This is a genomic window from Nocardia huaxiensis (genome assembly GCF_013744875.1).
GTDB classification, from domain to species: Bacteria; Actinomycetota; Actinomycetes; order Mycobacteriales; family Mycobacteriaceae; genus Nocardia; species Nocardia huaxiensis.
The window spans coordinates 2238867-2469552 of the sequence record NZ_CP059399.1; the positions used below are offsets into that span (position 1 = coordinate 2238867).

Sequence of the window (230686 nt, forward strand, 5' to 3'; positions counted from 1 at the left end):
GATGGCGGCCGTGCGGCCGGTGGTGCGAAAGCTGTTGGTGGAGGACGCGGTAGAGGCCGGACTGCTGGTGGCGGTCAGTGATGCGCGGGGGCGGCTGCTGTGGGTGGAGGGGGAGTCGCGGGTCAAGGACCGGGCCTGTGCGATGAATTTCGTGGAGGGGGCGGACTGGAGTGAGGATCGGGTGGGGACCAATGCGCCGGGGACGGCGCTGGCGCTCGATCATCACGTGCAGATTTTCGGGGCGGAGCATTTCAGCCGGATGGTGCAGGAGTGGAGTTGTTCGGCTGCGCCCGTGCATGATCCGCTCAGCGGGCGGGTGATCGGGGCCATCGATATCACCGGTGGGCCGCGGGTGGCGGCGCCGGAGGTGCTGTCGCTGGTGCGGGCCACGGTGGCGGCGGTGGAGTCGGAGCTGCGGCTGCTTCTGCTGGAGTCGCCGAAACCGTTGGGGGACAGTACGGCTCGGTTGCAGGTGCTGGGGCCGGCCGCGATTCTGACGCGGGCGGGGGAGCGGATTCGGTTGTCGCAGCGGCATGCCGAGATTCTGTTGCTGCTCGTGGAGCATCCGGAGGGGCTGAGCGCCGATCATCTGGCGCTGCTGCTGGACGAGTCGGAGCTGGATCCGGTGACGATTCGAGCCGAGCTGTCGCGGGTGCGAAAGCTGGTGGGGGCCGGGGGTATCGGGTCCAAACCGTATCGGCTGCTGATCGATCTGCGCACCGATGTGGACGAGGTGCGCGCCGCCCTCGCGCGCGGTGATGCGAAGGCGGCGCTGCGCGCGTATCCCGGTGCGCTGCTGCCGCGTTCGCTCGCGCCGGGCATTGCCGAACTGCGGGCCGAATTGCGGGAACGGCTGCGCGCCGCGCTGCTGACGAGCCGGGATCGCCGCCTGCTGGCGCGCTGGACCGGCTCGGTGGAAGGCCGTGACGACAGCGCCGCGTGGGCCGCGTATCTCGGTGCGCTGGATCCGGGTTCCTCGCTGTATGCGCAGGTGAAGGCCCAGTTGCGGGTCCTGGACACGAGATTGGGCATCTGACCAGTTAGTTGCAACCGTCGCGCAACAGGTCGCTTCGTAGTGTTCTGGATCACCCTGACGCCCGAGATGTCAGCTGATCGAGGAGTATTCGATGACCGTCTTCGCCCGCCCCGGAACGCCCGAGGCCGCCATGTCGTTCCAGGCCCGCTACGACAACTGGATCGGCGGGGAATGGGTGGCGCCCGTCAAGGGGCAGTACTTCGAGAATCCGACTCCCGTTACGGGACAAGCCTTCTGCGAGGTGGCGCGGGGCACGGCCGAGGACATCGAGCTGGCGCTGGATGCCGCGCACGCCGCCGCGCCCGCGTGGGGCAAGACCTCGGTCGCCGAGCGGGCCGTCCTGCTCAACAAGATCGCCGACCGGATGGCGGACAACCTGGAGGCGCTCGCGCTCGCGGAGACCTGGGACAACGGCAAGCCCATCCGCGAGACCCTGGCCGCCGACATCCCGCTCGCCATCGACCACTTCCGCTACTTCGCGGGAGCCATTCGCGCACAAGAGGGTTCACTGTCGCAGATCGACGACGACACCGTCGCCTACCACTTCCACGAGCCGCTCGGCGTGGTCGGCCAGATCATTCCGTGGAACTTCCCGATCCTCATGGCGGTGTGGAAGCTGGCCCCCGCGCTGGCGGCCGGAAACGCGGTGGTGCTCAAGCCCGCCGAGCAGACCCCGGCCTCGATCCTGTTCCTGATGAGCCTCATCGGCGACCTGCTCCCGCCGGGAGTCGTCAACGTGGTCAATGGATTCGGCGTGGAGGCGGGCAAGCCGCTGGCCTCCAGCCCGCGCATCCGCAAGATCGCCTTCACCGGTGAGACCACCACCGGCCGCCTCATCATGCAGTACGCCTCGGAGAACCTGATCCCGGTCACTCTGGAGCTGGGCGGCAAGAGCCCCAATATCTTCTTCTCCGATGTGCTTGCGGCCGACGACGATTTCCGCGACAAGGCCCTCGAGGGTTTCACCATGTTCGCGCTCAATCAGGGCGAGGTCTGCACCTGCCCGTCCCGCGCGCTCATTCAGGCCGGCATCTACGACGACTTCCTCGGCGCGGCGGTGGTTCGCACCAAGGCCGTCAAGCAGGGCGACCCGCTCGACACCGAGACCATGATCGGCGCCCAGGCCAGCAACGACCAGCTCGAAAAGATCCTGTCCTACATCGAGATCGGCAAGGGTGAGGGCGCGACCCTGCTCACCGGCGGCGAGCGCGCCGACCTCGGCGGTGACCTGTCCGGCGGCTACTACGTGCAGCCGACCGTCTTCACCGGCGACAATTCCATGCGCATTTTCCAGGAGGAGATCTTCGGCCCCGTGGTCTCGGTGACCTCCTTCGCCGACTACGACGATGCTGTCAAGATCGCCAACGACACCCTGTACGGTCTCGGCGCCGGCGTCTGGTCCCGTGACGGCAGTGTCGCCTACCGGGTGGGTCGCGACATCCAGGCCGGCCGGGTCTGGACCAACACCTATCACCAGTACCCCGCGCACGCCGCCTTCGGCGGCTACAAGCAGTCCGGCATCGGCCGCGAAACCCATCGCATGATGCTCGACCACTATCAGCAGACCAAGAACCTCCTGGTCAGCTACGCACCCAAGGCCATGGGCTTCTTCTGATGCCCCCCAACGCGATTCCGGCGCGCGTGCGCGCCACCGCGGCGGCGATGGACCTCCTCCATCGCCTCCGCACCACGCACGGCCCCCTCATGCTGCACCAGTCCGGCGGCTGCTGCGACGGCTCCGCCCCCATGTGCTATCCCGCAGGCGAATTCCGGATCGGCGACCGGGACGTGCTGCTCGGCCTGCTCGATCTGCGCCTGCGGGCGGGGGATATGCCCGCAGCCGCTGTCGAGCCGGAAGACGCGGTCCCCGTGTGGATTTCCGGCCCGCAGTTCGCCGCGTGGCGGCACACGCAGCTGGTCCTGGATGTCGTCCCCGGCCGCGGTTCCGGTTTCAGCCTCGAGGCGCCAGAGGGTTGCCGATTCCTCAGCCGGGCACGAGTTTTCAGCCCGGCGGAACTCGAAAACCTTGCCGCGCAAGAACCCCTGACCGGGGCGGACTGGGCTTCGGGCCGACGACCGGACCCGCCCTCCGAACCGCAGGTGGTCACCGAGGCCGCTGACGCCTGCCCCGTCCCCGGCGGCCGGTGACCGCGTCCTCCGGGATTGCATCGAACCCTCACGGCCGCAGGTTTGCCGCCGCCGACTGGTGGAAAGTGTCGTCGCGTAATACTGTACCGGGGTACGGTACGCCTGCGGTGCGGGCTCCGGACGGTTGATGCAACCAGGAGGAGATTTCCATGCGAGTACTACTCATCGGTGCCAGCGGCTATGTGGGTTCCGCTGTCGCCGAACACCTTTCATCGCTCGGCCAGGAGGTCGTGGCGCTCGAACGCCCCGGCGCCGCCGCGACCGGGTACGAGACCCGCACGGGAGATCTGACCGACCCGGCCTCGCTGACCGCCGCGGTCACCCCCGACATCGACGCCGTCGTCAACCTGGCCACCCCCAGCGGCGATGCGGCCGTCGACGCGGCCGCGATCACCGCGCTGACCGATCCGCTGCGCGGCACCGGCAAGCCGTTCGTCTACACCAGTGGAATCTGGGTGCTCGGCGCGACCGACGGGGCCGACGAAACCACGCCGACCAACCCGATTCCCATCGTCGGGTACCGTCCCGACATCGAACGCCAGGTCCTCGCGCTCGCCGACGCGGATGTCCGCGCGGCCGTCATCCGCCCCGGTATCGTGCACGGCCGTGGCGGCGGCATCCCCGCCCTCCTGGTCGATCTGGCCCGCAAGCACGAGGCGCCCGTGGTCGTCGCCGACCCCGCGGTCGTGTGGCCCATGGTCCACATCGACGATCTGGCCGACCTTTTCGCCAAGGTCGTCGACGCCGCGCCCGCCGGTTCGGTCTGGCACGGCATCAGTCAGCCCGCCGTCCCGGTCGCAGACCTGGCCGTGGCCGCCGGCCGGGCGGCCGGCGTCTCCGGTGAGATCAAGGTCTGGCCTCTCGACGAGGCCCGAGCCGAACTGGGCGCGCTCTTCGCCGACGCCCTGGCGCTGAGCCAGGCCATCACCGGTCGAGCCGGAATCGACCGGCTGCGTTGGGAACCCGCGGGCCCCGACGTCATTTCGGACCTGACCAGCGGTTCCTACCGCTGATCGGCGCGCGCCGTGTGCACGAGCCCGTCGCACCACCCGGCGGGCCGCGCACACCGGTGCACGGCGGCGGCCGACCCCCACCGGCGGCTCGATTACGCGCCGGCGGTGTCGGTAGCCAACGGCACCTCACCCGCGGTCTTGCTGTACCCGAGTGCCTCGGTGATCCGGCCCGCGCGCACCCGCATGAGGTTCACGCCCTCGACCCATTCGTCGGCCCCGGCCCCGTAGCGGTAGTGCCAGCGGATGGTGGCCCGGTCCCCGGCGACAATCACCTCTTGTGGCTGGAACCGCGTAGACCGGTCCTCGATCAGGGTCTTCCACCAGATCAGGCAGTCCTCCCGCCCTTCCACCCGCTCCCCGGTCGGCGCGGGCTGCACCGACTCCATGACGCAATCCTCGTCGACGAGGTCGTCGAGCAGCTCGGGCGCGGTCTCGGTGAACGCGCGATTGAACAGGTCCATGACCTCGGCCGTACTGCGAATCGGCATGGGCACATCCTCGAAAGCGGAGGGACAGTTGCCATTCGATTCTGCGGAGCCCGAAAACTCCGGCAAAACAATCTTTTCCGGTGCCTGCGACCAACACGGTTTGTGCCGCCAGCTCGCCCGCGTCATGCCGTCACTCCTCGTACAGCGCTGATCAGCTCCTGCACCAAACCTTCCGGAGCCTGTTCGTTCCACATGACCACCGCGTCGATACGGGGCGCGTCGGCCAGCGGAAGCAGCCGGGATCCACTGTCCGCGTGCCGCTGTGCCATGGATTCCGGAGCCAGCCAGATGCCCTGCCGCCGTGCCGCGATGATCGGACCGTGCTCCCAGTTCAGCACCACCGGATCACGCATGGACCGGCCCGGGCGCAAGGCGGCGACCCAATCCCGTTCCACCGCTTCGGACACGAAGATGGCGGGCAGCACCATCGGATCCTCGGCCAGCTCGGCCAGCACCAGCACGTCGTGGTCGGCGAAACGGTGGTCGCGCGAGACCGTCGCCACCCACGCCTCGGATTCGATGACGCTGTGCCGCAACCGGGTTCCATCGAGCGGGAGCCAGCCGAACCCGGCATCCGCGCGGCCCGACTCGAGCGCGCGTACCCCCTCCGGTATGGTCCGCACGCTGACCAGATCCAGCCGCAGTTCCGGCACCGCCGCCTCCAACGCGTCGGCCATCCGGATGAGGAACGGCGCGGTCTGGCACGGGTAGCCCAGCACCCGCAATCTCTTGCTGGACTGCCCCGCCGCGGAATTCACGCGTTCGGCCAGCGCGATCCAGCCGTCGACCAGTGCCGCGGACCCCTCCGCCAGCGCCTGTCCGGCCTCGGTCAACCGCACCCCGCGCGGACCGCGCACCAGCAGGGTCGCCCCCAAGGCCCGCTCCAGCTGCCGGATCTGGGACGAGAGCGTCTGCTGTGTCAGGTGCAATCGCGCCGCCGCCCGTGTGATGTTGCCTTCCGACGCCACCATCAGGAACGCCTCGAGCAGCCGAACATTCAGCTCCGGCAGTACATCCCGCGCGTTCGGCTGGTAGGGCCACCGACCCGCGTGTGCCGGAACATCGCCAGCACTCACCATGCGAACAACTCCTCATCTGTGAAATCCCCGCCGACCACCGTGATCGATGGAGCCCTGCTTAGAATGGGCGGCCCGGACGGGGCCGAACAACGACGAAAAGCGCAATGCGGCATTAACCGCGGAGTAAGTGAGGCGGGAACCGCGTGGAACTGCGCGACATCGAGATCTTCTTGACCCTGGCCGAAGAACTGCACTTCGGGCGTACCGCCGAGCGGTTGCACGTCACCCCGGCCCGCATCACCCAGGCGATCAAGAAGCAGGAGCGGAAGATCGGCGCGCTGCTGTTCGAGCGTACGAATCGCACCGTGCGGCTCACCGCGGTCGGGGAGCAGCTGCGCGGCGATCTGCTGCCGCACTACGAGGGCTTCGCGCACAGTATGCAGCGCGCCAAACTGGCTGCCAGCGGGCAGACCGCGGTGCTGCGCGTGGGCTTGATGCCGTTCAACATCAGTGAGTTCCGCGTCTTCTGGGACACGTTCCGGGAGCGACATCCCATGTGGCAGTTGCGACTTCGCCGCATGCACTACACCGATCCGTTCGAACAGCTGCGCACCGGCGAATTCGATGCCGCGGTTCTGTGGCTCCCGGTGCGGGAGCCGGATTTCGTGGTGGGACCGACGCTGTGCACCGATCCCCGGGTGCTGGCGGTCGCCGACGACCACGTACTGGCCGGGCGCACCGAGGTTTCGATCGAGGAGATCGCCGACTTCCCGGTTGCCATGGCGCCGCTGGGGGCGCGCTACTGGGAGGAAGGGTATCTGCCGTTCAGCACTCCCGGTGGCCGCCCGCTCACCCGCGGCACCCCTAGCCTGCACGCCGACGATCTGATCGACATGGTGAGCACCGGTGAGGTCGTGCACCCGTTCCCCGGCCATGTGCGAAGGCACTGGGGCATGTCCAACATCGACTTCATCCCCATCGTGGATATGCCGCCGCTGTCTTTCGCGCTGGTCTGGCGCGGTGAGTCCGAGGACGAGCCGATCCGCGCCCTGGCCGAGGTCGTTCGAGAGCTCGGCCCCCGGACACTCTGAGCGGCACGCCTGCCCCAACCGGACGCCCCCGATCAGCGCTGTTCCCACCCCGATCTTGCATATACGTATACGCCTACGTATATTCGAATCGTGCCGCAGCAGCGGCGCGGACCAGTGCCTGATCGGAATGACCCATGACCGTCCTGCAGACAGCCCAGCCGGGAATGCTCTTCGGAGCCGTCGGCGTGATGCGGTACCTCCGTGGCGATCACGCTTTCGCTCAGCTGATCCGGTTCGCGCTGGTCGGCGGCTTCAGCAATATCGCCTACGTGCTGCTTTTCGCGGCCTTGAACGGCAGCGGTCCGCTGGTCGCCAATATCGCCGGATCGATCGTGAGCACGGTGATCGCGAACGAACTGCACCGACAGCTCACGTTCCGCGCGGCCGGGCGGGTCGGTTGGCTCACCGCACAGTGGGAGGGCGGCGGCCTGGCCGCGCTCGGCCTGTTGATCAGCACCGCGGCCCTGGCCCTGCTCGAGTTCTGGGCGCCGGGTTTGGACCAGATCGAGCAGGCGAGCGCCGTGGTCGTCGTCATGGCCGCGGTCGGCGGACTCCGCTTTCTCGCACTGCGCGGCTTCGTCTTCTGACTCCCGTCGATCAGGACGGTGTCGGCGAAGCGTGAGCGACAACGCCATGGCGTCCTACATGCGAGAGCCCTCCCGATCAATCTGGAACCTGTTACAGTTCCGTGCTGAGGGGAAGGTGGGGCCGATGTCGGCGAATCAGAAATTCCGTTACGGGGGAAGGGTTTTCGCGCAGGCGGTACGTGTACTGCTGCCGGTGGCCGTTGTCCTCGCAACCGCCGGTGCCATCGCGGCTCCGGCGGCGGCTGCGCCGAATACCGCCGATCCGTTCTACACTCCGCCCGCCGATTATGAAGCGGCGCAACCGGGAACGATCCTGCGCACCCGCTCGATCGAGCCGAGCTTTTCGCAGCTGATCCCCATGCGGGTCGACGCGTGGCAGCTGCTCTACCGGACCACCGATGCCGGCGGCCGTCCGTACGCCGCTGTCACGACAGTGCTGAAGCCTGTTGACATGGCACGGCCGACAGCGCTGCTGTCCTACCAGAACATGACCGATGCCGTTGCGCCGCACTGCCAGCCGTCGCAGACCCTGCAACAGGGCAAGGTGCCCTGGTTCGACCTCTCCAGCTCGAGCCCGATCCAGCTCTCGACAATGGCCAATGAAACCCCCATGGTCGCCGCCGCACTCGCGCGCGGCTGGGCGGTGTCGGTGCCCGACCACGGCGGCGTGGACAATAACTCCGGGGGCTATCGAGAACCCGGATACGTTGTCCTGGACGGTATTCGGGCAGCCACAGCGTTCGATTCCCTGAGTCTCGACCCGGATACCCGGACCGTGCTGTGGGGATACTCGGGCGGCGGGATGGCCAGTAGCTGGGCCGCGCGGGAACAGCCGAGCTACGCCCCCGAACTGAACCTGGTCGGCGCGGCCCTCGGTGCACCGGTGGCCGACACCCGGGCAGCCCTCCTGGCTACCAACGGCACCCCTGTCGGCGGTGCATTCGTTCTGCTCGGCTTGATCGGCATGGTGCAGGACTCCCCGGAATTCGCCGCAGCCCTGAACCGCTACCTCACCCCCGCCGGCCGCCAGAAGATCACCGAGGCAATGGCCAACTGCGCCCCGCAGAACATGGCCTCTTTCTTGGGATTCGACGCGAACCAGTTCCTCACGGCCCCGCTCGAGCATGTGCTGGCCGATCCGATCATCGGCGCGGCATTGACCGCCCGCAACCTCGACGCCCCCGCCCCGACCGCGCCCCTCTACGTCTACAACGCCATCGACGACGAGGGCAGCACGATCGCCGCCGTCGACGCCTTCGTCGAAAACCACTGCGCCACCGGCACATCGGTGACCTACCGCCGATCACAGCTGTCGATGCCGCTGTCCGGCCACACCGGCGAATGGTTCCTGGGCGCCCCCGCCGCCCTGGCCTGGCTGCAACAGCAGGTCGAGGACCCATCCCCGCAAACCGGCTGCGACACCCGAACCATCCCCACAACCGCCGTAGAGCCCGAAGCCCTGGAGGCTCTCACCTCGGGAATCCTCACCGGCTCGATCCGCGCCCTGCTGGGCTTCTGAACCAAGATTGCCTCGCTACGGCCACGCCGACGCCATAGCGGCCGCACCGGCAGCTAGCGGGCGGATGCCCCATCGGCCTGCCGCAGGCCCACCGTGGGGAAGTCGACCGGTACCGCGAGGGCGATATTGATGTAGTTGGTGAACAGGTTGAGTGCGACCTGGCCGATCACCTCGACAATGTGCTCATCGCTCCAGCCCTCGTCGCGGAGTGCCTGCACGTCTGCCGGGGTGACCTGACCGCGCTCTTCCACCAGCTTCAGTGCGAAACCCAGCAGCGCCGCGGTCCGCGGATCGTCGGAATCACCCGTTTGTGCGGCTCGCAGCGCCGCAGGGCTGACGCCGGCCTTGCGTCCGAGGGCGGTGTGCGCGGCCAGGCAGTACTCGCACGAATTTCGGTTGGCGACCGCCACGGCGATCTGTTCGCTGAGGGCCGATCCCAGCGCGCCGCCGCCGAAGGCGCCGAACGCGGCCCACATGCTGGTCAGTGCGGCAGGTGAATTCGCGACCGCTCGGAACATCGCGGGCACGGTCCCGAACGCCGCATGAATGAGATCCAGCTGGTCCCTGACGATTCCGGTCGCGGATTCGCGTTCGACAAAGGGGACGAGAGACATGGTGTGCTCCTAGGGTCGTGGCTCGGACGACGCCCCGGCGGTGCCCCGCCGGATGACGTACTCCCAGACTGCCCGCGCACCGTGGACGTATTGATGCAATTCATCCCGATTACTTACCAAATCGTCTGGCATCCTTGGTGTGTGGCTTCCCTCGACCAGCTCTCGCCCCTGCTCGAACGCTTCCGCGTGCGAACCCGTCTGTTCCACGCCGGACCGCTCTGCGGCGTAACGACTTTCGACGCACGCCTGGGGCGAGGGTTCCTCCACGTGCTCCGCCGCGGCGAAATGGAAGTGACACACCAGGCCGACTGCGGCCGCCTGGAAACTCGCCACATCGACCAACCCAGCCTGCTGTTCTACCCCCGCCCCCTGGACCACGCCTTCCACAACGCCCCCACGCTGGACTCCGACTTCACCTGCGCCACACTCGATTTCGATGGCGGTCCCACCCATCCCCTGGTCCGGACCCTCCCGCCCCTGATCGTCCTCCCCCTGAGCGCGGTCCCCACCCTGGAACCGGCCCTCGACGTCCTCTTCGCCGAAATGGACAACGTCCGCAACGGCCGAAAAGCCCTGGCCGACAGACTCTTCGAAGTGGTCCTCATCCAACTCTTCCGCTGGATCCTCGACCACGCCGAAGACCTCTCCCTCCCCGCCGGCCTCCTCCCCGGCCTGGCCGACGAAAACCTCGCCCGAGCCCTGGTGGCCATCCACGAATCTCCCGCCCACCCCTGGACCCTGGCCACCCTGGCCCGCGAAGCCCACATGTCCCGCAGCACCTTCGCCGCCCGCTTCAAAACCCTGGTAGGCCAACCCCCCGCCGACTACCTCACCACCTGGCGCATAACCCTCGCCCAAGACCGCCTCCGAGCCGGCGCCTCGGTGGCCCGAACCGCCACCGAACTCGGCTACGCCACCCCACCGGCCTTCACCCGAGCCTTCACCCAAAAAGTAGGCTGCTCCCCCCGCACCTGGCTCGCAACAACCCGCTGAACCGCCACTCCATATGCCGGCCCGCAGCGAATCAACCACACAATTCACCACAGTGCCCTGCGGAACCCGCGACCCTGATCGCGCCAAAAACGAGATCAGCCCCCGGCGAATCGCCGAGGGCTGATCTTTCTTGTGGAGCTAAGGGGAATCGAACCCCTGACCTTCTCGATGCGAACGAGACGCGCTACCAACTGCGCTATAGCCCCAGCCGCTGACCGTTTCCGGCCTGCGGTGAAGAACTTTAGCAGGTGGGTTGGGGAAGAGCCGAATCGGCTGGTTATTGGGGGTTTTTCTAGGATTGGGGGATGGATATGACGGGGTTTACGGGGATGGTGGCGGGGTGGGAGGAGAGGGTCAGGGGGATGTTGGCGGGGTCGCCGATGCCGGAGTTGGCGGAGGGGCGGGTTCGGGTGTTGGGGGCGGGGATGGACAGTGTGGCGCTGTTGGTGAGCGGTGGGGCGGGGGAGTTCGTGGTGCGGTTGCCGAAGGGGGAGGACGGGGCGAAGGGGATTGCGGTGGAGGGGCGGGTTCTGCCGGAGTTGGGGGAGGGCTTGTCGGTGCGGATTCCGCGGTTTGCGTTCATGGCGGCGAATCCGTTGGGGCCGGGGGAGTGCTGTGTGTATCCGGCGGTTCCGGGGGAGTCGCTCAGTGATGGGGCGTGGCGGGAGCGGGGGCTGTTGAGCGACGAGAACGCGGGGGTGGTGGCTCGGTTCATCGAAGAGGTGCACGGGTTTTCGGTGGGGCGGGCTCGGGAACTCGGGGTGGGGGAGCGGGATATGCGGTCGGAGTTCGGGGAGGATCTGGAATTGGTTCGGGCGCAGGTGGTTCCGCTGTTGCCGACGCGGGAGGGGCGGCGGCTGCTCGAGGTGTGGGAGGGATATCTGGAGGGGGAGGCCAACTTTCGGTATGAACCGGCCGTGATGCATGCGGACGTGAGTCTGGATCATCTGCTGGTGACGGGGGATCGGATCACGGGGGTGATCGATTTCGGGGATTTGCAGATCGGGGATCCGGATTACGATCTCTGCTACCTGTGGACGGATGCGGGGGCGGAATTCGTTGGGCGGGTGCAGGATCGGCGGGGGAAGACGGTGGATGCGGTGCTCAGGGGAAAACTGGATTTCTGGGCTTGTTCGGATTCGGCGATCGATGTGCTGCATGCGATCGAGCACGATATGCCGGAGTTCCGCGAGGAGAGCGTGCGGAACCTGCGGGCGGCGCTGGGGGAGTACGGCGGTCAGGCGGGGACGCTGTAGGAGTCGAGGACTCGGAGGAAGAGGTCTACGCGCTGGGATTGGACCGCGGGGTTGTCGGGTTCCAGCAGGCATTGGGCGAGGGTGCCGTCGTGGACGGCCACCAGGGCCCGGCCCAGGGCCTCGGGGGCGGGGACGCGGCGGCCCTGGGATTCCAGGAGGCGGACGACCACGGGGGTCAGGGCCGCGCTGATCGCGGATTCGCGGGCGACCATGACCTGGCGCAGCGCGGGGGTGCGCAGGGCGTGGGCGGTGAACTCGGAGGTGATGCGGAACCACTTGTCGTCCACCGGAACTGCTTCGAGGATGTGCTCGACCAGGCGGCGGGGGTCGGTGGTGACGTCGAGGGCGGCGCTGTCGTCGAGGAAGGCGGTCACGTGGGCGAGCATGGCGGCGGAGCGCTGCTCCCACATGGCGAGGAAGACCTCGTCGAGGGAGGTGAAGTTGGAGTAGAAGGCGCCGCGGGTGTAGCCGGCGCGGTCGCAGAGCTGTTCGACGGTGCAGCGGCCGAGACCGTCCTCGGCGAAGGCTTCGAACGCGGCGTCGAGCAGGCGCTGTCGGGTTTCGGAGCGGCGGCGCTTCACCCGCACCGGCGCTGCCGTGTCTTCTCCGGCATCGCCATCGGTCGAGTTTCCGCCCCTGTTCACGAACCGAATACTAACCAATCGGCCTGTTCATGGCCGTGGACGCAGGCCCGCGGCGGTGGCGGCGGAGACCAGCACGGCCTCGATCATGGCGGGGGTGAGGCGGCCGGTGAAGGTGTTCTGCTGGCTCGGGTGGTAGCAGCCGAAGACCTCCAGGGGCGCGCCTGCGGGCACCGCGGAGGCGAGGGTCACGTGCGCGCCGTGGCCGAACTTGGGTCTGGGTTTCGGTACCGCCCAACCGGATTCGGCCAATGCCGGGAACAGGGCCTGCCAGCCCCAGCCTCCGAGGACGACGATCGCGCGAACCGAAGGCCGCAGCAGCTGTAGTTCGGTGTCCAGCCAGTGCCGGCAGTTGTCGCGCTCGCCGGGCGTCGGCTTGTTGTCCGGCGGCGCGCAGTGCACCGGCGCGGTGACCCGCGTACCGAGCAGTCGCAGACCGTCGTCGGGATGAGTGCTCGTGGGCTGGTTCGCGAGCCCGGCGCGATACATGGCCGCGATGAGCACATCCGCCGCCCGGTCGCCGGTGAACATCCGCCCGGTTCGATTGCCGCCGTGGGCGGCCGGCGCCAGCCCGACCACCAGCAGTCGCGCATCCCCGGGCCCGAAGCTGGGAACAGGCCGTCCCCAATAGGTTTCGTCCCGGAACGCGGCGCGCTTGTCCCGAGCCACCTGTTCCCGCCACGCCACCAATCGCGGGCACGCGCGGCATTCGGTGATCTCGTGGTCCAGCTCGGCGATGGTGCGGCACACCCCGCCGACTCAACCACACGGACCGCCACCGCAGGCCGAACCGGGGCCGCCCGGCATACTGTGCCCCGGTAGCCGAGAGTTTGCGATTGAGAAGGGAACCGGCCCGTATGAGTGACCTCGTCGAGCTCGGCACTGCGGTCGATGCCGCGCAGGGCGTGGGAAACACCTTGGGCGTGTTCGCCTTCGGAGTATCCGGTGCGCTGCTGGCGGTGCGCCGACAGTTCGACGTGGTCGGTATCACCGTGCTCGCGGTCGCCACCGCCACCGGCGGCGGCATCATCCGTGATGTCATCATCGGCGCGACACCGCCGACGGCCTTCGTGAATCCGATGCTCGCGGGCGTGGCTCTACTATCCGCACTCGTCATCTTCTTCTGGCATCCCCCGCGCAAGCTGGTCCGCACCCCGCTCAATGTCGCCGACGCCATCGGCCTCGGAATCTTCTGTGTCACCGGCACGGTCGCCGCCTTTCAGCACGGCATGTCCACCTGGGCCGCCGCGGCGCTCGGCGTGGTCACCGCGGTCGGCGGCGGCATCATTCGCGATGTGCTGGCCGGTGTCACGCCCAGCGTGCTCAGCGACGGCGAGCTCTACGCGGTGCCCGCGCTGCTGGGTTCGGCGGTCACCGCCGCACTGCTGCACTTCGGCTTCTACACCTATTGGACGGGCGGTCTGGCCGGTGCGGGTGCGGTCGGGCTGCGCCTGATCGCGCTGTGGCGGCACTGGCACGCGCCGGTCGCCCGCCCGCATCGCCGGCGCGATCCGGTGTGATCTTCGGTCGCCCCGCGACCAGCCGCGATGACCGTGCGGCGAGTCACGCGCATCGGCACATGTCGTGTCGCGGAACACTGTCCGATGCGGTTGATAGCATGGCGAAGGTTGGCCGACGGGCTGTGCATCACATCTCCGAGAGAGTTCCTACCAATGCAGTTTGAGATCGTCGAGCGGGACGAGACGTGGGTGGCCGGGCTGCCGGTGCGCAGCCCCAAACGTGCCCTCGGGGAACTGCGCGATCACGACCTGGAGGTGGCCTGGGCCGCCGTCCTGCATCAGGAACTGGGCGGACCGCTGGCCTCGGCGTACACCGATTACGCGGCCGAACTCGGCACCTACAACACGCAGATCGTCGGCTATCAGTGCGAGTCGTTCGAGGATGTCACGCGCGGGCACATCGTGGCGCGGCTGGCGGGCGGCACCTATGCCCGGTTCTCGTCGGTGGGCAACTTCCCGACGGTGATGACGGATCTATGGACGCAGATCGCCTACGCCGAGGAGCACAAGCAGATCAAGCGCACCTACACCGGCGATTTCGAGTGCTACCCACACGCGTACAAGATCGAGCTGTATCTGGCGGTCGAACCCTCATGACCTATTCGATCGTGGTCCGCTCCGGCGGCGTGTACGGCGGGCTCGTGGTGCCGCGGGTGCGGCCGAGCTTCAAGGTGAGCAACAGCGAGCTCATCGAATTCCTGCGTGATCGCCTGCGTGACCGCAACGGCGTCGAGCGTCCGCTGGCCACGGTGTACGTGCCGGATCCGGCGGGCAACTACAACGTGCTGGTGTCCTACGAGTACCCGACGCCGCACGATGTCCCGATCGGCGATGTGCTGATCCGGGTTCCCAAGGGCGTCTACGCCCGCTTCCAGCCGAACGGCGACTACCACGATCCGGCCGAGGACGTATGGGCGCAGGTCGACGATGCGACGGCGTCGGCGGAGATCACCCGGGCCTACCGGGAAGAGATCGAGATCTGGTCCGGCCCTTCTGAACTGGAGCTTTTCATCTCCATCCTGGTGTAATTGCTGCCGATTAACTGAATCGAAACCGACCGGTCCTGTGGTTGTGATTCATGACTGATAGCAATGGTTTGACCAGCGCGGATTTCCGCATCCCCATTCGGGTTTCGGAACGTTTGCCAGACACCTGGACAATTTTATCCCCGTGACGGATACTCCCCTAGGTGCCCATGCCAGGCACGGTCGATGCACGACCGTATCGGGCGGGAGCTCGGTAGCCGCGCGGAGACATTGCAGTAATGGAGTGGGAACCTGATGGCAGTCGAATCGATCGCGCTCGTCCCGGCAGAAGGTGTTGGTGACGGCATGCTCCAATTTCACGACGCACAGTCCGGATGCACATTCCTGGTGGGTACGCCCCAGGCCGATCCGACGCTGTGGGCCGACTTCATGGATGGGGCATTGGCGGTTTATCGGCATTACGGCGCGGAGGACGCGCTCGAATACGACGCCGTGATAGACGGCCGTAGCACAACTCTTTTCTGCGTGGCGGTGGATTCCAGCGGGCGGGCCGTCGCCGGGGTGCGCGCCGAGGGGCCGCACCGGCAGGTCGACGAGGTACACGCGGTGCAGAGCTGGGCCGGGCGGGTCGGGGAGGCGTCGTTCCGGCGGATGGTCGCCGACCAGATCCCCGAGGGCGTCATCGAGTGCAAGGCCGGTTGGGCCGCGCGAGATGCGGAGAACCGTGCCGCACTGGCGGATTGGGTGGCGCGCAGCATCGTGTACTGCATGGCGCTGCTGGGGGCGCGGTATGTGGTCGGGGTGTCGCCGGAGCACGCGCTGCCGTGCTATCGCAGCAGTGGGGCGAAGGTCGCGTGGTGGGTGCCGGCGACCTCGTATCCGGATGCGCGATACAGCACCGTGCCGGTCTGGTGGGATATGCAAACTTACCGGTCTGTCGCAACCGAAGCGCAAGTGCGGCTGATTGATTCCGAATTGTCCGAATTATTGGCGGATGGGGCGGTGGTGCCGACTTCGTGGACGCACGGTGAGGGCCTGGCTCCGGCATGACAGTCGACCATTGCGCCGCATGGGTATACCGGCCGCTGCTGCTCGACGAATTCGATCTTGAAGATAATGCGCGGCTCGCGGAATTGCGGGCCGGCGGGCGTGTCGAATTTTCGGATTTGCGCGGTTTGCTGAGGCATGAATTCGATCTTCTCGTGGCCCCGCCGGAAATTTCGGAAGGCCCCGAGTCGGACCGGTGGGTTTATTACCCGTGGCGTCGCGCGGCGGTAGCTGTACTCGGCCCCCGGCACATGCGCACGCTGCGGCTCGACCGCAACCGCAACAACCTCACCCGCGCCGAACAGGACCTGCTCGGACGGCAGTCGATCGGCGTGGTCGGGCAGAGCGTCGGGCACGCCGTCGCGCACACGCTCGCCCTCGAAGGACTGTGCGGGCGACTACGTCTGGCCGACTTCGACAGCATCGAGCTCACCAACCTCAACCGGGTGCCCGGCACGCTCTTCGACCTCGGCGTGAACAAGGCCGTCGCCACCGCGCGCCGGATTGCCGAACTCGACCCGTACCTTCCGATCGAGATCGTCACCGATCCGCTCGACGAGGCGAATATGGACGCCTTCCTCGACGGCCTCACCCTCGTGGTCGAGGAATGCGACTCCCTCGACGTGAAGCTCGCCGTGCGCGAGGCCGCCCGCCGCCACCGCCTCCCGCTGCTCATGCAATCCAGCGACCGCGGCCTGCTCGACGTCGAACGCTTCGACCTCGAACCCGCCCGCCGTCCCTTCCACGGCCTGCTCGGTGACACCACCACCGCCGACCTGCGCGGCCTGTCCACCCGCGACAAGGCCCCGCACGTCATCCGCATCATCGACGGCCGCACCCTCTCCGACCGCCTCGCCGCCAGCATGGTCGAAATCGGCGAAACCCTGAACAGCTGGCCGCAACTCGGCGGCGAAGTCCAGCTCGGCGGCGCGACGGTGGCCGCCGCCGTCCGCCGCCTCGGCCTCGGCCGCGACCTCCCCTCCGGCCGCATCCGCATCGACCTCGACAACATGCTCGACGACCTCACCGAGCCGATGCCGAGCATCACCCCCGCCTGGGCGGACAGCCTCACCACGGGGACGGACGCAGAACCCGCGCTCACCGCGCGAACGGGGGAATCCGCGCGGGTTCGGGATGGCAAGGCTGCTGACGATGTGGAGGACGCTCAGGTATCCGGCATCACGGCGGTGCTGCACTGTGCGCAGCGTGCGCCGTCGGGCGGCAACGCGCAGCCCTGGACGCTCCGGGCCGATGCGGAGTCGATCACGATTTCCCTTGCCTCCGAACGGTCCTCCGCCATGGATATCGGCTTCCGGGGCAGCGCACTGGCTTTGGGCGCGGCCTGGTACAACGCGCGGGTCGCCGCCGCGGCGCTGGGGCTGCTCGATCCGAGCGAACTGCGGCCCCGCGCGGGGATCGGCTCCGAGGGCATGCCCCGAGCCGGTGGGCTCGGCGCGCTCGGGGGCGGGAGCGCGCAAACGCGGCGCGGCGTGACCGAGCCGCGCATCCGCACGGACGTCTTCCTCGGTGAATCTCCCAAGGGCCGCCCGCAGGACTATTCGGACGCGGCCACGTGGGGCCGGTTCTTCGACAGCCGTGAGCAATCCGTGCGTGATCGCGATCTGTGGGAGGACACGTCGTCCGAGGCCTGGGAGCGGGGGCGGCGTGACCGGATCCCCGGGCCCGAGGTTCCGGGCAGCGGTGCGCTGCGGGGCTTCACGGACCCCGAGTGGCCCGAACCGTTCGGCGGTGACCAGCCGCCCGCCGTGGGCGTCGACCCGCGCAGGGCGTTCTCCAGTGTCGGTCCGCGGATGAGCGGCCCGGTTGCCTGGCCCGGACAGCCCCTCGGTGCGGGTGGCCGCCCGGAGTGGCGTGGCAGCGGCTGGGCTGGATCGATGGGTGGTGAGCTGCGTCCGGGCGGGGTGTCCCTCGGGCTGCGCCCGCCGCACGAGAATGGACTGCGGGCCGGCGGATCGACCCTGCTGAGTGCCGTGGTCCGGCTCGGGGACTGCACGGATTCCGTTCTGGCGCGGGATTATTCGGCGCTGCTGGCGCGGCATACGAATCGCAGGTTCGGCACCGGCGCGCCGATTCCAGGGGAGGTGCTGGAGACCCTCGCGGAGGCCGCACAGGTCGGTGGGGGCGGGCTGCGGTGGGTTACCGGGCGCGCGGAGATCGACACTGCCGCACAGATTCTCGCGGAGGCCGAGCGGATTCGGTGTCTGACGCCGCGCCTGCATCAGGAGATGTTCGCGGAGTTGCGGGGGCCCGGGGACGATCTGCGGACGGGGCTGGACGTGCGGACCCTGGAATTGGCGCCGGGGGAGCTGGCGGTGCTGGAGATCGCGCGACGCGCGGATGTGATGGGGCGGATCCGGGCGTGGTCGGGAGGGACGGCATTGGGGCGACACACCGGAGATCAGGTGCGCTCGAGTTCGGCGGTGGCGGTGGTGACGCTGGCCGCGCCGCCGCCGGCCGATCCGTACGAGTTGGTCGCTTATGCACGTGCCGGGGAGGCGCTGCAACGGGTTTGGGCTCGAGCACAAAGACACGGACTCGCGGTGCAACCGGTTTCCCCGGTGTTCCTGTACGCCCGACGCCCCGAGGAGCTGCATACTGTTTCCCCGGAGTTCGCCGATACACTAACGTCACTTCAGGGCCGCTTCCTGGACTTGTTGGGAGTGCCTGGGCACGAAACGGTGGCATTGGTGCTTCGCCTCGGGTATGCGGCGGAGGTCACGGTTCGCAGCAGGCGACTTCCGGTTCCGGACGCGGAAACCCGCGGTTAGTGCGATCGGAGACAAAGTGCCTCGGCGAACGCTCGACTCACTGGTGACCCAGGTCGCCTCGGAGTTGATGGCGGTCGACGCCACGACCATGGTGGCGGCGAGTGAGCGCGTGCTCTCCTGGCTGGTGGAGCACTTCGACGTCGACTTCAGCTTCCTCCGACATACCGACCACGAGCGCCGGGCCTCGGTGCTCATCGCCGAATGGCCGCATCGCACCGGTGGCAACGACACCGATCCGCTGCGGGTGGCCTACTTCGACGAAACCAATTCGGTCTTCGCACGGATGGAACACTCCACCGAGCCGATGATCATCCGGCCGCGCCCCGAATTCGACGACTACCAGCAGCTCATCCAGCAGTCGACCGGCATCGCGGAGGTTTCGGCCGCCGCCGTGCCGCTGGTCTCGCGGGGTGAGCCGACCGGCATTCTCGGCTTCGTCAAAGAGGGCGACCGTGAGTGGAGTACCCGGGAACTCAACGTGCTCAAAGCGATTGCCGCACTGCTGGCTCAATTGCAGGCGCGTGTGGTGGCGGAGGAGCGGCTGCGCTACATCGCCATGCACGACGATCTCACCGGCCTGGCCAACCGGCGGGCCTTACTCGAACACATGGAGGAGCGGCTGCGGCCCGGAAATCCCGGCCCGGTGGCGGCGTTCTTCCTCGACCTCGATCGGCTCAAGGCGCTCAACGACTTTCTGGGCCACACCGCCGGGGACAATTTCATCCGCACGCTCGCCACGCGGTTGCGGGAGAACCTCGACCGCGGTGACATGATCGCCCGCCTGGGCGGCGACGAGTTCGTCATCGTCCCGGCCAAGCCCATGGACGCCGGGGCCGCCGACCTGGAGGCCACCCGCATTCAGCGGCTCATCGGCCGCCGCGTCACCGTCGGCGGCGAGACCGTCAGTCGTGGCGCGAGTGTCGGTGTGGCCGTGGGTATTCCGGGCGAGACCACGGTCGCCGACGTGCTGCGCCGCGCCGACCACGCGCTGCTGTCGGCCAAGTCGAGCGGTGGCAACGGCGTGGCGGTGTTCACCGACGCCATGCGCGCCCAGTTCGAGCTCCAGGACGATGTGGAGCTGAACCTGCGCGGCGCGGTGTCCGACGGCTCGCTGCTGCTGCACTATCAGCCGGAGGTGGACCTGCGCACCGGGCGGCTGGTCGCCCTGGAGGCCCTGGTGCGCTGGCAGCATCCCACCCGCGGCCTGCTGCCGCCCGGTGCGTTCGTCGGCGTCGCGGAGGCCACCAACCTGGCCGGTGAACTCGGTCGCTGGGTGATCCGCTCGGCGTGTGAGCAGTTCGCCTCCTGGCGGCGGCGCGGGCTGGCCTCGAATGTGGTGATTCGCATCAATGTGTCTCCGGTGCAGCTGGTTTCGCTGGATTTCGTGGAGACCATGGAGGGCATTCTGCGGCGCTTCGGCATCGACGGCTCGTCGGTGTGCCTGGAGATCACCGAGCATGTGGTGGTGCAGGACCTGGCGCGCACCCAGGTGACGCTGCGCGGGCTCAAGCGGATGGGCGTGCAGATCGCCATCGACGACTTCGGCACCGGCTACTCGTCGCTGTCGCATCTCAAGGCGCTACCGGTGGACGCGGTCAAGATCGACCGCGGCTTCGTGCAGCGCCTCGGCGCCAGCGCCGACGACCTCGCGATCGTGAAATCCATTGTGGGACTTGCGGGTTCGTTCGGTCTAGGCGTGGTCGGCGAGGGCGTGGAGACCACCGTCGCGGCCCGCACCCTGGTGGCGCTGGGCTGCTATCGGGCCCAGGGATTCCTCATCGCGCGCCCCATGCCGGCCGACGAGGTGGAAGTGCATCTGACCTCCGGGCGCATCGCCCTGGATCTCGATTTGCCCGGCACCGGCCGCGCCTCCGCCCCCTGAAATGTCGACTCGCGAACAATAGTGTTCGCGTAGTAGCGTGCGCTCTGACACTGCTGTCAATTTGAGGATGGATTCGGGTGGGCGGTCGAAGCCTGACAGGCAAGAAAACACTGATAACCGGCGCGGCCAGCGGCATCGGCCGCGCCACGGCGCTGGCGGCGGCGCGCAAGGGGGCGGCCCTGGTTCTCACCGACGTGAACGCCGACGGACTGACCGAAACCGTGGAACTGATCCGCGCGGGCGGCGGGGTGGTCGAAGCCGCCGAAGCGCTCGACGTCAGCGACTACGAGGCGGTGACCGCCTTCGCCGAGAAGGTGCACGAGCAGCTCGGCTCGCTCGACGTGGTCATGAACATCGCGGGCGTGTCCACCTGGGGAACCGTCGAGAACCTCGAGCACAAGCACTGGAAAAAGATGGTGGACGTGAACCTCATGGGTCCCATCCACGTCATCGAGAACTTCGTCCCGCCCATGGTGCGCGCGAAACGCGGTGGCGCACTGGTGAATGTGTCCTCGGCGGCGGGCCTGCTCGCCTTCCCGTGGCATGCCGCCTACAGCGCCAGCAAGTACGGCCTGCGCGGTGTATCCGATGTGCTGCGCTTCGACCTGGAACGGCACGACATCAAGGTGCACCTGGTGGTGCCCGGCGCGGTGGACACCCCGCTGGTGCACTCGGTCGACATCGTCGGCGCCGACCGCGACGATCCGCGAATCCAGTACTGGATCAAGCGTTTCCGCCGCCACGCCCGCAAACCCGAGCAGGTGGCCGATGCCATCGTGCGCGGCGTGGAGAAGGGCACGTACCTGGTCCACACCCAGTTCGACATCCGCTTCGGCTACTGGTGGGCGCGGAAGTTCGCCTGGCCCTACGAGTTCGTCATGCGCCGCGCCAACGACCTGTTCACGACCTTCCTGCCGAAGGATCAGCAGTAGGAACGCAGCCCGGCTGCTCGGGTTTCGTGCACTTTTCCGCAGCGTGCACGTCCAGCATCCGGGCGCCCGGCCCGGCGTCGCCGAGGTGATCGTGCGCGTTCACGATCTTGCAGCTGCCCAGGGAGAGGCAGCCGCAGCCGATGCATCCGGTCAGGTTGTCGCGCAAGGCGATCAGCTGTTCGATGCGCTCGTCGAGATCCTCCCGCCACATGGTGGACAGGTTCTCCCAGTCGCGGCGGGTGGGGTTGCGGCCGTCGGGCAGATTGTCGAGGGCCTTGCGAATCTCGGCGAGGGGGATGCCGACACGCTGTGAGATCCGGATGAAGGCCACCCGGCGCAGGGTTTCCCGGGGGTAGCGGCGTTGGTTGCCGCTGGTTCGTCTTGCACCGATGAGGCCCTCGCGTTCGTAGAAATGCAAGGCGGACACCGAAACTCCGGCGCGCTGCGCCAGTTGGCCGGGCGTCAGTTCCTTGGCCTGCCAGGACACCGTCTCCATACCTGAACATTACTCGAGGTTTTTCCCGGGCGCGAATTGCATGCCATCTTTGCTCAGGGGAACTACCTTCAGATTATGGGAATCGAGGCCGCATCCGCGGCGCGACCGTTTTCCGTGACCTCGGAGGTCGGCGCACTGCGCACGGTGCTTCTGCACCGGCCCGGCGATGAGCTGCGCCGCCTCACCCCGCGCAACAACGACCAGCTGCTCTTCGACGCCATCCCGTGGGTGGAGCGCGCGCAGCAGGAGCACGACACCTTCGCCGAGGTGTTGCGCGGACGCGGGGTGGAAGTGTTGCTGCTGGCGGATCTGCTCGCCGAGACGCTTCAGGTGAGCGGAGCGGCGCGGATTCAGGGCATCTCCGGGGCGGTCGACGCGCGCAGGCTCGGGCACACGCTCGCCGACGAACTCGCGGCCTATCTGCGCACGGTGCCCGCGCCCGACCTGGCCGACATTCTCATGACGGGGATGACCTTCGACGAACTGCCCTTCGGACCGGACGCCACCTCCCTGGTGCGGCGCATGCACCACGGGCACGACTTCGTCATCGACCCGCTGCCGAATCTGCTGTTCACCCGCGATTCCTCACTGTGGGTGGGCAATCGGTTCGCCATCACCTCACTCGCCATGCCGGCGCGGCAGCGGGAGACCTCGCTCACCGATCTGATCTACGCCTTCCATCCGCGGTTCCTGCGGGTGCGCCGCGCCTACGAATCGCACACCGCGCCCATCGAGGGCGGGGACGTGCTGCTGCTGGCCAAGGGCGTGGTGGCCATCGGGGTGGGGGAGCGAACCACGCCGGCCGGGGCGGAAGCCCTGGCGCGCAGCCTGTTCGAGGACGATCTCGCGCACACCGTGCTGGTGGTGCCGATCGCCCAGATGCGGGCCACCATGCACCTGGACACCGTGTGCACCATGGTGGACGTGGACGCGGTGGTCATGTATCCGGCGGTGCAGGATTCACTGTGCGCGTTCACCATTCGCAATGAGGGCGGCGCGGTGCACATTGCCGGGCCGGACCCCTTCCTGAAGGCGGCGGCCGAGGCCATGGGCATCGGGAAACTCCGCGTCGTCGACACGGGACTGGACGGTGTGACCGCCGAACGGGAACAGTGGGATGACGGCAACAACACGCTCGCGGTCGCACCGGGCGTCGTCGTCGCCTACGAACGCAATGAAATGACCAATGCGCGGCTCGCCGATGCCGGAATCGAGGTGCTGCCCATCCCCGGTTCCGAATTGGGTTCCGGTCGAGGCGGTCCGCGCTGCATGTCCTGCCCGCTGTCGCGTGACGAGGTGTGAAAAGCCATGCTGGACATCCCGGTTGACCACCACTCTGCGGTCCCCCCGTACGAGCAGCTGCGCCAGGGCGTCGTCGCCCGCGTGAGGTCGGGTGAACTGGCCGCCGGGACGAAGATCCCCACCGTGCGCGCCCTCGCGGCGCAACTCAAACTCGCCCCCAACACGGTCGCGCGCGCCTACCGCGAACTCGAACAGGACGGCGTCCTCGAAACCCGCGGCCGACTAGGCTCTTTCATCGCCTCCTCCGGCGACCCCACCCGCGACGTGGCCGGCCGCGCCGCCACCGAATACGTCGCGGTTATCCGCCGCCTGGGCCTCGACGACGAAGCGGCGCTGCGCTATCTGCGTGCGGCACTCGGGGAAACAGCGCGGGACTGATCACCTCCAGCTGGGCAACCAGAGGTGGTCGTGCCAGTCCGAGGGGGTGATCGACATGCCCGTCAGGATCGGCCAGAGCCAGATGAAGTTCGCGATCACCAGGGCGAGGTAGAGACAGACGAGCAAGAGCCCCAAGCCTTGTCGCTCACTCGGTGGGGTGAAGTTCTGGAGGTTCGGGATGCCCGATAGTCGCCGCCCACTCGGCGGGGCGTGGCCGAGAAGGTCGCCGAGCGCCAAGGCCACACCCATCACCAGGAACGGCGCGAGCGGCACCGCGTAGAAGAAATACATCTGCCGATCCAGTGACAGGAACCACGGCAGCAGTCCCGCGCCGTACGCGACGAGCACTGCGGCGTACCGCCAGTCCCGCCGCACGAACGACCGCCACATCGCCCACGCCAGCATGGGGAACGCCACCCACCAGATGGCGGGCGTGCCGATCAGCATGACCGCGCGCACGCACATGCTCTGCCCGCAGCCGGTCACGCCATTGTCGGCGTAGTAGTAGAGCATCGGCCGCAAGCCCATCGGCCACGTCCACGGTTTCGATTCCCACGGATGGTGATTGCCCGCCGAATTGGTGAGCCCCTCGTGGAAGGTCAGCACCTCCCCGCCGTAGAACCACAGCGACCGCAGCGCCGACGGCACCCACGCGAACATGCCGCCCTCGCCGACCCGCACCCCCACCGCGTACCGGTCGTAACTGGTCTCCCCGGCGAACCAGGCCCAGAAACTGCCCATGTACACCAGGAACGGAACCGCCACGAGCGCATACACACTGGGCCCGAGATCGCGGATCGCGGTGCCCGCCCACGGCCGCCGCACCCGATAGCCGCGCCGCGCCGCCAGGTCGAAGCCGAGGCTCAGCGCGGTGAAGGCCACCACGAAATACAGTCCGGACCATTTGGTTCCGCACGCCAGCCCGAGCATGATGCCCGCCCCGAACCGCCACCAGCGCACCCCGAAGCGCGGCCCGAACTCACTGTCGTCCAGCCGCCCCTCGGCATCGACTCTCGCCATGCGCATACGTATGTCGTCGCGATCGACGATGAGACAGCCGAAAGCCGCTGTGACGAACAAGGCTTGGAAGATGTCCAGCATTCCGAGCCGCGAGGACACGAAGGTGAGCCCGTCCGCGATCAGCAGAATGCCCGCGAACGCGCCGATCAGCGTCGAACGCGACATGCGCCGCACAATGCGAATCACCAAGAGCACCAGGATGGTTCCCGACACCGCCGCCGTGAACCGCCAACCCCAGGCGTTGTACCCGAAGATCCACTCCCCGATGGCGATCATGTGCTTGCCGACCGGCGGATGCACCACCAGCCCGTAGCCGGGATTGTCCTCGGCCCCGCCATTGGTGAGCGCCTGCCACCCCTGTGGGGCGTAATGCTTCTCGTCGAACACCGGCGTGCGCGCATCGGTGGGCCGATTCAGGTTGATGAACCGAGTCAATGCCGCGATCGCCGTCAAGAACAGCGTGACCGCCCACCCCCGCGCCCAGTCCGTGGGTCCGTAGTCGGGCGAGGGCCGCAGCGGCGCCGGACTGGACATCGCCACCCCTGCTCCGGCTTCCGGAGGTCGCACGTCGGTCACCTGGGTCACGCTCCGATCGTAGGCGGTCCGCCTCGCGCGTCGCGCCCCGGTGAGTCGGGGCACCCGGCGACCGACCCGGGATTCGGCGGCGTGTCCTGTCCGCGCGCCGGGGCTCGGCGGGGCGGTCGTATGGTTTTCGCTGGGGTCGGACGGCGAGGAATGGAGTGAGATGAGCGCGGAACCGGGTGCGGGCCGGCTGGTGCTGGCCGCGACGCCGATGGGCGATATCGGGGACGCGTCGCAGCGGCTGCGGGACGGGCTGGCCACGGCGGAAGTGGTCGCCGCGGAGGACACGCGGCGGACGCGGTCGCTGGCCAAGGCCATGGGGGTGGAGATCGGCGGTCGAGTCGTCAGCTTCTACGACCATGTCGAGACCGCGCGGATTCCGATGCTGCTCGAGGAGATCGAGAACGGGCACACCGTGCTGCTGGTCACCGATGCCGGAATGCCGTCGGTGAGCGATCCCGGATATCGGATGGTCGCCGCGTGTGTCGAGAAAGACCTGCCCGTCACCTGTCTGCCCGGCCCGTCGGCCGTCACCACCGCGCTCGCGCTGTCCGGGCTGCCGGTCGAGCGGTTCTGCTTCGACGGCTTCCCGCCCCGCAAGTCCGGCCAGCGCAAGGAATGGCTGAAAACCCTCGCCGCCGAACCCCGCGCCTGCGTCTTCTTCGAAGCCCCGCACCGCCTGGCCGCCTGCCTCGCCGACGCCGTCGAGGTGCTCGGAGCCGACCGCCGCGCCGCGGTCTGCCGCGAACTCACCAAGACCTACGAGGAGGTCGTGCGCGGCACCCTCGCCGAACTGGCCGCCTGGGCGGTCGAGGGCGCGCGCGGTGAGATCACCGTGGTTCTCGAAGGCGCGCAACCGGTTTCCGCCGACCCGGAGGATCTGGTCGACCGCGTCGAAGGCTTGGTCGACAAGGGCATGCGCCTCAAGGACGCCTGCGCCGAAGTGGCCGCCGCCACCGGGGCTTCCCGCAAGGAGCTCTACGACGCGGTATTGAGCGCGCGCGCCGAGCACTGAGGTCGGCACCCCGGAACCGCCGCGTGCTTTCCCGTCATCCCGGCATGCTTTTGGCCGGGATCCACCGCAATCGGCTGTGCCGCCGACTGTGTGGATCCCCGCCAAAAGCACGCGGGGATGACGAGAAAAGTACGCGGGATGACGGGGGTGGACCGTGCGGTGTTGACGGAGCGGGACGTCCCGTGCGGACACGCCGGGGCGTGTGGCGACTGACGTCCGGGGCCGCCGCCGCGATGCGAAGATCGAAGGGTGGCTGTGAATCAGGTGCGCGGTACGGGGTGGGGTGTTGTCGCCGCGTATGTGGCGCTCGCCGTGGTGGTGTCCGGTGTGCTGCTGGGAGTGCAGGCGCGATCGGGGATCGACGCGGCGGCGTTGTCGCTGGCGCAGTTCGGGCCGGCGGTGGCGGTGGGGGTGGTTGTGCTGCTGTGGGGGAAGCGGATTCGGGGCGTGGTCACCGCGGCGGTGGACTGGGAGGATGTGGGCGGGGATATCGCGGCGGTGGTTGGTGCGGTCGCGCTGCTCGGGGTGCTGGTGGCGGGCGCCGCGCTGGTGGGCGGTATGGAACTGGTTGGGCCACAATCGGTCGGCGCTGTTCCGTTCGCGGTGTTCGTAGGGTTTCAGTTGGTGGGCGCGCTGGGGGAGGAGATCGGTTGGCGGGGGTTCCTGCAGCCCGCCTTGGAGTTTCGCTACGGTCGCCTGATCGCGGTGGGCATCACGGGGTTGATCTGGGCGCTGTGGCATGTCAAGGCGTTCACGCTCGGGGTGGTGCCCGCGGTGTCGTTTCTGGTGGCGGCCATGGGGTTTGCCGTGGTGCTGGGGTATCTCGCGAACGGCAGCTTCGTGCAGCGGGTGCTGACGGCGACCGTCGGGCACTGGCTGATCAATGTGACGCTGTACCTGGTGATGGGGGACGACACGCTCGGGGTGCCGCAGGTCTGCTACTACGCGGGGGCGAGTTTCCTTGTGGCGGTGCTGGTTCTGGCCTGGAGCGTGGCGCGGGACAATGCGCGCCGACGAGATCTCGTCGGCGCGGCGGACTAGGGGGTCGGCCCGTCAGCGGTTGGCCGGTTCCTCCAGCTCCGCTTCCAGCGTGAGGGCGATGCGGTCCAGCAGGGCTTCGAGCCGATCCGGGATGCCGCGGCCGCTGCGGGCGGACACCGTGAGCTCGGTGCGGCCGCCGCATTCGGTCATGGCGAACAGCAGCGGCATGGCGACACTGTGCTGGGGCAGGACGCGCACCGAGGTGGGCTGCCAGCCGGGGATGGCGAGCTCGTCCAGGTCGTAGCGGCCCATGTGGGAGACGGTGGCGGAAGCCAGGTTTCGGCCCGCGCGGGAGCCGAGCACGTTCAGCGTCCGCGCGAGGCCGCGGCCGACGGCCGGTGGCAGGGCGGTGAGGCCGCTGTTGTCCATCTGGTTGAGTTCGCGGCCCTCGTCCAGCCCGGCGCGCTTGATATCGCGGATCTGCTTCCAGTCCATGCCGGGTGTCGCGTCGATGAACAGCGGCAGCGCCAGATTGGCGGTGGAGCGCAGGCCGGGGAGGTGACGGCGCAGGTCGACCGGGATCATGATGCGCGAAACGGGGCCGCCCTCGGAGGCCAGAATGGCGGCGACGCGTTCCATGGCGCCGCGGCCGGTGGCGTGAATGGTGCGGTGACGCAACAGATGCCGGTGCTCGCCCGGATCCTGGCGGCCCCGGCCGACAGCCGAGCGGAAGCGCGGCTGCATGAGCGTCGGACGGCCGGGCGCACCGACCTGGGCGACGAGTTCGGCGTCCGCGACGGGCTCGTCCGCGCCGATCGGGTCCAGGCCGCGCAGCGCCCGGAACACATCGGTGACGAACATGGCCATGCCCATGCCGTCCATGACGCCGTGGAACACCCGGAACACGATGGTGACCGGGTCGGCGGTGAGCAGCAGCACCTCCACCGTGGACTCCGGGGTGGGGCCGATCGGGCTGGTGAGCACCGGATCCGTTTCCAGCGCAGGATATTGCAGGGCGTGGTGCACGACGCGGACGGCGGGCGCGATACCGCTGTCCACCCAGTACTTGCCGTCGCGGATCAGCCGCGCGCCCGGATTGGCTTCCGCCGCAACGGTTACCGCGCGGCGCAGCTGGTCGGCGTCGAGGGCGCCGTCACCCTCGAACGCCATCTGCATGAGGAACGGCGGCGCCAGATCCCGCATGGGGAAATAGATGAGTTCGGTCGGCGAGATGGGTCGGCGAAAGGTGCTCATTACATCCTCTGCGGGTGGGATGGCGCTACGGTGGGCATGGGCTGCTACTTGATGCCCCTGGTCAATTCGACGACCCCGCCCTGGGTTTCGAGCCAGGCCAGGAACTCGGTGAGGCCGGTCGCGCGGTCCACGATCGGCCGGTAGCCGAAGTCGCGGGTGGCCGCGCCGGTGTCGTAGGTCGCGGTGCGGGTCATGAGCGCCACCACGTACCGCGACAGCGGCGGTGACCAGCGGGTCGCGACATACGGTATGCGCCAGATGGTTTCGATGAGCGCGACGGCCGCGTGCACGACCTTCGGATTCGGCTGCCGGGTGGGCGGCGCGTAACCGAGCCCGCTCGCCACCTCGCCGAGGAAACCCCACACCTCGGTCTGCTCGGCATCGGCGATGAAATACGCCTTACCGCCCACATTTTCGGAGGCGGCGGCTTTCACGGCCGCGTCGACGATGTTCTCGACATGGCACAGTGAGGCGTACACCTGCTTGCCGAACGACAGATCCGGCAGCGAACCCGCCGCCGCCCGGCTGAGCAGCCGCACGATCGGCCCGGACCGGTCGCCCGCACCCCAGATCGCCCGTGGCCGCAGCGCGCAGGTGGTGAATTCCGGTGCGTCGGCGGCCAATACGGCGCGCTCGGCGGCGGCCTTGGTCTCCGAGTAGAGGTTCAGATAGCGCGCCGGGTACGGCAGCGACTCGTCCACATTCACCTGATCGCCGCCGTCGCGATCCATGAGCGCGCTCGGGCTGGACACGAAGACGAACCGCCGCGCTCCGTTGCCGCGCGCCGCGCGCAGCAAATGCTCTGTGGCCGTGACATTCTCGGCCACGAACTGGGCGCGGGTGCCGCGCTCGTCGACGCGCGCGGCACTGTGGAACACCACATCGACGCCTTTGGTGGCGCGCTGCAGGGATACGGTGTCGGTCAGATCGCCGTGCACGATCTCGATGCGGTCCAGCACATCGGCGAGGTCGCGCAGATTGCTGGTGGGCCGCGCCAGAATCGCGACCTGGTAGTCGCCGTCGCGGACCAGGCGGCGCACCAGCGCGCCGCCCAGGAACCCCGACGCGCCCGTGACGAGGGCCTTCCTGCTGTCTACGCTCATGCTGTATCCATTCCGGCATGGGCGGAGCGCTGCGTGGTTACGCTCCGCTGCCGCCTCCGCGCTTGACCGCTCATGCCGCCTCTTGTGTCTTCCACCAGGTCAATCCGAAGATCTGGGTGAGTACGGCCGTTTCGAGGGCCGACCGTTCGCTGTCCTTCGCGGCGCGCAGCGCGGCCGGAATCTGGGCCGCGTGCACGACCACGCTCAGGAACACGTCGATCCACCAGGCCGCGCGCAGCAGCCGGTTGGCGGGTGCGCGGTCGGTCAGCAGGGCGATGAGCCCGGCCGCCACGTACAGCCAGCCGAGCACCGGAACCGCCCGCAGTGCGAGGACCTTCATTTTTCCGCTCCGATCTGCTCTGCCGCCCAGACCGCGAGTTGTTCGCGGCCGATCTTGGCATTGTGTCGGATGTCCACCGGGAACTTCGGGTGGAACAGGAATCTGGAAACCTTTGCGGCGACAGCGAATTCGCCTGCTCGGTGACGCAGGGCGGCCATCAGCGCGGCGGTGTCCGCGCCCGCTTCGGCCTCCACGCACAGCACGGGCTCCTGTGCGCCCTTCGGCCCGACGCCCACCAGCGCGGTGCGCGCCACGCCGTCCAGCACATTGAACACCTGCTCGACCTGCACCGAGAACATCGGCCCGTCGATGGTGTGCAGGCGTTGACTCTTGCGCCCGCAGAACCAGATTCGGCCCTCGTCGTCGATCCACGCCAGATCGCCGGTGCGATGCCACACGGTGTCGCCGTCGACGATCTTGCCCGCGCGATTGGCCTCGTGCGGCCAGTAGTACCGGGTGCTCACATTCGGCCCGGCCACCACCAGCTCGCCGATGCCGCGAGTGGCGGCCAGCTCCCCCGCGAGCGCCTCGGCGTCGGCCCAATTCGGCAGGGCCGCATCGGTAATGGCCACCAGCCGCGCCCGCACCCCCTCCGCCGGCCGCCCGATGCAGGTGCCTTCCCCGCTGTGTGCGCGCTCGACCAGCCCGCCCAGCAGCTCCCGCGATTCGATGGTCGACATGGGCAGCGCCTCGGTGGACCCGTACCCCGCGTGCACCTCCGCGTCCGCGGCCAGCACCGTGCGCAGTCCGGCGATGCACCAGTCCGGCACCGGCGCACCACCGGAGTAAATGCTGTGCAGCGTAGGAACTTCCGTCCGATGCAATTCCAGATGCCGCAGCAGCGGAATCAGCACGGCCGGGCTGGCGAATATGGTCCGCACCCCGAACCGGTTCACCGCGTCCACCACGTGCAGCGGATCGGTGGACCCCACCTGGCTCGGAATCAACGGCGGCAGCACACATCTCGACCCGAGCAGCATGTCGAGAATTCCCACCAGCGGCAGCGTGATCAGCGACGTCCCCGGCGCGACCCGATTCCGCGCCGCATCCACCTGATCCACCATGGCGGTCAGATTCCCGTGGGTCAGCTCCACCGCCTTCGCCGGTCCGGTGCTCCCGGTCGTATAGGCGATCAGCAGCACCTCATCGGCGGGCGCGGGCACGCGGCCGCGGAGCACACCGGAATGGTGGGGAGAGATCGCGGGGGAGGCGGCGGCACCGGCGGTGACGTCCGTGCGACCGCCGGTCAGGAAATCAACCAGCGCCGCATCGGGATTCGTGGCGGTCGCCTGCCGTGTGCCGCTCGCGGTGGTGCCACCGGTGCGGCTACTGCCGAAGCCCGCCGGGCTGTCCTGTGCGCCGATGCGGTGCGCGGCACGCGTAACCGCCGCGCCGATGCGTTGTGCGGCCGAATCGGCGGCAGCCGGACCCAAAGCCACCGTGCCCCAGCTGTCACTGGTCAGACCCCACTCGCGCAGCGTCGGGCCGCGCCAGAACCAGCGGCGGCCGACGGTGACGGGGATGCGGACCTCGCGGAAGTACTTGCGGAACAGGACGCGGGCGGCATGGGCCTGCGGGATGCCGATGAAGGCTTCGGCATTGGCGGCGCGCAGGCAGTTGAGCATTTTGCGCAGGCCCATGCCGGGGTCGATGACGACCGGGACCGCGCCGATCTTCAACAGGCCCAGCATGATCGCGTAGAGCTCGGGGCTGGGCAGGACCAGCACGATGGTGCGGGTGCCTCGGCCCACGCCTTCGGACTGGAGCCGGACAGCGAGCGCGTCGGACCAGGCGTCGAGTTCGCGGTAGGTGACGTGCCGGTAGTCCGGGAGGCCGGAGGCGGTCTTCCCGTCGGGGAAGATGACCGCCTCACGGTCCGGGTGGGCGGCCACGACCGCGGTGAAGCGGTCGAGGGCGCCCCAGTAGGTTGCGGTCACGCCGAAGCTCCGACGAGCGCCGGGAGGCGGTAGACCACCGCGGCGGCCGACGGGCCCGCGCCGGCGGCGACGAACAGCACGTGGGTGAATCCGCGCAGCGACTCGTCCTGCACCGCGAGGTCGTATGCGAGGGGCAGGGCCGCGGTGTGCGGGTCGCCCTGGGACAGGTCCGGGGTGCGGACCGCGTCATTGGAGATGCCGAGCTCGCCGGCCAGCCGCTGCGGGAATCCGGCGGCGGGTGTGGAGGCGATCAGAGCCGTTGTGGCCAGCGGGATTTCGGCTTCTTCCAGCGCGGCCAGCCCCGCCTGCACCGCCACCGCGATCAGCCGGTCCTCGAAGTCGGGGTCGCGCACGACGGTCATGAGTTCACGACCCCGCGTGCCCATGGTCGCCACGTCCACGTAGGACTCGACGGCGGGGGAGCCCGCGCCCGAGACGGTGTGCACCCGGCCGAAGCCCTCCGGCGCGTCGGTGTATTCCAGCAGCAGCGCGGCACCGGCACTGGCGTAAGGGAATTCGTCGTCGGCGGCCGACCGCTTCAGCGACGGATGCGTGTCGCCGGACACGATGAGCACGTGCTCGACCCCGCCCGCGGCGAGCACGGACTGCCCCACCTGCACGGCATTGAGCACGCCCACGCCGGCGTTCATGAGGTCGAAGGAGAACGAGCGCGGATCGTTCTTCTGGTAGTCGAGCCCGATGCCGGCGGCCTTCTGGATCAGCGCCGACACGGCCGGTTCGACGGTATTGGAGTCGCGGAAGATGCCCGCGTTGATCAGCACCCCGATCTGGTCGGGCCGCACGCCGGCCCGCTCCATGCTCTGCCGCGCCGCTCGCGCGCTGAGCTCGATAATGCTGGAGGTGTCCGAGACCCGGCTGGCTCCGGTGGATTTGATGCGCACGCCCATGGCAGACCTCAGACCTTCAGCGACGAAATCGTGGTGGACAGGAATCCCGCGACGACGCCGGAGGCGGCGGGAACCATCAGGATCTTGGATCCGGACGGGATGCTCTGCTGCGTCAGATGATCGTGCAGAACAATGAAATGCGAAGTGGTGGAGGTGTTTCCGTACTTCTCGATGACGTTCAGGTCGGGCGGCATGGGCACCGCGAACTCACGCGCGGCAATGGCGTTGATGAACGGCACCGCGCCCGCGCCGAACTGGTGGTGGATGAGGTAGTCGAAACCCTCGTCGGCGAAGGTGGTGCCCTGCTTCTCCAGGTAGCCGCCCTGGGTGTCGGTCCACAGCAGGAAGCGGGATTCGTTGTGCATCTTGCGGTTGTCGGTGTACAGCGCGACGCCCTGCGTCTTCTCGCTGGGCATGCCGAGGCACAGATGCGAATATTCCGACGCGGTGGTCAGATCGACGTAGTGAATGCGATCGGACTCGTCGAGGGATTCATCCAATACGACTGCCGCGCCGGAATCGCCGACGGTGAGCGACGCGAATTGCAGATCGTATTTCTCGGTGATTTCCGCGACCGCGGTCTCGGCAATGGGAGTAATGGCCTCGCCGCTCACCACGAGTCCGCGCCGCACCGCACCCGACCGGATCATCCGGTCGAGAATGTAGGTGCCGGTGAGCATTCCCGCGCACGCATTCGACAGATCGAAATGAATGACATCCGCGCGCGCTCCGATGGCGCGTGCGATGGAACCCGCGAACGAGGGTTCCATATACATCCTGGTGCCGTCCTTGCTGCGCGTGATCGAGGTGGAGATGATCACGTCCAGATCGGCTGCCGCATACTGTGATCTGGAAAGACAGTCCTCGACGGCCTTGAGCGCCAGCACGAACGAGTCCTCGTGACTCGCCGGCGTGGTGTCGCGGAACCGGCGTTCTTTCACGCCCGTGATCTTCTCGAGATCGAAGCCGGGCACGGCCTGCAATTGCGCGATGAGTTCTTCGGTGGTGACACGTTTCGCGGGGAGATAAGCCCCGATCGACTCGAAACGAGAAAATGACACGGGAACTCCTGATAAGTAGGAAGAATTCGGCTCGTCATCGAGATGCCGATGAGGCTACCCGACGGTAACTGGACGAGCGAACGGCTCGAAGCGCGATAATTGTCTGAGACGCGATGGATCGCAGTCTGAAATGGCTATCTCTCCGGGTCGGCGATCGTACTGTGAGGTTCGCTGTGAGAGACTTCACCACTCCCGCGCCCGGGAAGCGTGACGCGGCCCACGGCGTCTGGGCCGATCGGCAAACTGTCTCAGCGACAGGGCAATTCGCAGGTGGAATGCCTATGGATTTCACGCGCCGCCGCGATTAGCTTGTGGGGGTGCGACTTCGGGCTGTAGTGACCGGCGGGATGGCCGCTGTCCAGATGACTGTGCTGACGGTAATGGGAGCGGCCGGCATCGCGACGGCCGACACCGCGCCCATCGGCTGCGGGCAGTGGACCGCCTCGACGGTCGCCTCCGGCTACGGCACCCTGGAGAATCTGGCCTTCGACGGCCGCGGCGGGCTGCTGCTGTCCGAGGTGAGCCTCGGTGGTTCCGGGGGCGGGTTGCAGCGCCTCACCGCCGACGGCGTCCGCGCCACCGTCGCGGAAATCGAATCGCCCGGCGGCATCGTGGTCACCGGCACAACGGCTTTCGTGAACTCCGGCAATACCGCCCGCAGCGGGCTGTCCGACGCCGCCGACGGATCCATCCGGGCCGTCGATCTCACCACCGGCGCGATCACCACGGCCGCAACGGGTCTGACCATGCCCAACGGCCTGGCCCAGCTGCCCGACGGCGGGTTCGTGGTCAGCCGCGATCTGGGTGCGGACACCACGCTCACCCGGGTCGCCCCCGACGGTTCGACCCACCCCCTGGCTCCGGGGCTGACCTCCACCAACGGTCTGGCCTACGACCCGGCGCGGCGAAAACTGTTCGTGTCGACCACTTTCGACGCGGTCTCCACCCTCGCCGCCTTCGACGCCGACAATCTGACGGCCGAACCGGCGCGCATCACCATCCCCGGCCCCGGACCGCTCAATGCCGCCGACGATCTGACCGTCGGCCCGGACGGCGCGGTATATGTAGCTCTGAATGTGCTCGGTCAGGTGGTCCGCGTCGATCCGGAGACCCAGCGCACCTGCGTCGTGGCCAGTGGCCTGCCGTTCACCACGTCGGTGCGGTTCGGTTCCGGACCCGGCTGGGATGCGCATTCCCTGTATGCCACAAGTTTTCTGGGCACGGTCACCCGGCTCACGCCCTGACGCGTGCCCGGATTGTTTCTTCCCCGGACTTGACTCTTGCTGTGCTGTAGCCGAAAACTGTTGAAGCCGCCTATATTTCGCCCGACGCGGTGTGAACCTCGGTGCAGGGAGTCCCATGCGCGTTCATCACCTGGAGTGCGGCAACCTCGATCCGCTCGGCGGCGAATGGCTGTGGGGCATGGAATTCGTGGTGCACTGCCTGCTCGTCGAACACGACACCGGTCTGCTGCTGGTCGACACCGGCCTGGGTGAACAGGCCGCGCGCCGGCCCGACTGGCTGGGAAGGGGCTGGTCGAGCGTCTTCCGCCCGGGTCTGGATCCGGCGATATCGGCCCTGGCACAGATCGAATCGCTCGGCTACACGCGCGAGGACGTCCGCGATATCGTGCTCACCCACCTGGACCTCGATCACGCCGGCGGTCTCGCCGACTTTCCGGACGCCCGCGTGCACCTGTTCGAAAACGAGCTGCGCGCAATGGAATCCCCGCGCAGCCTGGGCGAGACCCAGCGCTACCGCGCACCCCAGCTGCGGCACGGCCCGCGCTGGCAACTGCACTCCGAAGGCGGGGACAGCTGGTTCGGTTTCGCGGGCGCGCGCACCCTGCCGGGCATACCGGAGGAGGTCGTGCTGGTGCCGCTGGCCGGCCACAGCCGCGGGCACGCCGGCGTGGCCTTGCGCACCGGCGATTCCTGGCTGCTGCACGCCGGGGATTCGTACTTCGGCCACCTCGGCCGTCCAGAGGATGGTGAACGCCCGTGGGCCATCGCCGCCTTCGAAGCCTTCGCCGCCGCCGACGGCCGCGCACGGCGACTCAATCACGAGCGGCTGTCCGAGCTGGCCCGCGACCACACCGATGACGTGACGGTCTTCTCCGCCCACTGCGGGCGGGAACTGCGCGCCCTGTGGGCCCGTGCGTCGGCCATGTCTTAAGTGCGACATAATCCACCCGGGAAGGTCTCGGGAGGTAGGCAGCAAGTGGTCGGCAGGTTCGGTCAAGCGGACGCCATACCCGAGTTACCCATGCTCGGACGGTATATGCGGTACCGGCGCGAAGGTCTGGGGCTCACCCAGGAGGAAGTCGCGCGGCGCATGTTCGTCAGCCTGTCGCTGTACCGGAAGCTCGAGAAGGGCGAGCGCCCGCTGTCGATGAGCCGGATCGAGGACTGGTGCGCGGCCGTCGACGCGCCCATCTGGATGCTGCAGAAGATGGTGTCCATCGCACTGCCCATGCTGTCGTCCGCCATCGCCAAGGGTTCGTGGCCGCCCGCGCTCAAGGACGAGGACCTCGAACATCTGGAGGCGTTCCCGTTCCCGGCGTTCTTCCACCGGGTGCCCGAATACGACGTGCTCGCCGCCAATGCGGCCGCCCGCAGCGCGTTTTCGTGGCTGCTGCCCGCCGATCAGGGCGCGGCCCGGCCCACCAATGTGATCGAGCAGATGATGACGGCGCCGGAAGCCCCCCTGGTGCTCGACAACTGGTACGAGATCGTGCACCGGCTGCTGTTCTACATGCGGGTCGCGGCGCCGGGCATCGTGCCGCCGGAGCGGATCGCGCAGATCATCGAAACCTGCCGCGTCAACCCGCATTTCGAGGACATGTGGACCACGGACATGTCCGAGGAGGTGTTCAACAGCGCCCGCGTGGTGGTGAACGTCCCGGACAGCGATCAGCAGCTGTTCTTCACCATGCGGTCCTACAACGCCGTGCATCCGGACGACACCGGTTACCAGCTGTTCATGCTCACACCACGCAGCAGGTGACCCAATAAGTGTTACCGACCCGAGTTGACCTGGGACGGGGCCAAATTGGATGCTTTTCGAGCTGCGGTCCGTACAGCAGGAAATACCGGTGGAAGTTGTGGAGTTCGGAGGGGAATCTCCACCGCCTTGAGCGGTGTGCCCCAAATCGAACGGCTGTCGGACCATGGACCCCGGACCCCCGCACACACTGTCGTGTGCGGGTTCCTGGGGATCAAGCCTTCGGCGCCACGTACTTCGGGAAGACCACTTGCGGCTCGGGCAGGGCGGTGCCCGGCGCGATCGGCGTGGCCACGGCCGCGAAGGTGCGGTCGGACTGCGCCAGCAGATCCAGGATCTTGCCCGCCGAGGCCGGAATGACCGGCTGCACCAGCAGCGACACGATCCGCACGACCTCCATGGTCACGTAGAGAATCGTGCCCTCGCGCGCGATGTCCTCGGGCGTGCCCGACTTGGCCAGCGTCCACGGCGCCTGCGCGGAGAAGTACCGGTTGGTCTCACCGAGCGTCAGCCACAGCTGCTCCAGGCCCAAATGGATCTGCTGCTGGTCGAATTCGGCCCGCACCGCGTCCAGCAGCCCGTTGGCCCGCTCCAGCAGCGCCTTGTCCTCGGCGGTGAACTCGCCCGGCGTCGGCACCACGCCGCCGAAATCGCGCGCCACCATCTTCAGGCAGCGCTGCGCCAGATTGCCGAACTCGTTGGCCAGATCGGTATTGATCCGTCCCGCGATGGCCTCCTCGCTGTAGGAGCCGTCCTGCCCGTAGGAGATCTCGCGCAGCAGGAAGAACCGCACGGCATCCAGGCCGTAGGTCTCCACCAGCGACATGGGATCGACCACATTGCCGACCGACTTGGACATCTTCTCGCCGCGGTAGTTCACGAAGCCGTGCACGAAAACCCGCTTGGGCAGCGCGATCCCGGCGCTCATCAGGAAGGCCGGCCAGTACACGGTGTGGAAGCGGGTGATGTCCTTGCCGATGATGTGCAGATCGGCCGGCCAGAAGCGCTGGAACTGCGCCGAATCCACGTCCGGGAAGCCCGCGCCGGTCAGGTAGTTGGTGAGCGCGTCCACCCACACGTACATGACGTGCGCCGGATCGCCGGGCACCGGCACACCCCAGTCGAAGGTGGTGCGGGAGATGGACAGATCCTTCAGCCCGGCCTTCACATACGAGACGATCTCGTTGCGCCGGGTCGCGGGCGCGATGAATTCCGGGGTGTTCTCGTACAGTTCGAGCAGCTTGTCCTGGTACTTGGACAGGCGGAAGAAGTAGTTCGACTCCTCGGTCCACTCCACCGGGGTCTTGGTGTCGGTGGAGATGCGGGTGCCGTCCTCGAGGAGGGTGGTCTCCTCCTCGGTGTAGAAGGCCTCGTCGCGCACCGAGTACCAGCCGGCGTAGGTGTCGAGGTAGATGTCGCCGTTGGCGGCCATCTTCTCCCAGATGGCGACCGACGCGGCGTGATGGTCCTCATCGGTGGTGCGGATGAAGCGGTCGTAGGAGACATCCAGGGCCTTGTCCATGGCCTCGAAGACATCGGAGTTGCGGGACGCGTACTCCTGCTCCGGGACGCCCGCGGCCTTGGCGGCCTGCTGCACCTTCTGGCCGTGCTCGTCGGTGCCCGTCATGAAGAACACGTCGAAGCCGTCGAGCCGCTTGAAGCGGGCCAGGGCATCGGTCGAGATGTACTCGTAGGCGTGTCCGATGTGCGGTGCGCCGTTCGGGTACGCGATGGCCGTGGTTAGGTAAAAGGCGGGGCGGTCGGATGCGCTCATGGTGTGTCTACTCTATCTGCGTGCCTCTAGACGTTCGCGCGAATATGCCCGTGGCAGGTGTCGCCCATGAGTAGCCGCCGACCTGCCCCCGAGCCGCCGGAGCCGCTCGCCCCGCTGGTCGACGCGCACACCCACATCGACGCCTGCGGCGCGACCGACCCGGAATCGGTTGCGGCGCTGGTGGATCGGGCCGAGGCCGTGGGTGTCGGCAAGATCGTGACGGTGGCCGACGACCTCGAGGCCGCGCGCGCCGCGGTGCGGGCCGCGCACTGGGACGATCGCGTGTACGCGGCGGTCGCGCTGCATCCGACGCGCGCCAACGCGCTCGACGACGCGGCGAAGAAGGAACTCGAGGAACTGGCTCGCGATCCGCGCGTGGTCGCGGTGGGGGAGACCGGGCTCGACTACTACTGGCCCGGCAAGCTCGACGGCTGCGCGACGGTCGAGGAACAGGTCGAGGGTTTCCGCTGGCATATCGACCTCGCCAAGCGAGTGCGCAAACCGCTCATGATCCACAATCGCGAGGCCGATCACGATCTGCTGACGGTGTTGCTGGACGAGGGCGCGCCGGATCAGGTGATCTTCCACTGCTTCTCGGGTGACGCCAACATGGCCCTCGCCTGTGTGGAGGAAGGTTATGTACTGAGCTTTTCGGGCACGGTGAGTTTCAAGAATGCCCACGAATTGCGGGAGGCCGCGAAACTCGTTCCGCAAGATCAGATTCTGGTGGAAACCGATGCGCCGTATCTGACTCCGCATCCGTTCCGGGGCGCGCCCAACGAGTCTTACATGCTGCCGTACACGCTGCGCGCGCTGGCGGAGGTGCGCGGGCAGGATCCGCAGGAGCTGGCCGAGATCACCACGGCGACCGCGCGGCGGTTGTACCGAATCTAGGTGCTGCGCACCTTTTTTCACGTTCGCACGGTTTCTGCGTGAAAGTCTCGCGTTGAAACCGGCGAAACGTGCATACTCGCGGCTCGGTTCGCAAACTGTGTTTCGGGTCACTATGATGACGCCGGATCGTGATCTACCTGCGGATTGATATCGGCTCGTAATTTCCGAATACACAGTTCCGCATGGATAGGTTGTCAACCCTCCACCCCCTCGTTATCGTACTGTGACCATGCCGGGATTTCCGATGAACGCTTTGGCGAAGATCAACTCGTCGCGATCGCCGCTCCTGTACGGCGCCATCGCGGCGATGCTTGTCACGCTCATTGTGGGTGCGGGACTGGCCATCGTGAACAAGAAAGAAGTCACGCTGGTCGTCGACGGGCAGAAGCTCATCCAGCACAGCATGTTCGGGGATGTGCGCGGCGTTCTGAAGGACGCCGGCTACGCCCTCACCGATCGCGATGATGTATCCCCTTCGCCCGCTTCGAAGATCGCGGACGGCGGCACCATCACGCTGAACCGGGCCCGCGAGGTCTCGCTCATCGTCGACGGCAAACCCTCGACGGCGTGGACCACCGCGCTCACCGTCGCGGAGGCCCTCGTGAAACTGGGCCTGCCCGACGACGTCTTCACCTCGCCCGCACGGCCCTCGCCGCTGCCGCTGCAGGGCGGGAAGATGCTCATCACCAACCCGCGCACCGTGGAACTCTCCGACGACGGCGCGCCGCTGTCGCTGGTGCGCCTGGCCGCCCCGACCGTCGGCGAACTGCTGCAGGTCCAGGGCCGCCCCCTGATCAATCAGGACTTCGTGGAACCGGCCGCGAGCACCCCGCTCACCGACGGCATGAAGATCACCGTCACCCGCAAGATCGTCACCAACCGCGTCGAGCGCATCCCGCTCGATCCGCCGGAGAACGTGATCGAGGATCCCACCCTGAACATGAGCCGGACCATCGTGGAGAACCCCGGCACCCCCGGCGTCCAGGACGTCACCTTCGCCATCTCCACCGTGAACGGCCAAGAGGCGGGCAAGGATCCGATCGCCTCCACCGTCATCGTCCCCGCCGCACCGAAGACCGTGCGCAAGGGCGCCAAGCCCGGGACCGAGGTTCCCGAGGTCCGCGACGGCCACGTCTGGGACGCCCTGGCCAAATGCGAATCCGGCGGCAATTGGGCCATCAACACCGGCAACGGCTACTACGGCGGCATCCAGTTCGACGAGAGCACCTGGGCCCGCCAGGGCGGCCTCAAGTACGCCCCCCGCGCCGACCTGGCGACCCGCGAAGAGCAGATCGCCATCGCCGAGGTGACGCGTGCCCGCCAGGGCTGGGGCGCCTGGCCCGCCTGCACCAGCCGCCTCGGCATCAGCTGACCGTGGGGTGTGGGGGCACGGCCCCCACCTTTCCGCGGTGCTACATCAAAGCGCCGCCGTCGACGCGGAGTTCGGTGCCGGTCATGTAGCGGCCGTCGTCGGAGGCGACCATGGCCACCACGCCCGCGATGTCTTCCGGCTTGCCGAGGGTGCCGCCCTCGAGCCAGCCGGGGAGGCGGGCCATGAGGCTCCAGTCGGCGTCGGACGGAAGGTCGAGTCCCGCGGTCAGGCTGGTGCCGATGCCGCCGGGCACGATATTCACCGCGCGCAGGCCCTTTTTCACGTATTCGAGGGCGATGGTGTGGGTGAGGGCGTTGATGCCCGCCTTGGACGCGGTGTAGGCGGCCATGTAGGGGGCCGCGCCGAAAGCCGAAGTGGACGAGAAGTTCACGACCACGCCGCCGTGCGGGGAGTCCAGGAGTTTGGGGATGCCCGCCTGGACCATGAGGAAGGTGCCGGTCAGATTGACCGCGAGGACCTTGTTCCAGGTCTCCAGGGGGAGTTCGTGGGTGTGGCCGGCGCGCATGATGCCCGCCGCGTTCACGAGAACATCGAGGCCGCCGAGGAATTCGAAGGCTTCGGCGGTGGCGGATCGCACCGATTCCGGGTCGGCGACATCCAGCAGGACCGTCTTCAGCTTGTCCCGCTGATCGGCGGGGACGGCTTCCGCCGTTGCGGCCAGACCGTTTTCGCTCACGTCCGCTGCCACGAGCTGCGCGCCTTCGGCGAGCAGGCGCAGAGCGATGCCCTGGCCGATGCCGGAACCGGCTCCGGTGACGAGTACCCGACGGCCTTCGTATCTCTGGTTCATGGCCAGAAATTAGAACAAGTTATAGGGGTGGTCAACGGCTGAAGTCTGGCAAATTGCCAGAGAACTTTCATACTGGACCGTTGTTCAAATAGGTAGGCTCTGCCGGGGTCACGCAAAGTTTCCGGTCGGGGTTTATCTGATGGAGGATTGATGCGGTTGTTCGGTGGACGGATGCGCGCACTGGCGGCAGCCACGGCATCGGCAGGCATTCTGCTGATCGCGCCGGGGACCCCGGCACACGCGGCGGAGCCCGGTGCGGTGATCGGCACCGTGGCCCAGCCCAGCGGATTCCGCGGGATGGCCAATGGATACGCGCTCGACTACTGGACCAGTCGCTCCAATGGCGAGGCCGTGGAAGCCAGTGCGGGACTGTTCATTCCGGAGGGCGACGCACCCGCGGGCGGCTGGCCGATCATGGTGTACGACCACGGCACCTCGGGCCTCGGACCCGGCTGCGGCGGGCAGACCGCCAACGGCCGCTTCAGCCGGCCCAAGGAAGACGCGATCCTGCAGTACTTCGTGAACAAGGGCTTCGCCGTCGTCGCACCCGACTATCTCGGACTCGGCCGCTTCGACACCGGGCCGCACCCGTACCTCGAGACCCGCAGCGAAGCCACCGCCACCATCGACGCCGTGAAGGCGGCGCGCGCGGCGCGACCGGAACTCTCGCGCACCTGGGCGATCATCGGCTTCTCCCAGGGCGGGCACGCGGCACTGGGCGCGGCCAACCTGCAATCGACCCTCGCACCCGACCTCGACTTCCGCGGCACCATCGCCTCGGACCCGGCCTCCGACATCGAGAAGCTGCTGCCCATCGGCGGGCCGTGGGTGCCGGAGATTCCCGGCGACGCCGGCAATGCCGTGAACGGCTTCGTGGTCAGCATGTTCGTCGGACTGCGGGAAACCCATCCCGAACTCGACTTCGACAGCTACCTGACCCCGCGCGGCAAGGAGATCCTGGATCAGGCGGGCAGCATGTGCTTCCTCGACATCATGAAGCTCACCGATGGCGTCTCACTCGGCCAGATGCTGTCGCGGCCGCTGTCCGACGAGCGCTTCCGGGCCATCTCCGACGAGTACATGCGGGTGCCCACCACCGGCTACGACGCGCCGATCCTGTTGCTGCTCAATACCAATGACACCACCGTGCCGTCTCCGCTGCACGCCGCGCTGGCCGCCCAGTTCGCCGCCAATGGCGTGGACTTCCGGACCGTCGTCGGCACCGGCACGCACACCCAGGTGAGCCCGCAGATGTGGGATGCCATCGGCGCCTTCAGCGATCGGATTCTCGCCACCCCGGTCCAGCCCTGACACCTGCCGGGTTGATAGGTTTCGCAGAGTGTCCGAATCCGAAACAGCTGGTCGAGGTCAAGCCGCACTGCTCGGTCCCGCCGAGGTGCGCGAAATGGCGGAGCGCTTCGGCGTGCGCCCGACCAAGCAACTCGGACAGAACTTCGTCCACGATGCCAACACCATGCGCCGCATCGTCTCGACTGCCGGTGTCGGTCGTGACGATGTGGTGCTCGAGGTCGGGCCGGGGCTCGGCTCGCTGACCCTGGCCCTGCTCGATGTGGTCGACCGGGTGGTGGCGGTGGAGATCGATCCGGTGCTGGCGCACTTCCTGCCGGAGACCGTCGCCACCCGAGCACCCGAGCTGAAGGACCGGCTCACGGTGGTCGAGGCCGACGCTCTGCGCGTCTCGGCCGCCGACATTCCGGCCGAGCCGACCGCGCTGGTGGCCAATCTGCCCTACAACGTGGCGGTCCCGGTGCTGCTGCATCTCATGGCCGAATTGCCCAGCATCCGAACGGCTCTGGTGATGGTGCAGCTGGAGGTGGCGGATCGGCTGGCCGCCGTGCCCGGCAATCGCACCTACGGCGTGCCGAGCGTGAAGGCGGGGTTCTACGGACCCGTGCGCCGCGCGGGAACCGTTGGGCGGCAGATCTTCTGGCCCGTCCCGCAGGTCGAATCCGGGCTGGTGCGCATCGATCGCTTCACCGAACCGCCGTGGCCGATCGACGAAGCCAATCGCCGTCGCGTGTTCGAGGTGGTCGACGCCGCCTTCGCGCAACGCCGCAAGACCTTGCGCGCGGCCCTCTCCGGCTGGGCGGGTTCCCCCGCCGAAGCCGAAAAGCGCCTGCTCGCAGCCGGTATCGCGCCCACCGCGCGCGGTGAAACCCTCGATACCGCCGCGTTCGTCCGGCTGGCCGAGCAGGCGTAGCGCCACCCCGTCATCCCGGCATGCTTTTGGCCGGGATCCATACGGTGGCGGCAGGTCAGGCGCGGATCACCAGATTGTTCAGCAGGTCCGAGTCCACGTTCTCGTGATCGGCCTTGGCGGTGACGGTGATCTGCACCAGGTACTCCTCGGTGCCCGCCACGACCACCACATAGCGGGTATGCACCCACAGGTCGAGCGTCTCCAGGCTGTAGGTGCCGACCACGTCGGCCGACGGGTAACCCTCGAACTCCGCGATATCGGCGACGATCTCCCGCCACTTGGGCAGCGCCCGCGCATCGGTGAACGCGCACGCCAGCAGCTCCTGCGCATCCGCCGGCTTGGAGAACCGCCCGACCAGCAGCACCACATTGTCGGCCCAGCCCCCGGCGGGCGGCAGCGTCCACACCCCGTACGCCCCGGGGAAGACCGAGCGATCCACCGCCTGCCACTCCTCCGGCAGCTCGATCGTCACGGCCGGCGCTCCGGCCGCGCCCGGCTCGACCGGGGCGATCTGAACATTCGCTGCGGCCAGGAATTCGGCGATGGTGGTCACGAGTGGTGCTCCTCTGTTGATGGGCGGTCCGCCCCCGAACGCTATCGGATGAAGTTCGTTGCCGTGCGCCCGCTGTCCGGGTCCCGGATCCGGCGGTGGTGCCGTGGCGCGCCCGGACGCCGAAACGGAAAACGGGCCGTCCGGATCCGAAGATCCGAACGGCCCGGTGCGGCAGGCTGTTCCGCTCATCCTTTGAAGCGGCGCAGGCGGAGGCTGTTGCTGACGACGAACACACTGGACAGCGCCATGGCGGCGCCAGCGAGCATCGGGTTCAGCAGGCCGGCGGCGGCCAGCGGGATGGCTGCCACGTTGTAGCCGAACGCCCAGAACAGGTTGCTCTTGATGGTGCGCAGGGTGGCGCGGGACAGCCGGATGGCGGTGCCCACGGTGCGCAGGTCGCCGCGCACCAGGGTGATGTCCCCGGCCTCGATGGCGACATCGGTGCCGGTGCCCATGGCCAGACCGAGATCGGCCTGGGCCAGCGCGGCCGCGTCGTTGACGCCGTCGCCGACCATGGCGACCACCTTGCCCTGCTCCTGCAACTTCTTCACCACGTCGAGCTTGTCGGCGGGCAGCACCTCCGCGATCACCTCGTCGATGCCGACCTGGTCCGCGACGGTGCGGGCGGCGGCGGCATTGTCGCCGGTCAGCAGGACGGGGGTGAGCCCGAGCGCCTTCAGGTCCGCGATCGCCTCGGCGCTGGTGTCCTTGATCGCGTCGGCGATCACCAGCACGCCCCGGGCGACGCCGTCCCAGGCCACCGCGATGGCGGTGTGCCCGGCCGACTCCGCCCGAGACTTGGCCTGCGCCAAGGACTCCGGCAGCGTGACCGACCAATCCGCCAGCAGCTCGGTGCGTCCGATGACGACCGCGCGCTCACCGACCAGACCCTGCACGCCCTTGCCGCCGTGGCTCACGAACTGCTCCACCTGCTCGGTGTCGAGTCCGCGATCGGCTGCGCCGGACACCACGGCCCGCGCGACCGGGTGCTCGGAGCCGTGCTCCACCGCCGCGGCGACGGACAGCAGCTCGTCGCTGTTGACGCCCTCGGCCGGAATCACTTCCGCCAGGGTCATCTTGCCGGTGGTGACGGTGCCGGTCTTGTCCAGCACCACGGTGTCGATGCGCCGCGTCGACTCCAGCACCTGCGGGCCCTTGATCAGAATCCCCAGCTGCGCGCCGCGACCCGTGCCGACCAGCAGCGCGGTCGGCGTGGCCAGGCCCAGGGCGCACGGGCAGGCAATGATCAGGACCGCGACCGCGGCGCCGAAGGCGGTCGCGACCGCGACGCCCGTGCCGAGCCAGAAGCCCAGCGCCGCAACGGCGATCGCGATGACAATGGGCACGAAGACCCCGGCCACCCGATCGGCCAGCCGCTGCACCTGCGCCTTGCCGTTCTGCGCCTCCTCGACCAGCGAGGCCATCTGCGCCAGCTGCGTGTCCGCGCCGACCCGGGTGGCGCGCACGGTCAGCAGACCGCCCGCGTTCACCGTCGCGCCGACCACCTGATCGCCGGGGCCCACCTCCACCGGCACCGACTCGCCGGTCAGCATGCTCATGTCGAGCGCCGAATTACCGCTCACCACAACGCCGTCCGTGGCGATCTTCTCGCCGGGGCGGACCAGGAACTCGTCACCGACGTGCAATTCGCCGATGGGAATGCGGGTTTCGACGCCGTTGCGCAGCACCGCGACATCCTTCGCGCCCAGTTCCAGCAGGGCGCGCAGGGCCGAACCGGCCTTCTCCTTGGAGCGGGTCTCGAAGTACCGGCCCGCGAGGATGGCCGTGATCAGTGTCGCCGCCACCTCGAAGTACAGCGCCGAGGACGAGTCGCCACGGGTAATGGCAAGGCTGAAGGGGTGTTTCATGCCGGGCATGCCGGCGTCGCCGAAGAACAGCGCGTAGACCGACCAGCCGAAGGCGGCGAGGGTGCCCAGCGAGATGAGCGTGTCCATGGTGGCCGCGCCGTGCTTGGCGTTCACCCAGGCGGCGCGGTGGAACTGCCAGCCCGCCCACACCACGATGGGTGCGGTCAGGGTCAGCGAGAACCACTGCCAGTTCTCGAACTGCAGGGCCGGAACCATGGCGACGGCGACCACCGGGATGGCCAGCGCCAGGCTCACCAGCAGCCGGTGCCGCAACTGCTGGGTCGCGGACGGGGCCGAATCACCTTCCGATTCGGTCTTTTTCACCGGATTCGGGTCGTGCACACTGGCCGTGTAGCCGGTGTCGACGACCTTGGCGATCAGATCATCGGCACTCACCGACTCCGGGAAGCTGACCTTCGCCTTTTCCGTGGCGTAGTTGACGGTGGCGGTGACGCCGTCCATCCGGTTCAGCTTCTTCTCGATGCGGGACGCGCAGGAAGCGCAGGTCATGCCGCCGATCTCGAGTTCGATCGACTGCACGGGCAGACTGCTGTCGGGCAGGCTGCCGCCGCCGAGCTGGTCGCGTTCGGGTGCGGGCGCGCTCATTGGTGACCTCCTTCGTGCTGCGTGTGCCCACCCGAGGGTGCGGGTGTGCCGGATACTGTTGTAGTGCTTGCGGTTTCGGCGGTGAACTCGGCCGTGTGCACCTTGCCGCCGTGCGAGAAATCAAGGTAGAGACGGTATTTGCCGGTGCTCGGGGCCTCGGCGTGGAAGGCCACGTCCGGGCCGGGCGGCGTCTTGCCGATCTCGCCCTGCGGGTGCACGTGCAGGTAGGCCAGGTCACTGGCCCGCAGCGCCACCAGGTGCGCGTACGCGCCCAGATACGGCTGCAGATCGGTGACCGGTTTGCCGCCGCGGGTGACGGTGAACTTCAATTCGCTTCCCGCCGTGGCCATATCGCCGGTCAGCGTGACCTGGTAGCCGTCCACCTCGGCGGTCTTCGACACCGGCGGCAGCGGCCGATCCGGCGCTGTGCCCGCGACGGTCACGGTGCGGCTCAGGGTCAGTTCGCCGGGGCCACCGGCGGGGGAGAAGTCGGCGAACACGCGGTAGGTGCCGGGTTCGGCCCACTTCCAGTCGATGGACCAGGTGCCGTCCGCGGCCAGTTCCGGGTGTACGTGCCGGAATTGGCTCGCATCGGTGCGGACCACGATGAGGTGCAGGTTCTTCTCGTGCAGGGTGTTGTACCGGGTGACCGCGCCCTGCGGACCATTGATCCGGAAGCGCAGCGGCCCTTGCTGATTCGCGGCGGCGGGGGCGGTGACCTCTCCGAGGGTGTATCCGGACTCGCTGTCCTCGAGCCCGTTCGCGGTGTCGGTTTCGGTGGTGGTCGTGGCATGTTCGCTGTGGGCGGCCGTGGTGCCGGGGGCCGGCCCGGTCGGATCGCCCACCAGGGCGCCGATTCCGAGCGCGGCCCCGAACAGTACGACCAGTCCGCCGCCGAAGGCGGCGAACCTCAGTCGATCGTTCATCTCAGCTCGCCACCTCGTATCCCGCTTCGTCCACGGCGGCGACGACATCGGCGTCGGCGATCGGGGCGGCGGACTCGACCTTGACCAGGCCGCTGGCGAGGTCCACGTCGACACTGGTCACGCCGTCGATCTTGCCGATCTCCTTCTGGACCGATCCGACGCAGTGGCCGCAGGTCATTCCGGTGACGGTGTAGGTGCTGGTGGCCATTGTTCGACTCCTTCGCTGGCGGTTCATACGGTGTGGGGGTATCCCCGACACCGAGAAACATACCCCCCATGGGTACCTAGCGCAAGTGCCGGATGTCGATGATTTTCGAGCGGTCAGTGCTCGGTTCGCGTCTCCTTCGGCCAGGCGTGCATCGCCAACCCCGCTACCTGCTGCAACTCCTCCAGGGTTGCCCCGTCCTGGGCTGATTGCGACATGCCCTGCATCACCACGCCGATGTGCCTGGCCAGGGCTCGGGCATTGGCGGTCGCGGGCAGGATTCCGGCAGCGATATCGGTGCGGATCCGGTCTTCGAAGGCTGCGACATTGCTGTTGCGCATGTCCTCCAGCATCTTCGAGACATCGAGGTTCGAGGTGTTGCCGGCGGCGCTGATGATCATGCAGCCGGGCGGGCGGCCGGGGAGGGTGTACTCGGCGGCGGCCTCGTGCAGGGTGCGTTCGGCGGCGGCGCGGGCGGTCGGTTCCTCGGCGAGGGCGCGCATCGCGAACCCGCCGTAGTTCGCGCCGTAAGTCTGGATGGCTTCGTTGAAGAGCTTCTGCTTGTCGCCGAAGGCGGCGTAGAGGCTGGGCGCGCCGATGCCCAGCGCGCCGGTGAGGTCGCTGATCGAGGTGGCCTCGTACCCCCGCTGCCAGAACAGTCGTAAAGCCTTGTCCAGGGCGGCATCTCGGTCGAATTTGCGGGGTCGTCCCCGGGTCGCGGTGGCCATGACCTCGATTTTATAGCGCTCGCTAAATAATGTGCTACGGTCCTTTCTGTAACGATCGCTAGATAAAGCGATCGCGGGAGAAAGGTAAGGGTCATGGGCGCACTCACCGGCAAGACGGCACTGGTCACCGGCAGCGGACGCGGCATCGGAAGGGCCATCGCCGAACGGCTCGGACGCGACGGGGCGCGGGTCGGCGTGCACTACAACGGCAATGCCGCAGCCGCCAAGGAGACGGTCGCCGCCATCGAGGCCAACGGGGGAGAAGCCTTCGCGATTCAGGCCCCGCTCGGCGTGCCCGGCGATGCCGAAGCGCTGTGGGCGGCGTTCGACGCCCACGCCGACGGGCTCGACATCCTGGTCAACAACGCCGGCACCGACGGCATCCGGGAACCCATAGGGGGTACCGACGAGGAGTCCTTCGACCGCGTGTTCGCCGTCAACACCAAGGCCCCGTTCTTCGTCACCAAGCTGGGCCTCGACCGTCTGCGCGACGGCGGCCGGATCGTGAACGTCTCCACCGGCCTGACCCGGGGCGCGTACATGCCGGAGCTGATCGCCTACACCATGACGAAGTCGGCCATCGACGCGCTGACCTCGATCCTGGCCAAGCAGCTGGGCGCTCGCGGCATCACCGTCAACGCCGTCGCGCCGGGCGCGATCGACACCGATATGAATGCCTCCTGGCTGCGCACCGAACAGGGTGCGGCCGCCACCGCCGCGCTGTCGCCGCTCAATCGCGTCGGCCAGCCCGCCGACGTCGCCGATATCGTCGGCTTCCTCGCCTCCGACGACTCCCGGTGGGTCACCGGCCAGTGGATCGATGCCACCGGCGGCGTGCTGCTGTAGTCCATCGACCAGCGGGCGGTTCCCTCGCGGTCGGGGGTTCGGGGCGGAGCCCCTGAGGACCTCGGGAGTGAGATGCCCCCGTTAGGCTGTGGGCGTGCTGTCTGTTGTGCCCAGTCCGGTTGTCGTGCGCGCACCCTCGAAGGTGAACCTGCACCTCGGCGTGGGTGATCTGCGCGAGGACGGATACCACGACCTCACCACGGTCTTCCAGGCGCTGTCGCTGAGCGACGATCTGCGGCTGTCGCCGTCGGCCAATCTCACGGTGAAGGTGTCCGGCGAGGGCGCGGACGAGGTGCCGACCGATCGCGGCAATCTGGTCTGGCAGGCGGCGGTCCGGCTCGCGCACATCGCGGGCCGGGCGCCGCTGGTGGAAATCGCCATTACCAAGGGGATTCCGGTGGCGGGCGGTATGGCGGGCGGCAGCGCCGACGCCGCCGCCGCGCTGGTCGGATTGAACGATCTGTGGGAGCTGGGCCTCGGCCGGGCCGAATTGTTCGACCTCGCAGCCGAATTGGGCAGCGATGTGCCGTTCTCACTGCACGGCGGGACCGCGCTCGGCCGTGGGCGGGGTGAGAAACTGCTTCCGGTGTTGTCCCGCAACACTTTCCACTGGGTGCTGGCGCTCGCCAAGGGCGGGCTGTCCACCCCGGCGGTCTTCCGAGAGCTCGATCGACTGCGCGAGACCGGCAACCCGCCGCGGCTGGAAAGCCCGGAAGAGTTGTTGCAGGCGTTGGCTTCCGGTGACGCCACACAGCTTGCGCCGCTCCTGGGCAACGATCTGCAAGCCGCCGCGCTCTCGCTGAAGCCGGAACTTCGCCGCACCCTGCGCGCGGGCGTCTCCGCGGGCGCGCTCGCCGGCATCGTCTCCGGCTCCGGTCCCACCTGTGCCTTCCTCTGTGAGGACGAGGAGTCCGCGGTGGCCGTCGCGGCCGAACTCTCCGGTGCGGGTGTCTGCCGCAGCGTCCGCACCGCCAGCGGCCCGGTCCCCGGCGCGCGTGTGATCAGCGATTCGGCGGCTCGGTAGGCTGGCATTCGGCAATCGCCGCCCGTCTCGTCGCATGACACAGAGGACCAATGGCCAACCTGATCAACCTGGAAGCTGTCAACAAGAGCTTCGGCGTCAAGCCGTTGCTCGACAATGTGTCTCTCGGTGTGCAGGAGGGTGAGCGGATCGGGGTCGTCGGCCTCAACGGTGGCGGTAAGACGACGCTGCTGGAAGTGCTGACCGGAATCGAAGAGCCGGACAGCGGCCGTGTCAGCCGGGTCGGCGGATTGCGCATGGCGGTCGTCACCCAGCGCGGCGTGCTGCCCGAGGGCGCGACCGTCGGTGAAGTGGTGCTCGCCGGTCTGGCCGAGGATCAGCAGACCGACGGTGTGGCCGAACACGAGTGGGCCTCGAATCCGCGCATCCGGTCGGTGGTCGAGGGCATCGGCATCGCCGATCTGGGCATGGACACCCTCGTCACGAATCTTTCCGGTGGTGAGCGCCGCCGGACCGCGCTGGCGGCGGCGCTGGTGCGCGATCTCGATCTGCTGGTGCTGGACGAGCCCACCAACCACCTCGATGTCGAGGGCGTGCAGTGGCTGGCCGAACATCTGACCGGCCGGCGCAGTGCGCTCGTGGTCGTCACCCACGATCGCTGGTTCCTCGACACCGTGGCCAACCGCACCTGGGAGGTGCAGGGCGGCAAGGTCGAAACCTACGAGGGCGGCTACAACGACTGGATCTTCGCGCGCGCCGAACGGGTCCGGCAGGCCGACGCCACCGAGGCGCGGCGGCAGAATCTGGCGCGCAAGGAACTCGCCTGGCTGCGGCGCGGCGCGCCCGCGCGCACCTCGAAGCCGCGCTATCGCGTGGAGGCCGCCGAGGCGCTGATCGCGGATGTGCCCGCGCCGCGCGACAGCGTGCAGTTGGCCTCGTTCGCGCGAAAGCGGCTGGGGCGCGTGGTGATCGAACTCGAGGACACCACCCTCGCCACCCCCGACGGCCGGGAACTGGTCAAGGATCTGACCTGGCGGCTGGCTCCGGGCGAGCGCGTCGGTCTGGTCGGCGTGAACGGGTCCGGCAAGACCACGCTGCTGCGCGCGCTGGCCGGTGAGGTCGAACCCAAGTCCGGCAAGCGGATTCAGGGCCAGACCGTCAAGATCGGCTGGCTGCGCCAGGAACTCGACGATCTGCCCCTGGATATGCGTGTCCTGGAAGCGGTTCAGGACGTCGCCATGCGGATGATGCTGGGCGACAAGGAGATCAGCGCCGGGCAACTGGCCGAGCGGCTCGGTTTCACCCCGGCCAAACAGCGCACCCCGGTCCGCGACCTCTCCGGTGGTGAACGCCGCCGCCTGCAGCTGACGCGAATCCTCATGAGCGAGCCCAACGTTCTGCTCCTCGACGAGCCCACCAACGACCTCGACATCGACACCCTCCAGCAGTTGGAGGACATGCTCGACGGCTGGCCCGGCACCCTGGTGGTCATCTCCCACGACCGCTACCTCATCGAGCGCATCTGCGACACCACCTGGGCGCTGTTCGGCGACGGCAAGCTCACCAACCTGCCCGGCGGCATCGAGGAATACCTGAAGAAGCGCGCCGCGCTCACCTCCGGCAAAGCGGCTCCCGTCAAGGCCGCGGCGACGAGTTCCGCTGTGACAGCCACGGATTCGGCCGCCTACCGCGCCGCTCGCAAGGAACTGGCCAAGCTGGAGCGCTCCATCGAGAAGCTCTCCGAACGTGAGGACAAGCTGCACACCGCTCTCGCCGAGGCAGCCACCGATCCCGACAAGCTCATGAAACTCGGGGCGGAGCTCAAGCAGGTTCAGGCGGAAAAGGAAGCGGCAGAGGAGCGCTGGCTCGAACTGGCCGACGACGCGTAAGGGCGCTGATCAGAGCGCCTGGTCCAGGCTCGGCACCGGCAAACAGGTCCGGACGAAACCCGCACCGAAGGAAGTCAATTCTATGGTGCGGTAGAGGACCTTGGTGCCGAAGCTTGCGCGCTTGAGGCGCTGGCGGACCTCCGGCAGTGCTTCCAGCAGCTGGTAGCGGTTGGGGTTGCCGAGGGGTTCGCGGGCGATGTCTACCAGGCCGAGGCGGTCGAGGTTGATGAGGTAGGTCTCGACTCGGTTGGGGTAGCGCAGGCCGGCGTCTTCGCCGAGGAGGTTGAACTCGCCTGCGGAGGTGCGGCCGGTGCGGACCTCCAGGATCGGCTGCGGGCCGTCGAGATACAGGTAGCGGATGATGCGCGCTTCGTCCGGGGTGAGCTCGCCGAGGATGCGGGAGTAGGCCGGGTGATGCGTGTCGTCCTCGTGGAAATCGGCTGAGCGGCGCAGTAGTTCGGCGCCGCGGGCGCGTAGTTCGGTGGCGGCGGAGACGGGTTCGGTGACCGCCTCGGCGGTGCGCGGTGTGGGCACGCCGAGGGCCTGCCGCACCGAATCGCGCACCTGCGCACCGGCTTCGGTGAGGATGTCGCGGGGTGGCTGCCCGGCCATGCTGCCGCGCAACACGATTCCGGTGACGCCGAGGGCGGTGCCCAGCCCCCAGGCGCTCGCTTCCACCGCGGCCGACACCGCCACGCGCAGCACGCCGGTGGCGGTGCGCACGGGTGACGGCATCGGGGTCTTGCGGGAGGTGACCGGTACCGGCGTGGGCGCCTGCGGCCGCACCACGAGTTCCGTCGAGGTGGTGGCCGGTTCTTCAGCGCCCGAACCGGATTCGGTCATATCCATGTAGTGGCAACTCCTGTTCCGAATATCAGGAGATGAGCGTATCCGGCGATGAGCCCCAGCGCGCCGCCATGGACAAACAAAAGCCATTCATCTTGTTTGATGGCCGATCGCAGCATGTCCACGAACTCCGGAGGGGGCAGCGCCGACATTTGTTTGGCGATGTACTCCGAGACCTCTTTGCTCTGTTGGACATTGAAGGCCGGGTCCGCGAAGCCGATCGGCGCGATGCGAGTCGCCTCCATGGTCAGCGTCTCCTGCAGCGAGTCGAACTCGCGGCCGCCCATCATGAACCGGACCGCGCCCTTGGCCGGGCCGAGCGCGCGATCCGCGGCCGGGCGCAGCGTGTCCTCGAGCATCTGCATGGTGCGGTCCGAGCGCGGGCCGTTGAGCAGTTCGTCACCGACATTGGCGAAGGTCATGATCTCCCGGGACACCAGTTCGGCGTAGCCCTGGGTGATTTCGTCCTGCCGCTTGATGAGCAGCCCCTGCCGCCACGGGCACCACCACTTCGGGTAGGCGGGCGCGAAGATCAGGTTGATGCCGACCCAGTTCACCACCCAGCCGATGATGATGCCGCCGATGGGCAGCACCGCCAGTGCCGACCAGCCGGTCCAGTGCAGCACGCCGACCAGCACCACACCCATGGGCGCACCGAAGTAGAAGCCGAAGTTCTGCATGAACCGCAGCTCTTTCGCGCCCAGCACCTGGAACACGCTGTTGAGCAACTGCGGCCGCGCCTGGAAGTACCGGATGACCATCTGCTTCACATCCAGCAGTTGATCTATGTTGTTGCCGATTTCATCGGTCAGCTCGCGCAGAATATCGGGCAGCTGCTGCCGCACGCGTTCATGGATCAACTCCCGCACCTGCGTCGGGAGGTTGTACCAGAGCTGCGGATGTTCGCGTTTCAAGATCTCTTCGATGATGTCGCGAATCTGAACTTCAGCAATTTCAGTGAGATGTTCGGCGAGCTTCTCGGGATTCAACTCCCGATAGAAGTCCGCCACACTCCCGAGTTTCGCCAGCCCCTTGTCCACGGCAATACTCGCCATCTTGTCCGCACGTGACGGAACGATCCCCTGCCAGCCGATCCGCCCGTCGTACTGCAGCAGCGGCAGCACCTGAATCTTCTTGGGCAGGAACGGAAACAGCGCCGCCAACCCCGGAACCCTGATTCCATGGAACTTGATCGGCTTGAACAGCATCAGAATGCCGGTCCAGTTGGTGATGTAGCCGATCACACCCGTGAACAACGGAATCGTGATCAGTTCCATCAGAATTGTCGGGTGGACTCCGAAAACACTCTCTAACACGTCACCCTCCTGCCGACCCGCCACCGTTCACCGCCGCCGGTGTACGCACCCCATCGGCGCCTCGGACCTTACTGTGCCTTTAGGAAGTGAGTCCAGTGACGGAGTGTCTGGGCCGGAGATCTCGGTCACATTGGTGTACCCCACTGTTCCGTGTACTCGGCCGCAACGGCGAGAATGACCGACACCACATCCATATCGCTAGCGGTAAGGGGGTGTTGGGGGTCATGTCTGCCGCGTGTCGGCGGGCGTGAACGGGGTAGCCTCCACATGGCTTGCGGGTTCGACATGCCCGGGCGCCTGTCGGGGGCAATAATCTTGTGGACGATTGTGTTCACCTGGCGATATTCGGAGATGGACGTGGCAGACGACAGGACCGGCGAGGTGGTCCGTCCGGGTTCCCGTGCCGTGGAACGCAGTTCCGATGTGGAACAGCGCAACATCAGTAATGAGGCGCGACTGATCCGCGGGGCTTTCCGGGCTGCCGGACTCGCGGTCGGCACGGCGGTGCGCGGGGGACAGTGGGCGGTCGGCACCAGCGTCGAGGTCACCAAACAGCTGACTCAGGCAGCGCTGGACGGGGATTCGTCCGCCGATATCGCGGAGCGCACGGGCAATGCGCTGCGCTCCATCGCGCGCAGTGCGCTCGGCGTCACCGAGGGGTCGGTGCGCGAGATCGTTTCCTATGTACCGACTCCCATCGGGCCGGGGCAGCAGTCCATCGGCATGGGCAATCTGGTGCGGTCGGGCACCACCGAGGAGCTGCGGCGGCGCGGGGACGCGCTGCTGGCGCGGTCGGCGGATGTGTACTTCACCGAGGATGTGCATCCGGCCTACGACCGGATTCTCGATCAGCTCGCGCCCGACGAGGCCCGCATCCTGCGGTTCATGGCCTTGAACGGCCCGCAGCCGACGGTCGACGTGCGCACCAACCGGCCGCTGGGCATCGGGTCGGAGCTGGTGGCCGGGGATCTCACCTCGGTGCCGGAGCAGGCGGGCGTGCGCTACCCGGATCGGGCGCGCCACTATCTGATCAACCTGAATCGGCTCGGCCTCACCGCCACCTCCGAGGATCCGGTGGTGCTGTCGCGCTACATGGTGCTCGAGGTGCAGCCGGTGGTGGAGTTGGCATTGAAGAAGGCCGGCCGGGTACCCAAGATCGTGCGAAAGAGCTTGCGCCTGACCGAATTCGGTGAGGATTTCTGCCACACCTGCTTCTCCATCGGAAGCAACAACGGCGGCTGAGCTCTGCGCGGGCGGAAAACCGCCTGTTCACCCCGTGCTCCGGACCGATTCGGGGTGCGGGGTAGCGCGCTTATAGCGATACGGTACAAATTCGCTCGAATATGTGCAGGATCCCGCACGGCTGATGGGATTGTGGACGGTATGGATTCCGACGCCGTCGCCGCGATCAGCCGGCTGAAGTTCCGGTACCTGCGTGCCCTCGACACCAAAGCGTGGGAGGAGTTCGCCGACACCATGGTCCCGGAGGCGACCGCGACCTACAGCGAATACCTCCAATTCGAGTCCCGCGACGCGTTTCTCGCGTTCATGCGCAACACCCTCGGCCCGCATGTGATCACCGAACACCGCTGCGATCACCCCGAGATCGATGTGGACGGCGATACCGCGGTCGGCACCTGGTATCTCGCGGACACCGTGCTCATTCCCGGCCACAATATGCTGCTGCGCGGCGCGGCCTTCTATTCCGACCAGTACGTCCGCTGCCAGGACGGCCAGTGGCGCATCGCCCACACCGGCTACGAACGCACCTACGAGGTGGTCCTGTCGCTATCCGACTTACCCAGTCTCCGACTGACTTCCAGCCGCTGGGGCCTGATCGCCCGCGACCCCGCCGACATCCCCCGCACCGAACCCACTATGCCCCCGGACGGGTCCGGCACCCTGGGGTAGCTCTACTCCGCGCCCGCGACGAGGGGCTCGAGCGTCAGATTCGGGTGTTCCTTCTGGACGTAGGCCAGCTTCCACTTGTCGCCGAACAGCGCGAGCATGACGCCGTCGGTGCGGGTGAAGACCTCGACGCCGCGCTGGCGGGCCAGCTCCGGAGCCGACTCCGCGTCGGTGCGGCGGGCCAGCTGGTAGGGGAGGTTGTCGAGATTGGTCTCGACGTTGTACTCGCCGAGCATGCGGGCCGTCACGACCTCGAACTGCATGGGGCCGACCGCCGCCAGCACCGGGGAGGCGTCGCCGCGAACATCATTGCGCAGCACCTGGACCACGCCCTCGGAGTCGAGCTGATCGATGGCCTTGCGGAACTGCTTGTACTTGCCGGCGCTCTGCGCGCGCAGGATGGCGAAGTGCTCGGGCGCGAAGGACGGGATCGGCGGGAACTGCACCTTCTTGTCCACGAACAGGGTGTGGCCGGGGGCCAGGGCGGTGGCGTTCACCAGGCCGACGACATCGCCCGGATAGGCGGTGTCGACGGTGGTGCGCTCGCGGCCGAACACGGTGAGTGCGTACTTGGTGGCGAACGGGCGACCGGTCTGCGCGTGCGTCACGACCATGCCGCGCTCGAATTCACCGGACACGATGCGCATGAAGGCCAGGCGGTCGCGGTGCGCGGTGTCCATGCCCGCCTGCACCTTGAAGATGACGGCGCTGAACGGGTCGGTGGTCTCGCGCTGATTGCCGTTCACGTCCTTGCGTGAGCGCGGCGCGGGCGCGAGTTCGACGAGCGTCTCGAGCAGTTGGCGCACACCGAAATTCAGCATGGCGGAGGCGTAGATGACCGGGGAGGTGTGGCCTGCCAGGAACAGTTCCTGATCGTGGTCCTGGCCGGCGGCGGACAGCAGTTCGCTCTCCTCGGCGGCGGTGGTCCAGACCTCGCCTTCCTTCTCGGCGGCCTGCTCGGGGGAGTAGTGCTCCTCCGGTGCGATGGTCGCGCCGCCCGCGGTGCGGGTGAAGTTGATGTATTCGGTGGCCGCGCCGTCTTCGCCGCGCCGCAGCAGACCGCGGAAGTCGCCGGCGATACCGACCGGAAGGAACAGCGGGGTGGGCGTGAGTCCGATGCGATCGGTGATCTCGTCGAGCAGTTCCAGCGGCTCGCGGCCCGGCCGGTCCCACTTGTTGATGACGGTGATGACCGGAATGCCACGGTCGCGCGCCACCTGGAAGAGCTTGAGCGTCTGCGGTTCCAGGCCCTTGGCGGCGTCGATGAGCATGACCGCCGCGTCGACCGCGGTGAGCACGCGGTAGGTGTCCTCGGAAAAGTCGGAGTGACCCGGGGTGTCGACCAGGTTGATCACGCAGTCGCCGTACTCGAACTGCAGGGCGGTGGAGCTGACGGAGATGCCGCGCGCCTTCTCCATCTCCATCCAGTCGGAGACGGTGGACTTGCGACCCGACTTGCCGTGGATCGCGCCCGCTTCCGAGATCACCTTGGCGTGCAGCGCGAGCGCTTCGGTCAGCGTCGACTTACCGGCGTCCGGGTGGGAGATGACCGCGAATGTGCGCCGCCGGGACACCTCGTCGGCCAGCCGCCCGCTCGCGGGTGCGGTGGTCGCATCGGTGTTCGGGGAACTCACGGGGGACTCCTTTTGTGCAGACGAGGCAACCTGTCCAGGGTACGTGACCGGCCGGAGCGCCCGACCGGCCGGTCCAGAGCCCTCCGGCATCAACACCCCGTCATCCCGGCATGTTTTTGGCCGGGATCCACGCAGGCCGTGCATCTCTCAACTGTGTGGATCCCGGCCAAAAGCGCGCCGGGATGACGAAGGGGATGTTCCGAAGCAGGCAGTTATCCGAGGTGCCGGGTAATTGCGATTTCGATCAGGCGGTCGACGTCTGCCTGTGGTGCGACGGCTTCCAGGCTGCGGTTCGCGGCGACGACGGCGATGCCGTGCAGGTTGGTCCACAGGGCGATGGCGCGGTCGTCGGGGGCGTCGGGGGCGCAGGCGGCCACGAGGTCGCGCCACCAGCGGAAGAGGGGGAGGGTGACGGTTTCGCGGAGGTTCTCGCCCGCGCCTTCGAGGAGGTCGTGGCGGAACATGAGGGTGAACATCTCGGGGCGGCGGGTGGCGAAGCCGATGTAGGTGCGGCAGGCGGCTTCCAGGCGTTGGCGGGGTGAATCACCCTGCACCGCTTCGATTTCGGTGCGGAGGTCGGCGTATCCGCGGGCGGCGACGGCGGCGAGCAGGGAATTGTGGGTGGGGAAGTAGCGGCGGGGTGCGCCGTGCGAGACGCCTGCTTCGCGGGCGATGGCCCGCAATCCGAGTTGGACCGCGCCGACCTGTTCGAGCATGTCCACGCCGGCGCTCACCAGTCGTTCCCGCAAAGGCTCGGCCACAGTCATGTCGAGCATTTCACCTCATTCCTGACGCGATTCGCCGTAGACACTGTCTACCTCATGGTGGTAGACAGGTGACAGTCTCGTAGACAGTGTCTACGAATTTGTTCCGGGGAGGAATGCCATGTGGTACTGGGTGCTCAAGCACATCCTGGTCGGCCCGGTGCTGCGCCTGCTGGGGCGGCCGAAAATGGAAGGGCTGCACCATGTTCCGAAGGACGGGCCGGTGATCATCGCGGCCAATCATCTGGCCGTGGTGGATTCGCTCTACCTGTGCCTGGTGCTGGACCGGCCGGTCACCTTCATCGCCAAGCAGGAGTACTTCACCGGCGGCGGGGTGCGCGGGCGCATCAACCGCTGGGTCATGAAGGCCACCAATCAGGTTCCCGTCGACCGCACCGGCGGCACCGCCGGATCGGATTCGCTGGCCGCCGCAAGCCGCATTCTCGAGCGCGGCGGCATCTGGGGCATCCACCCCGAGGGCACCCGCTCACCCGACGGCCGCATCTACCGGGGCCGCACCGGCGTCATCCGCGTCGCCATGCAGACCGGCGCACCCGTCATCCCGGTCGTCCTCTCCGGCACCGACAAGGTCAACCCGCGCAACCGCCGCACCCTGCGTCCGGCGAAGGTCCGCATCTCCTTCGGTCACCCGCGCTTCTTCGTTCCCGCGGACAAGGCGGGCGTCCGCGCCGCCACCGACGACCTCATGTTCGATCTGGTCCGCCGCTCCGGCCGCCCCTACGTGGACTGCTACGCAGCCACTTTCAAGTCGCACGCGGCCTGAACCTCACTCCCATGGGGTTCGGGGCAACGCCCCCGCCCTTCTTGCGCAGCCCCGTGCTGGAGTGGGGGGTGGTGTGGAAGCGCTATCGATGCGTGTTAAAGTTCTCGGGTTGTCTCGGCGAGGGTGTGGCTTCGTTGCCCACCGTGATCGACGCGGCTCGGCTCTTCGGCCGTCCCCTGTTCGGTCTCCTTGCCTGTGACTAGCAGACCAACAGAGTCAGTGTGGCCCAGTCCCCTGATTCGCACACGCCGATAATCTCGCCGACGCCGTAGGAGTAGACAAGTCATGTCCGACGCCAACCTTCTCGAAGCCACCGTTCGTACCGAATTCGGCAAGGGCGCCGCGCGTCGTACCCGTCGCGCCGGCAACGTTCCCGCCGTGCTGTACGGCCACAACGAGGAGCCGCAGCACCTGTCCGTGAACGCCCAGGCGTTCGCCGCCATCCTGCGTGAGCACGGCACCAACGCCGTCCTGAACCTGGACATCGCGGGCAAGAAGCAGCTGGCGCTGACCAAGTCGGTCGTGGTTCACCCCATCCGCCGCTACATCGAGCACGCCGACCTGCTGATCGTGCGTCGCGGCGAGAAGGTCACCGCCGACGTGCACGTCACCCTGACCGGCGACGCCGCCTCCGGCACCCTGGTCACCCAGGAAGCCACCACCCTCTCCATCGAGGCCGAGGCCCTGCACATCCCCGAGTCCATCGAGATCTCGATCGAGGGCGCCGAGGCCGGCACCCAGATCCTCGCGGGCGGCATCGCGCTGCCGAAGGGTGTCACCCTGGCCGGCGACGCCGAGGCCCTGATCGTGAACATCATTGCCGCGCCGGCCGCCGAGGCCGCCGAGGGCGAGGCCGAGGCTGCCGAAGAAGCCGCCGAGTAATAACTCTCGCAACGGTTTTCGAAATCGATGACCGAGGCATATGACGGGCCCGCGCTCGTGGTCGGTCTGGGCAACCCCGGATCCGAATACGAGCGCACCCGGCACAATGTCGGTTTCATGGTCGCCGATGTACTCGCGGAGCGCGTCGGCGGCCGTTTCACCGTGCACAAGAAGTCGGGCGCGGACCTTTTGGAGGCCCGCCTCGACGGACGCAAGGTGCTGATCGCCAAGCCGCGCAGCTACATGAACCTGTCCGGCCGCCCGGTGGCGGCACTGGCCAAGTTCTTCTCCGTGCCCGCGACCGAGGTGATCGCCGTGCACGACGAACTGGATCTGCCCTTCGGCACCATTCGGTTGAAGCGCGGCGGCGGCGAGGGCGGCCACAATGGCCTGCGTTCCATGTCGCAGGCGTTGACCACCAAGGATTATCTGCGCGTGCGCTTCGGCATCGGCCGTCCGCCGGGTCGCCAGGATCCCGCCGACTACGTGCTCAAACCGTTCTCCGCACCGGAGCGCAAAGAGTTGCCGGTGATCGTGGAACAGGCCGCAGACGCCGTCGAGCTGCTGCTCCGGGTCGGGCTGGAAACCGCGCAGAACCAGCTGCACTGACTCAGCGCCGGGCCAGCTGCTCGGCGATGAGCTCCATGAAAGTCGTGACGGCTTCGGATGTTTCGTCGTGCCGGGTGGCGCAATACCAGGTGCGTCGCTCCGGAATCTCACCCACGCGCACGGTCGCCACATCGGTGCGACCGGTGACGCGTTCGGCCACCCACTGCGGCATGACGCTCACCGATTCGCCAGAAGCCACCACTTCGATAATGGTGTCGAATCCGGCCGCCAGCGTGGTCAGCTTCCCGTAGCGCGCGCCCTCCGGCAGCGGCAGCGGCGGCGTCGGAATCCGTTGTTGGTCATAGGAATCCGGCAGCACCAGGTGAACGCCCTCGAACTCGTCCGCCGTGACGAAGTCTTTTCCCGCCCAGGGATGCTGGGCGCTCACCACCGCCCGCACCTCATCGTCGAACAGTCGATCCAGCCGCACCCGATCCACCCGCCGATCCAGCTTGGCGATGAGCGCCACATCCAGCCGATCATCCAGCAGCGCGTCGATCATCTCGTCGTCATGCACCGGCTCCACCTGAATCTCCGACTCCGGCATGCGCTGTCGGAAAGCGTTGAGCACCAGCGGCATCCACTCGTAGCTCGCCGCACACTGCGAGGCGATCCGCACCGCCCGCGCCCGCCCCGCCCCGAGCTGCCGCAAATCGTGTCGCGCCGAACGCAATTCACCGAGCGTGCGCCCCGCCGCCTGCAACATGCGCCGGCCCGCGACGGTGGGCTCCAGATTCCGCCCCCGCCGATCGAAAAGCGGTGTGCCCAGCCGATCTTCGAGCCGCAGCAGCCGCTGACTCAGGGCCGGTTGGCTGACATAGAGCTGCCGCGCCGCCGCCGTGAGCGTCCGGTGGCTCCCCAGCGCTTCCAGCAGCTCCAGGTCGCGGATATCGACATCCATAACCTCAGCTTATAGGAGCCATCCAGAATAGGTCGTGGTCTTATGTCGCTGCCGTTCCTAGCGTGGGTTGTACCAGCCCGAGGGAAGGAACCACCCAATGACCACCGTCGCGATCGTCTACCACTCTGGCTTCGGCCACACCCGTGTCCAGGCCGAAGCCGTCCGGCTCGGCGCGGCCTCGGTGCCCGGCACCGATGTCCGCCTGGTCGCCGTGGACGAATACGAATCCGCCTGGGAGGCAATCGATGCCGCCGACGCCATCATCTTCGGCACCCCGACCTACATGGCCGGAGTCTCCGCCCCGTTCAAGTCCTTCCTCGACGCCACCTCGGGCCGCTGGGCCCAACAGCTCTGGAAGGACAAGATCGCAGCCGGTTTCACCAATTCGGCGGGCGTGAACGGCGACAAACTCAATACCCTGCAATCGCTTTCGCTGTTCGCCATGCAGCACGGCATGGTCTGGGTCGGCCTCGGCCTGCTCCCCGGCGACTTCGACACCACCGCCGACCTCAACCGCCTGGGCGCCTTCCTCGGCGCCATGGCTCACTCACCCGCCGACGCCGCCCCCGAAATCGCCCCCGGCCCCGGCGATCTCGCCACCGCCGAACACCTCGGCCGCCGCGTGGCCCAAGCCGCCCACCGCTGGGCCGGCGTGCGCGAACTCACCGAGGTGGCCTCGTGACCGAACAGGACGTGGCCGCCGCCCTCCAGCTCTACTTCGACGGCCTGTACCACAGCGATACCTCCCTACTACGCAAGGTTTTCCACCCCAGGGCCATGTACGCCTGCGCCACCGAAGGCACCCTGACCCACCTCACGATGGACGAGTACTTCCCCATCGTGGACGCCCGCCCCGCCCCCGCCTCCCGTAACGAAGTCCGTCGCGACCGAATCGTCTCGATCGAATTCGCGGGCCCGGTCACGGCGCTGGCCCGCCTCGAATGCTCCCTCGGCCCAAAGCGATTCATCGACCTGCTCACCCTCATCCACCTGGACGGCCGCTGGCAGATCATCGCCAAGGTCTTCCACTACAACCTCGAACAGGACTGACATGCCCTACGTGAACATCAAGGTCACCGACGAAGACGTCACCCTCGACCAGAAACGCCAACTGATCGCCGGCGTCACCGACCTGCTCCAGAAAATCCTGCACAAGGACCCCGCCACCACCTTCGTCATCATCGACGAAGTGGCCCTGGATGACTGGGGAATCGGCGGCCTCCCCGTGCCGGAGTACCGTCAGGTCAGGTGAGCGGCTGTGGCCGAGCGGCGGAGTTTGCCGGAGGACGTTTTCGGGAGGGCGCCGGGGCCCAGGACGGTGACGCTGCGGGGGCGGACGCCTACCTCGGAGAAGACGGCGTGGACTATGTCGTGTTCTATGCGTTTTACTTCGTTGGGGTTTTGGAAGTCGTTGCTTTCCACTACTACGGCGAAGCTTTCGCGTTTGTGGCCGGCGTCGAGGCGGACGGCTACCGCGTTGCCGGGGCGGACGCCCTTGATGCGGAGGGCGGCTCGTTCTATGTCGGTGGGGTAGATGTTGCGGCCGCCCATGATGATGACGTCCTTCATGCGGCCGCAGACCACCACCAGGCCGTCTTCGGTGAAGTAGCCGATGTCGCCGGTGTCGAGCCAGCCTTCGGGGTCGAGGGCGGGGCGGAAGCCGTTGGTGGTGACGTAGCCGGAAGTTACTGCGGGGCCGCGGAGTTCGATGATGCCCACGGAGCGGACGGGGAGGGGCTGGCCTTCGTGGTCGACTACGCGGCCTTCCAGGTTGTCGACGAGGTAGCCGAGGGTGGGGAGGCGGCGGAGGTTGCCGTGGTGGTGTTCGGGATGGCGGACGGGGACCGCCTTGCCGAGGGCCTCCAGGAGGTCGGCATCGACCACGTCGAGGACCTGGCCGAGGCCGGGATCCGGAATCGACACGGCCAGTGTGGTTTCGGCCATGCCGTAGACCGGGGTGAGGGCCATGGGGTTGAGGCCGAAGCGTTTTCCGGCGGCGGCGAGGGTGTCCATGGTGTCGGCGTCCACGGGCTCCGCGCCGTTCCACATGTAGCGGACACTGCTCAGGTCGATGGTGCCGTCGTCGGCGTTGCGGAGTTTGCGGGCCAGCAGGGAGTAGGCGAAATTCGGTGCGGCGGTGACTGTTCCGCGGTACTTGGAGATGAGTTCGGCCCACAGGATGGGGCGCATGAGGAAGTCGAGCGGGGTCACGCACACCACTTCGGCGCCGAACTGCATTGGCACGGAGAGGAATCCGACCATGCCCATATCGTGGAACAGGGGTAGCCAGCTGATCATGACGTCGGCGTCGAGCTGGAATTTCACTCGGTCGAACATGGCGTAGGCGTTGACGAAGAAGTTTCCGTGCGTGATGCGGACGGCCTTGGGGATGCCGGTGGAGCCGGATGTCAACTGCTGCAGGGCGATATCGGCCTCGCCGGTGGGCAGCGGGTCGATGGCCGCGCCCGCGCGCATCTGCTCCATGGTCACCACGGCGATACCGCGTTCGCGCAGTAGAGGTTCCGCGACCTCGAACGGTGCGCCGAGAATGACAGCGCGGGCCTCGATCATGTTCAGCACGGTTTCGGTGTCGCGCGCCCACACCTCCAGATCGGTGCGCGGGGTCGGCTGATGCAGCATGGTGATGGAGGCCCCGCGCATCCACACGGCCTGACAGGCGGGGGCGATATCGACCGGCATCCCGGCCAGCACCCCCACCGCGTCGCCGTGGCCGATGCCCGCCGCGGCGAGCCCACCCGCCATGTGCCGGGCGATGTCGTGGATTTCGCCCCAGGTCTGCCGCAGCGGCGCGTCCGGTTCCCCGGTCACCAGTCCACGTTCGGAAACCTGCGCTGTCGCATACATTTCATCGGTGAAGCGGCTCATCGGGCACTCCTCGCACGGTCGCCAACATCTCCACTATCCCGCCATAGCGAGGTGCTGTTAACCGATTCGCCGATGTCCGCCGCATGCGAACCTGCGAGGGTCAGCGCAGGTTTCGGACTGCTCCGGCGAAACGGTCGAGGTCGTCGAAGCTCACGAAACAGTGTGGGGAGGCGCGCACCACCGACGACAGGCCGCGGGCCGTCATATCCAGCAGCGTGGAGGAACGGTGGCTGACGGTGACCGTGATGGACTGGCCGGCCAGCCGGTCGCGGACCTCGACCGGCTCCAGGCCGTCGACGGTGAAGGACACGATGCCCGCGTGCTGCACACCGGCATCGCGGACCGTGACCCCGGGGATCTCGGATAGAGCTGCGCGCAGGTGCCGGGCACGCTCGGCAATGGCCTCGTAGACCAGCCCGGGTCCGAGGTCCAGCAGGTAGCGCACCGCCGCGCCCAAGCCGAGGCGGGCCGCGACATCGCACTCCCAGAATTCGAAGCGGCTCGCGTCGGCTGCCACGCGGTAGGCGCCGGGGGCGGTCCATTCGGCGCTGTGCAGGTCGAGGCGGGCGGGTTCGAGCGTGCGGGCGAGCTCCGGACGCACGTACAGGAAGCCCGTGCCGCGTGGGCCGCGCAGCCATTTGCGCCCGGTAGCGGACAGGGCGTCCACATCCAGCGCCGCCACATCGAGAGGCAGCTGACCGGCCGACTGGCAGGCGTCCGCGATCACCAGCGCGCCCGCCTTCCGGGCGATGGCGGCGGCCTCCGCGATCGGATTCGCCAGGCCGCCATTGGTCGGAACATGCAGCAGCGACACCAGTTTCACGCGTTCGTCGACCAGGGTCTCGAGGGCCTCGAGGTCGAGCTGCCCGGTGCTGTCGCCGGGGATGGATTCCACGGTGGCGCCGGTCTGCCGGGCCCGCTGCAGGGCGGCGATGGCATTGCTGGCGTAGTCCGCGCCGGAGATGAGAATGCGGTCGCCGGGAGCCAGCGGGACCGAGTAGAAGAAGTCGGTCCAGGAACGGCTCGCGCTGTCGCTGAGCGCGATGGATTCGGCGTCGGCATTGATGAGCCTGCCGATATCGGTTTTGACGGCGTGCAGGTCATCCAGGCGTTCATTCGCTGCCCGATAGCCGCCGACCTCGGCCTCGCGCCGCAGATGCGCGATCTGGGTGTCCAGGACGACGGTGGCCGGCAGCGAGGAACCGGCACTGTCCAGGAAGACTTTGTCTTCGCAACCGGGAGTGTCGGCGCGGAGCTGCGCGAGATTCAGCATGTGGGCGAGGGTAGCGCGTCGGGACGGCCGCCGGGTTTCGCCGGTGGAATGCGTGGAATCGATTCTGCCACATGGGCGGAATCAACCATGTCGATCACAGTGTTCACTGTTTCGTCAGGTTCGCTTGTCGGTGTTGCTCGCTACCCTGGTTTGATCGGTGTCCGCGCGGGCGCCGGTGGGGGGAGGAGTTGGAGGTTGGAATGTCTGTCACCGCATCTCCTGCTGATCTATCGCGCGCATTCGCCTCTGCCGACGGTCGATGTCGGCAGCTACCGGCGGGTGAATTCTCCTCGCGTGCAGCAGCTGAGGCTTATATCGGAGGTGTCTGTTTCAAGCAGGGCCCACCGAGTCTGATCGGCGCCGAACTGGAGTGGCTCACCGCGCAGGGTGAGTATTCGGCGTCCGCCCCGCGTCCGGAATTGAGCCGGCTCGCCGACGCGCTCGGACCGTATGCGCCACGGTCCCTCGACCCAGAGTCCCCCGCCCTGGCACTGCCCGGGGGCAGCCGGATCACCATCGAACCCGGCGGTCAGATCGAACTGTCCAGTGCCCCGTTCGGCACCTCCGCCGAACTCTGCGAGAGCCTGCGAATCGACGCGGCCCGCCTGCGAGAACTTCTCGAAACTCGCGATATCCGAACCTTTTCCGCCGCCGCGGACGCCTTCCGCCCGCCGCGCCGGCTGCTCCAGCTGCCGCGCTACTGCGCCATGGAGAACGCCTTCGCCAATATCGGGCCCTTCGGCGCGCTCATGATGTGCAATACCGCCGCCACCCAGGTGAGCGTGGACGCCGGGGCCGATGCCGAGGAGATCGCCGCCCGCTGGACCGCGCTGTACACCATCGGCCCGGCCTTGCTGGCTGCTTTCGCCTGTTCACCGACGCTGCGGGGCGCGCCGCCGGGGGAGTGGGCGTCGCAGCGCATGCGGGCCTGGCTGCGCCTGGATCATCTGCGCACCCGGCCGTCCGTGCACGACTGGCCGGGGCCGCTCGCCGGGTACGGGCACTGGGCGCTGGATGTGCCGCTGCTGTGCGTCCGCTCCGAAGGCGAGGACTGGTCGCCGCCGCCGGGGGCCACCTTCGCCGATTGGCTGTGCGGGGCGCTGGACGACGAGCTCGGCCGCCGGCCCGATCGCGCCGATCTCGACTATCACCTGACCACGGTGTTTCCGCCGGTGCGGGCCGCCGGGCATCTCGAGGTGCGCTACCTCGACGCCCAGCCGGGTGACTCCTGGTCGGTGCCGGTGTACGCCGTCGACGCGCTCATGTCCACGCCCGCAACCGTTTCCGAGGCCACGACCCTCGCCAAGTCGGTGGCGGAGATGTGGTCGGAGGCCGCCCGCTACGGGCTCGCGGATCCCGAATTGCGCGCTGTCGCAGTGGCGCTGCTGGAACTGGCCGCCGCGCACGCCGCAACCGCCACCGCCGCCCGCGAATTGGATGCCGCCGCGCAGCGATGCCGTGGCGGCCGCACGCCTCTCGAAGATTTCGAATCCGGAGTTCTCTCATGACTGTTCAGCACCTGCCGGGCACCGATCGTGCCGAGACCGAACGCCTGCGCGAGCGAATTGCGGAAGTCCTGGAACGTGCCCGCCGCCGCACCGTCGGCCTCACCGACTGTGTGGACGAAGCCGAACTGGTGGCCCAGCATTCGCGCATCATGAGCCCGCTGGTGTGGGATCTCGCGCATATCGGCAATCAGGAAGAGTTGTGGCTGGTGCGCGATGTGGGCGGCCGGGAACCGGTGCGCCAGGACATCGATCACCTTTACGACGCCTTCAAGCATGCACGCGCGGATCGTCCCGCACTGCCGCTGCTGGATCCCGCGCAGGCCCGCGACTATGTGGGCACCGTGCGGGAGAAGGTGTGGGATGTGCTGGAGCGCAGCCCATTACAGGGTGACGCCCTGGTAGCGGGTGGCTTCGCCTTCGGCATGATCGCCCAGCACGAGCAGCAGCACGACGAAACCATGCTGGCCACCCATCAGCTGCGAACCGGTGACGCGGTGCTCGCGGCTCCCGCACCGCCGGCCGCGAAGCTGAGCGTCAGCGGTGAAGTGGTAATCCCCGCAGGCGAATTCATCATGGGCACCGACACCGACCCGTGGGCGCTGGACAATGAGCGGCCCGCACATCCGGTGCATGTTCCCGGTTTCGCCATCGACGCCGCCCCCATCACCAATGAGCAGTACCTCGCCTTCATGGCGGATGGCGGTTACGACCGCCCTGAACTGTGGTCCGAACGCGGCTGGACGCACCGCGTCGAAGCCGGTCTCACCTCGCCGCAGTTCTGGGAGCAGGATGGTGGCGGCCGTTGGTGGCGAAGGAGTTTCGGCGTCATGCAGCCGTTGCGTCCGCACCAGCCGGTGGTCCACGTCTGCTGGTTCGAGGCCGAGGCGTATGCCAACTGGGCGGGCAAACGCCTCCCCACCGAAGCCGAATGGGAGAAGGCCGCCCGCCACGACCCCGCGACCGGCCGCTCCCACCGCTACCCCTGGGGCGACACCGACCCCAACGTGTACCTCGCCAACCTCGGCCAGCACCACCTGGAACCGGCCGACGTAGGCGCGTACCCGGAAGGCGCATCCGCCCTGGGCGTTCACCAGCTGATCGGCGACGTCTGGGAGTGGACCTCTTCAGGTTTCACCCCCTACCCCGGCTTCAAAGCCTTCCCCTACGCGGAGTACTCCGAGGTCTTCCACGGCGGCGACTACAAGGTCCTTCGAGGCGGCTCCTTCGCCGCCGACCAGGTGGCGGTGCGAGGCACCTTCCGCAACTGGGACCACCCCATCCGCCGCCAGATCTTCTCCGGCTTCCGCCTGGCCCGAGACCTCCGCCCGGAGGACCTCTGATGTGCCGCCACCTCGCCTACCTCGGCCCGCCCACCTCCGTGGGTGACCTCCTGACGAGAGGCCCGCACTCCCTGCTCACTCAATCCTGGGCACCCCGCGAAATGCGCGGCGGCGGAACGATCAATGCCGACGGCTTCGGTGTCGCCTGGTGGCTGCCCGTCCCGTCCGCCCCGGAAGACCATGGCGCGGGTGTCATCTGGCACGGCGGCGCACCCCAGGACCCGGTGGACGCGCAGCGCGACGGCGCGTCGGCTCCTGCCCGGGGGTCGGCCGCTACGCAGGAAACTGCCGAATCCGCTCGCCCGACCGCGCCGGGGCTTCGAGTCAGCCGCTATCGCAATGCCGCGCCGATATGGACCGACCCGGCGGTGGAAGAGATACTGCCGCAATTGCGTTCGTCGGCCGTGCTGGCGGCGATCCGCTCCGCGACGGTGGGCATGCCGGTGGAGCGGGCGGCCTGTGCGCCATTCACCCACGGCCGCTGGGCTTTCAGTCACAACGGCGCGATTCCGGATTGGCGGCGGGCGCTGACCGCTATTGCGGCGCGATGCGGTTCGCCGTCACTGCTCGAGGCGGAATCGCTGACGGATTCGGCGGCGCTGTGGGTCATTCTGCGCGGACTGCTCGAAGGCGCTGCCTCGCCCGACGGGGAAAGAGTCACTGCCGCATCGCATGTGGACGAAACCGAGAATTCGGGAGCGGCGAGTGCGGCTGGGGCGTCCGCCTCGGCCACAGGGGAGGACGGGCCGATTCGATCGGAGGCGCACACCGGCTCCTTCGGGACCGCGGCGTCGTACGGGTCGGCGGTGAGCGTGACCGTCACCTCGGGTTCTCCGCCGGAGGTGCGGAGCTGGAGCTGGGGGCACAGTGACAGTGATGTGCCGCAGGCGCGCGAGCATGCGTCGAATACCAGTGCAAGGGTCAGGGGGCTTGCGCCGGATGTCGCACTGCGGTGGGTGGTTTCGGCCGTGCTGGCGGAATCGCCCAGGGCGCGGCTGAATCTACTGCTGGGGGATGGGGAGACGGTGTGGGCCACTACGTGGCATCACTCGTTGTCGATTTTGGTGACCGATGAGTTCGCCGTGGTGGCCTCGGAACCGTATGACGATGATCCGCGCTGGGAGGCGATCGGGGATCGGATGCTGGTGGAGGTTCGGCCGGGGTGGAAGTCGGTGCGATCGCTTGACATTGAGACTGGAAGGGCCACTTCATGAGTGCGGCTACGTTCGAGATCCATTTGACCGATGAAGATTTGACCGCCGCGCTGCGGGGGGATGTGCAGGCGGGGTTGACCGCTTCGCCGAAGTCGTTGCCTCCGAAGTGGTTTTACGACGCGCGCGGGAGTGAGCTGTTCGAGAAGATCACGGAGTTGCCGGAGTACTACCCGACTCGGACCGAGCGGGCGCTGCTGGAACGCGTGGTGGGCGAGATCGCGCAGGTCGCGCAGGCCGAGGTGCTGGTGGAGCTGGGGGCCGGATCGGCGGCCAAGACCCGGCTGCTGCTGGACGCGCTCACCTCCGGTGGGCCATTGAAGAAGTATGTGCCGCAGGATGTTTCGGTGTCCGCGCTACGCGGTGCAGCGGATGAGGTGGCGCACGAGTTTCCGGGGCTGGCCGTGCACGGGGTGGTGAGCGACTTCACCGCCACGCTGGAGAACCTGCCCCGGGGCGGGCGGCGGATGATCGCCTTCCTGGGCGGCACCATCGGAAACCTGGTCCCGGACGAGCGGGCGGAGTTCCTGGCGGGCATCCACGATGTCCTGGAGCCGGGGGAGCAGCTGCTGCTCGGCGCGGGACTGGTGATCGATCCCGCCGTCCTGGTCCCCGCGTACGACGATGCCGCCGGCGTCACCGCCGAGTTCAATCGCAATGTGCTGCATGTGCTCAACGCGCGACTCGGCGCGAACTTCGAGCCGGAACGGTTCGAGCACATCGCCCTCTGGGATGCCGAGAACGAGTGGATCGAGATGCGCCTCGAAGCCACCGCCGACATGGTGGTCACCATCCCCGAACTCGACCTGACCGTCGAGTTCGCGGCGGGTGAGCAGATGCGCACCGAAATCTCGGCCAAGTTCCACCGCGACGGCTTCGAAACCGAGCTGGCCGCAGCCGGTTTCGCGACCGAGCGGGTCTGGACCGACCCCGACGACCGCTTCGCGCTGTTCCTGGCCGAGCGCCGCTGAACTCGCTCGGCGTATCCGGGATTTATCGAGCGCTTATCGGCTCCGCGGACGCTGAATGTCTCGACCGGTGTGTGGATCGGTCGAGACATTCGGACGGGGAGTTATGCGCATGGGTCAGGATCGGAGTCTTCGGTTCGCCTCGTGGCCGGCGCGCGTGGGCGCGGGTGCGATCGATCTGATATTCGCGGTGACGGTCATCGTGATCGCCCTGGCGTGTATGCGGTGGGCCGTCGATGCCTTGAAACCCGAACTGGGAGACCCCTACCCGGGGAAACCGGGCTACGTGGTCGGGTACGCGGGTCAGATCAGCCTCACCAAGAGGCTGATCCTGATTCTGCTGGTGCCCACGATCCTGGTCATCGTCACCGCGATCGGGTGGAACGTTGCGTTCCGGCAGGGTCGCCGGGGACAGTCGCTGGGTAAACAAGCCCTGGGATTGTGGCTGGTCGGCCTCGAGAGTGGACAGCCGGTGGGTGTGGGGCGGGCGCTGCTTCGGCAGATCGCGCACGCTGCCGATGCGATCCCGTGCTACCTGGGATATCTGTGGCCCCTGTGGGATGAACGCCGGCAAACCTTCGCGGACAAGATCGCTGCTACCGGCGTGGTCGTGGCCGCTCCCTGGGCATCGGCGAATTCGGCTGAGGCGCAAGACGATCCCACCCCTCGTGCACAGATGCGGGCGCGGATGCGAGAGTCCCGCGGACCACGGTCATCCTGACGCCGCACCGTTCCCGGCGCCGCTGACCACTACTTCTGGTCGGTGACCGCCGCCAGGAATTCCTGGAGTCCGCGCAGTTCTTCCCAGGCTGCGCGGACCTCGGTGGCGGCGCGCGGGGTGGTCAGCCAGTCCGGTGCGCCGAATTCCTTTCCGGCGGTGAGGGATTTGTGGCGGAGCAGGTCGATGCGGGGGTGGTCGATCGAGTAGCCCTTGGGTTTGGTGGCGAGTTTGTCGCCGCCGATCTGGTATCCGGCCGATTCGAGCCGGGCGAGGATGGCTTCCAGTTCCGCGCCGCGGACGTCGTCGTCGATGGCGGTGCGCAGGGCCGCCAGTTGTGCGGGGGACGCGGCGTAGAGGCCGCCGGCGACGAACAGCCCCGCCGCGCTGATGTGCACGTACCAGCCGGAGGTCTGGGTGGTGTGCACGACCGCGCCCTGGTGAGTCTTGTAGGGGGACTTGTCTTTCGAGAAGCGCACGTCCCGGTACGGCCGGAAGATCTTGGCGGGTCCGAAATCCGGTTCGAGTTCGGCGACCAGGGCCAGCAGGGGGTCGCGGACGGACTCCTCCCACACCTTCTTGTTCGCGTTCCAGAAGGATTTGCTGTTGTCGGCTTCCAAATCCTCGTAGAAGTCGAGCCCGGTCAGGGGGAACCCGGTGAACTGCGCCATGCGGCAACTATAGGAAACCGTCAGTCGCCTATGTCGTCCACGATGTCCATGGCCGCCACCTCGGCGGGTCGATCGTCCTCGCTCGCGTTCTCGTCGCGCCGCCGGCGCCGCGTCCACTCCTGGTCGAGTTCGGCCTGGATGCCGAGCCGTCCGGTGTCGTCGTTCTCCCGATTGCGGATGACCAGGTCCTCCGGCGGGTCGGCGATGTAGCGCTCGTATTCGCGGATCTCGTCCTCCTGGTCGTCGTCGCCGAGGTCGTAGTCGAGGTCCGTGTCGATGTCGTCGGTGTCGAAGACCTCGTCCATGAGCTGGTCTTCGTCGTCGGCTCGCCGGTCGTCCATTGCACCCACCACCTGTCCGCGCTGTAGCGCACCAGTAGCTAACCGCTGAGTTCGGATCCAACGCTACCGCCGCGCCCCGGCCCGAGACCAGATTGCCTTGTTTTTCACACGAAAAACGCCCCTCCCGGTTCGGAAGGGGCGTTTCGGCAGTTAACCGGCGAACGTCAGGCGTTGCCGTTGAAAAGGCCGGTGACGGAGCCGTTTTCGAAGACCTCGCGGATGGTCTGCGCCAGCAGCGGGGCGATGGAGAGAACCGTCAGCGTCGGGAACTTCTTCTCCTCGTCGATCGGCAGGGTGTTGGTCACCACGACCTCCTTGGCGCCGCAGTTGGCGAGGCGCTCGGAGGCGGGGGCCGACAGGATGCCGTGGGTGGCGGCGATGACCACGTCGCCCGCACCGGCCTCCTTGAGCACCTTGACCGCGCCGGCGATGGTGCCACCGGTGTCGATCATGTCGTCGATCAGGATGCAGGTGCGGCCCTCGACCTCACCGACCACGCGGTTGGCGACGATCTGGTTGGGGACCAGCGGGTCGCGGGTCTTGTGGATGAACGCCAGCGGCGCGTCGCCCAGGTTGTTGGCCCACTTCTCGGCGACCTTCACGCGGCCCGCGTCGGGGGACACGACGGTGATGTTCTCGAGGGTGTAGTTGTTGCGGATGTGCTCGACCAGCTGCACCTGTGCGTGCATGTGATCGACCGGGCCGTCGAAGAAGCCCTGGATCTGATCGGTGTGCAGGTCGACGGTGATGATGCGGTCCGCGCCGGCGGTCTTGAGCAGGTCGGCGATGAGGCGAGCGGAGATGGGCTCGCGGCCGCGGTGCTTCTTGTCCTGGCGGGCGTAGGGGTAGAACGGCAGCACCGAGGTGATGCGCTTGGCCGAACCGCGCTTCAAAGCGTCGATCATGATCAGGTGTTCCATGACCCACTGGTTGAGCGGGGCCGGGAAGGACTGGAGCACGAAGGCGTCCGAGCCGCGGACCGATTCCTCGAACCGGACGAAGGTCTCGCCGTTCGCGAAGTCGCGGGCGGTCTGGGGGGTGACGTGGACGTTGAGTTCCTTGGCCACCGCCTCGGCGAGCTCAGGATGAGCGCGTCCCGAGAACAGCATCAGGTTCTTGTGATTGTCGGTAGAGAACGCGGTCACGGACGTTCGCCATCCTTTTGCTCGTCGGTTTTCTCGGTGGCCTCGGCGGCTGATTCGGCCGCCTTGGCAGCAGCGGTGCCGGGTCGCTTGCGCTGCACCCAGCCCTCGATATTGCGCTGTGCTCCACCCGACACCGCGAGAGCCCCCGGCGGAACATTTCTACGCAGCACAGTACCTGCTGCGGTATACGCCCCGTCACCCACGGTTACCGGCGCGACAAACATATTGTCGCTTCCCGTTCGCACGTGGTTTCCGATCACAGTGTGGTGCTTGTTGACGCCGTCGTAGTTCACGAACACGCTCGACGCGCCGATGTTGCTGGACTCGCCGATGGTGGCATCGCCCACATAGGTCAAATGCGGCACCTTGGTCTTGGCGCCGATATTCGCGTTCTTGGTCTCGACGAAGGTGCCGATCTTGCCGGCCTCGCCGAGCTGGGTGCCGGGCCGCAGATATGCGAACGGGCCGACATTCGCGCCGGGGCCGATGCTCGACTTCTCGCCGTGCGTGCGGACCACCTTGGCGCCGTCGCCGACGGTCACATCGGTGAGCGTGCAGTCGGGGCCGATCTCGGCGTCCTCACCGATCACGGTGTCGCCCAGCAGTTGTACGTTCGGCCGGATGACGGCGTCGCGCCCGATGGTCACACTGCCGTCGATCCACGTGGTGGCCGGATCGATGATGGTCACACCGGAGCGCATGTGCCGTTCCACGATGTACCGGTTGAGCGTGCGACCCGCGTCGGCCAGCTGCACGCGGTCGTTGACGCCGGTCACCTTGGCCGAATCCACCAGGCGCGCACCGTGAACCGGATGCCCGGCCTCGCGCGCCAGCTTCAGCACGTCGGTGAGGTACAGCTCGTGGCGGGCATTGGCGGTGTCGATGCGCCCGATCATGATGCGCAGCACCGCGGCGTCGAAAACGTATACGCCGGAATTGACTTCGGTGATGGCGGCCTGTTCCGGCGTGGCGTCGGCGTGCTCGACGATCTCCATGACCTGACCGTCGGCATTGCGCACGATGCGGCCGTACCCATTGGGGTCGTCGGGTTCGAAGGTGAGCACGGTGACGGCCGAACCGTCGGAGTAACTGCGGTGCTCGTCGAGCAGCGCGGTGAGCGTATGTCCGTCCAGCAGTGGCACATCCGCGTAGGTCACCAGCAGGTCGCCGGTGAAATCCTCGGGGACCGCGGTGAGCGCGCACTGCACGGCGTGCCCGGTGCCGCGCTGCTCCTCCTGGATGGCGAGCGGGATCTCGCGCCCGAGTTCGGCGGCTTCCTTGCCGACGGCGGTGCCGACTGCTTCCCGGTCGTGTCCGACGACCGTGATCAAATACGCGGGGTCGATCTCGTTCGCCGCATGCAGCGCGTGCGCGAGCATGCTGCGGCCGGCCAGTGGGTGCAACACCTTGGGGGTCTTGGACCGCATTCGGGTTCCGGCTCCGGCGGCGAGAACGACGACGGCGGTCTGCTGTGGCATGGATCTCCCTCGGCTGCCGGTCATCGTGCTGAGTTCTGCTTTGTGCTGGGCCACAGTTGTGCTGGGTCAGCTATGTGCCGGGGCAACGATAGTGCCCCTGCTCGCGAGCTCCGCCGCCAGGACTCGAACCTGAACTAACTGAACCAAAATCAGTGGTGCTGCCATTACACTACGGCGGATCGAACACCGGCGGACCGTACGGTTCGCGCGGGTTACATCATCGGCATGCGCCTAGATACTCGCACACTAGGCCGCCGAAACGCGATTCTTATGCCCGCCCATGTTGGCCCGGCGGGGTGATGCGGCTTCCAGGTCAAGTGTCTGGAACAGTTGTGGTGACAGTCGGGCGATGCGCAGGGAGGCGAGACGATGGCTTCTGGTGAGCCACAGCGGGCGGTCCGGCAGCGGATGACCGGCACGCAGCGTCGCCAGCAATTGATCGAGATCGGGCGGGCGCTGTTCGCCGAACGGGGGTATGACGCGACCTCGATCGAGGAGATCGCGCAGCGGGCGCAGGTGTCGAAGCCGGTCGTCTACGAGCATTTCGGCGGCAAGGAGGGGTTGTACGCCGTCGTGGTGGACCGGGAGATGTCCACCCTGCTCGAGATGATCCGAACGTCGCTGACGCAGAACCGTTCCCGGGTGCGGCTGGAGCAGGTGGCGCTGGCGTTGCTCACCTATATGGAGGAGCGCACGGACGGCTTCCGCATTCTCATGCGCGATCAGCCGGTGTCCGCGGCGGAGGGCACGTACTCGAGTCTGCTCAACGAGGCCGTGAATCAGGTGGCGCACATCCTCGCCGGGGATTTCGAACGGCGCGGATTCGACACCAGTCTGGCCACTCTGTACGCGCAAGCGCTGGTGGGAATGGTTGCGACGGCGGCGACCTGGTGGCTCGACGAGCGGCAGCCGTCCAAGGAAGTGGTGGCCGCGCACCTGGTGAATCTGTGCTGGAACGGTCTGACCCATCTGGAGTCGGACCCGAAGCTGGCGTCGGAATGGCCCAGCGGCAAAGGGCTATCGAACCCATCGGTCTGAAATATTCGGTTCACGGCGCCGGAACTGGACAGTTAGCCCATGAATTGCGGTGGAGGACGGGTCGAATGCTCGAATCGGCTGGCATCCTGCCGTCGGATGGTACGGTTCACCCATCCTACGTGTGCTGTTCGAACTGCGGTGTCGGTCTACTTCGGGATGGCGGTCTACTTCAGGATGGCTGGTGTGATGACAGGCGGATCTGATGGCTAGGCAAGCGCGTGCGGAGATCACCCGCGATTCCGTGCTTGCGGGTGCGGCCGATGTCTTTCTGCGACTTGGCTACGCGAACGCGAGCCTGTCCGAAATCATCGCGCAGTCCAATGTGACCAAGGGCGCCTTGTACTTTCACTTCGGGTCCAAGGAAGAACTGGCCCGCGCGGTGGTCGATCAGGGCAATGAGCGACTGATCAGCGCCTGCCAGGGATTCTTCGATCCGCGCGTGCCCGCGCTCGAGGCATGCATCGGAATCACCTACGTGGTGGCGGATCTGACCATGAACGATCCCATGGTCGGCGCCATGCTGAAACTCACCCATCAGATCGGTGATTACCGCGGCGCGGCCGGCGACAACATCGCCAAGACTTGGGGCGAAACGCACCGTTTGCTCGCCGAACGCGCCATCGCCCAGGGCGATTTGAAGGCGGATCTGGATCCGGAGACCATCGGCCTGCTGCTGCAGGAGATGACGACCGGCGTCCATATCGTCGCCGTCTCAACGGAATCCATCGACCAGATGGCGACCCGCATGGAACGGGCCTGGTTCTTCCTGCTCCCGTCCATCGTCCCGGACGAGAAGGTCGCGTACTTCCGCGAATTCGCGGCGCGACGCCTGCGGCGCTACGTGCAGTAATCCAAACTCTATGGGGTTCTCAGGGGCTTCGCCCCCGAACCCCCATTGATAATCAGGGGCAGGCCCCCGGACCCCTCGAGCCTGGGGCAGGCCCCGAACCTCTTTTCGGGGTCGGGGCCTGTCTCGTTTGAGAACCGGTGTCGCGCTTGCGCTCCCGCGCTTTTCGCGGTTACTTGACGGCGGCCTTCCATTTGGCCAGGGCCTTGTCCAGGAGCAGCTGGGCGTCGGCGGCGTTGTAGTCGTTGCTGTTGGCCGAGTACTCGAACAGCCAGAAGCGGTCGCCGTCGTAGGCGATGTAGCGCAGCGCCTTGGCCTGGCCGGTGCCGACCACGGCGGTGAGTTCGTAGCCGACCAGGCCGTCACCGATGGTGGTGGTGTCGATCTTCTTGTAGGTGAGGCGCATGTCCTCGTAGAGCACGACCGGGCATTTGGTGAACGTGTCCTTCTCCCGGTCGAAGTCGTTCTTGGCCTGGGCGGCGGTTTCCAGCTGGGCCACCGTCTTCACCTTCGCGCCGCCGCTGGAGCCGCTGCGGCTGAACAGGGAGCGGCCCTCGAGGATCGGGTCGTAGTCGACCGGGGTCGCGTATTGGCGTAGGAGCGTGGTGCATTCGGGTGATTCGCCCGACGTCTTGTTCGGGTCGTCGGTTTCCTCGTCCTTCGGCTCGGTCTTCACCTTCCAGCCGACCGGCAGATCCGACTCGGCCAGCACCATGGCATTCAGCTGCGCCTGCGTGGTGGTGCCGGACCCGCTCGTGGTGGTCGACGCGGCGGTGCTGCCCGCAGGCGTGGAGGTTCCGGGCGCGGCCTGCTCGTCGTCGCCGCCGGTCATCACCAGCGCCACGACCACACCCACCACCAGCACCAGCACGACGACCAGCGACAGCACCAGAATCAGCCGATTCTTGTTGGGCGGCACCGGCTGTGGCGGGAACTGCTGTCCGGGGTAACCCTGCTGCGGCGCGAACTGCTGCTGGGGAGCGAACTGCTGCTGCGGCGCGAAGCCTTGCTGCGGGTGGTACTGCTGCTGGTCGGGCGTGAAGCCGGGCTGCGGGGCGTACTGCTGCTGCGGCGGGTAGCCGCTCTGCGGTGGCGCGAATCCTTGCTGTTGCGGATCGAATCCGGGCTGCGGCGTGCCGTACTGGCCATAGCCTTGCTGCGGTTGACCGGCGGCGGGCTGCCAGCCGCCGTACGGGTCGGGCTGACCGTTGTTCGGCGGCATGGGCGGTTGTGTCATGGCATCCCTCGGCCCGGATTGTCGCGGTGTCAGCGGGTCGAATCCCCGGGCGCCGTCCCCCCGCCGCGACAATTGTTAGCACAGCCCGAGCCGTGAACTTCACCTGTCATCGGGTAGCACTAGACTCGGTTGGCCGTCCGAATCACTGCTCTGTGCTCAGGAGTCTGCCCCATGCCCACGCATCGTCCACCTCTGGCGGGACTGGCCGCGGTGGCCGGTGCCGATACCGCTCTGCGGCAGGTCACGAACCTGATCGGGCGCGATTCGGCCATGCTCGTCGCACCCTCGGCCGTGCGGCCGTTCGTGGCCGCGAGCATTGCCGGGCAGAAACCGCTCGTGGTCGTCACCGCCACCGGGCGCGAGGCGGATGACCTGACGGTCGAGCTCACCGAGATCCTCGGTGACACTGTTGCCCTGTTCCCCTCGTGGGAGACGCTGCCGCACGAGCGCTTGTCGCCGGGCGCGGACACGGTCGGCAAGCGATTGCAGGTGCTGCGGCGGCTGGCGCATCCGCAGGATCCGGTCCATCCCGAGCCGCTGCGCGTGGTCGTGACCACCGTGCGCTCGCTCATGCAGCCTATGGCGCGCGGGCTGGGCGATATCGAACCCATCGTGCTGCGCGCCGGGGCCGAGTTCGACTTCGACGAATTGCTCACGCGCCTGGTGGAATTCGCCTACGAGCGGGTCGACATGGTCGGCAAGCGCGGCGAGTTCGCGGTGCGCGGCGGCATCCTCGACCTGTTCCCCTCCACCGCGGATCATCCGGTGCGCGTGGAGTTCTGGGGCGACGAGGTGTCGGAGCTGCGCGCCTTCTCCATCGCCGATCAGCGCTCCATCACCGATGTGCCGGTGGATCTCGTAGTGGCCCAGCCGTGCCGGGAACTGCTGCTCACCAACGACCTTCGCGAGACCGCCGCGCAGGTCGCCGCCGAGAATCCGGCCGACGCCGCGCTGGTGGAGATGCTGGAGAAGATCGCCCAGGGCATCCCGGTCGAGGGCATGGAAGCCCTGCTGCCGGTGCTGCAGCCCGGCGAGCTGCAACTGCTCACCGATGTGCTGCCCGCGGAAACCCATGTGCTGCTGTGCGATCCGGAGAAGATCCGCACCCGCGCCGCCGACCTGGTGCGCACCGGGCAGGAATTCCTGGAAGCCTCGTGGACGGCGGCCTCCTTCGGCGGGGCCGCGCCGCTGGGCGCGCACGGCCTGGATCTGGCCGCCTCCTCCTATCGCGGCCTGGATGTGGTGCACGCCGATGCGGAGAAGCGCGGCCTGCCCTGGTGGACGCTGAGCCCGCTGGCCGCCGACGACCCGGACGAGATCGTGCTGCCGGTGCTGTCCGCACCCTCGGCGCGTGGGTCCGAGGAACTGGTCGCCACCATCTTCGCGTCGCTGCGCGCACACGTCTCCACCGGTGGCCGCGCGGTCATCGTGGTGGCGGGGCACGGTACGGCACACCGCATTCTGGAACGGCTCGCCGATGCCGAGGTGCCGGCGGCCGAGCTCGAGGCCGGTGCGGAACCGGTGCGCGGGCTGGTCGGCGTGCTGTGCGGTTCGCTGCACGACGGCATCGTGTTCGACGACGCCAAGCTCGTCGTCATCGCCGAATCCGATCTGACGGGTAACCGCGTCACCGCGCCGGGCGAGGGCAAGAAGCTACCCGCGCGCAGGCGCAATCAGGTCGATCCGCTGGCGCTGAGCGCCGGTGACATGGTCGTGCACGATCAGCACGGCATCGGCCGCTTCGTGGAGATGATTGAGCGCACCGTCGGCGGCGCGCGCCGCGAATACCTGGTCATCGAGTACGCGCCCAGCAAGCGCGGCCAGCCGGGCGACCGGTTGTTCGTGCCCATGGACTCCCTCGATCAGCTCTCCCGCTATGTGGGCGGTGAGATGCCGAGCCTGTCCAAGCTCGGCGGCTCCGACTGGCAGAACACGAAACGCAAGGCGCGCAAGGCCGTTCGTGAGATCGCCACCGAACTCGTGCAGCTCTACGCTGCCCGGCAGGCCGCGCCCGGTCACGCCTTCGGCCCGGACACCCCGTGGCAGCAGGAGATGGAGGACGCGTTCGCCTTCACCGAGACCGCCGATCAGCTCTCCGCCATCGCCGAGGTGAAGGCCGATATGGAGAAACCGGTCCCGATGGACCGCGTCGTCTGCGGTGATGTCGGCTACGGCAAGACCGAGATCGCGGTGCGCGCCGCCTTCAAGGCCGTGCAGGACGGCAAGCAGGTCGTGGTGCTGGTGCCGACAACCCTGCTGGCACAACAGCATCTGCAGACCTTCACCGAGCGCATGGCCGGATTCCCGGTGACCGTGAAGGGGCTGTCCCGCTTCACCGACGCCGCCGAATCCCGCGAGATCCTCGAGGGCATGGCCGCGGGTGACGTGGACATCGTGGTCGGCACGCACCGGCTGATCCAGACCGGCGTGCGCTGGAAGGATCTCGGCCTGGTCATCGTCGACGAGGAGCAGCGCTTCGGTGTCGAGCACAAGGAGCACATCAAGGCGCTGCGCACCCACGTGGACGTGCTCACCATGTCCGCCACGCCGATTCCGCGCACCCTGGAGATGAGCCTGGCGGGCATTCGCGAAATGTCGACCATCCTCACTCCGCCCGAGGAGCGGCATCCGATCCTCACCTATGTGGGCGCCTACAACGACAAACAGGTCGCCGCGGCCGTGCGTCGTGAGCTGCTACGCGACGGCCAGGTGTTCTACGTGCACAATCGTGTCGCCTCGATCGACAAGGCGGCCAAGCGGATTCGCGATCTGGTGCCCGAGGCGCGGGTGGTGGTCGCGCACGGCCAGATGAACGAGGACATGCTGGAGAAGACCGTCCAGGGTTTCTGGGAGCGGGAATTCGACGTGCTGGTCTGCACCACCATCATCGAGACCGGCCTCGACATCTCCAATGCCAATACGCTGATCGTGGAACGCGCCGACGCCCTGGGCCTTTCGCAGCTGCACCAGCTGCGCGGCCGCGTCGGGCGCAGTCGCGAACGCGGATACGCCTACTTCCTGTACCCGCCGGAAAAGCCGCTCACCGAAACGGCTTACGACCGTCTGGCCACCATCTCCCAGAACTCCGATCTGGGTGCGGGTATGGCCGTCGCCATGAAGGACCTCGAAATCCGCGGCGCCGGAAACGTGCTCGGCGCGGAGCAGTCCGGCCATGTCGCGGGCGTCGGCTTCGACCTGTACGTGCGCCTGGTCGGCGAGGCCGTGGAAGCCTACCGCGCCGCCGCCGACGGCCGTCCCATCACCGTGGACGAGGAGGTCAAGGAGGTCCGCATCGACCTCCCGGTCGACGCGCACATCCCGCCCGACTACATCGCCTCCGACCGCCTGCGCCTGGAGGGCTACCGCAAACTGGCCACCGCCCAGGACGATTCGGCCCTGGCCGCCGTGGTGGAGGAGTTCGTCGACCGCTACGGCCCGCTGCCGGTCGAGGTGGGTCGCCTGGTCTCGGTGGCGAAGCTGCGCCTGCTGGCCCGCGAATACGGCCTCACCGAAATCGGCGTCACCGGAACCACATTGAAGGTGTCCCCGCTGCAACTGCCCGACTCCAAGCAGTTGCGCCTCAAACGCCTCTACCCGAATGCCACCTACCGCGCCGCCACCGGCATCGTGCAACTCCCGCTGCCCCGCGTGGAAGACAGCGTCGGCGCGGCGCGCGTCCGCGACGTCCAACTGCTCCAGTTCGTGGCCGACCTCCTGCTCGCCCTGGACGGCAAAGCCCCCGGCGCGGTGGACATTCGAGTGGAAACCGAGGTGACCGCCGCCCGATGACCGCACCGGATTCCAACGGCGACGGCCCTGCCGACGCTGCCGCCGACTCCGCCCGCCTGTCCGAGGCACTCGCCAGGGCGGTCCGCATGAGCGAGACGCTCGCGGACACCGCCCGCATGACCGAGGCGTTGGGCGAGGCCGTCGACGTCATGGACCGCCTGTGGAACTTCGGCGGCTGGGAGGTGACGCAGACGCACGACTCGCTGCGCCCGTACCTCCTCGAGGAAACCTACGAGCTGCTCGACGCCATCCAGGCCGCCGACGCCGGCACCATCCGCGAGGAACTCGGCGACCTCCTCCTGCAGGTCCTCTTCCACTCCCGAATAGCCGAGGCCGCAGGCGAATTCACCGTCGCCGACGTAGCAGCCACCCTGGTCGGCAAACTGGTGCACCGCAGCCCCCACCTGCTCGACGACTCCATCGGCGTGGACGCCACCCCCGAGGAAAAAATCGCCGCCCAGGAACGCGCCTGGGAGGAACGGAAAACCACCGAGAAGGCCCGCCGCTCCTGCCTCGACGGCATAGCCCTGGCCCAACCAGCCCTGGCCCTCGCCGAAAAAATCCGTTCCCGCAGCGCCCAAGCGGGCCTCCCCGAAGACCTTGTCCCCGAAGACCTTCGAGTAGTCCACCTGGGCGGCCCCGGCAGCGCCGAGGAACGCCTCCGCAAAGCCACCCTCACCTTCGCCGCCACCATCCGCGCCGCCGAAGACGCCGCCGAATCCGACCGCGGCGCCCGCCTCCCCCTGACCCCCGCCGACTGGCGGCACTACTGGAAGCACGCGTAGCCGGGCGCCGACCGCATTTCGCAGCCAACTCCGGTCGGAATTGCCGTAACAGCCGTGCCGTTCGCACGCGGCGCGGCGCAGACATCGCATGCACCGGCCAGGCGTGTCACCAGGGGTCCAGCACCCGTCAGGGACCGGCCGCCCGTCATCCCGGCGTGTTCTTGGCCGGGATCCACCCTGTCCACGCAATATGTCAGGTGTGGATTCCGGCTAAACGCATGCCGGAATGACGGGGCGGGGTACACGGAGAACTTCCGATCAGGCGCTCGAGAGTCGATTGGCCGCGCTTGATATCGCATCGGTGTCACAGGATTCGGTACCTTCGGCGGCGGGCTTGTCAATCCTTTTCGGAGTGTTCCGTCGGCGACACGATGGGGAATCGTTCCCGGTGCTCTCGGCTCGGCGGTGATCCTAGGATCGCGTGGATGAGTGCGGCAGCGGGGGATTCGGATATCGGGGAGCTGCTCGAACGTCTGGCGCGTGGGGAGGATGGCTGGGCGATCAGGGCGGTGACCGAGCGGCTGGCCGTTCGGCACGACACGCAGGCGCGGGATGCGCTGCTCGTCGCTCTGGAACGGGGTCGTGGTGGCGTAGCGCATTGCGCGGCAGCGGCTTTGGCTCGTCACGGTGGGCGCTGGGTCGTCGGGGAGACGGTCAGATGCCTGCGAACCTCGCCGAACGCGAGCTTCGCCGCCTTCGTGCTCGGGGAGTTGCGGGCGGTGGAGGCGACGCCGGTCCTGCTGCGGCGGCTCACGGCCGAAGTCGACGAGACGACGGGTGTGGCGTGTGCCGAGGCGCTGGGCAAGATCGCGAAAGCGCATATCGGGCAACGGGAGTCGATGACCGCTCCGCTGCTCGAGGCCGCCCGCCATCCCGCCGCGCCGGTGCGGGCGGCGGTGTTGATCGTGCTCGGTGTGATCGGTGGGCCGGAGGTGGTCGAGCCCGCGCTCGCGGCCACGGACGATTTCGATCCGCGGGTGCGGGAGCGGGCGGTGCGGGTGCTCGCACGGTGGGCCGATCGGCGGATGAGTGCGCGGCTGGCCGCACTGTGCGACGGCCCGTACGTCGATCAGGCGCTGATCGGTCTGCTGCGGGTGGCCGATCCACGCGTCGCGCCGACCGTGGTCGAGGTTTTCCGGACTACGGCAGAGCGCCGCACCCTGTACCTGGCGGGTCGGGTGCTGGCCGCCTGCGGTGCCCCGTTCTACTACCACGGAACGGATCCGGTGCGGCGGCGGATTCTGGTGTGGGTGCGCGGGCAGTGCGGCAGCGCCCGCGATCGGTGGTGGCTGGAGCAGCAATTGCTGGTGTCGGACAGCACGATTCGGGCGCGGGCCGCGGAAGCCCTCGGTCTGCTCGGGCTCGCCGCCGAGCCGGTGTATCCGCTGCTGGCGGATCGCAGTCCGGTGGTGCGCGCGTATGCCGCGACCGCGCTCGGGCGGGCGGGCCGTCCCGCCGCTGCCGCGGTATTGCGTGCGAACCGATCCGATCCCGACCGGCAGGTTCGAGCGGCCGTGGCGGCGGCCCTGGCGGCCCTGTCCGAATCGGCGAAAGAGTCCGAATCAGTGAAAGAGTCCGAATAGCGGCAGTGTTGCGATGGCGCGGATTGGGCTACCGTCACAGGGGTGCAAGACGCAGGGCGCGAGGCGAGGACCGAGTACTACCCGTCGAAGGCGGGGGCTTTCGGGGCGCTAGCGTTCTGCCTACTGATGGCGGTGGTGCCCGCCTTTCTGGTGTTCGATGGCGGTGAGGCGCTCGGGTGGCGGGTGCTGGGGGCATTTGCCATGCTGCTCTTCGGGATCGGTGTGATCGCCATGGTCGACGAGCTGTTGCGGCCGCGGGCGACGTTGATCATGACCGATCAGGGGTTCACCTATCTGGGATATCCGCATATCGCGTGGTCCGAGGTGGAGCGGGTGCGCACCCGGATCGGCCGACTACGCGGGCGCGGTGGTGAGGAGCGGTTCGCGGAAGTGGTGCTGCGCAATCCGGGGGAGTTCCGTTCCCGGGTGGAGGCTTTGGGGGACGTGCGGGCGCGGCGGGCGGTGGATCGGCCGCTGTACATCGTGCCGGAGCGATTGACGGTGCCGGTGCCCGCGGTGGTGGAGGCCATGGGGCGGCATTGCCCGGCGCTGCTGATCAGCTCGGGTGACAGCATCGATTCGGTTCCGGTGCAACGGCATTCGCCCGATCAGGCCATGGTGGAGACGGCGTTGACGGCCGCGCTCACCGATATCCTGCCCGCCGGATGGCAATTCGCGGTCATGTGGTTCGCGCTCATAGGCGATGACGGGCACGCCGGCCTGCAGGTGCAGTCGGCCGACGAGACGGTCGATGATCTGACCCCGTCGGAGGAGATCCTCACCCTGCTCAACCGCTACAAGGACATCTGCTACGACCGGATGACCGGCACCTGGCTGAGCGGAACCATCGCGGTGAAAGCCGGTGTGGACAAGGCGAAATTCGACACCTCCCGCACCGAGGTCCCGGATTGGCTGCCCATGCCCGATGCCGACGAATGCCGTCGCGAGCTGAACGCCTATCCGCGCGCGGGCGACGAGATCCCGGATTGGATGCGGGCGCGCATCTCCTGATCCTCCCCGCGAGCCCGGGCAGCGCCCACGAGGCCGGGCAGCGCCCACGAGGCCGGGCATGGCGCCCCCGCCGCCCGCTATGCTTCTGCTGATTTCGGCTCGAGGAGGACCAATGCGGGGGCGAAGAGTCGCCATGTGCCTGGCTCTGCTGTTTCTGGTGACGGGGTGTGGCAAGGTCATCAGCGGTACGGCCACACCGGATCCGGCCGTCGCCAAGCTGCCGAGGCTGACCCCCGACAAGATCTCCGATGTCATGCTCACTCCCGACGAGGTCGGAAAGATCGTCGCCGCAACGGGTTTGACGCAGAAGTTCGAGAACACGGTGCCGACCAAACCGAACTTCACCTACAACCCGGCCGAGTGCGCGCCCATGATGTACACCGGCGATCTGGACACCTACGGCGAGAAGTGGACCGGCTACCGGCTGCGTTCGCTGCAGGAGCCCGGCGACGACTACAAGCACGCGATCTATCAGACGGTCACCACCTTCCACAGCTTCCTGACCGCCGAGGCCCTGGTGAACCAGTACCGCGCCGTCCTGAACAAGTGCGATGGCAAGGAGGTCACCAACACCCCCAAGGACGCCGACGGCAAGAAGAGCGTGCTGCGGGTGACGGCGGTGCCGCACAATTCGGATCCCGCGGCGCTGTCGGTGGATTGGACCAACTCCTCCGACGGCAGCACCTGGGTCTGCTCGGACACGATTCGCACCCAGGGCAATGTGGTCATCGAGGTCTCGAGTTGCTCGTACGCGGATGCCCGCACCTCCGCGGTGATCGCGGACAAGATCGCGGCGAAGATCAAGCAGCGGCAGTGACCGGCAGATGGCAGTGACAGGTGAACGGCAACGGGCGCTGTCGCATCGGAATTCCTTGCCGATGCGACAGCGCCCGCGGCGTATCACCGTTCGATGAGCTACACGTTGACGCCGTAGTCGCGAGCGATGCCCGCCAGGCCGGAGGCGTACCCCTGGCCGATGGCGCGGAACTTCCACTCGTTGCCGTGCCGGTACAGCTCGCCGAAGACCATGGCGGTCTCGGTCGAGGCGTCCTCGGTGAGGTCGAAGCGCGCCAGCTCGGAACCGGTCACGGCGTCCACGACGCGGATGTACGCGTTGCGGACCTGACCGAAGGACTGACGGCGATTCTCGGCATCGTGGATGGACACCGGGAAGAAGATGTTGGTGATCGTCGGCGGCATGGCCCCCAGATCGACATTGATCACCTCGTCGTCACCTTCGCCGGACCCGTCCAGGTTGTCACCGGTGTGTTCGATGGTGCCTTCCGGCGAACGCAGATTGTTGTAGAACACGAAATGCGCGTCCGACAGCACCCGCATATTGGACCCGCAGACCAGCGCGCTCGCGTCCAGGTCGTAATCCGCGCCGGTGGTGGTGCGGACGTCCCAGCCGAGGCCGACGGCGACCTTGCTCAGGTTCGGGGCCTGCTTGGACAGCGAAACATTTCCGCCCTTGGCCAGGCTGACGCTCATGATCTCCTTCCCCGCGACGTCTTCACGCCGCATCCCCTCCAGATTATGGTCGATTCGGGCGCTCGGTGGGCGCGTTCAAATTCGGTTGGGGCCGTAAGTACCACGGCATATGTCCGAAATGTCCGAATCATGGTCGGTCGGTGAGACGGTACCCCGGAAACTCAGTTCCGTTCCGCCGCCATTGCTTTCAGCGTCGCCACCCGTGATTCCAGGTAGCGCAGCTCAGTGGGATCCAGCACAGTGCGCCGGATGCCCCCGGCCACCGCGAACGCCGACTGCCGATGATCGTCGATGGCCTCCACCTCGATCGCCACGGCCACATAATCGTCGGCCCCCGGCATGGGGTCCGCGATCACCCGGGCCTTGCCGCGCGCGCACAGCGCCACATTGCCGCCGCCCAGAATCAGCAGGGCGATATCGGGCCGCTGCCGCAGCCGGGCAAGCGATCCGCGATCCGACTTGAGGCTGAGCAGAATTCGTCTGTCTCCGGCGCGTACGGGCCAGGAAACGGGGATCGCATGCGGTGCCGGATCAGTGGTGACCAGGACTGCGATCGTATCCAGCGGCCATTCCGGCAGGACGGTGAGTTCGGGGTGGTCGGGCTCCTGCGTCGAGGGCTCCTGACGTTCCCGCGCTTCGGCTACCATCTGCGTCACCTCACGATCGGGTACTACACAGCGGGCTGGACTGTGTTGCCATGAAGTGTATGCCGTTGCGGCCGTGGCGCGCTGGGGACGGAAATCGGCCGCCCGGAACGCCGTGATCGGCCCACTTGCCGGTTACGGTTGCGAAAACACGCGCGGACCTGCGGGTGAACCGATTGACGAGAAGCGGTTACGGCCTCATCATTCGTTACAGTCCCTCGTCCAATCGAGGTCGTGCGAGTAACCGGCCGATGACCGTCCGGTGAAGATCGTCCGCTGCCTTCCGCGGCGTCGACGTATGCGCACAAACAAGTTTCGCGGCATTGCCGGGGCGAGGTCGCGCCGGCGCGGTGATCAGACGTGAGGTGAGAACGCGAAGAGAGCGGAGAAAACGGTGACGGTTGGGGGCTCTACGGTGGCGAATCTGGTGGTGTCGGCGGCGGTGCTGGACGATCTCCGGTATCTGCGGGGTGAGATGACGGCGGCGGAGGTGCCGTATCTGCTGGTCCGGGATGCGTCGCACCGGCTGGTGCTGGCGGTGGACAGTGCGTACAGCGTCCCGTTACGCCGGGTGCTGGGCGCGGCCATGGTGGCGGGGTTCATCTGTAACGAGAAGCAGCACAATGTGTTCCGGCTCGGCAGAGACCTGGACCCGGCGCACCACGTGGACATCGAGGTGTGGGAGTTCCACGGCGACACCGTGGAGTGCCCCCGCCCGAACGCGCTGACCCGCAATGTGTTCGACCTCGGCGACGTGGAGTTCACGACCGTCCTGCTGTTCGACGCCAGCTGGCCCACGCTGGACGGCATGTTCGCCCCCCACCCCACCGATGTCGGCTTCGACATCGACATCGTGTTCTCCTGGGTGGACGGCTCCGACCCCGAATTCCGCGCTCGCCGTGCGGGAATGCTCGCGCAGGTGGTGGTCGGCGAGGGCGACGACGCGGACGCGCGCATCCGCCAGATCGACGAACTGCGCTACGCGCTGCGCTCGGTGCACAAGAACGCACCCTGGATCCGGCGCATCTTCATCTGCACCGACTCGCGCATCCCCGACTGGCTGGCCGAGGACCCGAAGGTCACGATTGTCCGTGCGGTGGACCATTTCTCGGATGTCAGCGCGCTGCCGGTGTTCAATTCACACGCCATCGAATGCCGGCTCCAGCACATCGACGGCCTGTCCGAGCACTTCCTGTACTCCAATGACGACATGTTCTTCGCCCGCCCGGTGCGCCCGTCCATGTTCTTCACCCCCGCCGGCATCAGCCGCTTCATCGAGGCGGGCACCCGCATCGGCCCGGGCGGAAACAACGAGCGCCGCAGCGGATTCGAGAACGCCGCCCGGATGAACCGCCGCCTGCTGGCCGAACGCTTCGGACACGTGATCATCCGGCATCTGGAACACACGCCGGTTCCTTTGCGCCGCAGTGTATTGCAGGAGATGGAGGCGGCCTTCCCGGAGGACTTCGCGCGCACCAGTGCGAGCCGATTCCGTTCCGCGACAGACATTTCGGTGACGAACTCGCTCTACCACTACTACGCCTTGCTCACCGGCCGCGCCGTCCCGCAGGAGGCGGCCAAGATGCGCTACGTGGACACGACGATGTACACCGGACTGGCCTTGCTGGACGGTTTGGAGAAGCGCCGCAATGTCGACTTCTTCTGCCTCAATGACGGCAGTTTCCCGGAGGTCCCGGAGACCGACCGGGTGCGCGCCGTGTCGCAGTTCCTCGACACCTACTTCCCGGAACCCGCGCCCTGGGAGAAGCCGGACACCATCGCCGGCTCGATCACCGCCTACGAGTCAGGAGCAGCGTAGCCGAAGCGTTTGCCGCACAACTGAATCCGATGCCGGTTCGCCGCGGATCACGCCGCGGGAGGATCAGCCCACCGTTTCCGTTTCGCCGTCCGCTTGGGGGGCTGTGGCGCGGCGGCGAAGGACGTGTGGGATGCGGCTCGCAGGGGGTATGACGATGCCCGCTGCCGCGAGGCGGTCGGCCGCTTCGACCGGCGACGCCGGTTGGCCGACCGTCGGACCCGCGCCGATGGGGACGATGGAGTGCACGACCGTGTCCGGATACACGTGCACGTAGTTGAACGCCTGCGCGCCGTCCCGGCCGCGCTGGCCGCCCTCCTCGACCGCCATGTCCTGCGTGTAGCAGGTGGCCGAGGCGACCGACACCGGAACTCCGGCGAAGGTGGCGAAGGTGGACAGGTGCAGATGCCCGGCCAGGATGGCCACCACATCGGTGCCGTCCAGCACGTCGGCGAGCTCGCGCTGATCGCGCAGCTCCACCAGCACGGCCAGATCCTGCACGCAGGGCACGGGCGGATGGTGCATGGCGAGCACGGTGCCGAACGGTGCGGGCTCGGCCAGCACCGAGCGCAGCCAGGCCAGCTGGGCGTCGGAGATCTCGCCCCAGTGGTGCCCCGGCACCGTGGTGTCCAGGGCGATGATGCGCAGTCCGTCGACCATGTGCACCCGGTCGAAGGGCGCACCGGAACCTGTTTCGTCCAACAGGTTTTCGCGTAGCGCGGCGCGGTCGTCGTGATTGCCCGCCACCCAGATCACGGGTGCGCCGATGCGTTCGGCCCACGGATCCACGAGTTCGCGTAGCTTGCGGTAGGCGCCCGGCTCACCGTGATCGGTGAGGTCGCCGGTGAAGACGATGGCGGTCGGGGTGATGCGGCTGGCTTCGGCCTGCCCGAGTAGGAGACGTAGCCGCTGCGTGGCATCCACCGCGCCGTAGAGGTCGGCGTCGGCGGCGATCAGGTGGGTGTCGCTGAAGTGGAACAGGACATGATCTGCCCTCGGGTGTTCGGCGACTCGCGAGATGTGCACGGACATCCTCCCCGGCGTGTGGTTGGTGCGCCCTTGGACCTTCTGCCGATTCCGTCGCAAGAATAGGCGAGGTTGTTAATTTCAGCGTGCCCGGCTCCAGTGACGACATGCTTGCGGGAAGGTGAGATTTGCGTGTCGGCCTAATGCCCGAAGCTACTGGCCAGCACGCGCGGATGTTCCTGCTCACGAACGTGCAACAGAGTGAAATAGCGGCGCAGCATCAGGGCAGCGGTGGTCGCCAGTCCGGCGGTGAGACCCCACCAGACCCCCGCTGCGTCCAGATTTGCCAGGAATGCGAGCAATAGCGCAGTGGGCAATCCCACACCCCAATAGCCGACCAGGGAGAGCCGGAATCCGGCCTTGGTGTCCTTGAGACCGCGCAGCAGCCCGACCCCGATGTTCTGTGCCGCGTCGAAGAATTGCAGCACGATGGCGATCAACAGCAGGGTGTGCGCGAGCGCCACGGTCTGTGCGTCGGTGTCCTCCAGGAAGGGCCGCAGCACCCAGTCCGGGGCCGCCACATAGACGATGCCGGTGAGCACCGCGACCCCCGCCGCGAAGCGCAGCGCCAGCCACGCCACCGAGCGCGCGTGCGCGAATTCGTCGCGCACGACCGCCTTGCTCACCAGGATCGAGGCTCCGTGCGAGAGCCCGATCGCCACCTGGAACACGATGTAGACGATCTGGTAGACGACATTGTGCGCGGCCAGCGCCGCCGCGCCGAGGCTGCCCATCACCAGCGCGAGCACCGAGAACATGCCCGCCTCGGAGCCGTAGGTGAGCGCGATCGGGGTGCCCAGCTTCAATTCCGCACGCACCGTTGCCATGTGCACCGGCCACATCCGAATGGGCAGTGTCGCACCGAGTTCGGCGTCGCGGCGCACCATGGCCCAGAAGACGCCGAAGGTGATGAGGAAGACCAGCGAGGTCGCGACGCCGATTCCGGTGAGCCCCAGGGCCGGAAGGAACAGCCAGCCGTGCATGAACGCCAGCGCCAGCGCCAGGTTCAGCACCACCGACCCGAGCGTCACCAGCAGCAGCGCCTGCGGCCGCTGCATGCCGACGGTGTACTGCCGCAGCACCTGAAACCACAGGCAGGGCAACAGACCCGGCGCGAGCGCCACCATCATGGGCCGCGCCTGCGCCAGCACTCCGGCGTCCTGCCCGAGCCACTGCAACGACCAGCCCAGCCCGATCAGCAGTGCGCCGCCGAGGATTCCGGCGATCGTCGCGATCAGGAAGCTGGATCGCACCACCTCGCGCACCTCGGCCTCGGCCGCGCGCCCGCGCTTGTCGGAGCGGCCGGCCACCGTCGCGACCTGATTGCCGGTGCCCGTGATCAATCCGACGCACATGGTGCGAATCTGGTTGAACAGCACCATCGCCAGCCCGCCCGCAGCCACCTGCGCCACCCCGAGCGTGCCCATGAGGGCGATATTGATGGTCGACACCGCCACCTGCGCCAGCTGGGTGAGCGCGATCGGCGTGGCCAGCTGGGTCAGCTGCCGGGCGTCGGATTGCCGAGCGGCGATGATCATTTGGCGGTGACCTCGTCGAGCAGGCGGCCGACCTTCATCTCGGTGATCAGCTGGGCGAGCACGGCCACGCGTTCCTCGCGCTGCCGCAGCCGGCGCTCCAGCACCGCGACCGTGTCGGCAGCACCGGCGGCGAGCACCTCGCCGATCTCGTCCATGGTCAGGTCGGCCATGCGCAGCATGTGGATGAGCTTGGCCTCGGGCACCTGCTGATCGGCGTAGGCGCGCAGCTCCGGGCCGGTGAGCCCGAGGGCGGTGGCGTGCGCGTCGGGCAGGGTCGAATACAGGTGGTGCAGCACCAGATAGTCGGCCGGGCCGGTGCGGTGCTGGACCGCGTATTCGCGCAGCAGCGCGGCGATCTCGGCCTCCTTGGCCTGATCGAGCAGATCGCGGTCGCCCATCCAGCCGTCGTCGAAGACGGTGTCCAGATACTTCTCGCCGTCGTCGTTGATCACCACCACGACCGTCGACCGCTCCGGGAAATCCGCCAGCCGGGTGAGGGCGGCGTAGACCGAGCTGCCGGAGGAGCCACCGATCAGCAGGCCGAGTTCGGCGCCCAGTACGCGGGCGGCGGCGAAGGCGTCCACATCGGAGACTTTGACGCGATCACGCTCTTCAATCAGATGCAGATCACGATCGACCTGAATGCCCGGATCCGCGCCCAGCGGGGTGCCGGTGCCGGACTGCCAGTAGTCGTGCGCGGGACCGCCGAAGGCGATGGACCCCTCCGGTTCCACCCCGATCAGCCGGGGTTCGCGGCCCAGCGTGCGCAGGCCCTCCGCGGTGCCGAACAGGGAACCGCCGGTGCCGACCGCGCCCACCAGAATGTCGATGCGCTCGAGGTCGTCGGCCAATTCCTCGGCGAGCGCGTGATAGCCGATGCCATTGGCGAGATTGTCGTGCTGCGCGGGGAAGTGCGCGGTCGGCCCCTCGGCGGCAGCCAGTTCCGCGGCCAATTCCTCGCGCGCGGAGGTGGCCAGGTTTCCGTCCCCGTCCTCGGCGACGAATACCAGCTCGGTGCCCATGGCCTTCATCGCATTGAGCTTGGCCGTGCACGCGTGATGGTCGACGACGGCGGTGAAACGGTAGCCGCGCTCGCACGCCACCACCGCCAGCCCCAGGCCGGTATTGCCGGACGTCGATTCGATGATGTGCCCGCCCGGCGGCAGCAGGTCGCGCCGCTCGGCATCGAGCACCATGGCCCGCGCCATCCGAATCTTCGCCGCGCCAGTCGGATTCATGGTTTCCAGCTTGAGGAACAGCTTGGTTCCGGTTCTGGGGTGCACCGCGAGTTCGAGCAGCGGCGTCCGGCCGATCAAGTCGGTCACACGCGTGACAACCGACATTAAATGTTCCTCCTCGCGGGAAATGTGCGACGCGGATGAATTCTGTGTCCGGAGGGCGAACCGCACCCACTGCCGGAATTTGCGCTCCGTATGCTCGTGGTGTGCTCAGGTTACCTGAGCTGGAGCGATGTGGATCGTATGTCGTGACCGTCGAACGATATTGCGAATCCGCCGCCGGGATCGCCCCGTAACACGACTTTTCGGGGAACCGGCAATTCATGGAAAGCGGACTCATTGCTGTCCATCTGATAGCCGGCCGTATTGGGGTAGACGAGCAGATCGCCGGTGCGCGCCCTGCGGGGCAGCGGAATTCGGCGGCGGCTGATCATGTCGTCCTCCAGACAGGACGCGCCGCCGACGCAGGCGGGCAGGGGTTCGGCCTGCTCGTCGGGGTGCCGCGAGACCAGCGCCGGGTCGGGCAGGAACTCGCTGGCGAACCACTGTTCGGACAGGCTCAGGCTGGTGCCGTCGGCGGTCAGCACGAGGTACGGGTGCTGCTCGCCGTTCACCCGGGCGTGCAGTTCCTTCACGCCCTGCACCCGGAATACCGTGCAGCCCGCGCCGTCCAGCACCGCGCGACCCGGCTCGATGGCCAGGCACAGACCGGCCGCATTGAGCCGGGCGGTCAGGGTGCGGCCGGTGCTCGGATCGGTGTGCCGCAGGATCGCGCGCAGCATGCCGGGGCCGGGGTTGTCGAAGTGATAGGGGTAGTAGTTGTCCAAGGCGGGAGCGCGCCCGGCGTGAAACCAGTCCGGTGTCATTCCGGCTTGGAATGCCGCCCAATTCGCCGCGGGCACATAGTCGACGCCGAATCCGCCGCCGATCGAAATCGTGCTGATCTCCGGGCAGTGTTCGCGCGCCGCGAGGCCGAGCGTGATGAGCCGGTGCGCGAGTTCGGCGCGCGGCTCGACGGCATAGCCGGAGAGATGGAAGCTGAAGCCCTCCAGCGAAATACGCGCGCCGACGATGCGGTGCTCCGCGATTCGGCGTACAGCCGAATGCAATTGGGGCTCGCTCATGCCGAAACGGCTCTCCCGCCTCGGATCCCGCATGCGCAGGGTAACTCGCGCGGGGACGCCCAGCGTGATCAGCCGCTCCAGTTCGTCGAGCGCGTCGAGGGCGATGAGCGCGGTTTCCGCGGCCGCGCGCGCCAGCAGCGCGTCGGATTTCGCCGGGCCGGTGACCACGAGGTCACCCCCCGCGACACCACCGGCGAGCGCGGCGCTCAACTCCTCGGCACTGGAGACATCCACTCCCGCACCGTTTTTCGCGCACTCCTCGACCACGCAGTCGGCCTTGTTCGCCTTCTTGCCGTAGTAGAGGGCGAACCGCTGCACCCCTGCGGCCTCGAACGCCTGCCGGAATCCGCGGATATTGCGGCCCACGCGCTCGGGATACAGGACATGGAAGGGCCCCGCGACGGTCGCGGCGATGTGGAAGAGCGTTTCCACATCGGCGATCAGCCACTGCTCCCAGGCGTCGCGGTGGGCGGGCATGGGCGCGGCGGCAATGGGCGATACCGCGTCCGATGCCCGAACTCGGGTGGTCTCCATGAATTCCGTTCGATTCGAATGTCAGTCCCAGAGAGGTACTTCGGTGCCGCGACCCTCGCTGATCGCGCGGGCGGCCAGCGCGTGCGCCACCGCCACATCGGTGAGCACCAGGCCGCTGTTGTAGACGAAAATGCGCTCGTCGTCGCCGATTCGGCCGACCGCGCGCCGGTTGAGGATCTCGGGTAGCTCGGCGTCGACCCTGCGTAGTCGGCCGTCCGGCCCGGCCATATCGGTGCCCGTCAGCGCCATCTGCTCGGCGCTGGTGGCGATCACCCGATCGGCCTCGTGCAGGGTGGAGGGGGCCAGGCCGTAGCCGACCAGGACGGCGGTCGCGCCCGGTGCGAGATCCTCGGCCTCGATGGCCACGCGGGTGCCGGGGCCCGCGGTCGCGAGCACGACGTCGGCGGTGCGGGCGGCCGCGCGGGCGTCGCTCACGATTTCCAGTTCGGCCTGCGGATTGTATTGCAGCAGTTCTCGATACACCGCTTCGAGTCCTTCGGGGTGGGTGCCGTAGAGCATGAGCCGGTTCAATTGCGGGTTCGCCGACAGCAGGTGCGGGAGGGCGTTGCGGCCCTGGGTGCCGGTGCCGATCAGCAGCACGCTGCGCGCGCCGGGGCGGATGGTCTCGCGCACCAGCAGCGCCGAGACGGCGGGGGTGCGCAGCGCACCGACGCGGGAGCAGTCCATCAACGCGATGGGCAGGCCCGTCGCGTCGTCGTAGAGCGAGATGGTCGTGTAGTACCGCTTGGTGCTGCGATCGTGGTGCGGGTCGAACTTGTACGAGGTCTTCATCGCCACCACCCGGCGGCGGCCGTCGCGGCCCAGCATGGCGTAGGCCACGGACCAGCCGTCGGGATGGGCGACGCTGAGCTTGCGCGGGTTGTCCGAATCTCCCGCCGCCAGTGCGAGATACGCCTCTTCGACGGCGCGCACCACCTCGGCCGGGGCAATGGGGACATCCGCGAGATCGCTGCGGCTGAGCACGCGCAGCGGGGTGGGTCGGGTATTCACGTGCGGTTTCCTAGCTCTGTGTGGAACGGCGCGATCACCCGTTGGCCATACCCGTTCTCGGTGGCCTCCGCCGCCGCGCGGCGGCGCTGCGGCAGCCGGATGTTCACGCGTTTGAGCCAGCGGTCGGTGCCGTCGTATCGGGGGGTGAACGGCACGCGGCCGTGCACCACCACGTCATTGTCCACCAGAAGTATTTCGCCCGGTTCCAAAGCGGCGGTCATGCAGACTCTTTCGAGCTCGGACGCCAGATGCGTGTAGGCGCTGCGGTACTCGAGGTCGGCGTCGTCCAGGGGGGTATACGCCGGATCGAAGCGGAAGACCTGCTGCCCGTCCACCTCGCTGAGGGCCGGCACGGGCGGGGTGGCGGCATCCGGGAAATCGGTGCCGTAGGAGACGTCGGGCAGGATGGGCAGCAGCGGTCTGGAGAGCTGATGTCGTTGTGCCGCATCCAGTTCCACATTCCGCACCGAGGACACGGTGGTGCCGACCCCGTCCGGATTGCGCAGGCAGCCCAGCATGAGCAGGTTGGCGCGCAGCGGGTGGAAAGCGTCCTCGGTGTGCGGGGCCAGCAGGGTGGTGGAGCTGGCGCCGGACTGCTCGTGCTCCTTGCCCGGGGTGGGCAGGATGTTGTTGACCAGCCGCCCGGCCTGCTGGCCCTGCCAGCCGAACGGCGCACCGGCGCAGCGCGCCAGCAGCAGCATGGCGATATCGAGTTCGAAAGAGGCGCAACGGCGTTCGGGGTGCCCGGCCCAGGAGGCGGCTTGCTGCCAGTCGATCGGGGTGCGGCCGAGTTCGTCCTCGCGGACCGGGATGCGGCCGATGACGGTCACCCCGGCATCGGTGGCCGGCGGGCGCATGGCCTCGCGCACGGCGGCGGGTAGTTCGTGGTGACGGGTGTCGATGTGGTGCAGCAGTGCCGGATCGGCCAGGGTGGCGGCGGTCGCCGGGCTCGCATCGACTGTGAGGGAAATCTCGGCGGCGAGGGCGCGGACAGCGCGTGCGGCGTCCGGCGGCAGGTCGCGTCGTTCGAGATCCGAGAGGTGAAGCGTCTTACGTTCGGAGAGAACGCTTTTCGCCAAGGTGTACCTTCCTGGCATCGGAGGTGACGTGGGGAATTCTCGCTCGGACCGAAACCGTATGCGGCGGAGATTAATTTGGCAAGGCTTACCTAAGGGTGTGTCAGAAAAATAGCCGATGCACATCAAACCGCTGGGCCGCAGAGTAACCGAACGGCATCGAAGGCGGCACGGCCGGGGAGTCGCGGTTCACGCTGGTGGATGCCGGACCGATTCATCTGGATGATGAACAGGGTGCGTTCCACCAAGGCCGGTCTCCGCGCCGTACTCACTCGCGCCGGCCTGCTGGGCACGGCGGTCGCTCTCGTGCTGCTGACCGGTTGCGGCTCAGCCGATCTCACGCCCATCCCCGACGACATGCCGCCCGGCGCCGGCGCGCCGCTGCCCCTCATCGACCTCGACGCCCCCGGCCGCGCCGCCCTGCAACTGCGCGACTGGGCGGATCAGCAAGGCTCCCTGGGCATTCCGACGGTCTCCCTGGAGGCGTACGGCTACGCCGCGGCCGTCATGGCGCGCTCCCGCCCGGACTGCGGCATCGGCTGGACCACCGTCGCCGGCATCGCCAGCGTCGAAAGCAAACACGGCACCCACCGCGGCGCCGACGTCGGCGACGACGGCAAGGTGACCCCCGGCATCCGCGGCGCCGCCCTCGACGGTTCCCCCGGCATCATGCTCATCAAGGACACCGACGGCGGCAAACTCGACGGCGACCCCGTCTACGACCGAGCCGTGGGCCCCCTCCAATTCATCCCCGAAACCTGGACCCGCTGGGGCGTGGACGCCAACGGCGACGGCATAGCCGACCCCGACTCCATCGACGACGCCGCTCTCACCGCCGCCCGCTACCTCTGCGCCATGGGCGGCAACCTCACCGCCGCCCCCGGCTGGCAACAAGCCCTCCTCACCTACAACCAGTCCACGGCCTACATGCACAAAGTCCGCGACCGCGCCGCCGCCTACTCGGTAGGCCGCAAAGCATGAAGGGGCCACTCGGGGAATCGGCGGGCCTTCGCCCAGAAACCCCCGGACGGACGGTGACAACTGATTTCGTGCGGGCCGGGTAACTCCTCGGGTACCCCCAAAATCGGTTTGGCACCAGACCGCCGGCACGCGTGCACGACGGCCCACGGCACTCGGTCGGGCGCAGAAGTCGCGGAGAGGCGGGCGAGCCTCGCCGTGGTGGGGCGGAGGCTGGCCATTGCCTTGCGTTAGGCTCGGGGCAGCACGGCGCATGCCGTGCGACCTGCCGAGTCAGCAGCCGAAGGAGTGTCGTTTCGTGGCCATCATCGAACAGGTCGGAGCTCGCGAGATCCTGGATTCGCGTGGCAACCCCACTGTCGAGGTCGAGATCGTTCTCGACGACGGCACCCTCACTCGCGCGGCGGTCCCGTCCGGCGCCTCCACCGGTGAGCACGAGGCCGTCGAGCTGCGTGACGGTGGCGACCGCTACCAGGGCAAGGGTGTGCGCAAGGCCGTCGAGGGCGTCCTCGACGAGATCGCCCCGGCCGTGATCGGCCTCGACGCGGTCGAGCAGCGCACCGTCGACCAGGCCCTGCTGGACACCGACGGCACCCCGGACAAGTCGCGCCTGGGCGCGAACGCCCTGCTGGGCGTGTCGCTGGCCGTGGCCCGCGCCGCCGCCGAATCCTCGGGCCTGGAGCTGTTCCGCTACGTCGGCGGCCCCAACGCCCACGTCCTGCCGGTCCCCATGATGAACATCCTCAACGGTGGCGCGCACGCCGACACCGGTGTGGACGTGCAGGAATTCATGATCGCCCCGATCGGCGCGCCCACCTTCAAGGAGGCGCTGCGCTGGGGCGCCGAGGTCTACCACTCGCTGAAGTCGGTGCTCAAGGCCCAGGGCCTGTCCACCGGTCTCGGTGACGAGGGCGGTTTCGCCCCCGACGTCGCCAACACCCGCGCCGCGCTGGACCTGATCAATGTTGCCATCGAGAAGGCCGGCTACAAGCTGGGCTCCGAGATCGCGCTCGCGCTCGACGTGGCCGCGACCGAGTTCTACACCGCCGGTACGGGTTACAAGTTCGAGGGCAAGCCGCACTCGGCCGACGAGATGGCCAAGTTCTACGCCGAACTGCTGGCGTCCTACCCGATCGTCTCGATCGAGGACCCGCTGTCGGAGGACGACTGGGACGGCTGGGTCTCGCTGACCGACGCCATCGGCGACAAGGTGCAGCTGGTCGGCGACGACCTGTTCGTCACCAACCCGGAGCGCCTGGAGGAGGGCATCGCCAAGGGCGCCGCCAACGCACTCCTGGTGAAGGTCAACCAGATCGGCACCCTGACCGAGACCCTCGACGCCGTCGACCTCGCCCACCGCAACGGCTACAAGACCATGATGTCGCACCGTTCCGGCGAGACCGAGGACACCACCATCGCCGACCTCGCGGTCGCGGTGGGCTCGGGCCAGATCAAGACCGGCGCCCCCGCTCGCTCCGAGCGCGTCGCCAAGTACAACCAGCTCCTCCGCATCGAAGACGCGCTCGGCGACTCGGCCCGCTACGCGGGCGACGTCGCCTTCCCGCGCTTCGCATTCGAAGGCTGAGAACAGGTTTCCAGGGGCTTCGCCCCTGAAAACCCGGTAGTTGGGGGTTCGGGGGCGAAGCCCCTGAGAACCCCGAAGAGTCGGATCCTCTAGCTACGAGGTGTGAGATGACGGAGCGACGGGCGCGCGGTTCCAGTCCGGCCGGACGTGGTGACCGCCGCCCGTCGCGGCCGTCCAAGGCTCGTGCGGGGCGCGGCAAGCCGGGCGGTTCGGATTCCGCGCGGACTTCCGCCGGACAGCGGGCCGCGCAGCGGCGCGCGGGCAAGTCCGCGAAAACCGCACGGCACGACCGCAAGATCCTCGGCATGTCCACCGGTCGCGCGGTGCTGCTGGCCGCAGTGCTGTGCGGGCTGGCGCTCACCCTCGCGGTTCCGCTGCGCACCTATTTCACGCAGCGCGCCGAGTCCGCCGAACTGGCCGCGCAGCGCGAACAGTTGCAGGACGATGTGGCGCGGCTGCGCGATCGCCGTGCGCAGCAACAGGATCCGAACTACATCAAGACCGAGGCGCGCGACCGGCTGCGGCTGGTGATGCCGGGGGAGACCCCGTACATCGTGCAGGTGCCCAGCCTCGAACAACCGGCCGTACCGTCCTATCCCGCCAAGACGCGGGTTCCGGACCCCTGGTACACGGAACTGTGGCGCAGCATCTCCTCGCCACAACCGTCCGGCCCCGCTACAGACACTGCCCAGGAAGGACAACCCCGGTGACCGAATCCGAGACCAACCCCAGCGAGCGGGATCTCGAGATCGTCGCCAAACAACTGGGCCGGGAACCCCGCGGCGTCATCGAGATCGCGTACCACACCCCCGACGGCCTGCCCGCCGTCGTCAAGACGCTGCCGAAGCTGCCCGACGGCACCCCCTTCCCGACGCTCTACTACCTGACCGACCCGCGGCTCACCGCCGAGGCCAGCCGGTTGGAGACCACGGGCCTCATGCGGGAGATGAGCGAACGGCTCACCCGCGACACCGAACTGGCGGCCGCCTACCGCGCCGCCTACGACAGCTACCTGGCCGAACGCAATGCCATCGAGGATCTGGGCACCGATTTCGCGGGCGGCGGCATGCCGGATCGGGTCAAGTGCCTGCACGTGCTCATCGCGCATTCGCTGGCCAAGGGACCGGGCGTGAATCCGCTCGGCGACGAAGCGGTGGCGCTGGCCGCCGAGCACGGCTTGCGCGGCACCGCGATTCCGGCAGACTGGCCGAAATACGAACAGCCGCAGGGCGACCCGGACGACCAGGCGTGAGTGCCCCCACTCATGCTCGAAAGGACACAGCATGAGTGAGCGGATCGCTGCGATCGACTGCGGCACCAACTCGATTCGACTGCTGATCGCCGATGTCGGTCACGACGAGGCGGGGGCCCCGCATCTCACCGACGTGCATCGCGAGATGCGGATCGTCCGGCTCGGTCAGGGCGTGGACGCCAATGGCTCACTGAACCCGGAGGCCATCGAGCGCACCCGGGTGGCGCTGCACGATTACGTGGATCTCATGCTCCAGCACGAGGTTGCGCGGGTCCGCATGGTCGCCACCTCCGCCACGCGCGATGCGAGCAATCGCGAGGACTTCTTCGGCATGACCGCCACGGAACTGGGCCGTGCGGTGCCCGGCGCGGTGGCCGAGGTCATCACCGGTGACGAGGAGGCGCGGCTGTCCTTCGCCGGCGCGGTCGGCGAATTGTCCGCGGCCGAAGGGCCTTTCGTGGTGGTCGACCTGGGCGGCGGCTCCACCGAGGTGGTGCTGGGCGACAGCTCGGGCGTGCACTCCGCCTACTCGGCCGATATCGGCTGCGTGCGCATCACCGAACGCTGCCTGCACGGCAATCCGCCCACGCGTGAAGAGGTCGCCGCCGCACGGTTTTTCGCCTCCGAGCGGCTGGCGCAGGCGTTCGGCGTGGTGCCGGTGGAACGCGCCCGCACCTGGGTGGGCGTGGCCGGAACCATGACCACGCTGGCTGCCGTCGCCCTGGATCTGCCCGAATACGATTCGGAGAAGGTGCATCTCACGCGCCTGTCGCTGGGCGAGGTCCGCAAGGTGTGCGATCGGCTCATCGGCATGGATCACGATCAGCGCGCGGCGCTGGGCCCCATGCATCCGGGCCGGGTCGACGTGATCGGCGGCGGCGCGGTGATCACCGAGGTGCTGGCCGACGAACTGGCCCGTCGCGCGCACATCACCGAACTCATTGTGAGCGAGCACGACATCCTCGACGGCATCGCGCTGTCCATCGCCTAGACCGGTCTCCCGTCGTTCCGGCATGCGACGGCCGGAACGCGGTTCAGCGCACGGCGTACAGTCGCCGCCCCGCCTGTTCGGCTCGCGCCCGCCGCTGCCGGGCGATCGCCAGGTCGGCGGGTTGGCCGCTGTGCCTGTCGAATCGATCGAAGACGTCGCCCAGGCCGGGGGAGTAGCGCACGAGTTCCTCGCGGATGGCTCCCTCGGTGTCCAGCCGGCACAGCACCGCGAGCGCGGTGAGCAGGCTGCGCGCGTGCGGTATGTATTGGTCGGGCAGGGTCAGTTGCCGGAACACATTGGTCAAGCGGGGATTGACTGCGCGCCGGGTCTGTAGCCGCAGCCATTCGACGGTGAGCCGGAAGTTCGGTTGCCGGGCGAGGTCGCAGATGGGGATGGAGAAGGCAGCGAAGCCGTCGACATCGAAAGGCTTTCCGGGCGCTACGAATCCGTGCTCGCGCATGGCCGCGTCCAATTCGGTGAGTCCGCCGTTGAAGGCGGCGTCGCCGACGGCGGCCACCATCTCGTGGAAGCCCGATACCGGCCAGGGTTCGCAGGCTCCGAAGTCGAGGACGGCCAGCCGCCCGTCGGGCAGGATGCGGAAGTTGCCCGGGTGCGGATCGCAGTAGATGAGTCCGGAGCGTTCCGGACTGGAGACGAGGAATCGCACGAGCAGCATGCCGACCCGGCTGCGTTCCTCCGGTGAGCCGGATTCGATGATGCGGGTCAGCGGGATGCCGTCCACCCACTCGCTCACCAGGACATCGCCGTGCTGGCTGATCACCTGTGGCACAAAGAAATCCGGATCATCGGTGAAAGCGTCCGCGAAGGCCGCCTGGCAGCGGGCCTCGGCCGCGTAGTCGAGTTCCTGTTCGATGCAGGCGCAGATGGCGTCCAGCACCGCGGTCACGTCCGCGCCGGGCAGGAAGACGGTCGCCAGGATCGAAATGCGGCGCAGCTGTTCGAGATCCGCGCGCACCATCTCCCGTGCGCCCGGGTACATGATCTTCACGGCCACTCGGCGGCCGTCCCGCCATACCGCGCGATGCACCTGGCCGATGGATGCCCCGGAGGCTCGGCGGTCATCGAATTCCCGGAAATACGAACGCCATTCGCTGCCCATGCTGTCCGCCATGGCCGCGTGCACGGTGCGTGGCAGCATGACCGGCGCGGATTCGTAGAGGCGGCTCAGCGCGTTCCGGTACGGCTCGCTCAGTTCCGGCGGCAGCGCCAGTTCGTACAGCGACATGAGCTGTCCGAGCTTCACCGCGCAGCCCTTGAGTTCGGCCAGCACCTCGAAAATATGCTCGGCCGTGCGGAGTTGGATATCCCGGTCCACGTCGGCCGCGGACTGCCCCATGGCCTTGCGTCCGGCTCCGGCGAGCTGACGGCCGGCGAAGGCGATCGGCAGGCTCGCGATCTTGGCGCTGCGGACGGTCTTCCGGGTCGGCGGTACGCCGCCGCGTCGAATCGACATGGTCATCCCATCCTGCGCTGCCTCGCCCGCGCGCCCGCCCACGCGCGGTGTTCCCTGCCATCGAGGGTAGCTGTCTGGGACATGGTCGGGAAGCGATCTTTCCGCGGGTGCCGCGGCGGCCCTTGGGTATTGCGACACCGTGGGCCGGAGCGGCTGGTCTACCGGTTCCGAAGGCGCCCCTCTGGCAAACTGTGAAGTCTGGTCGAGCGCGGTGTCGAAGTGGACTTTCGGTGAATCGAATGTGACTGGCGTCAACATCTGAGGTTGCTGCCGGATTGCCCCATATGGGAGGGTCTGGGTTATGTCAGGAGTAGTGCATCACGCGAAACCTGCCGCCGAACGCACCCTGTTCGGCCACCCCATCGGTCTCGCGAATCTGTTCGGCGTCGAGCTCTGGGAACGCTTCTCGTTCTACGGAATGCTCACGATTCTCGGCTACTACCTGTACTACACGAGCACCGAAGGCGGCCTCGGACTCGAGAAGGCCACCGCCACCGGCATCGTCGGCGCCTACGGCGGCCTGGTCTACCTCTCCACCGTGCTCGGCGGCTGGATCGCCGACCGCGTGCTCGGCATGGAGCGCACCGTCTTCTACGGCGGCGTCATCGTCATGGCCGGCCACATCGCCCTGGCGTTGATCCCCGCCCTCGCCGGTGTCGGCATCGGCCTGGTGCTGATCGCCCTCGGCTCGGGTGCGTTGAAGGCCAACGCCTCCTCCCTGCTGGGCACCCTCTACGAGAAGGGCGACGCCCGCGCCGACGGCGGCTTCACCCTCTTCTACCTCGGCATCAACCTCGGCGCCTTCGCCGGCCCGCTCATCACCGGCCTGCTGCAATCGCATGTCGGCTTCCACTACGGCTTCGGCGCCGCCGCCATCGGCATGGCCCTGGGCCTCACCCAGTACGTCGTCTTCCGCCGCAACCTCGGCACCCACGGCCGCGAGGTCCCGAACCCGCTGCCGCGCACCGAGATTCCCCGCACCCTGCTGTTCGTGGCCGCCGTTGTCGTGATCGTCGCCGTCGCCTGGGCCACCAAACTGCTGACCCTGTCCAACCTCCCCGACGTCACCACCTTCGTCATCGCCGCGGCCTCGATCGCGTACTTCGCGATCATGCTGACCAGCCCGAAGGTCACCCCGGTGGAGCGCACCCGCGTCCGCGCCTTCATCCCCCTGTTCATCGCCAACGCCGTCTTCTGGTCCCTCTTCCAGCAGATCTTCACCGTCCTGGCGGTCTACTCGGATGAGCGCATCGACTGGAACGTCTTCGGCTGGACCGCCCCCTCCAACTGGATCGGCTCCATGGAACCGGTCTGGATCATCGCCCTGTCCCCGCTGTTCGCCATCATGTGGACCCGCCTGGGCACCCGAGCCCCCAGCACCCCCCGCAAGTTCTCCCTCGGCGTCATCGGCATGGGCATCGCCTTCCTCCTGTTCGTCCTCTTCGCCGGCACCGAAGGCAAAACCGTCCCCATCATCGCCGTCTTCCTCATCCTCGGCGCCTTCGCGGTCTCGGAACTGCTCCTCTCCCCGATCGGCCTGGCCGTCACAACCAAGCTGGCCCCCAACGCCTTCCGAGCCCAGATGATGGCCCTCTACTTCTTCTCGGTAGGCATCGGCACCTCCATGTCCGGCGTCCTGTCGAAGTTCTACGACCCCTCCCACGAGGCCGTCTACTTCGGCATCACCGGCCTCATCACCGTCGGCGTAGGCGCCGCAGTCTGGTCCATCTCCCCCTGGATCACCCGCCACATGGAAGGCGTCCACTAACCCCCTGTCACAGTTCCGCCCTCCCCCAGGGCGGAACCTGTCCCAAACTGTCCCCCTCGGGTCATTCCAGGACGACCGTACGGCTCGGTAGGCTGACCCCGCGCCCCCGTAGCCCAATTGGCAGAGGCAGCGGACTTAAAATCCGCACAGTGTGGGTTCGAACCCCACCGGGGGCACCTAGCAAACAGCAGGTAGGTCGGGGTTTTCGGTTTCCGCCGATACCGCTTTCTCGATCTCGGTCCGCAATTCGTCCGCAGCAGGCTGAGCCAAGGTGTCCTCTGGCCCGACCCGAACGCACCGCGCAAAGGTGGAGCCCGGACACTGGTCACTCGATGTCCGGCAGGCCGAAGGCCATCATGGCAGTGCCTACCCGATCCCGCCAAGGCCAAGCCCACGGGTTACTACGGGTACACCTCCCAATTGAGCTGCCGCGCAATTCATTTCAGGAGGCGCACCCGCAGCGAGCCTTGACAGCGCCGGGCAGACACCGCCCCGATGTCCCCGTCCCACCAGACAGCGAGAGCCCGGCGGCCTCGGACTCCAGACCCAGGAGGCATCAGTCATTAGGAAAGCAGGGCGGATCCCAGTCGGGTCGTATGGTGACTGCCCAACATCTCAACCCTGGTCACGGTAGGGTTTCGCGAAGTTCCAACGCTCGACCCTCGGGGGAAAACACTGTGACCGAGCCATCTTCCGGGCCGCCTACCCCGCAGAAGCCATCATCACCGCCGACCGGCCGGAAAAGGCCTGATTCGGTCCTCATCATGTCCCTTGTCTTGCTGCTGGTGGCGACCACAATCGCGGCCGTGGTGTGGGTGACCCGTGATCGCGGACCCGACCTGAAATACTCAGGCCAAGGCATAGCCAACGGATGTGACCTGGTGGACCCGTACGTGATTTCTCGATGGGCAACGATTCCACAGAAGCCGATCGACTCCACCCAGAATTTCCTGGGATCTGAGCCACCACCGGATGGTTTCTGGGCGGATATGCCACGGGCACAGTACGGGTGTGCTGCGGTCAACCAGGGTGAGCCGGTCAGCGCCGAGTTTCAGACTGTCAGCGATCGACTCGCATACATCGACTTGTACTTGATCGTCGGCCAGACAGATGAACAAGCCGCCACAGAGTTCGACAAGCTGGACAACCAGAACTCATCGAGGCGTGGCACGACAACTGGATTCGGACAACAAGCCGAGTACCTCACCGACGGGCAGTCGCCGAGCAGCGCCTCGTACACGTTGATCGTCTTGGACGGCAACCTCACCTTTCGCATCACCATCAGCGCCCTGATCAAGGAAGGCGCCGTGGACGCGGCGGAGGTACAGAAGATCTGCGAAGAGCAAGCACGTAGCGTCCTGGAACGAATGAAATAGGCCGAATCCGCGCCCGGAGTAGCAGATCCAACTCGACTGCGAAGACTCGAACCACAACTACGGTCTTCGAGATCGACATCGTGGAACCAACGTCATGAGGCACCACAGCTAGCCTGCCCTCCGGTGCCGGCGACTGATCCTTGACCGATAGGTCGCCGGTCTCCTCCTGGATGATCCTCATCCCTTCGGCGATCTTGCGCGCCGCATTCTCCAGAATCCCGAGAACTGCCACCTGAAACCCGCACAGTGTGGGTTCGAACCCCACCGGGGGGCACATACAGCATGGACACAACATCGGTGACGTGCTCGAGCTGATAGTCCCGAGCCGATGACAGCAGTGACCCTGAAGCAGCGGAAATCCATGGTTGGAACAAGATTGAGCACAACTCCCGTGAGGACCTGACCACCTCCATCTGCGCCCCGGTGAACGCGCTGAACCGGCGCCTCTCTATGTAAAACGTCGGGGTTCGTTGGGCTGTCGTGGATTGGGGACGGTAGAAAATACGATCTTGGGATGGCTATCGATGCTCGATATCGGGCACTGCCTTACGAGCCGCTGCTGGGACGCGCGATGCGGGATCGTGAGGCTGCCGAGGACGCTATCCAGTTCTTCGACAGCCTGGCCACCGAGGATGTCGCGAACTCCCAGTATCGGGATGACCCGATCTGGTTGGAGCTGGCCCCGGTGGCTCGGCGGATCGTCAGGGAGCGGCCCGGCATTCTGGAGCGGTGCTTCAGCACGCGGGCGTGGGATGCGGTGTATTGGTTGCTTGCGCCCAACCGCCGCAACCAGGAGGGCCGGAATCCGACCGGGCTGGCCGAGATCGCCGTGTTCGGGGCGGAGCCCTTCTCTTCGGGCGCGACTGCGGGACAAGGAATTCCGCTCCGCTTCGTGCGACCAGATACGGCCAGGACGGTGGCCGAATTCGTGGAGAGCAGTCTCGAGAGCGTTGCACGGCTGTGCGACCTGGACGCGATGGAAGCCGCTGGTGTCTACAAAGGCCCGCAGGACCGCGATCATCTTCTCGATCTGCTGGGCCGGTATGTCGATTTGTATCGGTCTGCCGCCGACCTGGGCGAATGCGTGCTGGTGAAGCTCGATTGAAACGATGATCACCTCATGACTGGTTCCTTTCCGGCCCGCTTTGACCGATCTGTTCTGTTGGGTGCCTACCTGGATGCGGTGGGGGAGTTCGCCACCCTCCAAGGCAAGACCGGAGCGGAGGCCGAGGCTGCGTATGCGAGTTGGTCCCCGGATGCGGTCATACGCTCGAAGTCGCGTCTGGCCTACCTCGCCGGTCTCGAGAAGTTGTTCGGCACGGATCTCGGACTGCCCGACCCCATGTCCGGTTCCGGCGGCACTCGCCGTCGCCTCCTGCTGAGGTTTCTACTCCAGACGGCCCGGTCGTATCGGGCCATCGGCACGCCGCTCGACGGGTACATGGAAGCCGGCTTGCTGGTGAAGGCCATGGAGGATGTCGGCATCGTGGACACGGTCACCGACGGTTGTGCTCGCATGCAGAGCCCCGCCCGGACGCTGCGGCAGCAGCATCTGGAATTGCTCGACATCCTGCTGCGCGGATTGCTCGGCGAGCGCGCTGATGCGGTCTACGAACTCGACGACCTGGCCGCCGCTGACATTGTCGTACCCGAGCCATGGGATCCGTGGGCAGTCGAGTGATGGATCGGGTACAGGGTCTGTATCCGAGATCCCGATATCGAGAACGCGTGGACACCTGTTCCTGGTGCGGTGCGACGTTCCGACCAGATGTTTCATCTTGTCTGCGACAGTGGTTTCGCGCGTGCCACTCCGGGGCACGCGAATGGTGGACGTCAGCTGGTGTGCGGTCGAGTTCGGCCGTAGGCCGCGAGGAACAGGTCGATCGCCGTGTCGGCGGTGTCTGTCGGTGTTGTTGTGGGGTCGAGCATTCGGGCGTTCAGTGGTGCGCCTACGACGAGCCAGGTGAGCTGTTCTGCGGCGGTGGCGGGGTCGGGGATTCGCAGCTTGCCGCGGTTGTCGAGTTTCTGCAGTGTTGTGGCGAGGTCGGCGATATTGGTGATCCAGCTGTTGTGTAGGTAGGTTGTGCCCACTTCGGGCTGGCGGGCGGCTTCGGCGGTGACCAGTCGTCGCATTTCCACTACGGGTGGGGCGAGAATGCCGGACCGCAGGGTTTGCGCCCAGGTGAGCAGGGCCTCGCGGATGTCGTCGGCGGCCTCGAGATTCGCGAGGGCCGGGCGCAGGGCGTGACGGCCGGCGGCTGCCCAATGCGCTACGACGGCGGCGAACAAGCCTGTCTTGGACGGGTGTTCGCGGTAGAGCGAGGTTTTGGAAATCCCTGCGCGCGTGGCGATTTCGTCCATCGTCGATCCGGCGAATCCGCGCTCGAGAAACACCTCGCGGGCGACGTCCAGCAGTTCGATGCCGGACTTGCCGGGCGGTCGGCCGCGACGTGCACTGGTAGGGCTCATTCCCTCACTTTAGTACTTGACGGTACTAAGTCCGTCGCCCTACATTAAGTACTGAACCGTACTGAAGGAGCTGGCCATGGTTATTGCAGGTGTTGTCGTTGCGGCGGTCGTCTCGTTCGTCATCAGCGCGGCGCTGTATGCGACGCCTCGGGTCGCTGCGCTGGTGTCGCGGACGAGCACTCCGCGTCCCGGGATCGGGGTGCCGGTGCAGATGCTGTTCGTGATTCTGCGTGGTCTGCTCGCGGCGGCGGTGCTCGCGGCACTACTCGTCGCCGGTGACCGGCACGGAGTCGGTGCCGGGGCGGCGCTGGGCGCGATCGTGGCGATACTTCCGGTGACCATCCTCGCCGGGGCCGTTGTTCACGAAAACGTGCCGATCCCAACCGCTTTGGTGCACATGACCGACTGGGTCCTCAAGCTGGTCGTCAGCGGCATCGTGCTCGGGCTGTTCATCTGATCCTGACCCGCCGCTGCCCTTCGCTCAGCGTGGGTGCGCGCCGTTACGGTGTTGGCGCACTGCGACCAACCAGTCGTAGGGGGCGATGACGGCGTCGAATTCGGCCGGGGAATCGGCTCTGAACAATGATCCGTAGCGCTTGCGGATGAGGGTGTGCCGGCCGGAGATGTGGGCGGCGGTGCGGACCGCGCTCAGGCTGCTGCGGGCATCCGATGCTGCTATGAGGCGCTGATTCGCCACGGGGACAGGGATTTTCGCGCAGCCGCGCAGCCAGCTGGCCTGCGAAACCAGTACGGCTTCGGGGCGGCCGCGCCGGAGAATGACATACGCCTCGCCGCCCGTGCAGGCGTCGGCCAGGACCGTGCGCCAGGACATCCGCAGCGCGCGCGAGTCGATACTTCTCATGCTGTCGTCGGACCGCTCCCACCGCGGCGACGGGACGGGCTCGATGGAGTCCAATCCTCTTCTCCTTCACAGCCTTTGGCGAGTCGTCGAGGTAATCGGATGCACCATATTTCCCGCGCTGGTCCGGTGACCAGGATTCGGTCCAGTTCTTGTTCCGCGGCACAAGCAGCGCCCCCGCCCGCCCCGCTACCTTTGCGCCCGGTCACAAGCCGCGACAGGAGAAAGTTTCGGACCCCTACCCGATCCGACGCTGCGAATCGATACAGCTCAGGGGATGTCGAGGGCGGTGCCGTAGAGGCGGGTGACTCGCAGGGTGATGATCACTCGGTTTTCACGGGCTTGCTGCGCGAGGTGGGTTTCAGGGTCGGCGGGGTGACCGGCGAAGGCGAGTAGCTCTCGGGGGCTTGCCGACACCTCGGCTTCGCCTTCGGCGACGGCGAAGGACCAGACATTGGGGCCGGGGATGTGGAGGGCCACGTGAGGGTTGTTGCGGATGTGTTTGGCCTTGAGCCGGTCGGCCGTGGTGGAGATGCGGATGGTGCGGTCGGTGGGGGTCCAGCGGTAGAGGACGTTGGAGAGGGCGGGGTGGCCGGATCGTTTCACCGTTGCCAGGACGCCGAATTGGTTCGCTTCGAGGAGATCGAGCAGTTCGGGTTCGGTCAGGGTTCGGGGGGCGGGGCCGGAATTGTTGTCGCTCATGGGGATTCACTCCTGGGTGGGGAAGGTGGGTTAGAGTCCGCTGCGGGTGACAGCCGCGGCCATGGCGCGGTAGCCGGAGTCGTTGGGGTGCAGGTGATCTCCGCTGTCGAAGGTGGGGTTCAGGGCAGTGCGGTCGGTGGGCGAGGCGAGGGCGGTGTCGAGGTCGACTACCGCGTCGTACTCGCCGCTGGTGCGGATCCAGGTATTGACCTCGTGGCGGATGCGCTCCTTGTCGGGAGTGAAGTAGGGCGAGCCGGCGAAGGGGAGGATGGTCGCGCCGATGATGCGGATTCCGGCGGTGCGGGCCTGGCGGATGAGGTCGCGGTGGCTGTCGATGAGGTGTTCGGCCGTGATTGCGGGCGAGTGCCGTCCGTCCGGGTCGGGGCCACCGCTGAGGCCGATGTCGTTGATGCCCTCCAGGACGATGACCGTGCTGATTCCCGGCTGCTGGAGGACATCGCGACGGAATCGGGACAGTGCGCTGTCGCCGAGCAGCGCTGAATCCACGGTCACGCGATTTCCGCTGATGCCTGCGTTGAGGACGGGGCGGGAGCGCCCGGCGGCGGTGAGTTGCTGGGCGAGTTCATCGGGGTAGCGGCGGTTGGCGTCGGTGGTGGAGAGGTAGCCGTCGGTGATGGAATCGCCGAACGCCACGGTGACGTCGGGCCGGGGCGCTGATCGGAGGACGTCCACGCCGGCCAGGTAGTACCAGGAGCGGGAGGTTTCGATGAAGGGGGTGGCGGTGGCGTCGGCCGCGTGGTTGCCTGCGGCTCGGTAGGTGGTGGCCGCGGCTTGGGCGTGGTGGGTGGCCGGGCCGGTCGGGCGGGCGAAGTACATGGTGACGGTCAGTGACTCCCCGGGAGATACCGCCAATGGCACCGGGTCGGTGGACAATTCGGTGCCGGGGGCGATCTCGAATGCGGAGGCCAGGCCAACTGTCAACGGGCGCAGCGATTCCGGTGCCACCGCCGCGCCGCCGGTACTGCGGGCCACGGTCGCGTGGCTCAGGGCGAGCGGCTCGCGGCCGTAGAGGTTGGACAGTCTGATGCGGAGGGCGGGCCCGCCCGCGCTCACCCGAATGGTTTGCCGCACAGTCTGATCGGCGAAGCCCTGGGCGGACCAGTTGCCGTGCATACCGGTGTCCGGGCGCTGCTGTGCGGTGGCCCACACGGCGGACCAGTCGAGGACCGGTGCGGTGAGGGCTGTTCCGGCGGGGACCAGCAGCATGGTGATCAGGGCGGCGATCACCATGCCGAGCCGGGTGAGGCGCTGTGTCACCGCACTTCTCCGAGCGTCCAGGTGATGCCGAATTCGCCGAGAGCATCGAGGAATTCGACAGGATCGAACAGTTCGGCGGGGGACTGGGCGCCGGGTTTGCCCGCACCGGCGGCGATTCGCACCGCCGTCTCGACGGCCAGTTGGGCGCTGTTGCGGTAGGCGTCGGGGCCGCTGCCGATGCCGCGCAGATGGCGGCCGTCGCGGTAGATGTCCGTGACCATCGAGTAGGCGGCGGGTGCGCCGGGCGTCTCCGGGGCATTGGCCAGATCCGACTCGGTCACCGTGCCGACGATCTCGAAGATCGACTTCGCCAGCACGCCCTCGATCGACGCGGCCGTGGTGTGGCGCGGGATCGTCACCACGGAGGGCTGCGGAAACTTCATGACCGCAATGGGTTCCGGCGCCGCTGGCGGCAGGAAGGTGTCGCGCTGCGGCTGCGGTCCGGTGCGGAATTCGCCGTCGATCCAGGACAGTCCGCCGCTGGTGAACACCTCGAGGTTCCGCAGCACCGTGCGCATGCTGCCCCGCGATCCTTCCCCGCCCGGAGCCGCGAGGTGGCTGAGCACGATCTCGTCCGCGCCGCCGAGTCGCGCCGCCCCGAGGTTCGCGAGCAGATCCCCGAAGATCCCCGCCTCGGTGATGGCCGGAGCCAGCGTGACCCCGGCGTTCTCCGCGAGCGGACCGTACTCGTCGAAGATCTTCTTGACGAACAGCTGCTCGCCCGCCACATCCACGTAGTGCGCACCCGCCGCGATGGCCGCCCGCACCACACCTTCGCCGGTGCCGGTGAAGTCCGGCAGCGTGCTGATCACGACATCGATTCCGGTGAACGCCGCCACCAACGCCTCATGATCATCAGCGGCCGCAACCCGAACCTCGGCCTCGAATCCATTGAGCCGCTCGGCATTCCGCCCGACCACGACCACATCGATCCCGCGTCCCCGCAGCTCGTCGACCGCGAACCGGCCGACGTGGCCACTGGCTCCATACACTGCGATCTTCATGTCGTTCTCCTTGCTCGTTCTTGGTGATGTACTCACCGTAAGAGCCAGGGGAGAGACGTGAAATCATCAATGATCTCTGCCGGATGTCCAATCGTCTCTGCTCCGGTCCATATCGGAGAAACCCCGGTTAGAGGGTGATGTGCAGAAGGTGGCCGTAGCCGGTGGAGGCGTACAGGCTGCCGTCCGGAGCCAGTCGTGGGCTGGTGACATTGGGGCCGCTGAACAGCGTTGTCACCGTGCCGGTTTCGGGGTCGACGCGCAGGAGCTCGCCCATCAGCGGGGAAGTGGTGGACGCGACGTAGATGGTGCCGTCGGGGGCGACGGTGAGGTCGTCGAGCAGTCTGGGCAAGGGCTTGGTCTCGAGGCGTGCGACGACTTCGCGGACGTGGGGGCGGTCGCGCCGGATGCGGTAGATCGGGGAGCTCATGTCCAGGGTGACGGTGAGGTAGAGCCAATCACCCACTGCCGTAATGCCATTGGGGCTGAACAGGTCCGCGACCGCGGCTATCCACTGCTCGTCGCGGCTGCCGTCGGGGCGGATCTTGACGATGCCGACCCCGAATGCGTCGGTGGCGTACAGGTTTCCGTCGTTGTCGGCGGTCAGGCCGTTGGCGCCCCAGGTGGCGTCCGCGACGAACTGGGGAACCGGCTGCTCGGAGTGCGGGTCGAAACGGAACACGTGGCCGAGGGAGGCAGGTCCGGACGGCGCCCAGGCCGCATTGACGTACATCGACCCATCCTGGCCTCGGATGAGGCCGGCCGGAGCCGCGATCGAGAAGCCGCCGGTGATGCGGCCGCTCGCGTCGTAGCGGACGACGCGCTGTTCGCCGGTCTTGCTGACCCACAGCGCGCCCGAATCGTCGAAGGCCAGATTCTCCGACCAGCTCAGGACGGGAATCTGGGCGGGTACGAATACCGATACCGTGGGTTCTGCCGTGGCCGGTGCTGTGGCCGACACCATCGCCGCAATCGTGATGGTCATGAATCCCGCACGAGCACAATGCATTCCGCCACCCCGGATCGGCCGATCGATAGCTCCTATTCTGCGGACCGGTGCTCGGCGGAACCCGCCTGCTCATTGATCGGGCTCGCCGATCCCGAGCGCTCGCCGGGGTTGCGCAGCAGGCGTGTGACCGCGTAGGCCATGGCGCGGTAGGCGAGAACGGCCGGCACGACGACCAGCAGCAGGATGCGGAGGCCGACGGTCGCGGCGGCCACGGCGAGGTAGGGGAGGCCGAGACCGTCCGGTGAACCGTAGCCGTGCCGCTCCGACAGTTCGGCCAGGATCTGGTGGAGGGCGAGGTAGGTGAGCAGGATCGTGGTGAGGATCAGTGGTGTGCGGATTCGTCGCCAGGTGGTTCGCGTGAGTTTCATTGCGCCAGTTCCGGTCCGGAGGTGAGGATGGCCAGGAGCAGGGCGTTGCCGATGACGCCGCCGGTGGCGAAGCGGTGGCGGGAGTCGCGCTGCAGGGACAGTCCGAAGAGGTCTGTGGTGCGGTAGAGGCGGGTGAAGGTGTCCTGGTGGCCGAAGGCTCGGGCGGGGGCCAGGGCGAAGGCGGTGGCGGACATGGAGATTCCTAGGATCAGCGGGCCGCTGTCCATGTCTCCGGGGCCGGTGTGGCCATCGGGATACTCGTGGATGGCGCTGAAGCCCAGGATGTTTCGTTCCTCGCGGAACAGTGCGGTGGCCAGTTCCGCGGCGAGGGAGCGGTCGGCGAAGCCCGCGAAGTAGGCCCCCAATGCGGTGCCCGAGGCTCGGGGTGCGTCGTGTGATTTTCCGTCGGTGCCCATGCGCTGCAACACGAGTCCGGTCGCCCGGTCGATCTGGACCTCGCGGACCTGCTTCGCCCAGTGGGTGAGGACAGGGGAGTGGTCGGTGCCGGTCGCCCGGCCGTGCACCGCGATGGCGGCGGCCACGGCTGCCACATCGGTGGGGTAGGCCTCGCCGGGGAAGGTGTCGAGCAGGGCGGTGGGGGAGGCGAGCAGCCGCCGTTCGAAGGCGGTGATCATGGCGTCGTGCTGTGCCGACAGGTCGGCGGGGAATGCCGGGTCGATCAGGCGGGCCATGCCGAGGGCGAGGGCGGGATACGACAGATAGGCGTGGCCGTTCGCGCTGTCCAGGTCGGTCAGGCCGTCCCGGCCGTGCCAGGCGGCGGTGAATTCGGTGCGCATTTCGGGCAGCAGGCTCTTGGCTGCCGCGCGGGTTGCGATGGGGGCGTAGCGGTCTCGCCAGCCGGGGTGGTCGAGGCAGATCTGGGCCAGGCCGAGGGCGGTCATCTGATGGGCGAGCAGGCCCCACATTTCGGTGAGGCCGGCATCCGAGCCGGTGGCGCGGCGTCGATCGTCCTCGGATTCGAAGGTGACCAGTTCTTCGACGAGGCCGCGGACCAGTGTGGGATCGCCGCGATACCAGTTGTCGGCGTCGCGGGCGCACCACCATCTGGGTAGCACGGCGATGACCGACAGGGCCACGATGAGGCCGAACGCAATCGCAAGCGGCCGGCGAAATCTGCGCAACCGGTGTATCGGACCGGTCGTTCTCCCACTCCCCATGCTCCGAACGTACCTGTCGGCGCGCTGCCCGGCCGTGAGCTGGATCGTCGCTACGATCGGGCTGCTTACCTTTGTTAACGAGAGTTCGGATGAGGGGAGTACGACGATGAAGCGCATGGTTTTCGGAACGGTTGCCGCGCTGTTCTTCGGCGCGGGCGTGGCGGTCGCGGGACCGGCCACGGCGGACGGGGGCGACCCCTGTCAGCTCGGATGGTCGAATGTCGGGCCGCGGACGTGCGCCAAGACCGACTTCAATATGACCCCGGTATTCACCGTCGGCTACGGGACCTGCGCCGGAATGCTGAACACGGGTGGCACCGCCTTCGACGGCCCGCTGTACGAATACTCCGAGGCCCCCGGCGCCGTGCATTCGATCGTATTGCGCATCACCCCAGGCTTTTCGCCGGTGGGTGAGTGGGGCCCGCAGCTGCTGGCCTGCGACATCACCGCGATCGTCGATTGGCGCAATCTCGATACCGGGCAGGCGGGCAGCGTGAGCCGATTCATTCCGGCCTGGCAGCGCCTGTCCCCGGCGATCGTGCTGGCGGAGACCGGTGCCGGGCGCGTTCAGCTCACCGTGCGCACGGACCGCCCGAACATCCCGGCCACGACCGAAATCGTGGTGCCGTAAACGGATTCCGGTGCCGCCCGCTGTCAGGCCCGCAGGTTTTCGAGATAGCGGGCGGTTTCCGGATCGGCCGGGAAGTACGCCTCGACGGCGATTTCGGTAAGGGTGATATCGAACGCGGTGCCGAAGACCGTGAGCGTGCTGAACAGGCGTAAGTCCCTGTCGCCGTGGCGCAGTGCGATCGGCATGGTGATCTCGTCGGGGGTGTGCGCGACCGTGACCGGTGGACCGTATGCCAGCAGTTCCTCGTACAGGGCGGCGAGCTCCGGGTCCGCGGTGGCGCGGACCTGCCGCGCCAGGCGTGGCAGCAGGACGGCGCGAACCTGGCCGAGATTGTGCAATCGGGAGGCGAAACCCTTGGGGTGCAGGGCCAGCCGCATCATATTGAGCGGTGCGGTGAGCAGACCGGGATCTGCCTCGTCGAAGAAGATCCGCACAGTGTCGTTGGCCTGCACCAGATTCCACCGCGGATCCACGGCGAGGGCGGGGTAGGGCTCGTGCAGGTGCAGCAGGCGCTGCACGGCCTGCCGGGCGTGCGTAAGCTCGGGGTCGTTCCAGGGGCGGCGCTGGTATCGCGGGGCGTGACCGGCGGCCATGAGCAGTCGATTACGTTCGCGCAGTGGAATATTCAGATGCTCGGCCAGGTGCAGGACCATATCGGGGCTGGGAATGGTGCGGCCGGTTTCGACGAAACTGATGTGGCGGGCGGAGACGTCTGCCTGGAGCGCCAGGTCGAGCTGGCTGAGCCGGTTCCGGCGTCGCCACTCGCGAAGCTGCTCGCCGATCGGCCGATCACTGTCCATGGGGCCAGTATCGGGACGGCGACCGAGTGCACGCCATTACCCGGCATGTAATCGACACCGGGGCAGGCGCTTCGCCAGGCTCGACGGCATGACGGATACAGCTACAGCCGATCGCAACAAGGCTCTCGTCCAGCGTGGATTCGCGGAATTCGCGGCGGGCAATGTCGAGGTGCTCGAGGAGCTCCTGCATGACGATTTCCTCGAGCACAGTCCCGGAAATCCCTCCGGGAAAACCGCTTTCATCGAATACATCGCCAACGCGCCGGTCGCGTCGGCGCGGCTCGACCTGGCTCGCGTCATCGCCGACGAGGAATACGTGGTCGTGCACTACCGCATGACACCCGCCGCCGAGCCCGTCGAATACGCGGTCGCCGACATCTGGCGGATCGCCGACGGCAAGATCGTCGAGCACTGGGATGTCGTGCAGCCGATGCCCGAGGCCGGGGAGATCCCGCACGGCATGCTGTGATCCGCCGGTCGGGCCCGATGGCATGCTGGAGGTTGCCGGGCGGGCACAGATCGGAGGATGTCGCGTGCGCTACCGGAGAGAACTGGGATGGCTGCACCTGGCGGTGCGGGTGGTGCTGTCGCTGTTGATGATCGCCTTCGGCATGGTGAAAGTCATTCCTACGCAGTTCATCTCGTTCACCCTGCCGGGAGAGATGCTGGTGACGCTGGGGGAGTCGTCCTCCTCGGGGATGCTGTGGAAGTTCATGGCCACCTCGACGCCGTACACGGTAATCACCGGGTTGGTCGAGGTGGCGGGCGGTGTGCTGCTGATCTTCCGGCGCACCACGCTGCTGGGGGCGCTGGTCTGCGTGGTGGCGCTGATCCAGGTGAGCATTCTCAATATCGCCTATGGCGTGCCGGTCGTGGTGACGCCGCTGGTCATGCTGGGCATGGCGGTGCTGGTGTCGGCTCCGTGGTGGCAGCGGCTCATCGATGTGCTGATTCGCAATCGTGATTCGGCGAAACTTCCGGAGCAGCCGCTGGTGGCGGATGTGCGACTGCGCCGGGCCGGCGTGGCCGCACATGTGGTGGCGGCCCTCATCGTGCTGACGGCGATGGGCGCCAACGGTTTTCGCCAGTATCACAATTACGGGGACAGATTGTCACCGCTCGACGGGGTGTGGGCGGTGGACGAATTCCGGGGCGCGGGCCCGGCCTGGGTGCGAGTGGCCATCGAGGTCCGGCCGGTCGCGCAGCGGCTGGTGGTCGTCCGGGCCGCCGGTGACAACCTCGATCGCGAGTTGCTCGTCGATGATTCGACATCTGCTCTGCGACTGGGGGATTCGGTGCTGGCGTGGACCCAGGCCGACTCGACGACCCTGCGCCTGACGGGCACGGTCGACGGCGTGTACACCGAGGTCGCACTGCGCCGCCTGCCGTTGCGCAGCGACTCGCGCGAATTCCGCTGATCAAGGTGCGATTCGGCCGACGATCATTTGCACCCTGACCGTCGGCCGAATCGCGGAGTCACTGTAACAGTTTACTGTCACCTGGCGTCACGTTTATCGAAAAATTCCATGGACCCGGCGACCTACCCGCCCGCGGCCGATCGGTAGGTTCATCTACCGGACGGTATCGAAAGCAGTGTGCTCTGGAGGTAGTTCGGATGGTCGATTCACACCGGGCCATCGCGGGCTACCTGCGGGAACGCCGAGAGTCCCTGGGCCTCAGCCGCGCCGCGCTGGCCCGCCGGGCCGACGTCTCCGAGGGGCTGATCCAGAAACTCGAGCAGGGCACCCGCCCGCCCACGGCGACCGCCCTCAGTGCGCTCTTCGACGCCCTGGAGGTCCCATCGATCTTCCGTGATCACGCCGCCATGGTCCTCGAGATCGAGCTGACCGGCGGGGCCGGTGCGATCCTCGAACTCACCTGGGTGGAATTGGACTTCCTGGAGAGCATTCCGTACCCGGCCTGCTACCACACCGGCCCCACTCTCGACCTGATCGCCACCAATACTGCTTACGCCCAAGCGTTTCCGGGGCAGAAGCCCGGCATGAGCGTCATCGAGTGGCTCCTGCTGGACTCGCGCGCCCGCGAGGTCGTCGAGGACTGGGAACGCGAAGCGCACATGGCGGTGCAGTCCCTGCGTCACCTGGCCCCGGGCATTGCCGCGCCGGAACGAATCGACGAGATCGTCGCGCGGTGTGAGGAGTCGCCCGACTGGCATCGCCTGTGGACGACCGACATCACCGCGAATGTGCTGCCCTGGCGGCCGGTTCGCATCCGGCTGCTCGACGGCGGCGAGTGGACCCCGATGCACGTGCAGAACATGCGTTGCGAGGTACCGCGCCAGGGCCTGTGGCTCTACTCCATGGTCCCGATCCGGGAGCCGGAGCTAGCCGCCGAGTAGACCCTTGGCAATGTGCGTGACCTGGATTTCATTGCTGCCCGCGTAGATCATGAGCGACTTGGCGTCACGGGCGAGCTGCTCCACCTTGTATTCGGCCATATAGCCGTTGCCGCCGAAGAGCTGCACGGCCTCCATGGCGACCTCGGTCGCGGCGCGGGAGGAATAGAGCTTCATGGCGGAGGCTTCGGCCAGGGAGACCTTCTCGCCCGCGGCGGTGCGCTCGATGGCGTTGAACACCATGTTCTGCACATTGATTCGCGCGATCTCCATCTCGGCCAGCTTGAGCTGGATGAGCTGGAACTGCGCGATCTCCTTACCCCACAGCTTGCGCGACTTCGCGTAATCCACCGAGAGCCGGTGGCATTCGTTGATGATGCCCAGCGCCAGCGACGCGATGCCGATGCGCTCGGCCGCGAAAGACTCCTTGGCGCTGTCCTTTCCATCGCCCTTGGCGGGATTCTCGGTCTCCCCGAGCAGGCGGTCCGGGGTGATGCGCACATTGTCGAAGAACAGCTCACCGGTCGGCGAGGAGTTCATGCCCATTTTCTTGAAGGCCGCACTCTGCGTGAATCCCGGCATGCCCCGGTCCAGGACGAAGGTCAGCACCTTGCGGTCGCGCCGATCGGTGCCGTCCTCCTCGTCGAGTTTGGCGTAGACGACGGTCACATCCGCATGGGGACCATTGGTAATGAACGTCTTCCGGCCATTGAGGATGTAATCCTCGCCGTCCCGGCGCACATACGACTTCATTCCGCCGAAAGCGTCTGAGCCCGAATCGGGTTCGGTGATAGCCCATGCGCCGACCTTCTCGAACGTGACCAGCTCCGGCAGCCACCGCTTCTTCTGCGTCAGCGTTCCCCGGCTGCGAATGGTCCCCACCGTGAGCCCGAGGCTCACTCCCATCGAGGCCACCAATCCCAGACTGACTCCGGCGAGCTCGCTATTGAGAATGACCCCCATGCTGCCGGATCCGCTGAACCCTCCGCTCGGCTTGCCCGAGGCCCCGGTCTCTTCCCGCTCGATGGCCTTGGCCAGCGCCTCCCGGGCCATCTCGTCCAGCCCGAACGTCGCGTACAGCTTCCGGATGATGTCGAACGGCGGCAGCGCCCCACTCTCCAGCTGGTCGACGTGCGGCTTGATCTCCTTCTCGATGAACCCGCGCAGCACATCGCGGAACATGAGATCTTCGTCGGACCACTGGTACATGAGGTGAACTCCCGGGGGATCGCCAGAACGTTTCCCCGAATATAGAACACGTTCTAGAAATCGATCATGCTGGCCCGACCTCCGAAACCGCTGTAGCCCCCTCCGGACGGGAGGGGGCTACAGCCGTTTCGCGCGCGGTGGTCTACCGGGCGGCGACAGCCGACCAGCCGTAGTGCGTCGCGGTGGTGCCACCCGCCACCGAGGCGACGGGATCGCCCGAGCAGTCCTTGTTGTCGAACACCAGGTAGGTGCGCGAGCTCTGGTTCTCGAAGCGGATATCGCGAGGGAACCCGCTGGCCCAGCAGTTGTCGAGGTCGCTGATCTCGAGGGTGCCATCGATGATGACCACCTCACGGCGTTCGCCGGACCCGAACGATCCGGTGGGGAGGGCGGAGGCGGCGGGCGCCGCGGCGGCAAGAGCGGTAAGGGCGAGAAGTCCTGCGGCAGTGCGCATTACCGATTTCATCGGATGATGGTATCGCCCGGGGTGCGACTGCCGGCATCCGGTGCACGAGTCAAACCAGTTCCATCTCCCACCACTGCTCGTAGAGGTCCTTGCCCGAGGCCATGCCGTAGGCCTCGAGGGCGCAGAAGTTGCGGTCGGGGGTGTCGAAGCGGATCTCGAGGTTGCCTACGGTGGTGCGGTACTGGTCGGGGCTGGTGCGCCAGACGGCGGTGCCGGTGCCGGTGCCGTGGGACCAGCGGGCGGTGCCGGGGTCGGTGCCGCCGGGGGTGGCGGCGGGGTACTCGGTGCGGTCGGTGCGGCAGGTGACCTGGAGCCACCACACGGTGTTGTTGTCGCCGGTGCACACCACGGCGGGGGCGGTGGGGTCGTCGACGGCCTCGCACGTCATGTTCAGATAGCCACGGGTGGATGGTTTGGCGGGGAGGATCGAGGTGAAGGCGTCCACGATGAATGCCGCATTGCCCCAGGGGGACTCGGGGGCCTGGGTGGTGGGGGGTGCCACCACGGCGGGCTGTGGGCTGGGGCCGGCGCTGGTGTCGGAGGGTGCGGCGTCGGTGAGGACGACGGCGGCGACCGTGGCGGCCACCGTGGCCGTCGCGGCGGCCGCCAGTGCGCCCCGGCGGGTTCGGCGGATGCGCTGGAAAGTCTTGCCGCCCAGGGTGGCTCGCGCTGCTTCGGCGAGTTCGCCGCAGCTGCGGAAACGCTCGGCGGGATCCTTGGCGAGGGCGCGCGCGAGGACGGCGTCCAGTGCGACCGGCAGGGTCGGCGCGATCCGGCTGGGCCGGGGCGGGGTGGCGGTCAGGTGCGCGTGCACCATGGCGGCGGTGCTGTCGCGCGGGTAGGGGACCTGCCCGGTGAGCAGGTGGTAGAGCGTCGCGCCGAGACCGTACACGTCGGCGCGATGATCCAGGGATCCGCCGCGAATCTGTTCCGGGGCCGCGTAAGCCGGTGTGGCCCGCAGCATTCCGGTCGCGGTGGGGTCGGCGGCTTCCCGGGCGATGCCGAAATCTGCGACCAGCACCCGCTCATCATCTTGCGTCACCAGGATATTGGCCGGTTTCACGTCCCGATGCAGCAGCCCGGACCGATGCGCCGCATCCAATCCGCGCGCGGCCTGCGTCACGATGGCAATGGCGCGTTCGGCGGTCAGCCCGCCGTCGCGCACCAGCTGTGCGGAATCCTGTCCGTCCACGAATTGCATGGCGATCCACAGTAATTCGCCGTCCTCGCCGCTGCCATGGATGGACACCACATTGGGGTGGTCGAGCCGCGACGCCAGTCTGGCCTCGCGTTGGAAACGTTCCCGGAAGCGCGGATCGGCGCCGCGCGCCAGCACTTTCAGCGCGTCGTAGCGGGGGAGCCGGGGGTGGCGGGCCAGGTACACCGCACCCATGCCGCCCGCTCCCAGCAGGCGTTCGATCCGATACCCGGCCACCTGGCTGCCGGACTGTAGTTCACGCACGGGCTTACCGGGTATTGACCAGCAACGCGTACTGGGCGGCGGCCCGCTGCCGGGTGAAGGTCTCGTCCGGCCCGATCACCGTGGCCATATAGCGGCCGTCGAGCAGATAGCAGCGGTTGTAGGGATCGGCGCCGTGGAATTCGATGCGATAGCAGAACACGTCCGGCACGCCCGCGGGCCCGGCGATCACGGTGCGGTCGCCGTCGGTGGAACTGGTCACCTGCCGCGCGATGGCGTCCACCAGCGCCTGGTAGTACCAGCGTGCCTTGCTCGCGTCGGTGAACCGGTAGAGGGTTTCCACCCCGGTCACCGCCATCCGATCGATGCCGAGCTCGCCGGGTGCGGTGGGATCGGTCTGCTCGGTGCGCATGAGGTGATCGACGCCGCCGGGCCCGAAGACGATGCCGCCGTTGAGCCGCATGCCGATGGCCACGGACACCTCGTCGATGTAGTTCTCGCGCCGGCTCAGCGACGGATAGGTCCACTGCCCGGGGCGCATGGACACCATGCGGCGCAGCACGCCGTCCGGGTCCAGCGGCAGGTCGGCGAGCCTCCCGGACGGGGTCGGGGTGAAGGTGTCCAGCTGCGGCAGCTGCTTGTCGAGGGTGGAGGCCGCGACCGCCGCCAGGGCGGTCGAATCCGGTTCGGGCAGCCGGATGTACAGCGCCACCAGGAACGAGCCGTGCGCGGTGTACACCCCGAGGGTTGGCACGCCGGGACGCCAATGACTGTGTGCCCCTTCATGTCCGGGAATCGTCACGGGCTCGTTGCCCGCGCCCGCCGCGAAGTCGGCCTCCTCGATCCGCTGTGCGGCCGCGGTCGCGGCACCGGCGTCGGGGAAACTGAGGACGGTCACGCGGATCATCCTGGACTTGGCCGCGAGCGTGGATCGTTCGCCGCCGGTGTCGTTGGCGCCCATGGAATATCCGGCGATCATGCCGTATTCGGTGAGGATCGGACGGGCGACGTCGGCGAGAATGCCGACCGAGGCCAGCGGTGTGGGAACCAGGGCGGGCGTCGCGTAGCCGAGGGTGCCGATCACATCGATCGGGTTGATCACCGCGTCCGCGAGCCGCGCCGACTCCACTATGCGCCCGTACGAGGTCTTTCCATTGCCGGGCACGGGAAGCGGCGTCGTGTCCCAGCCGCCGACGTCGAGGACGCCGAGCCCGGCCGGTTCCGGCGTGCCGGGCACGGTGGAGGTGCAGCCGGTGACCAGCCCGACGGCGAAAAGCGCTGTCACCCAACGTGGCAGGCGTTCAGAGCGGCGCATCGATCCACCACTTCTCGTACAGGTCCTGTCCGCGAACCTCATTGGATCCGAACGAGTACAGGTAGCAGAGGTTCCGTTCCGGACTGTCGAAGGTGACCATCAGGCCGTAGGTGTAGCCCTGCGCGGTGTCCCCGTCACCCCAGACGACGGTGCCGTTCTCGCCGCCCTTGGTCCAGCGCTGTTCGCCGTGCTGAGTTCCGAAGGGGAAGTTCGGTTTCGGCCGCGGCGTGCGATCCACCGTGCAGGTGAGGACCACCATTTCGAGGGGGTCGCCGTCGCTGTCGCAGCGCACGCTGGCCAGGCCCTCCGGGGTGCGGTTGCGCGGGACCACGGTGACGACATTCTTGGAATCGACCGCGTAGCAGTTCATTCCCTTGTAGCCGAGCGCGGTGGGGAAGGACGGCAGCAGGTTCGGGAACCGCTCGGCAATGTAGCCGTAGACACCCCACGGACCGGAGTCGCCGGTGACCGGTGTCGTGGGAGCCGCTGTCGTGACCGGTGTTCCGGACGGACCGTCGGTCGCCGCGGCGTCGGAGGATGCCCGCAGGGTTACCCCCAGTACGACCGCCAGCGCGGCCACGAGCCCGATCACCAAGCCCGCCAACAGCATCCGCCGACGTCGGCGCGGGTTCGGCAGCGCCGGTTCGGGTTCCCCGCGCAATGCCGCCCGCGCGGCCGTCGCCAGTGCGCCGCAGCTGGGGTATCGATCGCGCGGCTCCTTGGCCATGGCTCGCGCGATGACCGCGTCGAAACCCGCTGCCAGTGCCGGATTCACCGCGCACGGCCGCGGCGGCTCCTGCTCCAGATGCGCGTGCAGCACCTGGAGCGGATCCTCGTACCGGAACGGCACGAACCCGGTGAGCAGGTGATACAGCGTGGCCCCGAGGGCGTACACGTCGGCGTGATGGTCGATGGCCTCGCCCGAGAGCTGCTCCGGCGCCGCGTAGGCGAGGGTGGCCAGCACCATGCCCTCGGCGGTGAGGACCGTGCTCTGCTCGGTCGCGCGGGCAATGCCGAAGTCGGTGACCAGCACCCGCCCGGGCGTCGCGTCGAGCTGTCCCGGCGTGGTGTCTTCAGGGGCGGCGACCAGGATATTGGCCGGTTTCACATCGCGGTGCAGCAGTCCGGCGGCGTGCGCGGCGTCCAGTCCGCGCGCCGCCTCGGTGACGATGTGCACGGCCTGCTCGGCGTTCAGTCCCGCGCGGACGGCTTCGGCCGCATCGGTTCCGGCGACGAACTGCATGGCGATCCACAGCTGTTCGTCGTGGACGCCGCGGTCCAGCACCGACACCACATTCGGATGCTGCAGCCGTGCCGCCAATTCGGCTTCGCGCAGGAAGCGGGCCCGGCTCTCGGCGTCGGTATCGCCGGTGAGCACCTTCAGGGCCACCGGCCGGGCCAGCTGCGGATGGCGGGCCAGGAACACCGCGCCCATGCCGCCGGCGCCGAGCTTGCGCACGATGCGATAGCCCGCGAATTCCTCGCCAGGCAACAAGGTCCCCACCCCGATCCGAACTCCGCACTCCTCGCCCATGCGGCGAACGTCTCGAAGGCTAGCATGGCGTTCGTTTGCGGAAGAGTTCGAATCGGACGGAAATTAATTGTCGCGCACAGGGATAGGGGAGTGCGACGCGCGTCACTAGGATTCTCCGGGGCGATGCCGATTACTTTCGAAAGACTGTCGCTATGTCCTTTTTGGGAGGTCTGTGACAGGTCTGGTTAATGCACGGTAACTTCCGTCTGAAAGCTGTAAACACGAGTGGTCAGCTGCCCAGCAGAGTTGTAGCGTCAGCGCATCGCACCGTCGCGATTCCATGTTTCGAAACATTCTCGAATCGAGAGCGGGCGCTCTCCCGCTTTCGTGAACTCTCGTTAGGTGGTTGCTGTGGTCGGTCTGCTCGCAAATGAATCCCATGGCGGAATCCGAACCTGGTCCGCGCCCAATTGGAGTGTGCCGGATCTGATTGCCGCCAAGGGTGATCGAACCGTGTCGGTGGTATTGCCGGCCCTGAATGAAGAAGCCACGGTGGCGGATGTGGTGCGCGCGGTGCGCAGCCTGCCCGATGGCCTGGTGGACGAGCTGATCGTCATGGATTCGGGGTCCACCGACGACACCATCCGAGTGGCCCGCGCGGCCGGTGCGCTGGTCGGCCGGCGCGAGGACGTGCTGCCCGAACATCCGCCGGTGCCGGGCAAGGGCGAGGTGCTGTGGCGTTCGCTGGCGGTGGCGTCCGGCGACATCATCATGTTCATGGATTCCGATCTGATCGAACCGGATCCGCAATTCGTGCCGAAACTGATCGGGCCGCTGCTGCTGGACGAATCCATTGTTTTCAGCAAAGCCTATTACCGCCGTCCATTGCTGACCGGGGAAACGTTCGACGAATCCGGCGGCGGGCGCGTCACCGAACTCGTGGCGCGGCCATTGCTGGCGGCCCTGCGCCCTGGATTGCGCCATGTTGTGCAACCGCTCGGCGGTGAGTACGCCGCCACTCGCGAAGCGCTCGAACGATTTTGGTTCGCCTCCCACTACGGCGTCGAAATCGGTTTGCTGATCGATGTCTTCGACCATTACGGCGCGGGCGCGATCGGACAGGTCGACCTCGGTGTGCGCAAGCACCGCAACCGGCCCCTGCACGAACTCGGCGTCATGAGCCGGCAGATCGTCGCCACCGCGCTGGAACGCTGCGGACTCGCCGATTCGGGCGAGGGCATCATCCAATTCCCGCTCGGCGCACACGGATTCACGCCCCATGAGGCCGCCCTGCGCACCGAGCACCGGCCGCCCATCGGCTCCCTGCTGAAAATCGCTTCCTGAGTACGGCTTTCGAGAAGAACGAGGAATCTTCGCCATGATGCAGAGCGGGCTCATCGACGACTGGCGGCCGAAAGGCGGCCAGCTCACCATCATTCGTCCCAGTGAGGTTTCCCGTGCCGCGGCCATTCGCGCCCGCACCGACGCCACCCCGCCGTCCTTCCAGCAGGACGCCTATCTGGAGATGGCGCGCACCGCCAAACTCACCGGGCAGCGTTTCGACCGGCTCATCCTGTGCGCCTTCACCCTGCAGGGCGTGCCCGATATTCCGGCGCTGGTCCGCGCCACCACCACGATCGTGCGTCGGCACGACGCCTTCCACAGCTGGTTCGAGATCGACGCCGAATACCGCGTACTGCGCCGCGTGGTGCAGGCCGAGGACATCCATCTCGTGGCCGATTCGTGGGGCGAGATTGACGGCCCGCTGGTGAGCCGGATCGTGCAGCACGTGACACCCGGTCCGAGCAGCTGGGACTGCTTCACCTTCGCCGTGATCGATCACGGCGGCTCGTTCACCGTCGTCGTCGCCAGTGACCACATCAACTGCGACGCCATCTCCGGCGCCATCATCAGCGGCGAATTCGCGCAGCTGTATTTCGACCCCACCGGGGCCGAGCGGCTCGCGGCGGTGCCGGTGGCCAGCTACCGGGCGCACTGCGACCGGGAACGCTCGCTGGCGGCACAGCTGGAGACCGACTCGCCGCAGATCGTGGAGTGGGCCGACCGCATTCGCGCCAATGGCGGCCGGTTGCCGAGTTTCCCACTGCCGCTGCGGGATACCGATTCCACGGCCACCACGCACGCGGCCTCGGACCGGCGGGTGCTGCTCACGGGCGCGCTCGCCGACCGCTTCGAGGCCGAATGCGCCGCGGCCGGGGTGCGGCTGGTCTCCGGCATCTTCGCCGCCGCGGCCTACGCGGAGTACGAACTCTCCGGGCGCACACGGTATTTCAACCTCTCACCGAAGAGCACCCGCGCCGATGCGGCCGAACGCCGGTCGGTGGGCTGGTACGCCAGCCTCATCCCGATCGCCTTCGACTTCGACCCCGCCGACGGGTTCGAAGTGGTCGCTCAGAAGGCCGAGGCGGCCTTCGTCGCGGGCAAATGGCTCTCGGACGTCTCGCTGCATCGCGTCGTCGAATTGCTGGAGGAGCGTGAGGGATTCGAGGTGCGGCGCGGCTGGGTGGCGCCCATGCTCTCGTTCCTGGACCTGCGCAAGCTGCCGGGCGCGGAACTGTTCGAGGCGCTCGAGTTCTCGTTCTACGGCAGCCGCGGCACCTCCGAGGAGGTGTACACCTGGGTGCAGCGCACCGCCGACAATATCTGGATGGCCTCGCTGTTCCCGGACACCGGCGTCGCGGCGCGGTCCATGGCGCGTTACGGCGATGTGCTGACCCGGGTGCTGGAGTCGATCGTGCACTCCGGGTCGGGGCTACCGTCCGGCGCCGTCGCCTAGGCCCGGCATGAGCGCAATCGGCCTACAGCGGGAAACCGCTCTCCCCGTGCGTGATTCGTCGGCCTGGGTGGCGATCGCGGCGGTGTTCATCGCCGTGTTCATGCAGATGGTGGACGCCACCATCGTGACCGTCGCCATCCCCGATATCGTGCGCGATCTCGGCGCCACCTCCTCCCAGTCGTCGATGATGCTGACGGGATACACGGTGGCGCTGGCCTGCTCGCTGCTGCCGAGCGCGCGACTCGGAATGCGCTGGGGGCGTGGCGGTTTCTTCACCGCCGCGCTCACCCTCTTCGTGGTGGCCTCGGTGCTGTGCGGCATCGCGCCGACACCGCCGGCCCTGATCGCGGCGCGCGTGCTCCAGGGCGCCGCGGCCGGAGCGGTGTCGGCGCAGCCCATCGCCCTCATTACGGCGCGGTTCGCGGACACCGCGCGCCGCAACCTGGCCTTCGCGCTGTACGGTGCGACGGCCGGCACGGCCGCCATGCTGGGGCCGCTGGTGGGTGGAGTTCTCCTGGGCGCCAACCCCTTCGAGCTGTCCTGGCGGTCGATCTTCCTGGTCAATCTGATCCCCGGGGCGCTGGCCCTGGCGCTGGCCGTGCGGCAGGTGCGCGGCTCGGTGGCCTCCCAGCGCAGCCCACTGGACGCGGTGGGCGCGCTGCTGGCGGCGGCGGGGCTGTTCCTGCTGATCTACGGTCTCTCGGTCGGGCGGGAACACGATTGGTCGCCGAAGATTCTCGCCATGCTGGCGGCGTCGGCGGTGGTGCTGGTGGTCTTCGCGCTGCACGAGCGGCAGGTGGCGGCGCGCGGGGGATCCCCGCTGGTCGATCCCCGCCTGTTCGCGTCGATGCGATTCTTCGGGTGGATCGTCGCCTGTCTGGTGGTGTACGGCGTGTTCGCGGCCTACCTGTTCACCATGTCCATATCGCTGCAATACGGGCTCGGGTATTCGGCACTGCGCACGGGCGTCACCACCCTCCCGTTCTCGGCGGGCGCGGTCATCGGGGCGCTGTCCGCGCCACGGCTCGCGGATCGGCTCGGAAACCGCATGGTGGGAATGGGTTTCGCGCTCTTCGGCATCCTCCTGGTGGGCTGGGTGCTGGCGCTGGACCCGGATCCCGCGAGCCTGTCGTGGTCACTGCTGGTGATTCCCTTGGTACTGGGCGGATTCGGGGTCGGCGTGGCGGCGGCCCGATTGCAGATCGCCGTGGTGGCGGCGGTGCCGGCCCGATCGGTGGATTCGGCGTCGGGCCTGGTGCCCGCGGCCCAGCAGGTGGGCAATTCGCTCGGGGTCGCCCTCATCGGCATCCTGTTCTTCCACTCGGTGGCGGTGGCGGCGCCCGATGCGGTGGGCCGCGAACAGCAGGCCCTGAAACAGGAACTGTCGGTGAGCAATCCGTACGCACCGGCGATCGCCGACGAATTCGCCCGCTGTGCGACCCTGCAATTGCAGTCGGCGACGCCCGAGCGCACGCCACCCGGATGCGACCATTCCGGAGCCGCGGCGAATCCGGGCCAGGCGGCCATGCGCGCGCAGGTGACCACCGCTGTCGGGGAGGCCGCACAGCGTGTCGCCGGAACGGTTTTCGTGTCCGCGTTCCGCACCACCGCCGTGGTGTTACTGGTGCTGGTGGCGATCTCCGGGGTGCCGTTCGTGCTGCGCCGCAGGCAATGAGAGCCCAGTTGAATACTGGTCGGTAGGGCTAGTATTCGGGCGATGAGGTACGACGAATATCGCGGGTTCGATGCGGTCGGATTGGCCGATCTGGTGCGGCGCGGGGAGGTCCATCCGACCGAACTGCTGCGGGTCGCGCTGGAGCGATGCGCGGAGGTCGATCCGGCGCTCAATGCCATCAGCCTGCTGATGGAGTTGAACGGCAAGGAACTGGCGGGACGGGCCGAGCCGGGCGGTCCGTTCGCCGGGGTGCCGTTCCTCATCAAGGATCTCGTCCAGGACTACGCCGGATATCCGACCTCCTGCGGCACCGGGCCGCTGCGTGGAGTTCCGGCCACACAGCACAGCATCGCGGTACAGCGCTGGCTCGACGCCGGACTCGTCATCTTCGGCAAGACAACCACCCCGGAATTCGGCAGCAAGGCCATCACCGAGACCAGAACCTTCGGCGCCACCCGCAATCCGTGGGACACCGCCCGCACTCCGGGTGGATCGTCGGGCGGGTCGGCCGCGGCCATCGCGGCGGGCATCGTGCCCATGGCGGGCGCCAGCGACGGCGGCGGCTCGATTCGAATCCCCGCCGGCAGCACCGGATTGTTCGGCCTCAAGGCCGGGCGCGGGCTCATCCCCAGCGGGCCGGTGATCGGTGACTTCCTCCTCGGCGCGGCCACCGAGGGCGTGCTCTCGCGCAGCGTCCGCGATACCGCGGTCATGTTCGACGTGCTCGGTGTGCCGGATCCCGGTGCGCCCTATATCGTCGCGCGCCCCGAACAGCCCTACCGCACCGCCGTCGACACCCCGCCGCGCCGACTACGCATCGGCTTCAGCCACGAATCGCCTTTGGGCACAGCGGTGGACGGCGAGGCCGTGAAAGCCGTCGAGGATGCGGCGCGACTGCTGGAAGAACTCGGCCACACCGTCGAACCCGCCGCACCGGTCGTCGACGGCAAGCAGATGGCCTTCGATTTCATGACCGTCTGGACCGCCTCCGCCGCGACCGACCTGGCCCGCGCCTGCGCGGTGAGTGGCGCGGCCGCAACGGATTTCGATATCGACACCCAGGCGCTGGCCGCGGTCGGCCGCGCGGTGCCGGCCCCCGAACTCATGGCGGCGCACGGGCGCTGGAATGTCTACACCCGCGCGCTGAGCGACTTCCATGCCCGGTACGACCTGTTGCTCACTCCCACCCTCGCGGAACCGCCGCTGCTGATCGGCCAGAACCGCACGCCCGCGCTGGCCGATACCCTCCTGCCGCCGCTGCTGCGCCTGGGCGCGGGAAAGGTCATGTCCCGCACCGACTTCTATCGCGACCTGGTCACCGCGAACCTCGCCGCGGTGCCCTTCACCCAGCTCGCCAATATCACCGGCCGCCCCGCCATGAGCGTTCCCACGCACTGGACCGCCACCGGCCTGCCGCTGGGCGTGCAGTTCGTCGGCCCCTCGAACAGCGAATACCTGTTGCTCCAGCTGGCGGCCGAAATCGAAACCGCCCGGCCCTGGTTCGACCGTCACCCGAGCATCTGACGAACCCGCGTCGGACGGAACCCCTCGTCATCCCGGCATGCTTTTGGCCGGGATCCACACTTTCGACAGTGTGGATCCCGGCCAAGAAGCGCGCCGGGATGACGGTGCGATCAGTCCTTCACGAGTTCGGTCTTCTTCAGTTCGGTTTCCAGCTCGGCGTCGAGATCGGCGTCGGCGGTGGGGATTTCGCCGCCGTGCTCACCGCCGTGGCCGCCGCCGTGCGGGTTGTCGGACCGGCTCGGCAGCAGCACCGCCATGACGATCACGACCACCGACAGCACGGCCGAGACCGCGAACGCGATCTTCATACCGCTCAGCATGGCCTCGTTCGGCGCGATGCCGTCCTTGACCAGATCGGTGGTGCGGGCCGACATGATGGTGACCACCAGCGCGGTACCGAAGGCCGCCGCCACCTGCTGCAGGGTGCCCAGCATGGAGCTGCCGTGCGAGTACAGGTTCATCGGCAGCGCGCCCAGACCCAGGGTGAACACCGGGGTGAAGGCCGCGGCCAGGCCGACCATGAGCAGCACGTGCAGACCCAGCAGGGCCGCGTACGGCATGTTCGCGGAGATCAGCGTGAATCCGGCCAGCGACGCCGTGATGGCGATGGAACCCGGAATCACCAGCACCCGGCCACCGAAGCGGTCGAAGATCTTGCCGACGGTCGGGCCGAGCAGACCCATGGCCAGACCACCCGGCATGACCAGCAGACCGGTCTGCAGCGGATCCAGGCCGCGCAGGTTCTGCAGGTACAGCGGCAGCAGGATCATCGAGCCCATCATGGCCATGAAGGCGATGGACATGAGCACCAGCGCCTTGGTGTAGGTGCCGGCCAGCAGGACGCGCAGGTCCAGCAGCGGAGTCGAGGTGCGCTGCAGCGAGATCTGACGGAACGCGAAGGCCGCGATCAGCGCCGCGCCGGCGGCCACGATCAGCGCCGGGGTGGTCCAGTTGTCGGTCTCGAAGTGGCTCAGGCCGTACACCAGGCTGCCGAAACCGAGCGCCGCGAGCACCACGGACAGCCAGTCGATGGAGCCCGACTGCGGTTCGCCGACATTCTCCAGCTTGCGCAGACCGAACCAGGTGACCGCCGCGGCGATCGGCAGCACCAGCACGAACAGCCAGCGCCACGGGGAGATGGTGTCCTTCATGCCGTCACCGGCCTTGAGTACCAGGCCGGAGATGACCGGGCCCATGGCCGGGGCGACCGAGATGGCCAGGGTGACATTGCCCATCACCTTGCCGCGGTCCTGTTCCGGCACGACGGTCATGAGGGTGGTCATGAGCAGCGGCATCATGACCGCGGTGCCGCCGGCCTGCACGACGCGGCCCACGAGCAGCACCGCGAAGTTCGGCGCGACCGCACACAGCGCGGTGCCGGCCAGGAAGGTGACCATGGCGATGAGGTAGGCCCGCCGGGTCGAGACCCGCTGCAGGAACCAGCCGGTCACCGGGATGACCGCCGCCATGGTGAGCATGAAGGCGGTGGACACCCACTGTGCCGTGCGCTCGGTGATCTCGAGATCGTGGATCAGCGTGGGAATCGCGTTGATCATGATGGTCTCGTTGAGAATCACCACGAAGGTCGCGAGCACCAGTAGGCGGATGACGGTCGGCGTCCGCCCACCGACCGGTTTATCCCCGGTTTCTAGAGCGGATGAGTCGGCGCGCATCGATGTCCTCCGAAGCGTTCGTGAGCGAGATTTCGACGTGTGGATCGATGGCGAGCCGCTGTGATCGCATTCCCGCCGCCACACGAGAACAGACGGGATCGTCAGGCTCAACTCATCGGTCGCGCGTAAGTATTCCGGCTCACACCGACAGGAAGCACTGGGTTTTCCGCCCGGAGGGGATTGATACCCGGATGAATTCGCCTGCTCACCAGGGCTTCTCACCCGGGTGCCGAATCCCCAGTGAGCCTGATCACGTCAATGGTGCTTCAGGTGGTGCCGCAGCAGCACCGACAGCTGGGCGCGCGCGTCGTCGAACGGATGACTCGATTTGAGGGCGCGGCTCTGCACGATCGCGCCCTCGATGACCGACAGCAGGAATCCGGACAGCGAGCACGCGGTGGCGCGGTCGACGCCGACCGAGACGAGCCCGTCCGCGAGCCGGGCCGTCCATTCGGCGAACGCCTGCCCGGCCGTGGACTGCAGCGACGGATCGAGTTCGTCCAGTGCCGCGGCCATCATGAACGAGCCCGCGCGGTAGTCGCTGGATTCGAGTTGCAGCCGCCAGAAGGCGAGCAGTTCGTCGAGCCACTGTTCCACCGAGCGCGCGTCGGGCAGTGCGTCGGCGGTGCGGCTGATGTGCGAATACACCAGTCTTGACACGATTTTGGCCGCGGTCTCCACGAGTTCGCCCTTGCCTGAAGGAAAGTGCTGGTAGAGCGAATTCCGGGAGGCATTGCTGCGTTTGAGTAGCTCGCTGAGCCCGGCGGCGTGCACGCCGTGTTCCTGCACCGTGGCGATGGTGCTCGCGATCAATCGGGCGCGGGGTCCCGCCGCCATGGAAACTCCTCCAACCGTTGTGTGAACAGTTTGCCGGGCTCTTGTGTGAACCGATCGGTCCATGTTAGACGTATTCTAAGTGAACCGATCGGTTCATATGGAGAGGATCGTCGTGCCCGCAGAAATCGCCACCGCAGCACCCGTGGCCCATGCGGCCCTGCTCGGGCTCGGGGTCTACCGGCCCCGCCGGGTCGTGCCCAATGCCGAGATCATCGACAAGATCGACTCCTCGGACGAGTGGATCCGCACCCGATCCGGCATCGCCGCGCGCGGCTGGGCCGACGCGGACGAGACCATCGTCGGCATGAGCGTGGCCGCCTCGAAGGACGCACTCGCCGCCGCGGGCATCACCGCGGAGCAGATCGACGCGGTCGTGCTGGCCACCTCCTCGCAGATGGTGCTGGGCCCCTCGGCCGGCGCGGTGGTCGCCACCGAACTCGGCATGCACGACACCGCCGCCTTCGACGTCTCGGCCGGATGCGCCGGGTTCTGCTACGCGCTCGGCAACGCGGCGAGCCTGATCCGCGCGGGCCAGGCGCGGCATGTGCTGGTGATCGGCGTGGAGCGGCTCTCGGATCTGCTCGACACCTCCGATCGCACCTGCGCGTTCATCTTCGCCGACGGCGCGGGCGCGGTCGTGGTGGGACCGGGGGAGACCGAGGGCGTCGGCCCGGTCGCCTGGGGCTCGGACGGCAGCCAGACCGATGCCATCAAGCAGGACAAGGATTTTCAGCAGTACTTCGCGGAGGTCGCGGCCGCCGAGGCGGCCGGTGGCAGCACGGTGCGGCCCTACATCCGGATGAACGGCACCGCCGTATTCCGCTGGGCCGTCACGTTTCTGGAGAAGGCGTGCCGGGACGCGCTGGACAAGGCCGGGATCAAGGCCGAAGATCTGGACGCCTTCGTGCCGCACCAGGCCAATATCCGCATCACCGAGGCGCTGGTGCGCACCCTCGGCATTCCGGAAACCGTCGCGGTGGCAAGGGATATCGTCGAAACCGGCAATACCAGCGCCGCCTCTATCCCCATGGCCATGGAACAGCTGCTGCGCTCGGGCGAGTCCAAGCCGGGCGATACCGCCCTGCTGCTGGGCTTCGGTGCGGGTCTGGCCTATGCGGGCCAGGTGGTGCGCTTGCCCGCCCTGTCGAGCTGATCCGCTGCGGCGGAGAGGAGTTCGCTCATCATGGTCGCGGTGGTGGCCGTGCGGTCGAAGCGGTAGCCGAGATCGGTGGTGAAACCGTCGAACAGATGCCAGACGGAGGTCGCGAGCAGACGTGCGATCTCCTCTGTGCTGCGGGAGCCGGAATCCCTCGGCGCGATCACGTATTCGTTGATCACGCCCTCGACCAGGCCGATGATGCCGTGGGACAGCGGCCGGAACGGTTCGGTGTCGATGCCGAGAATCGCCGAGACCGCGGTGAATCGCTCCCACAGCGCATCGGCCAGCCGTCGCCGTCCGACGGTCAGGCCGGAATCCGGTGCGCTGTAACCGTGTAGCCGCCCGCCCTGTTCGAAGCGATACAGGTTGGGATGCTCGGCAGCCCAGTCGACCACCGTGCGCATGATGCCGAGCAGGGTCTCCTCGGCGGTCTTGCCGGGTTCCAGCACCATGACGGATTCGAACCGCTCGAACGAGGTGTCCATGATGTACGCGCGGATGCGGGCATCCAGATCCTCGCGATTGTCGAACTGACGGTAGACCACCGAACGCGCCAGACCGGCGCGCTCGGCGATCTGCTGAATGGAGATGTCCGCGCCGGGCTCGTTCTCTTCGAGCAGTTCCACCGCGGCCCGCAGGATCCGGTCCTGGCGGGCCGAATTGTGCTCACTCCACCGGCGTTCCCCGGACCGCTTGCGGCGACCCCTCAGGTCGGAATGCAGGTGGTGGTGGCTCACAGGCCGACTATACGGCCCGGTCGGCGGGCGTCGATTCCGGCAGAAAGCGGGGGCGCATGAGCAACGGGGCATCCGGCCCGCCGGTGAAGGAGAACTGCCGGCGCACGCGCTCACCGGAGACCGCCTCGAACCTCAGGTGCTGGGCGAAGGTGGCGACCACCAGGGTGGCCTCCATGCTCGCGAAACCCGAAGCGACGCACATGCGTTTGCCCGCGCCGAAGGGAAGGTGGGCCCGTTTCTGTTCGCGCTGAACGATTTCCGGAAGGAAACGGCTCGGATCGAATTCGTCGGGCCGCTCCCACACGCCGCTATGGTGGTGCACGGAGTCGATCATGATCGCGATCGTGGTGCCGGGGTCGATCCGGTAGCCGCCGATCTCGTCGTAATCCTTGGCGGTGCGGGCCAATCCGATGACGGGCGGCAGCATGCGCATGGTCTCGGCGATGACCGCCTGGGTCCACGGCAGCCGGTCCAGGTCGGCGGCGGTGGCGGGGCGGGCGCCCAGGGCGGAGTCGACCTCGTCGTAGAGCCGGCGGCGGGCGTCCGGATTCTCGGCCAGCAGCTGCCACACCCACGTCAGAGCCGTTGCGGTGGTTTCCATTCCGGCGCCCATGAAGGTCATGAGCTCGTCGTGGATCTCCTGATCGCTGTAGCGGTAGCCGGTTTCGGGATCGGAGGCGTCCATGAGCAGAGCGAGCAGATTGTCCTTGCGGTCGATCCGGCCGCTGCGATGATCGGCGATCAGATCGTCCACCACGCGTTCCACCTGCACGAGATCGCGCATGGCCTGGGGATAGATCGCCCAGCCGAGTGTGCGCATGACGCGAATCGCCCAGCGGGAGTTGGCCGGATCGCCGTCCTTGCCGCCGCGTGCGTGCAGCCGGACCGCGAGATTGTGCAGGGGATGGCTGGAATTGCTGAGAAACCCCCGGCCGAAGAAGCGCAGCAGCCGTGACAGCACCACCTCGGACATGGGGCCGGTGATATCGGTGCCGAACATGGTGCGCGCGGTGACATCCAGGGTCAGCCTGTTCATTTCGACGTTCACATCCACCGCGCCGCCGTCCGCGGTCGAACCCGCGATGCGCTTGATCGCGTCCTGCGCGGCCTCGACCATCACCGGCGCGAAGCCGTCCACATTGCGCTTACCGAAGATCGGCTGCACCAGGCGTCGATTGCGTTGCCACTGTTCGTCGTTCAGGTCGGTGACCAAGCCGCGGCCGAAGGCGACGGCGAGCATGTCGTACTCGGGGCTCTTCATGTAGTTGTTCTGGTTGCTCACCAGCACATGGCGGGCCAGTTGCGGGCTGCGCAGCACCACGAACTTCTTGAAGGGCAGGCGCGCGACGATCACATCGTCGGCGCCGGGCAGGCTCGTCAGGTACTCGATGACGGTGTGATCGCGTAGCCGGGGGAGCAGCCCGATGGCCATGCGCATGGATTCCGCCCAGCTGACCGGCGTGTTGTGCCAGCGAATGAAGGTGGGCGCCCACTTCGGGGGGTGCAGTGTGGAGTCGATTTCAACGGCCATAGCCCGTTCCTCGTCCATCTCGATGTGCAGCACATGGGACGTTCCGTCTCATTAAATGTAATGAGACACCATGACCCAGTCAATGAGCAGAAGAAAGCCGCCCACCTCGGGGAGATGGGCGGCTGTCGAAGTGGTTTCAGGCCGAGCGCAGGGTGAGCACCGTGATCTCGCTCGGCGCGAACACCCGCAGCTGCGGGCCCCAGAAGCCGGTGCCGCGGCTGGTGTAGAGCTGGGTGCCGCCGTGCCAGGACAGCCCGGCCACCACCGGCTGCTCCAGCCGGACCAGATAGTGGAAGGGCCAGATCTGCCCGCCGTGCGTGTGACCCGAGATCTGCAGGGCCACACCGGCCGCCGAGGCGTCGGCGACCTGGCGCGGCTGATGGGCCAGCAGCACCACCGGGTCCGCCGGATTCGCCCCTGCCAGAGCGGCTTTCAGGTCGGGGCCGTGGCCGGGCAGGCTGGTGCCGGTCGGATCGTTGATGCCCGCCATGACCAGCCGGTCGCCGCCGCGGGTGAGGGTTTCGTGCCGATTGAGCATGGGCTGCCAGCCCAGTGACGCCATGTGGTCGACCCAGCCCTGCGCGTCGCCGAAGTACTCGTGATTGCCGGTGATGTAGAAACGGCCGAGCGGGGCCTCGATCTTGCCGAGCGGATCCACCTGCGGATGCCGTTTCGCCACCGAGCCGTCCGCGAGATCGCCCGCGTGGCAGGCGATATCGGGCTCGAGCGAATTGACGACCTCGACCACCTTCTCCGACCAGCGCAGCCGGTTCAGCGCGGCGTAGTGGGTGTCGGTGATGACCACCATGCGCAGGCCGTCGAGGGCCGGGCCGAGGCCGCGGATCGGAACATCCAGGGTGCGGACGCGGGGCACGCGCCGCGCCTCGGCGATGCCGTAGGCGACCAGGGCCGCGCTCACCGCCAGCACGCCGATCGCGACGATGCGGGAGCGGGCCGGATCGTCCACTCCGGCCACGAGCAGGCCGAGGCCGGCGATATTGCCGAGCAGCGACCAGCTGAACAGCACCCACATCACGCCGAGCAGGGTGTCGCCGATGATCGAGGCCGGATCCGATTGCGCGGGGCCGTGGCCCAGGAACATGGCCGCGGGCAGCGTCAGGTAACCGAGCAGGAAGACCGCCGACCCGATCCAGAAGGCCGCGCCGGCCATGGTCGCGCCGACCAGCGTCCACCACGGCAGCGCGAACAACAGGGCGGGAATCGCCAGCATGAGGACGATGCGGGGAACGTATTTCAAGGCGATTCCTCGAGGAGGGCGGGTGCGGCGTGTGGCTCCCCCTGCCCGACGCCTCGGATGCCATCGACGATAACAGCGACGGCGGTACCGGAGGAGGTACCGCCGTTTCGCTCTGTGCGAACGAAGCCGCTGGTTCAGCCCGCCAGCGCCGGTTCCGGGCGCTGGACCCGGGCGGGAGTCAGCAGCGCCAGCGCGGCGAGGCTGAAGAGCAGGCCGAGCGCGAAGTAGCCGCGGTAGCTGTCGGTGAGGGCGTGAATCAGGCTCGCCACGCCCAGACCGGCGGCCGCCGACAACTGGTGGATCACCCAGGCGGGCGACAGTGTGCGGCCCATGTGCGCCGGGTCCAGGCCGCGCGACAGGATGGCCATGGTGAGTGGCACCACGGGGAAGGAAGCCGCGCCGAACAGCAGCGCCACCGCGATCAGCACTTCCGGTCCGGGAACCAGCACCGCCAGGGCCAGGGCCACGACGCGCACGACATACAGTGCGCGCAAAAGGTTTTCGGGTGGATGTGTGCGCAGCAGCCGCACCATGGCGGCGGAGGTCAGACCGGCCGCGAGGGCTGCCAAGGCCACCAGGCGGCCCGCGCCGGAGACCGTCCACTCGTTCTCGGCGGCATGCTCGGGCAGCATGAGAATGACGACATACAGTGTCGCGGAATGCAATCCGAAGGAGAGCAGGACCCTGCCGCGGCCCGCCAGCGACTCGCCGCGGCCGGGGACGCGCGCCGCGGCTCCCGGGCAGCGCGGCAGCCAGAACCAGAGTCCGACGGTCATGGCCAGGCCCACCGCGCCCAGCAGCGCGAAGGTGCCGCGCACGCCGATCGGATCGAACAGGGCGGTGGCGGCCCACGGCGTGATCAGCTGTCCCACATTGATTCCGAGCGCGGCGCGCGCCAGCGACGGCCCGGCCTTGTCACCGTGCACGCGGCCGATGAGCGTGGTCACCGTCAGGGTGGAGGAGGCGGCGAAGCCGATGCCGCCGAGCAGCATGTACGCGGCGACGAACTCCCAGGTTCGGGTAACCACCGACAGCACAAGGTAACTCGACGAGATCAGGGTCAGGCCGCCGATGAGCACCCGCTTCGGCCCGATGCTGTCCAGCAGTCGCCCGATGGGCTGCTGCACGAGACCGGTGACGGTGGTCCCCAGCGCGGCCGCGACCGCCAGCGCCGTGGCGCTCACGCCGTACGATGCGGCGGTGGGCGCGAAGAACACGCCCATGGTGAAGTTCAATCCGAATGACACGGTCATGGCCGCCAGGCCCGCCCACGCGATCTGTTCGCGGCGCATCGACGTCATCTCCCAACTGAGGACATAGGGGTTCTCCGCGCCCTGACGGCGGCGGGTCGAACTAGCTCTGTGTGGTGAATTGCGCACGCAGGCGCGCGTTCTCGCGTTCGAGTTCGGCGACGCGGTCGTGCAGGGTCTGCACCGCGTCGAGGACTTCCTCGCGCGGGTACAGCTCGGGGATGTGTTGGCTGCAATTCCAGTCGAAGGCTTCCACCTCGATCAGGACCGCGCGTTCGAGCCGGGCTCGGTAGTCCGGAATCGCCAGGGCGGCAATAAGATCCGGATCTTCGGACGCTTCGACCGCGCGCGCCCGGCCGAAGATCTTCAGCCGGGCCTTGGCGGCGTAGTCCATGAGGAACAGCGCCACCCGGTCGTCGTGGTCGAGATTGCCGCGGCTGATGTACTGCTTGTTGCCGGCGAAATCGGCGAAACCCAGTGTGCGGGAGTCGATTACCTTCAGGAAGCCGCGCGGGCCGCCGCGATGCTGGATGTAGGGCCAGCCGCTGTCGCCGACGGTCGCGAGGTAGAAGCTGTCGCGTTCACCGATGAACCAGGACTCCTGCTCGCCGATCGTGTCGGCCACCGCGGGGACCGCCGCCATGCGCTCGTAGCTGCGCAGACTGCCGTGGGTGCGCTGATGTGCGCGAACGGATTCGGTGAACGCGATCTGCGCGTAATGCCCGGTCATGGTGTCCTCCGCTAGCGGTCGATCTTGGCGGCCAGGGCGTCGAGCAGGCCGTGCAGCAGGTCGATGGTGGTCTCGTCGACGAGGTTGCCGTTCTCGTCGAAACGTTCGTGCGAGCGGAAGGCGATGACCTCCGGCTTCACCACGATGTCGCTCTCGGTCCAGACGAAGACCTGGCGCAGGGCCAGTTGTGCACGGACGGAACCGAACTGGGTGGGGGCGGCGCCCATGATGGCGATGGGCTTGCGGTGCAGCGGCAGGCCCTCGGTCTTGGTCCAGTCGGTACTGACCCAGTCGATGGCGTTCTTGAGCACGCCCGGGATGGAGTAGTTGAATTCCGGGGTGGCGATGAGCAGGCCGTCGGCCTCGGTGATGCGCCGGCGCAGGTCGGCCACGGCCGCGGGGCGGTTGGCCGGGGTGTCGAGATCCATGTCGTACGGCGGGATTTCGCGCAGGCCCTCGTAGATGTCGATGTCGAGGCCATTGCTGAACTTCTGCGCCGCCCGCAGCAGCGCGGTGTTGTGCGAGTCCGCGCGGAGGCTGCCGGAGATGGCGAGGATCTTGTGGTTGGTCATGTGCGGTGGCCCGTCCTTCTCAGGTGTGGATGCGTCGGCGTCTAACCGATGTAATAGCGATCAACGGTTAGATGCACCGGTTGATTCCCGGCCCGGACGAGATTTCTTGCGGGAGTTCCGCGCCCGGGTGGGTGCGCGAACTGAATCTATGGGCGCCATGTGCTGCGGCCGGGGGCTCTACGCGTCATTCTGGGGACTGCACACGCCAAACCGACCAGTTGGAAGTACCCCTTGCTCACTATGCTGCGCCGATGATCGAAGGCACCCTCCCTGCGCGGACCATCGCCTTGATCCGGACCACCGCCCTGCGGGTCGGCGTCACACCCGCACACCTCGCGGCAGTCGCGGGATTGGATCCCGCCGACCTGGACGATGACCTGCTGCGCGTACCGACCGAATCGGCCTGGCGCATCTGGGAACTCATCGACGCGGCCGCCGGGCCCGGATCCGGCCTGGCCGCCACGGCCGGCGCCGAATTCGGCGGGCTCAGCGCCTGGGACTATCTGTTCAGCAGTGGCGCCACCCTCGCTGACAGTCTGCGCACCATCGTCGAATTGCGCGCCATCGTCACCGACCCGGCCGTGAGCTGGGAGGTGATCGAGGACGGCGGGCTGCTGATCATGCGCGAACGGACCGCCATCGAACCCGAGCCGGTGCTCGCACCCGTCGAGGAATTCGTGCTCTCACTCGTGCTGCGCCGCATTCGCGAAGCCACCCGGCAACTCGTGGTGCCCATCCGGGTCGGCTTCTCGCACCATGCCACCGAACGGTACCGCTGGCTGGTCGACGAATTCGGCACCAGCCGCATCGAATTCGGGGTGCCGCATGCGCAACTCACCTTCCTCGACGTCGGGACCCTGCCCACCGGCGCGGATCCGCATCTGGGCCGCGTCATGCGCCAGTACGTCGAACTGACGCTGGCCTCGTCCCGTGCCATCCCCGACTGGCACGAGAAGCTCCGCCACGCCATCTCCGCCGCCCTGCGCCGCGGCGACCTCGACCTCGACGGCGTGGCCCGCCGCCTCGCCGTGAGCCCCCGCACCCTGCAGCGCCGCCTGCACGAGATGAACTCCAGCTGGCGCAAGGAGGTCGAAACCGTCCGCTACGAACAGTCCCTGGATCTGTTGCGCGGCACCACACTTCCGATCCAGTCGGTGGCGGCCCGCCTCGGCTACACCGATGCTCGCGCCCTGCGCCGCGCCTTCCACCGCTGGACCGGACAGACCCCCGACGCCTTCCGCCGGGAACTCGCCTCGGCGGCAGGGGGTTTGCTCACCGAGGGGATGATCCCGAACAGCTCCACCCGGCTGGGCGGGGATCAGGTCGGGTCACGGTCGGTGACCTGATGCGGCCGGAGCAGTATCTGATCGGATGGCCGCTGGTAGAAGGGAATCGGGTCACTGGTGATCCGGGCCGTGCGCGTGGTCGGAGCGCCGGAGCGGTACAGCCAGATGAAGCCCTGCGGGCCCAGGTCGACCGTGCGCGGCAGCGCGGCAGCCACGCGGTCGTCCACCTCGGTCGTTCCGGAAGATGCTGGAGCGAAAGGGATTTCGGTGAGGCTGTCCGGCGGACCCGGTACGCGGGCGCGGTGGGTTTCGGCGCCGGCCGGGTCGTGTGATCGCGCGTCCGGCATGGGAGATTCACCGGCGGTGAGATAGACGGGGCGGGCGCGCAGGTGCGGCCAGGCCGCCTGGAAGTCGGGGTGGAGTCGCAAGGTGGGGACGTCTGCTTCGGGAACCCAGCGCAGGGCGAGGGTTTCGTGGTCCGGCCGAGTGCGGAGCGGGGCCGGGGCGTCGGCCACGACGGTGGTGTAGGTCCAGCCGCCCAAGGCCGTCGTGGTGATTCGCTCGCCGCGCACGGTGATTCGGCGCGGGTCGATCGCCGCTTCCTCCCAGGCTTCGCGCAGGGCCGCTTCGACCGCGGTCTCGTGACTGTCCCGGGCGCCGCCGGGGATGGTCCAGGTGCGGCGGGTGGCGGCGCGGCCCTGGGCGCGGAGCTGGAGGAGGACCGCGGTGCGGCCGGAATCGTCGAGGGGGGTGCGCAGGAGCAGGCCGGCGGCGCCGTGGCGGCCCCAGTGGCGGATGCCCTCGAGGTCGCGGAACCAGCCGTTGCCGTCACCCCGCATGGTCATGCCCTCCCGCCGACGTCGCGAGCGCTCGGTGGCCGGGCGGCCGCGTTCTGTCGTATCCGATCAGAAAACACGGTGCCTGGGAAGGGTTTCAGGGGCGGGTGGCGCCGGGCGGCCAGATGACGGTGAGCGGGAGGCCGCGGGCGCGGGCGGCGCCCACCACGTCGGCGGTGCCGCCGTAGCCGCGGGCGGGCTTGCCGTCCCACACCGCGAGGAGTTCGTCGGACAGGTCGAGCATGCGGAGGCTGCCCGCCTGGTGGGCGCGGGAGTTGGATTCGGTGTGGTCGAGTTCGATCACCTCGGTGGCGGCAGCCAGCAGGTGGTCGTAGACCGGGTGATGGGTGGCGGGCAGACTCTCACGGTAGCCGTGGGCCGGGACGACCGCGATGAGGCGGCCGCCCGCATCCAGGATCGCCTGGGCGAAAAGGGAATCCGGGCCGTCGGCCAGACAGCTCACGCCGGTGAGGCCGGTGTCCGCGCGTTCGGCGATGGCCAGGCGCAGGGCCGCGTCCACGCGCGTGAGGGTGTCGGGTGGGAGGCCGCGATGTCCCGTGATGGCGAGGCGCGTCATTGCTCATCTCGTCCGTAGAGGGTGGCGAGCGCGTCGTCGAGGGCTCGCGCCTCTATGGTGTGCACGGGCAGTGCGGCTCGGAAAGTCCTCGCGGTGCGGGTGATTCGTTCGCTGTGATAGGTCAATCCGACCGTGACCGCCTCGGCGGCCAGCGCGCACCCGCCCTCGATGTCCCCGCTGCGGGCCAGCACCTGCGCGTGCTCCACCTTCGCCAGGGCGCGCGGCTTCTCGGCGATGAGGGCGGTGGCGGCCAGTTCGAACGCCGTCCGGGCGGCGCGATTGTCGCCCAGCCGGGCCAGGGCGCTGGCCTGATAGCGCGCGGCCTTGGTGGCGTCGAAGGCGAAGACCCACGGCCACTGCGGTTCTCCGCGCTGACGTTCCACCAGGCGTTCCGCGCGCCGCAGCGCGGCGAGGGAACCGGCGCGATCCCCGGTGGCGGCGTACGCCACCGCCAGCAGCGAGGACATCCAGGCCCCGGCGCTGTCGGGCGTATCGGGCCCCAATTGCGCCGCGGCGGTGCGCAGCAGCGTGAGACCGGCACGCCCGTCACCCATTTCGACGGCGTAGTGGCCGAGGCTCGCGGTCATGTACGACACCAGCAACGGATGATGCGTGCGCTCCGCGTGCCGGATGGCCTCGATGTAGCGCCGCCGCGCCGCCGCGTCGTCGCCGCGATCCGCCGCCAACCAGGCTGCGAGCCCGGCGATTTCGGAGAGCACCCGGAAGCCGCTGGAAGTTCGCAGCCGATCCCGCACCACCCCGGACACCAGGTTCAGGTGCGCGTCGACCACCGGCGCCAGCCGATCCGACGGCACCGAGGACTCCATACGCCGATAGTTCGCGGTCGGCCCGGCCATGGTCTCGACGAGCCCGGATTCCGTTGGCGCGGAATTGGCCAGCACCGCGCCCGTGCCCACCACGAGTGCGCTGGAGAGGAACTGCTTGCGGTTCACGCTCTCGTCATCCGTGGCCCGGCGGGGCGCCGCGAACCCCAATTCGGTATCGGTCGCCACATTCAGCACCGCCCGCAGCGCGGCGCGGTAATGCTTTCTCGGCCACGTCGTTTCGCCTCGCTCCCACTTGCCGATATGTCGTTCGTCGACGGCGCCCCGCTTGCCGGTGGCCCGGAGTACGTGGTCGTTGACGGCCTCGGCCAACTCCCGGCGGGTCATCGATTGGCCGGGCGATCCGGGCGACTCCAGGCGCGACCGCGCCTCGACGAGCAGATCGTTGCGGTCGGTCACGGCATGCGGCCTCTCTGCTGGACCTCTCCCGAGAATAGGCTTTCCACGGATTTGCCGTGCCGTCACGACCCTTGTTTGCCCAATACTTTCCCCATCACACACCGTCGATCACGCGGGCGCGCGCGACGTAGGTTGAAGCCAGCACCCGGCGCCGGGCGCACTCCACAGGCAGCGATCCTCGAGGGATAGCCATGACACCGGAACCCAGTGCGATCGGATGGTTGCGGAGCGATGTTTCCGGAGACCTGCGGGACTGGGACGAGGGCCGAATTCGTTGGCTCGCCAAGAAACTCGGATACGACCTGCGCAGGACGGTGGTCTTCGATCATCGGACCGATCGGCCCCTGCACCGGCTGCGGCTGCTGGTCTCGCGGCTCGAGGTGGACGCGGTGATCGTGCCCAGCGCAGGGCATTTCGACGGCGGGCGGGTGCCGGCGGATCTGGTGGCGGCCGCCGATGTGATCACGGTGTCGCCGGAACAGACGTATGCCCGCTATGCCACCGGGCTGCTGCCCGGAATGGATTGAGGCGGCCGAGGACAGGGTGACCCAGCTCACTCCGGTTTAATCTTGCCGATACCCCTAGGGGGTATGTAACTTCGTCTCTGCAAGAGAACGAAAACGGTTGAGAGAGGCCGAGAGATGACCACCAACGCGCACGCCGCCCACCATAACCACGCCGCTCACGCCGACCACACCGGCCATGGCGACCACGCGGCGCACGGTGCCCACGAAGCCCATGCGGGACACGGCAATCACGCCGGGCACGGTGCGCACGCGGCCCACGCCGAGCACGATGCCCACGCCGGACACGACGCCCATGCCGGACACGGCGGCGGGCTGCCGGGCGGCCTGCAGATCACCCAGGACGGGTACACCCTGGAGCTGGCCGAGAACGTCGCTCGCCCAGGCGAAATCGACTTCCGCTTCCGCATCCTCGGCCCGGACGGCAAGCCCGTCACCGAGTTCGACGCCATCCACGACAAGGAACTGCACCTCATCGTGGCGCGGCGCGAGCTCACCGGCTTCTGGCACGTGCACCCCGAACTCGCCGCCGACGGCACCTGGTCGGTCGAGCTGAACCTCCCCGAGGCGGGTGCGTACCGGGTCTTCACCGACATCAACCCCACCGCCCTCGGCAAAACCATCACTCTCGGAGCCGATTTCGCCCTCGCCGGCGCCTACGACCCGCAGCCGGTCCCCGCCGCCGCCCGCACCACCGTCATCGACGATTACGAGGTGGCGCTCGACGGTGAGCTCGTCCCCGGTGAGGGCCGCCTGGTCACCCTCACGGTCCGCAAGGACGGCGTCCCCGTCACCGACCTCCAGCCGTACCTCGCGGCCTTCGGTCACCTGGTGATCCTGCGTGCCGGCGACCTCGCCTACGTCCACGTCCACCCGAACGGCGAGCCCGGCGACGGCATCACCGCCCCCGGCCCGGACATCGCCTTCCACACCGTCGTCCCCGGCCCCGGCACCTACCGCCTGTTCCTGGACTTCAAGCACGGCGACGTGGTCCGCACCGCCGCCTTCACCCTCGCCACCGCCTAGCCCGCCCGCGGCAACGCCCCGCCCGATGTGACGACCTGGATCAACCATGGAATTCACCTGGGCGGGGAGTGGGGGGAACATTAAAGTGACTGCTGACAAACGTGGGCCGGTCCGAGGAGTTCCATGATGGCCGAGGTGCGGGCTCAGCTGGGAGTGCTCGGCCCGGTGCAGCTCACCATCGACGGGGTGGAGCAGCCGCTGGGTGGTCCCAAGCAGCGGGCGGTGCTGGCCTACCTGACAATTCATGCCAACCGCCCGGTCTCTGTCGACGCCCTGGCCACCGCCGTCTGGGAGGAGAATCAGCCTCCGGACGTCCGGGTCAGCCTGCACGCCATCGTCTCCAACCTGCGCAAACCCTTGCGCGACGGCGGAATCGACGCCCGCAACACCCTCCAGCACATGGGCACCGGCTACCGCATCGTCGTGGACGACTCGGCCTGCGATGTCTTCCGCTTCCGCGCCCGCCGCGAGAACGGCCTGCGCGCCCTGGCCGCCGGTCGTTTCGCCGCCGCGAGTTCGGCCCTGTCCGACGCTCTCGCGCAATGGCGCGGGCCCGTCCTGTCGGACCTGCGCGGCCTGGGCTTCGCCGACGCCTACGCGGTGGCCCTCGACGACGAACGCATCGGCGTCATCGAGGCCCGCGCCGAAGCCGATATCGCGCAGGGTCGCGCCGAAGCCGTCATCGCCGAACTCGCCCTGCTGGTGCGGGAACACCCGCTGCGCGAATCGCTGTGGGAGCAGCTGATCACCGCGCTGTACCTGGCCGGCCGGCAATCCGACGCCCTCGATGCCACTCGCCGCCTGCGCACCACGCTCGCCGATGAGCTCGGCATCGATCCGGGGCACCGCATTCGCGAGCTCGAGGCCCGCATCCTGCGCCAGGACCCGCTCACCCTGCGCGCCGCCGGGCAGGCGTCGGCGACCCGCGCCACCACCATCGTCGACCGCAGCTGGCATGAGCCGCACGCGATTCTGCGTGATCGGGCGGGCAATGTGTATCCGCTGGTCGGCACCGTCACCCGGATAGGCCGCCTGTCCGACAACGACATCGCGCTGCCCGACGGCCGGGTCAGCCGGCACCACGCGATCATCGCCGACAACGAACTCACCTATGTGCTCAAGGATCTGAACTCCTCGAACGGCGTCTTCGTCGACGGCACCCGCGTGGTCGACAGCGCCGTGCTCTCCGATGGCGCGGTGGTGCGCATCGGCGACACCGAACTCACCTTCGTGCTCGTGCGCGTGGGCAATGGCGAAAAGCCCTGAGCGACGGCTCGGTAGGATTTGCTGCGGGACGGCCACGGGGGCCGGGCGGGAGGTGAGTGGCGGTGCTGGAGGTCTGGGGGCGCAAGGTCGCGGTCAGATACGACGGCGGGCGGGTGGTCACCCAGCCGCTGCAGGCCGACGACGAAGTGGCGCTCGACGTGCCGGTCGCCGAATTGCGGCGGGCCCGGATCGCTACCACCGAGGACGGGCGCATCGCGGTCCTGCTGTACTTCCGGTCGCCGGACTACGTGGTGAACGGGGTTCCCGCACAGCATCATCCGGTGCCGGTATTCCTCGAACCGGAGCGGCGCGAGCAGGCCGCCGAACTGGTGCGCGCCATCGAGAAGGACCTGCTGGGACTGCATCGCGTCTTCCAGCCGCGGCCGGATTTCACGGTGCCGCCGCTGCTGCTGTCGCCGCACGGTCCCATGCGCGAGGATGTCACGCGGGCGGCGCAGCGAATGCGGTTCGCGGGCCATTCGATTCGCGAGATCACCGCGCTGCAGCAGCTGGCGCGCGGGGACGAGTACGTGCTGGAACTGGCGCAGGCCGCCTACGAGCGGACACCCGGACTGGTCGCGATCACCACCCTGCGTTTGCTGTTCGTCTGCGCCGCAACGGTGTACGAGTTGCCGGTCGCGGCGCTGGACCGGGCGGAGGTGGTGGATCCGGCCGCGCCCGGTGCGGTCGCGACCCTGAAGGTGCAGGCCGGACCCGCCGAGCTGGAGTTCATCGATTGGGAGCCGGTCGATTTCGCGCGGGTCGCGCAGGCGTTGCGGCTGGCGGTCGACATCGAGCACGTGGACGGTTCGGTCCTCGCGTCCCGGCCGTCCTCGGTGGATCTCTTCGCGGAATGGCAGCTGCTGGTGGAGCGCCGTCGCCTGGGCATGGTCGAGGATGAACCGTTTCAGCGCCAGGCCGTCGGCATCATGATCGCCATGGGTGGCTAGAAGACCGGCGTATCCGGGTGCAGCGCCACCCGCCGCCACGGGCTCGACGGGCGGACGAGCAAGCCGTGCAACATGTTCCGGCGCTCCTCGATCTGGTCCTTGGCGGCCGCGAGATCCCGGGTCGCGGCCCAGAAGATCGCCCCGGTGAAGAACCCCGTCGAGAACTGACGCCAATTGCGATAGTGCTGTTGCGCCTGGTCGAGGGCGGCGAGCAGATGCTCCCACGCCTCGTCCTCGGTCAGATAGCCGGCGGTGCAGGCGGAGCGGGCGATGAAACCGACGCGGGCCAGATCCCAGGCCGTGGCATCGGTATTGAGGGGTTGCGGCAGCCCGTCGGTGATGCCCAGTTTGATGGCCTGCAACCACGCGTCGTAATCGCGGTCGAGGCCGGAAGCGCCTTCGTACCCACGGAATTTCGAGAGCGTGTGCAGGAAGTCGCGGTGCTCGGAGGCGATGCTGGTGCGGTCGGGGCGATAGGTTTCCGCGGCCGCCGCCGTGGCCAGCGGGTGGATCACCGTGAACAACGGCGCGTGCATGCCGGCGAGCAGGCGGCGGATGGTGTCGCGGGCGTCGTCGGCATTGTCGACGCCCCACGCCTCGTGCAGGCCCTCGATGGTGGCCTCGCGCCGGGTGTCGGTGCGGCCGGGCAGTTCCGGCAGGAAGGCGACGGTGTCGTTGTAGGCGCCCCAGCTGCGGCCGTAGTAGGCGCCGATGGCGAGCGCGCGAATGCGGTCCTCGGAGATCGTCGCACCCGACCATTCGTCCGGTTCCGAATTCGCTTCGGGCAGGGGAAACCCGGTGATGCCCGGCAGATTTCCCGGTATGGCGGCGTCGACCACCACTGACCCCCTCGAGCGTTGATCCGATGTCCGGTGGGAATCCTACCGAGCAGTCGCACTGAAACGTGTTCTAGACATATTGGTCGATTTGTCTTACCGTCGATTCATGAGTTCAACGGCGTCTCAGCGAGTGCGGTTCGAATTGCGGTCGGGGGAGACCTGGCGCGACCCGTGGCCCATGTATTCGGCACTGCGGGAACAGGATCCGGTGCACCGGGTGGTTCCCGACGCCCGTCCCGAACACGACTTCTACGTGCTGTCCCGGCATGCCGACGTGTACGCGGCGGCACGTGATCCCGAGACGTTCTCCTCGGCCTCCGGGCTCACCGTCGACTACGTCGGCCTGGAGCGCGCGGGCGTCGGACAGCACCGGCCGTTCGTATTCATGGACCCGCCCGAGCACACCGACTTCCGGCGGCGGGTGTCGCCGGGATTCACTCCACGCCAGGTGAATTCGGTCGAACCCGAGGTGCGTGCGTTCGTGGTCGAGCGCATCGAGCGACTGCGCGCCGCGGGCGAGGGCGATATCGTCGCCGAGCTCTTCAAACCGCTGCCGACCATGGTCGTCGCCCACTACCTCGGGGTGCCGGAAGCCGATCGCGGCAAGTTCGATGTGTGGACCGAGGCCATCGTCGGCGGCGCGGTCGCCGGAGCCGGCATCACCGGCGGTGGCCAGGACGCCATGACCGCCGTCGGCGAACTGCTCGGCTACTTCACCGAATTGATCGCCCGCCGCCGCGTCGAACCCGGCGACGACACCATCTCGCACCTGCTGGCCTCCGGACTCGGCGCCGACGGCGACAATGACGGCCTGATCGCCATGCTGGGCTTCGCCTTCACCATGATCACCGGCGGAAACGACACCACCACAGGCAATCTCGGCGGCGCGGTGCAGCTGCTCACCGCCCACCCCGAGCAGCGGCGGCTGCTGATCGACACCCCGGCCCTCATCCCCGAGGCCGTCGAGGAATTCCTCCGCATGACCTCACCGGTGCAGGGCCTGGCCCGCACCACCACCCGCGAGGTCACCCTGCACGACACCACCATCCCCGCGGGCCGCCGCGTCCTGCTCCTCTACGCCTCCGCCAATCGCGACGACCGCGAATTCGGTCCCACCGCCGCCGAACTCGACGTCCGCCGCAATCCGAAACGCATCATGACCTTCAGCCACGGCCACCATCACTGCCTCGGCGCGGCCGCCGCCCGCATGCAGGCCCGCGTCGCGCTCGAGGAACTGCTCGCCCGCTGCCCCGACTTCACCGTCGACCTCGCCAATGTCCGCTGGTCCCAGGGCAATTACGTCCGCTGGCCGGTCTCCGTGCCCTTCCGCGCACGCGCGTGAGACCCGGTGTCCCGGGTGCCGCCAACGCCGCCGGCCCCGGGATACCGCATGATCGAGCAGGATTGGAGGAGGAAGCATGAGTCGTGACTGGCTCGCCGACGACCGCGCGGACCTGGCTGCCCAGCGCATCCTGGACGCGGCCGCGGAACTGTTCGCCGAACGCGGCGTGAGCAATGTCGGCATGGCCGATATCGCCAAGGCCGCGGGCTGCTCCCGCGCCACCCTCTACCGCTACTTCGACAACCGCCACGCCGTTCGCCTGGCCTTCGTCCACCGCGAAACCCGCCGCATCGCAGCCGAAGTCATGCGCCGGGTGCGCGACATCCCCGACCCCGCCGACCGCGCGGTCACCGCCATGCTCACCGCCGTCCGCGAAGTCCGCGCCGAACCCCTCCTCATAGCCTGGTTCCGCGCCGGCGAATCCGGCCCCGCCGGCCGCATCAGCCAGGACTCCGCCGTCATCGAAGCCATCGCCGCGGGCCTGTTCACCCCGACCGAACTCCCCGACCCCGACCGAACCCGCCTGGGCCGCTGGCTCACCCGCATCATCGTCTCCCTGCTGGCCTCCCCGGGCCGCGACGACGCCGACGAACGCGCCATGCTCGAAGAATTCATCGCCCCCGCCGTAACCCGCGCCTTCGCGTGATCACTGGCCGCCGATGGCGGTGACGCCGCCGTCGACGGTGAGGTGGGTGCCGGTGATGAAGGAGGCTTCGTCGCTCAGGAGGAAGCGGACTGCTCGGGCCACCTCTTCGGGGGCGCCGAGGCGGTGGAAGACCGAGCGTGACGCCTCCTGGGCGATGATCTCCTCGGGGATATTGGTGCGCATCATCGGGGTGTCGATGTAGCCGGGGCAGATGGCGTTCACGCGGACGCCGCTGCTGCCCAGTTGGTGGGCGAGGGCACGGGTCAGGCCGAGGAGACCCGCTTTCGACGAGCAGTACGCGGGGATGAAGGCTTGGCCGATGAAGGCTTCGATGGAGGAGATGCCGACGATCGCCGAACCCGGATTGCCTTGCAGGTCGGGAAGAATGGCCTGGGTGATCAGGGCTTGGGCGCGGAGGTTCACATCCAGCACGGCATCCCATTTATCGGCGTCGAGGTAGCCGATCGGTTCGGCGCGCACCACGCCTGCGGCGTGAACCAGGCCGCCTATGCCGCCCATGACTTTCCGGGCCGGAGCCACGGCGGCTTCGACGGCGGCGGTGTCGGTGACGTCTATGCCGACGCCCAGCGCGGCCACGCCGTACTTATCGGTGATCGCGGCGGCTGCGGTTGCGGCCGCCGCACCGGCCAGGTCCCACAGGGTGACCGGGCGGCCCACCTCGGCCAGGGCGTACGCGCAGGCCAGGCCGATGCCCGACGCGCCGCCGGTGACTATGACACCGGTCGAGGGGGAGTGATCGAGGGCGGGCATGAATCCTCCTGGGGATCGGAGTGTTTCGGGGCGGAAGCCGGGCGCGTGTGAGCGCGCGGCGACGGGCGAGTCAGAATGTGCGCATGTCCTCGCATGTCCCGGCCACCTTCACGACCGTGCATCCGCTGTCGGACAGTCAGCGCGAGCGCAGGCAGCGGTTGCTCACCGCCGCGCGTGACCTGGCGGCTACCGGCGGGTATGCGGCGGTGACCATGCATGCGGTCGCCGACAGCGCGCAATTGGCCAGGGCCACCGTGTACCGGTACTTCGGCAGCAAGGATCAGTTGCTCACGGCGGTCGGGGCGGAGTGGGCGCGGGAGGTCACGGCGGCGTGGGAGTCGCACGATGTGCCGGGGCGGCCGGCCGAGCGGGTGGCCACCCTGCTGACCGAGATCATCGATCGGACGGCGGCGGAACTGCCGCTGTGCTCGGCGGTGGTGTCGGCGATCATCTCGGGGGATCCGACGGCCGAGGGGGAGCGGCGCGGGCTGTACGGACTGTGGATGGGGCGGTTCGACGAAATCCTCGAGGAGGCGGTGGCCGCCGAGGATCGGGCCGAAATCGATTACCTGCTGGGGCAATTGCTGTTGGCGGCCTTCACCAGCATGTGCATGCTCGGGCAATCGCCCGAGCAGGTGCGGAACATGATGGTGGGGGCCGCGCACCGGTTACTGCCCTGACCGGTAGCCGGTGTGGTGACCGTAGACGGCTTCGGCGAGCATGCGGGAGAAATCGTGCACGGCCTCGCGAGCCGGTCGCATGGGCATGGCGTGGAAGACGTGCCACAGGTTGCGATACTCGCGGTGACGCAGGGGCACACCGGATTTCGCGGCACGGGCGGCGAATCGGCGGGCGTCTCCAGCCAGGAGATCGTCCCCGGCGGAATGCAGCACCATGGGCGGCAGGCCGGTCAGGTCCCGGTTGACCGGAGACAGTGCGCGGCGCTCCGGTTCCGGGACACCCGGTAGATAGGCGTCCATGAACCGGGCCATGAGCTCCGGTGTGAGCAGCGGTTCACGGCTCGGATCACAGTGGAACGCTTCGGAATCCGTGGAGAAGTCCAGTACCGGACAGAGCAGGCCGAGGATCGCCGGAGCCGGTAGATGCCGGTCGCGCAACCGCTGCGCCAGATCGAGGGCGAGCGTGCCGCCGGCCGAATCACCCACCACCGCAATGCGTTCGGCCGGAATCCCGCGATCCAGCAGCGCCTGATACGCCTCCACGGTGTCCTCGACGGCCGCCGGGTACGGATGCTCGGGCGCCAGCCGGTAATCCAGCGCGTACACCGTGGTCCGCATGGCAGCGGCGATCCCGCCGCTGAGCGGCCGCACCATCTGCGGCGCACCGATCACGAAGCCGCTGCCGTGCAGGTACAGCACCGCCGCATCGGCGGGAGCCGCACGCGGCGTGAGGATTTCAGCCGGAACGCTGCCGACCCGGCCGTTGTCCACCCGCACCTCACGTGGTGCGCGGGCATACCGGGTGCCCGCCACCACCCGGGCGCGCACCCGCTCCCACTCGGGTGCGGGCCCGAACCACCAGCGGCCGTAGATCCGGGATAGGAAGCGCCACAGGGCAACCGACACGACGGTCATCTCCGCTCCAGCTCATAGTCGACCGGATCGGGCGTGCTGCGTATGAGTTTCTCGTACCGGCTCGGTGTCCACGGCCACAGCTCCGGCAGCCCGTCCTTGCCCAGATACCAGCTCTGGCAGCCGGTGGTCCACACCGTGCTCGGCGCGGCCGCCCGCATGCGCGCGTTGTAGCGATCGGTGGCCGCCCGGGTGGGTGCGACGGTATCGAATTCCCCGGCCTGCCAGCGCTGCAACCACCCGACAATGCGCGCAGCCTGCGCCTCGGCCACCGCCGTGAGCGGATGATTGGCGAATGGGCTGTGCGGTCCGATGAGCATGAAGAAATTCGGGAAGTCCGGCATCATGACGCCCTCGAAGGCGCGCGGCCCCTCGGCCCACGCCTCATCGAGGGTCCGCCCGGCGGTCCCGGTGATCCCCATCGGCCGCATGAACGCGTGCGAGTCGAATCCCGTTGCCAGCACCAGCATGTCGAGCTCGTGCAAAACCCCGTCGGTGGTGACGACACCCTCGGCCCGCACCCGGTCGATACCCTCGGTCACCAGCTGCACGTCCGGTCGCTGCACGGCGGTGTAGAACCGGTCCGACACCACCAGCCGCTTGCACATGGCCTGATAGTCGGGGGTCAGCTTGCGCCGCAGCTGCGGATCCCGCACCTGTCGCAGATTCCGCGCCACCACCCACTGAATGAGCCGGCGCACCCGGCCCGGATGCACCAGTCCCTGCGAAAAGATCTCGAAGACAGTCCGATTGAACCCGTAGGCGATCCGCCCCAGCGCCGGCGCCCGCCGGTACGCCGCCTTCGCCAGCCGCGAGTAGGGCCGATTCACCGTCGGCAGAATCCACTGCGCGGTGCGCTGGAACATGACGACCTTCGGCACCTGCCCCGCCAGCGCGCTCACCAGCTGGGTCCCGGTCGACCCGGTTCCGATGACGCCGATTCGCTTGCCGGACAGCTCGATCGAGTGATCCCAGCGCGCCGAGTGCACCACCGGTCCCGCGAAATCCCGCAGCCCCGCAATGTCCGGCCGGTTCGGATGATGCAGGAATCCCGTTGCGCACAACACGAAGTCGAAGCGCTCCACATCCCCGTCGGCGGTGGTGACCCGCCACGCCCCGGCCTCGAACTCCGCGCCCTTCACCTCGGCGCCGAACCGGGTCTTTCCGTGCAGCCCGTGCGACCGCGCCACTCCGACCAGGTAGTCCTTGATCTCCGGTCCGGTCGAATACAGCTGCGACCATTCGGGATTCATGGCGAAGGTGAACTGGTAGTACCGCGACGGCACATCGCACACCAGCCCCGGATAGGTGTTGTCGCGCCAGGTGCCGCCGAAGTCGGCGGCCTTCTCGTAGACGGTGAAGTCGGTGAATCCGGCCCGCTGCAAGGCGATCGCCATGCAGATGCCGGAGATTCCGGCGCCCACGACGGCGATCCGCGGTTGACCGGGCGGGCGGCGCGACTCTGCGGAACTCATGGGACGGCAGCCTAGACTCGAGTCTCATTTTTCGGAGCGCTTTGAAAAACATCGTTAGACGTTCTGTCATTCGCTAGACACAGTGTAAAGCGACAGCTATCGTGTGCGCCAGATCACAAGCGCGAACTGCAAGGATTCCCATGCGAGCACTCCAGTGGACCGGCCCGGAAACGGTGGAGGTCAACGACATTCCGGTGCCCGAGATCGGGCCCACCGACCTGCTCATCCGGGTCGGCGCCGCCGGTGTCTGCCACTCCGACCTGACCCTGGTCAACTTCCCCATCCGCTTGCGCGAGGACCCGCTCACCCTGGGCCACGAGATCGCCGGAACCATCGAGGCCATCGGTTCCGAGGTCACCGGTCGCGATATCGGCGAGCGCGGCGTGGTGTACCTGTTCTGGACCTGCGGCACCTGCCGCGAATGCGTGAGCGGCAATGAGAACGTCTGCCTCGCGGCCGGACGCGTGGCCATGCCGCCGTGCCCCGGCCTCACCATCGAGGGCGGCATGGCCGAGTACGTGCGCGTTCCGGCGAGCACCTTCGTGCCGATCGGCGACCTCGACTTCCTGCAGGCCGCACCGGTCGCCGATGCGGCGCTCACCGCCTATCACGCGATCCGCGGCGCCAAGGAGGCCCTGCGTCCCGGCGGCACCGCGGTGGCCATCGGCATCGGCGGGCTCGGGCACGTGGCCGTGCAGATCCTGAACGCGATCAGTGGCGTGCGCGTCGTGGCCGTCGACGTGGCCCCCGAGAAACTCGATTTGGCCGCGAAATGCGGTGCGGACCTTGGGATTCTGGCAGGTGACGACGCCGCGAAGCAGATCCTCGACCTGACCGGCGGGCGCGGCGCGGATGCGGTGTTCGACTTCGTCGGCGTGGACGCCACCGCCAAGCTCGCCGTCGAGACGGTCGCGCCCAATGGCGCCTATCGCATGGTCGGAATCGGCGGCGGCGCACCGGAAATCACCGCCGGACCGGCCGGCGGGCCCGGCTGGCCGTGGGGCGCCTCGGTGCGAAAGTCGCTGGGCGGCACCCGAAGTGACCTGCACGACTGCGTCGCCCTCGCCCAGGCCGGCAAGATCCACATGGAGGTCGAGCGCTTCGACCTGAAGGACGGCCCGGACGCCCTGCAGCGCCTGGACAAGGGCCAGATCCGCGGGCGCGCGGTGCTCGTGCCCTGATTCAGTTGCCGCCCGGCTCGATCTCCGACAGGAAGGTCCGCAGCCGGGCGGTGATCTGGTCGGGGTATTCGCCGGTAATGGCGTGGCTCGCATCGGGCCACAGTTCGACCTGCGCGTCCGGCATCAGCTTTCGCGCGTTCTTCGCCATCCGCTTGGCATTGTGAATGATGCTGCGCCCGGCGAAGACGGCCAGGAGCGGCGCCTTGATGCCGGAAAGCTGTGCGGCCGAAGGCTTCTTCACCATCGGCAGGAACGAGGCGAAGTCCTTCATGCCCGACGCGATGAGCTTGCCCACCGGCATGTTCTCCGGCGCTGCGACACCCCCGGAGATCCAGCTCAGCAGTTTGCCGCGCCACTTGTCCGGCATGCCCGGCAGCACCGCGCCCAGCGACACCACGATCGATTTCCAGCTGATCCCGCCGAAGACGAACGGCGGATCGAGCACGGTCAGCGAGGCCACCCGATCCGGATGGTGCACAGCGAGATTCACCGCCGACCAGCCACCGATCGACGCACCCAGGACATGCACGGGACCGGGTTCGAGGACCCGGAGCGCCTCGGCGAGCCACTCGGCCTGATCGGCGTCACCCTCGAGCGGCGCGGACTGCACACTCAGCCCCGGCTCACCGAGCAGGTCCAGGGTGATCACCGGGCGCACCGCGATCAAGCCGGGCAGGTTGTCCGCCCACATCGGCGTCGCCGCCTGACGGCCCGGCAGTACGACCAGCGGCGTCCCCGGACCCGATCCGAACCGGTAGGCCCGCACCGTCCCGAACCGTGTCGGCACATCCACGGACTCGACCGGCGGCGGCAGCAGATCGAATCCCTCCTGGTAGGCGCTGCGGTAGCGCTTGTACCCCGCGTTGTCGCGGAAGTAGCCGATGCGCTTGCCCTTCCACTTGGGGCCCACATTGTGTTCGGGAAACTCGACGGCCGTCATCCTTCGAGCATCCCCCACTTTCAATGCAGCCCGGTAATGCGCCGCGCCAGCCAGCGCCGGGTCTCCTGATCCCGCGCGTGATCGAGGATCTTGCGGCGAGCCGTGGGGGACAGGGCCGTCAGCAGTGCGCCCACCCGTTTGCGGGTGTTCCAGTTGACGAGATACCGCACCGCCCCCGCCGCGGCCCGGGTGTCCGCCCGCTCCACCGCGCGCGCGAAATCCGTCCGCGTCTCCCGGTCCAGGAATTGGCCCGGAATGCGTTCGTGCACCGGGTAACCCGTGTACGCGCCGGTTCCCGAGGCATACCAGGTGCACAGCGCCAGGATGCGCTCGACCGCATCCGGGTAGGCGGCGACCAGCCGGGTGTGGACCTCGTCCAGGTCCGGCTCGGCCAGTCCGCCGCCGGATTTCGAGGTATCGAGAAAGAGATGGGCGTACCTGGACAGCGGCTCCGGAATCTCCCTCACCCACAGCCGCGTCACTCGATCGTTCTCGGCCTGCCGCTGCTCGGCGGCCCGGAACTCGCGCAGCGGTTCGGAAACCCCGCGCACCGCCAGCCATTCCAGCGACCGCACGCCGTCGGCCAGCACCGCGTCCTCCGGCCAGCCGTCCCAGCGCAGCGAATACCCGTGGTGCAAGGTCACCGTCGTGAGCGCCCTCCCGGCCGCGTCGTGGAAATCCAGGGCCACATCGCCCCAGCACATGCACACGAATCCGGGCAGCGCGGTGACCGCGAGGGCCTCCCGCAGCGCTCGCACGGCAATCGGATCGCGTTCCTCGAGCAGGACGGTCGAATCGCCCCGCATCTCGCGAACCCTGACCCCGTGGGCGTCCGCCAACACCCGGTCCAGCGCGTCCAAATCCGGGCTGGACGACTCACCGTCCCTATTCATTGAGCGATAGTGAGTATCGCTCGGTGGCGGCCCGAACGGTCTTGGCCACCGACGGGTGCCGCTCGCTGCCGGAGCGGTCCGGCCGCCCGCAGGGGCCGGTGCCGAGACAGCGCTTCTCACCCGCCACACGGTCCCGATGCGCTGCGCTCGCCAGGCTCGAGGGTTGGCCCGCCACGCTCCGCTGTGCGTGGCGGGGACCGCTCGAGTGACGCGAGAGCTTCACCCCGAGTCCGCGTCGACCGATTGCCACCGCCGCTCCATGATGGACCGACACGATAGCATCGGAAGTATTGGATTGTGCTTGTAAAGGTTTGCGCCAGTAACGGTTCCCGGCCTTACTGGTGTAGGCCGGATCGACCGCAACCACCGCCAACATACGACGGGCGGCCATGGCGCACAACCGATCCCGGAACCTCGCGGTCGGAATGCCGGCGACCGCGTGCCGGAATCGCTTGCCGCGTCGCCCGCGTCCCATGGTTTCGCGGCCGGTGGCGCGGGCGTCGGCGAAGTTCAGGTTCTCGATCACGATCGCGGTGCATCCGGCGTATTCGGCCCGGTCCAGGATTGCGGTGAGTGCGGTGCGCAGGTGCCCGTCGCGGCGGGAGGCCGAACTCCCCTGTCCGGACAAGGCGATGGTGGCCGGAGTGCCGATCGGGTTGCCGGAGGAGTCGAGTGCGCAGGTGGCAAGGTGCCCGTCGTTGAGATCGATCCCGAGTACCCGCCCGGCCCGCAGCGCGGCGAGCGGGGGTGGCAGAGTGGGTTCGAGGGTCCAGGATGCGTCCAAATACCAGCGGTCACGGTCCGGGTCGTAGGTGATGTCGTAGCGCACCGCCCGACTACCCTCGATCCGCTCCTGCCACTGCATACCCTGGTGATGAAACTCCACCGGGGCGGCGAGGGTCAGATGGGTGCCGAGTCGATCGGCCAGTGCGGCGGGCACTTTGATCCGCAGATGTCTGGTTCCCGGTGTGACACGCAGGGTTTCGTTGCCGCCAATCTTGCCGGTTTCCCCGTCGGCGGTCAGGAACATGCGTGTTGCATCCCAGGCTTGCCTCCACTGTTCGGGGGAGATTCCGGCGTCGTCGAGGTGGTTGCGGGTGCGCCACAACCGTTTTCCGCCCATTACTATCGAGGGACGGCCTTCGGCGAGGGCGGCATGGACTTTGCCGGCACGTTCTTGCAGCACCTGCAGCCGTCGGGTCTTGGCGAACCATTCGGCCTCGTCCCGATAGCCAGTGATCTTGCCAGCGCGTTCGCGCGGAGCCAGCGCGCAGCGGGCGGACAGTGTCGCGATGGCCGCGTCCAATCCCGACGCGTGCGCGGTCAAAGCCCGTATCCCGGACTGGTATTGGTCCTCCACTGCGCGGGTGATCGTTCCGGCCCATCGTGAGGAGTTCTCGGCTGTCACCGCGCGTTTGCGGTCGGCGCGGTACGCGCTCTGCTGTCTACGGTCCAGGGTGCCCAGCGCGATGCGGGCGGCGAGTTCGCGTCGATAGACGTGGCCGTTGAACTCCCCGATCTCGCGCACGGTCCGGGCCTCGTCAGCGGTCAGGTGCAGGCGTGTGCGGATCCGTACACCGGCGGGAGCGGCTACCACGAACGGCGCCCCACGTCGGGACCTACCCACGTTCCACCCCTCCTAGGCAACCGCCGCGACAAACTATGACGTGAGATCTGCGATCAATATCAAGCAGCCTATCCACCCGAACGTATGTTCGCTCACAATTCGCGAAACAGCAGCAATCCTTAACGGGACCGCCGGTTCGGGAAAGCCGGTCGGGCGCTTGAACATAGCGTTGTCCAGCAGGTTGCTGAACTGGTTCGTACCAGTTGGTGATACGGTTCCGTGTGACGCCGACAACTCAGGTCTCCACCCGAGATCGAGAGCAGTAACCGGGACCGGGACCAGCAATTCTGTCTTGTGGTTGCTCGCGCAGGCGAACAAACCTGACACCGGACTGATGCGTTTTGGACCAAGACAGCGATGGCCGGGTATGAACTGAATTGTTGCCGAGAAGCCAAAGCTAGGAGAAACAGTGGCGATATCGGAACCTGCGCCGGAGGCCACCGGGCCGGCCGCCCAGCGCAGCACCGGAATCTTCCGCACCAAATCCGTCGAGCAGTCCATTCGCGACACCGACGAGCCCGATGCCAAACTCCGCAAGGATCTGACCTCGTGGGACCTCACCATCTTCGGTGTGGCCGTCGTGGTCGGCGCGGGCATCTTCACCCTCACCGCGCGCACCGCCGGCAACCTTGCCGGACCCGCGGTCTCGCTGGCCTTCGTCTTCGCCGCCGTCGCCTGCGGCCTGGCCGCCCTCTGCTACGCGGAATTCGCCTCCACCGTGCCGGTCGCGGGCAGCGCGTACACCTTCTCCTACGCCACCTTCGGTGAGGTCATCGCCTGGATCATCGGCTGGGACCTCATCCTCGAATTCGCGCTCGGCACATCGGTTGTCGCCAAGGGCTGGTCGCAGTACCTGGGCGTGGTGCTGGGCGGGCATCAGCCGATCTGGCACTTCGGATCGGTGAAATTCGACTGGGGCGCGGTGCTGCTCATCGCCATTCTGACCGTGCTGCTGGTGCTCGGCACCAAGCTGTCCTCGCGGGTGTCGGCGGTGGCCGTGGCCATCAAGCTGGCGGTCATCGCGCTCGTGGTCGTGGTCGGCGCGACCTACTTCAAGGTCGACAATCTGAAGCCGTTCATCCCCGAGTCCGTTCCGGGCGACGACGGCGGCGCGAGTGCTCTGCGTCAGTCGCTGTTCTCGCTCGTCACCGGGAGCGGCCACAGCACCTTCGGCTGGTACGGCCTGCTCGCGGCGGCCTCCATCGTCTTCTTCGCCTTCATCGGCTTCGACGTGGTCGCTACCGCCGCCGAGGAGACCAAGGATCCGCAGCGCAATGTGCCGCGCGGCATCCTCGGCTCGCTCGCCATCGTGACCGTGCTCTACGTGGCCGTGTCGCTGGTGCTCACCGGCATGGTGTCCTACAAGGACCTGCAGGGTGAGAACGCCACGCTGGCAACGGCTTTCGCCATCCACGGCGTCGACTGGGCCAAGAACGTCATCTCCATCGGCGCGCTGGCCGGTCTGACCACCGTCGTCATGGTGCTGTTCCTGGGTCAGACCCGGGTGCTGTTCGCCATGTCCCGCGACGGCCTCATGCCGCGCAGCCTCGCCAAGACCGGCGCCAAGGGCACCCCGGTGCGGATCACCGTCATCGTCGGCGTCATCTGCGCCCTGCTCGCCGGTTTCGTGGACTTCGGCACCCTCGAAGAGATGGTCAATATCGGCACGCTGTTCGCCTTCGTGCTGGTGTCGCTCGGCGTGATCGTGCTGCGCCGCACCCGGCCGGACCTGAAGCGCGGCTTCCGGGTGCCGCTGGTGCCGTTCGTGCCGATCCTGTCCGTGATCGCCTGCGCCTGGCTCATGTTCAACCTGTCGGTGGAGACCTGGCTGCGATTCATCGTGTGGATGGCGCTGGGCATGGTCGTCTACTTCGCCTACGGCCGCAAGCACTCGCTGCTCGGCAAGGCGCAGGAGCTGATCGGAAAAACCGGAAGTTCCGCAAAATAGGTAGCTGATCGGGTGCTCGAGTTGGGTGCCGGTGGTGTGTCGGCGCGGTTCTACCTCACGAAATGCGGTTCAATTGTTTCGCATAGTGAGAGTTGGATCACCGTTCCGTCCCCACCAGCACCCCTTCAGCATCCGAGAGGAACCCGATCGTGAGCATGCTCCTCGCCGTGCACGACGCGTACACGAACGTGGTCGCGCAGATCGGCAACCCGACACCGGAAACGCCGCCGGTCGCTGACAAGCTGATGAAATTGGTTCGCTACTTCACCTGGTTCACCATGCTCTCCGGCGTCACCGCCATCACCTACGGCGGCGGCCGGTTCGCCTGGGAGAAGTGGAGCGGCGGCGGGCTCGAATCACCGAAGATGGTGGCGGGAGCCATGATCGGCGGCGCGACCGCCACCAGCGCCGGGACCATCATGAACACGGTCATCGGGGGCTAGACACGAGCAAGCCAGCGAGTGCGCCGGATTCCGGCGCACTCGCTGTCGTTTCTAGGACTGCGTCAGCATGCGGGTCATCTGGTCGATCTCGGCCTGCTGGCCGGAGATGATGGCCTGCGCCATGGCCTTCGCGTCGGCATTGGCGCCATTGGCCAGCTCGGTCTGGGCCATGGTGACCGCACCCTTGTGGTGCTCGATCATCATCTGCATCCACATCTTGTCGAAGGCCGTGCCGGACATGCCTGCCAGATCCTTCATCTGCTGGTCGGTCATCATGCCGTCCATGTGATGACCGCCCATGTCGGCGCTGGGCGCGGGCTTGCCGAAAGCGGCCAGCAGCGTGGTGATCTGCTGCATCTCGGGGGACTGGGCCTTCTCGACATTCGCGGCGAGGGTGATCAGTTCCTGATTCTGCGAGCGGCTGGGCACCAGCTTCGCCATGTCCACGGCCTGCGCGTGATGCGGGTACATCATCTGCAGGAAGGTGACATCGGCGTCGTTGAAGTCGGTGCGGGTGGCGGCCTGCGCGGAGGTGCTCGTCATGCTGCCGTGGTCCATGCCCGGCATGGTGGCGCTCGAGGTGGTCGAGGTGGCGTCGCTCGGCTCCTGGCTGTTGCTACAGCCTGCGGCGAGCAGGGCGACGGCCGAGGTTCCGGCGATGAGGGCAAGCTTCATACGGGTGCTGAACATGGCTGTACTCCTTGAGAATTGGTGAGGATTCGGAAAAGGGCATGGGTCGCCCATCAGATCCGCAGAATTGCCAATTCGGCCAAGGTGAGATGTGTCCACGGCGGTGGACGCGCGCGCGAGCGGCGCAGCCGCCGGGCCTGCACGGTCGCGGGCGGATCGCGGCGCAATCCGGCCCAGCCCAGCAGGATGAGACCCACGCCCAGCAACAGGGCGGCCAGGACGAACACGCAGGCGTGCACTGCGGCGTGGGCGCCGCAATCACCGCAAGCGGGGGCGGCCTGATGGCCGGGGCTCGTGGCGGCCATGGCTTCGTGGCCGGTGCCGGTCATGGCTTCGTGGTCGGCCACGGTCATGACCGAGGCCATCGCCTGGTGCTCGTGGTGGCTCGATTCGCCGTGTGACATGCCGAAAACGGCAATGTGCATGGCCACGATCCCGGCCAGGAGCGCGAACAGCCCGAACGCCCGGATGTACCGGGTTTCGGGTGCGGACTGTTCGGTCATACGTCCCAGTCTAGTGAGGTGGTCCGGCGCTGACGCGGTACCCCCTCCTGGTATCGCAGGGGACGCGCCCGCGCTCGCTGCCGCGAGTATCCGCAGTTCGGCCGGTAGCCTGGCGGCCGTGTCACAGCGCGAACTGGTCGTTCTCGGAACCGCCAGCCAAGTACCGACCAAGCAGCGCAATCACAATGGCTACCTACTGCGGTGGGACGCCGAGGGGATGCTGTTCGACCCGGGGGAGGGCACACAGCGGCAGATGATCTACGCCGGGGTCTCGGCCACCGACATCACCCGCATCGGCATCACCCACTTCCACGGCGACCACAGCCTCGGCCTGGCCGGTGTCGCCCAGCGCATCAGCCTCGACAGGGTGCCGCACCCCGTCGACGTCTACTACCCGGCCTCCGGCGAACAGTTCTTCCAGCGCCTCACCCACTCCACCGCCTACCACCAGACCGCCGAACTGCGCGCACACCCCATCACCGAACGAGGCGAACTCCCCGCTCCCGGAGCAGGTTTCACCCTCACCACCGCCCCGCTCTCGCACCCCGTCGAAGCCTTCGGCTACCGCATCACCGAACCCGACGGCCGTCGCATCGTCCCGGAACGCCTGCGCGAATTCGGCATTTCCGGTCCAGCGGTGGGCCTGCTCCAGCGGGAGGGCGGCATCGACCTCGACGGCCGCACCATCGCTCTCGAAGAGGTCAGCGAACCCCGCCCCGGCCAGAGCTTCGCCTTCATCATGGACACCCGCCTCTGCGGCGGCGTCCACGAACTCGCCGAGGGGGTCGACATGCTGGTCATAGAGGCCACCTTCACCGACGCCGACGAGCGCCTCGCCAAGGAGTTCGGCCACCTCACCGCCCGCCAGGCGGGTGCGGTCGCCGCCCGCGCCGGGGCCCGGACCCTGGTCCTCACCCACTTCTCCCAGCGCTACCGCACCCTCGACGATCACCTGACCGAGGCCCGCGCCGAGTACGCCGGTGAGATCGTCGTAGCCGAAGACCTGATGCGGATTCCGCTTCCGCCACGCCGCTGACCCCCACCCCACGGGGCATGATGGTTCGCATGGATGCGCACGAGGAACTCATCGCTCTTGCCGACCGCTACTGGGACACCATGCTGGAGTCCGCGCCGAGTGAGGCGACTCTGTTGGGGGACAGGCGATTCGACGATCGCATCGAGGATCTGTCGGAGGAAGCGGAACAGCGGCTGCTGGGGAACTGGCGCGGGCTGCTGGCCGAGGTGGAGGCCCTCGACCCGGAACGGCTGACTGCCGAGGACCGGGTCACGCGGAGCCTGCTGCGGACCGAATTGTCCTCCGCCGTGGATACTTTGGAGTGGCGGCCGGTCGAACTCGCCTCGGATCAGATGACCGGTGTGCACGCGGGCATGCTCACCATGGCCCCGCAGCTCAACGCACCCGAGCCGGAGAACGCCTTGCGGCTGGTGCGACGCTACCGCCAGTTCGGTGAGCTCATGACGCAGGCCACGCAACGCTTCCGGGCCGGTCTCGCGGCGGGCCGCACCCCCGCCAGGATCGCGATTCAGCGCTCGCTCAATCAACTCGACGGCTATCTGGCCTCCGACCTTGCCGGTGACCCCTTCGCCACCTTCCCGGGCCCGGTGGACTGGGATGGCGAAAAGGCTTGGCGCGCAGACTTGTCCGATGTCGTACGTGACGTCATCCGGCCCGCCTTCGCCGCCTACCGCGACGTGCTGGCCAACGACCTGCTGCCCGCCGCCCGCTCCGACGAACAGCCGGGTCTGTGCTGGCTGGGCGAGGACGGCGCCGATATCTACCGCCGTCTCCTGAAGCATCACACCACCCTCCCGGACCTGGGCGCGGAAGAGATCCATCAGCTCGGCCTGGACGAATTGGCCGGTCTCCGTGCGGAATACGCCGAAGTCGGCGGCCGCCTGTTCGGACTCACCGAACTGACCGAGATCTTCACCCGTCTGCGCGAGGACTCCGCTCTGCGTTACGGCGACGGCGAGGAGATCATGACCGACGCCCGCCGGTATCTGGCCTCCGCGCAGGCCGAGATGGGCAACTGGTTCGGCCGCCTGCCGCGGCAGAGCTGCGACATCCTGCCGGTGCCGGAGTTCCTGGCCGCGGATGCGCCTGCGGCGTACTACTTTCCGCCCGCGGCCGACGGTTCGCGCCCCGGCGCGTACTACGTCAACACTCATGAGCCCAAGGGCAAGAACCGCTACGAGACCGCATCGGTGGCCTACCACGAGGCCATTCCCGGTCACCATCTCCAGCTCACCATCGCCAACGAACTGGATCACCTGCCGCGCTTCCAGCGCATGTCGTTCTCCAATACCGCTTTCGTGGAGGGCTGGGCGCTCTACACCGAGCGGCTCGCCGACGAAATGGGTTTGTACCCGGACGATCTCGCGCGCATCGGCATGCTGGCCGCGGATTCGTGGCGGTCCTGCCGACTGGTGGTCGACACCGGTCTGCATGCCAAGGGCTGGAGCCGGCAGCAGGCCGTGGACTTCATGGTCGCCAATGCTCCGGTGAGCGTGGCGGAGATCATGACCGAGGTGGACCGGTACATCGCCATGCCGGGGCAGGCGGTGGCCTACAAGGTCGGTCAGCTGGAGATCCGGCGGCAGCGCGCGTCGGCCGAGCAGCGGCTGGGTGATGCCTTCGATATCAAGCGTTTTCACGACGTGGTGCTCGGTTCGGGCTCGGTGAGCCTGCCGGTGCTCCGGGAACTCGCCGCCACCCTGTGATCCGGGCGCGGCGGTGATCCCGCCGCGTCCCACTCCGTAATTCGCCGGTTCCGGAATAGCGAACCCGCCATCGTGTTCGACTCATAAGGTGAGTTGAGCTAACGAAAGGGGTTGTCGGTGACGGACACCGAGGCGCGGGCGGCGATCGGGCTGAGATCGGAGCGCGGCCCGATCCTGGCGGCGATCATGGTGGCGACCTCGCTCATCGCGCTGGACTCCACCATCATCGCCACCGCGGTGCTCACCATCACCGATCAGCTCGGCGGATTCGCGCAGTTCCCCTGGCTTTTCAGCATCTACCTGCTCGCGCAGGCGGTGACGGTCCCGATCTACGGCAAGCTCGCCGACACCTTCGGCCGCAAACCGATCATGATCTTCGGCATCGCGGTCTTCGCGCTCGGCTCACTGCTGTGCGGCCTGGCCGGCAGCATGCTGACGCTCATCGTGGCCCGCGCGGTGCAGGGCATCGGCGCGGGCGCGGTGGGGCCCATGTCCATCACCATCGCGGGCGACATCTACACCGTGGCCGAACGCGCCAGGGTGCAGGCGTACCTGGCGGCCGTGTGGGCCTCGTCCTCGGTGCTCGGGCCGCTGCTGGGCGGCGTCTTCTCCGAATACGTGAGCTGGCGCTGGATCTTCCTGATCAACCTGCCGCTGTCGGCGCTGGCCGCCTGGATGATCCTGCGCTACTTCACCGAATCCACACCGCGGCAACGGCATCGGATCGACTACCTGGGCGCGGGCCTGCTCACCGCCGGCGCGGGGGCGCTCATGCTGGCCCTGCTCGAAGGCGGGCACGCCTGGGCCTGGAACTCACCGGCCAGCCTCGGCCTGTTCGGCGGCGGCGCGCTGACGCTGGTGATCTTCGGCTTCGTCGAGCGCCGGGCCGCGAATCCGATTCTGCCGCTGTGGGTGCTGACCCGCCGCGTGCTGGTGGCCAGCAGCCTGATCTCACTGCTGGTGGGCGCGATTCTGCTCGGGCTCACCTCCTACGTGCCGACCTTCGCCCAGGGCGTGCTCGGCACCAGCGCGCTGACCGCGGGCCTCACCGTCGGCGCGCTCACCCTGGGCTGGCCGCTGTCGGCATCGCAGGCGGGAAAGATCTACCTGCGCACCGGTTTCCGCTGGACGGCGCTGCTCGGCAGCACGATCGTCGTCGCCGGTTCCGCGGTGCTGCTGCTCGTGAACGCCGAATCCGCGCTGTTGCACGTGGCACTCGGCTGTTTCGTGGTCGGCATGGGCATGGGTCTCGTCGCCAGCCCGACTCTCATCGCCGCGCAGGCCAGTGTCGAATGGTCCGAGCGCGGCGTGGTGACCTCCTCGAACATGTTCGCGCGGTCTCTCGGCAGCGCGCTCGGCGTGGCCCTGTTCGGCGCGCTGGTCAACTCGCGGGTGGGCGGCACCGACCATCCCGAGGCCGCGCAACTGGCTCCCGCGGTGCATCTGGTGTTCATCGGCGTCGCGGTCGCGGCGGTCGTCATGGTCGCCGCCTCGGCCGCCATGCCCCGCCGGGACGCCGTCGTCCACGCCCCATGAGGCGGGTTTGGGTGAATTTCCGGCATCCCCTTGGCTTTACAAGATCAGTAACTGTTTTGCGGTGGCACAGAATATCGCTGACCTCGAACGACGCCGATATGCACAGAATCGGCCCTCGGCTGGGAACCCTCGGCAATGATCTAGCACACTGTAGAGGTGGTTGAGGTCGAGGACGTGTTGAGCCGGTTGCGACGGTACCCGGACGTGGAGGCGGTGAACCTCTACGCGGTCGACGCCGCGGACCGGTTGCTGCTCGATGAAGCCGCCGAGGCACTGGCCGCGGCGGGCGACAATCGGGTGGCGGTGATCGACGACGGCTACGGCGCGCTCACCCTCGGCGCCGTCGCCGCACACGATCTGCGCGGGGTGCGGGTGCATCAGGATCTGCTCACCGGCGAGCTGGCGCTGACCAACAATGCCCGCATCGTCGGGCTCGGAGATCGGTACGCCGCACACGAATTGGGCCCCGCGCTGCTGTCCGGCGTGCGAGTGGTGCTGTGGCGGCTGCCGCGCGCGCTGTCCGGCCTCGCCGAGACCGCCGACGCCATCGCCCGCTACGCCGATCCGCAGGTGCGGGTGTACGCGGGCGGCCGGGACAAGTACCTGACCCCGGCCATGAACGACGTGCTCGCCGAATCCTTCGGCTCGGTGCGCGCCAGCCGCGGGCGGCAGAAATCCCGCATCCTGCTGGCCACCGAGCCCAAACCCGTTGGGGATCCGCAGTTCCCGGTGCACAATCGCCTCGACGAGCAGGACCTCGAGGTGGTGGCGCACGGTGCGGCCTTCTCCGGACCGCGCCTGGACATCGGCACGCGCTTCCTGCTCGACTACCTCAAGCGCATGAAGCCCGATGCTCGCGAGGCCATCGATCTCGGTTGCGGCACCGGCATTCTGGCGGTCGCGCTGGCCAAGGCGCGGCCGGGCATCCGGGTCACCGCCACCGATCAGTCGGCGGCCGCCGTGGCCTCCACGCGCGCCACCGCCGCCGCCAATGAGCTCACCGAGCGGATCACCGTGCTGCGCGACGACGCCATGTCCTCCAAGGCGGACAACAGCGCGGATCTGGTGCTGTGCAATCCGCCGTTCCACGTCGGCGCGGCCGTGCACACCGGCTCGGCGATCAAGATGTTCCAGCAGGCCGGGCGGGTGCTGCGGCCGGGCGGCGAGCTGTGGACGGTTTACAACACGCATCTGAACTATCGGGGCGTGATGGAGCGCCTGGTCGGCAAGACCGAGGTGATGGGCCGCAATCGCAAATTCACCGTCACGCGGTCGGTGCGGGGACTCCACCACGAGAGCTGAGCGACCGACCAGCACAATGGGGTGATGGGACGAATCGATCTTCGAATCTTCACCGAACCCCAGCAGGGCGCGACCTACGACACCCTGCTCACCGTCGCGAAGGCCACCGAGGACCTCGGCTACGACGCCTTCTTCCGCTCCGACCACTACCTGGCCATGGGCGACGCCGACGGCCTGCCCGGACCCACCGACGCCTGGATCACCCTCGCGGGCCTGGCCCGCGAGACCAGCCGCATCCGCCTCGGCACCCTGGTCACCGCCGCCACCTTCCGGCACCCCGGCGTGCTCGCCATCCAGGTCGCCCAGGTCGACGCCATGTCCGGCGGGCGCGTCGAATTCGGTTTGGGCGCGGGCTGGTACGAGGCCGAGCACACCGCCTACGGCATCCCCTTCCCGGGCGAGCGGTTCCCGCGCTACGAGGAGCAGCTGGCCATCGTCACCGGACTGTGGAACACGCCGCTCGGCGAGACCTTCTCGTTCGAGGGCGAGCACTACACGCTCACGGACTCGCCCGCGCTGCCCAAGCCGGCGCAGGACCGGATCCCGGTGGTGGTCGGCGGCATGGGCGCCAAGCGCACCCCGCGCCTGGCCGCCGCCTACGCCGCCGAGTTCAATGTGCCCTTCCAATCCCCGGAGGCCACCGCCGAGCAGTTCGAGCGGGTTCGCAAGGCCGCCAAGGACGCCGGGCGCGACCCGGAGGAGCTCGTCTACTCGAACGCACTGGTCGCCTGCGTCGGCGCGAGTGATGCCGAGGTCGCCCGCCGCGCGGCCGCCATCGGACGCGAGGTGGACGAACTGAAGGCCAACGGCCTGGCCGGCAGCCCGGACGAGGTCGTCGAGAAGATCGGCCGCTATGCCGAGATCGCCGGAACCAGCCGGATCTACCTGCAGATCCTGGACCTCGGTGATCTCGACCACCTGGCGCTGATCGCCGATCGCGTGCTGAGCCAGTTGCGCTGATCAGGCGGTAAAGCTCGGGTAAAGTCCGATTGGTCTGATGCGCGCCGGATGGGAACCAGTCCGGGGTCCGCGTCGTTGACACGGGTAGAACGAGGCCACGATCGACGTGCGCCGCGACTCCAGAAAGGGACGCCAGTGCGCTCCACATCCAACCCGGTCTTCCGGAATCTGCAGCCGCAGCAGGGCGGCGGCTACGCCGGCTTCGGCTCGGCGGCCGCTGGAGCCGGACAGTTCGCGAACCAATACGGTCAGCAGCCGCCCTACGGCGGTTACGGGCAGCAGTACCAGCAGATGCCCGTCCCGGCCACCCGGCCCATGACCATCGACGACGTCGTCACCAAGACCGGCATCACGCTGGGCGTGGTCACCGTGGCCGGCATCCTGTCGTACGCGCTGACGTCGATCAATCACGGCCTCGCCCCGCTGTTCGTCATCGTCGGCGGTCTGGTCGGTTTCGTGCTCGTCATGGTCGCCAGCTTCGGTCGCAAGCAGGACAACCCGGCCATCGTGCTCAGCTACGCCGCCGCCGAAGGTCTGTTCCTCGGCGCGCTGTCGTACATGTTCACCGGCGTCGAATTCGGCGGCGTGGGCGGCGCGGGCCTGATCGCGCAGGCGGTGCTCGGCACCTTCGGCGTGTTCTTCGGCATGCTCGTGGTCTACAAGACCGGCGCTATCCGCGTGACCCCGCGCTTCACCCGCATGGTCATCGGTGCGCTGATCGGCGCGGTGGTGCTGGCGCTCGGCAATATGATCGCCATGTTCTTCACCCCCGACGGCTTCGGCCTGCGCTCGGGCGGCACCATCGCCATCATCTTCAGCCTGGTGATGATCGGCATCGCGGCCTTCAGCTTCCTGCTCGACTTCGACGCCGCCGACCAGCTCATCCGGGCCGGCGCGCCGGAGAAGGCGGCCTGGGGCGTGGCGCTCGGCCTGACCGTCACCCTGGTCTGGCTGTACGTCGAGATCCTGCGCCTGCTGTCCTACTTCCAGAACGACTGACCCCACTCTCGGGGAGGTCTCAGGGCTTCGCCCCCGAACCCCCTCGGGAGGACAGGGTTTCGGCCCCGGTGCGAGCAATCGCACCGGGGCCGAGTGCTTTTGAGGGTTGGGGTTCTGGGGGGCGAAGCCGCTGAGGGCCCCGGGAGCGGGTTGTTCACAATTCGGTCATGAAGGCTTCGGTCTACTGGTGTCCAGCCGGATGAGCAACACCGGCCCGGACCCCCGAAGGGAATTCTTCATGAAGAAAATCGCTGCGGCGCTTGCCATCTCCGCTGCCGCTCTGACCGGCATCGCCACCAACGCCGGCATCGCCTCCGCCGAGGAACTGATCGGCGAGAACAGCTACGGTTCCCCGGAGGCGTGCATCGCCGACAACAACAACGGCACCTACATCGGCCCGAACGGCATCGAGATCAATGCCGCCGGCGGCTGGACCTACGACTGCCTGCAGCACAACGACGGCAAGTGGTACCTGCACTTCTACCGCTGATCGCGGACTTCCACACCCTCGGGCCCTGCACTCGAGCGGTAGGAAAGCCGAAGGCCCACAGGGGAACCGGACCCCCGTGGGCCTTCGGCCGTTCCGGGGCAGCCGGGCGTGGGCGACCGGATCGGTAGCCGTGTCATAGCTATAGCGGCCCGGGATGGCGTGCAAGCATCGAAAGATGATGTTGTCGGCGGAGTCCGCGGCCGCTCCCGGGCCATCGGCGATCGTGTCGCTGTTCTGGATCGTCGCGATCGCGGTGGTCGCACCGCTGGCCGCCCGGCTGCTGCGCGGATACGTGCCCAGCGTGGTGCTCCTGCTCTTGCTCGGAATGTTGCTGGGACCCAATATGGCCGGCTGGGCGGTCTCCGCCGGCGGCGTCGACCTGATCAGTGAGCTCGGGCTGGGAATGCTGTTCCTGCTGGCCGGCTACGAGCTGAATCCGCAACTGCTGCGCGGCAAGCCGGGCCGGGTGGCCTGGGCCACCTGGCTGATCTCGCTGCTGATCGCGGTGGGGTTCATCGCGCTGGCCGCGCGGGACGCGTCGTTCACCGAGCAGGTGGCGGTGGCCATCGCGCTCACCTCGACGGCGCTGGGCACCCTGCTGCCCATCCTCAAACAGGACGGACTGCTGGAGAAACCTCTGGGACGCGCCGTTCTCGCGCACGGCGCGGTGGGGGAGCTGGGTCCCGTGGTGGCCATGTCGGTGCTGCTGACCAGTCGCAGCCCGCTCGCGGCCATTGTGGTGCTGCTGCTGTTCGTGGTCGCGGCCCTGGCCGTGGCGCTGGTGCCGCGGCGGCTGGTGGAGCGGATGCCCGCGGTGGGCCGCACCATCACCGCGCTCGAGGGCGGCACCGATCAGCTGCCCGTGCGCGTGGTCTTCCTGCTCCTGCTGGCGCTCATGGCCGTGGCCGAATCCTTCGACCTCGACGTGGTGCTCGGCGCGTTCGCCGCCGGCGTGATTCTGCGCAGCCTGGTCGCCGAGACCTATCCGGAGATCGAAACCGCCCTGGAAACAGTCGGTTACGGACTGCTGATCCCCGTCTTCTTCGTCGTCTCCGGCATGGGCATCGACCCCCGCGCCGTGGCCGGGAACCCGCTGCTCTGGCTGGTCTTCGTGGCCGCCATCGCCATTGCCCGGGGCCTGCCGGTGCTGGTGAGCGAACGCTATGTGCCGCACGGCGCGAACCTCGACGACGGCGCCGAACGCGTCGAACTGGCCCTGTACGCCGCGACGGGCATGCCCATCATCGTCGCCGTCACCGAGGCGGCCACCCATGCGGGCCTGATGGATCAGCGCCTGGCGTCCATCCTGGTAGCCGCGGGCGGCACCACCGTCCTGCTGTTCCCGCTGGCGGCCAAGGGCATCAGCGCGGTGGCCGCGCGGCGCTGAGCCAGTTCCGGAAGCGCCGGGCCGGGCCGAGTTCGCGGCCGCTGCCCGGTCGCAGGCTGAGCACCACAATCCCCGCCACCACGATGCCCAGCAGGTTCACGGCCAGCTGCAGCAGTGAGCTGCCGGCGACGGGCCAGGCTCCGGCCAGGGCCGCTGCCACCGCCAGCCCGGCCGCGGGAACCGTTGTCACCGAGATGAACACGCCGACCAGGGCCGCCGAGCGCGCGGTCACCTGGGCCAGCATGCCCGCCGCGCCCGCGAGCAGCGCGACCACGAACGAGAACGGGCCGACGTCGTAGATGAAGTCGAAACTGCGGGCGTTCTCCACGCCCTCGACATCGATCCAGCCGAGCCGCACCCACAGCAGCGTCGCGACGGCCGTGACCACCATCGCCACCGGGAAACCCACCGCCAGCGCGAGCGCGCCGCGCCGGATCTGGGCCCGCTCGCGCCGCACCAGTCCCACCGAAATCGCGGCCAGCGGACCGTATTCCGGGCCGACCACCATCGCGCCGACGATCGTCACCGGCGAACCGGTGGCCACGCCGATCACCGCCAGCAGCAGGGCGATGGTGAGCAGCGTCAGGAACACCGGCGTGAGATGTCCGTCGCGCCACGCCCGTTGCAATGCCTCCTGCCACACCACGGCCTCGCCGACCCGACCGGAGACGGCGTCCTCGGCGCGCTGCGCCGCCTCCGAAAGCTGATAGTCGACCGATCCGAAGGTGATCGCGCCGGACTGCGACAGGCCCAGGGCCGTGAGCCCGTCGAGCACATCGTTGGCGGCGGCCCGCGCGATGTCGGCCTGCACCGTATCGCCCTGCGGCTGAACGGCATTCGCTTTGCTCACGCTGACATGCGCGGTCCCGGGGTCGGCGGTCAGCAGGGTGAGCACCTGCGGGGTGAGGTCGGCCGGGCAGATCACCTGCAGGCGGATCACCGGATGCCCCGTCGATCGGTCACAGGGGTTGCTCCGCCGTGGACTTGTCGCCGATCAGCACGTTCACCCACCGTGTCGCCGGATCGATATCGAGCAGCATCGCCTTGAGCAGCAGCGTGAGCGGTACGGCCAGGATCGCGCCCAGGGGGCCCAGGATCCACGCCCAGAAGACCAGGGACAGGAAGGTGATCGTCACATTCAAACCGACGGCGTCACCGACGAATTTGGGCTGGATGACCGATTGGATCACGACGTTCAGGACGCTGTAGATCACGATCACCCAGAGCATGGCACGCGGCCCGTCGCTCAACAGCGCCAGCAGCGCGGGCGGCACCAGGCCGATCACGAAGCCGATATTGGGGATGTAGTTGGTGATGAACGACAGCAGCGCCCACAGCACCGGCAACTGAATCCCCATGAGCCACAGCGCCCCACCGTCCAGCACCGCGACGATCAAGCCGAAAACCGTGGTGACGACCAGGTATTTGCGGGTGCCCTCCGCGAAAGTGGTGAGCGCGTAGGCGATATCGGGCCGCGCACCCGAGATGATGTCGATCTTGCGGTCGATGGTCATCCCGTCGAGCGCCATGAACAGCACCAGCGCCAGAATGAACAGCAGATTCGAGAACACCGACAGGGTGCCGCTGAGCAGGGTCTCGAGCAGGCCCACCAGCTTGCCCATATCGACGTCGCCCAGCATCTCCTGAATCGGCGTGCCGTCGATTCCGAAGTCGTGCAGCAGATTCCGCACCCCGGCGAGCAGATCGTCGAGACGGTCGGCGTACTGCGGCAGCAGGGTGGCCAACTGTGCGATGGACACCGCGAGCATGGCGACCATGCCGACGATGATGGCCGCCACGGCCGCCGCCGCACCCACCATGCCCAGCCAGGGCGGCAGTCCGCGGCGCTGTGCCCAGCCCTGGATCGGCTGCACCGCGACGGTCAGCATGAGCGCCAGGAAGATCGGTCCGAGCAGTCCGGCCGACAGCTTCATCCCGGCGATGGCGACGACGCCCGCCGCCACCGCGAGCAGGACGATCAGCCCGCGGGGAATGGTCCACGGCGCCGGATCGGTGAGGGGCGCGGAGGCGCGCGGCCGGGACGATCGCATCGGCTCTCTTCTCTCGCCGGGACGGCTCACGCCGCGGACGGTCGTGCTGTGTCGAAGGCTAATCGAGGCGCGCAGTGCCGTGAGAAACCGAAACGCGGTGAATTGCGGTCGGTTCGCCGAGGATTCGATTGAGGTGCCTCAGCGCTGCCTGATGCATTGCGCTGGGTGTTTGCCACTGGGTGGCACTATCGAAGAATGCGCGCTGACTTCTCTGGACTCACCGCCCGCTCCGATGACGGCCGCTCGTTCGTCATCGCCGACGCCGCCGGCAGTGCGTATGCCGCGGGATCCCTCATCGTCGTGGTCGCCCGCTCCCGCCGGCAGCTGGCCCTGGTCGAGGAGCGCTCGGACACGACGCCGGTGCGGCTGCGCGGGCGGCTCATCGGCGAGCTGACCGAGGACGGCATCGACACCCGCGCGAGCCACTCCTTCGACTACGCCACCGTGCAGCCCGCCGACGTCGGCACCGTGCAGACCCTGCACGACACCACCGGGGCCATGCTGGAGGTCGGCGTGACGCTCACCGCGCCGGGCGGCCCGGCCCGGCTGCTGCCCAAGCGGTTCAACCGGCACACCTTCTGGTGCGGCCAGAGCGGTTCCGGCAAGACCTACGCGCTCGGCGTGGTCCTGGAGCAGCTCGTCGCCCACACCGCGCTGCCCGTGGTGATCTTCGATCCCAATGCCGACTTCGTGCGGCTGGGCGAACCGGCGCCCGACGCGAGCGGCCCCACCGCGGACGCACTGCGCGAGCGCGATATTCGGGTCCTGCGGCCCAACGCCGACGGCGACTCCCGGCTGCGCGCCAGCTTCCTGGGGCTGCCACTGGCCTCCAAAGCCGCTGTCCTGCAGATCGATCCGATCGCCGACCGGGAGGAGTTCAACGAGCTCATCCACCTGCGTGACGTCCTGGACTCCGGAGATCTCCCGGATATCATTCCGCAGCTGCGGAATACGAGTGTGCCCGCACGGCAACGGCTGGCCCTGCGCGTGGAGAACCTGCGCCTGACCGACTGGGAGGTGTGGGCGCAGCAGCATCGGTCCGTCACCGACGTCGTCGCCGAGCGGCCCGATGTCACCGTGCTGGATCTGGGCGGATTCTCCACTCCCGAACAGCAACTCGTGGTCGCGCTGGCCCTGCTGGACGATCTGTGGGCCCGTCGCGAGGAACGGCGTCCCGTCCTGCTGGTCATCGACGAGGCGCACAATCTCGCCTCCCCGCACCTGGATTCGCCGATCGCCATCGCGGTACGCGAGCGGCTGGTCCAAATCGCCGCAGAGGGCCGCAAATTCGGCCTCTGGCTGCTGCTGTCGACCCAGCGGCCCTCGAAGGTCCACCCCGGCATCATCTCCCAGTGCGACAACCTCGCCCTGATGAAGATGACCTCGCCCGCCGATCTGGCCGAACTCGGCACCTACTTCGGTTACGCCCCCGCCGCCCTGCTGGAACGCTCCCCGTGGTTTCGCCAGGGCGAGGCGCTGTTCGCGGGGGGCTTCGTCCCCGCACCCGCCCTGGTCAAGGTCCGCAAGCGCCTCACCCGCGAGGGCGGCAGCGACGTCGACGTCCCGCTGCGCTGAAAATCCTGGACTCTCCCCTCACCGGAGGGTCCACCCTGGACTCCTGGAACCACTTCCCGAGACGGCAGCGCATTACCCGCCGGGTAATCGACTTCGCTACCCCGACCGGGAAACATCAACAGCGACAAAGCAACTCCCCAGGAGCCTGAAATGCCCGGTTACGCGATAGCGCACCTCAACAACATCGACTTCAACGCCGACATCGTCGAATACCTCGAGCGCATCGACGCCACCTTCACCCCCTTCGGCGGCCGCTTCCTGGTCCACGGCCCCGGCCAGACCGTCATGGAGGGCCCCGCCGACAGCAACTTCGTCGTCGTCGAATTCCCCACCCGCCAAGCCGCCCAGGACTGGTACAACTCCCCGGCCTACCAGGCCATCCTCCCCCTCCGCACCGCCAACTCCACCGGCTCGGCCGTCATAGCCGAAGGCTGCGGCGCCGACCACATAGCCACCGACATCCTCAAAGAACTCCAGAGCTGACGGCGCTACGAGACCACCCAGCCCATACCGCCGTCCTCGCGGCGACGGCCGATCTCAGAAGGGCTGTCGCCCGGCCGCTTTCGGCCGGGCGACAGCCCTTCATGGGGGTCCGGGGGCTTTGCCCCCGATTTCCTCCCCCTTCAAAAGGGGGAGCCGAGCGTCAGCTCAGACGCTCGATGATCATCGCCATGCCCTGGCCGCCACCGACACACATGGTCTCCAGACCGAACTGCTTGTCGTGGGTCTGCAGGTTGTTGATGAGGGTGGCGGTGATGCGCGCGCCGGTCATGCCGAAGGGGTGGCCGAGGGCGATGGCGCCACCGGACACGTTCAGCTTGTCCTCGTCCATGCCGAGGGCGCGGGCCGAGCCGAGCACCTGGACGGCGAAGGCTTCGTTGATCTCGTACAGGTCGAGGTCGCCGATGCTCATGTTGGCGTTGCCGAGGGCCTTCTTGACGGCCTCGATCGGGCCGAGACCCATGATCTCGGGCGACAGGCCGGAGACGCCGGTGGACACGATGCGCGCCAGCGGGGTCAGGCCCAGCGCCTTGGCCTTGGTGTCGCTCATGACGACCAGCGCGGCGGCGCCGTCGTTGAGCGGGCAGGCGTTGCCGGCGGTGATGGTGCCGTCGGGGCGGAAGACCGGCTTCAGCTGCGAGATCTTCTCGTAGGTGGTGCCGGCGCGCGGGCCGTCGTCGGTGGTGACGACGGTGCCGTCGGGCAGGGTCACCGGGGTGATCTCCCGCTCGAAGAAGCCGGCCTTGATGGCCTCCTCGGCGCGGTTCTGCGAGCGCACGCCCCAGTGGTCCTGGTCCTCACGCGAGATGCCGGTGTAGGTGGCGACGTTCTCGGCGGTCTGGCCCATGGCGATGTAGACGTCGGGCAGGATGCCCGCCTCGCGCGGGTCGGTCCAGGTGGCGTTGGTCTCCGCGGTGGCCTTGGTTCGGGCCTCGGCGTCGGCGAACAGCTCGTTGTGGGTGTCGGGCCAGCCGTCGGCGGTGCCCTTCGGGAAGCGCGACACCGTCTCGACGCCGGCCGAAATGAACACGTCGCCCTCGCCGGCCTTGATGGCGTGGAAGGCCATCCGGGTGGTCTGCAGCGAGGAGGAGCAGTAGCGGTTGAGCGTGACGCCGGGCATGAAGTCGTAGCCGAGCTGCACGGCCACGGCGCGCGCCATGTTGAAGCCGGCCTCACCGGCGGGCTGGCCGTTGCCGAGCATCAGGTCGTCGACCTCGCGCGGGTCGAGGGCGGGGACCTTGTCCAGCGCCGCGCGGACCATCTGAGCCGTGAGGTCGTCCGGCCGCATGCTCACCAGCGAGCCCTTTCCGGCGCGGCCGATCGGTGAGCGGGCGTACGAAACGATGACGGCCTCAGCCATGAGGACTCCTTGTTTGCAGGGGTGAACCTCTTCGAATTTACGACGACTGTGGTGTGCGCCAAACACCCGGTATGCCGGTATCCCACTTGATGAACTGTGCGATATCTAACACTTGTCCGCTATAGCTAGGTGTAGCTGCCCATTCGGTCGAAGTAGGGGGTGCCGGATTGGGGTCGGCCGGAACATCGAACGCGCCGTGCTGCGGGATGTTGGCCATATCGGTGTAGACGGTGACGACCACATGCCCCGGATCGGTGTCCTGGAACTGTGCGTACTGGATCGACCCGTAGATCCCCGCCACCAGGGTCACTCGGTATTCGCCAGCGCGCCCGGTGTTCACATTCCGCCAAGCCACGGTGACGACGGTTTCGCACTGCGGCGCGAAGCTGTACTCGCCCGAGGTGTACCCGACGATCGGCAGCGCCTGCACGCTGATGATGGCCCGCCCCGGCCACTGCGGCCCGGTGTCGGCCCAGCTGCGAATATTGCCCATGCACGGCGTATCCCGGAGAAGCGTTGGCACCTGCGGGAATTCGACGAGCCGTGCCGGTGCGGGCGCGGCCGTCGCGACCAGCGCCGCGGCGGCGACGGGACCGAACAGTACGGCGGCGCGCAGACTCGTCGGCGTCCTCATGCGGGCGATGGTAATTTCCCGCGACCGTGATATCCCCGACGTGCGCGAAAGCCTCGATCTCCTTTCTGCAACGATGAGGGGTATGCGCATCGCTAACCACGTCGTCGATCTCATCGGAAACACCCCGCTCGTTCGGTTGAACTCCGTGGTGGGCCCGAACTCGGGACTGGTGGCCGCGAAGGTCGAATACCTGAACCCCGGCGGCAGCTCGAAGGACCGCATCGCGGTCAAGATGATCGACGCCGCCGAAGAGGCCGGCCTGCTGAAGCCCGGCGGCACCATCGTCGAACCGACCTCCGGCAATACCGGTGTGGGCCTGGCCCTGGTCGCGCAGCAGCGCGGTTACAAGTGCGTATTCGTCTGCCCGGACAAGGTTTCCGAGGACAAGCGCAATGTGTTGCGCGCCTACGGCGCCGAGGTCGTGGTGTGCCCGACCGCGGTCGCGCCGGAGGACCCGCAGTCCTACTACAACGTCTCCGATCGCCTGGTGCGCGAGATCCCGGGCGCGTGGAAGCCGAACCAGTACTCCAACCCGGGCGGCCCGGCCTCGCACTACGAGACCACCGGCCCGGAGATCTGGCGCGACACCGAGGGCAAGGTCACGCACTTCGTGGCGGGCGTCGGCACCGGCGGCACCATCACCGGCACCGGCCGGTACCTCAAGGAGGTTTCCGGCGGCAAGGTCAAGATCATCGGCGCGGATCCGGAGGGCTCGGTGTACTCCGGCGGCACCGGCCGCCCGTACCTGGTCGAGGGCGTCGGCGAGGACTTCTGGCCGTCGGCCTACGACCCGGCCATCCCGGACGAGATCATCGCCGTCTCCGACGCCGACTCCTTCGAGATGACCCGCCGCCTCGCCCGCGAGGAGGGCCTGCTGGTCGGCGGCTCCTGCGGCATGGCCGTGGTGGCCGCGCTCAAGGTCGCCGAGCGCGACCCCGATGCCGTTGTGGTCGTGCTGCTTCCGGACGGCGGCCGCGGCTACCTGTCCAAGATCTTCAACGACCAGTGGATGAGCTCCTACGGCTTCCTGCGCGAAAGCCTCGACGGCTCCACCACCGAGGTCCTCGTCGGCGAGATCCTGCGCGGCAAGTCCGGCAGCCTCCCCGACCTGGTGCACACCCACCCCTCGGAAACCCTCCGCGACGCCATCGAGATCCTGCGCGAATACAACGTCTCGCAGATGCCGGTCGTCGGCGCCGAACCGCCCATCATGGCCGGCGAGGTCGCGGGCAGCGTCACCGAACGCGACCTGCTCTCCGCCGTCTTCGAGGGCCGCGCCAAGCTCACCGACTCGGTGGCCCAGCACATGAGCCCCGCCTTCCCCCTCATCGGCTCCGGCGAACCCCTCTCCTCGGCCCGCAAGGCCCTGGAGGAAACCGACGCCCTCATGGTCGTCGAAGACGGCAAGCCCGTCGGCGTCATCACCCGCCACGACCTCCTCGGCTTCCTCAGCACCGGGCAACTGGGCCACTGAGCGGCTAGGCGTACCACCGTGTGCCGCGGGGCACACGGATTGCGCTCACCCTGATCGGGTGGTCTCCGGAACAGCGTGTTCGGGGGTGCGGTAGGAATCACGTCGGCGCGTCGGCCACGATAACTGCCCTGTTACTGGGAGTTCATACTCGGCGAGCAGGATCGCGGGGTATGAACCGGTGGCAGGCGATCTCGTGGGTGGCTCTGTTGGCCGCGGTGCTGGGCATCGCGGAGCTGTTGGAGCGCACCGGGTTCCCCGCGCCGCAGATGATCGTGGCGATCGTGGTGGGCGCCGGGCTGGCGGTGATCGGACGGCTGCCCACGCCGATGCCGCGTGAGGTGAACACCGGCGTGCAGGCCATGCTGGGCGTGCTCATGGGTAGCTACCTGCAGATCGAGTTGCTGTCGTCGATCGGCTGGGATCTCGTTCCGGTCCTGGCCATCACGGCCGCCACGGTGGCGGTGAGCATCGGCATCGCGGTGGTCTTCGCCCGGCTCGCCAAGGTCGAATTGCCCACCGCCACACTGGGATTGCTGGCTGGTGGGTCGGCAGCCGTGGTCGCGGTGGCCGACGAGCTGGACGCCGATCCGCGCCGGGTCGCCTTCATGCAGTACCTGCGCGTGGCCATGGTGGCCTTGACGGCCCCCGCGCTGGCGGTACTCCTGGACGACGGGGACAGAACGGATTTCGGCGCGGCAACCCTCGGCGGGGGAGTGACCAACCCGGACCTGCCGCACTGGATGATCGTCGGCCGCGGCGATCAGGTCGCGGGCCTGTCCATCGCGGTCATGCTGTGCCTCATCGGCATTCGGCTCGGCCGCTACCTGCGGCTGCCGAACCCCGCCCTCATCGGCCCCATGATCATCACCGCGGTGCTCACCGCCTTCGGCGTCAGCCACGGCTACGCGCCCACCAACCTGCTGAAGGAATTGCTGTTCGTCCTCATCGGTTTCGAGGTCGGCACGCGCTTCACCCGCGGCGTGGTCCGCGAGATGGCCCGCATGATCCCCGGCATGACCGCCGCCATCGTGGCGCTGTCGGTGCTGGTCGGCGGCCTCGCCTTCGGCCTGGCCTACCTCGTGGACCTGGAACTCTCGGATCTCTACCTGGCCACCACGCCCGGCGGCATCAACGCCGTCCTGGCCGCCGCCGAGAACATGGAGGCGAACATGCCGCTCATCACGAGCGTGCAGAGCGTCCGCCTGCTGCTCATGGTGCTCATGCTGCCGCTGGTCATGCGCGGCCTGCGGCGTTTCACCCCGCCCGCGCCGGTCCCGACCGCGGCGAGCCCCGATCCGGATTCCGAGCAGCTCGCCGAGCCGGTGGCGGCTGCTCGCGCCGCCGCCTGACCGCGTCGCACCTGCCGCACGACGACGGCCCGGCCGGGCAGGACCGGGCCGCCCGTATCGAAACTCAGGCGAAAACAGTTGAGGTAGAAGACATCACCCCCCGACCGCAGCGGTGATGTGCTTGGCGGTGTCGGCATAGTGGCGGAACCGGGTGACCTTCCCGTCCGCGTCGAAGCTCCACAGATGCAGTTCGTCATCGGTGATGCGGGTCCCGCCGGGCAGCGTCACATCGACCCGGATCTCCGCCGCCACCTGCCCGTCCGTGCCGATCACATCCAGCACGGTGAATTCGTGGAACGTCCAATCGGCCAGCAGCGCAAAGAATTCCGCGACCTCGGCCGGCCCCTTCCGGGCGGCCATGTGCGCGACACCGGCGAGCTGCGCGGAGTTGGAGTTCCAGTCGGCGTCCCAGGCGACGTCGTCGCTGAGCTGGTCGAGGATGTAGGCGATATCGCCGGTGCCGAAAGCGCGGTACAGGGTGCCGACGATATCGGCATTGCTGGGCCGGAAGTTGGCGTTCATGGGGGATCTCCGTCAGTGCGGGAAGTGGAACCGCCTGTCGGAGAACCCCCTTCGGTCTCCGGCGGAACAACCGTGTTCCGCGGCGGTGTGCACCCATCGTCGCGGTGCCCCGACCCGCCCCACATCGGTCGAACGACCTATCCCGGAACGCCCGCGTGCTCGCGAAGGATCTCGATGAACGCGCGCATCCGGGGCGTGTCCTCGCCGCGCCGCCGGATCAATCCGTATTCGACGGGTGGCGCGTCGTGGAACGGGACGTAGGTGATGCTCGGCCGGGACATTCGATGGCCTGCTGTACCGCCTGATAGGCCGGAGCCAGGTCGGCGTGCAACTGCCGTCCGGTCGGCGTGAGCGCGGCCTGACGGCTGCTGCGTTCGAAAAGCGGTACGCCGATGCGGCGTTCGAGTTTGCGAATGGTCTGGCTGACTCGGCCCTGCGCCAGGCACAGCCGCTCGGAGGTGCGCCGGAAGTGCAGTTCCTCGGCGAGGGTGAGGAACGCCTCGATCTCGTGCAGATGATCAAGGATCAGTACGAGGTCCTGCTGTCGGAGTCGCAGCGCAGTGCCCGCGTGATGGCGATCGCGTTGCACCCGGGCTGCCGGGGCGGGCGCGGACTATCCGGGCAGCAGTCCGTATTCCATGGCGAAAACGGCTGCGCCGGCGCGGGTTCGGCGGCCGGTCTTGTCGTAGATGTGGGCCAGATGGTGGCCGACGGTGCGTTCCGACAACACCAGTTCGGCCGCTATCTGACGATTGGACAGCCCACGCGCGGCCAGCCGCAGCACGTCCACCTCGCGCTCGGTCAGACCGCACGGGTATTCGGTGCGGGGTTTGCGCAGCCCGGCGGCCTCGACCACGGCGGAACAGGCGTCGCGGTCGAGGCGACCGGCGGCGGCCTCGGCGGACAGTTGCGCGGCGGCCTCGCTGGGCTTGTGGGCCGGGCGGTGCGGGCGTTCCTCGGTCATGGCGGCGAAAACGTCTGCGGCGGCGAGTATCCGGGCCGAGGGGGAGAGGTCGTGCACGCGGACGCCGCGGTGGTAGCCGCTGCCGTCCAGGCGTTCGTGGTGGCCTGCCGCGATCTCCGCCAGATCGGTGAGGCTGGGGCAGCGGCGCAGCACCCGATCGGTCCAATAGCTGTGCAGCCGAACCCTTTCCCAATCACCCGCGCCGAGCGGCCCCGGCCGGTCCCAGATCGAGCTGGAGATGCCCGCCCGGCCGATATCGTGCAGCAGCGCGGCCGCCCGCAGGGTGGCGCGATCGGTGCGGTTCATGCCCGCGAGTTCGGCTGCGGCGTCGGCCAATTGCGCGACATGCGCCGAATGACCCAGCAGATACCGGCCTTTCAGGTCGACGACGACGGCCATGGCCGCGCACAGCTGATCACGATCCTCCGGCCGGATGATGGTCGGCAGCCCGGGTTCCGCGCTCACCACGGCTGTCAGCAGATCGTTCTCGTCGAGCACGCCCCACACCGCGTCCGGATCGGCCGCGAACACGGCCACCAGTTCCGGATCCAGGTGCCCGCCCGCGCGGCGGCGCAATTCGGAGAGGGCGGCACCGCGATCCCGCGTCCGGAACGCCAGCACCGCCTGTTCGGCCAGGTGCAGGATGCGCCCGGTGAGCGAAAGCTGGTCGCCGCGCAGCCGATCCGGCGCGCCCAGCCCGTCCCAGCGTTCCTTCACCTCGGTGAGGGCCACCACGGCCGCCTCCGGCAGGCCCAGCCGTGGTCCCAGCGCCCGGCTGACCTCGCACACCGAGCGGACCGCGATGGGCGCGCCTTTCGGCGCGTTCGTGATGAAGCGCTCGCGCATGGCGGCCTGCTGCTGCGGGGCCCACTGCCCGAAGCTGCTCATCTGGGCGGCGAAAACGCCCGGGTCACCCGGGTCGAGGGTGTGATACGCCTGCTGGAAGGCGATGTCGTCGGCATAGGATTCGGCGTTCTCCGAGGCCCGGCTGGTGCAGCCGACCGCGCCGAGCAGGGCGGCGTGGAAGACGATGCGGCGGCCGGATTCGTCCAGGCCGACCTGCTCCGCGACGGCATTCGCCAAAAGGCAAACTGCCAGGCCTTTTTCGAAAGGCATTCCGGTGGCGAGGTCGGTCGTCAGGGAGAGTGCGGCCAGCACCTCGGTGACCCGAATCGATGCCATGAATCGACAGTAGTGGGCTCTGACCGGCCGCGCAGTGCGATCGCAGGGTCCTTTATGCGTGTTATTCGTGTTATTGATGTGAAAAGAATTAACTATTGTTGTTTGCTGAAAGATCACGGCGAGGGTTATCAAATGCCGACACGCAGCATGCGACACGCCGAAAAAACGGCAAATATCGCTATATCGCTCCGCGGGGCCTAAATTCTTCTGTGATCTGAAACACTTTGTGTTTGGACTCGGATCACCAGGTCAGCGCTTGTATTAATGCAGGTCCCGAAGGTGCCGAACGAGCCGATTCACCCGCTGTTCACTTTTGGTTCAGGCTGTGTTAACTAAGCGCAATCAAGCTGTGACCTTGTCGGAAACAGACCACAAGTCTGAATGACGCAAGGAGATGTCGAAAACGTGCGGAACGTGATCACGACACCGGTGCGATGAGGCGCCGCGGCCACCCTGGCCGTCACTGTCACCCGCTGACCTCCTGACAGCGTCTATTCCATTGGCCCGTAACGGGTTTCACAACAGCAACGGACAACAGCCCCCAGTGCGCGGGCAAGCGCCGTGATGGCGCGCGCCCGAAAACTGCGCTGGGTCCCCAGGCCTGCGAGCCCGAAACCGAACAGGAATCAACTCCGCCATGCCCAAAAATGCCCTGACCGCACTGAGTGACCCTGCCAGACGTAGCAAGGCGGTTGCCACCGCCCGCACCGTCGGCACCGCCGCCCTCGCCCTGGGCGTCTTCGGATCCATCGTCACCGCAGCCGGCGCCGCCAACAGCGATGTGAAGCCGGCCGCCGTGCAGGCGACCCTGGCCGCCGCGGCGCCCGCCGCCCCGGCCAACGAGGCCAAGGTCCAGCCCGCGCCCGTCGATGCGCCGGCCCCGGCCCCCATGCCCGAGCCCGCCGTGGCCCTCCCGCCCGCGCCGCCGGTCTACCCGGACAATCTGGACGGCTGGATCCGCCAGGCGCTGGACATCATGTCCCAGAAGGGCATCCCCGGCAGCTACGACGGCATCTACCGCAACATCATCCGGGAGTCCTCGGGCAACCCGCAGGCCATCAACCTGTACGACTCCAATGCCGCCATGGGCATCCCGTCCAAGGGCCTGCTCCAGGTGATCGACCCGACCTTCGCCGCCTACCACGTCGAGGGCACCCCGTTCGACGTCTGGGATCCGGTCGCGAACATCGTGGCCGCCTGCAACTACGCGGCGCACCGCTACGGCTCCATGGACAACGTCTTCAGCGCGTACTGAGCGCACCGCCGGAGAGCCCTCCTCTTGATCTCTGGCAAATAACAGGCACCCGAATCGGCAACTTTTTCGCAAACTGCCGGTTCGGGTGTTCTGTTAGGGGTATAAACCCGCTTGGAGCAGTTCCGGCAACACGGTCGGGGCCGCGGATAGCGAAGGGACGGGGTTCATGGGCACCTCGAGTTTTCTGGCTATCAACATCCAGGACGGGCTCTCCGACGCCTGGAGCAACATCGCCATGTTCGTGCCGAAGTTCGTCGGCTTCCTGGCCATCCTGCTCATCGGCTGGATCGTCGCGAAAATCGTTGCGCGCCTTGTCACCGAGGTGCTGCACCGGGTCGGATTCGACCGGCTGGTGGAACGCGGCGGCATCAAGGAGATGCTGGCGCGTGGGCGCTACGACGCCACCGGCATCATCGCCAAGCTGGCCTACTACGCGGTTCTGCTGCTGACCCTGCAGCTCGGCTTCGGGGTGTTCGGGCCGAACCCGATCAGCACCATGCTCAATGGCATCGTGGCCTGGCTGCCCAGGCTGGCGGTGGCCATCATCATCGTCTGCATCGCCGGGGCGATCGCCCGCGTGGTGCAGGACATGATCTCCAATATGCTCAGCGGCCTGTCCTACGGGCGCATGCTGGGACGCTTTGCGGCCGTGTTCATCTGGGGCGTCGGCATCATCGCCGCGCTGAATCAGATCGGGGTCGGCACCTCGGTCACCATGCCGATTCTCATCACCGTGCTCGCCATCATCGGCGGTGTGCTGATCGTGGGCGTCGGCGGCGGTCTGATCAAGCCGATGCAGCAGCGCTGGGAAGGCTGGCTGGAAACCATCGAGAACGAGATGCCCGAGGTGAAGGGGCATGCCGAGGCGTATCAGCGCGGCCGCGAGGATGCCGCCCGGCAGCGTGAGGCGCAACAGCAGCAGATGGCGCAGCAGCAGGCCATGATGGGCCAGCAGGTCATGGCCGGCCAGCAGATGCCGCCCGGAAAGTGGGCCGAGCAGCGGCCCGTCCCGCCCGGATACGGCCAGCAGGGTTACGGTCAGCAGCACGGCTACGGTCAGCCGATGCCGGGTCAGGGCGGTCAGCCCATGCCGGGGCAGGGCGGACAGCCGGAGTCTGGCAACAATCCGGGGATGCTGTAGCAAACAATCGTGCTCGCCTGTCGGAAGTCGACGGGTGGAAGTACTCGGCTCAGTCCGTGCGGGCGAGCGCGCACACCGCGGCCAGCCGCAGGTGGATCCAGTCGGCGGTGCGCCAGTCGTCCGGTTCGGCCGGGACGGGAATGTCCAAGTCGTGCAGGTCTTCCAGCACGCCGCGGGCGTATCCGGCCAGCAGCACGCTGGCCGGGACCATGCTGGAATTGCGCACTCCCACATCGAGAATGTCGCGGACCGCCGCCGCATGCTGGTCGATCTCCGCCGACAGCGCCGGGAAATCCTGGGCGGCCAGTCGAGCGGGGGCTCCATGCGTGCGGTTCAGGCGGGTCAAAGTCTTTCGCGCCGAAACGACGAGCAACGCGGAGCCGAACACCGGCCGATACTAGCAATCACCCGGCATTCACGCGGCCGCTGTGAGATATCGCGCACCGCTGAGTGGGACGCCGGTCAGCGGAAGGCTTTGGATCCGGTCAGCGCCTCGCCCAGCACCAGCTGATGCACCTCCGCCGTGCCCTCGTAGGTGAGCACCGACTCGAGGTTGTTGGCATGGCGCAGCACCGGATATTCGAGGGTGATGCCATTGGCCCCGAGGATGGTCCGGCATTCGCGCGCAATGGCGATGGCTTCCCGCGTGCTGTTGAGCTTGCCCGCGCTGACCTGCTCGCCGCGCAGCTCCCCGCGATCCTTCAGCCGGCCCAGGTGCAGCGCCAGCAGCTGCCCCTTGCCGAGCTCCACCGCCATATCCGCCAGCTTGGCCTGCGTCAGCTGGTACGCGGCCAGCGGCTTGTCGAACACCTCGCGCGTCTTGGCGTAATCGATTGTGGCGGAAAGACAGTCACGTGCCGCGCCCAGCGCACCGAAGATGATCCCGAACCGCGCCTCGCTCAAACAGCCCAGCGGAGCGGACAATCCACGCCCATTGGGCAGCATCGCGTCCGCGGGCAACCGCACTCCGTCCAGCGACAGCTCGGCCGTGATCGACGCCCGCAGCGACAGCTTGTGATGCATCTCCCGCGCACTGAATCCCGGTGTGTCCGTGGGGACTACGAACCCGCGAATCACCTGCTTCTCACCTTCGAGCGTCTGCGCCCACACGATCGCCACATCCGCCACGGACCCATTGGTGATCCACATCTTCGACCCGTCGAGGATCCAGTCGTCCCCGTCCCGCTTGGCCCGAGTCCGCATCCCGCCCGGATTCGACCCGAAATCGGGCTCGGTCAACCCGAAGCACCCGATCACCCGCCCCGCCGCCATCTCCGGCAGCCACCGCTGCTTCTGCTCCTCCGACCCGTACTTGTGCATGGCCGTCATGGCCAGCGACCCCTGCACCGAAACCAGCGACCGCACACCGGAATCCACGGCCTCCACCTCCATGCAGGCCAGCCCGTACGCGGTAGCCGAGGTCCCCGCGCACCCGTACCCCTCCAGGTGCATCCCCAACAGCCCGAGCTTCCCCAGCTCCGGTGCGATCTCCCGCACCGGGAACGTCCCCGCCTCGAACCACTCCGCCACATTCGGCCGCAGCCGCTCCGCCCCGAACGCGCGCACAGTGTCGCGAATGTCCTTCTCCTCATCGGAGAGCAGGGAGTCGATAGCGAAGAGTTCGTCCACGGTGACCATGGCCTCACCCTAGGAGCAGCGCCTCGCGCGGACAACGACCGAGGGCGCCCGGATGCGTGGAGCGGACCACGAAGCAGGTCCGGGACAGTGAGGTTGGGCACCGCGAATCTGTGGCGATCCGTGCGCGCAATAGACTCGGCTCATGAGCGATCAGCTGGGTTTCTCCACACGGGCCGTGCACGCCGGGTTCGATCCGGACCCTCAGACCGGTGCGGTGAACGTGCCCATCTACGCGAGTTCGACCTTCGCCCAGGATGGGGTGGGCGGGATGCGCGGCGGGTACGAGTACGCGCGCACCGGCAACCCGACCCGCACGGCGCTGGAGGCGAATCTGGCGGCGCTCGAATCGGGTACGTACGGGCGGGCTTTCGCCTCCGGTATGGCGGCCACCGACTGTGCGCTGCGCGCCAACCTGCGGCCCGGCGATCATCTGGTGATCCCGAACGACGCGTACGGCGGCACCTTCCGGCTCATCGACAAGGTCTTCACGCAGTGGGGGATCGAGTACTCGGTGGCGGCGGTCAATGACGCCGACGAGGTGGCCAAGGCCATGCGGCCCAACACCAAGCTGGTGTGGATCGAGACGCCGACCAATCCGCTGCTGAACATCGGCGATATCGCGGCTATCGCGGATGTGGCGCACAAGGGTGGGGCGAAGCTGGTGGTGGACAACACCTTCGCGTCGCCGTACCTGCAGCAGCCGCTGCTGCTGGGCGCGGACATCGTCATCCACTCGACCACCAAGTACATCGGCGGGCACTCCGATGTGGTCGGCGGTGCGCTGATCACCAACGATCAGGAGATGGACGCCAAGTTCGCCTTCCTGCAGAACGGTGCGGGCGCGGTGCCGGGTCCGATGGACGCGTTCCTGACCATGCGCGGCATCAAGACCCTGGCCCTGCGCATGGACCGGCACTGCGACAACGCGGAGACCATCGCCGAATTCCTGTCCAATCACCCGAAGATCGCCCAGGTCATCTACCCGGGCCTGCCCGAGCACCCGGGCCACACCATCGCGCAGAAGCAGATGCGCCGCTTCGGCGGCATGATCTCGGTCCGCGTGCACGGCGGCAAGGAAGCCGCCCTGGACTTCTGCGCCCGCACCAAGCTCTTCACCCTCGCCGAGTCCCTCGGCGGCGTGGAATCCCTCATCGAGCACCCGGGCGCCATGACGCACGCCTCCACGGCCGGCTCCGCCCTCGAGGTCCCCGCGGACCTCGTCCGCCTCTCGGTCGGCATCGAGGACATCAGCGACCTCCTCGCCGACCTGGAGCAAGCACTCTCCTAACCCTCGGGGGGCTCTCAGGGGCTTTGCCCCCGAACCCCCCAGAGGCGCGGGCGAGGCTCGTCTCCGAACCCACGACGAAGGGCCGCACCGAAGCCGGTGCGGCCCTTCGTCGTTCTCGCCCCGGACAGCAATGCGGCCCCCGGTCGCTGCATGACCGGGGGCCGTGAAATCCGTGGTTCGAATTCCTAGCTGTGGTACGGCTCCGCGCTCACCAGCGTCACCTTCATGGTGTTGCCGTTGGGCAGGGTGTATTCGCGGGTCTCGCCGACCTTGGCGTCGATGAGGGCGCCGCCCAGCGGGGAGCTCGGGGAGTAGGTTTCCAGGTCGGCGCGACCCAGACCCTCTTCGCGGGTCGCGATGAGGAAGGTTTCGGTGTCGGTTTCATCGCCGTCGTAATAGACCTTGACGACGGAGCCGGGCAGCGCGACGCCGGACTTGGTCGGGGCAATGCCGACCTTGGCGTTGTTGAGGAGTTCCTGCAGCTGGCGGATGCGCGCCTCCTGCTGGCCCTGTTCCTCGCGCGCCGCGTGGTAGCCGCCGTTCTCCTTGAGATCGCCTTCTTCGCGACGCTCGTTGATCTCGGCCGCGATGACCGGACGGTTGGCGATGAGCGCGTCGAGCTCGCCCTTGAGCCTCTCGTGCGACTCCGGTGTCAGCCAGGTCACTGTCTCAGTCATCTCGATCACTCCCTAGTAGTTGTCCCCGGCAGAGCCGGGATTCCCTGATACCCGCCGCTGAACCCCACCCGGAGGCAGGCACAACGACAGTGGACGGCTAGAGCGATCCTGGGGGAGAATCCCGACAGCACCTGCCGCCAATGCAAGCAAACACGGCTCCGAACCCCGGAACCGTGTATCGGGCCATTTTAGCACGATTTGCAAAGATGCAGGTAGAAGCATCAAAGCGGGTTGCGTACCGGACTTTTCACCCGGCGCGAAGGTAAGCGGGAACCTTGTCGCTACATCCGTAGATGTTCGCCGCGCCGGCGCGCTCGGTGGTGCGCAACCTCGTTGTGAGCCGGACAGTTCCGCTGTCGGAGGCCGGGACGAGAACTTCGCGGCGGCCGACCTCGGTGCTGTCACCGGTCAGGGCCCGAACGTAGCAGACGATCGGTTTACCCGGATCCTTGCGGGTCACTTTGAAATCCACGTCGACCGTCGAGTCGTCGACCACGGTGTAGCCGAGGCGTTCGGGTTCGATGTCCTTGGGGCCGTAGGTGCGGTAGCCGAGGAAGGCGACCACGAGTCCCGCGACGATCACGAACGCGCCCAGGGCGTAGGGCAGCCAGCGGCGGTTCTTGCGCGGCGCGATTCCGTACCGGTCGGCCGGTCTTTCGCTCATGGCGCAACGCTCCCGGGGGGTAGGTCGGAACAAATGTCGGTCGGATGGAACTATAGGGAAGGAGATCGGACACCCCCTGCCCGGAGTCGGCGGAGAGCGATGAGGTGACAACTGTGATCGGTGAGGTGAACGAGAAGTGAGTGGTCTTCGCCTCATGGCGGTACACGCCCACCCCGACGACGAATCCAGCAAGGGCGCGGCAACGACCGCCCGGTATGCGGCCGAGGGGAACGAGGTCCTCGTCGTCACGCTGACCGGCGGGGAACGCGGCGACATCCTGAATCCCGCCATGGACACCCCTGGCATCAAGGACCGCATCGCCGAGGTGCGCCGCGAGGAGATGGCGGCCGCGGCCGACGCGCTCGGCGTGCGCCAGACCTGGCTCGGCTATGTGGATTCCGGTCTGCCGGAAGGTGATCCGCTGCCGCCACTACCCGAGGGCAGCTTCGCGCTGGTGCCCCTCGAGGAGGCCACCGAAGCGCTGGTGCGGGTCGTGCGCGAATTCAAGCCGCACGTCATCACCACCTACGACGAGATGGGCGGGTACCCGCATCCCGACCACATCATGTGCCACAAGGTGTCGGTCGCGGCCTACGAGGCGGCCGGAGATCCGGAGCAGTTCCCCGACGCGGGCGAACCCTGGACCCCGCTGAAGCTGTACTACAACCACGGCTTCAGCCTCACCCGGCTGGAGATCTTCGCCGACGAATACGAGCGCATCGGTGAACCGTTCCCCATGCAGGAGTGGATGGACCGGATGCGCAAGTTCGCCGCCGAACGCGGCGACATCATGGCCCGGGTGACCACCCAGGTGGAATGCGCCAAATACTTCCCCCAGCGTGACGACGCCCTGCGCGCGCACGCCACGCAGATCGACCCCAACGGGGCATTCTTCGCCATTCCGACGGAGATGCAGCAGCGGCTGTGGCCCACCGAGGAATTCGAACTGGCCAAGACCCGGGTGAAGACCGCCATCCCGGAAACCGACCTGTTCGCGGGAATCGACGACGCCGACACCGAGGACCCCGACCGATGATCCTGACCCTGCTCGCCCAGTCCCCGACCAACCCGACCGGACCCGAGTTCGGCAAGGCGTCGCCGCTGGGGCTCGTCATCGTCCTGATTCTGCTCGCGGGCACGGTGCTGCTCATTCGCAATATGAACAAGCACATCAAGAACCTGCCCGCCACGTTCTCCCCGGAGAACCCGGAACCGGATCAGGAAGCCGACGAGGGCACCGAGCACGGAATCACCAAGCGGGAGAACGAGACCCCGAAGCCGGAGTCCTCGGACAGCTCCGCCTGAACACTCAAATGGCTTGCGGCCCCGGTCCGGACGGACCGGGGCCGTCGTCTGTAAAGGGGGATGCCGGTCCGCGGCCGATCGCGACCCTGCATGATGGGCGAATGCTTCCGACCGGCAATCTGGCTCAGGTGGAGCAGCGGCCCGCTGTGATCCACACTCCGCTCGGCATCGTCGAATTCTCCGTGGCGCTGGGGCCCGATGCGCTGTCGGCGCAGCCGGATGCGGTGTGGCGCTTGGCCAACGGGGCGCATCTGCATCGGTGGGAACGGCGCGGGGCGACGGTCGATCTGCTGCTCGGGCCCATCGAGGTGCCGGCGTGGGATGGTGGGGCGGCGGTGCCCACATGGGCGGCGGTGTGGCAGGTGGCGGCCGGTACAGGGATCTCGGGATTGATGGTGGCGGCCGAGTTGACCGGGCTGCCCGCCGAGGCGGACGGGGGCGCGGATCCGGGGGAGTGCCTGGCGGCGGTGACCGCGGATACCGAGCAGTTCACGGTGTCGATCGGCGGGCCGGACGACGAGTTGCTGTCCATGCAGGCCGCCGACGGCCGGTTGCTGCCGGGTGATTGGGTGGAGCTGCTGCCGACCGCCGACGCCGCCGGGTCCGGCGAATACGGTGTGCGGTATCAGGATTCGCTGCGGATCGCCTGGCATCTGCCGGGACTGGTTGCGCCGGAGGCGGTTCGGCTGTGCATCGCGACCGCGTGGGGCCCGCGCGACGACGAGCGCCCGGCGGCCTGGTTCGCGGTCGACATTCCGCTCGATACCGCGTTCTCGCATCTCACCGCGGAGCCGATCGGCGACGAGAATTAGGGCATTCGTCCGATAGCTGGAGTGGCGCTGGGTTTCTAGGCTGATAGCCGGGTGTCGAAGCGCCCGCCCGATGTGGTTGGTGAGTGGCCCCCGGGTGGCGCGCGCTGAGACTTTCCGGCAGACCTCCCTTTGCCGGTGCCCCGCGCGAGGAGCCGGCAGCGCCCATCCCTCCCGGTTCCCCTTGGGGGTGGAGCCGGGGGCGCTACCGCCGCTCTTCGCGCCGAATTCGCCGCGCCCGCTCCTGGTTGCCAGCGGGCGCGGCGAATTCACCTCTCAGAACGGCCAATCCGCGTTCTCACCCGCCTCGATCAGCGGGATCATGGCGAACGCGGCATCGGACAGGCCGCCGAAGGCGTGCCGGTTACGGGAACCGCTGGGGGCGTGGCCGTGGCGGTAGCCCGCCAGATTCCACGTGTACAGCGGCACCCGCGCGGGCAGCGCCCGGCCGACATCGTGGCCGGTGGCCTGCTCGTCGGTCAGGATGACCACACGGTCATGGCCGGCGAAGTGCCGGCGCACCGCACCGGCGGTGTCGGTGCCGCCGCCGATGAAGTAGCCGTCGGACTTCCACCGGTCCACCGCGCGCAACACCGATTCGCCTGCCCGCGTGGGGAATACCAGGCTGTCCGGGTAGGTCTGGTTGTACCAGCGGCCGCCCTGCGAATACGAGACGACATCGGCGTCCGCGCAGCGCGAGGCCAGCGCGAGGCCGAAAACCACTGCGGCATCCCAGAATCGCAGCGATCCGTCCTTGGAGAAGACGGATTCCATCGACCCGGAGGTGTCGATCAGGACCAGGGTGCGGCCGGGCAGCGCGGGCACCGAGGCCAGCGAGTGGTTCAGCGCCTGCTCCAGGGCGTGACCCCAGCGCAGCGACGGGGCCGCTCGGTACGCCGACAGGAACCGCATGGGCAGCTGCCGGGAGGCGGCGACCTGCGCGGGATCGGCAAGACGCGCAGCCACATCCACGGCCACGACGTCCGAGACTCCGGCCTCGTCGAAGTTCCGCAGATTTCTCAACGTCGCCATGTAGCCCATGGAGGGGATCAGCGCCTCCCACACCTTCGAGTCCATCGGACCCTGCAGCCAGCCCGCGACCGACTCCCAGGTCATCCCGGCCGCGCGCAGGGTCTCCCGCACCCGCTCCGGATTGCTGAACTGGTTGCGGCGCTTCGCGACCGGGATCGACAGCAGCGCTTCGCGGGCGCGCAGCATGGACAGTCCGTCCGGGATGGCCTTCTCGCGGTTGTGCCGGCGGTCGATGGCGTGCGCGAAAAGCGCACCCTGCCACGGCTTGTCGGCGGACGGTGCGGCGTGCACGAGTTCCAGCACGTCACCGAAGCGGATGCTGCGCGCGGCGCTGTCCCACTTGGCCAGTGCCCGTTCGTTGTACAGGCGGCCGACGGCATCGGCGATACCGCGCTTGACCGGCTTGGGCAGGGCGCGACCGTGATTGGCGTGCCAGTAGGCGATCAGCTCACCGGGTTCGTCAGCGCGCTGCAACACGGAATCGATGACCTGGCGCGACATTCCGGGCTGCTCGGCGACCAGCCGGGCCACGGTGAACTCGGCCGCGCCCACCAGGGCGGCGGAACGCATATTGGCCTCGGTGCGCAGCCAGCGCAGGAAGCGCGCGGTCCACTCCGGGTCGGTGAGCGTGGCCTCGTGGATCAGGGCCGCGTAGCGGCTGTCGCGGGCGGCGCCGCTCTCGTAGAAGGTGTTCTCGCCCACCATGTTCGACACCGCGAGCAGGAAGAGTTCGCTCTGCGGCGTGCGCTCGTAGCCGGGCGCGCCCTGGTGGGTGCGGCCGGACGGCAGCTGTGCGGATCGGACGGGCGAGGTCGCCGCGGTGGCGGCGATGGCGTAGCCGCTGGAACCATTGTTGAACTTGGCCAATGGAATTCCCCCATGTGTTGCGGGGAGGCGGCAGCGCGTCGGCCCGAGATCGAAGCGACGACGGTCTGCGTTGCTACCACTACACTAACGCCGCTTTCACGGCGTGCCGGAATCGAACCGGCCCTGCCTGAACCCGAATCAGGTGAAGTAACCGTTGCCTGCGCACCGGGCCGGTGCACGACGCCTCCCGAGATCTTCTGGTGCACACGGCGTTTGGTCGTTTCACATTGGAAATCCACGAAGTATCCGTATGCGGCGCACCGGGAGGTGCATGTGTTCCGCACGTGGGGTGCGGAAGTTTGTAGGCGTCCGAGATCGAAGCGGAGACGGTACGTTTAGCTGCTCTGACCGACTGAGCTACTGGGCCCATGGGATTGGACCCAGGCGGGACTCGAACCCGCGACCTGCCCATTATGAGTGGAAGTAACCGTTTCCTACGCACCGGACGCAGTTGGAACTGTAGCGAGACGAATTCGGCTCGCGCATCCTATTTTTCGAGGCGTGGGGTGTCGTAGAGGGCGAAGTCGCCGTCGCTGCCGGAATCGACGCCGACGAAACGGCCCGCGTGCAGGGGATTGTTGGCGAGGAACCGGACCACCGTGCCGTCGGGATCGATGATGTCGAGGAAGGCTCCGTAGTCGCCGCGATCGACCACCTCGGTGTGGTCGTAGCCGAGCTGTTCCGCGCGGGCGGCGAGGGCGCGCAGCTCGTCCACGGAGTCCAATTCGAAGGCGAAGGCGTCGAAGCCGGTCAGATCGGGTGTGCTGGCGCAGTGCGCGCGCTCGCGCAGGGCGACGCCCCAGCCGGAGGGGTGCATGAGCTGTGCGCCGCGCAGCTCGCCCGCCTCACAGAATTCGGCGGCCAGCTCCAGGGCGAGGAGATCGCGGTACCAGGCGACACTGCGCGGCAGGTCGGTGACCGGCAGCTTCACGTGGCGAATGCGGATTCCTGCCATGGGTTCTCCTCCTCGGGTCGGGCGCGGGGTGCGCACCCTCGAAGGGTTCCACTGCGCTGCCCCCGTGGCATGAGCAATCGACTACTCGGGTGCGGACTTGTCGAGGCCGAGGGCGGCCAGCGCGCTCCGGTCACCGTCGACGAGGGCCAGGGTCCGGGCCTGCTGATACGGCCAGTGCGCCGCCGCGAAGGCGTCCGCGACGGCCCGCAGGCGGGCCGGATCCTCGTCGAGCAGGGCCTCGGCGCGGTCCACGAGGGCGGTGGCAGCGGGATTGCCCGACACCGTGTTTCGCGCCGCGGCGAGGTGATCGCGGGCCTTGGGATCGCGGGCGAGGACGGCCGCCTCGGCACGCAGCGCCAGATACCAGTGCCGCCAGATCCAGATGACCTGAGCGTCCATGGTGTCGGGGTCGGTGGCCAGTACGGTCAGCGCGGGTCCGGGCTGTCCTTGGTGCAGGAGGACGAGCGCGTCGAAAACCGCACTGTAGGCGGCACTCTGCTCGGCCGTCACCCCCAGCTCGCCGACGATGCCCAGCCATTCCACTCGCGCGTTGTCGTCCCCGCACAGGCCGTGCGCCAGGGCGACCGAGGCCGCCGCCGGAGCGAGATTCGGGGCGTGCGGGCGGCCGGAGAGCAGCCATGCGTCGAGGAACCGCTCGCTCCCCGTGAGCACGTCGGCGACATGGCCCGCCAGGGCGTCGGCCACCAGCAGCCGGGAGGTGGCGAAGTCCCCGCGCTCCGCCAGCAGTGGCAGATCCCGCAGCTCCTGCCCCCACCGGCGCGCACCCGCCAGATCGCCCACCCCGATGCAGCTGTCCGACGCCTCGGCCAGCGCGTTCACCCTTTCCAGCGCGCTCCCCGGCGTGATGGGCACCCCCGCGAGCAGTTCGACCCGCCGCTGGGAGGTCGCCGCGGTCGCGAAGATGTCACCCGTCCAGCACTGTGCGGCCGCGAGCGCGTCCAGCGCGGCGCTGAGCGCCAGCGGCTCCCTGATGCGCTGCGCAAGGTCGACTGCCCGCTGCGCACGCGAGATGGCCCGCTCGGCCAGCGTTTCCGACTCGGATGCCGAGCCGCTCGGCGCGGCGGTCAGCTCATCCCGCGAGATCGAGTGGAAGGCAATGGATTCCGGCCCGCCCGCAGTCGTTTCGGAACCTGCTCCGTGCGGGGCGGGGGGTGTGGTCGCGGCTGTGTCCTGTTCGACTCCGTGCCCGGCGGTGGTTGAGCCGGAGGCATCGCGCCGGGTGGCGGTCGAGTTGGAGGCGTCGTACCCGGTGGCGGTCGAGCCGGAGGCGTCGTGTGCGGTGGTGGAAGAGGTGGAATTTGCTCGTTTCGAGGCGAATTGCATGACGTCCGGCGAGTGTTGTTCGCCCGGTGTCGATTCGGTGTCATCGGTGAGAATCCCGCACTCCGCCAGGGCGATTGCCGCTCGGCTGGCGGGGTCGTCTCCGGCGAGTTCGCGGGCTTGGGCCAGCAGGTTCGCGGCTTCGTCCGGTGCCGGTGGCTCCGGGAAGGCGTCGGAGAGGCGGAAGACGGTGATGGCGGCGGTGGCCAGGTCGCGGGCGGCGGCGGCCGAATCGCCTGCGGTGCGGGCGATGTCGGCGGCGGCGCGGTAGAGGCGGTACATGTCCTCGCCGCGCATGCGGCAGCCGGCCACTTCGGCGGCGTGGCGCAGGGCGGATGCGGCGGCGGCCGGGTCGTCGGTGAGGGCGGCGGCCTGTTCGTAGCGGCGCTGGGCTTCGCCGATGAGGTTGCGGTGGAAGGCGAGTCGGGCCAGGGTCGCGGCGAGGGTGTGGGCGTCGGCGCGGTGAGCGTCCTGTTCCGATGCCCAGGCGAGGGCCGCGCGGATGTCATCGGCCACCGCGTCGAAGCGAATGCGCCACGCACCGGTGGATTTCGGTTCGCCGAGCGGATACGCCGCGTCGGCCAGGGCGTGCGGGCGCTGTCCGGAGGGGGCAGCCGGGTTGGTTCGCGTGCGTCGGCTGCCGGCTGTGCGCGGGAGTTCGGCGGCCAGCTCGGTGGCGGTGGCCAGACACCAGTGCAGGTGGTGGGCAAGGGTTTCGGTGAGTTCGCCGGTGCTGACGAGCTGTTCGTTCTCGTACTGGCGAATGGTTTCCAGGGCGCGGTAGCGGGTGCCGCTCGCGGTCGGCACCGCGGTGAGCAGGCTCTGTTCCGCGAGCCGCGCCAGGCCCTCGATGACCGAGAGTGGTTCCAGGGGGTCGTATCCCGCCACCTTCGTGGCGTCGGCGGCGGTGAAGGGGGCGACGAAGACGGCGATGCGGCGCAACAGGATTCGGTCTTCGGTGGTGAGCAGGGCTTGGCTCCAGTCGAGCATGGCGCGCACGGAGCGGTGGCGGTCGTCGGCGCGTCGGCCACCGACGAGTAGTCGCAGCGGGTCGGCGAGACTGGCGGTGAGGCCGTCGATTCCGAGGGTGGGCAGGCGGGCGGCGGCCAGTTCGATGGCCAGGGCCAAACCGTCCAGGCGCTGGCAGATCTCCGAAACCTGGTCCAGCTGAGCGGGATCCACGGGCCAGCCGAGGGCGGCGGCCCGGTCCAGGAAGAGCGCGATGGCGTCCACCGTGGCGTCGCCATCGGCGCTGAGGGCCATCGGGGGAACGGTGTAGACCTGCTCGAAGGGCACGAGCAGGCGGGCGCGGCTGGTGGCCAGCACCGTCACGCGCGGGCAGCAGGCGAGCAATCGTTCGATGAACGGGGCGACGCCGTCGAGCAGATGCTCACAGTTGTCGAGCACGAGCAGGCTGTGCCGATCGCCGAGGGCGGTGAGCACCGAATCCTCGAGGCTGCGCGCCTGGTGTTCGCCGAGCCCGAGCGCGCGGGCCACGGCGGATCCGGTCATGGCCGGATCGGTCACGGGGACCAGGTCCACGAACCAGGCGCCATCGGTGAAGTCGGCGGCCAGATCGGCGGCCACCGCCAGCGCCAGCCGGGTCTTGCCGACGCCGCCGGGCCCGAGCGCGGTCACCTGGCGATTGCCCGCGACGGCGGCCCGCAATGCGGCGCGTTCCTGGTCGCGGCCGATGAACGAGGTCAGCGGGGACGGCAGGATGGCGACGGTTTCGCTCACCGGTTCGGCGGTCGCGGTGAGTTCGGCCGCGCGCTGCGCCAGCGCGCGCCGGTCGGGGACGCCGACCTTGCGCAGCAGCGAGGACACATGGGTTTCGACGGTGCGGACCGAGATGAACAGCTCGGCGGCGATCTCGGCATTGCTGCGATGCTGCCCGACCAGAGCCAGGACTTCGGCCTCCCGGTCCGAGATTCCGGCGGAGACCTTTTGTTTCGACACGTCACCCATTCTCACGTATCGATCACCGCTCGTCGCGCAGTCGGTGGGTACGTGCCGATTCAGTGGTGGGATCCGTGGTCGGCACGGATGTCGGGTGCTCGGCCGCTCCCTACCGTTGTAGACATGAACGAGAGCATCACGGAAACCAGGCAGAAGAGCACCCTGAGCAGCGGGAACGCCGGAATCAAGACCGTGCTGCATCCCGTGTCCGATCTCGCGAAGGCCAAGCGGGTGTACGCCGCACTGCTCGGGGTGGAACCCGAGGTCGACGGCACCTACTACGTGGGCTTCGAGGCCGGCGGCCAGCACATCGGGCTGGTGCCCGGCGGCGGCCCGCAGGGCATGACCTCGCCCGTCGCCTACTGGCACGTGACCGATATCGAGGCCACGCTGGCCGCGGTCACCGACGCCGGCGGCACCGTGCGGGAGCCCATCCGCGAGGTGGGCGGGGGCCGCCGGGTCGCCACCCTCACCGATCCGGACGGCAATGTGCTCGGCCTGCTGCAGGACCCCGCCAACTGATCCCCAGATTTCGCTTGTAGAACCCAAAACGGAGGAACCCGACATGTCCCCTCAGACCGAAACCAAGACCACCGTAGGCTTCTCGGCCGATGAGCGCGCCGCCATGAAGGAGCACGCCAAAGAGCTCAAGACGGCCGCCCGCCGCGGTTCCAAGGCCACCAAGGCCGACGGCGAGGCCGATGTGCTCGCCAAGATCGCCGAAATGCAGGAGGCGGATCGGGTGCTGGCCGAACGGATTCACGCCATCGTGAAGGCCAATGCCCCGGCCCTGTCGCCCAAGCTCTGGTACGGCATGCCCTCCTACGCTCGCGACGGCAAGGTGGTGTGTTTCTTCCAGTCCGCCGAGAAGTTCAAGGCCCGCTACGCGACCTTCGGCTTCAATGACACCGCCCGGCTCGACGACGGCGCGATGTGGCCGACGGCCTTCGCCCTGACCACCCTGACCGCGGCCGCCGAGGCGCAGATCGCGGACCTGGTGAAGCGGGCCGCGGCCTGACCCCGACCCGAACGGCCCGTCACGGAACTCCGTGGCGGGCCGTTCGCTGTTCCCGCGATCGTTCAGCCGGGCTGCATCCAGCGTTGCGGAATCGCTGCTTGTTGGGCGCGAGCGCAATTGGCGATGATCATTGGGTGCCCGTCGGGCACATGTGGTGTGCATCACAGCGATGGTGCGATGAAATCCGGAGTGGGCCCCCGTCTGCATTGACGAACGCGCCGGACATCGCCGCTGAAACCAATTGCTAGGAAAGGCATTACCGATGGAGACCATCACCACGCCCGCGGGGATAGAGCTGGCCTTCGACCGCATTTCCGGAGGCGACGCCGGAACCGTCATCCTGATCGGCGGTGCGTTCAGCTACCGCACCTTCCCGAAAATGGTGGAATTGGCCGAGAAATTGGCCGATCAGTACGGGCTCACGGTCGTGAATTACGACCGGCGCGGCCGGGGCGACAGCTCCGATTCGCCGGGCGTGTACGACGTCGAGAACGAAATCGACGATCTGGCAGCGCTGGTCGAGGAGCTGGGCGGCAATGCCGCCGTATTTGGGTGGTCCTCGGGTGCGGGCTTGGCGCTGCGGGCCGCCGCTTCCGGGCGGGTGCCGGGCATCACGAAGGTGATCGCTTTCGAGCCGCCGTTCGTGGTGGACCGCGAAAACTTCGTTCCCGCAACGGATGTGACCGAGCGACTGCACGCGTTGATCGCCTCGGGCAAGCGCGCCGACATCGTGAAGTACTACATGCCGAACGCGATGGGCATGCCGCGGCTGCTGACCGCGATCATGCGCTTCACCCCCTTCTGGAAGAACCTGCTGGCGACCGCCCCGGCCACCGGCCACGATTGGGCGATCATGGCGCCGTTCATGCGCGGGGAGGCCCTGCGTTCCGCCGATTGGGAAGGCGTTCAGGTTCCCACGCTGGTCATTTCGGGTGGCAAGAGCGACGCGCTGCTGCGGACCGCCGCCCGCGCGATCACCGCGGTGCTGCCGAATGCGCGGCACGAGGAATTGGCGAAGCTGAGCCACAATCCGAATGTCGATCTGCTGGTGCCGGTTGCCGGAAAATTCCTCATCGACTCGGATCGCTTCGTGGCCTGACGTTTTCGCCGCCATAACCCTTCTTTTCACCTTCACCCCGATTATCGAGGAGCTCCGTCATGCCCAAAATCACCGCAGGACTGTTCATTTCACTCGACGGTGTCGTCGCCGAACCGCAGGACTGGCATTTCCCGTATTTCAACGAGGAAATGGGCGCCGCGGTCGGCGCTCAGATGAGCGACACCCTCCTGCTCGGCCGCACCACCTACGACACCTTCGCCGAGGCGTGGCCGCCGCGGGAGGCCGACGGCGGCCCGGATGCCGCCATCGCCAAGACCTTCGGCGACGCCCGCAAGATCGTGGTCTCCCGTCAGCGGCTCGAATTCACCTGGCGCAATTCCGAACAGCTGGACGGTGACCTGCTGGAGGCCGTCACCGCCCTGAAGCAGGAGCAGTCCGGTTCCGACATCGCTATCTCCGGCTCTGTCTCCGTGGTCCGGCAGCTGCTGGCGGCCGGCCTGATCGACGAACTGCACCTGCTGGTGCATCCGGTGGCGCAGCGCGCCGGTGAGCGCCTCTTCGACGAGGGCACGCCGATTCCGCTCGCCCTGCTCTCCGCGCAACCTTTCAAGACCGGTGTGGTCCACCTCGTCTACGGCCCCGCCGAGGCCCCGACCGGCGATTACGAAGACGCCAAAGAGCATCTTCCCCAGTAGCTTTCAGAATCCGAGGAAGTCGAACCCATGCGAATGCACATGAAGTCCCCGGCCGCCTTGATCGCGGTGGCCCTGTCCGCCGTGCTGGTCACCGGTTGCGGCAGCAGCGACACCGCCGATACCGCGTCCACATCGGAAACCCGCACCGCCGCAGCCGATCCGGCGTCCGCCGATGGTAAGGGGCGGTACGCCGCGGTCGACGGCGGGCAGCTCTACTACGAGATCCACGGCACCGGAAAGCCTTTGATCCTGCTGCACGGCGGACTGGCGACCGCCGAAGCCACCTTCGGCGCCATGGTGCCCGCGCTGTCGGCCAACCGCCAGGTCATCCTGGTGGAATTGCAGGCCCACGGCCACACCCGCGACTTCGGCCGCCCCATGGGCTACGAGTCGATGGCCGACGATGTCGCGCAACTCATTGCGCACCTGAACCTCGGCAAGGCCGATGTGGCCGGTTACTCGCTCGGTGGCGGCGTGGCCCTGCAACTCGCCGCTCGCAATCCGGACCTGGTGAACCGCCTCGCCCTGATCTCCTCGCCCTACCGTTCCGATGGCTGGATGCCCGAGACCCGGGCGGGCATGGCCGCCATGAACCCCGACGCCATGCGCGAAACTCCGATGTATCAGCTGTACACCGCCGTCGCACCCGACGCGTCGGGCTGGACCGCCCTGGTCACCAAGACCAGGGATCTGCTCGGCAAGGACTACGACTGGACCGCGCAGGCGGCGAAGATCCAGGCCCCCGCCCTGGTCGTCACCGCCGAATCCGACGCCCTCTACCGAGAGCACGCGGTGGACACGGCCGCCCGGATCGGTGACGGTAAGTCCGCTCGCCTCGAAATCGTGCCCGGCACAACGCACTACGACATCATGTACCGCGCCGATCTGCTCCTGCCCCTGCTCACCCCGTTCCTGGACGCCACCACCTGACGACGAGGATCGTTGGCCATACCGCAGATGCGCGATCTGTTCCCAGATCTATGGCGCGGCCGTGCTCGGGGCGAGTATCGGCCGCAGTGCGTCGGTGAGCATCGGCGGGACGAGGTCTTCGAGTGCCGGTGGTGTGAGCACGGCCGAAATGTCGGTGAGTGCGGGGCGAACCGCGTCGACGAGGGGCTGCACGGCCTCGGCGACCTGCGGTGGCAGGGCGGCGAATTCCGGGACTGCGGGAGCCGGCGCGGTCGCGGCGGCGATCGGTTTGCGGGCGACGTCGCCCTGTAGGCGCAGGGTGTTGTAGGCGTTGATGCCGGAGACGATGCCGACCGGGACGCCGAGCACGAGACTGCCGATGGTGCCGCCCATGGCGCCGAGAATGGCCGCGCCGGTGAGGCATCCGCCCGCGAATCCGGTGGCGGTGCCCGCCAGCGCCGCGGAGAAGGTGCCCGCGGTGCCCGCGCCGATGCCACCGGCCAGACAGCCGACGGCCAGGCCGAGCGCGCCGCCGAGGACTCCGCCGAGGGCGACCGCCAGGCCGAACTGGGTGCCGACGGCGCTGAACGCGTCGTTGATGTCCTTCTGCCGTTGCACGGGATCGTTCTGTGGTTTGGGTCCGGGCGCGGGCTGGGCGGGGTCGTCGACGGCGGTCGCGATCGGCACGCTGGCGGGGGCCTTGCACACCGGATCGGGCAGCTCCGCTGCCGTGCGCGGCTGATTGCCCGCCGCGAGGTCGGCGCGGGTGGGCAGCTGCGAAATGGGCACGGTGCCGATCGGGCAGGGGACGGCGGCATTGGGCCACAGCGCCATCGGCGATCCGAGGGTCAGCGTATTGCCCATGACGTAGCGGCCTTGCGCATCGAGGGCCTGGAAGTTGTTGAGCAACTGCACCTGTCGCTGGCCGTCGGGGCCGGGCTGGAGCGGGTCGGGGCCGGTGCCCGGCGCCTGCACGATGAGGGAGCCGATCGGGGTGGTGAGGTAGGCCGACATATCGGTGAGGTCGCCGGTGTAGACGACACCCGGCATGACCCCGACCGTCACACGCGACACGCCCTCCCGGATCGCCTGCTCGTGCGGGGTGAGATCGGCGGTGTTCCCGGGCATCGGCGGCGGAATCTCACGGCCGAAGGGAATGTGGTGCAGTGTGCTGCCGTCCTCGCCGAGGATCAGGTTCCCGGCGTGGTCCCGCAACTGGTAGTGGTTGTTGCCGATGATGCTCACCGTGACATCCGGGCCATAGATGGTCGAAAGCCGCGGGTAAGCATTGCTGCGCAGGTAGATCCCGTTCGTCAACTCCATGTCGTTCTCCCCGCACAGCGGGTCGCGAGGCGGGATGGCGGCCATCGGGTCCTCGGGACCGGGTATCGCCGGGCAGCTCAGCAACGGCTGATCGGAGCCGTTCGATTCGGCGGCGGCCTGCGTGTCCGACGCGTCGAGCGGAAGCGGGGCGGCCTGCGCGCCGACAGCGGCGGCCACCGCTGTCACAGCGGCCAGGGCGGTGGTCAAGGCGACGGAGACGATCTTCAACGGAACCTCGCAATCCATAGCGCGCGGATGAGAACCGAATGCGACCAGACGAGAGCAAGATCTGAGCGCCAGGCTAACAACCCGCGCCGGGATTCCCGGGTAGCGCGCCACCGCGACGGCCGGTCGGTGTCGCGCCGCCGCCGGACCGGCGATATCAGGCGTCCGGCCGGTGCGCGCCGCGCAGCAGCCGAATCACCGCCCTGTCCACGATGTTTCGTTGTTCCTCGGCGTCGTGCGCACGGGCGGCCCGGCGCAGGGCGGCGGCGATCGTCGTACCGTTCTCGTAGGCCCGCACCACGCGCGGATCGACATACGAGGCGCGGGCGACGGCGGGGGTATTGCCGAGCACCTCGGCGACATCCGTCATGACCTGTTTGATCACCGCTCTGCGCCCGCGTATCGAGGCGGGCCGGGGCGAGGTGGCGAAGTCGGCGGCCGCCAGTGCGGTGGCCTGCCAGGTCCGCAGATCCTTGACGCTGAACTCCGGTCCGGTCAGCTCGCGGAAGCGGGCGTTGACGTCGTCGGCGCGTACTTCGCGGTAACCGCGGCCGTTCCGGTGGACGAGCAGCCTGGCCGAACCTGCCGGGCTACCCAGCAGGGCTCGAATCACCTTGGCGAGCAATCGATCCCGGACCGTCACCTGCTGCTGGATGCTGCCCTTGGCGGGATAGTCGAAGCGTATCTCGTCGTCCGCGACCCGCGCGTGTGCGCGCAGCAGGGTGGCGGCGCCGTGGGTGCCGTGGGATTCGGCGTACTCCTCGCCCCCGACCCGGAACACCCCGGAATCGAGCAGCGCGATGGCCACCGCGAGCACCCGGTGCTCGTGTAATCCCCGCTGCGACAGATCGATTCGCAGTTGTGCGCGCAGGCGCGGCAGTAGCGCGGCGAGTTCGAGCACCCGGTCGAACTTCTCCTCGTCGCGTTCCCTGCGCCACTGCTCGTGATACAGGTACTGCCGCCGTCCCGCGATGTCCCGGCCCACGGCCTGGATGTGCCCGTTCGGATGCGGGCAGATCCACACCTTCCGCCACGCGGGCGGAATCGCCAGCGCCCGAATACGATTCAGTGTTTCCGCGTCGGATACCGGAGCGCCCGCGGAGGTTCGGTACGTGAAGCCGCGTCCACAGCGCCGGCGGGCGATGCCGGGTCCGTGGATCACGCTGCGCCGCAATCGCACAATGCTCGTCACCTGCTCCGGGGCCGCCGCTCACAGGTCCATGCCGCCGAGGCCGCGCGGGGATTCCGGTTCGGCGGAGGCGGGCCGGGACGGGGTCGCGGTGGTGACCAGACTGTGCTCGGAGCCGATGTCCTCCTGTCGATAGTCCATGCGGCGCATCGGCTCACGGTCGACGGGATCGGAACCGCCCATGCCCGAGGTGAATTCCCGCACGCGCAGCGGGCCGCCCGCCTTCCGGGCCAGTGGGGGAGTGTCGAGGCCGGCGGCGTCGTGCAGGCCGTCGAGCAGTTCGCGCAGCGCGTCGGTCGAGCTGTGCCGCGGGTTCCAGCCGAGCTCGGTGCGCGCCCGCGTGGCATCCATGAGCGGCAAGCGCAGGAAAGCGTCCAGCAGCTGTGGGTCGACGGGGATGAGGCGCAGATGCCAGGCCGCGGCGACCGCGGTCCGCAGCAGCGCCGCCGGTATCGGGATCGGACGCGCGCTCAGCAGCTCGCCGAGCACGTGCGCGTCGACCACCGGATCCGCCGCGAGATTGAACGGTCCCGCCACGTCCCGGACCAGCGCGAGCCGGAAAGCCTCGGCCACGTCCCGGCTGTGCACCGCCTGGAACATCAGCCCCGGCGGCGCGGGCACGAACGGTACGAGGCCCGCCCGCACCAGCCGGTTCGGCAGCAGCGGACCGGCGAACAGCCGCCGCTGCGCACTGGCGGCGCCGCGCTGGAAGATGAATCCGGGGCGCATGCGCACCACCCGGCAGGCCGGACGGGACTGCACGAAGCTGTCCAGCATCCGCTCGACGTACGCCTTCTCCCGCGTGTATCCGGCGGCGGGCCAGCCGTCGGTGGACCAGCTCTCGGTCACCGGCCGGGCGTCGCGGCGCGGCGCGTAGGCACCCACCGACGAGGCGTACACGAACACCGGAACCGACTCGGCGGCCACCGCTTTCAAAACGCGCGCGGTCCCAGTGACATTGGTGCGCCAGGTTTCCAAGGGCCGGCGCATCGGCTGGAACGCCCACGCCAGGTGAATCACCGCGTCCGCGCCCCACAGCAGCGGCTCGAGATCGTCGACGCGCACATCGGCCGCGCCCCACTCGGTCTTGTCGATCCGGCGCTCCGGCACCCGGCGCGCCAGCCCGAGAATCGAGGTCACCGCCGGATCCGCGGCCAGCGTCTCCACCACCGCGGTCCCGACATTGCCGGTACCGCCCACGACCACCACGCGCATAAGAAGCTCCTCACCGCGAACGACCCCCGCTGACGCCATACCCGCGACGCCGGCGATCACACCCCGGCCGACGTCACCCGTCGCAAGCGGTCGGTGCGGGACAGGCCCTACCCGTTCTGGGGCACGTAAAAGGTCGCCGGTTCAGAGTCCGGCGGCGGTGAGCCGGTAGTCCGCTTCGAGCAGCATCCAGCCGCTCAGCTGCACCGACAGGTCCGGGCTCAGATTCTCCGAAGGCGATACGGCGGAAGGGAACAGCTGGGCGACGGCTTCCGGCGTGCCGGGGACCGTGACCGGGCGGGACCAGTCCATGCCGAACAGTGGGAGACCCTGGACCTCGGCGCGGTTGTCCCATGCGGCGCGGGCGGACTCGTGCACTATCCGTGCGGCGGTCGTATTGCCCAGGGCCAGTGCGGTTTCGGCGAGGTAGCGGGCGAGAATGCCCATGAACAGCCCGGAGTCGTTGCCGCCGGCCGCGGCGATGACCCCGGCGCGCGTGAGCCCGGTCGCGGTCGCGGCGACGAGATCCGTCGCACGGTTGCGATGGTCCACATCTCCTGTGCGCATTGCCAATTCGGTTTCCAGGCCGATGGCGACGCCCTGGCAGTAGGTCAGTACGGTGGGGTTCACCTGGCCGCCGGGCTCGTGGACGCCGTCGAGGATCAGACCGGTGGCGGGATCCCGCAATCGGGTGTGCAGGAACTCGGCCAGCTGCCGGGCACGGGACACTTCGCCCAAGCGCGCCATGGCGATTCCGGTCGGGCCGATGGCCACGGCGTTGTAGTAGTCGTCGCCCATCCGCCACGGCACAGCCCCGACCACCGGATTCCAGCCGTCGAACAGGGCACTCTTCAAGTCGCCGACAGCGTTCCCGAACCGGACGCCCAGCAGCCGATCGGCGCGCTCGAGCGCGATGGCCAGCCACCCCATGTCGTCGTAGTACCGGTTGGTCCAGCCCGTCAGGTTCCGGGTTCGAATCCCCCGCGCGAGCGCCGACACCCGCCCGATCCGTTCCGGATCCCGGCCGCGCTGCGCCGCATCGACCGCACAGTCGAGCAACTGCGCCTGCCACCAGTAGCACCACCGCACGAATGACTGATCCACCACCGCTGCGGGCCACACGAGCCTGCCCAGCCGAGCCCAGGGCCGCCCCCACACCGTCCGCACGTGACGCTGCACGACCGCCTGCTCCGCCAACTCGGCTCTCGCGCAGCATCCCTCGACCCCGGCCGCGTACGAACTCACATTCCGGGTGATCCGCCCCGTCGGCGCCGGGCGCGTGAGTGCGGCGAGCCCGATCGAGGCCCCGGTCGCGATCAGCACCCGACGCCGGCTGAGCCCTGCATTCCGGTGATCCATCCCGCTCAGGGCTCCTCTACCAGAACACGATCACCTGCACCGGAAATCGTTCGGTTACAGCCTAACTCGCGACCCGGCCGCCGGTCGCGCTGCGGAGCGGCGCGCCGACGTGGTGGAGGTGGCGCAGCGCCTCCCGATACGAGGAGATCAGCCCGGTCTCGTGGTAGGGGACGCCGATCTCGACGCAGTAGTCGCGGACGATCACCCGGGCGTGCCGCAGATTCGGGGTCGGCATGCTCGGGAACAGATGATGTTCGATCTGATAGTTGAGGCCGCCGAGAGCGAAGTCGGTGAACCTGCCACCCCGCACATTGCGGGAGGTCAGCACCTGCCGGCGGAGATAGTCGGGCCGGGCGTCACCGGTGAGGGTGGGCATGCCCTTGTGATTGGGGGCGAAGATGCAGCCCATGTACAGGCCGAACAGGGCCTGGTGGACGACGAGGAACGCGATGGCCTTGTCGGCGGGCAGCACCACGAACAGCGCGGCCAGGTACGCGGCGAAATGGCCGAACAACAGCGCGCCCTCGATTCCACGGTGCGCGACCGATCGGTTCCGCAGCGCACGCACACCGGCCACGTGCAGGTTCACGCCCTCGAGCAGCAGCAGCGGGAAGAACAGGTACGCCTGCGCCCGCCCGATGACCCGGGCCAGGCCACGACTGGACCTCGCCTGCCGTTGCGACCAGACCAGAATGTCCGGTGCGACATCGGGATCGAGGTCCTCGTGGTTCGGATTGGCGTGATGCCGGGTGTGCTTGTCCTGCCACCAGCCGTAGCCCAGGCCGATGCCGGCATTGCCGACGACTCGCCCCACCATCTCCGTCGGCCGCCGCAACCGGAAGACCTGACGATGCGCGACATCATGCATGACCAGTGCGACCTGAGCGAACGTCACGGCCATGAACGCCGCGACCGCGAGCGTCCACCACGAATCGCCGACGAGGACGAACGCCGCCCACCCGCCGGCGAACGCGAGCCCGGCGAGGCCGAGCCGGATCGTGTAGTAGACCGGGCGCCGGTTCATCAACCCGGCGTCGGAGACGCGGCGCAGCAGCCGCGCGTAGTCACCGCCGGCACGGCCGGGCCGCGATGAGGGTGGAGTCGATTCGGGGACCACGGCAGATGTAGTCATAGATCTTCCTCGGAGCTGGGCACTGCTCGGGCGCCGCGTGGCGGTGACGAGTGCGATACGCCGAAGCTATCGGCCGGGATCTCGCTCCGTGTAATACCTTGGTATGGCAGGAAATCGAGCCGCCGTGTGGTAGTGGATGGCATGACCGAGGCCGGCGGCGGGTGGCGCGGTTTCGGCCGCGGTTTTCAGGTCAGATCGGCAAATTTCCTCAGCCCCTCCATGTTTCGGACTATCAGGCGGCGGGTGCGCAGCTCGGCGAGCCGCGCGGTCCGCAGTTCGCGCATGGCGAGACCGACCGCATCGACTCCGGCGCCGATGAGGTCGCCCAGTTCTTCGTACGACAGCCGGACGGTGATCTCGATTTCCGGTGGGGCCGTGCCCGCTTCCGTCGTGAACCGGCCGTAGGCTTCGCCGAGTTCGGCCAGGAGCCGGGCCAGCCGGACCGGGACCGGGCGATCGCCGAAGTCCAGTCGCCGTGCTTCGGACCAGGCGAGCCGGTCGGCAATGGTGCGGCACAGGGCCTGCCACGCGTCCGCGTGCAGGTTCAGGAAGTTCTCGAAGACCTCGCCGGGAATGTGGTGCACGATCGTGGCGGTGCAGGTGGTGTCGGTCGAGGAACGACGTGCGGTGGGATCGAGCGCACCGAGATAGCCGACGACATCACCGCTGACCCGGATCCCGAGCAGTTTGTCGTCGGCCGTGGTGATTTTGGCGCACGCGGTGCGGCCGATATCCTTCGAACGCAGCAGGTAGGTCGTGGTGCCGTAGGCGCCCTGCTGCATCACCGCCCGGCCCGGCGGGTAGAAAACCTGGGTTCCCAGCGTCAGCAGCGCATTCCGTGACGGCGGGCTCAGCCGCGCCATGAACGTGCGCTCCGGCCACGGCCAATCCTCCAGGTGCACAACCATATTCAGCTCCGGTCCGAGTAGTGCAGTCCGTGCACCTTCCACGGTAGGCGAGTCCGCCGGACGCTGAGCCTGATCGGCCGGCCGGAGTCGTGGTGGTGGCGGGCGGATTGCTCATCCGTGGACACGCGGAGTTCCTGTTCTTCGTGCCATTGCTCGGCGGGGCGGCGCTCTACACGCTGTACTTCTGGGGCCGTGGCGGCGATGGCCGAGGTCGCCGGAAACCGGCCGATCACCCTGCAGAGCCCGACTCACGAACAGTGGGGTGCGATGGCCGCCCTCGTCCTGAGCGGAGCCCGCAACGGCACGCGCGTATGCGCCGCCGACGCCGAAAGAATGGAACTGCTGGTAACCGCCGAATTCGTCTGCACCCCGTCCGAATTGACCACCGGAGTGCGTTTCTCGGTGACGAGCAAGGACGCCGGCGCACCGGCCGGACAGGTCATCGGCGAGATAGGCCAGGCGGTCGGAAACCCGCAGAGTTAGGTGACAATGATGTGAGCGAGAGACGTCACCCCGCAGGCTCCAGTATTACGACCGAGCGCAGCACCTCGCGGTGTCGTAGTTTCTCGAGGGCCTTTTCCACCTGCGTGAGCGCAATCGTTTCGGTGACGAAGGCGTCCAGGTCGAGTTGGCCCTGACGGTGCAGGGCGGCCAGAGCGGGAATGTCGCGGGTGGGCAGGCTGTCGCCGTACCAGGCGGACGCGAGACTGCCGCCGGGAGCACGCAATTCGACGAGGGCGATGTCGAGGATCAGCTCGGGTGCGGGCAGACCGAGCATGACGAGCATTCCGGCCTGGGCTCGAACGCGCAGGGCCTGCTTCCAGGTGTCGAGTCCGCCCATGGCATCGAGGACGACGTCGGCGCCGAAGCCGTCGGTCAGTTCCCTGACCCGTGGCACGAGATCGACTGTGTTCTCGAGGGTGTGGGTGGCGCCGAAGTGTTCGGCCCAGCCCAGTTTCCGCGGGTCGTCGTCGGCGGCGATGATGATGGTCGCCCCGCCCAGTCGGGCTCCGGCGACGGCCGCGCAGCCGATGGTGTCGCAGCCGATGACCACGACGCTGTCACCGCGTTGGACGCCGCCGGTGTGGAGCGCGGCCCCGACTCCGGTGGTGACTCCGCACCCGAGCAGAGCGGCCGTGACGGGAGCGGTCCCGGGATCGGTTCTGATGCACTGGCGTTGATGCACAAGGACCTTGTCGGCGAGGGTGCCCAGGCCGAGGACCGGGGTGAGCGGGGTGCCGTCGGCCAGTGTCGTCGGGCGGCCGGCGGTCAACGGGGACAGACAGTCGGTGGGCTTGCCTCTGCGGCAGGCGCGGCAGGCGCCACACACCGCGCGCCAATGCAGGATGACGAAATCGCCCGGTACGACGTCGGTCACGCCGTCGCCGACCGCCTCCACCACCCCCGCGCCCTCATGCCCGAGCAGGAACGGAAAACCGCCGCCCACCTTGCCGTCTCGATGATTCAGGTCCGTCTCGCACACACCGGAGGCCTGCACCCGCACCAGCACCTCACCGAACCCCGGATCCGGCACGACGATCTCGGCCACTTCCACCGGCGCTTGCTTCGCGCGTGCGATCACGCCGTGCGCCATGTACGCCATGTACTCGCCTTCCTGTAGGAGAGCAGTTCGTTGAGAGGGAATCGCAGACGTTCGGCCAGTATCTCCGGGCTCGGATCCAGTGGAAGGATGCACACGGCGAGTCGCCCTTGGTGTCGGCATGGACCGGAACCGCGCTCGCGCCCAGCGGCTGCGGCGCTGAGCGCGGCCCGGTTCAAAGGATCGGCGTGCGGTCAGATCCCGAATGGCACCGCGTAGGTCACCGTTCCGCGAGGCAGCGGTTGATCGGTCAGGCTCATGACCATCAGCGCGTCCGCGGGCACCTCGATGCTGAGCTCGACACCGTGGTCGATCGCACGCTCGAACCCGAATCGCGGGTAGTAGTGCGGGTGGCCGAGCACGACGACGAACGATTCACCGCGTTCGGCAGCAGCACGCAAGGCCGCGCGGATCACTGCCGAACCCGCTCCGCTGCTTTGGAATTCGGGCAGCACAGCGCACGGAGCCAGACACAACGCCGGCGTCGTGCCGATATGGCAGCGGGTCAGCAGGGCGTGACCGACGGCAGTTCCGTCAGCGTCGGCGCTGATCATCGACAAGCCCTCGATCCATGCTGGATCGGCGCGCAACGCGTCGACGAGGTCTGCCTCCTCGGCCGTATCGAAGGCTGCGAGGGTGATCGCACGGATTGCCGCGATATCGGAAGGGGTCTCGGATCGGGTCAGCCAGGTGTGGTTGCTGGACATGGGGGGACATCTCCTGAAGGTGGTGTATCGGAAAGTGCAGGACCACAACATGCGAGAAGTGACCACTGTCGATACAGCACAGCGAAACCAGCAATCGGCTATCGGACCGTAGCCGGCGGCTCAGAAGAAAAGGGGCAGATCAGCTCAGGCGTGAACGACGAGCACACCCCGGGTGCCGAGGACGACAGCGATCATCGGCGCGGTCATCAACTCACCTCCCGGTCGAAATGCTGCGGCTGAACAAGACGTCGTCGAACCTAACAGCGAAGCGAACAGGCGGCAACCCAATTGTCGCGTTCGCCGTATGTAGTGGCGGCGATTCGAACGGCAGGCACGACTGGTCGAGCCCGGTCGCGGGTTCGGGTCGGGTGCAGGCTTACTCGGGTGGGATCTCGGTGCGTGATTGCACCTCGGTGGTGTTGATGATGGTGATTTCGCGGCGGTCCTCGGTCAGGATTTTCAGGAATCCTGGCGGGTTTTCGAGGACGTAGCCGTGGATGGTGGCGGTCGGGGTTTCGATGCGTTCCAGCGATACCCAGGGCACACCGACGGTGGCCGCGAGGATAAACGCGGCGGCCAGCATGAGCACGCTGGTGTGGTCGACGAGCCAGTCGAAGCGCCGGGCGGTGGGGTGGCGACGCCACAGCAGCAGGGGGAGGGCGAGCAGCGCACCGACGGCTGTGGCGAGCGCGAGTACCCACCACAGGTGGTAGGTACTCACCAGTGCCACGGTCGCCAGCGCGACGATCAGTAGCGCGGCCATGGTGCCGATGCTGTCCCAGCCCAGTCGCCCGAGCCCGATCTGGTGGATGAGTGTGGCGGGCAGCAGTACAGCCAGGACGACGCCGACCAGGCGCGGGTCGGCCATCAAGGTGCCGATCACCATGCGGGGGACGTCGTCGATGCCGATGGTGCCCGCCATCGAGAACGCCAGGCGCCAATCGTATTTCGAGACGGCGAGCAGCCGCAGCACCAGGAACAATACTGCCGCGCCGGTCAGCGACAACCCCACGGTCCATCCGGTCGGTGTGGCCTGCTCCTCGGCCGGGCGAGAGTCGGTCATGAGGGTGCCTCCTGGGTGTGGATCGACCGGGTGCTCAACACATCACTGGTGGTCACTAGACCGACTGGGCCGTGGTGATTGTTCATCACCACGGCCTAGCCCCGGCGCATCTACTGTTGGGGCGTGTCTGGTGCATGGGGGCGGGCCGAACCGACACAAGCGTGGAACGGCGTAGATTGCTCGTTCCTGCTGATGTCGACCTCGGGTTGGCGGGCCGAACAGCCGTTAACCCCGGCTCGCGCTTGTCGAACCAGCCAGTGCGGGCCCCGAAGGTTGACGGGTGAGTCGTCCGGACCGCTTGGCACAATGAGGATGCAGGTAGTCCTATGTGATGGCGCACTAGTTGTCACGGGGCGGATGGAAGGCTGTTCGGCGGTTGTGCGCTTGTGCAGCATCTGAGCCCATGGGGCAATGCACGGGTCACACGGTGTGCTCGGCCGGCGTGGGAGGTTGAAACAGTGAATCAATTGGCAAGTGCGACATCGCCTTACCTGCGTCAGCACGCGGACAATCCGGTGGATTGGCGGGAGTGGGATGCGCAGGCGCTGGCCGAAGCGGCCGCGCGCGATGTGCCAATACTACTGTCCGTAGGATACGCGAGCTGCCACTGGTGTCATGTGAGTTATTAAGGTTACTGGTCGCATTTGTGCAGGTAGAACACCTGTTTTGGGTTACTGTGATGGCGACCGTCGTGGTGGTAGGGCGCGCAGGGCGGCGCCAAGTTCGAGGATGGCTCGGGGGTCGGTGAGGGAGCGGCCGGTGACTTCCTCGATGCGACGCAAGCGGTAGCGCACGGAGTTGGGGTGCAGAAACAGTTGCCGGCCGGTGTCGGCGGCGGAGCCATTCGAGTCGTACCACGTGCGGAGGGTCTGCAGTAGGCGTTCGCGCTCTTCGTGGGGGAGGGCCAGGAGCGGGCCGAGCGAGATTCGGGTCATGCGTTCGGCTTCGACGGGTGCGGCGGCGATGAGCATGGCGAGGGGGTCATCGTCGAAGCGGGCCACGCCGCGTGGGCGGTCGCGCAGCCCGGCAAGGGCGAGGCGGGCGAAGTGCAGCGCCTGCGGCGTTTCGGGCAGGGCGTCGTAGGGCGGGCTGATTCCCACCCGGATGCGGTGGGCACGTAATGCCTTGAGCGCAGCCGATTCTCGGGGTTCGGGCAGGGAGAGGACGCCGATCTGCTGGTCGGGGAGTAGTCGCCAGGCGGAGGTGATTTGTGCTGCGCGTAAGGCGATTTCGATGCCGGGCAGGGCCTCGCGGCCGGTGGTGGGGGCTTCAGCGGCGACGACGACGTAGCGGCCGGTGGGTGGCAGGCCGAGGATTCGGGTGGCTTCGCCGAGTGTGGTGGGGTCGGCGATCATGCCGGTGAACAGGGCTTCGACCAGTACCGAGCGTTCGTGTTCGCGTTGCAGGACCAGTTCTGTGGTGGTCTCGCGGTAGGCGGTGGCGACCGCGACGGCATATTCGCCCGACAGTGCCCATACCTCGGCGGCGAGAGAGACGAGCATGGCATCGGTGACCTCAGGGTGCTGCCGGGAAGCGGAAACCAGTTCGGACCACAGGAATTCGAAGCCGATGCGGAAAGCGTGCAAGGTCTCGGCGAGGGGTACGCCCTGCTGCGCGCGTAGTCGTCCGGTCTCCTTCGGTGGTTCCGGGTCGACGGGTGCGGTGGTGGTGAAGTGCCGCAGCATCAGCGTGAGATTGCGAGTGCAGGAGGTCTGAATGGTGTCGAAGGGGACTTGTGCCTTGTTGCGGTAGGTCTCGAGTTCGACCAGGAAACGCTGGGCCAGCCGCAGGCCGAGGTCGTCGATGTTCTCCAGGAGCAGATCGGCCACGTCGACGATGGCGTCCGGCGGCGTTGGTCGAGGCATTACCGCAGGTTACCGGTTCGCCATTGTCGCCGAGGACAGTCGCCGTGCCGGTGATATTGTTCGCGCATCCATGGGATCGCGGTCACAGGGGTGCGACGATTTTCGGCGAAGTTCTCGCCTTATCGGAAAGTTGACGATGCGCTCCCTGACCGTGAATCTGCTCCAGTCGGCCCTGCGTGCACCGGACCGGGTCGCGGTGCGGCTGGACGAGACGGTCCTGACCTACGCGCAGCTCGAGGAGCAGACCGCCCGGGTTGCCTCGATGCTGTTCAACGAGGGTGTGACCCCCGGTTGCCGGGTGGCGTTGATGGTGCCCAACGTGCCAGAGTTCGTTGTCCTCTACTACGGCATTCTGCGGGCGGGATGCGTTGTGGTGCCGATGAATCCGCTGTTGAAGGCACGCGAAGTCGCCTACTACCTGGACGACTCCGGTGCCCGGTTGCTGTTCGACTGGAAGGACGGCCCCGGGGAGGGTGCGCAAGGCGCGGCCGAAACCGGCACCGTGGTCCGGACGATTGATTCAGTGTCGTTCGCCACCCTGCTCAGCCAGCACGTGCCGCGTCATGGCAGCCCGGACGTGGAGCTCGATCAGGTCGCGGTGATCCTGTACACCTCGGGGACAACCGGCCAGCCCAAGGGCGCGGCGTTGACACTGGCCGGGCTCGCGCACAACGCGGAGGTGTACGCCTCGACCGTGCAGGAATTGCGTTCCGACGATGCGATCCTCGGCTGTCTTCCACTGTTCCACACCTTCGGACAAACCTGCGCGCTCAATGCCGCGATCTACAGCGGTGCCGCACTGACCCTGATTCCGCGCTTCGAGCCGGCCGCGGTCTTCGAAGCGATTGCCCGCGACCAGGTCACCGTCTTCGCCGGAGTGCCGACCATGTACTCCGCGCTGCTGCACGACGCGGGTGCAGCAGCAGCGGATGTTACGTCGTTGCGGCGCTGCGTATCCGGTGGCGCGTCTCTGCCGGTGGAGTTGCTCACCGCGTTCGAGCACAGGTTCGGCTGCGAGATTCTGGAGGGCTACGGCCTGTCGGAGACCAGCCCCGTGGTCACGTTCAACCACACCGGACGACCGCGTAAACCCGGCTCGATCGGGGTGCCGATCCGGGATGTCGAGGTCGAGCTGGTGGATGTGATCGACGGGATCGGTGAGATCGCGGTCCGGGGCCCGAATGTCATGTCCGGCTATTGGAATCGCCCCGAGGCGACCGAGGCCGCGATCTCTGACGGCTGGTTCCGCACCGGCGATCTGGCCCGCCGCGACGACGACGGCTACTACTACATCGTCGATCGCAAGAAGGACATGATCATTCGCGGCGGATACAACGTCTACCCCCGCGAGATCGAGGAACTGCTCTACGAACACCCCGACGTCACCGCGGCCGCCGTCTTCGGCATCGCCGACGATCATCTCGGGGAGGAGATCGTCGCCGCGATCGTGCTGTGCCCGGGGTCGAACACGACCGGCGAGGAACTCCAGAGTTTCGTGCGCGACCGCATTGCCGCCTACAAATACCCGCGCCAGGTGTGGCTGCTCGACGCATTGCCCACGGGCCCGAGCGGCAAGATCCTCAAACGCGCCATCGCCCGGCCGTGAAACACGCTGCCGCCTTCCCTATTTCATTCCTCGACATCGCAGGAGCACCTCGAATGGCCACCTTCACCAGCAGCGACGGCACCATCATCCATGTCCGGGAATGGCTGCCGACCGACCGGGAACCGATCGGGATCGTGCAGATCGCGCACGGGATGGGCGAATACGCCGCCCGCTACAGCCATCTGGCCGAAAGACTCGCCGAGCACGGCTACGCCGTCTACGCCCCCGATCATCGCGGGCACGGCCACAGCGTCGCCGCCAGGCCCGGCGACCTCGGGGCCAACGGGTGGAATCTGCTGGTCGAAGATCTCGTGCACCTGACCGGGCTGTTGCGCGCCACGCACCCCGGCGTCCCGGTCGTGCTGTTCGGGCACAGCCTCGGATCCTTCGCCGTCCAGCAGTACATTCTCGAGCACTCGGGCCTGGTCGACGACGTCGTGCTGTGCGGAACCACCGCCGTCGACCAGCTTTTCGCATTGATCGCGGCGGCTGACGGAGATCTGTTCGGACTGTTCAACGCTCGCTTCCAGCCCACCCGCACGCCTTCCGACTGGATCAGTCGCGATGAAGCGCAGGTCGACGCGTATGTGGCGCATCCCTGGTGCGGCTTCGAGATCGACCCGGAGAACATGGCCCTGCTGGCTTCGGTTGCCGCCGAACGGCTTTCGAAGCCGACAACCGTTCCCGGCGATCTGCCCCTCTACGTGATGGTGGGCGATCAGGATCCGCTCAACGACGGTCTGCGGTTGAGCGATCTGCTGGTCAGGCGATACCGCGACGCCGGGCTGACCGATATCACCTACCGGGTTTACCCGGGTGCTCGGCACGAGATCCTCAACGAGACCAACCGCGATGAGGTGGAGGATGACTTGATCGCCTGGATATCCCGCACTGCCGAATAGTTCGTAACTCTCAGCCGCCCTGCGTATTCCGGTGCGGCAATGGCGGGATCGGCTGGGCGAGTTGGTTATTCATCGCATCCGTCAGCTCGGTCAGGAAGTTCTCGAACTGCTGTAGCTGCGCAGCGGAGTAGCGGCCCATGACAGCGGCGACCTCCTCGCCGAGTGGACGAAAGAACTCGTCGGCGAGGTCGTGGACTCTCGTACTGCCGCGCAAGGTGACGATGCGCCGGTCGCTGTGCTCGCGCGTGCGCAGCACATGGCCGGCCTTTTCGAGCCGGTTCAGCAGCGCCGTGGTGGCGGGCTGCGACAGCGCAATGCGTTCACTCAGGCGGGCGGGCGACAGTGCCGCGCCGCGTTCTTCGGCGCCGAGGATCTCGATGAGCGCCTCGGCGTCGGTGGAGTGCAGGCCCAGCCAGGCCGCGAATCGGCGGCTGAACTCCCGATAGTTCGCGCCATGGGCGCGCAGTCCTTCGGTCAGCTGATCCTGCTGAGCCCGAGTAGCCGGGTGGTTCATCGGCCCTTGCCCACCTTTCTCGCACCGGAGTGGCATCGGCGACACCGTTTGACAACCTACTCCGACCGAATGTACTTTCACAATGGAATGATTCCATCATGGAAGGAAATGTTCGGTGGATGAGACGAAAACGGTCGAACCGGAGGTGAAGGCATCGCTGCTGCGTTGGCTCGGCTTGCTTGCCATCGCCCTCGGCGTCGCGCTGATCGTGGTCGACACCACGATCGTGAACGTGATCATTCCGTCGATCATCGAGGACCTGAACACGGGTTCTACTGAGGCGCAATGGATTCAGGAGTCCTACGCGATCGTGTTCGCGGCGCTGCTGCTGGTGGTCGGTCGCATCGCCGACATCATCGGCGCGCGGCGGGTTTTCGTCGCCGGTGTCGTCGTGTTCGGTGTGACCAGCATCCTGGCCGGGCTCGCGCCCGGTGGCGGTCTGCTCGTGGTCGCGCGGTTCTTGCAGGGCGCGGGTGCGGCGATGATCCTGCCGACCTCGTTGGCGCTACTCAATGCCACGTTCACGGGTAAGGCTCGTGGTCAGGCGTTCGCCGTGTGGGGTTCCACCATCGGCGCGGCCGCCGCGCTGGGCCCGCTGCTGGGTGGCTGGCTGGCCGAACATGTCTCGTGGCGTTGGGCTTTCGGCATCAACGTGCCGCTGGCCGTGGTGATCGTGATCGGTGTGCTGATGTGCATCGAGCGTTCGCCGCGCGGGTCGGGACGTCTGGACATCGTCGGTTCGGTGCTGTCGGTGCTCGGTCTGGGCCTGCTGGCCTTCGGTCTGGTCGAGGGGCGTACCTATGGCTGGATCACCACGAAGAACGCGCTGGAAATCGGTGGCTTCCGCTGGGACAGCGGACCGTCTCCGGTGCTGGTCGCGCTGATGCTGGCCGTGGTGACGCTGGCCGGTTTCCTCGGCCGTCAGGTGCTGTTGCGCCGTGGCCGTGACGCCGACAAGGCGCTGATGGACCTGAGCCTGTTCAAGCTGGCCTCGTTCCGCAATGGCAATATCGCCACGCTGATCATCGGGCTCGGCGAGTTCGGCATCGTCGCGGTGCTGCCGCTGTGGCTGCAGTTCACTCTCGGCTACAGCGCGGTGCAGTCGGGTCTGGCATTGGTGCCGATCGCCATCGGTAGCTTCATCGCCAGCGGCGCCAGCTTCGGTCTGGCCGACAAGAATGTCTCGCCGGTGAACCTGGTCCGCCTCGGCCTGGCCTTCGAGGTCGTCGGCCTGGGTATGCTCGCGCTGTTCGCCTCCCCGGACAACTCGTGGTGGGCACTGGCGCTGATCCTGTGCCTGTACGGCATCGGCGTCGGTTTCGCGACCGCTCAGGTCACCAATGTGGTGCTGGCCGACATCCCGGACAACGACAACGGGCAGGCGTCCGGTATCCAGAGCGCCTTCCGTCAACTCGGTTCCGCGCTCGGGATCGCGGTCCTGACCACGGTGTTCTTCACGGCGCTTGGGTCGCAGGTCACCGACCGTCTCACCGCGGACGGTATGGCCACCGTCCAAGCCGAGCAGCACGCGCACGCGATCACCGACAGCGCGGGCGCGGCGATCGAAGGCTACGCGGCCCAGCCGCAGACCGAGCAGATCGCCGAGGTCGGCCGGACCGCGATGACCGCCGGCGTCGAGCTGGGTGGGTACCTCGCAGCGGGATTCGTCCTGCTGGGCCTGATCGCCACCGCCCTGATCCCGAAAACGACGGCACGCGAAGGCGAACCGACCAGGGCAGCGGTCGCGCACGTCTGATCGACAGCGATCCCCGGCCCGCCCATCCATTGGGGCGAGCCGGGGATCTCGAAGGGGAGGTGCTGGCTCACTGCATCTCTATGTGATGGCCCACCGGTCTGAGGTGTGATGGCGAGGCAACCTTTGCCATTCTGACAAGTCCGTATCTGTGGGCTGAGGCGGCGGCGCGGGACGTGCCGATTCTGCTGTCCATCGGCTACGCGTCTTGCCGCTGGTGCCATGTGATGGTTAAGGTTGCTAGCCGTATTTAGGCAGGTAGAACGCCTGTTTTGGGCTAATTAGATGGCAACCGTCGTGGTGGTAGGGCGCGCAGGGCTGTGCCGAGTTCGAGGATGGCTCGGGGGTCTGCGAGGGAGCGGCCGGTGTCAGCGGCGGAGCCGTTCGAGCATCTGCGCTACAACAGGGTCCTGGTGGCCGCGATGCTGTCGGTTCCCGTGCTGCGCATTGCGAATCGGGTGTAGTAGCTGCATCCGGAAGTGAACCTCACCGGCTTCCGCACCACCCGTATCGGACAGCTACTGGGCTGACTCACGCGATAACGCGAACCGCTCGCCCCGCGCAGGTGGGGCGAGCGGTGACGTCGATCAGCGCATATCCACCGTGTGGGGAAGATCGGCGACTGATGTCCCGACCTGAAGAGTGAACACGCCGGGCTCGATCGTCCAGCCCTTGGGAGTCCAGTGCTCGAAAGCGCGTCGGGACAAAGCGATGTCGATGGTGCGGGTCTGCCCGGGCTCCAGTGTGACGGCCGTGAATCCGGCGAGCCACCGCACCGGCCGATCGATCGCGCTCTCCGCCCGGGACAGGTATGCCTGATACACCTGTTTTCCGGTGCGGTCGCCGGTATTGGCGACGGTGAGGCGCGCCGTGCGCTCCGAGACGGTCAGATCCTCGGAAGACCAGGTGGTGTAACCGAGTCCGTGCCCGAAAGGGTAGGCGGGTTCGGCCCCGGCCCGCAGCCAGGCGCGGTAGCCGATGTGAATGTCCTCGGTGTACTCGAGGACGCCGTGCTCCGGTGTGGTGTCCAGTACCGGGACGTCGGCGATGGTCCGGGGCCACGTGGTGGGCAGTCGCCCGCCCGGTTCGACCACGCCGGTGAGCACATTCGCCAGCGCGTCGCCGAACTCCTGTCCCGGGAACCAGGTCAGCAGAACCGCTGCGACGTCGTCACGCCACGGCATCTCCACCGGCGCACCGGAATTGACGACGATGACCGTACGCGGATTGACGGCGGCCACTGCGGCGACGAGTTCGTCCTGGCGGTCGGGCAGGCGCAACGAGGTGCGGTCGGAGCCCTCGCTCTCGATCTTCTCGCTGGTGCCGACCACGACTACCGCCACCTCGGCCGCGCGGGCCAATTCGACTGCTGCCGCGAACTCTTCGTCCTTGGGACGTTGTGGCCGGGCGATGCCCAGCAGCACGGCCAGCAGGACGCCGAGTCCCGGCATGGCCTCCGGCACGGCGATCGTGACGCGCACGTCGACCACTTGACCGGCGGTCAGGGTGCGAGTCACGGACCGCTGCGGCGGTTCCATCAGCGCCGCGACCGGATCGCCCGCCTCGTCGACGACATCCTCGTCCAGCACCGTGACCCCGTCGACGTCGAGCCGGACCGGACCGGTGCCGCCGAAGCCGATCTGCCAGTCGCCCGCAGTATCGGCGCGCACCAGCCCGTGCAGTTCCATATGTGTTGCACGCGCAGCTATTTCGTCACCAAGCAGCACGACATGGGCGGTGCTGCTGTGCCGGGCACCGATCTCGGTCGCGCCGTCGAAGTAGCGCACCCGCACACCGGGCGTGCCGATCTCCGGATCGGTGGTCAGCCCCGCCGGTGCCGGGACCAGCCCCTCGATCAGGCGGACGCCCGGGGTGTGCGTCACGGGCAGCACGGCGCGCAGTCCGGCCAGCGGAGTGCTGATGTGGGTGGGGATCACCGTGGCGCTGCCGCCGCCCATGATGCGAGGTTCGGCTGCGGCCGGTCCGAGCACCGCGACCCGCGTGCCCGTGCGCAACGGGAGCGTTCCGTCGTTGCGGACCAGCACCATCGATTGGGTCGTCAGGCGTCGTACCAGGTTCCGCGCGCCATTATCGGAGAAGTGCGTGGTGGGCCAGGGGGAGCCGTCGAGCGCGCCGACCCGGGTGGCGAATCGCAGGATGCGCCGCACCTTCTCGTCGATCGCGTCCTCGGAGATCTCGCCGGCCCGGATCGCGGCGAGCAGCGGCTCACCCCACAGCATCGGCGGGCCGGGCATGCACAGGTCGGTTCCCCCCGCGGCGGCCGCGGTGGATCGGACGCCACCCCAGTCCGAGACCACCACGCCGTCGAATCCCCATTCGCCCTTGAGCGGTTCGCCCAGCAGCGGATTGTCCGACATGGCGGTGCCGTTCACCCCGTTATAGGAGTCCATGATCATCCACGCCCCCGCCTCGACGGCGCGTTCGAACGGGTACAGGTAGAGCTCACGCAACGCGCGGTCGGAGACCTGGACGTCCACGCTGAAGCGCTCAGTCTCGGAATCGTTGGCCACGTAGTGCTTCGGGCACGCGGCGACCCCGTGGTCCTGCACCGCGCGCACGTAGGCGGCGGCCATCTCGGCGGTGAGCAGCGGGTCTTCGGAGAAGCATTCGAAATGCCTTCCGCCCAGCGGTGACCGATGCAGGTTGATGGTCGGCCCGAGCACCGCGTACACGTTCTTGCGACGCGCTTCGGCGGCGATGAGCGCGCCGATCTCGGTGAGCAACTCCGGATCCCACGTGGCGGCCACCGCGGTGCCCGACGGCAGGCTCACCGATGGATCGGGTTCGGCCATACTCTCCCCGCGCACGCCGGAAGGTCCGTCCGAGATCGGCATCTCCGCGAGTCCGATGACGGGTTCGCCGGCCAGACGGAAGAGCCCGGCACCCGAGACGAGTCGTAGTTTCGCTGTTAGGTCGAGCTTCGCCAGCAACTGGTCGATGCGGTCGTCCATGTTCGGGTCTTTCCCTTTCAATCGATATTGGTCTGCTGGCCGGTCCAGTGCGCGTTGTGCAGGAGTTCGCCTGTCTCGGAGACGAATACGCGGTGCGCCTGGGCGTCGCCGCGCAGTCGGTCCATGAACCATGCGGTCAGGTACCCGAGGTAGCCGTCGACCCCGTGGTTGCAGCCGAAGGTGGTGCAGCCGGGCTGCCCCTGGATGTCGTTGTGGCTGGCATCGATCAGCTCTGCCCGGAACTTGGGTGTCGAGGCGGGCAGCGCGTCGTAGATGACCTGATTGGCCCCGCCGGTCGTCCCCACACTGGAGATGGGGGCCGCCGTGCCCGTGATGAGCAGTACCGGGCTCGAGATCTGCCCGGCCGGGATGTCGCAGACATTCTGGCCGGGAACCAGGGCGGGCAGGCTCGAGCACAGGGCCGGCGACGGCATTTCGAGGGTGACCGCCGTTTTGATGAGGCCGTTCGAGCGCGCGGTCGCGTTGAGCGTGCCGAGCCCGCCCTGGGAATGCCCCATCGCGCCGAGTGTTTCGGTATCGAGCTTCCGGTAGAACTCGCCGGCCGGATCGTCGTTCTGCCGGGTCAGGTAGGCCAGCGCGTCGAGCATTTGAGCGCCGGAGCCGGTGCTGGTCAGATCGGGGGCGATCACCACGAAACCCCAGGAGGCCAGGTGCCGCAGCAGATAGTCGTACTCCCGCGGATGCGCCGCCGTGCCGTCACCCCAGGCGATGATCGGATGGCGCTGTCCGCTCGTACCGAGATCCGCCGGGTACCAGATGTCGTAGGACTCCCCGGTGGATGTACAGCAGTCGATCCCGGATCGCTTGGTCACCGGATGCGTGCCCGTCGCGTGGTACGTGGCTTCGATCGGTCCGCCGGGTTGAAAATCCGGGGCGGCCTGGACGGGTGTCACGGCCGCGAGCGCCGCGAAGGCCACCGCGATCGCCGCTGTGATGGCATGGACACGGCCGCGCTGCCGTGCGAGTTTTCGACTGCTGTGATTCACGATGGCAGACGTTAGGGGCGTCGGCAGCGGTCCGGGCCGGTCCGGATCGTTCTGCAGACAGTTGCAGACGGCGGGTACCCGCGGACGTATTCTGACGAAATGTTCGATCCGGTATGACCGATCGGCACGCGGAGAGGCGGGCGCATGACGGAGATCGGGCGCGCGTTGCGCACGGCCCGCCTGGACGCGGGGCTGAGCCTGCAGGGTATGGCGGTCCGCACGAACTATTCGAAGCCGTACCTCGGGCAGTTGGAGACGGGTGCGCGCGTCGTCCGGCAGGAGCACGTGACCGCCTACGAATCGGCGCTCGGGATCTCGCTGAGTTCGCTCTACACACGGCTTCCGGTGGTCACGCGGGACGAGGGAGACCTGTCGATCGAGTTGTCGGCGTTCCTGCGGCCGATCCTTCCCACGAGCGGCGCCGAACCGAGGCAGGCGCTCGCGGAACTGATCGCGGCCGAGCGCATGGCGAAGTGGGCACGCGGTCTGCAATGGTCGGAGTCGGCGCCGCCCCGGCGCGCCGTGATCGACTGGCTGGAGGCGAATCTTCCTCGACTGCGACAGCTCTCGCCCGGTACCGGGCAAGCCGAGCAGGCCCTGCGGGTGGGCGCCGAACTCGCCGACATCGCGGCCGCCATGTCCTGGGATGTCGAGGACACCGAGTCCGCCCGGCGGTTCTACCTGGGTTCGGCGCGCTTGGCGCACACTGCCGGCGACGCCGGTCTGACCGCCGCCGCGCTGGCCGGACTGGCCCTGCAGTACCTCGACCAGGGCCGGCCGGGGGACGGGCTGGAGGTCGCGCAACTGGCGCAGTTCGTCGCCCGGCGGTCGGCGACGCCGCGGCTGCGGGGGACCCTGGCGCATCTGCAGGCCACCGCGTACGGGATCGTCGGCGACACCGCGGCATTCGAGCGGGAAACCGCATACGCCACCGAGTGTCATCTGGCGGCGGCCGCGCACCCGTCCGCGGACACCGCGATCGACCGGAGCCTGACGGCCTTGAATCTGAGCCTGCTGCTCGGTCCCCGGCGCACCTGGCCGAGTTGTGGCAGGCAATCGGAACTACTCGGCCCCGGCTACCGGCATCTGGTGCGAACCCGGCCGCGGCTGGCCGGTGCGGCATTCGGCATGGATCGAACTCCCTTGCCCGCCAATATCGTCCACCCCGCGATGAGCATGACATCGCTGGCCCGCCTGCATCTGATGCTGGGGGAACCGGACCGGGCGGCCGAGCTCGCCGGAGACGCGCTCACCCTGGCCGGACCGCGGATCGGCGGTCGCACCGCCGCCCGCCTGCGCGACTTCCACCACGAATCGATCGAATTCGCCGGAGTTTCCGGGATTCGGACGGTGCGCGCCGCGATCGAGGAGATCACCACCCGCGCCTGAGCCGCACGCCGAACCCGAGGCGCGATCGTCGCCAGTGTGGTGTCCACCACCGTTGGCCGGGTGGCCTTCCCCGTCATTGCGCGGGAATGACAAGGGGGCGGATTCCCCGCTGAGGTTCGTGGACACCGCACTGGCGAGACGGCGCTCCCGGTTTCAGCCGAGCCCGCCGCGCTGGGTCAGCAGCAATCCGATGAAACCGATTTCCTGGCCCTGGGTGGTCACCATGTCGCGGGCGGCGAGTTTGACCGGGCCGCCGGTGAGCAGCGCGTTGGCGGCCTGCGCCATGGCGACGCCGCCGTAGTGGTGGCGCTGCATCAGTTGCAGGAAGAGGATTTCCGCGTCCAGGCCCGAGGCCGCGGACAGTGCGTCGAGTTCGGTCATGCTCGCCATTCCGGGCATGGTGGCGGTCGCCGGGCTCGCGACAGAGGTCGTGGCCGGATGCGCGTGCCCGGTCACCGTGGATTCGCCCGCACCGTGCATCCACACCATCGGGTGGCTGTTGGTGGGTCCGGCATTCGTCAGTCGGAGCCAGCCCAGCAGCATGCCGATCTCGAACCGCTGGCTGTCGGAGATCTGCTGAGCCAGCCTGCGCACCATCGGGTCGGCGTCGGGGCTCAGGCGTTGCGCGATGACCAGCGCCTGCTGGTGATGGGCAAGCATATCCTGCGCGAATCCGATCTCGGTGGCATCGAGAATCGGTGTGGGGGAGGGGTTCTCGGTGATGAACAGGGGCCGTCCGGCGGCGCCGAGCACCAGCAGCAGCAAGGCGAGCGAGCTCAGGGCCGCGCCGGTGATCCAGCGTCGCCGCGTGCCGGCGGGGGTGGATCGCCGCGCGCGGGGAGCGGGGGATGGAGTCATGTACTGCCTCTGCTGCGGGGCGCCTTCGTGGGAAAGGTCGAAGAACCGGGTTCTCCAGTGGGTCGGTCACGTGAACCGCGCGACCGGCAATAACGTAACAGCCTACTATGTAATAGTGACTTCGGATAAACAGCCGCGTCCCGGGCGACCACGTGACACGGACAAGGATCTCGCGGTGCTCATCGCGGCCCGGCACCTGCTCGCCGAAGTCGGCTACCCGCGGACCACCGTGGTGGCCATCGCCAAACGCGCCGGCGTGAACACCCCGGCGATCTATCGGCGCTGGCCCACACGGCAGGCATTGCTGGAGGAGGCGATTCACGGGCCGGGGGGATACCCGCCGCCCGAACCGACCGGCGATCTGCGAGCGGACCTGGCCACCTGGGTGCGCATCTTCCTGGCGCGTGCCGAGAGTCCGGCCGCGCGTGCGGGCGTGCCCGGGCTGCTCGCCGATTCACAGACCGAGGACGCGCGCCGCCGGCTGCTGGCCATCGGCGCTCCCGCCCGCAAGCGGTTCGCGGAGCTGCTCGGCGGCGCGGTGGACGACGGCCGGATCCCGCCCGGCGCGGACCCCGAGTTGCTCTTCGAGATCCTTTCCGGTGCGACGACATTCCATGCGCTGCTGCGCGGCGGCGAGGACGCCGAGTCGTTCGTGTCCGGTGTCGCGGAAGCGCTCTACGTGATTGCGTCCCACGGGGTGCGGTCACGGTGACGTCGTACGCCGAACCGTCGGGCCCGCTTGCTGGCGGGCGCGCGGATTCCGTGCCCGCCGACGGCGAGCCGATCGTTTGGACGCCGGTCATTCCCGCTGCGGCACAGCAGATTTGGCGGATCATCCTGCGTCCGATCGCACGCGAGCTTGGCCGCAGTGCCCCACAGCTGACGAGCGAGGCGGTGGAGCGGATGCGGGCCGAACTGCCCGCGCTGTTTCCCGACGCGCAGGCCGTCCAGGAAAGCGCGGCCAGCATTCTGGCTCACGTGCTCCAGCTGGTGGAGACTATCGAAAGGGCGAGTGATCCAAGGCGATTCGAGCTTCCCGAGCCGGGTCTCTCGCTGATCAGGTCGCGGGTGCGGCGCGGGATCCCACCATCGGAGATCATGCGGCTCTACCGGATGGCTCAGGAACGGGTCTGGCAGTGGATGCTCGTCCGGATCACCGCCGCCGCGCGCGATTCCGCCGACTTGGCGACCGCGCTGGAACTGGCCACCGGGTGGCTGTTCGCCTATACCGACGGGGCGATGATCCGGGCCGAGCACACCTACCAGTTCGAACGCGAGGACTGGATGCGCAGCGCCGCGGCGGCGCACGCGGCGGCGATCGCCGACATTCTCGCCGAGCGGGAACGCGATGCGGCGCGGGCATCCTCGCGCCTGCGGTATGACCTCAACCGGCATCACATCGCGGTCGTGCTGTGGCTCGACAGCGATCGGGACGGCGGCGATCCGCAGGGATTACTCGGTACGGCATTCGGCGAACTCGCCCGCAGGCTCGGCGCCGAGACCACCTTCACGCATCATCGCGGTGCGTTGCTGCTCGCGGGCTGGGCCAGCCGCCGAGAACCCTTCGGCTCCGGGATCTTCGAGGATCTCGGCCGAGCCGAGCGTCTACCCGAGGGGGTGCGGGCAGCCGTGGGCGAAACCGGCCACGGCTTGACCGGATTCCGGCGCGGACATCTCGACGCGGAGCACGCACGTCGGGTCGCCACCTTGATCGGCGCGCGGGCGGAAACGGTGACGCGGTACAGGGATGTCGCCGTCGCAGCGCTGTGCACGGTCGATCGCGAGCACGCCCGGGTCTTCGTGAGCCGGGTGCTGGGGCCGCTCGCCGCCTCCGACGAGAACACCTACCGGCTGGCCACCACGCTGGCGGTCTATCTCGAGGAGAACCGCAGTCGGCGTCGCGCCGCCGATCGGTTGACCGTGCACCCGAACACGGTCAGCTACCGGGTGCAGCAGGCGGAGTCGATTTTGGGCCGCAGTGCCGACACCGGCGTGCTGGAACTACAGGTCGCGCTGGCGATGCTGCCGACATTGGCCGCCCCCGACCTCGCGTCCGCGCCGGATTTGTGACACGAGCACAGGATTCCCGGAATCTTTGTCGTCCGGTCACGAGCCGCGGTGACCGGACTCCGCCTACGGTGACGGCTGTGGCCGATCGGCCGCTCTTCCTGCCGAGGGGGCACGCCGCGCCCCTTCGGCAGGGCCGATGCGGCTACGACGGATGCTTCATGGTGCTGGATCTGAACGCGACCACCGCGAGTCTCCGTGTGGTGACCGTGGATTCGGCGACCGGTGCGAGCACCGGGGTATTCGATCAGCGGCTCGCCTGAGCGCAACCGAACCTGGCCCGGATGCGGTGGAACTGGCGCCACCGTGCGGCGCGGGCCCCGGGTGGGAACGAGCCCCACCCGGGGAACGTGTCACGATCCGATGGTCGAACGCTGGTCGGCCGGAGGGGTGTAGACGTCCGGGGACAACGCCAGTGTCATGAAGCCGTTGTCCGCGCAGGAGGCCCACAGTGTCGAACCATGCCATTCGGGTGCGGACATGCACCAGTCGCTCGACAGATCACCGAATACCGGCTGTCCGCCCCGCGAGTTCCAGGCCAGCGCGGGATCGAACGCGCCCCGTTCCATCGCCTGTGTCACCGACGGCAGGTTCAGCAGCGGCAGTCCGATGATGGAGGCCAGCGCATGCGGCGAGTTCCACAGCTCGGCGTTCTGCCCGGTGCGCGCGGGCGGGTTGTAGTAGGCGATCTCGCGGACCCGGAGGGGGTCGCGCACATCGAAGATCCGGATGCCGGAGGAGATCCAGCCGCAGGCCAGCGCCGTCGGGTCGACGGGCCGATCGGCCGAGCAGTAGTGCGAGTCGTAGGCGAAGATCGAGCCGCCGATGCTCGAAGCGATTGCCTCGGTGCGGTTTTCGAGCAGGTTGATCTCCAGCTTGATCGAGTTCACCACCTCGGGGTGGCGTTCGTCGGAGATGTCGATGAGCTTGACCCCGCCGGATCCGGCCTCGTCCACGGTGTACACGTACGGGGTTCCGCCATAGGTGACCGGGATGGCGTGCTGGGTCGCCATGCCGTCGGTCCAGGTCAGCTGGGTCAGCACCGGTACCCGCGGATCCGGATCGCGGCGCTGGACCGCGCTGATGTCGAGCACGCTCACCCCGCCCATATTGTTCGTCAGATACATGCGATTGCCGTCGTCGCTCAGGCCCATACCGTGCATGGAGTAGCCCGGCATGCCCTGCCAGATGACGTGCGGCCGAGCTGGATCGGTGAGATCGACGGCGCTGACGATGCCCGGGATGACACCCGAGGACCAGTAGGTATTGCCGTCCGGGGAGAACGCGCCCTCGTGGCCGGTGAGCGGGACGGGCATCGACAGGCTGGTGCCCGGGCCGGGATTGAGCAGGACGGGGTGCGCGCAGTCGGAGATGTCGTAGACCGAGATCAGCCCGTACCCGGTCATGGCCGGAACACCGACGCCCACCAGCAATTTCCGGGCCGGGCTGACCTTGAGGCTCTCCCAGGTGCCGGCGAGCATCGCCGGTTCGGTGAGGTTCGCGGTG

At 67.9% G+C, this 230686-nt stretch carries 215 protein-coding genes, 5 tRNA genes and 3 pseudogenes (2 of these 223 only partly in view); 115 read left to right on the forward strand and 108 right to left on the reverse strand.

The window, feature by feature from the left end:
• From H0264_RS09895 to H0264_RS09910, 4 genes are all read left to right on the forward strand, one after another.
• Positions 1-1036, forward strand: the 3' portion of a protein-coding gene (locus H0264_RS09895; RefSeq protein WP_181583687.1) for a helix-turn-helix domain-containing protein. 257 nt of this gene lie to the left of the window's left edge; the window shows 1036 of its 1293 coding nt (coding positions 258-1293); its start codon lies off the left edge, out of view; its stop codon occupies positions 1034-1036.
• 91 nt (positions 1037-1127) lie between these two features.
• Positions 1128-2651: an aldehyde dehydrogenase gene (gene adh / locus H0264_RS09900; protein ID WP_181583688.1), complete on the forward strand. Its 1524-nt coding sequence runs from the start codon at positions 1128-1130 to the stop codon at positions 2649-2651.
• On the forward strand, positions 2651-3184 hold the full coding sequence (locus H0264_RS09905; RefSeq protein WP_181583689.1) for a DUF779 domain-containing protein: 534 nt from the start codon (positions 2651-2653) through the stop codon (positions 3182-3184). Before adh ends, H0264_RS09905 begins: the two co-directional genes overlap by 1 nt.
• A 149-nt stretch (positions 3185-3333) precedes the next feature.
• Positions 3334-4197, forward strand: a complete 864-nt coding sequence (locus H0264_RS09910) for an NAD-dependent epimerase/dehydratase family protein (RefSeq protein ID WP_181583690.1) — start codon at positions 3334-3336, stop codon at positions 4195-4197.
• Between the two features lie 92 nt (positions 4198-4289).
• On the opposite strand, the gene H0264_RS09915 is transcribed toward H0264_RS09910, so the two are convergent.
• Complete coding sequence (locus tag H0264_RS09915) at positions 4290-4685, reverse strand: nuclear transport factor 2 family protein (protein WP_181583691.1); 396 nt, start codon at positions 4683-4685, stop codon at positions 4290-4292.
• A gap of 122 nt (positions 4686-4807) precedes the next feature.
• Entirely contained in the window at positions 4808-5764 is a 957-nt protein-coding gene (locus H0264_RS09920; protein ID WP_181583692.1) for a LysR family transcriptional regulator, read from the reverse strand.
• 143 nt (positions 5765-5907) lie between these two features.
• Between H0264_RS09920 and H0264_RS09925 the strand changes: the two genes are divergently transcribed.
• The 3 genes from H0264_RS09925 to H0264_RS09935 all read left to right on the forward strand — a co-directional run bounded on the left by H0264_RS09925 (position 5908) and on the right by H0264_RS09935 (position 8901).
• On the forward strand, positions 5908-6795 hold the full coding sequence (locus H0264_RS09925; RefSeq protein ID WP_181583693.1) for a LysR family transcriptional regulator: 888 nt from the start codon (positions 5908-5910) through the stop codon (positions 6793-6795).
• A 134-nt stretch (positions 6796-6929) separates the two neighbouring features.
• Positions 6930-7382 (forward strand): GtrA family protein, encoded by a 453-nt coding sequence (locus H0264_RS09930; RefSeq protein ID WP_181583694.1) that lies wholly within the window; start codon positions 6930-6932, stop codon positions 7380-7382.
• A 124-nt stretch (positions 7383-7506) separates the two neighbouring features.
• Positions 7507-8901 (forward strand): lipase family protein, encoded by a 1395-nt coding sequence (locus H0264_RS09935; RefSeq protein ID WP_181583695.1) that lies wholly within the window; start codon positions 7507-7509, stop codon positions 8899-8901.
• Between the two features lie 53 nt (positions 8902-8954).
• Here H0264_RS09935 and H0264_RS09940 read toward each other — a convergent pair whose 3' ends face one another.
• Positions 8955-9515, reverse strand: coding sequence for a carboxymuconolactone decarboxylase family protein (locus tag H0264_RS09940; protein WP_181583696.1), 561 nt, complete (start codon positions 9513-9515; stop codon positions 8955-8957).
• Between the two features lie 141 nt (positions 9516-9656).
• Here H0264_RS09940 and H0264_RS09945 point away from each other — a divergent pair, with 141 nt between their 5' ends.
• Positions 9657-10508 carry an AraC family transcriptional regulator gene (locus tag H0264_RS09945; protein WP_220139961.1) on the forward strand — a complete coding sequence of 284 codons (852 nt, stop codon included), beginning with the start codon at positions 9657-9659 and terminating at the stop codon, positions 10506-10508.
• Between the two features lie 133 nt (positions 10509-10641).
• On the opposite strand, the gene H0264_RS09950 is transcribed toward H0264_RS09945, so the two are convergent.
• Positions 10642-10714 (reverse strand) — tRNA-Ala (locus H0264_RS09950).
• 219 nt (positions 10715-10933) lie between these two features.
• Between H0264_RS09950 and H0264_RS09955 the strand changes: the two genes are divergently transcribed.
• Entirely contained in the window at positions 10934-11764 is an 831-nt protein-coding gene (locus H0264_RS09955; RefSeq protein WP_231087162.1) for a phosphotransferase, read from the forward strand.
• On the opposite strand, the gene H0264_RS09960 is transcribed toward H0264_RS09955, so the two are convergent.
• Both H0264_RS09960 and H0264_RS09965 read right to left on the reverse strand, forming a co-directional pair.
• Entirely contained in the window at positions 11746-12408 is a 663-nt protein-coding gene (locus H0264_RS09960) for a TetR/AcrR family transcriptional regulator (protein WP_231083240.1), read from the reverse strand. The two genes, H0264_RS09955 and H0264_RS09960, sit on opposite strands and share 19 nt — an antisense overlap.
• Positions 12409-12435: 27 nt before the next feature.
• Complete coding sequence (locus tag H0264_RS09965; protein ID WP_181583698.1) at positions 12436-13155, reverse strand: uracil-DNA glycosylase; 720 nt, start codon at positions 13153-13155, stop codon at positions 12436-12438.
• A gap of 107 nt (positions 13156-13262) precedes the next feature.
• Between H0264_RS09965 and H0264_RS09970 the strand changes: the two genes are divergently transcribed.
• The 7 genes from H0264_RS09970 to H0264_RS10000 all read left to right on the forward strand — a co-directional run bounded on the left by H0264_RS09970 (position 13263) and on the right by H0264_RS10000 (position 21561).
• Positions 13263-13925 (forward strand): trimeric intracellular cation channel family protein, encoded by a 663-nt coding sequence (locus H0264_RS09970; protein WP_181583699.1) that lies wholly within the window; start codon positions 13263-13265, stop codon positions 13923-13925.
• Between the two features lie 153 nt (positions 13926-14078).
• Positions 14079-14522 (forward strand): GyrI-like domain-containing protein, encoded by a 444-nt coding sequence (locus tag H0264_RS09975; protein ID WP_181583700.1) that lies wholly within the window; start codon positions 14079-14081, stop codon positions 14520-14522.
• Entirely contained in the window at positions 14519-14953 is a 435-nt protein-coding gene (locus H0264_RS09980) for an effector binding domain-containing protein (RefSeq protein WP_181583701.1), read from the forward strand. Before H0264_RS09975 ends, H0264_RS09980 begins: the two co-directional genes overlap by 4 nt.
• Before the next feature lie 252 nt (positions 14954-15205).
• The gene (locus H0264_RS09985) at positions 15206-15961 is read left to right on the forward strand and encodes a hypothetical protein (RefSeq protein ID WP_181583702.1); all 756 of its coding nucleotides are present in this window, start codon (positions 15206-15208) and stop codon (positions 15959-15961) included.
• A complete protein-coding gene (locus H0264_RS38510) occupies positions 15958-18747 on the forward strand; it encodes an Rv1355c family protein (RefSeq protein WP_244976148.1) in 2790 nt (929 codons plus the stop codon). Before H0264_RS09985 ends, H0264_RS38510 begins: the two co-directional genes overlap by 4 nt.
• Positions 18748-18814: 67 nt before the next feature.
• The gene (locus H0264_RS09995) at positions 18815-20629 is read left to right on the forward strand and encodes a putative bifunctional diguanylate cyclase/phosphodiesterase (RefSeq protein ID WP_231087161.1); all 1815 of its coding nucleotides are present in this window, start codon (positions 18815-18817) and stop codon (positions 20627-20629) included.
• 77 nt (positions 20630-20706) lie between these two features.
• Positions 20707-21561 carry an SDR family oxidoreductase gene (locus tag H0264_RS10000; protein WP_181583704.1) on the forward strand — a complete coding sequence of 285 codons (855 nt, stop codon included), beginning with the start codon at positions 20707-20709 and terminating at the stop codon, positions 21559-21561.
• Here the strand turns inward: H0264_RS10000 and soxR are convergent.
• On the reverse strand, positions 21530-22057 hold the full coding sequence (gene soxR / locus H0264_RS10005; RefSeq protein ID WP_181583705.1) for a redox-sensitive transcriptional activator SoxR: 528 nt from the start codon (positions 22055-22057) through the stop codon (positions 21530-21532). The two genes, H0264_RS10000 and soxR, sit on opposite strands and share 32 nt — an antisense overlap.
• A gap of 75 nt (positions 22058-22132) precedes the next feature.
• On the opposite strand from soxR, the gene arcA reads away from it, so the two are divergent.
• Positions 22133-23359: an arginine deiminase gene (arcA, locus tag H0264_RS10010; protein WP_181583706.1), complete on the forward strand. Its 1227-nt coding sequence runs from the start codon at positions 22133-22135 to the stop codon at positions 23357-23359.
• A 6-nt stretch (positions 23360-23365) separates the two neighbouring features.
• Positions 23366-23737: a GntR family transcriptional regulator gene (locus H0264_RS10015; protein ID WP_181583707.1), complete on the forward strand. Its 372-nt coding sequence runs from the start codon at positions 23366-23368 to the stop codon at positions 23735-23737.
• Here H0264_RS10015 and H0264_RS10020 read toward each other — a convergent pair whose 3' ends face one another.
• Complete coding sequence (locus H0264_RS10020; RefSeq protein WP_420832052.1) at positions 23738-25342, reverse strand: dolichyl-phosphate-mannose--protein mannosyltransferase; 1605 nt, start codon at positions 25340-25342, stop codon at positions 23738-23740.
• A 160-nt stretch (positions 25343-25502) separates the two neighbouring features.
• Between H0264_RS10020 and rsmI the strand changes: the two genes are divergently transcribed.
• The gene (rsmI, locus tag H0264_RS10025) at positions 25503-26354 is read left to right on the forward strand and encodes a 16S rRNA (cytidine(1402)-2'-O)-methyltransferase (protein WP_181583708.1); all 852 of its coding nucleotides are present in this window, start codon (positions 25503-25505) and stop codon (positions 26352-26354) included.
• A gap of 249 nt (positions 26355-26603) precedes the next feature.
• Positions 26604-27395 carry a CPBP family intramembrane glutamic endopeptidase gene (locus H0264_RS10030; RefSeq protein WP_181583709.1) on the forward strand — a complete coding sequence of 264 codons (792 nt, stop codon included), beginning with the start codon at positions 26604-26606 and terminating at the stop codon, positions 27393-27395.
• A gap of 12 nt (positions 27396-27407) precedes the next feature.
• Here the strand turns inward: H0264_RS10030 and H0264_RS10035 are convergent, their stop codons facing one another.
• From H0264_RS10035 to H0264_RS10060, 6 genes are all read right to left on the reverse strand, one after another.
• Positions 27408-28589, reverse strand: coding sequence for a peptide synthetase (locus H0264_RS10035; protein ID WP_181583710.1), 1182 nt, complete (start codon positions 28587-28589; stop codon positions 27408-27410).
• A 44-nt stretch (positions 28590-28633) separates the two neighbouring features.
• Positions 28634-29692 (reverse strand): NAD-dependent epimerase/dehydratase family protein, encoded by a 1059-nt coding sequence (locus tag H0264_RS10040; protein WP_181583711.1) that lies wholly within the window; start codon positions 29690-29692, stop codon positions 28634-28636.
• 70 nt (positions 29693-29762) lie between these two features.
• Positions 29763-30032, reverse strand: coding sequence for a hypothetical protein (locus tag H0264_RS10045; RefSeq protein ID WP_181583712.1), 270 nt, complete (start codon positions 30030-30032; stop codon positions 29763-29765).
• The gene (locus tag H0264_RS10050) at positions 30029-31969 is read right to left on the reverse strand and encodes an AMP-binding protein (RefSeq protein WP_181583713.1); all 1941 of its coding nucleotides are present in this window, start codon (positions 31967-31969) and stop codon (positions 30029-30031) included. Before H0264_RS10050 ends, H0264_RS10045 begins: the two co-directional genes overlap by 4 nt.
• Positions 31966-32877, reverse strand: coding sequence for a beta-ketoacyl-[acyl-carrier-protein] synthase family protein (locus H0264_RS10055; protein WP_181583714.1), 912 nt, complete (start codon positions 32875-32877; stop codon positions 31966-31968). The genes H0264_RS10050 and H0264_RS10055 overlap by 4 nt, the downstream gene beginning before the upstream one ends.
• Before the next feature lie 8 nt (positions 32878-32885).
• Positions 32886-33938 (reverse strand): 3-oxoacyl-ACP synthase III family protein, encoded by a 1053-nt coding sequence (locus H0264_RS10060; RefSeq protein ID WP_181583715.1) that lies wholly within the window; start codon positions 33936-33938, stop codon positions 32886-32888.
• 362 nt (positions 33939-34300) lie between these two features.
• Between H0264_RS10060 and H0264_RS10065 the strand changes: the two genes are divergently transcribed.
• From H0264_RS10065 to H0264_RS10075, 3 genes are all read left to right on the forward strand, one after another.
• Positions 34301-35182 carry an SMP-30/gluconolactonase/LRE family protein gene (locus H0264_RS10065; RefSeq protein ID WP_181583716.1) on the forward strand — a complete coding sequence of 294 codons (882 nt, stop codon included), beginning with the start codon at positions 34301-34303 and terminating at the stop codon, positions 35180-35182.
• Between the two features lie 115 nt (positions 35183-35297).
• The gene (locus H0264_RS10070) at positions 35298-36113 is read left to right on the forward strand and encodes an MBL fold metallo-hydrolase (protein WP_181583717.1); all 816 of its coding nucleotides are present in this window, start codon (positions 35298-35300) and stop codon (positions 36111-36113) included.
• A 105-nt stretch (positions 36114-36218) separates the two neighbouring features.
• Complete coding sequence (locus tag H0264_RS10075; RefSeq protein WP_181583718.1) at positions 36219-36944, forward strand: helix-turn-helix domain-containing protein; 726 nt, start codon at positions 36219-36221, stop codon at positions 36942-36944.
• A 211-nt stretch (positions 36945-37155) separates the two neighbouring features.
• On the opposite strand, the gene metG is transcribed toward H0264_RS10075, so the two are convergent.
• A complete protein-coding gene (gene metG, locus H0264_RS10080; RefSeq protein ID WP_181583719.1) occupies positions 37156-38715 on the reverse strand; it encodes a methionine--tRNA ligase in 1560 nt (519 codons plus the stop codon).
• 66 nt (positions 38716-38781) lie between these two features.
• On the opposite strand from metG, the gene H0264_RS10085 reads away from it, so the two are divergent.
• Together H0264_RS10085 and H0264_RS10090 are read left to right on the forward strand one after the other, a co-directional pair.
• On the forward strand, positions 38782-39609 hold the full coding sequence (locus tag H0264_RS10085) for a TatD family hydrolase (RefSeq protein ID WP_181583720.1): 828 nt from the start codon (positions 38782-38784) through the stop codon (positions 39607-39609).
• 244 nt (positions 39610-39853) lie between these two features.
• On the forward strand, positions 39854-40981 hold the full coding sequence (locus tag H0264_RS10090) for a resuscitation-promoting factor (protein ID WP_181583721.1): 1128 nt from the start codon (positions 39854-39856) through the stop codon (positions 40979-40981).
• A gap of 40 nt (positions 40982-41021) precedes the next feature.
• On the opposite strand, the gene H0264_RS10095 is transcribed toward H0264_RS10090, so the two are convergent.
• Positions 41022-41792 (reverse strand): SDR family NAD(P)-dependent oxidoreductase, encoded by a 771-nt coding sequence (locus H0264_RS10095; protein ID WP_181583722.1) that lies wholly within the window; start codon positions 41790-41792, stop codon positions 41022-41024.
• A gap of 150 nt (positions 41793-41942) precedes the next feature.
• Here H0264_RS10095 and H0264_RS10100 point away from each other — a divergent pair, with 150 nt between their 5' ends.
• Complete coding sequence (locus tag H0264_RS10100) at positions 41943-43103, forward strand: alpha/beta fold hydrolase (protein ID WP_231083233.1); 1161 nt, start codon at positions 41943-41945, stop codon at positions 43101-43103.
• A gap of 28 nt (positions 43104-43131) precedes the next feature.
• Positions 43132-44013 carry a 16S rRNA (adenine(1518)-N(6)/adenine(1519)-N(6))-dimethyltransferase RsmA gene (gene rsmA, locus H0264_RS10105; RefSeq protein ID WP_181583723.1) on the forward strand — a complete coding sequence of 294 codons (882 nt, stop codon included), beginning with the start codon at positions 43132-43134 and terminating at the stop codon, positions 44011-44013.
• Between the two features lie 55 nt (positions 44014-44068).
• On the opposite strand, the gene H0264_RS10110 is transcribed toward rsmA, so the two are convergent.
• The 5 genes from H0264_RS10110 to H0264_RS10130 all read right to left on the reverse strand — a co-directional run bounded on the left by H0264_RS10110 (position 44069) and on the right by H0264_RS10130 (position 48899).
• Complete coding sequence (locus H0264_RS10110) at positions 44069-44566, reverse strand: LpqN/LpqT family lipoprotein (protein WP_181583724.1); 498 nt, start codon at positions 44564-44566, stop codon at positions 44069-44071.
• 185 nt (positions 44567-44751) lie between these two features.
• Entirely contained in the window at positions 44752-46944 is a 2193-nt protein-coding gene (locus H0264_RS10115) for a heavy metal translocating P-type ATPase (RefSeq protein ID WP_244976244.1), read from the reverse strand.
• 92 nt (positions 46945-47036) lie between these two features.
• A complete protein-coding gene (locus H0264_RS10120) occupies positions 47037-47966 on the reverse strand; it encodes a hypothetical protein (protein ID WP_181583726.1) in 930 nt (309 codons plus the stop codon).
• 1 nt (position 47967) lies between these two features.
• The gene (locus H0264_RS10125; RefSeq protein WP_181583727.1) at positions 47968-48174 is read right to left on the reverse strand and encodes a heavy-metal-associated domain-containing protein; all 207 of its coding nucleotides are present in this window, start codon (positions 48172-48174) and stop codon (positions 47968-47970) included.
• Positions 48175-48287: 113 nt separating this feature from the next.
• Positions 48288-48899 carry a TetR/AcrR family transcriptional regulator gene (locus tag H0264_RS10130; RefSeq protein ID WP_181583728.1) on the reverse strand — a complete coding sequence of 204 codons (612 nt, stop codon included), beginning with the start codon at positions 48897-48899 and terminating at the stop codon, positions 48288-48290.
• 93 nt (positions 48900-48992) lie between these two features.
• On the opposite strand from H0264_RS10130, the gene H0264_RS10135 reads away from it, so the two are divergent.
• The 3 genes from H0264_RS10135 to H0264_RS10145 all read left to right on the forward strand — a co-directional run bounded on the left by H0264_RS10135 (position 48993) and on the right by H0264_RS10145 (position 52616).
• Positions 48993-49745, forward strand: coding sequence for an SDR family oxidoreductase (locus H0264_RS10135; RefSeq protein ID WP_181583729.1), 753 nt, complete (start codon positions 48993-48995; stop codon positions 49743-49745).
• A gap of 94 nt (positions 49746-49839) precedes the next feature.
• Positions 49840-50769: a 4-(cytidine 5'-diphospho)-2-C-methyl-D-erythritol kinase gene (locus H0264_RS10140; RefSeq protein WP_181583730.1), complete on the forward strand. Its 930-nt coding sequence runs from the start codon at positions 49840-49842 to the stop codon at positions 50767-50769.
• 50 nt (positions 50770-50819) lie between these two features.
• Complete coding sequence (locus H0264_RS10145; protein WP_181583731.1) at positions 50820-52616, forward strand: ABC-F family ATP-binding cassette domain-containing protein; 1797 nt, start codon at positions 50820-50822, stop codon at positions 52614-52616.
• Between the two features lie 9 nt (positions 52617-52625).
• Here the strand turns inward: H0264_RS10145 and H0264_RS10150 are convergent, their stop codons facing one another.
• Positions 52626-53465 carry an Abi-alpha family protein gene (locus H0264_RS10150; protein ID WP_231083230.1) on the reverse strand — a complete coding sequence of 280 codons (840 nt, stop codon included), beginning with the start codon at positions 53463-53465 and terminating at the stop codon, positions 52626-52628.
• The gene (locus tag H0264_RS10155; RefSeq protein WP_181583732.1) at positions 53456-54739 is read right to left on the reverse strand and encodes a DUF445 domain-containing protein; all 1284 of its coding nucleotides are present in this window, start codon (positions 54737-54739) and stop codon (positions 53456-53458) included. The genes H0264_RS10150 and H0264_RS10155 overlap by 10 nt, the downstream gene beginning before the upstream one ends.
• A gap of 390 nt (positions 54740-55129) precedes the next feature.
• On the opposite strand from H0264_RS10155, the gene H0264_RS38515 reads away from it, so the two are divergent.
• Positions 55130-56020 (forward strand): DUF4393 domain-containing protein, encoded by an 891-nt coding sequence (locus tag H0264_RS38515; RefSeq protein ID WP_231083229.1) that lies wholly within the window; start codon positions 55130-55132, stop codon positions 56018-56020.
• Between the two features lie 141 nt (positions 56021-56161).
• Positions 56162-56689, forward strand: coding sequence for a nuclear transport factor 2 family protein (locus H0264_RS10165; RefSeq protein WP_181583733.1), 528 nt, complete (start codon positions 56162-56164; stop codon positions 56687-56689).
• 2 nt (positions 56690-56691) lie between these two features.
• Here H0264_RS10165 and H0264_RS10170 read toward each other — a convergent pair whose 3' ends face one another.
• Positions 56692-58320: a peptide chain release factor 3 gene (locus tag H0264_RS10170; RefSeq protein WP_181583734.1), complete on the reverse strand. Its 1629-nt coding sequence runs from the start codon at positions 58318-58320 to the stop codon at positions 56692-56694.
• A gap of 212 nt (positions 58321-58532) precedes the next feature.
• Entirely contained in the window at positions 58533-59096 is a 564-nt protein-coding gene (locus H0264_RS10175; protein WP_338040138.1) for a TetR/AcrR family transcriptional regulator, read from the reverse strand.
• Between the two features lie 109 nt (positions 59097-59205).
• Here H0264_RS10175 and H0264_RS10180 point away from each other — a divergent pair, with 109 nt between their 5' ends.
• The 3 genes from H0264_RS10180 to pth all read left to right on the forward strand — a co-directional run bounded on the left by H0264_RS10180 (position 59206) and on the right by pth (position 61359).
• Complete coding sequence (locus tag H0264_RS10180) at positions 59206-59868, forward strand: lysophospholipid acyltransferase family protein (protein ID WP_181583735.1); 663 nt, start codon at positions 59206-59208, stop codon at positions 59866-59868.
• A gap of 285 nt (positions 59869-60153) precedes the next feature.
• Entirely contained in the window at positions 60154-60750 is a 597-nt protein-coding gene (locus H0264_RS10185) for a 50S ribosomal protein L25/general stress protein Ctc (protein ID WP_181583736.1), read from the forward strand.
• A 27-nt stretch (positions 60751-60777) separates the two neighbouring features.
• Positions 60778-61359: an aminoacyl-tRNA hydrolase gene (gene pth / locus H0264_RS10190; RefSeq protein ID WP_181583737.1), complete on the forward strand. Its 582-nt coding sequence runs from the start codon at positions 60778-60780 to the stop codon at positions 61357-61359.
• A gap of 1 nt (position 61360) precedes the next feature.
• Here pth and H0264_RS10195 read toward each other — a convergent pair whose 3' ends face one another.
• On the reverse strand, positions 61361-62260 hold the full coding sequence (locus tag H0264_RS10195) for a LysR family transcriptional regulator (protein ID WP_181583738.1): 900 nt from the start codon (positions 62258-62260) through the stop codon (positions 61361-61363).
• 97 nt (positions 62261-62357) lie between these two features.
• Between H0264_RS10195 and H0264_RS10200 the strand changes: the two genes are divergently transcribed.
• From H0264_RS10200 to H0264_RS10210, 3 genes are read left to right on the forward strand one after another with little or no spacing between them, the layout of a single operon-like run.
• Positions 62358-62942 (forward strand): flavodoxin family protein, encoded by a 585-nt coding sequence (locus tag H0264_RS10200; protein WP_181583739.1) that lies wholly within the window; start codon positions 62358-62360, stop codon positions 62940-62942.
• On the forward strand, positions 62939-63310 hold the full coding sequence (locus H0264_RS10205; protein ID WP_181583740.1) for a nuclear transport factor 2 family protein: 372 nt from the start codon (positions 62939-62941) through the stop codon (positions 63308-63310). The genes H0264_RS10200 and H0264_RS10205 overlap by 4 nt, the downstream gene beginning before the upstream one ends.
• Position 63311: 1 nt before the next feature.
• Complete coding sequence (locus H0264_RS10210; RefSeq protein WP_181583741.1) at positions 63312-63512, forward strand: tautomerase family protein; 201 nt, start codon at positions 63312-63314, stop codon at positions 63510-63512.
• On the opposite strand, the gene H0264_RS10215 is transcribed toward H0264_RS10210, so the two are convergent.
• Positions 63500-65146 (reverse strand): fatty acyl-AMP ligase, encoded by a 1647-nt coding sequence (locus H0264_RS10215; RefSeq protein ID WP_181583742.1) that lies wholly within the window; start codon positions 65144-65146, stop codon positions 63500-63502. The two genes, H0264_RS10210 and H0264_RS10215, sit on opposite strands and share 13 nt — an antisense overlap.
• Positions 65147-65246: 100 nt before the next feature.
• Positions 65247-66419, reverse strand: a complete 1173-nt coding sequence (locus H0264_RS10220) for an aminotransferase class V-fold PLP-dependent enzyme (RefSeq protein ID WP_181583743.1) — start codon at positions 66417-66419, stop codon at positions 65247-65249.
• Between the two features lie 314 nt (positions 66420-66733).
• Between H0264_RS10220 and egtA the strand changes: the two genes are divergently transcribed.
• The 5 genes and pseudogenes from egtA (at position 66734) to H0264_RS10250 (ending at position 72167) form a co-directional block, all read left to right on the forward strand.
• Positions 66734-67927, forward strand: coding sequence for an ergothioneine biosynthesis glutamate--cysteine ligase EgtA (gene egtA, locus H0264_RS10225; protein ID WP_231087158.1), 1194 nt, complete (start codon positions 66734-66736; stop codon positions 67925-67927).
• The gene (gene egtB, locus H0264_RS10230) at positions 67924-69267 is read left to right on the forward strand and encodes an ergothioneine biosynthesis protein EgtB (RefSeq protein WP_181583745.1); all 1344 of its coding nucleotides are present in this window, start codon (positions 67924-67926) and stop codon (positions 69265-69267) included. The genes egtA and egtB overlap by 4 nt, the downstream gene beginning before the upstream one ends.
• A pseudogene (locus H0264_RS39305) lies at positions 69267-69881 on the forward strand (class II glutamine amidotransferase domain-containing protein); the annotation flags it as partial. The gene egtB and the pseudogene H0264_RS39305, both read left to right, overlap by 1 nt.
• A gap of 596 nt (positions 69882-70477) precedes the next feature.
• Positions 70478-71449 carry an L-histidine N(alpha)-methyltransferase gene (gene egtD / locus H0264_RS10245; RefSeq protein ID WP_181583746.1) on the forward strand — a complete coding sequence of 324 codons (972 nt, stop codon included), beginning with the start codon at positions 70478-70480 and terminating at the stop codon, positions 71447-71449.
• A 109-nt stretch (positions 71450-71558) separates the two neighbouring features.
• Positions 71559-72167, forward strand: coding sequence for an RDD family protein (locus tag H0264_RS10250; RefSeq protein WP_181583747.1), 609 nt, complete (start codon positions 71559-71561; stop codon positions 72165-72167).
• Positions 72168-72196: 29 nt separating this feature from the next.
• Here the strand turns inward: H0264_RS10250 and H0264_RS10255 are convergent, their stop codons facing one another.
• From H0264_RS10255 to H0264_RS10275, 5 genes are all read right to left on the reverse strand, one after another.
• The gene (locus H0264_RS10255) at positions 72197-72835 is read right to left on the reverse strand and encodes a DUF2461 domain-containing protein (protein ID WP_181583748.1); all 639 of its coding nucleotides are present in this window, start codon (positions 72833-72835) and stop codon (positions 72197-72199) included.
• Between the two features lie 20 nt (positions 72836-72855).
• On the reverse strand, positions 72856-73176 hold the full coding sequence (locus H0264_RS10260; RefSeq protein ID WP_231083223.1) for a hypothetical protein: 321 nt from the start codon (positions 73174-73176) through the stop codon (positions 72856-72858).
• 164 nt (positions 73177-73340) lie between these two features.
• The gene (locus H0264_RS10265; protein WP_181583749.1) at positions 73341-74321 is read right to left on the reverse strand and encodes a ribose-phosphate diphosphokinase; all 981 of its coding nucleotides are present in this window, start codon (positions 74319-74321) and stop codon (positions 73341-73343) included.
• Entirely contained in the window at positions 74318-75799 is a 1482-nt protein-coding gene (gene glmU / locus H0264_RS10270; protein WP_181583750.1) for a bifunctional UDP-N-acetylglucosamine diphosphorylase/glucosamine-1-phosphate N-acetyltransferase GlmU, read from the reverse strand. The genes H0264_RS10265 and glmU overlap by 4 nt, the downstream gene beginning before the upstream one ends.
• A 108-nt stretch (positions 75800-75907) precedes the next feature.
• Positions 75908-75978 (reverse strand) — tRNA-Gln (locus H0264_RS10275).
• Between the two features lie 229 nt (positions 75979-76207).
• Here H0264_RS10275 and H0264_RS10280 point away from each other — a divergent pair.
• Entirely contained in the window at positions 76208-76837 is a 630-nt protein-coding gene (locus H0264_RS10280) for a TetR/AcrR family transcriptional regulator (protein ID WP_181585422.1), read from the forward strand.
• Between the two features lie 202 nt (positions 76838-77039).
• Positions 77040-77687, forward strand: coding sequence for a TetR/AcrR family transcriptional regulator (locus H0264_RS10285; RefSeq protein WP_181583751.1), 648 nt, complete (start codon positions 77040-77042; stop codon positions 77685-77687).
• 169 nt (positions 77688-77856) lie between these two features.
• Here H0264_RS10285 and H0264_RS10290 read toward each other — a convergent pair whose 3' ends face one another.
• Positions 77857-78921 (reverse strand): hypothetical protein, encoded by a 1065-nt coding sequence (locus H0264_RS10290; RefSeq protein ID WP_181583752.1) that lies wholly within the window; start codon positions 78919-78921, stop codon positions 77857-77859.
• A gap of 171 nt (positions 78922-79092) precedes the next feature.
• On the opposite strand from H0264_RS10290, the gene mfd reads away from it, so the two are divergent.
• The 5 genes from mfd (at position 79093) to H0264_RS10315 (ending at position 86906) form a co-directional block, all read left to right on the forward strand.
• Positions 79093-82710: a transcription-repair coupling factor gene (mfd, locus tag H0264_RS10295; RefSeq protein WP_181583753.1), complete on the forward strand. Its 3618-nt coding sequence runs from the start codon at positions 79093-79095 to the stop codon at positions 82708-82710.
• 86 nt (positions 82711-82796) lie between these two features.
• Positions 82797-83495 carry a nucleoside triphosphate pyrophosphohydrolase gene (locus tag H0264_RS10300; RefSeq protein WP_231087157.1) on the forward strand — a complete coding sequence of 233 codons (699 nt, stop codon included), beginning with the start codon at positions 82797-82799 and terminating at the stop codon, positions 83493-83495.
• Positions 83496-83920: 425 nt separating this feature from the next.
• Complete coding sequence (locus H0264_RS10305) at positions 83921-85078, forward strand: HEAT repeat domain-containing protein (protein WP_181583754.1); 1158 nt, start codon at positions 83921-83923, stop codon at positions 85076-85078.
• A gap of 42 nt (positions 85079-85120) precedes the next feature.
• Positions 85121-86089 carry a hypothetical protein gene (locus H0264_RS10310; protein ID WP_181583755.1) on the forward strand — a complete coding sequence of 323 codons (969 nt, stop codon included), beginning with the start codon at positions 85121-85123 and terminating at the stop codon, positions 86087-86089.
• 112 nt (positions 86090-86201) lie between these two features.
• Entirely contained in the window at positions 86202-86906 is a 705-nt protein-coding gene (locus tag H0264_RS10315) for a sensor domain-containing protein (protein ID WP_181583756.1), read from the forward strand.
• Between the two features lie 98 nt (positions 86907-87004).
• Here H0264_RS10315 and H0264_RS10320 read toward each other — a convergent pair whose 3' ends face one another.
• On the reverse strand, positions 87005-87580 hold the full coding sequence (locus tag H0264_RS10320; RefSeq protein ID WP_181585424.1) for a TerD family protein: 576 nt from the start codon (positions 87578-87580) through the stop codon (positions 87005-87007).
• A 161-nt stretch (positions 87581-87741) separates the two neighbouring features.
• The gene (locus H0264_RS10325; RefSeq protein ID WP_181583757.1) at positions 87742-88227 is read right to left on the reverse strand and encodes a pyridoxamine 5'-phosphate oxidase family protein; all 486 of its coding nucleotides are present in this window, start codon (positions 88225-88227) and stop codon (positions 87742-87744) included.
• A 391-nt stretch (positions 88228-88618) separates the two neighbouring features.
• On the opposite strand from H0264_RS10325, the gene H0264_RS10330 reads away from it, so the two are divergent.
• Positions 88619-90043, forward strand: coding sequence for a stealth family protein (locus tag H0264_RS10330; protein WP_338040139.1), 1425 nt, complete (start codon positions 88619-88621; stop codon positions 90041-90043).
• 63 nt (positions 90044-90106) lie between these two features.
• Here H0264_RS10330 and H0264_RS10335 read toward each other — a convergent pair whose 3' ends face one another.
• The 6 genes from H0264_RS10335 to H0264_RS10360 all read right to left on the reverse strand — a co-directional run bounded on the left by H0264_RS10335 (position 90107) and on the right by H0264_RS10360 (position 97590).
• On the reverse strand, positions 90107-91066 hold the full coding sequence (locus H0264_RS10335) for a phosphodiesterase (protein ID WP_181583758.1): 960 nt from the start codon (positions 91064-91066) through the stop codon (positions 90107-90109).
• A 140-nt stretch (positions 91067-91206) separates the two neighbouring features.
• Positions 91207-92604, reverse strand: coding sequence for an MATE family efflux transporter (locus H0264_RS10340; RefSeq protein ID WP_181583759.1), 1398 nt, complete (start codon positions 92602-92604; stop codon positions 91207-91209).
• On the reverse strand, positions 92601-93929 hold the full coding sequence (locus H0264_RS10345; RefSeq protein WP_420832053.1) for a PLP-dependent cysteine synthase family protein: 1329 nt from the start codon (positions 93927-93929) through the stop codon (positions 92601-92603). Before H0264_RS10345 ends, H0264_RS10340 begins: the two co-directional genes overlap by 4 nt.
• A gap of 128 nt (positions 93930-94057) precedes the next feature.
• On the reverse strand, positions 94058-95500 hold the full coding sequence (locus tag H0264_RS10350; RefSeq protein ID WP_181583761.1) for a type III PLP-dependent enzyme domain-containing protein: 1443 nt from the start codon (positions 95498-95500) through the stop codon (positions 94058-94060).
• Between the two features lie 21 nt (positions 95501-95521).
• Positions 95522-96484, reverse strand: coding sequence for an ornithine cyclodeaminase family protein (locus tag H0264_RS10355; protein WP_181585426.1), 963 nt, complete (start codon positions 96482-96484; stop codon positions 95522-95524).
• Positions 96485-96507: 23 nt separating this feature from the next.
• Positions 96508-97590 (reverse strand): TauD/TfdA family dioxygenase, encoded by a 1083-nt coding sequence (locus tag H0264_RS10360; RefSeq protein ID WP_244976150.1) that lies wholly within the window; start codon positions 97588-97590, stop codon positions 96508-96510.
• Between the two features lie 222 nt (positions 97591-97812).
• Between H0264_RS10360 and H0264_RS10365 the strand changes: the two genes are divergently transcribed.
• From H0264_RS10365 to H0264_RS10385, 5 genes are all read left to right on the forward strand, one after another.
• Positions 97813-98568: a lytic transglycosylase domain-containing protein gene (locus H0264_RS10365; protein WP_420832086.1), complete on the forward strand. Its 756-nt coding sequence runs from the start codon at positions 97813-97815 to the stop codon at positions 98566-98568.
• 295 nt (positions 98569-98863) lie between these two features.
• Positions 98864-100150, forward strand: a complete 1287-nt coding sequence (eno, locus tag H0264_RS10370) for a phosphopyruvate hydratase (protein WP_181583763.1) — start codon at positions 98864-98866, stop codon at positions 100148-100150.
• Between the two features lie 107 nt (positions 100151-100257).
• Positions 100258-100860, forward strand: a complete 603-nt coding sequence (locus H0264_RS10375) for an FtsB family cell division protein (protein ID WP_181583764.1) — start codon at positions 100258-100260, stop codon at positions 100858-100860.
• Positions 100857-101402: a DUF501 domain-containing protein gene (locus tag H0264_RS10380; RefSeq protein ID WP_181583765.1), complete on the forward strand. Its 546-nt coding sequence runs from the start codon at positions 100857-100859 to the stop codon at positions 101400-101402. Before H0264_RS10375 ends, H0264_RS10380 begins: the two co-directional genes overlap by 4 nt.
• Before the next feature lie 31 nt (positions 101403-101433).
• Positions 101434-102393, forward strand: a complete 960-nt coding sequence (locus H0264_RS10385) for a Ppx/GppA phosphatase family protein (protein ID WP_181583766.1) — start codon at positions 101434-101436, stop codon at positions 102391-102393.
• A gap of 43 nt (positions 102394-102436) precedes the next feature.
• Here the strand turns inward: H0264_RS10385 and H0264_RS10390 are convergent, their stop codons facing one another.
• Positions 102437-103867 carry an ABC1 kinase family protein gene (locus H0264_RS10390; RefSeq protein WP_231083216.1) on the reverse strand — a complete coding sequence of 477 codons (1431 nt, stop codon included), beginning with the start codon at positions 103865-103867 and terminating at the stop codon, positions 102437-102439.
• A gap of 301 nt (positions 103868-104168) precedes the next feature.
• Here H0264_RS10390 and H0264_RS10395 point away from each other — a divergent pair, with 301 nt between their 5' ends.
• From H0264_RS10395 to H0264_RS10415, 5 genes are all read left to right on the forward strand, one after another.
• Positions 104169-105635 (forward strand): peptide MFS transporter, encoded by a 1467-nt coding sequence (locus H0264_RS10395; protein ID WP_181583767.1) that lies wholly within the window; start codon positions 104169-104171, stop codon positions 105633-105635.
• 102 nt (positions 105636-105737) lie between these two features.
• A tRNA-Leu gene (locus H0264_RS10400) sits at positions 105738-105811 on the forward strand.
• A gap of 588 nt (positions 105812-106399) precedes the next feature.
• Entirely contained in the window at positions 106400-107011 is a 612-nt protein-coding gene (locus tag H0264_RS10405; RefSeq protein WP_181583768.1) for a hypothetical protein, read from the forward strand.
• Positions 107012-107525: 514 nt separating this feature from the next.
• On the forward strand, positions 107526-108116 hold the full coding sequence (locus tag H0264_RS10410; RefSeq protein ID WP_181583769.1) for a DUF1877 family protein: 591 nt from the start codon (positions 107526-107528) through the stop codon (positions 108114-108116).
• Positions 108117-108173: 57 nt separating this feature from the next.
• Positions 108174-108692: a hypothetical protein gene (locus tag H0264_RS10415; protein ID WP_181583770.1), complete on the forward strand. Its 519-nt coding sequence runs from the start codon at positions 108174-108176 to the stop codon at positions 108690-108692.
• A 152-nt stretch (positions 108693-108844) separates the two neighbouring features.
• Here H0264_RS10415 and H0264_RS10420 read toward each other — a convergent pair whose 3' ends face one another.
• Positions 108845-109480 (reverse strand): TetR/AcrR family transcriptional regulator, encoded by a 636-nt coding sequence (locus H0264_RS10420; protein ID WP_181583771.1) that lies wholly within the window; start codon positions 109478-109480, stop codon positions 108845-108847.
• 76 nt (positions 109481-109556) lie between these two features.
• Between H0264_RS10420 and H0264_RS10425 the strand changes: the two genes are divergently transcribed.
• The gene (locus tag H0264_RS10425; RefSeq protein WP_181583772.1) at positions 109557-109937 is read left to right on the forward strand and encodes a DUF1761 family protein; all 381 of its coding nucleotides are present in this window, start codon (positions 109557-109559) and stop codon (positions 109935-109937) included.
• 24 nt (positions 109938-109961) lie between these two features.
• Here H0264_RS10425 and H0264_RS10430 read toward each other — a convergent pair whose 3' ends face one another.
• The 7 genes from H0264_RS10430 to H0264_RS10460 all read right to left on the reverse strand — a co-directional run bounded on the left by H0264_RS10430 (position 109962) and on the right by H0264_RS10460 (position 115839).
• Entirely contained in the window at positions 109962-110396 is a 435-nt protein-coding gene (locus tag H0264_RS10430) for a type II toxin-antitoxin system Phd/YefM family antitoxin (protein ID WP_181583773.1), read from the reverse strand.
• Positions 110397-110609: 213 nt separating this feature from the next.
• A complete protein-coding gene (locus tag H0264_RS10435; protein WP_181583774.1) occupies positions 110610-111041 on the reverse strand; it encodes a pyridoxamine 5'-phosphate oxidase family protein in 432 nt (143 codons plus the stop codon).
• Between the two features lie 30 nt (positions 111042-111071).
• Positions 111072-112319 (reverse strand): SGNH/GDSL hydrolase family protein, encoded by a 1248-nt coding sequence (locus H0264_RS10440; protein WP_244976151.1) that lies wholly within the window; start codon positions 112317-112319, stop codon positions 111072-111074.
• Positions 112316-113323 carry a saccharopine dehydrogenase NADP-binding domain-containing protein gene (locus H0264_RS10445; RefSeq protein ID WP_181583775.1) on the reverse strand — a complete coding sequence of 336 codons (1008 nt, stop codon included), beginning with the start codon at positions 113321-113323 and terminating at the stop codon, positions 112316-112318. The genes H0264_RS10440 and H0264_RS10445 overlap by 4 nt, the downstream gene beginning before the upstream one ends.
• Before the next feature lie 127 nt (positions 113324-113450).
• Positions 113451-114305, reverse strand: a complete 855-nt coding sequence (locus H0264_RS10450) for an SMP-30/gluconolactonase/LRE family protein (RefSeq protein WP_181583776.1) — start codon at positions 114303-114305, stop codon at positions 113451-113453.
• A 56-nt stretch (positions 114306-114361) separates the two neighbouring features.
• Positions 114362-114697, reverse strand: a complete 336-nt coding sequence (locus tag H0264_RS10455) for a hypothetical protein (RefSeq protein ID WP_181583777.1) — start codon at positions 114695-114697, stop codon at positions 114362-114364.
• Positions 114694-115839, reverse strand: coding sequence for a hypothetical protein (locus tag H0264_RS10460; protein ID WP_181583778.1), 1146 nt, complete (start codon positions 115837-115839; stop codon positions 114694-114696). The genes H0264_RS10455 and H0264_RS10460 overlap by 4 nt, the downstream gene beginning before the upstream one ends.
• A gap of 142 nt (positions 115840-115981) precedes the next feature.
• Between H0264_RS10460 and H0264_RS10465 the strand changes: the two genes are divergently transcribed.
• Positions 115982-116506, forward strand: coding sequence for a hypothetical protein (locus H0264_RS10465; protein WP_231083209.1), 525 nt, complete (start codon positions 115982-115984; stop codon positions 116504-116506).
• A 23-nt stretch (positions 116507-116529) separates the two neighbouring features.
• Here the strand turns inward: H0264_RS10465 and H0264_RS10470 are convergent, their stop codons facing one another.
• Positions 116530-117306, reverse strand: coding sequence for a helix-turn-helix domain-containing protein (locus H0264_RS10470; RefSeq protein WP_181583779.1), 777 nt, complete (start codon positions 117304-117306; stop codon positions 116530-116532).
• 88 nt (positions 117307-117394) lie between these two features.
• Between H0264_RS10470 and H0264_RS10475 the strand changes: the two genes are divergently transcribed.
• The 3 genes from H0264_RS10475 (at position 117395) to H0264_RS10485 (ending at position 119665) form a co-directional block, all read left to right on the forward strand.
• Entirely contained in the window at positions 117395-117775 is a 381-nt protein-coding gene (locus H0264_RS10475) for a nuclear transport factor 2 family protein (protein WP_181583780.1), read from the forward strand.
• Between the two features lie 64 nt (positions 117776-117839).
• A complete protein-coding gene (locus H0264_RS10480; protein WP_181583781.1) occupies positions 117840-118724 on the forward strand; it encodes a hypothetical protein in 885 nt (294 codons plus the stop codon).
• 197 nt (positions 118725-118921) lie between these two features.
• Positions 118922-119665 carry a helix-turn-helix domain-containing protein gene (locus tag H0264_RS10485; RefSeq protein ID WP_181583782.1) on the forward strand — a complete coding sequence of 248 codons (744 nt, stop codon included), beginning with the start codon at positions 118922-118924 and terminating at the stop codon, positions 119663-119665.
• Here H0264_RS10485 and H0264_RS10490 read toward each other — a convergent pair.
• The 5 genes from H0264_RS10490 to H0264_RS10510 form a co-directional block, all read right to left on the reverse strand.
• The gene (locus tag H0264_RS10490; protein ID WP_181583783.1) at positions 119651-120871 is read right to left on the reverse strand and encodes an acyl-CoA dehydrogenase family protein; all 1221 of its coding nucleotides are present in this window, start codon (positions 120869-120871) and stop codon (positions 119651-119653) included. The two genes, H0264_RS10485 and H0264_RS10490, sit on opposite strands and share 15 nt — an antisense overlap.
• Positions 120872-121013: 142 nt before the next feature.
• A complete protein-coding gene (locus H0264_RS10495) occupies positions 121014-121337 on the reverse strand; it encodes a hypothetical protein (protein WP_181583784.1) in 324 nt (107 codons plus the stop codon).
• A gap of 49 nt (positions 121338-121386) precedes the next feature.
• Positions 121387-122799, reverse strand: coding sequence for a serine/threonine-protein kinase (locus tag H0264_RS10500; protein ID WP_231083203.1), 1413 nt, complete (start codon positions 122797-122799; stop codon positions 121387-121389).
• Between the two features lie 4 nt (positions 122800-122803).
• Entirely contained in the window at positions 122804-124072 is a 1269-nt protein-coding gene (locus H0264_RS10505) for a DUF7373 family lipoprotein (RefSeq protein WP_181583785.1), read from the reverse strand.
• Entirely contained in the window at positions 124059-125567 is a 1509-nt protein-coding gene (locus tag H0264_RS10510) for a serine/threonine-protein kinase (protein ID WP_244976152.1), read from the reverse strand. Before H0264_RS10510 ends, H0264_RS10505 begins: the two co-directional genes overlap by 14 nt.
• A 381-nt stretch (positions 125568-125948) precedes the next feature.
• Here H0264_RS10510 and H0264_RS10515 point away from each other — a divergent pair, with 381 nt between their 5' ends.
• Genes H0264_RS10515 through H0264_RS10530 form a run of 4 tightly spaced genes read left to right on the forward strand, consistent with a single transcriptional unit; the run spans position 125949 to position 131542 of the window.
• Positions 125949-126890, forward strand: coding sequence for a glucosyl-3-phosphoglycerate synthase (locus H0264_RS10515; protein ID WP_181583787.1), 942 nt, complete (start codon positions 125949-125951; stop codon positions 126888-126890).
• Between the two features lie 34 nt (positions 126891-126924).
• Positions 126925-128343: a condensation domain-containing protein gene (locus H0264_RS10520; RefSeq protein WP_181583788.1), complete on the forward strand. Its 1419-nt coding sequence runs from the start codon at positions 126925-126927 to the stop codon at positions 128341-128343.
• Between the two features lie 7 nt (positions 128344-128350).
• Positions 128351-130018: an MFS transporter gene (locus H0264_RS10525; RefSeq protein ID WP_181583789.1), complete on the forward strand. Its 1668-nt coding sequence runs from the start codon at positions 128351-128353 to the stop codon at positions 130016-130018.
• 42 nt (positions 130019-130060) lie between these two features.
• Entirely contained in the window at positions 130061-131542 is a 1482-nt protein-coding gene (locus H0264_RS10530; protein ID WP_181583790.1) for an amidase, read from the forward strand.
• Positions 131543-131652: 110 nt separating this feature from the next.
• Here the strand turns inward: H0264_RS10530 and H0264_RS10535 are convergent, their stop codons facing one another.
• Together H0264_RS10535 and H0264_RS10540 are read right to left on the reverse strand one after the other, a co-directional pair.
• Entirely contained in the window at positions 131653-133215 is a 1563-nt protein-coding gene (locus H0264_RS10535) for an MDR family MFS transporter (protein ID WP_181583791.1), read from the reverse strand.
• A gap of 255 nt (positions 133216-133470) precedes the next feature.
• The gene (locus H0264_RS10540) at positions 133471-134052 is read right to left on the reverse strand and encodes a TetR/AcrR family transcriptional regulator (RefSeq protein WP_181583792.1); all 582 of its coding nucleotides are present in this window, start codon (positions 134050-134052) and stop codon (positions 133471-133473) included.
• Positions 134053-134164: 112 nt separating this feature from the next.
• Between H0264_RS10540 and H0264_RS10545 the strand changes: the two genes are divergently transcribed.
• Complete coding sequence (locus H0264_RS10545; RefSeq protein WP_181583793.1) at positions 134165-135205, forward strand: beta-ketoacyl-ACP synthase III; 1041 nt, start codon at positions 134165-134167, stop codon at positions 135203-135205.
• Here H0264_RS10545 and H0264_RS10550 read toward each other — a convergent pair.
• From H0264_RS10550 to H0264_RS10575, 6 genes are all read right to left on the reverse strand, one after another.
• Positions 135163-135948 carry a TetR/AcrR family transcriptional regulator gene (locus tag H0264_RS10550; protein ID WP_181583794.1) on the reverse strand — a complete coding sequence of 262 codons (786 nt, stop codon included), beginning with the start codon at positions 135946-135948 and terminating at the stop codon, positions 135163-135165. The two genes, H0264_RS10545 and H0264_RS10550, sit on opposite strands and share 43 nt — an antisense overlap.
• Before the next feature lie 7 nt (positions 135949-135955).
• Positions 135956-137479 (reverse strand): cytochrome P450, encoded by a 1524-nt coding sequence (locus H0264_RS10555; RefSeq protein WP_181583795.1) that lies wholly within the window; start codon positions 137477-137479, stop codon positions 135956-135958.
• Positions 137480-137615: 136 nt separating this feature from the next.
• Positions 137616-138737, reverse strand: coding sequence for a metallophosphoesterase (locus H0264_RS10560; protein ID WP_231083195.1), 1122 nt, complete (start codon positions 138735-138737; stop codon positions 137616-137618).
• 134 nt (positions 138738-138871) lie between these two features.
• Positions 138872-140038: an MFS transporter gene (locus tag H0264_RS10565; RefSeq protein WP_181583796.1), complete on the reverse strand. Its 1167-nt coding sequence runs from the start codon at positions 140036-140038 to the stop codon at positions 138872-138874.
• A gap of 52 nt (positions 140039-140090) precedes the next feature.
• Complete coding sequence (locus tag H0264_RS10570) at positions 140091-140717, reverse strand: pyridoxamine 5'-phosphate oxidase family protein (protein ID WP_181583797.1); 627 nt, start codon at positions 140715-140717, stop codon at positions 140091-140093.
• 11 nt (positions 140718-140728) lie between these two features.
• Positions 140729-141289 carry an NADPH-dependent FMN reductase gene (locus H0264_RS10575; RefSeq protein WP_181583798.1) on the reverse strand — a complete coding sequence of 187 codons (561 nt, stop codon included), beginning with the start codon at positions 141287-141289 and terminating at the stop codon, positions 140729-140731.
• Between the two features lie 251 nt (positions 141290-141540).
• Between H0264_RS10575 and H0264_RS10580 the strand changes: the two genes are divergently transcribed.
• A complete protein-coding gene (locus H0264_RS10580; RefSeq protein WP_181583799.1) occupies positions 141541-142635 on the forward strand; it encodes an AraC family transcriptional regulator in 1095 nt (364 codons plus the stop codon).
• Here the strand turns inward: H0264_RS10580 and H0264_RS38525 are convergent.
• The 3 genes from H0264_RS38525 to H0264_RS10595 form a co-directional block, all read right to left on the reverse strand.
• The gene (locus H0264_RS38525) at positions 142608-143420 is read right to left on the reverse strand and encodes an NUDIX domain-containing protein (protein WP_244976153.1); all 813 of its coding nucleotides are present in this window, start codon (positions 143418-143420) and stop codon (positions 142608-142610) included. The genes H0264_RS10580 and H0264_RS38525 overlap by 28 nt on opposite strands.
• Before the next feature lie 88 nt (positions 143421-143508).
• Positions 143509-143988: a hypothetical protein gene (locus H0264_RS10590; protein WP_181583800.1), complete on the reverse strand. Its 480-nt coding sequence runs from the start codon at positions 143986-143988 to the stop codon at positions 143509-143511.
• On the reverse strand, positions 143985-145232 hold the full coding sequence (locus H0264_RS10595) for an NsdA family TPR-like regulatory protein (RefSeq protein WP_220139962.1): 1248 nt from the start codon (positions 145230-145232) through the stop codon (positions 143985-143987). Before H0264_RS10595 ends, H0264_RS10590 begins: the two co-directional genes overlap by 4 nt.
• A 191-nt stretch (positions 145233-145423) precedes the next feature.
• Between H0264_RS10595 and H0264_RS10600 the strand changes: the two genes are divergently transcribed.
• The 4 genes from H0264_RS10600 (at position 145424) to H0264_RS10615 (ending at position 148998) form a co-directional block, all read left to right on the forward strand.
• Complete coding sequence (locus H0264_RS10600; RefSeq protein WP_181583801.1) at positions 145424-145759, forward strand: hypothetical protein; 336 nt, start codon at positions 145424-145426, stop codon at positions 145757-145759.
• A gap of 114 nt (positions 145760-145873) precedes the next feature.
• Positions 145874-146782 (forward strand): hypothetical protein, encoded by a 909-nt coding sequence (locus H0264_RS10605; RefSeq protein ID WP_181583802.1) that lies wholly within the window; start codon positions 145874-145876, stop codon positions 146780-146782.
• A 126-nt stretch (positions 146783-146908) separates the two neighbouring features.
• On the forward strand, positions 146909-148048 hold the full coding sequence (locus tag H0264_RS10610) for a BTAD domain-containing putative transcriptional regulator (protein ID WP_181583803.1): 1140 nt from the start codon (positions 146909-146911) through the stop codon (positions 148046-148048).
• 62 nt (positions 148049-148110) lie between these two features.
• On the forward strand, positions 148111-148998 hold the full coding sequence (locus H0264_RS10615) for a hypothetical protein (protein ID WP_181583804.1): 888 nt from the start codon (positions 148111-148113) through the stop codon (positions 148996-148998).
• On the opposite strand, the gene H0264_RS10620 is transcribed toward H0264_RS10615, so the two are convergent.
• On the reverse strand, positions 148995-149837 hold the full coding sequence (locus H0264_RS10620) for a DUF1266 domain-containing protein (RefSeq protein ID WP_181583805.1): 843 nt from the start codon (positions 149835-149837) through the stop codon (positions 148995-148997). The two genes, H0264_RS10615 and H0264_RS10620, sit on opposite strands and share 4 nt — an antisense overlap.
• A gap of 106 nt (positions 149838-149943) precedes the next feature.
• Here H0264_RS10620 and H0264_RS10625 point away from each other — a divergent pair, with 106 nt between their 5' ends.
• Together H0264_RS10625 and H0264_RS10630 are read left to right on the forward strand one after the other, a co-directional pair.
• On the forward strand, positions 149944-151179 hold the full coding sequence (locus H0264_RS10625) for a cytochrome P450 (protein ID WP_181583806.1): 1236 nt from the start codon (positions 149944-149946) through the stop codon (positions 151177-151179).
• Positions 151180-151255: 76 nt separating this feature from the next.
• Positions 151256-151825: a TetR/AcrR family transcriptional regulator gene (locus tag H0264_RS10630; protein WP_181583807.1), complete on the forward strand. Its 570-nt coding sequence runs from the start codon at positions 151256-151258 to the stop codon at positions 151823-151825.
• On the opposite strand, the gene H0264_RS10635 is transcribed toward H0264_RS10630, so the two are convergent.
• Entirely contained in the window at positions 151826-152596 is a 771-nt protein-coding gene (locus H0264_RS10635; protein ID WP_181583808.1) for an SDR family NAD(P)-dependent oxidoreductase, read from the reverse strand.
• Positions 152597-152679: 83 nt separating this feature from the next.
• Here H0264_RS10635 and H0264_RS10640 point away from each other — a divergent pair, with 83 nt between their 5' ends.
• Entirely contained in the window at positions 152680-153276 is a 597-nt protein-coding gene (locus H0264_RS10640) for a TetR/AcrR family transcriptional regulator (protein ID WP_181583809.1), read from the forward strand.
• Here H0264_RS10640 and H0264_RS10645 read toward each other — a convergent pair.
• Positions 153265-154191, reverse strand: coding sequence for an alpha/beta hydrolase (locus H0264_RS10645; protein ID WP_181583810.1), 927 nt, complete (start codon positions 154189-154191; stop codon positions 153265-153267). The genes H0264_RS10640 and H0264_RS10645 overlap by 12 nt on opposite strands.
• Positions 154188-155663 carry a flavin-containing monooxygenase gene (locus tag H0264_RS10650; protein ID WP_181583811.1) on the reverse strand — a complete coding sequence of 492 codons (1476 nt, stop codon included), beginning with the start codon at positions 155661-155663 and terminating at the stop codon, positions 154188-154190. Before H0264_RS10650 ends, H0264_RS10645 begins: the two co-directional genes overlap by 4 nt.
• 140 nt (positions 155664-155803) lie before the next feature.
• Here H0264_RS10650 and H0264_RS10655 point away from each other — a divergent pair, with 140 nt between their 5' ends.
• Positions 155804-156844: an NAD(P)-dependent alcohol dehydrogenase gene (locus H0264_RS10655; protein WP_181583812.1), complete on the forward strand. Its 1041-nt coding sequence runs from the start codon at positions 155804-155806 to the stop codon at positions 156842-156844.
• Position 156845: 1 nt separating this feature from the next.
• Here the strand turns inward: H0264_RS10655 and H0264_RS10660 are convergent, their stop codons facing one another.
• The 3 genes from H0264_RS10660 to H0264_RS10670 are packed head-to-tail and all read right to left on the reverse strand — an operon-like array spanning position 156846 to position 160304.
• Complete coding sequence (locus H0264_RS10660) at positions 156846-157784, reverse strand: alpha/beta fold hydrolase (protein ID WP_181583813.1); 939 nt, start codon at positions 157782-157784, stop codon at positions 156846-156848.
• Between the two features lie 20 nt (positions 157785-157804).
• A complete protein-coding gene (locus H0264_RS10665; protein WP_181583814.1) occupies positions 157805-158677 on the reverse strand; it encodes a hypothetical protein in 873 nt (290 codons plus the stop codon).
• A complete protein-coding gene (locus tag H0264_RS10670) occupies positions 158670-160304 on the reverse strand; it encodes a hypothetical protein (RefSeq protein WP_181583815.1) in 1635 nt (544 codons plus the stop codon). Before H0264_RS10670 ends, H0264_RS10665 begins: the two co-directional genes overlap by 8 nt.
• 415 nt (positions 160305-160719) lie before the next feature.
• Here H0264_RS10670 and H0264_RS10675 point away from each other — a divergent pair, with 415 nt between their 5' ends.
• Together H0264_RS10675 and H0264_RS10680 are read left to right on the forward strand one after the other, a co-directional pair.
• Positions 160720-162252 carry an APC family permease gene (locus H0264_RS10675; protein ID WP_231087154.1) on the forward strand — a complete coding sequence of 511 codons (1533 nt, stop codon included), beginning with the start codon at positions 160720-160722 and terminating at the stop codon, positions 162250-162252.
• Positions 162253-162407: 155 nt separating this feature from the next.
• Positions 162408-162695 (forward strand): hypothetical protein, encoded by a 288-nt coding sequence (locus H0264_RS10680; RefSeq protein WP_181585434.1) that lies wholly within the window; start codon positions 162408-162410, stop codon positions 162693-162695.
• A gap of 51 nt (positions 162696-162746) precedes the next feature.
• Here the strand turns inward: H0264_RS10680 and H0264_RS10685 are convergent, their stop codons facing one another.
• Positions 162747-163385 (reverse strand): DUF305 domain-containing protein, encoded by a 639-nt coding sequence (locus tag H0264_RS10685; protein ID WP_181583817.1) that lies wholly within the window; start codon positions 163383-163385, stop codon positions 162747-162749.
• A gap of 53 nt (positions 163386-163438) precedes the next feature.
• Positions 163439-163888: a DUF6153 family protein gene (locus H0264_RS10690; RefSeq protein ID WP_181583818.1), complete on the reverse strand. Its 450-nt coding sequence runs from the start codon at positions 163886-163888 to the stop codon at positions 163439-163441.
• A gap of 118 nt (positions 163889-164006) precedes the next feature.
• Here H0264_RS10690 and H0264_RS10695 point away from each other — a divergent pair, with 118 nt between their 5' ends.
• From H0264_RS10695 to H0264_RS10730, 8 genes are all read left to right on the forward strand, one after another.
• Entirely contained in the window at positions 164007-164924 is a 918-nt protein-coding gene (locus tag H0264_RS10695; RefSeq protein ID WP_181583819.1) for a ribonuclease Z, read from the forward strand.
• Positions 164925-164953: 29 nt separating this feature from the next.
• Positions 164954-166630, forward strand: a complete 1677-nt coding sequence (locus H0264_RS10700; RefSeq protein ID WP_231083184.1) for a DUF885 domain-containing protein — start codon at positions 164954-164956, stop codon at positions 166628-166630.
• A gap of 117 nt (positions 166631-166747) precedes the next feature.
• The gene (locus H0264_RS10705) at positions 166748-168166 is read left to right on the forward strand and encodes an MDR family MFS transporter (protein WP_231083183.1); all 1419 of its coding nucleotides are present in this window, start codon (positions 166748-166750) and stop codon (positions 168164-168166) included.
• Positions 168167-168322: 156 nt separating this feature from the next.
• A complete protein-coding gene (locus H0264_RS10710) occupies positions 168323-169468 on the forward strand; it encodes a class I SAM-dependent methyltransferase (RefSeq protein ID WP_181583821.1) in 1146 nt (381 codons plus the stop codon).
• 33 nt (positions 169469-169501) lie between these two features.
• Positions 169502-170428 carry an LLM class F420-dependent oxidoreductase gene (locus tag H0264_RS10715; RefSeq protein ID WP_181585436.1) on the forward strand — a complete coding sequence of 309 codons (927 nt, stop codon included), beginning with the start codon at positions 169502-169504 and terminating at the stop codon, positions 170426-170428.
• Between the two features lie 135 nt (positions 170429-170563).
• Entirely contained in the window at positions 170564-171427 is an 864-nt protein-coding gene (locus tag H0264_RS10720) for a Bax inhibitor-1/YccA family protein (protein ID WP_181583822.1), read from the forward strand.
• 238 nt (positions 171428-171665) lie between these two features.
• Positions 171666-171917: a hypothetical protein gene (locus tag H0264_RS10725; protein ID WP_181583823.1), complete on the forward strand. Its 252-nt coding sequence runs from the start codon at positions 171666-171668 to the stop codon at positions 171915-171917.
• Positions 171918-172095: 178 nt separating this feature from the next.
• Complete coding sequence (locus H0264_RS10730) at positions 172096-173304, forward strand: cation:proton antiporter (RefSeq protein WP_181585437.1); 1209 nt, start codon at positions 172096-172098, stop codon at positions 173302-173304.
• Here H0264_RS10730 and H0264_RS10735 read toward each other — a convergent pair.
• Complete coding sequence (locus tag H0264_RS10735; RefSeq protein ID WP_181583824.1) at positions 173279-174244, reverse strand: DUF389 domain-containing protein; 966 nt, start codon at positions 174242-174244, stop codon at positions 173279-173281. The two genes, H0264_RS10730 and H0264_RS10735, sit on opposite strands and share 26 nt — an antisense overlap.
• Before the next feature lie 19 nt (positions 174245-174263).
• On the reverse strand, positions 174264-175355 hold the full coding sequence (locus H0264_RS10740; RefSeq protein ID WP_181583825.1) for an AI-2E family transporter: 1092 nt from the start codon (positions 175353-175355) through the stop codon (positions 174264-174266).
• Between the two features lie 195 nt (positions 175356-175550).
• Here H0264_RS10740 and H0264_RS10745 point away from each other — a divergent pair, with 195 nt between their 5' ends.
• Together H0264_RS10745 and H0264_RS10750 are read left to right on the forward strand one after the other, a co-directional pair.
• The gene (locus tag H0264_RS10745) at positions 175551-176930 is read left to right on the forward strand and encodes an ATP-binding protein (RefSeq protein ID WP_181583826.1); all 1380 of its coding nucleotides are present in this window, start codon (positions 175551-175553) and stop codon (positions 176928-176930) included.
• 150 nt (positions 176931-177080) lie between these two features.
• A complete protein-coding gene (locus H0264_RS10750) occupies positions 177081-177413 on the forward strand; it encodes a DUF1330 domain-containing protein (protein ID WP_181583827.1) in 333 nt (110 codons plus the stop codon).
• A 160-nt stretch (positions 177414-177573) separates the two neighbouring features.
• Here the strand turns inward: H0264_RS10750 and H0264_RS10755 are convergent, their stop codons facing one another.
• Both H0264_RS10755 and H0264_RS10760 read right to left on the reverse strand, forming a co-directional pair.
• Complete coding sequence (locus tag H0264_RS10755) at positions 177574-178791, reverse strand: acetyl-CoA C-acetyltransferase (RefSeq protein WP_181583828.1); 1218 nt, start codon at positions 178789-178791, stop codon at positions 177574-177576.
• 37 nt (positions 178792-178828) lie between these two features.
• Positions 178829-179425, reverse strand: coding sequence for a hypothetical protein (locus H0264_RS10760; RefSeq protein WP_181583829.1), 597 nt, complete (start codon positions 179423-179425; stop codon positions 178829-178831).
• Positions 179426-179507: 82 nt separating this feature from the next.
• Here H0264_RS10760 and H0264_RS10765 point away from each other — a divergent pair, with 82 nt between their 5' ends.
• Both H0264_RS10765 and H0264_RS10770 read left to right on the forward strand, forming a co-directional pair.
• Positions 179508-180899, forward strand: coding sequence for a cystathionine beta-synthase (locus H0264_RS10765; RefSeq protein ID WP_181583830.1), 1392 nt, complete (start codon positions 179508-179510; stop codon positions 180897-180899).
• Between the two features lie 170 nt (positions 180900-181069).
• Entirely contained in the window at positions 181070-182248 is a 1179-nt protein-coding gene (locus H0264_RS10770; protein WP_181583831.1) for an AbrB family transcriptional regulator, read from the forward strand.
• A 93-nt stretch (positions 182249-182341) separates the two neighbouring features.
• On the opposite strand, the gene H0264_RS10775 is transcribed toward H0264_RS10770, so the two are convergent.
• From H0264_RS10775 to H0264_RS10785, 3 genes are all read right to left on the reverse strand, one after another.
• Positions 182342-182770 carry a nuclear transport factor 2 family protein gene (locus tag H0264_RS10775; protein WP_181583832.1) on the reverse strand — a complete coding sequence of 143 codons (429 nt, stop codon included), beginning with the start codon at positions 182768-182770 and terminating at the stop codon, positions 182342-182344.
• A 217-nt stretch (positions 182771-182987) separates the two neighbouring features.
• Positions 182988-183359, reverse strand: coding sequence for a helix-turn-helix domain-containing protein (locus H0264_RS10780; protein WP_244976155.1), 372 nt, complete (start codon positions 183357-183359; stop codon positions 182988-182990).
• A gap of 24 nt (positions 183360-183383) precedes the next feature.
• Positions 183384-184916: an HD domain-containing phosphohydrolase gene (locus H0264_RS10785; RefSeq protein WP_181583833.1), complete on the reverse strand. Its 1533-nt coding sequence runs from the start codon at positions 184914-184916 to the stop codon at positions 183384-183386.
• Positions 184917-185553: 637 nt separating this feature from the next.
• On the opposite strand from H0264_RS10785, the gene H0264_RS10790 reads away from it, so the two are divergent.
• Positions 185554-186171, forward strand: a complete 618-nt coding sequence (locus tag H0264_RS10790; RefSeq protein WP_181583834.1) for a transglycosylase SLT domain-containing protein — start codon at positions 185554-185556, stop codon at positions 186169-186171.
• Positions 186172-186337: 166 nt separating this feature from the next.
• The gene (locus tag H0264_RS10795; protein WP_181583835.1) at positions 186338-187312 is read left to right on the forward strand and encodes a mechanosensitive ion channel family protein; all 975 of its coding nucleotides are present in this window, start codon (positions 186338-186340) and stop codon (positions 187310-187312) included.
• Positions 187313-187361: 49 nt separating this feature from the next.
• Here the strand turns inward: H0264_RS10795 and H0264_RS10800 are convergent, their stop codons facing one another.
• Together H0264_RS10800 and H0264_RS10805 are read right to left on the reverse strand one after the other, a co-directional pair.
• Entirely contained in the window at positions 187362-187700 is a 339-nt protein-coding gene (locus H0264_RS10800) for a DUF6401 family natural product biosynthesis protein (RefSeq protein ID WP_181583836.1), read from the reverse strand.
• 74 nt (positions 187701-187774) lie between these two features.
• Complete coding sequence (locus H0264_RS10805; RefSeq protein ID WP_181583837.1) at positions 187775-188950, reverse strand: acyl-CoA dehydrogenase family protein; 1176 nt, start codon at positions 188948-188950, stop codon at positions 187775-187777.
• 142 nt (positions 188951-189092) lie between these two features.
• Here H0264_RS10805 and H0264_RS10810 point away from each other — a divergent pair, with 142 nt between their 5' ends.
• Positions 189093-190238, forward strand: coding sequence for a cystathionine gamma-synthase (locus H0264_RS10810; RefSeq protein ID WP_181583838.1), 1146 nt, complete (start codon positions 189093-189095; stop codon positions 190236-190238).
• Positions 190239-190423: 185 nt separating this feature from the next.
• Here H0264_RS10810 and greA read toward each other — a convergent pair whose 3' ends face one another.
• A complete protein-coding gene (greA, locus tag H0264_RS10815; protein WP_181583839.1) occupies positions 190424-190915 on the reverse strand; it encodes a transcription elongation factor GreA in 492 nt (163 codons plus the stop codon).
• Positions 190916-191162: 247 nt separating this feature from the next.
• Positions 191163-191579 carry a DUF4307 domain-containing protein gene (locus tag H0264_RS10820; RefSeq protein ID WP_181583840.1) on the reverse strand — a complete coding sequence of 139 codons (417 nt, stop codon included), beginning with the start codon at positions 191577-191579 and terminating at the stop codon, positions 191163-191165.
• A gap of 154 nt (positions 191580-191733) precedes the next feature.
• Between H0264_RS10820 and mca the strand changes: the two genes are divergently transcribed.
• The 3 genes from mca to H0264_RS10835 all read left to right on the forward strand — a co-directional run bounded on the left by mca (position 191734) and on the right by H0264_RS10835 (position 193696).
• Positions 191734-192615 (forward strand): mycothiol conjugate amidase Mca, encoded by an 882-nt coding sequence (mca, locus tag H0264_RS10825; RefSeq protein ID WP_181585439.1) that lies wholly within the window; start codon positions 191734-191736, stop codon positions 192613-192615.
• On the forward strand, positions 192612-192884 hold the full coding sequence (locus H0264_RS10830) for a hypothetical protein (protein ID WP_181583841.1): 273 nt from the start codon (positions 192612-192614) through the stop codon (positions 192882-192884). The genes mca and H0264_RS10830 overlap by 4 nt, the downstream gene beginning before the upstream one ends.
• A 101-nt stretch (positions 192885-192985) precedes the next feature.
• Positions 192986-193696, forward strand: coding sequence for a hypothetical protein (locus H0264_RS10835; RefSeq protein ID WP_181583842.1), 711 nt, complete (start codon positions 192986-192988; stop codon positions 193694-193696).
• Positions 193697-193969: 273 nt separating this feature from the next.
• Here the strand turns inward: H0264_RS10835 and H0264_RS10840 are convergent, their stop codons facing one another.
• From H0264_RS10840 to H0264_RS38985, 5 genes are all read right to left on the reverse strand, one after another.
• Positions 193970-195592 (reverse strand): TROVE domain-containing protein, encoded by a 1623-nt coding sequence (locus H0264_RS10840; RefSeq protein ID WP_231083175.1) that lies wholly within the window; start codon positions 195590-195592, stop codon positions 193970-193972.
• A gap of 97 nt (positions 195593-195689) precedes the next feature.
• Positions 195690-195756: transfer RNA gene (locus tag H0264_RS10845), tRNA-Pro, on the reverse strand.
• 211 nt (positions 195757-195967) lie between these two features.
• Positions 195968-196028: transfer RNA gene (locus tag H0264_RS10850), tRNA-OTHER, on the reverse strand.
• Positions 196029-196079: 51 nt separating this feature from the next.
• Positions 196080-196547: a VOC family protein gene (locus H0264_RS10855; RefSeq protein WP_181583843.1), complete on the reverse strand. Its 468-nt coding sequence runs from the start codon at positions 196545-196547 to the stop codon at positions 196080-196082.
• Positions 196548-196628: 81 nt separating this feature from the next.
• Positions 196629-199847 carry an ATP-binding protein gene (locus H0264_RS38985; protein ID WP_276313948.1) on the reverse strand — a complete coding sequence of 1073 codons (3219 nt, stop codon included), beginning with the start codon at positions 199845-199847 and terminating at the stop codon, positions 196629-196631.
• A gap of 123 nt (positions 199848-199970) precedes the next feature.
• On the opposite strand from H0264_RS38985, the gene H0264_RS10865 reads away from it, so the two are divergent.
• From H0264_RS10865 to H0264_RS10885, 5 genes are all read left to right on the forward strand, one after another.
• Positions 199971-200369: a VOC family protein gene (locus tag H0264_RS10865; protein ID WP_181583844.1), complete on the forward strand. Its 399-nt coding sequence runs from the start codon at positions 199971-199973 to the stop codon at positions 200367-200369.
• Positions 200370-200412: 43 nt separating this feature from the next.
• The gene (locus tag H0264_RS10870) at positions 200413-200865 is read left to right on the forward strand and encodes an iron chaperone (RefSeq protein WP_181583845.1); all 453 of its coding nucleotides are present in this window, start codon (positions 200413-200415) and stop codon (positions 200863-200865) included.
• 262 nt (positions 200866-201127) lie between these two features.
• Complete coding sequence (locus H0264_RS10875; protein WP_181583846.1) at positions 201128-201964, forward strand: alpha/beta fold hydrolase; 837 nt, start codon at positions 201128-201130, stop codon at positions 201962-201964.
• A gap of 59 nt (positions 201965-202023) precedes the next feature.
• On the forward strand, positions 202024-202620 hold the full coding sequence (locus H0264_RS10880; RefSeq protein WP_181583847.1) for a dihydrofolate reductase family protein: 597 nt from the start codon (positions 202024-202026) through the stop codon (positions 202618-202620).
• Positions 202621-202647: 27 nt separating this feature from the next.
• Positions 202648-203550, forward strand: a complete 903-nt coding sequence (locus H0264_RS10885; protein WP_181583848.1) for an alpha/beta fold hydrolase — start codon at positions 202648-202650, stop codon at positions 203548-203550.
• A 48-nt stretch (positions 203551-203598) separates the two neighbouring features.
• On the opposite strand, the gene H0264_RS10890 is transcribed toward H0264_RS10885, so the two are convergent.
• From H0264_RS10890 to H0264_RS10915, 6 genes are all read right to left on the reverse strand, one after another.
• Positions 203599-205098, reverse strand: coding sequence for a hypothetical protein (locus H0264_RS10890; RefSeq protein ID WP_181583849.1), 1500 nt, complete (start codon positions 205096-205098; stop codon positions 203599-203601).
• Positions 205099-205234: 136 nt separating this feature from the next.
• On the reverse strand, positions 205235-206257 hold the full coding sequence (locus tag H0264_RS10895; RefSeq protein WP_181585442.1) for a DNA topoisomerase IB: 1023 nt from the start codon (positions 206255-206257) through the stop codon (positions 205235-205237).
• A 30-nt stretch (positions 206258-206287) separates the two neighbouring features.
• Complete coding sequence (locus tag H0264_RS10900) at positions 206288-207481, reverse strand: NAD-dependent epimerase/dehydratase family protein (protein ID WP_181583850.1); 1194 nt, start codon at positions 207479-207481, stop codon at positions 206288-206290.
• A 141-nt stretch (positions 207482-207622) separates the two neighbouring features.
• Positions 207623-208837, reverse strand: a complete 1215-nt coding sequence (locus H0264_RS10905; protein WP_181583851.1) for a glycoside hydrolase family 76 protein — start codon at positions 208835-208837, stop codon at positions 207623-207625.
• A 61-nt stretch (positions 208838-208898) separates the two neighbouring features.
• Complete coding sequence (locus H0264_RS10910; protein ID WP_181583852.1) at positions 208899-209969, reverse strand: fatty acid desaturase family protein; 1071 nt, start codon at positions 209967-209969, stop codon at positions 208899-208901.
• Positions 209970-210154: 185 nt separating this feature from the next.
• Positions 210155-210877, reverse strand: coding sequence for a Crp/Fnr family transcriptional regulator (locus H0264_RS10915; RefSeq protein ID WP_181583853.1), 723 nt, complete (start codon positions 210875-210877; stop codon positions 210155-210157).
• A 192-nt stretch (positions 210878-211069) separates the two neighbouring features.
• On the opposite strand from H0264_RS10915, the gene H0264_RS10920 reads away from it, so the two are divergent.
• A complete protein-coding gene (locus tag H0264_RS10920) occupies positions 211070-211360 on the forward strand; it encodes a hypothetical protein (protein WP_181583854.1) in 291 nt (96 codons plus the stop codon).
• Positions 211361-211385: 25 nt separating this feature from the next.
• On the opposite strand, the gene H0264_RS10925 is transcribed toward H0264_RS10920, so the two are convergent.
• The 3 genes from H0264_RS10925 to H0264_RS10935 all read right to left on the reverse strand — a co-directional run bounded on the left by H0264_RS10925 (position 211386) and on the right by H0264_RS10935 (position 214247).
• On the reverse strand, positions 211386-212480 hold the full coding sequence (locus H0264_RS10925; RefSeq protein WP_181583855.1) for an alcohol dehydrogenase catalytic domain-containing protein: 1095 nt from the start codon (positions 212478-212480) through the stop codon (positions 211386-211388).
• Between the two features lie 191 nt (positions 212481-212671).
• Complete coding sequence (locus H0264_RS10930) at positions 212672-213184, reverse strand: GNAT family N-acetyltransferase (RefSeq protein WP_181583856.1); 513 nt, start codon at positions 213182-213184, stop codon at positions 212672-212674.
• A gap of 376 nt (positions 213185-213560) precedes the next feature.
• Positions 213561-214247 carry a hypothetical protein gene (locus H0264_RS10935; RefSeq protein ID WP_181583857.1) on the reverse strand — a complete coding sequence of 229 codons (687 nt, stop codon included), beginning with the start codon at positions 214245-214247 and terminating at the stop codon, positions 213561-213563.
• A 458-nt stretch (positions 214248-214705) separates the two neighbouring features.
• Between H0264_RS10935 and H0264_RS39185 the strand changes: the two are divergent.
• Positions 214706-214867, forward strand: a pseudogene (locus H0264_RS39185) (DUF255 domain-containing protein); the annotation flags it as partial.
• A gap of 51 nt (positions 214868-214918) precedes the next feature.
• On the opposite strand, the gene H0264_RS10945 reads toward H0264_RS39185, so the two are convergent.
• Positions 214919-216112, reverse strand: a complete 1194-nt coding sequence (locus H0264_RS10945; protein WP_181583858.1) for a PucR family transcriptional regulator — start codon at positions 216110-216112, stop codon at positions 214919-214921.
• Between the two features lie 136 nt (positions 216113-216248).
• On the opposite strand from H0264_RS10945, the gene H0264_RS10950 reads away from it, so the two are divergent.
• Both H0264_RS10950 and H0264_RS10955 read left to right on the forward strand, forming a co-directional pair.
• A complete protein-coding gene (locus H0264_RS10950) occupies positions 216249-217718 on the forward strand; it encodes a long-chain-fatty-acid--CoA ligase (RefSeq protein ID WP_181583859.1) in 1470 nt (489 codons plus the stop codon).
• A gap of 53 nt (positions 217719-217771) precedes the next feature.
• On the forward strand, positions 217772-218620 hold the full coding sequence (locus H0264_RS10955; protein WP_181583860.1) for an alpha/beta fold hydrolase: 849 nt from the start codon (positions 217772-217774) through the stop codon (positions 218618-218620).
• 10 nt (positions 218621-218630) lie between these two features.
• On the opposite strand, the gene H0264_RS10960 is transcribed toward H0264_RS10955, so the two are convergent.
• The gene (locus H0264_RS10960; protein ID WP_181583861.1) at positions 218631-219134 is read right to left on the reverse strand and encodes a MarR family winged helix-turn-helix transcriptional regulator; all 504 of its coding nucleotides are present in this window, start codon (positions 219132-219134) and stop codon (positions 218631-218633) included.
• 115 nt (positions 219135-219249) lie between these two features.
• On the opposite strand from H0264_RS10960, the gene H0264_RS10965 reads away from it, so the two are divergent.
• Positions 219250-220890 (forward strand): MFS transporter, encoded by a 1641-nt coding sequence (locus tag H0264_RS10965; RefSeq protein ID WP_231083167.1) that lies wholly within the window; start codon positions 219250-219252, stop codon positions 220888-220890.
• A 98-nt stretch (positions 220891-220988) separates the two neighbouring features.
• Positions 220989-221117, forward strand: a pseudogene (locus tag H0264_RS39310) (DUF255 domain-containing protein); the annotation flags it as partial.
• 357 nt (positions 221118-221474) lie between these two features.
• Here H0264_RS39310 and H0264_RS10975 read toward each other — a convergent pair.
• Positions 221475-223859 carry a glycoside hydrolase family 3 C-terminal domain-containing protein gene (locus H0264_RS10975; protein WP_181583862.1) on the reverse strand — a complete coding sequence of 795 codons (2385 nt, stop codon included), beginning with the start codon at positions 223857-223859 and terminating at the stop codon, positions 221475-221477.
• A 17-nt stretch (positions 223860-223876) separates the two neighbouring features.
• Positions 223877-224866: a poly(ethylene terephthalate) hydrolase family protein gene (locus tag H0264_RS10980; RefSeq protein ID WP_181583863.1), complete on the reverse strand. Its 990-nt coding sequence runs from the start codon at positions 224864-224866 to the stop codon at positions 223877-223879.
• A 144-nt stretch (positions 224867-225010) separates the two neighbouring features.
• On the opposite strand from H0264_RS10980, the gene H0264_RS10985 reads away from it, so the two are divergent.
• Entirely contained in the window at positions 225011-226255 is a 1245-nt protein-coding gene (locus H0264_RS10985; RefSeq protein ID WP_181583864.1) for a helix-turn-helix domain-containing protein, read from the forward strand.
• Between the two features lie 153 nt (positions 226256-226408).
• Here H0264_RS10985 and H0264_RS10990 read toward each other — a convergent pair whose 3' ends face one another.
• Positions 226409-227113, reverse strand: a complete 705-nt coding sequence (locus tag H0264_RS10990; RefSeq protein WP_181583865.1) for a DUF305 domain-containing protein — start codon at positions 227111-227113, stop codon at positions 226409-226411.
• A 115-nt stretch (positions 227114-227228) separates the two neighbouring features.
• On the opposite strand from H0264_RS10990, the gene H0264_RS10995 reads away from it, so the two are divergent.
• The 3 genes from H0264_RS10995 to H0264_RS11005 all read left to right on the forward strand — a co-directional run bounded on the left by H0264_RS10995 (position 227229) and on the right by H0264_RS11005 (position 229443).
• Positions 227229-227825, forward strand: a complete 597-nt coding sequence (locus tag H0264_RS10995; RefSeq protein WP_231083163.1) for a TetR/AcrR family transcriptional regulator — start codon at positions 227229-227231, stop codon at positions 227823-227825.
• The gene (locus H0264_RS11000) at positions 227822-229183 is read left to right on the forward strand and encodes a PucR family transcriptional regulator (RefSeq protein ID WP_244976156.1); all 1362 of its coding nucleotides are present in this window, start codon (positions 227822-227824) and stop codon (positions 229181-229183) included. Before H0264_RS10995 ends, H0264_RS11000 begins: the two co-directional genes overlap by 4 nt.
• 77 nt (positions 229184-229260) lie before the next feature.
• A complete protein-coding gene (locus H0264_RS11005) occupies positions 229261-229443 on the forward strand; it encodes a hypothetical protein (RefSeq protein WP_181583867.1) in 183 nt (60 codons plus the stop codon).
• 90 nt (positions 229444-229533) lie between these two features.
• Here H0264_RS11005 and H0264_RS11010 read toward each other — a convergent pair whose 3' ends face one another.
• On the reverse strand, positions 229534-230686 hold the 3' portion of the coding sequence (locus tag H0264_RS11010) for an LVIVD repeat-containing protein (protein ID WP_181583868.1). Its footprint extends 416 nt past the window's final position; only the last 1153 of its 1569 coding nucleotides appear in the window; the start codon falls outside the window, past its right edge; it ends in the stop codon at positions 229534-229536.

Coding starts and splice junctions, on each gene's coding strand:
- egtD (WP_181583746.1), top strand. CDS start 70,478: ATGAGTGCGGCTACGTTCGAGATCCATTTGACCGATGAAGATTTGACC.
- rsmI (WP_181583708.1), top strand. CDS start 25,503: ATGAGCGCGGAACCGGGTGCGGGCCGGCTGGTGCTGGCCGCGACGCCG.
- H0264_RS10950 (WP_181583859.1), top strand. CDS start 216,249: ATGCGCTCCCTGACCGTGAATCTGCTCCAGTCGGCCCTGCGTGCACCG.
- H0264_RS10165 (WP_181583733.1), top strand. CDS start 56,162: ATGGATTCCGACGCCGTCGCCGCGATCAGCCGGCTGAAGTTCCGGTAC.
- H0264_RS10645 (WP_181583810.1), bottom strand. CDS start 154,191: ATGACCGTCGTGTCGGTTGCCCTGTGGCGCTTCCTATCCCGGATCTAC.
- H0264_RS10685 (WP_181583817.1), bottom strand. CDS start 163,385: ATGTTCAGCACCCGTATGAAGCTTGCCCTCATCGCCGGAACCTCGGCC.
- H0264_RS10145 (WP_181583731.1), top strand. CDS start 50,820: ATGGCCAACCTGATCAACCTGGAAGCTGTCAACAAGAGCTTCGGCGTC.
- H0264_RS10790 (WP_181583834.1), top strand. CDS start 185,554: ATGCCCAAAAATGCCCTGACCGCACTGAGTGACCCTGCCAGACGTAGC.
- H0264_RS10655 (WP_181583812.1), top strand. CDS start 155,804: ATGCGAGCACTCCAGTGGACCGGCCCGGAAACGGTGGAGGTCAACGAC.
- H0264_RS10960 (WP_181583861.1), bottom strand. CDS start 219,134: ATGAACCACCCGGCTACTCGGGCTCAGCAGGATCAGCTGACCGAAGGA.
- H0264_RS10540 (WP_181583792.1), bottom strand. CDS start 134,052: ATGGCGGCGGGACCCCGCGCCCGATTGATCGCGAGCACCATCGCCACG.
- H0264_RS10975 (WP_181583862.1), bottom strand. CDS start 223,859: ATGGACGACCGCATCGACCAGTTGCTGGCGAAGCTCGACCTAACAGCG.
- H0264_RS10290 (WP_181583752.1), bottom strand. CDS start 78,921: ATGACACAACCGCCCATGCCGCCGAACAACGGTCAGCCCGACCCGTAC.
- H0264_RS10750 (WP_181583827.1), top strand. CDS start 177,081: ATGCCCGGTTACGCGATAGCGCACCTCAACAACATCGACTTCAACGCC.
- metG (WP_181583719.1), bottom strand. CDS start 38,715: ATGAGCGCATCCGACCGCCCCGCCTTTTACCTAACCACGGCCATCGCG.
- H0264_RS10210 (WP_181583741.1), top strand. CDS start 63,312: ATGCCCTACGTGAACATCAAGGTCACCGACGAAGACGTCACCCTCGAC.
- H0264_RS10420 (WP_181583771.1), bottom strand. CDS start 109,480: ATGAGCCCTACCAGTGCACGTCGCGGCCGACCGCCCGGCAAGTCCGGC.
- mfd (WP_181583753.1), top strand. CDS start 79,093: ATGCCCACGCATCGTCCACCTCTGGCGGGACTGGCCGCGGTGGCCGGT.
- H0264_RS10185 (WP_181583736.1), top strand. CDS start 60,154: ATGTCCGACGCCAACCTTCTCGAAGCCACCGTTCGTACCGAATTCGGC.
- H0264_RS10315 (WP_181583756.1), top strand. CDS start 86,202: ATGCGGGGGCGAAGAGTCGCCATGTGCCTGGCTCTGCTGTTTCTGGTG.
- H0264_RS10470 (WP_181583779.1), bottom strand. CDS start 117,306: ATGGACAGTGATCGGCCGATCGGCGAGCAGCTTCGCGAGTGGCGACGC.
- H0264_RS10680 (WP_181585434.1), top strand. CDS start 162,408: ATGCTCCTCGCCGTGCACGACGCGTACACGAACGTGGTCGCGCAGATC.
- H0264_RS10215 (WP_181583742.1), bottom strand. CDS start 65,146: ATGAGCCGCTTCACCGATGAAATGTATGCGACAGCGCAGGTTTCCGAA.
- H0264_RS10070 (WP_181583717.1), top strand. CDS start 35,298: ATGCGCGTTCATCACCTGGAGTGCGGCAACCTCGATCCGCTCGGCGGC.
- H0264_RS10905 (WP_181583851.1), bottom strand. CDS start 208,837: ATGGATCACCGGAATGCAGGGCTCAGCCGGCGTCGGGTGCTGATCGCG.
- H0264_RS09910 (WP_181583690.1), top strand. CDS start 3,334: ATGCGAGTACTACTCATCGGTGCCAGCGGCTATGTGGGTTCCGCTGTC.
- H0264_RS10475 (WP_181583780.1), top strand. CDS start 117,395: ATGACGGATACAGCTACAGCCGATCGCAACAAGGCTCTCGTCCAGCGT.
- H0264_RS10755 (WP_181583828.1), bottom strand. CDS start 178,791: ATGGCTGAGGCCGTCATCGTTTCGTACGCCCGCTCACCGATCGGCCGC.
- H0264_RS10590 (WP_181583800.1), bottom strand. CDS start 143,988: ATGACGCGCCTCGCCATCACGGGACATCGCGGCCTCCCACCCGACACC.
- H0264_RS10855 (WP_181583843.1), bottom strand. CDS start 196,547: ATGGCAGGAATCCGCATTCGCCACGTGAAGCTGCCGGTCACCGACCTG.
- H0264_RS10625 (WP_181583806.1), top strand. CDS start 149,944: ATGAGTTCAACGGCGTCTCAGCGAGTGCGGTTCGAATTGCGGTCGGGG.
- H0264_RS10085 (WP_181583720.1), top strand. CDS start 38,782: ATGAGTAGCCGCCGACCTGCCCCCGAGCCGCCGGAGCCGCTCGCCCCG.
- H0264_RS10130 (WP_181583728.1), bottom strand. CDS start 48,899: ATGGCCACCGCGACCCGGGGACGACCCCGCAAATTCGACCGAGATGCC.
- H0264_RS10150 (WP_231083230.1), bottom strand. CDS start 53,465: ATGGATATGACCGAATCCGGTTCGGGCGCTGAAGAACCGGCCACCACC.
- H0264_RS09905 (WP_181583689.1), top strand. CDS start 2,651: ATGCCCCCCAACGCGATTCCGGCGCGCGTGCGCGCCACCGCGGCGGCG.
- H0264_RS10555 (WP_181583795.1), bottom strand. CDS start 137,479: ATGGCCGTTGAAATCGACTCCACACTGCACCCCCCGAAGTGGGCGCCC.
- H0264_RS09930 (WP_181583694.1), top strand. CDS start 6,930: ATGACCGTCCTGCAGACAGCCCAGCCGGGAATGCTCTTCGGAGCCGTC.
- H0264_RS10945 (WP_181583858.1), bottom strand. CDS start 216,112: ATGCCTCGACCAACGCCGCCGGACGCCATCGTCGACGTGGCCGATCTG.
- H0264_RS10955 (WP_181583860.1), top strand. CDS start 217,772: ATGGCCACCTTCACCAGCAGCGACGGCACCATCATCCATGTCCGGGAA.
- H0264_RS10405 (WP_181583768.1), top strand. CDS start 106,400: ATGTCCCTTGTCTTGCTGCTGGTGGCGACCACAATCGCGGCCGTGGTG.
- H0264_RS10935 (WP_181583857.1), bottom strand. CDS start 214,247: ATGACCGACTCTCGCCCGGCCGAGGAGCAGGCCACACCGACCGGATGG.
- H0264_RS10640 (WP_181583809.1), top strand. CDS start 152,680: ATGTCCTCGCATGTCCCGGCCACCTTCACGACCGTGCATCCGCTGTCG.
- H0264_RS10155 (WP_181583732.1), bottom strand. CDS start 54,739: ATGGAACTGATCACGATTCCGTTGTTCACGGGTGTGATCGGCTACATC.
- H0264_RS10805 (WP_181583837.1), bottom strand. CDS start 188,950: ATGGTCACCGTGGACGAACTCTTCGCTATCGACTCCCTGCTCTCCGAT.
- H0264_RS10120 (WP_181583726.1), bottom strand. CDS start 47,966: ATGAACGATCGACTGAGGTTCGCCGCCTTCGGCGGCGGACTGGTCGTA.
- H0264_RS10495 (WP_181583784.1), bottom strand. CDS start 121,337: ATGAAATCGGTAATGCGCACTGCCGCAGGACTTCTCGCCCTTACCGCT.
- H0264_RS10445 (WP_181583775.1), bottom strand. CDS start 113,323: ATGAAGATCGCAGTGTATGGAGCCAGTGGCCACGTCGGCCGGTTCGCG.
- H0264_RS10455 (WP_181583777.1), bottom strand. CDS start 114,697: ATGAAACTCACGCGAACCACCTGGCGACGAATCCGCACACCACTGATC.
- H0264_RS10635 (WP_181583808.1), bottom strand. CDS start 152,596: ATGCCCGCCCTCGATCACTCCCCCTCGACCGGTGTCATAGTCACCGGC.
- H0264_RS10090 (WP_181583721.1), top strand. CDS start 39,854: ATGAACGCTTTGGCGAAGATCAACTCGTCGCGATCGCCGCTCCTGTAC.
- H0264_RS10255 (WP_181583748.1), bottom strand. CDS start 72,835: ATGGCGCAGTTCACCGGGTTCCCCCTGACCGGGCTCGACTTCTACGAG.
- H0264_RS10820 (WP_181583840.1), bottom strand. CDS start 191,579: ATGAGCGAAAGACCGGCCGACCGGTACGGAATCGCGCCGCGCAAGAAC.
- H0264_RS10875 (WP_181583846.1), top strand. CDS start 201,128: ATGGAGACCATCACCACGCCCGCGGGGATAGAGCTGGCCTTCGACCGC.
- H0264_RS10075 (WP_181583718.1), top strand. CDS start 36,219: ATGCGGTACCGGCGCGAAGGTCTGGGGCTCACCCAGGAGGAAGTCGCG.
- H0264_RS10915 (WP_181583853.1), bottom strand. CDS start 210,877: ATGGTTGTGCACCTGGAGGATTGGCCGTGGCCGGAGCGCACGTTCATG.
- H0264_RS10630 (WP_181583807.1), top strand. CDS start 151,256: ATGAGTCGTGACTGGCTCGCCGACGACCGCGCGGACCTGGCTGCCCAG.
- H0264_RS10115 (WP_244976244.1), bottom strand. CDS start 46,944: ATGACCTGCGCTTCCTGCGCGTCCCGCATCGAGAAGAAGCTGAACCGG.
- H0264_RS10035 (WP_181583710.1), bottom strand. CDS start 28,589: ATGAGCACCTTTCGCCGACCCATCTCGCCGACCGAACTCATCTATTTC.
- H0264_RS10125 (WP_181583727.1), bottom strand. CDS start 48,174: ATGGCCACCAGCACCTACACCGTCACCGGAATGACCTGCGGCCACTGC.
- H0264_RS10565 (WP_181583796.1), bottom strand. CDS start 140,038: ATGACGTCGATGCGCCGCGAACAGATCGCGTGGGCGGGCCTGGCGGCC.
- H0264_RS10990 (WP_181583865.1), bottom strand. CDS start 227,113: ATGACTCCATCCCCCGCTCCCCGCGCGCGGCGATCCACCCCCGCCGGC.
- H0264_RS10525 (WP_181583789.1), top strand. CDS start 128,351: ATGAGCGCAATCGGCCTACAGCGGGAAACCGCTCTCCCCGTGCGTGAT.
- H0264_RS10530 (WP_181583790.1), top strand. CDS start 130,061: ATGAGGTACGACGAATATCGCGGGTTCGATGCGGTCGGATTGGCCGAT.
- H0264_RS10200 (WP_181583739.1), top strand. CDS start 62,358: ATGACCACCGTCGCGATCGTCTACCACTCTGGCTTCGGCCACACCCGT.
- H0264_RS10490 (WP_181583783.1), bottom strand. CDS start 120,871: ATGTACCAGTGGTCCGACGAAGATCTCATGTTCCGCGATGTGCTGCGC.
- H0264_RS10015 (WP_181583707.1), top strand. CDS start 23,366: ATGCTGGACATCCCGGTTGACCACCACTCTGCGGTCCCCCCGTACGAG.
- H0264_RS10180 (WP_181583735.1), top strand. CDS start 59,206: ATGTGGTACTGGGTGCTCAAGCACATCCTGGTCGGCCCGGTGCTGCGC.
- H0264_RS10925 (WP_181583855.1), bottom strand. CDS start 212,480: ATGGCGTACATGGCGCACGGCGTGATCGCACGCGCGAAGCAAGCGCCG.
- H0264_RS10300 (WP_231087157.1), top strand. CDS start 82,797: ATGAGCGAGACGCTCGCGGACACCGCCCGCATGACCGAGGCGTTGGGC.
- H0264_RS10600 (WP_181583801.1), top strand. CDS start 145,424: ATGACACCGGAACCCAGTGCGATCGGATGGTTGCGGAGCGATGTTTCC.
- H0264_RS09940 (WP_181583696.1), bottom strand. CDS start 9,515: ATGTCTCTCGTCCCCTTTGTCGAACGCGAATCCGCGACCGGAATCGTC.
- H0264_RS09920 (WP_181583692.1), bottom strand. CDS start 5,764: ATGGTGAGTGCTGGCGATGTTCCGGCACACGCGGGTCGGTGGCCCTAC.
- H0264_RS10930 (WP_181583856.1), bottom strand. CDS start 213,184: ATGTCCAGCAACCACACCTGGCTGACCCGATCCGAGACCCCTTCCGAT.
- H0264_RS10690 (WP_181583818.1), bottom strand. CDS start 163,888: ATGACCGAACAGTCCGCACCCGAAACCCGGTACATCCGGGCGTTCGGG.
- glmU (WP_181583750.1), bottom strand. CDS start 75,799: ATGCCACAGCAGACCGCCGTCGTCGTTCTCGCCGCCGGAGCCGGAACC.
- H0264_RS10410 (WP_181583769.1), top strand. CDS start 107,526: ATGGCTATCGATGCTCGATATCGGGCACTGCCTTACGAGCCGCTGCTG.
- H0264_RS38525 (WP_244976153.1), bottom strand. CDS start 143,420: ATGACCATGCGGGGTGACGGCAACGGCTGGTTCCGCGACCTCGAGGGC.
- egtB (WP_181583745.1), top strand. CDS start 67,924: ATGACTGTTCAGCACCTGCCGGGCACCGATCGTGCCGAGACCGAACGC.
- H0264_RS10055 (WP_181583714.1), bottom strand. CDS start 32,877: ATGGGCGTGCGCATCAAATCCACCGGAGCCAGCCGGGTCTCGGACACC.
- greA (WP_181583839.1), bottom strand. CDS start 190,915: ATGACTGAGACAGTGACCTGGCTGACACCGGAGTCGCACGAGAGGCTC.
- H0264_RS10285 (WP_181583751.1), top strand. CDS start 77,040: ATGGCTAGGCAAGCGCGTGCGGAGATCACCCGCGATTCCGTGCTTGCG.
- H0264_RS10280 (WP_181585422.1), top strand. CDS start 76,208: ATGACCGGCACGCAGCGTCGCCAGCAATTGATCGAGATCGGGCGGGCG.
- H0264_RS09935 (WP_181583695.1), top strand. CDS start 7,507: ATGTCGGCGAATCAGAAATTCCGTTACGGGGGAAGGGTTTTCGCGCAG.
- H0264_RS10390 (WP_231083216.1), bottom strand. CDS start 103,867: ATGTCGATTCGACGCGGCGGCGTACCGCCGACCCGGAAGACCGTCCGC.
- H0264_RS10765 (WP_181583830.1), top strand. CDS start 179,508: ATGCGCATCGCTAACCACGTCGTCGATCTCATCGGAAACACCCCGCTC.
- H0264_RS10660 (WP_181583813.1), bottom strand. CDS start 157,784: ATGACGGCCGTCGAGTTTCCCGAACACAATGTGGGCCCCAAGTGGAAG.
- H0264_RS10435 (WP_181583774.1), bottom strand. CDS start 111,041: ATGAGCGACAACAATTCCGGCCCCGCCCCCCGAACCCTGACCGAACCC.
- H0264_RS09985 (WP_181583702.1), top strand. CDS start 15,206: ATGGCAGTCGAATCGATCGCGCTCGTCCCGGCAGAAGGTGTTGGTGAC.
- H0264_RS10890 (WP_181583849.1), bottom strand. CDS start 205,098: ATGGATTGCGAGGTTCCGTTGAAGATCGTCTCCGTCGCCTTGACCACC.
- H0264_RS10535 (WP_181583791.1), bottom strand. CDS start 133,215: ATGCGCGCCGACTCATCCGCTCTAGAAACCGGGGATAAACCGGTCGGT.
- H0264_RS10870 (WP_181583845.1), top strand. CDS start 200,413: ATGTCCCCTCAGACCGAAACCAAGACCACCGTAGGCTTCTCGGCCGAT.
- H0264_RS10365 (WP_420832086.1), top strand. CDS start 97,813: ATGAACAGGGTGCGTTCCACCAAGGCCGGTCTCCGCGCCGTACTCACT.
- H0264_RS10375 (WP_181583764.1), top strand. CDS start 100,258: ATGACGGAGCGACGGGCGCGCGGTTCCAGTCCGGCCGGACGTGGTGAC.
- H0264_RS10320 (WP_181585424.1), bottom strand. CDS start 87,580: ATGAGCGTCAGCCTGGCCAAGGGCGGAAATGTTTCGCTGTCCAAGCAG.
- H0264_RS10505 (WP_181583785.1), bottom strand. CDS start 124,072: ATGCGCCGCTCTGAACGCCTGCCACGTTGGGTGACAGCGCTTTTCGCC.
- H0264_RS10865 (WP_181583844.1), top strand. CDS start 199,971: ATGAACGAGAGCATCACGGAAACCAGGCAGAAGAGCACCCTGAGCAGC.
- H0264_RS10610 (WP_181583803.1), top strand. CDS start 146,909: ATGGCCGAGGTGCGGGCTCAGCTGGGAGTGCTCGGCCCGGTGCAGCTC.
- H0264_RS38515 (WP_231083229.1), top strand. CDS start 55,130: ATGGACGTGGCAGACGACAGGACCGGCGAGGTGGTCCGTCCGGGTTCC.
- H0264_RS10100 (WP_231083233.1), top strand. CDS start 41,943: ATGCGGTTGTTCGGTGGACGGATGCGCGCACTGGCGGCAGCCACGGCA.
- H0264_RS10985 (WP_181583864.1), top strand. CDS start 225,011: ATGACGGAGATCGGGCGCGCGTTGCGCACGGCCCGCCTGGACGCGGGG.
- H0264_RS09915 (WP_181583691.1), bottom strand. CDS start 4,685: ATGCCGATTCGCAGTACGGCCGAGGTCATGGACCTGTTCAATCGCGCG.
- H0264_RS10775 (WP_181583832.1), bottom strand. CDS start 182,770: ATGAACGCCAACTTCCGGCCCAGCAATGCCGATATCGTCGGCACCCTG.
- H0264_RS10910 (WP_181583852.1), bottom strand. CDS start 209,969: ATGACTACATCTGCCGTGGTCCCCGAATCGACTCCACCCTCATCGCGG.
- H0264_RS09980 (WP_181583701.1), top strand. CDS start 14,519: ATGACCTATTCGATCGTGGTCCGCTCCGGCGGCGTGTACGGCGGGCTC.
- H0264_RS10135 (WP_181583729.1), top strand. CDS start 48,993: ATGGGCGCACTCACCGGCAAGACGGCACTGGTCACCGGCAGCGGACGC.
- H0264_RS10725 (WP_181583823.1), top strand. CDS start 171,666: ATGAAGAAAATCGCTGCGGCGCTTGCCATCTCCGCTGCCGCTCTGACC.
- H0264_RS10325 (WP_181583757.1), bottom strand. CDS start 88,227: ATGGTAGCCGAAGCGCGGGAACGTCAGGAGCCCTCGACGCAGGAGCCC.
- pth (WP_181583737.1), top strand. CDS start 60,778: ATGACCGAGGCATATGACGGGCCCGCGCTCGTGGTCGGTCTGGGCAAC.
- H0264_RS10340 (WP_181583759.1), bottom strand. CDS start 92,604: ATGATCATCGCCGCTCGGCAATCCGACGCCCGGCAGCTGACCCAGCTG.
- H0264_RS10830 (WP_181583841.1), top strand. CDS start 192,612: ATGATCCTGACCCTGCTCGCCCAGTCCCCGACCAACCCGACCGGACCC.
- H0264_RS10195 (WP_181583738.1), bottom strand. CDS start 62,260: ATGGATGTCGATATCCGCGACCTGGAGCTGCTGGAAGCGCTGGGGAGC.
- H0264_RS10220 (WP_181583743.1), bottom strand. CDS start 66,419: ATGCTGAATCTCGCGCAGCTCCGCGCCGACACTCCCGGTTGCGAAGAC.
- H0264_RS10580 (WP_181583799.1), top strand. CDS start 141,541: ATGATCGAAGGCACCCTCCCTGCGCGGACCATCGCCTTGATCCGGACC.
- H0264_RS10880 (WP_181583847.1), top strand. CDS start 202,024: ATGCCCAAAATCACCGCAGGACTGTTCATTTCACTCGACGGTGTCGTC.
- H0264_RS09975 (WP_181583700.1), top strand. CDS start 14,079: ATGCAGTTTGAGATCGTCGAGCGGGACGAGACGTGGGTGGCCGGGCTG.
- adh (WP_181583688.1), top strand. CDS start 1,128: ATGACCGTCTTCGCCCGCCCCGGAACGCCCGAGGCCGCCATGTCGTTC.
- H0264_RS10065 (WP_181583716.1), top strand. CDS start 34,301: ATGACTGTGCTGACGGTAATGGGAGCGGCCGGCATCGCGACGGCCGAC.
- H0264_RS10385 (WP_181583766.1), top strand. CDS start 101,434: ATGAGTGAGCGGATCGCTGCGATCGACTGCGGCACCAACTCGATTCGA.
- H0264_RS10040 (WP_181583711.1), bottom strand. CDS start 29,692: ATGAGCGTAGACAGCAGGAAGGCCCTCGTCACGGGCGCGTCGGGGTTC.
- H0264_RS10485 (WP_181583782.1), top strand. CDS start 118,922: ATGGTCGATTCACACCGGGCCATCGCGGGCTACCTGCGGGAACGCCGA.
- H0264_RS09955 (WP_231087162.1), top strand. CDS start 10,934: ATGGACAGTGTGGCGCTGTTGGTGAGCGGTGGGGCGGGGGAGTTCGTG.
- H0264_RS10395 (WP_181583767.1), top strand. CDS start 104,169: ATGTCAGGAGTAGTGCATCACGCGAAACCTGCCGCCGAACGCACCCTG.
- H0264_RS10045 (WP_181583712.1), bottom strand. CDS start 30,032: ATGAAGGTCCTCGCACTGCGGGCGGTTCCGGTGCTCGGCTGGCTGTAC.
- H0264_RS10900 (WP_181583850.1), bottom strand. CDS start 207,481: ATGCGCGTGGTGGTCGTGGGCGGTACCGGCAATGTCGGGACCGCGGTG.
- H0264_RS10465 (WP_231083209.1), top strand. CDS start 115,982: ATGAAGCGCATGGTTTTCGGAACGGTTGCCGCGCTGTTCTTCGGCGCG.
- H0264_RS10700 (WP_231083184.1), top strand. CDS start 164,954: ATGGATGCGCACGAGGAACTCATCGCTCTTGCCGACCGCTACTGGGAC.
- H0264_RS10575 (WP_181583798.1), bottom strand. CDS start 141,289: ATGACCAACCACAAGATCCTCGCCATCTCCGGCAGCCTCCGCGCGGAC.
- H0264_RS10885 (WP_181583848.1), top strand. CDS start 202,648: ATGCGAATGCACATGAAGTCCCCGGCCGCCTTGATCGCGGTGGCCCTG.
- H0264_RS10785 (WP_181583833.1), bottom strand. CDS start 184,916: ATGGCATCGATTCGGGTCACCGAGGTGCTGGCCGCACTCTCCCTGACG.
- H0264_RS10730 (WP_181585437.1), top strand. CDS start 172,096: ATGTTGTCGGCGGAGTCCGCGGCCGCTCCCGGGCCATCGGCGATCGTG.
- H0264_RS10770 (WP_181583831.1), top strand. CDS start 181,070: ATGAACCGGTGGCAGGCGATCTCGTGGGTGGCTCTGTTGGCCGCGGTG.
- H0264_RS10250 (WP_181583747.1), top strand. CDS start 71,559: ATGGGTCAGGATCGGAGTCTTCGGTTCGCCTCGTGGCCGGCGCGCGTG.
- soxR (WP_181583705.1), bottom strand. CDS start 22,057: ATGGAGACGGTGTCCTGGCAGGCCAAGGAACTGACGCCCGGCCAACTG.
- H0264_RS10665 (WP_181583814.1), bottom strand. CDS start 158,677: ATGAATAGGGACGGTGAGTCGTCCAGCCCGGATTTGGACGCGCTGGAC.
- H0264_RS10795 (WP_181583835.1), top strand. CDS start 186,338: ATGGGCACCTCGAGTTTTCTGGCTATCAACATCCAGGACGGGCTCTCC.
- H0264_RS09995 (WP_231087161.1), top strand. CDS start 18,815: ATGGCGGTCGACGCCACGACCATGGTGGCGGCGAGTGAGCGCGTGCTC.
- H0264_RS10760 (WP_181583829.1), bottom strand. CDS start 179,425: ATGAGGACGCCGACGAGTCTGCGCGCCGCCGTACTGTTCGGTCCCGTC.
- H0264_RS10175 (WP_338040138.1), bottom strand. CDS start 59,096: ATGCTCGACATGACTGTGGCCGAGCCTTTGCGGGAACGACTGGTGAGC.
- H0264_RS10570 (WP_181583797.1), bottom strand. CDS start 140,717: ATGACCGGGCATTACGCGCAGATCGCGTTCACCGAATCCGTTCGCGCA.
- H0264_RS10740 (WP_181583825.1), bottom strand. CDS start 175,355: ATGCGATCGTCCCGGCCGCGCGCCTCCGCGCCCCTCACCGATCCGGCG.
- H0264_RS10260 (WP_231083223.1), bottom strand. CDS start 73,176: ATGGACGACCGGCGAGCCGACGACGAAGACCAGCTCATGGACGAGGTC.
- H0264_RS10425 (WP_181583772.1), top strand. CDS start 109,557: ATGGTTATTGCAGGTGTTGTCGTTGCGGCGGTCGTCTCGTTCGTCATC.
- H0264_RS38510 (WP_244976148.1), top strand. CDS start 15,958: ATGACAGTCGACCATTGCGCCGCATGGGTATACCGGCCGCTGCTGCTC.
- H0264_RS09970 (WP_181583699.1), top strand. CDS start 13,263: ATGAGTGACCTCGTCGAGCTCGGCACTGCGGTCGATGCCGCGCAGGGC.
- H0264_RS10745 (WP_181583826.1), top strand. CDS start 175,551: ATGCGCGCTGACTTCTCTGGACTCACCGCCCGCTCCGATGACGGCCGC.
- arcA (WP_181583706.1), top strand. CDS start 22,133: ATGGGAATCGAGGCCGCATCCGCGGCGCGACCGTTTTCCGTGACCTCG.
- H0264_RS10520 (WP_181583788.1), top strand. CDS start 126,925: ATGATGCAGAGCGGGCTCATCGACGACTGGCGGCCGAAAGGCGGCCAG.
- H0264_RS10095 (WP_181583722.1), bottom strand. CDS start 41,792: ATGAACCAGAGATACGAAGGCCGTCGGGTACTCGTCACCGGAGCCGGT.
- H0264_RS10810 (WP_181583838.1), top strand. CDS start 189,093: ATGAGCGATCAGCTGGGTTTCTCCACACGGGCCGTGCACGCCGGGTTC.
- H0264_RS10305 (WP_181583754.1), top strand. CDS start 83,921: ATGAGTGCGGCAGCGGGGGATTCGGATATCGGGGAGCTGCTCGAACGT.
- H0264_RS10450 (WP_181583776.1), bottom strand. CDS start 114,305: ATGACCATCACGATTGCGGCGATGGTGTCGGCCACAGCACCGGCCACG.
- H0264_RS10650 (WP_181583811.1), bottom strand. CDS start 155,663: ATGAGTTCCGCAGAGTCGCGCCGCCCGCCCGGTCAACCGCGGATCGCC.
- H0264_RS10605 (WP_181583802.1), top strand. CDS start 145,874: ATGACCACCAACGCGCACGCCGCCCACCATAACCACGCCGCTCACGCC.
- H0264_RS10350 (WP_181583761.1), bottom strand. CDS start 95,500: ATGGAGACCACCCGAGTTCGGGCATCGGACGCGGTATCGCCCATTGCC.
- mca (WP_181585439.1), top strand. CDS start 191,734: ATGGCGGTACACGCCCACCCCGACGACGAATCCAGCAAGGGCGCGGCA.
- H0264_RS10835 (WP_181583842.1), top strand. CDS start 192,986: ATGCTTCCGACCGGCAATCTGGCTCAGGTGGAGCAGCGGCCCGCTGTG.